This is a genomic window from bacterium 336/3, from assembly GCA_001281695.1.
GTDB lineage: Bacteria > Bacteroidota > Bacteroidia > Cytophagales > Thermonemataceae > Raineya.
In genome coordinates this window covers 3,212,890-3,443,575 of record LJIE01000001.1, presented here as the reverse complement: position 1 = coordinate 3,443,575, position 230,686 = coordinate 3,212,890, and the positions used below count along the sequence as shown (strand labels likewise).

Here is a 230,686-nt window from a genome sequence, read left to right as displayed (position 1 = left end):
CATTTTTTCAAGTATATCATCTACATTGATTCCTTGAGAGAGTTCAATTTTATTTTTAGATATATAAAAATTTGGATATGTAGAGCGTAAAAGGCTTGCGGACTTCCCAGATTGAGCCAAATGTGATAAAAATAAAGCTATTCCAACCAAAGCATCACGTCCATAATGTAAATCAGGGTAAATAATACCTCCATTACCTTCACCACCAATCACAGATTTTGAGATTTTCATGGTGGCTACCACATTCACTTCGCCTACTGCTGAAGAAAAATAGCTTTGTCCATGTTTTTCTGTTACTACTTTAAGGGCTTGTGTAGAAGAAAGATTTGATACGGTGTTTCCTTTTTGTGTTTTTAAAACATAATCAGCAACAGCTACAAGCGTATATTCTTCTCCAAAAGGCTCTCCATTTTCACAAATCAAAGCCAATCTGTCTACATCTGGGTCAACAACAATACCTAAATCGAAGTGTCCTTTTCCAACGTCTTTACAAAACTGGATTAAATTTTCGGGTAATGGTTCTGGATTATGAGCAAAATTACCAGTAGGCTCACAATTAAATTCTGTGATTTGGCTGACGCCCAAAGCCCTCAAAAGAGCAGGAACAGCCACACCACCTACAGAATTAACTGCATCTACTGCTATTTTAAAATTTTTAGATTTGATGGCTTCCACATCTACAAGTGGTAGAGCCAAAATCATTTCGATATGTTTTTTCAGGTAATCATCATTTTGGATGTATTTACCAAGTTTTTTTACATCAACAAAGTTAAAATCTTCTTTTTCTGCTATCTGTAAAAGTTCTTCACCATCTTTTCCTGAAATAAATTCACCTTTTTCGTTGAGTAGCTTTAGAGCATTCCACTGGATAGGGTTGTGGCTAGCTGTCAAAATAATTCCTCCAAGAGCATTTTCAAGTGGAACGGCTATCTCTACTGTGGGAGTTGTAGCCAAACCTAAATCCACTACATCAAAGCCTAAACTCTGTAAGGTAGCACAAACCAATTGAGAGAGCATTTGTCCTGAAAGGCGAGCATCTCTGCCTATTACAATTTTCAGATTTTCTTGAGTGTTGGATTTGCTTTTGAGCCATTCTCCAAAAGCAGCTGCATATTTTACAATATCAATAGGAGTAAGATTTTCAGAAACTTTCCCTCCAATAGTTCCTCTAATGCCTGAAATAGATTTAATGAGTGTCATTTGTGTGTATATATACTGTTATAATGTTCTGATTTTAAAATAACTAAATTTTCTCTACCTGATTTATATTTGACTTTTAAAGTGTCTTTTGGTTTAAGATTTCTTAAAAAAATAATCTCTCTAAGACTTATATGAGTTTTATAAATAATGCTACTATCTAAATATTCATGGTCATCTTTTCAATATACATTCCAACTGGTTGTTTCCACCTGATTCCCCATTCTAGTATATCGAATTCGCTCAGTAGTTGTAATCTTTTGTACAACAGCTTTTTTTTCATAAGGAAAGTCATCAATATTAGCTGAATAAATACTTTGAGGAGATAACATAATATAATAAGCCCCTCCAAGCAAAATACCAACTAAAAGCGTTCCAATGAATATATTCTGGATATTATCTTTGAAAATAAGTATAAGATCCAAAATACGATTTTTTAAACTTTTTTTAACCAAAATCTTCTCAAAATAAACAGATTGATTAAATAAACAAACTCAAGTCCAACAGCATGAATCATAGCAAAAAACATACTTAAATGAGAAATTTACAGAGATAAAGATTGTGAATTTACAAAATATAATGACTCAAATCTCTGTTTTTCACCAAAACACCAAGTTTTTCTTCTACCATCTCTTTGGTAATGAGGATTTTGGCGTTTGCTCCAATGCTATCAGGTATATCGAACAGAAAATCGTTCAAAAGAGTACTCATTACAGTTTGGAGTCTTCTTGCACCAATATTTTCTACTTCTGAGTTTACATAAAAAGCAATTTCAGCTAGTTTTTCTAAAGCATCTTCATTGAAGGTAAGTTCTACACCTTCGGATTTCAAAAGAGCTTCATATTGTTTGGTAAGAGCATTCTTAGGCTCTTTCAAGATATGGAAAAAATCATCTTTGGTAAGGGGTTGTAACTCTACTCGAATAGGGAAACGTCCTTGCAATTCAGGAATTAAATCTGAAGGTTTAGATACATGAAATGCTCCTGCTGCAATAAATAAAATGTGGTCTGTTTTTACAATTCCATATTTGGTATTGACAGAACTACCCTCAACAATAGGAAGTAAATCTCTTTGTACACCCTCACGACTTACATCAGGACCAGATTTTGAGCCAGAAGAGGCAATTTTATCAATTTCATCAATAAAAATAATACCTGCATTCTCAGTTTTTCTGATAGCCTCCTCCTTTACTTCATCCATATCAATGAGTTTGGCAGCTTCCTCTTCCAATAATATTTTTTTGGCTTCTGCAATAGTAACTTTGCGTTTTTTGGTTTTGGAAGGCATGATATTAGAAAGCATCTCTTGAATATTCATCATGGACATTTCATCCATCCCTGGACCCATGACACCTACATTAGAAACATTTTGTCTTACAGAAATTTCAATTTTTCTATGGTCTAATTCTCCATTTTTTATTTTTTCTCTGAAACGTTCACGAGTTTTCTCATTGAGTTCAGTATCATCAGCATTTTTTACATCAAAACCAATACCTCCATCTGTATTAGGTTGTTTTACAGCAGGAATCAAGGCATCTAAGATAATATCTTCTACGATTTCAGCAGCTTTTTGTTTTACTTCTTCTTGACGTTGCAAACGTACCATATTTACAGCTTGCTCAATCAAATCTCTTACCATACTTTCCACATCTCTACCCACATAACCCACTTCCGTGAATTTAGAGGCTTCTACTTTTACAAAAGGAGCATCCGATAATTTAGCCAAACGGCGAGCTATTTCAGTTTTACCAACACCTGTAGAACCAATCATCAGGATGTTATTAGGGATAATTTCGTTTTGAATTTCTACTGGAGCGTTCATTCTTCTCCAACGATTACGCAAGGCTATGGCTACATTTTTTTTTGCGTCTTTTTGTCCAATGATGTATTTATCTAATTCTAAAACTATCTGCTTGGGGGTCAAATGCTCTTGATTCATTTTGAAGGTTTCCATTTTTTATGCTAAAAATTCAGGGTCTAAAGTTACAAAATTTATTTCAATTCTAAACTTTTTAATCATAGATATGTTTTGTAGATTGAGTTGTAATAGAGATAGCAAAATATTAGCAAAAACGTGATGACTATATTTCTTCCATTTTTTCCTCTGAATTTAGTTGCTTTTCCAACAGAAAAGCTTAATTTACATATTTTTGAACCTCGTTATCGTCAGCTCATTAGAGAGTGTATAGATGAAAACAAAACATTTGGGATACCTGCCTACCTCAACAACAAAGTAAAACCTATTGGAACAGAAATGAAAGTGTTAGAGCTTTCAAATCTCTATCCTGATGGTAGAATGGATATAAAAACAGAAGGAATTAGAGCTTTTAGAGCACTTTCTTTTCAAAATCCCATCCCTGAAAAAATGTATTCAGGTGGCGAAATAGAGTTTTTAGACAATGATTTTGAAAGCGACTGGCTTACTCGTACAAAAGCGATTGAAATGATAGATAAGCTTTATCAAATATTGAATATAGGTCATCCTTTTGACTACTCAAGAGAACCATTGTCATTTCAGGTGGCTCATAAGATAGGTTTTTCTTTAGATCAAGAATATCAATTACTTGAAATCATGGATGAAATCCAACGCCTTGAGTTTATCATAGAACATTTAGAAAAAACATTACCTATAGTAGAAGAGGTAGAACGTACCAAAGAACTTGTCAAAATGAATGGACATTTTAAAAATTTGAACCCTTTACAATTCTAAATTGTTGTAGTGTTCAGAAGATAAAAATATATCAATTTTATAACTCATAATTTATAACTCAATATGTATCCTGAAGAATTGGTACGCCCCATGCGTGAAGATTTGGTGAATGTAGGTTTTCAAGAACTCAAAACAGCCGAAGAAGTTGCAAATTTGATGAATACTCAACAAGAAGGAACTATCCTAATGGTGATTAACTCTGTTTGTGGCTGTGCTGCTGGAACGGCTCGTCCTGGAGTTAAATTGGCTTTAAGTGGAACAGAGAAAAAACCTACAACACTTGCGACAGTATTTGCTGGTATGGAAAAAGATGCTGTGGCAAAAGTAAGAGAATATACTTTGCCTTACCCTCCCTCTTCTCCAGCCATTGCTTTATTTAAAAATGGAGAATTGGTTCATTTTGTAGAACGCCATCATATCGAAGGACGTTCAGCTCAGATGATAGCAGCCCATTTACAACAAGTATTTGAAGAATTTTGCTAAAATAAAAACCCTCTGAAATAGAGGGTTTTTTGTTTGTTTATTTTTGATAAAACATATTATCTACTGCATATTTACCACTTCCATGAATGGTTACAATCAATGATAGCCCAATAATCAATAAATGATATTCAAAACCTTCACCTTTCTGATTACCCAGCCAATTCATAAAAAAACCATTGTCAAGGTGAGATGTAAAAATAATTCCAAGCATCAAAACAATCATACATAAAGCCCATATTCTGCTTGTGAAACCCATAATTAAAAATATTGAACCAAAAAATTCTATCAAAATTACCAAAAAACCAATTATCCAAGGTAATTGCATGGTGGTTGTAAAAAATGACATGGTAGCATCAAAACCAAAGCCTCCAAAAATTCCCAATAGTTTTTGAGCTCCATGAGGTAGTATAATCAAACCTATTGTTATTCGAGCTATTACTCCTGCCCAATCTTCATGATTTTTAAATATTAAATCTTTCATAAATTGTGATTGTTTTTTAATTTGTGTGTGATTTGTGCAATGCGTTTTCCAAATAATTCTGCTGTTTCTAAACCTTTTGGAGCAATAATTTCTTGAGTAGAATTGTTAGAAAGAGTCATAAGTCCCAAATAGCTTCCAAGTCCGTTGGGTTCTTCAAGTTGCCTGTCATTTTCAAATTTGGGAAGTATTCCCATTGAAACCCAAAGCATACTATGTTGAGCTGCAAAAAGGCAAATTTGCTGAAGAGTGTTCAGTTTATCCCCATTTAGTGTGGAAGAATTGGTAAACCCTGCTGCAAGTTTATTTTTCCAAGGCTGTTTGTACCAGAATTTTCCAGTAAATTCCATGAATTTTTTAAATTCAGCAGAAACACTACCCATGTAAGTAGGACTTCCAAATACAATAGTATCTGCCTGATGTAATAAGTCAATATTACTTTGGGCTTCTGATGTAGTGAGTAAAATGGCTTGAGGAGTTTCGATTAAAACTCCTTTTAAGACATATTCTGCAACAATTTTAGTGTGTCCATACCCACTATGATAAACAATAACTATGCTCATAAATTCTATTATTTTGTTATTACAAAACAGTAGAAAATAGTGCAGATAAAAATTAAAGTAGTTTAATGAATTTTGATTATTTCTTTTTAGCTATCTTTCTTCGAAGCATACTCAAAAATACAGGAGTAATGCCCAAATAGGCAGAAATATGCTTTTGAGAAATACGTTGTTCTAGTGTGGGATATTTTTTGATAAACTCTAAATATCTCTGCTCTGCTGTCAATGAAAGGTTCTGATTAATTCTATTTTGTTGTGCTATGAAAGCATTTTGTAAAATAATTCTGAAAAATCTTTCAAACTTTGGTACTTGGATATAGAGTTTATCCAAATCATCCTTACTGATTTGCAATATATCAGTATCTTCAAGAGCTTCTATGTAATAAGAAGAAGGTGTTTGTGTGAGAAAACTGTATAAATCCCCAACCCACCAATTCTCAATCCCAAACATCATGACATGTTCATAACCATTTGCATCAATGTTATAAACTCGCAGACAACCTTTGACAATGAAATTTTCAGTTTTACAGATATCGCCTTGTTTTAAAAGAAACTCTTTTTTCTTTAATTTTCTTGGATGTAATAGAACTGAAAAATACTCGATTTCTTGGCTATCAAGTTGAATATATTTGCCAATATGTTGAAATATAGGATAATACATCATTACCAATATCTTTTGGGTGCAATTTCAATCCAATCTGTTTGTAAAGATAGGTTTTTAGGTTCAGAAGGTTGTAAACTTTGAGAGTAATCACCTACTTGTTTACCTTTTTGTGTTTGAAATACAAAATACAAATGGTTCGTTGTATCTACAATATTTTCATTTCCATTTACCCAGTTTAATTGTGCTTTGGAGTGAGGATAAACTTTTAAAATTTCATTTACAGAAGAACCTTTATGCAAACCTTCAATGGTTTTAAATTTTGGGTCTAGAACTATAATAGAATACAGCGTATCTGTCAATAATTTAGGTATCAAACCAAAAAGAGCCTCTTTTTTGTGGTAATATAAATAAATAGAACTACCACCATCAAGACCAAAATCGTTAGCAGAATCAATTTTTTTATCTAAAGCACTAAATTGTTTTTCAGCTTCTTGGATGGTCATGCCTAACTTGATGTTTCCTAATTGTCCTTTTTGAATGGTAAACTGAGAAAAATTGAAATCATCTTGTTTTGCTTGAGAAGAATGAGCATTTTTAGAGTCTGATTTGCAACTCCATAGAAAGAGACCAAAAAAGAAAATAAATGGATAGATGACTTTCATGTTTTTTAATTTCTCAAAATTAAGTAAACTCAGAAAAGCTACAAAAAAAGAGTGGTACAACTACCACTCTTTTTTCATCTATTCTATAATAATCTTTTTACTAATAGCTTGTCCTTCTACACCAATTCGTAGAATATAAATACCTTTAGGTAAATGAGAGAAATCATATTCTTTTTGGTCTGTATTCAATTGTGTATGCACTTTTCTTCCCATAGTAGAGTATATCTCTAAATTATATTTTTCTACACCAAAGAAATCAATCATGAAATATCCTTTAGAAGGGTTAGGGTATACACTAAAATTATTCAGAGGATTCGCTAAATTGTTATTTGCTGTTCTATTGCCTAAGCCCGAACAGTTATCATTGGCAAAAGTATCCCAGTCAGTAGCACTATAAGTAGCTTTGGGGGCAGTAGCCGTAGATTTTCTTCTTAGCGTAATATCAGCAGCAAAATTAGCTGTACCACCATTAAAAGTGCCAATCACATCAATTAAAACACCATTTTTAAATAAACCTACTGCATCATTACCATTAAAAGCCATTTCAGTGGCAGATGTAGAAATATTTGCAGAAGCTGTGCTATAACAAGCAGAAGAAATAGAGCTATTGACAATCACAAATTTACCTCCATTAGCAATTGTACCTGTAAGTGCAAGTCCTGTACTCCAAGAACCTGAACCATTGGTTTGTCTTCTGATAGAATATGTTGAGAGGGATATAGATGTTCCTGTTTCATTTTTGATTTCTAAGGCTTTGTTATTGGAGCTTCCTTCTACATATTCAGATAGATACAAATCTGTACGAGTAGTAGTTGATGTTGCATTGGTTGTAACAGAAAGACTTGTACTATTTGCTGAAACATTTCCAGCAACATCTTTTGCTTTTACAGAAAAACTATAAGTAGTATTTGCTGTAAGCCCAGTAACATTATAAGAGGTAGTAGTTACGGTTGCCACAAGTGTTGTACTTCTATATACTTCATAACCTGTTACACCTACATTATCTGTAGAAGCATTCCAAGAAAGAGCCACAGAAGTAGATGTTTTACTTGGTGAAGTTAAGCTTGTGGGAACAGAAGGAGGTGTCGTATCTGAACTGCTTCCTCCACCCCAAATTAAATTCACATAATTAGGGTTATCGATAAAAGGGTTTCTATTGCCTTGTCTTGCATAAATAGCGTTGTTACGAGCTACTTCTCTTGCACTTACAGGGTCATTGGCATGCCACTGCAAAAGCATATTTAAAAAGGCTGGTGTAAATACCTGATTACTGGTTCTGTTAAACATGGCATACGAATAGCCAGCTACTGTATTTTCGTATCTGGTAGCAAAATAAAAATACATACGAGCTATATCACCTTTGAAGGCATCAATAGGTTCAAAAACAGTACCTGTATAACCTGAAACAGCACTTGTTCCTAATTTACTTCCATTACGAGATACATAGCTTGATGCAGATACTTTGCCATGTGGATAATTAGAACGAATTCCATTCACTTTGCCATCAGTAGGAGGGATGAAATGGGCATCAGAAACCATTGGAGCAACCTCCGCAAAAACAGATTGAGGGATGATATGCTCTCTATTATAGCAATCTCCCTCATTGGCGTAAGTTCCACATTGTTCAGTTCCATAAATAAATGTATAAGGGTCTGTACCTATTGGATTTTCAGAATAAATGTCCATAATGGTGTTGTCATTCTCATACTGATTATCCCTGTCAGAAGTAGAGTATGTAGTCCAAAGACCACTATAACCCCTATCTGTATGCCCTTTAATGATATTGTAGAGTTGTGTTTTGAGCGTATAGCCTGTACTGGTGGCTGTATTGTAATAACCTGCTGGAGCTTGTCCAAATGCAACGGACGTGATAAGAAAAACAGCTCCTAAAAGTGAGATTTTAGTCATGAAAATGGATTTTAAATAAGCATTGTTTATGTGTTACATTATTGCTAAAAAATAAAGGTGCAAAATTAAGATATATAAAATTTTATATTGATTTTATAGAAAAAGGTTTTGTTATGTTTTTATAAACTTAATTTTAATAAAATTTTATTTTTTAACATTAATTTAATAACAAGATATACAATTATCTAATTAAAATACAAATGATAGGCTAAAAATTAAAAAAGAGTTAAATGTTTAATTTATAAAACTTTAGAAATACAGGTATTTCATATTCTTATATTTGTTAAAAAAAATATTCTTGGGTGAATTAGTTAATAAAACCTAATTTATTGGATAAATTAAAATCAGGGAATATTTTCTTTAAATCTGAACCAGGTACGTTTAATCTTTGTGTTAAAATTTCTCCAAGAATAGTTCTATAATCTGTAGTAACAGCCAAATCTACTCCATTATCAAGTTGTTCAGTGGCTAAACCATTCCACTTACCATACATTTTCCCACCTTTTACATTTTTACCCAAAGCAAACATAACTCCTCCAAATCCGTGGTCTGTACCATTACTATAATTGCTTTTTACACGTCTGCCAAATTCACTCATCACTAAAATGGAAAGCTTGTTATGATATCCTGATAAGTCATTATAAAAAGCCATTAATCCTTCAGATAAAGCTTTGGTGAGCAAATCAAATGTCCAAGACTGATTTTCGTGTGTATCCCATCCTCCAAAATCGACAGTAGCTACTTGTAATCCTACATCCATTTTTATTGTTTGGGCTATTGTTTTGAGCGAATTACTAAAGCTTTGTGCATACCAAGCATTGGGGTAATCTGTAGAGGATATATATTCTTTGGGCTGTTTTTGTTGAATAGTTTTAATATTTTTGAGCGTATTTTGTACGGTTTTATCTAATAATGTATCTCCATTGTATAAACTTTTAAGTAAACCTTTCAGACGAGGGTCTCCTTTTAAATTAAAATCTTGAGGCTTGCTCATAGAAATAGCTTGTGAGCTACCCAATAATGAAAGAGGTATATTTGAACTTGCCAATGCTGGAATAGCTCCATCTAACTGTTTTTGATTTAGATAGCGAGCAAGCCATCCATCACTGATATTTTGTTTTTTTGTGATACCTTTTTCAATGAGGTCTTGGGCATCAAAATGACTTCTAGTGCCATTAGGTAGCCCACAGGCATGAATGATTGCTAAATTTTGATTTTGATAAAGATCAAATAGAGGTTTAGCAGATTTATGAAGAGCAAAATCTAATTGATTGAGAGTGTTTTTTAATAACCAGCCTTTGTTTTCGCCAGTTTCTGTAATGCGTAAATTTTGAGACCTTGCATCAATGTAATTTTTATCACTGATAGGAGCCACCATATTTAAAGCATCACAACCTCCTCTTAAAAATACTAGTACGAATATATCTTTATTATCTTGCTCTGAAAAAGTAAAAGTTTCAAAAGAACTTAATGCAGAAACAGCTACAGTAGAACTACAACCTATAAGAAAATCACGTCTATTCATAAAATCATCTAATTTGGAATTCAGGACTCATGGTAATCAATAAAATCATATTCATAATTTTATGATTCTTATCTCTGTCATCATAAAAAACGGGTTCTTCATCTATATCACCTCCTCCAGCAATAAAATTGGCACATTTTTGTAGTAATGGTTCGCTATATTTAATAGGTAAGAGCTTACTAAGCCAATGTTGAGCTATTTCTTTAGGTGTTTTAATGCTAGGGGGAATTTGTAAGTTTAGTGGTTTTGTGATTTTATGCCAATCTTCACTGATAAGAGCAATCAGACTATTCCATCTGGTAAGTAAAAAATTTGGATTGTGCCAATAAGTAGCCACATCAGGATGCCCTGTGGGAGTTGCCCACATAAAAGGTGTGTGACCTGTTTGAGCAAGTAAATAAACCAACATCTGATTGGGTTGAATGTCAATTTGTAAACTCCTTAACGTTGAGACAAACAACTCAAAAGGACGTTTGCTTTTTTTGCCTGAACTCTCTTTAAACTCTTCTGAGGTAAGAATTGTCCATAGAACTTGTTTGATTTGCTGAGGATTCTTCAGATTTGCTTGCCACACTTCCACAGCTTTTTTGATAAGACTTTCTGGTGGGTTATCAGAAACAAATCTTCTACAAATTTTGGTACAAATAAACTTAGCAGTGGATGGATGAGCTGCTACTAAATCCAAAACTTTTAATCCATCTGCCATTGGAGGCTGATTTGGAGGAAACTCTACTCCTAAAACACGTTTCTGATAATTATCATGCCAACCCTCAAAGTATAAAAATTCACCAGTATTAGGGAATCTACCTCCTTTCTGATTATCAGAGCCATCTGCAACTGTCCACCCAGTAAAAGATCGAGCAGCCTCATAAACATCTTCATCTATATAGCCAATAGGTTTTTCTTGGAGAGCATTGGGAACTTCCTTCCAACGATTATACAAATGATTTAGGTAGCTTTCAGCACCTAAGGTATGTAATTCAAAGAGTTCACGGGCATAGTTTTCGTTAGCAGGACTGGCTTTTGAATTGTAATTGTCTAAATAATAAAGCATTGCAGGGCTTTTGGCGATAGCTTCCAAAAACACTCTGAAATTTCCAAAGCAATGTTTACGAATGGTTGCATCATATAGAGGAAGTGAAATAGCAATCCGTTCATCAGCTAAAATGCTTACATTGAAATGGTTATGCCAAAACTCAACCATCATTTCTTTGAGTTGCCACTCACTATGCAATGCTCTTAGCCAAGTATCTGCATACACCTCAAATGCAGGTAAATTTTTTTCTTTTACATCAGGTTTGTTGAATTTTGAAAATAACTCTTGAGCAGATAATTTAAGACAAGTAAAATTTCTGGTTTCTTGCTTCTTATTTTGCTCAATAGTATAAGTAGTACTTTGAAATTTCTGAAAATATAGAGCATCTTCGGATTCTTTGGGGGATAGCTGGCTTTCTAAATAACTCTGAAACCCAATTTTACGTACCTTTTCAGCCAAAGCAGGAGTAAGTCCATAAGTTATTTTTTGAGCAAGCAATAAATCCAAACTCATATATTTTTTACATTAATAATCAGATGACAAAGTATGTAAATATAAACATTAACAGTTTAAATAAACATTTTTTGCATCAAATTATTATCAAATATTAACGCATGGTAGGAGATACATAATATACTTTCCTTGTATGACAACGAGGGCTACAAGAAAATGAGAGTGTACAGATTGTTATAAACAACATTGCAGAAATAAGCCTTTTCATAGTGTGGAGATTTAAGATTACATAATTATATTAATCAAAATCCCTGCCAAGTATTTAATTGCCTATCAATACTTTATATTCTTTTGGAATATTTACACCTTGAAAACCATTGGTTGCCCCATAAAAAATTGAAGTAAGAACTAAAAAACCTACAACCAAAATTATTATAGATTGTTGTTTGGGAGATATACCCCAAATTATTTTTTTCATTTTTTTTGAATGAATAGCTGCAATATGTCCAAAAAACGAAAAAATAGCCAATCCGTAATAAGGAATAAAAAACAAATTGAAAGGAAACGTATTGAGTCCTGCTACACCAAAATAAAAATTAGTATCTAAATTTAATACTAAACGCCCTGTCATGACAGCTGAGACATGAATAATAAGAAAAACAGCCAAATAAAGCCCTGAATAAATATGTAATTTATCAAAGAAGGAAAATGCTGTTTTTCTAGATTCTCTAAATAACACTAAACCTGAAACAATTTGCACCAATACAGCTATCAGTAAAAATGCTTCTACAAAGATATTTCGATAAATCACTCTTAACGAATTCATCAACACAATGTGTTTTTCAGCACCCAAAATGCTCCAAACATGATTGAATAAATGTATTCCTACAAATAGGGAAATAAAAATACCTGAAAAATGATGGATGACTTTTCTATTCATAAAATTTTATGATTCTATCCCTAAATAAATGAGTCCTGAAATTACAAGCATCAATATCCATTGCCACATGATAATAAATATTTTGGGGAATTTTTTAGAAACTGCCAATGCTAAAAAGAAACCAACACCATACATTAAAAAATAAAGAGATAAAAGTTTTAAAATGAGTGTTTTGTCTTGAAAAAAGTTGCTAAAATTTACCAATCCTAATAAAACAGTAGCTAAAAGAAAATCAGCAGAAACAATATGAAAAGCCCCACGCCCCATTGACCAATAAACCCTGAAACGAGTTTCTTGTGTTTGGTCAGGTTCAAGGTGCATATACTCTTTATCTCCCATAAAGGTATGTATAATAAATGTAATGAATACCAATACATTAGCTGAAATAAGGGTTGCGTTCATAATACTTGTGTGTTGTTTTGACAAATGTCGGAGAAAGCAACATTAAAGCATTTGATTTATATCAAATTCGATTTTTTGGGCTACGAATTCTGCTTAAAGTTTCTAATGTAATACCTAAAAATGAAGCAATGTGAGTAAGTGGGACACGTTGTGTAATATCAGGCCTAATAGTCAAAAGATTTTCATAGCGTTGTTGTGCTGTTTCAAACTGTATGGAAACAACTCTTTGTTGTAATTGTAAAAGCGTTCGAGTAATGGCTTTGCTTGCCAATTTTTCAAAATCATGATATTTGTCTGAAAGTTTCAGAGAATCTTCTCTTGAAAATTCTAGAAGTTCACATGCTTCCAATACCTCAATATAATGTGGGCTGGGAATATCCAAAAAAAAGCTATTGATAGCAGAAATGAAATCATTTTCGAAGGCAAGCCAATCAGTAATATCTTTTCCATCTTTTAAATAAAAAGCCCTTGCACAGCCTTTTATGATAAAGTATGTTTTATTAGCAAATTGTCCTTCTTTTACAATAATGGTAGGCTTATCAAAGGATAAAATTTTAGAAACAGATGATAAATCAGTGATACAAGCCTCAGAGATGGGAGAATACAATTCACTGATGTAATGAATCACTTGTTTTATGTCAGTATGATCAATCATGAAGTCTTAAAAACCTCTAAAATAATAGCTAAAATGCTTATAAACAAGCATAGAGGAGAATAAAACTTGGTATCCATTTTCCCGAATTCAGTATTTTTTACTTTTTTGAAAAAGCCAACATACTTAAATTCTCCAATGGCTCTAGCCAAAAATATAAAAATAATTATCCATAAACCGTACTGATTCAGCCAATTCCAATCTAACAACGATATGATTTTTCCTTTTTGAAGTACAATCAAACCAAAACTTAAAAGTCCTCCACCCACAACAATACACTCTAAAAAAGCAGGCTGTATCAGTTTTTCGTTGTTTTCTTTAGTTGGTAAAGCTGTATCATAGCCCCAACGACCACCAAATGCCCAATAAAAATGAATGATGGATAAAACTAAAAATATGATAAAAAGGACAAACACTACGATATTTTGCATGTATTTTAAAAAAAAATCAAGATAAGAATCATCTGAAAATGAAACAAAGATAAAAATTAAAACGAATTTCTTCATTTAAAAATACTCTTATGGATTGTTTTCTGTAAACAAGATTTTATAAAAGGTAAATGGTTCCACCTCAAAATATCAAACCATAATTTTTTTGATAATTACACAAAAATTTATGAACTTTTGTGTAATTATTTTTATGACATAAATATCAATCTTTATAAATATTGCTATGAATATTCTGAAAATCGTAGGTTATAGTATAGGTACAAGTATTCTGATGGGGATAGTTTTCTTTGCTGTGGGTATGTTTTTTGAAGTAGATACTCGTCCCACTGAAACTGTACTCAAATATGACCAGAAAAAAAAACAATATAAAGAAAAAACAAGAATTGTAGAGAAAGATATTAGTGGTAATATGACAGCATATTTTACTATGGCAGGGATATTAATAGGACTTGTTTTAGGGGTTTTTCTGGCATTGGACAAAGGAACTCCTATATCTAAAACAGAAGATAAAACCATAGATAAACCTGTCAAGAAAACTCCACCTAAAATCCCATAAAGTTACCTTTAAATAAATTCTCTTAGAAATGAATAAAGTACTATTGAAGTCATCTTACAATACTATCCAAAAGCTTGTTTAGTTCTTCTTTTACCTGAAACGGACTATTTAGAAATAAATCTTTCAATTCAAATTTAATGTTATCACTGACAGAGTCTTTATGTTCTTCTACAATATCTTTGATTTTATATTGATAATCAGTATTGAATCGTAAATTTTGTCTATCCACAATGCCTTGTTCTACTAATACTTTGGTTTTTTTAGGGCAACGACAAGGGTTATTCGGGTTTATTAGTCCACATTTTCCTGATACATAATTTAATAAATCAGATTTTGCTCTGTGTAGTTTAATACGATAATTGGCAGGAGAAATATCAAACAATTCAGCACCAATATTGTGATCAGCACCAAAAATTTCACCTATAATGTATAACAGTCGTTGTTCTCTGTTCAAACACATCAACATGGCAGAAGAGCATAAAATGCGTACTTCTTCGATTTCTTGTTCGCTAAACACATTTTCATTTTCCATGATATTTTCTATTGGGTATTCGTTGCTTTTGAGAGCAAGTTTTTCCATTTTTCTTTCTGGGGAATTAAGAAAATGGTTGAAAACAATACGATAGAGCCAAGTTCTAAAATTACTATCACCCTTAAACGATTGAAGAGCTGTCATAACTTTAATCAATACTTCTTGGGTTGCATCCAAAGCATCATCTGGATTAAGAAAAAACTTAAGAGCTACATTATAAATGTAATCTTGGTGTTTTTTTATCAGTTTTTCTAAGGCTACTTTATTTCCTGATAGAGAAGCTTCAATAAGTTCTCTATCAGAAATATCTTGATAATGAGTTGAAAATAACATAGATTATATTTATTTAGAACACGTAATGATCAAAGGAATATCAAACTCTTCATGAATTTGTTTTGAATCTTTAAAATAGTTTTTTGCCGAATCTTCATTTTGCCAAATACTCAAAAAACAAGACTTATTTTGAGCATCTTTGAGACTTAATAGAGTTAAAAGCCCTTTGGCTTCACTGTTTACACTATTTTCATCACTGATAACAGCCCAAAACCTTCCTTTAGGCTGGTTTGGAGTTGCATATTCAGTTACTTTCTCAATAGTATAATATAAAACCTCTCCTTTTTTTCCATATTTTTTTTCTGTTCGTTCAAACCATGTTGGATTGAACCATTTTTCTGCATCTGTTTTTTCTTTCCAGAGATAAATCCCTCCAAAGTAATTATGGTTAGCAGTAAAAGAATAAAATTTCTTACTTAATCCATGAATAGCCTGATACTCAGGGATACTTTCTTCCATTTTACCTGCCACCAATCCTCTCCAAGCATACCAAGGTTTTTTAACTTTGGTAATGACAAGTACATGATTATCAGAACTGGTAATTGCTGTTTTCAAAGGGGTAATAAATACTTTCTCAGAAGAATTACAAGCCATCAGTACAACACTGAATACGAAAATTGATGCAAGGGGTTTTAAACTAAGAGTTGCCATATTATTTTAAATTTTTAAGTGAACAACTCTTAGACAAGAAAAATAAAATGTGTTACAAAACTTTTTTATATTTCTAAAAAATCATACACTTTATCTTGTTGCCAACTCTCCAAACATTGAAATTCTCCTTTCAAATTTACCAAAATCAGTTGGTTGGCAAGTTCTAAAGCCAAATCTACTTCATGAGTAGAGAGCAAAATACATTTTTCTTGCTCTATGGCTATTTTTTTGAGAAGACTCATCATTTGTTTTCGATAGAAAACGTCCAAATAAGCAGTAGGTTCATCTAAAATGATGATGGGAGTATCTTGAGCCAAAGCTCTGGCAAGCATGACACGCTGGCGTTCACCATCACTGAGAGTGTGTAAATATTTGTTAGAAAACGCTTGTAGATGTGTTATTTCTAGGGATTTCTCAATAATTTTTTTATCTTCTGAATTATATTTTCCCTGCCAATTAAGATAGGGAGTTCTACCAAAAGCTACAGTTTCATAAACTGTTAAATATTCTGTTTGAGGCTTATCACTCAATACAATGGCTACTTTTTGGGCAATATCTTGGAGTTTAAAATTTGATAAAGGAGCGTTTTCTATAAGTATTTCGCCTGCTGTTTGGGTTTGCAGACCACTCAAAACCCGAATCAAGGAAGACTTGCCTGCTCCATTTCGCCCAAGCAGGCAAGTAAGTTGCCCTTTTTTACAAGAGAAATGCATATTTTTAAACAATACTCTCTGAGGGTAACCTACCTGTAATGCTTGTACTTGTAACATATATATTTTATCCTCTAAAACCTGTTACTTCTCTGATTCTATCAAGGGTTTTCAAAGCAATTTCTTTGGCTTTGGCTTCGCCCTTTCTTAAAATCCCCTCAATTTGTTCAGGATTTTGCATATACTCATTGAAAAGCTCTCTTTCTTTGGCAAATTTGGTTTCCAAAACAGCTTGTAACTCTTGTTTTGCATGTCCATAACCAAAACCTCCACGCAGATAATTTTCTCGCATGATTGCAATCTGTTCAGGGCTTGCTACCAAACGATACAATGCAAATACATTGCAAGTATCTGGATTTTTAGGCTCCTCAAGAGGTGTAGCATCTGTAACAATACCTGAAATCTGTTTTTTAAGTTCTTTACTAGGCAAAAAGATGTCAATAAAATTATTATAAGATTTACTCATCTTCCTGCCATCAGTACCAGGTATAATCATTACATCTTCACTAATTTTGGCTTGAGGGATTACAAAAATTTCTTTTTGGTAATGATAATTCACTTTTTGAGCAATGTCTCTTGTGATTTCCAAATGTTGTTGCTGGTCTTTGCCCACAGGTACAAATTCAGCATCATAAAGTAAAATATCAGCAGCCATTAGCACAGGATAATCAAACAAACCAGCATTCACATCTGCTAAATTTTCTGATTTATCTCGAAATGAATGAGCATTGGCAAGCATTGGATATGGTGTAAAGCAATTGAGATACCATGTAAGTTCACAAACTTCGGGCAGACGAGATTGACGATAGAAAAAATTTCTTTCTGTATCAAAACCGCAAGCAAGCCATGCAGCAGCTACTGCGTTTGTACTTTCGATACGTACTTTAGCATCTTTAATGGTAGTAAGTGAATGAAAATCAGCAATAAAGAAAAAAGATTCATTTGCTGAATTTTTAGACATTTCGATGGCAGGCAAGATAGCCCCCAATAAATTGCCCAAATGAGGTCTTCCCGAACTCTGGATACCTGTAAGAATACGAGCCATAAAATAAAAAGATAGTTGGTATAAAATTAATTTGTAATGAAAAAAAGGAAAATTCTTTGAAATTTAGATTTTTGAAGGGCGTACTAAGGCAAAATGCCAGACTTCGTTTTTGAAGTTGGGAGCAACAACACCCATTGCATAGCCTTTGGCGGTGGTTTCCCAAAAATAATATTTTTTTCCTTTGTATTTCATAAAATCGCCATGAGCAGGCATATTAATTCCTAACATACAATGTGTTTGACTGACAAATATAGCAACATCATAACCAAAATGTGCTAAAACGGTATATAAAAATACACTTCTTGTGTCGCAATCACCTTTCAAATTATAAATAAATTCAGATGGAGAAGTAAGTCCAAAACGAATTTCAGGTAAACATTCCTTGCCTTCATCATGATATTCTTCAAAAAAACCACCCCATTTACGAGCTTTTGTGCAAGACTCTGGATGCACAAGTACATAAGGGATACTTTGTACATAACTTACAACCATTTCAGCAAACTGTTTCTCAGTCAATTTACGTGTCTCCCTGATTTTAGCAAAGGTTTTATAAATTTTCTGCATTTTTTCTTTATTATCCTTTGTGAGTTGCAAGTACACCTTTCCATAATAATCTCTCACACTACCATCTGAAACAGGTTCAGGCAGTTTTTCTCTAAAACTCTCAGCTTGGCAAGCCACTTGTGGCAAAACCGTAAATTTAGCTTTGAAAGTTTTGTTTTGTAAATCTTGCCAATCTTGTTGATGTGTCACATGTTTAATTTTACTCTCACAAGGCAAAATCTCATCAGGTTCTTGGACTTTCTCGTACGTAGCTTCATCTTCTTCTTCTAAAAATACCACTTCCTCCTGTTTTTTAGAGTTATTATCAGTTTTGGTGTTATTAGATGAATTTTGTTGGGTAGAATCCTCCCATAAACTGGCTAATTGCTCAAAGCAAGCTTCGAAAATAGGCTCAGTAACAGGGGCAATGGCTTGATAAACAACAGTATCTTTGGCAAATGCTCTTAGCAAAACCACAAAAATAACAGCTCTAAAAGACCATTTTAAGACATTCATACCTTTTTTATTTAGTTATGTTTAGCAAATATAATAAATATTTTTGAAATACTTTTTAGATTTTTTTGACTAAAAAAATTTGTTTTTCTGATAGATATAGCTAAATTTGCGTCAGAAAAATGATAGCTCTTAACCAAGAGGGGACGCAAAGTCCCCTTTTATTTTTGCTTTTTAATAAAAATAACCATGAATTTAGAATCTGAAATCACCAAAATTGTAGAATCTATTTTAGAGAAAGAATATTTTTTGGTAGATGTACAAATCAAACAACTCAAAGAAAAAAAGAGAGTTACAGTTCTCCTAGATGGCGATAATGGTGTAAATATTGACGTTTGTGCTAAAACAAGCAAAGCTTTAGGCGATTATATTGAACAAATGAACTTGATTGAAACAGCCTATAACCTTGAAGTGTCATCACCAGGAGTTGATAATCCACTTAAATTACTCAGACAATACCCTCAGCATATTGGTAGAACGCTTCTTGTGAACTTAAAAGACAATACAAACGTAGAAGGAGTACTGACCAAAATAGAAAATAATACCATCTCCATTGAGCAGAAAAAAGGAAAAGGAAAAAAAATGGAATTATTAACTGAAAATATTGATTTTGATAATATAGTAGGTAGTAAAGTCTTAATATCTTTTAAATAAACTCTGAATAAAGACAGTTGGCAACAACTGACACATCAATAGATTTTCTTATATTAAAATTGTACCAATATGGTTAATATGGTTAATAACAAAGAGCTTACAGAATCATTTATGGAATTTGCCAAATCAAAAGGCATTGACCGTCCCACAATGATTAGCGTTTTGGAAGAAGTTTTCAGAACCATGATTCGTAAGCAATATGGCACTGATGATAATTTTGAGGTTATTATCAATCCCAACGGAGATTTGGAAATATTCCATTATAGACAAATTGTAGAAGATAATGATCCAGAAATAGCTGTTAATCCCAATTTTATTGCAATTTCGGAAGCTAAAAAAACACAATCAGATTTTGAAGTGGGTGAAGAATTTGCAGAACCAATTGATATTATTAAATTTGGAAGAAGAGTAGTTCAGACAGGCAGACAAACTTTAATTCAGAAAATCAAAGACTTAGAAAAATCAAATTTATACGAAAAATATAAAGATAGTGTTGGAGAAGTGATTGTAGGCGAAGTATATCAAATTGTTGGAAAAGATGTCATAATCATGGATTCTGAAAGTAATGAGTTGTTATTACCCAAGAGTCAACAAATCCCTAAAGATCGTTTTCGTAAAGGTGAAACAGCTAAAGCTGTAATTGAAAAAGTAGAATTAATCAATGGTGCTCCTCGCATCATTCTATCTCGTACATCACCTAAGTTTTTAGAAAGATTATTCGAGCAAGAAGTTCCAGAAGTATTTGATGGACAAATTATTATCAAGAAAATTGTAAGAGAACCAGGTGAAAGAGCTAAAGTTTCAGTAGAATCTTATGATGAGCGTATAGACCCAGTAGGAGCATGTGTAGGAATGAAAGGTTCTCGTATCCACTCCATTGTAAGAGAGTTAAATAACGAAAATATTGATGTTATCAATCATACAGATAATTTAGAACTTTTTATTCAAAGAGCTTTAAGCCCTGCGAAAATCAGTTCTATTAAGATTGAGCCTAATGGAAGAGTATCTGTATATCTTAAACCGGATCAAGTATCACTTGCTATTGGTAAAAATGGCTTGAATATTAAGTTAGCAGGTAAATTGATTGGAAAAGAAATAGATGTGTGGAGAGATATTGATGAGTCTGAATTGGATGAAGAAGATATAGACCTTAATGAATTCAATGATGAGATAGAAGGTTGGATGATTGATGAACTTAGAAAAATAGGTTTGGATACAGCCAAAAGTGTACTTGCTCTCAGCAGAAACGATTTAATTCGTAGAACAGACCTAGAAGAAGAACAAATAGATGAAATTTTAGAAATTATTCAAAGAGAATTTGAAGAACAAGAAGAAGACGAAACAGAAGAATAAAATACTATTTTTCAGGAGCTTTGTATTATAAGCTCCTGAAAAATAATAATATAAATATCTGATAATTAAATGTTTATTCAAAAAATAACATTTTTTAGAAAGAATATTATAAAATATATATTTATCTCTTGAATAAAAAATTTCTACAATCCTAAAAAAACATTATATTTGCACTTTCTTTAAGAAAAATACCAATCTCTTACCGTTAAAACCAATAGATTATTACGAACATCTACTCTATGTCAGAAGAAAAAACAATGAGATTAAACCAAGCTGCAAGGCATTTTAATGTGGCAACTACCAAAATAGTTGAAACACTTGCTGCCAAAGGTTTGTCCATAGAAAACAACCCCAACTTCAAACTCAACCAAAAGCAAATTGAAGTTTTAGAAAAGGAGTTTCGCTCTTCTTTGTTGGAAAAGCAAGAAGCTACTCACAAGAGCTTTGTTGCTAAAACTTTGGAAGTGAAAAATACAAAGACTCCTGAAAAGAAAAAAGAAGAGGAAGTTGCACAACCCACCGAAGAAAAAGAAACTACACCCGTAGAAGAAGTAATCCCTTCTGTAGATGTATCAAAAAAGGAAGAGATTGTAACCAAAACAGAAGATAACAATACACAAGAAACTGAGAAAAAAGTTGGTTTGAGTATTGTAGGAAAAATAGACTTAGATGCTCATAAGAAAGGTGTACAAGTCAAAAAAGAAAAAGAAAATTTTATCAAAAAAGATAATTTTAATAAGAACAAAGACTTCAATAAGAACTTCCATAAGGATAAAGAAAAGCCTAAAGAAATAGTAGCAGAAGTGAAAAAAGAAGTTGTACAGGAAGTAAAGAAAGAAAATACTTTCAAAAAAGAAGAGCATAAAGGGAAAGTAGAAAAATTCCAAAAAGTAGAAAAACAACCTATCAAAGAAGAAGTGGTAGAGAAAAAAGTTACAGTAGAAGAGGATGAAAATATTCCTGTAGAGCTTATCAAAGCAAAAGCAGAAACACTCAAAGGATTGACTGTTTTAGACAAAATACAACTTCCTTTTGATTCTTCTAAAAAGAAAGGCAAACCTGTTGCATCTTCTGATACAAAAGGTGATAAGAAAAAGAAAAGAAAACGTATTAAGAAAAATAGAGCTGTTGAAACGCCAGTTAATAAAACTGGGAATCAGGATGTTAAAAAGACTAATCCAACAACAACAACTACTACGAATAACAATACTAATACAAACAACAATACAAATACTAATAATAACAATAATAAAAAGAAGCGTGTAGATAAAGAAGAGCCTACTGGTAAGGAAATTCAAGACCAAATCAAGGCTACTTTTGCTCGAATGGGTACTCAGAAGAAAAAATCTATCAAGAAAGTTCTCAAGAAAGAAAGAGAAAATGAAGATAGTCTTACAGAGGATAACTCAACAATTCGTGTAACAGAATTTATTTCAGCAAGTGATTTAGCAAACTTAATGAATGCTTCTATCAACGAAGTAATTTCTAAATGTTTGGGACTGGGAATGTTTGTTTCTATCAATCAACGCCTTGATGCAGAAGCGATTACGATTATTGCAGATGAGTTTGGATATGCAGTTGAATTTATTTCAGCAGAAGAAGAAATTGAAGCAACCATTCAAGAACAACAAGATGCTTTAGAAGATTTAGTCAATCGTCCTCCTATTGTAACTGTAATGGGTCACGTTGACCACGGTAAAACATCGCTTTTGGACTATATTCGTAGAACAAACGTTGTAGCAAAAGAATCGGGAGGAATTACCCAACACGTTGGAGCTTACAGCGTTACAACTGAAAATAATAAGAAAATCACATTTTTAGATACACCTGGACACGAAGCTTTTACAGCAATGCGTGCCAGAGGAGCTAAACTAACGGACGTAGCAATTATTGTAGTAGCTGCCGATGATAGTGTCATGCCTCAAACAAGAGAAGCTATCAACCACGCTCAATTGGCGGGTGTACCAATCGTAATAGCTCTATCTAAAGTTGATAAACCTGGTGCAAATATAGATAAAGTGAAAGAACAATTGGCTGCTGAAAATATATTGGTGGAAGATTGGGGTGGAAAGTATCAGTGTCAAGCCATTTCATCTAAGAGTGGACAAGGTATCAATGAACTTTTAGAAAAAGTTTTATTAGAAGCAGAAATGCTTGATCTGAAAGCAAATCCTGATAAAAATGCAGTGGGTGCTGTAATTGATGCAACACTTGATAAAGGACGTGGTTATGTTACCAACATACTTGTTCAATCAGGAACATTAAAAGTAGGAGATATTATACTAGTAGGAGCTTTACATGGTCGTGTAAAAGCAATGACAGACCACATAGGAAAGCCTATCAAAAAAGCAGGGCCTTCAACACCTGTACAGATTCTTGGTTTGAGTGGAGCTCCACAAGCTGGTGATAAGTTCCAAGTAATGAACACAGAGCGTGAAGCCAAGGAAATTGCTAACAAACGTGAACAAATTTTACGTGAACAAAGTATCAGAGCAACCAAACGCTTAACACTTGGAGATATTGGTAGAAGAATTGCATTGGGTAGCTTCAAACAGTTGAATTTGATTATCAAAGGAGATGTGGATGGTTCTGTAGAAGCATTAGCTGACTCGTTACTAAAACTTTCTACTGAAGAAATTCAAGTAAATGTAATTCAGAAAGGTGTTGGACAGATTACAGAAACAGACGTAAACTTAGCAACTATTTCTGATGCCGTTATCATTGGTTTCCAAGTTCGTCCTTCTAATGGTGCTAAAAAATTAGCAGAGCAAGAACAAGTCGAAATTCGTATGTATTCTATTATTTATGATGCAATCAACGAAGTAAAAGATGCGATGGAAGGTATGCTTGCACCACAAATAGAAGAAGTGATTGTAGGAAACTTACAAATCAGAGAAGTATTTAAGATTTCTCGTGTAGGTACTGTGGCAGGTTGTATGGTAACAGATGGTTATATCAAACGTCAAAGTAAAATACGTATCATCAGAGATGGTATTGTAGTACACACAGGTGAACTTGAAACACTTAAACGTTTTAAAGATGATGTAGGTGAGGTAAAAACTAATTATGAGTGTGGTTTGAACATCAAAGGCTTCAATGATATTGAGTCTGGTGATACTATAGAAGTATTTGAACAAAGAGAAGTAAAAAGAACATTATAAAAATTGTTCAATATGATACAAACAAAAAAGCCTTTAGATTTCTAAAGGCTTTTTTGTTCTTTTATAAATAAAAAATAAGTTCTAATTTCCTTTGGTTGCAAGAAAATTGCTCAAGTTAGTTCTTGTACTTGAGAATGAAAATTCATTTCCTACCATAAAATATTGTCTGCGTTCAGCAGGATTAGTATAATCGTACAAATATTTAGCCATATCTAATTTATAACTCTCTATACTAAAATCTTTTACAAGAGTTCTTACTTGGTCAATAGAAAAACAATTATAATTTCTCGTGATATTCTTTGTGATATTAAACTTATTATAAATATTGCTTTCTCTACGAATTGCCACCAGTACATTATTAAATTCGGCATCTTCTACCTTACATACAGTCGGATTTGTAGGATTTACAGGGTTTGTAGAACCATTTCCATTCAAAAATGCCATAAATTGATCCTGATTGGCTTTAGTTTGAAATACCTGATTTGCAGAAGAATAGTTATTTACATCATAAATATGTTCGTATGCAGTACGTAATACATCTAAACGATTTACCTCACTACTAAGTAAACTTGCAACTTTCATCACTTGGCTTGTTGCAAGGCAGTTGTTTTGTACAAATTGTCTTAAAAGATTTAATTTATTAGCCTCATTTTGTCCTTTTATACCACGCAAAGAAGCCTCAAAAGTAACATCAGAAATAGGATAACCACAATTTTTGGTTCCTGAATAGCTTGCAAAATCAGGATAATTATAATTGGGATACTCTCCATTTACAGGATTTACAGGAGTTATTGGATTTACAGGAGTTGAAGTGTTTTTTCCATTTAAAAAATCGTATAGACGAATTGCCATAGAGAATTTTGTAAATACGTCATAGACTTCATAATAATTTTCAGGGTCGAAAACAGTTGCATAAGCCTTTTCAGTATAATCTAAACGGCTATACTCATCATTAAAAAGCATAGCAATATCTTTTACTTGATTGGTAGTAAGACAACTTTCTTGGCTGAGTCTGATAGCTGCTTGCAGTTTACGCCCTTCATTGTTGCCAGTAAGCAACTGCTTTTTTTGATTAAACTCTGCTGAAGAAAGTGGACGCGGGCAACGGCTTTGTTGTGCAAATGCAAACGTTACAAAAATAATTGCAAAAACAGTGAGTAATGATTTTTTCATAAAATAAATAGAGTTTGTTTGAGGGTGTGTAGGCAATTACTTTGCCAAAAGATAAATACGCTAAAAAAATATTAGAAACGATATTGTACTCCACCTGATAACCCTATAGTAAAGTTTTGTGTTTGTTGTAAAGGAGAGTTGATTGCAAAGGGAGAATTTAATGATTTTCTAAAGGTTGGAGAGATATGCAAAAGAGCTTTATCTGAAACAGATACTCCTACTGAAATTTCGGCTAAAGCAGATACTTGATAACGATTTAGGTGTTTTACTACTTGATTGAGTTGTTCTTCTTGAGAGCTAAACGAGTTGTTGAGCAAATAACTACCTTCCGCACCCAAGGCTAAAGCATAACGAAAACGATTTTTCTGTATTTGATAACCTACTTTTACGGGAATACTGATATAATCTGTTTTTTGAATAAACTTTTTGCTTTTAGGTTCAGCAACAGCCATAAAAGTTGTTATCAACATATCTTGATCCTCTGTAACAATAGATTCTACATTTGGAGTTGTTGGAATGGTTGCTATTGCAATAGGAATGGGCGTTACAGGGATTTCACCATAAAACTTAGCTATTTCTGGATATTTATTTTGTGCATTTACATCTAAGGATGCAATATTTCTAGTAAAGTGCAACCCAGTTGTTACATACCAGTGATGGTTGATTTGATAGCCTCCATCAATACCTAATCTCCAAGAAACTAAAGGAGTATAACTTGCTAATTCATCTTTTACCCTTTTTTCTACCTGAGCAATCGCAGGACTTACAAAAGGGCTACGGCTTGCAGTAGGGACTAATGAATGAAAATCAAATTTTGTAAAACTTTGTTCTAAAGAACTATAAGTTTGCATCCAAAAACGTCTTTGTTTAGGTTTACCTAAAACTTCTAAGGGCTTTTCTTCTGATTGCCTTTTAGATAATATTTTTTGAGATTCCAAACCATAATCTGCGGAAGCAACAAATACCAATTTATTTTCGTGTGTAGGTAATGGTTCTTTTTTAATTATAATATTTTTTGCTTTTGTAGGAGTATTGGTAGTAAGCGTTTGAGGCTGATGAATAGTTACTGTCTCATTTTGTTGTTGAGTAAGAGGAGTTGTATTTTCGTTGGAAAACCATAAAAACTGTCCATCCCCTAAAAATAGCGGAAACATGGCAGCAGCCCACCAAAATATCCATTTTTTTGTATGACTTTTTTTACGTTTTTGAGCTAAATGCAATGCAACACCTTCCCAAACTGTTTCGTTTGGGGCAACATTTGCATAAAGCATTTTATCTCGCCATTCCTGTTCAAAATTCATAGTCTCACAATATTATATAAAACGTAGTTTTAAGCTACATATTTTTATTTTACATACTTAATTTTTCGTTATTATGTATAATGCCTTGTTTTAAGGCTTCTTGTTCAATCATTTCTTTTAAAATTTGTTTAGCTCTCGAATATTGAGATTTTGATGTTCCTTCACTGATACCCAGCAATTCCGCAATTTCAGGATGGTTATATCCTTCAATAGCATATAAGTTGAAAACTATTCTATATCGTGGAGCCAATTGTTGTACCATAGCTAACAAATCTTCATAATGAAAATAGTTAAGCAGTTCGCTACTTTCTTGATAGGTTTCTGGTAAATCGGTTACATCTAAGGCTGGAAATAGATAAAGTTTGCTTCTATTTTGTTTAAGAGCTGTATTGATAACTATTCTTTTAATCCAAGCTTCAAGGGTACAGTCTTTTCGAAAGGTATCTATATGGTCAAATACTTTGATAAAGCTTTCTTGTAAAACATCTTCAGCCTCAAGTCTGCCAGAGCAATAGCGTAGAGCTACAGCAAGCATTCTTGAAGCAAAACGTTCATAAAGTTGCTTTTGAGCCTTTGGGCATTGCTTTTTACAAGCTGAAATAATATGGTTTTCGTCAAAAAGCATCAACCATTATTTTGTTCTAAACGATACATAACATCAGACCTCATTACATATTTGATATCACTTAAAACTTCTCCACCTTCATGATACAATTTATGTAAAAAAATTAAACCCATTCCTTTTTTTGGGATAATTTTATGTTTTAGAAAAATAGTTTCTCCTCCTTCATAGCCATCATTGAGATATATCAGAAATGTATAATAACTTGCTTCTACATCATTTCTAATAAAACTACCATCCTGATGTCCTTTAAATTGTTGTCCCTTTTGGTATTTATAAATTCTAAAAAGCTCATTCAAACCTATTGCATTACTATTACCAATTTTAGGAACAACGTGAAATTGTAATCTTGTAAATAATTTTTCTGCTAATTCTGTACTTTTATAAAAGGCTCTATCATTATTCCTTACTTCTGGCATCAGACTACCTATATCTATTTTTGCCATTTCAAAACCTAAATTCTCGCTTAAACTGATAAATTCATCACATTCTTGTTCTGTTAGAAAATTTTCTACAGTAATAACTTTATCAGAAATAAGATGAGTAACCTTCATGGCCATATCTAAATTATAATCTTAACCTTATATACCTTTGAGGGTTCTGACGTAAATCAATTAATAGTTTATTGAGTTCAGCAGTGGTTTTTGTAAGGTTGTCATAAAGGGTTGCATCTTTCATCAAAGCTCCCATGGTTCCTTCTCCTCTATTCATTTTTCCAAGCAGTGTATTGAGCTCTCCAACAGCTTTATCTGCTTTTTCGAGTGTTTTGGCAAACTGCAAACGGTTCAAAGAATCAGCAAATGTATTCATCTTTTTCATTAGAACAGGAAGTTCCTTAGAAGTTTGGGTTAGATTTGCTGAAAGATCTTTGAAGTTACTTGTGGTGGCAAGCAAATTTGCTTGATTAGAAACCAACATGGCGTCCAAAGTTTTAGCTGTTTGCTCAAAAGTTTTTAAGGTATTTTTACTGGTTGTTCCAATCCCTTGAAATTCGCCTAATAAACTATTCAATTTAGCCATTACACTATCTGCTTTGGCAAGTACAGGAGTAGCTTTTTCTTGTACAGAAGCCATAATATCAGGTGTAACAGCCGACTTTAGGGTATCATCATAGGCTACATAAGGCTCTTTTGTATCTAACTGTAAATCAATCATGGTTCCACTCAAAAGTGTACTGTTAAGATTTGCCACTGTACCTTTTCCCATGTTTACTTTTTGGCTTAAGTCTATGGTTACAAGTACTTTCCCATTCAATTTAGGATTTTTATTTTGCATAAAACGAACATCCAACACTCTACCCACAGCCACTCCATTCACACGAACCAAGTTAGCAGGAGCAAGTCCTTTTACATCATCATAAATCACATAATAATAATGACTCCCTGCAAAAAAATCTTTTCCTTTTAAAAAATTAAAACCCATGTACAGCATTGCTAGGGAAATAAGACCCAGTAAACCGACTTTAAACTCTTTAGAAATTTTAATCATAGCTTTTATAAAACGATTGAAAAAATTACACGCAATTTAATATTTTTTCTGAGAATGCTTCAAAGTATTTTCTAAAAACTTGATGTACAGTTTAAATTACAGGTTTTTTTAATATTTTTCAGAAAAAATAAAAAAAAGATGAAAACTTATGCAACCTCCAGCCGAGTAGTGGTGTCTTATAGATGTAAAACAAATAAATCAAAAAGTTATGAAACGTTTAGATTCCATCCAGACCCAAAATTTAGTTTTCTTGAAAATCTTTTTAGCAAGTACAGCTCTTTTGAGTGTATTGAAAATGGTTGTAGCTTAATGGCTCTATGCAAAAATACCTATAATTAGGGCATTCAAACAAAATCCTACTAATGTAGCCCATACTACCTCACTTATATCGTGAGCTTTCAAAGATAGTCGGGCAGTAATGACCAAACCTAAAAATAAGGCTGTACAAGCCAAAGGAATAGCCAACGAAGATTCTGAATACTTAAGAGCCAAAGCAAACATTCCCCCAAACACTCCACTCATAGCAAGTGAATGAGCACTGATTTTATAAAAAAATGTAATAACAGTTAGTGTCAAGAGTGAAATACAAATCCCTGCAAATACAACAAAAAAACGATGGTCAAGGTGTGTCCTTTGCGTAATCACCCAATATAAGTATGCTGTCAGTATATACATAGCTGTAATAATAGCAAAAGGATAACGTCTTTCTTTTCTATCAGGTAAACTAAGGCTACTAATAACTTTAAATTTTCTGATAGCTACCATAAAAGTAGTAGGTATTAGGAAAGTAAAACTGAAACCTACTTGTAATAAAAAAAGTCTTAAATCTTTATTGGGTACAGAAATAAGAGTAGGTGATAAATATAAAAGCACACCCATTACCAAAGTAGGTAATAATAAAGGGTGAAAAATAATAGAAATGATATATGCAGTTCTCTGGTTCATAAGTTTTTGATTAATTTCCTAACTCTACAGCTCTTTTAAAAGCATCTTCCAACCCTTTTTCAATACCTTGATTTACTTCTAAAACTTCAAAACGTTCGAGAGCAGCTTCAGTAGTACCACCTTTGGAAGCTACTTTTTGTATCCATTCTTGGCAGGTAAGGTCGTTTCTTTTTTTAAGGTGGACTGCTCCTAAAAAAGTTTGTTCTACAAGCACTTCAGCTTGATTTTGTGTAAATCCCATATGTATGGCTGCTTTAATCATGGCATCCATAAAATAATAAACATAAGCTGGTCCACTACCCGAAATAGCTGTTACAGCATCCAACTGGTTTTCATTATCAAAATATAGAGATTTTCCTGTGGTATTGAGTAAGTTATGTATCCAAAAAAGTTCTGATTTATTTACATTTTCAGTAGAAGTAAATCCTGTCATCCCCATTCCAATCATGGAGGGTAAATTAGGCATAGCTCTCACAATTTTTTTTATTTGTGGCAAAGCTTTTTGAATATTTTCCATTTTCACACCAGCCATAACAGACAAAATCATCTGTTTTTCATGTATAAAAGGTACAAGTAATGGAAATAATTCTTTTGTGTCTTGAGGTTTTACAGAAAGAATAATCAATTCCATATTTCTAATGTATTCACCTACTTCATGATATACATTTTTAAAGCCTAAAGATAGAAAATGTGTTACACTTTCTGGGCGATGTACCAAAATATGAAGGTCTTCAGGTTTTACTGCATGATTTGCAATAAAATTATCTGCATAGGTCTTCCCCATGTTTCCACCACCAATAATCAATATTCTCATAACTTTTGAAGGTTTTGTGTTCTTATTTTTTTCGAGCTATCATCAATCCGTCCCTGATAGGCAATAAGATATTTTCAACTCTTGGGTCTTCTTGCACAAACTTGTTAAAGTTTAATAAAGCATTTGTATCTTTATCATTGGCTTTTACCTCTTCTACAACTTTACCACTCCACAAAACATTATCGGCAATAATCCACCCACCTGAACGAACTTTATCAAATACCAAATGATAGTATTCTAAATAATTGATTTTATCTGCATCAATAAATACCAAATCCCACGTTTCTTGAAGTGTTGGAATAATTTCTAAAGCATTCCCCGTTTTATATTCTATTTTACCCTCAAAGCCACCTTTTTTAATATATTTTGTAACAATACCTTCTAATTCTTCATTGATGTCAAGAGTGATAATTTTTCCATCAATAGGCAAGCCTTCTGCAAGACATAAAGCTGAATAGCCCGTATAAGTACCTATTTCCAAAACCCTTTTGGGAGCAAGTAAATAGGAAATCATAGATAAAAACCTGCCCTGCAAATGCCCTGAAAGCATACGAGGCATCAACACCTTTAGATGTGTTTCTCGTACAAGTTCTTGAAGATAATCAGGCTCTAGGCTTGTATTGTCTTCGGAGTATTGAGCAATGAGTGTGGGTAAAAATTCCATAAAAAATAAAATAGATTCCTATTCAGTAGAATGTTTATCAAATTTCTTAATTTTACCAACAATTTTATGAAGATGCAAAGAAAATATTTTTTAGCCCTTTGTTTTTATATCTTGTATTTGGGTGTAGCAGTTGCTCAAGACACTATTTGGTACACTGAGAACGGCAAGCGTAAATATGAAATTTACAAAGGAGAAGAAAACGACAAAAAAAACTTTCGGACATTTGTCCCTCGTTTTGCTTTCGGTTTCAATACACTTAGCCCTAATACATACCCTACAAAACTTATGAGTTCTCGTTTTTGGGCATTAGGTGGGCAATATCGCCACAGAATTAGCTCTGAAAAAGCAGCTATTAGTTTGGGAGTAGGCTTGGAGTTTTCTTGGAATAACTTACGTTTTGATGGAAATGAATATCCAAGTAAAACAGCTACTGAATTGGTATGGCTACAAGCATCTCAAGAACCAACCCGAAATAAACTTACACTTGTCAATTTGAGTGTACCTATTTTGGTTTACAAAACTTTTGAAAACTGGCGAGTAGGATTAGGAGCATATGGAGATTTTACCATTTCAAGTTTTACAAAATTGCGTTATAAAGATGCGAATGGAGAAAGTGTAGAGAATAAAACTTTCTCAGATTTTTATATCAATCGTTTTCGGTATGGGGTGCAATTAGAGGCAAAATATAAATTTATACGATTTTTTGGTAAATACGATTTACAAACCTTATTCCAATCGGGTAAAGCACAAGATACAAGAATTATAGCATTTGGAATAGGAATATAAAATGAATGCTAAATGGTGAATGAGAAAATGGATAAGAGTTGATAATGGTCAATTTTGCTTCTTATGTCTAAATTCTTTTTTCTAAATAAAATTTTTTATGCTCAAAAACCAAAAGCCTGTTGGCATTTATGATAGTGGTATTGGTGGACTTACAGTGATGAAGGCTGTACGAAACTTGTTACCCAATGAAGATATTATTTATTTTGGAGATACAGCTCACTTGCCCTATGGCGACAAATCTACAGAGGCTATTCAATCTTATTCTATTAAAATTGCAAATTTTTTGCTTTCGCAAGAGTGTAAAGTGATTTTAATTGCCTGTAACTCAGCTTCTGCAGCAGCTTACAAACTTCTAAAAGAGTATGTAGGTAGCAAAGCCCATGTCCTCAATGTGATAGATCCGATGGTGAGCCTTGTGGCAGAACAGTATGCTCAAAAAACAGTAGGTTTGATAGGTACAAAACAGACCGTTAATTCTAATGTTTATGCCAAGAAAATCAATGATTTGCAAATGGGGATAACACTTAAATCGCTGGCTACGCCTTTGCTTGCTCCCATGATTGAAGAAGGTTATGCTGAAAGAAATATTTTAAACAATGTAATTGCTGACTATCTCACTAATCCCACATTAGAAGGCATAGAGGCTCTGATTTTGGGTTGTACTCATTATCCACTGATTATGCAATCTATTCAGCAGTTTTATGAAGGGAAAGTGGCTGTTTTGGACTCTTCGGCTGTGGTAGCTCGCTCACTGAGAGGTTTACTCGAAATGCAAAATATGCTCAATACACAAGAAAATAAAGGAACAAGTCAGTTTTATGTTTCAGATTATACACAATCGTTTGAAACAACGACACAACTATTTTTTGGAGAAACTGTAAGTTTGAAACATTATCCTTTGTGGGAGTAAAACCTTATGCTTCTTTTTTTTGTTATAAAAATGTGCTAATATTGCCACCAATGCAACATAAAAAGTAGAATTTTGTTCTACTTCTTCAACCAACGCTCATTTGAATGCCTTTAAATATTGATGATATACAAGCTCCTATCCAACAAGAGATGAATCTTTTTGAAAAAAAGTTTCGTTCTTTTATGCAGAGCAAGGTTTTTTTGTTGGATACAATCACGCACTATATTGTAAAAAGAAAAGGAAAACAAATGAGACCTATGTTTGTATTCCTGACAGCTGGGGCTTGTGGAGGTATTACTGAAAAAACATATCGTGGAGCTTCTCTCATTGAACTTTTACATACAGCCACTCTTGTACACGACGATGTAGTAGACGATTCGATGTACAGAAGAGGCTTTTTCTCTATCAATGCTCTTTGGAAAAATAAAATCGCAGTATTAGTTGGTGATTATCTCCTTTCTCGTGGATTGCTTCTTTCTGTAGATAATGGCGATTTTGACCTGTTGCAATATGTTTCAACAGCTGTACGTGAAATGAGTGAAGGAGAACTTTTACAAATTGCTAAAGCTCGAAAACTAGATATTACAGAAGAAATATATTTTGAAGTAATCAGGCAAAAAACAGCCTCTTTGATAGCTTCTTGTTGTGCTGTGGGAGCAAGCTCGGCAGGGGTAAGCTCAGAAACTATTGAAAAAGCCAAACTTTTTGGCGAAAAAGTGGGCATTGCTTTCCAGATTAAAGACGATTTGTTTGACTATGGAGATGCTGAAATAGGAAAACCTGTTGGTATTGACATCAAAGAAAAGAAAATGACCTTACCACTCATTCATGCTCTTTCTAAGGCTTCGTGGCTCGAAAAACGCAATATTATTTACCTTATCAAAAATAAAAGCCATAAAAGCAGTGCTGTTGCTGAAGTCATTTCCTTTGTAAAAAACAAAGGAGGTATTGAGTACGCTCAAGAAAAAATGATGAATTATTACAACGAAGCAGTAACTCTTTTACACGAATTCCTACCCGAAAATACCTACCGAAACTCTCTTGCAGGCTTGCTGCAATACACGATTGAAAGGGTGAAATAAATTTTAAATTAATGCTTGTAAATGATATTATAGGAAAATCAATTACCAATATCCATTGTGTTTTTGAATCAGAACCTTATGGGTTGGATATGTCAGAAATATTTATAGAATTGGATAATCATTTGATGATTGATATTCCATTTAGTTTAAATGATACTATTTGGATAAAAGAACTACCTGATAATGCAAAACCTGTTTTTGAGGAAAAAATATTGAAAAAACCACCCAAGATTATTTCTTACTTTCTTAAATTGTTAAATTACAATTTGTATCATGAGTATAAAAAAGATGAGTTAAAAGAGAATGTTTTAAATAAAAAGATCGTGGGGCTGATTCTAGAGATAGATGGATTTCATTCAGATAAAAGTTTTTTGCTTTTAGAAAATGATTTTTTAATTACAGAGATAATAGCCGCTCCTCATGGTACTAGTCGTGCGGGTTTACATATATTCAAGAAAAATAAAGATGAAAAATTTAGCCACAGTTAGTTTTGTAAAACTTGAATTAAGCATTTTAGCTAATGTTTTAGGAATCGAAGAAGAAAATTGTAGAGGAACAATATCTTCTTTCTCAGGAAATATGGATCACTTCTTCAAAAAACTTGATGACCCCAATATCAAACCAGAACTCAGGGAACTACTAGAAAGACTTAAGAAAAAACACACTGAACAACTCCAGAAAAAAGCTCAGGAATGGGATACAAGAAGAAAGAAAAAAAATGATTTGGAGGCATTTTCTATAGACAGTATTATGCAAATGCTACATGATGGTATTATAAAACATAAATATCAAGATGATTGGACATATCTTGCAGATTTAGAGACAAAAGAATTTTTAGAAAGAATTGCTGGTAAAATAGCCCCTGAAGAAGAAACAATTCTGATTACTCCTGAAAGTTATCGGATAGGATTTGCTTTTAAAGCTGATTGGCATAATATGATGAGTTTTTGTGAAAATGTTTTTGACGAAATATTTAATTTGTATTTTGTTCAAGAGCATGATTATATTTTTATATTTCCTAATTTAAAAAAAATATGCACTTACCACCATGCGAATTGGAGCAGTCAAATTTATATTTTATAGCATCTTACTAATAAGTATTTTACTCTGTTTAGGGATATTTTTATTTCTATTTCCTAAACATAATAACTATTATTTAATTAAAAGCATCTTACTGTTCGTGATTTGTAATCACGAACTATTATCATAGGTTTTACAAACCAAAAATAGATTAAAAATCTTAGGATAAAAATTCGGAATTACAAATTCCGAATAGCGAGATAAGAAATTCAGATAGATAATATGCACTAGTGTTTACAGAAATAGGTGGGGTAATTACAGAACTAGAGACATTTACTATGAACGTGATTTAACATTATTAATGAGATTTATAATTATCTGTATAAATTGACTCTAGACTTTGGTGACAAAAAATTGTTGTGTGGTAAAATATACAACACTATTAACTCTAAAGTTTTGGATTATAAAATAAATGATGAAATGATTTTATTTTTTGAAAACGAACTTGACGTTCATGAATTTGAGATAAGAATTAACAACCACTAATATTGATTTCGCTTCACTAATTTTCAATTGGCAATATGGTGTTTCTATGAAACATTTGTGTAAGGCTCAACAGTAAGAATTCTATTGAACATTTGGTGCTAAAATTCTTCACATTGCCAAGCTGTATCATTACCTACAAGCTTAAAAAAACTTTCCTGAAAATAAAAATGAGATATGAATAACATTAATTTATTAGTAACAATCAGTTTAATAACCATTTTTATCTCATTATTTCTATCCTTGTTTTTGGTTACTGTCAAAACAGAACATAAATTAAGTAATCGTCTTTTTGCTATTTTTCTGGTTCTAACTTCTATCGATATCATCGGAAGTCAAGGCGATTTGTTGCCAATACCTTTGAGTGCACGAATTTTTATAAGCTCCTTTTTTTTCTTACAACTCCCCACTTTTTATTTATATGTATTATCTGTTTGCTATTCTGATTTTAAGTTAAAACCAAGACATTTAATTCATAGTATTCCTTTTTTATTATCAAACTTCATTTTGTTCCCTCGCTTTTATACTAGAGACCTTGCTTCTAAAATTCGTTTTCTTGATAAAAGTAGTAGTATGCTGGAAATACAATTCAATCATGTTTTAATTCACATTCAAATTGTATTATACATCATTGCCGCTTTTATGTTATTGCGAAAAGCAAAAAAAATATATCTTGAAAATTATGCTGGAGCAAGTATAACATCGTTGAATTGGTTATTTCAATTTACTGTGGCATTATTGGTCTTTTTTGGCATCGCTCTATTAAAAAACATCTTTAAATTTTCAGAATATCCTGCTATTTCCGAATGGTTAAAAATTGGACTTTTAGTATTTGAACTGATTATCATTTTTTGGTATTTATATAAAGCATTAAATCATCCTAGTTTATTTAGAACTATTGATTCAAAATTACAATTGGTCTATACTCTTATTTTAGAAGAGAAAGAGAATGAACAATTAGCTACAAATGAAAAAAAGTATGATCAAAAAATATTGAAATTGCAACAATATATGATTGAACAAAAACCATTTTTAAATCCTTCCTTAACGATTCAAGATATTTCTGTTGCTATTGAAATTCCTGTTCGAGACCTATCTATTTTAATTAATCATCAATTAAATCAGCATTTTTACGATTTCATCAATACCTATCGTATAGAGAATGCTATGGCTATTTTAAAAGATGTTACAAAAAGTAAGGTTACTATTTTAGAAATTCTATATGAAGTAGGTTTTAATTCAAAATCTTCATTTAATACTGCTTTTAAAAAACACACGGGTAAAACACCAACCGAATTCCGTAACAATCTATCAAACAGTGTTTTGTAATTATTCGAACGCTTCTGTTGAAAAAAATCGTACTTATTTTTTAATACAAATGCGTTCGAATACTTGCATTCGGTCGCACAGGAGTGGCTTATTTTTCAAATTTGTATCGAAATATTTTTTTAACATTAAATTACGATACAATGAAAATCTCATTAAAATTTTTAGCGATGCTTTTATTAATTAGCAACTTTTCTTTTGGACAAGACATCTCCAAAAAAATTGACTCAATATTAAAAGAAAATTATCAAAAAAATCCAGACATAGGTATTAGTGTCGGTTTTATCAAAAATAATGAAGAATATTATATCACATATGGTAAACTAAATAAAGAAAGTCAAATTGATATTAATAGAAACTCCTTATTTGAAATAGCATCTATTACTAAAATTTTGACATCCAATCTCATTGCACAGGCAGTCATTGAAGACAAATTAAAACTAAATGATTATATAGATAACTACCTTCCTAAGGAATACGTTTTGCAAAAAAATCTTAAGAATAAAATAAAAATTTCAGATTTGGCTTCTCATCAATCTGGATTACCCGATTTAGATTTTGGAAAGTTAATAGCATTAAATCCGCAACAACCAGTAAGTAATGTAACTAAAAAAACATTGATTGATATAATTAATAATTGTAGTGAACTAACTGATTATGGCAAATATCGCTATTCAACAATTGGCTATACATTACTTGGACAAATATTAGAAAAAGTGTACGGAAAAAGTTATGAAGAGATTATTAGAAAAAAGATAATAAAGCCGTTAAGAATGAAAAATACATTCACTACGGATTACAATATAAAAAATACAACTAAAGGTTATAATCCCGATGGAGGTGTTCAAGAGTTCTTCAAATGGAATATTACCGCATCTGCTGGATTAATAAAATCTAATGCTTCTGATATGATTACTTTTTTAAAAGCAGTCTTAAATAAGGAAACTAAAATTGGTAAAGCTGCCATCATTACGGAAAAAATATATTACAAAGATGAAAAAAGGGAAATGGGATTGGGTACAAACATCATAACAGATGACAATAATACACTTTATCAAAAATCAGGTGATTCTATGGGACAATCTTCAATACTATGTTACAATAGAGCTAAAAATTGGGGAATAATTATACTTATCACTCAAAGAAACTCAAAAATCAGAAATAACTTATTAAATGAAATTTATGATACTATTTTGAAATAAATAAAGTTAATAAATAATAGCAGTTTCAAGAAATTAGGGTTTTAGGGATTAATTTAAAGTTTGTTTTGTGTTTTTGATTTTCAGTGTTTAATCAACAGTTTTGGGCTTAACAAATCCCCAATTTCTTAAATTCTTGAAACGTTAGCTGTAACCCTAAAACAACACCTCATGGTTATTATTTACCAAAGAAAAAAGGAATAAATGATTGGATGGGAGAACCTAAAAGCAAATATTATGACTTTCGTAAATGGGACAAGAACATATTTACCTATGATAAAGATTCAAGAAAAGAAAGTTCGAACCACTAACATTGGTTTCGCTTCGCTGATTTTCTAGAATACTCTTATAACATAATCAATCAAAAATAAATGGCTTCAATATATAAGACCCAAAAATTTGCTAGATAGTATTGGGTCTTATTATATCCTATGAATAGTTGAATAATCAAACAGATTTGTTACAACTTAAAATTGACGAAATTTATAAAAAGAATGCACTGTTGTTTGACAGCTATGTGTACTTTTAGATACAAATTTTAGGTGTTTCTTCTAAATCGTCACTAAAATACCTTTTAGAATATTCTTGTGTTTTGGAATGGGCTATAAAGTAAGCCCATTTCTGATATTTATAATGCCATTCATATTTAAAAATATACCCCTCTCTGTATGTATGTCCTTTTGAAGTAACAGTATTTACTTTATAATCAATAAGGAATGTAGGTTTAGTAGTAGTTTTTTTATCTAAAAAAGAATAGACCTTGTAAAAAGTTTTTTTACCTTTCTGTTTGAGAGTAAAAACTATTTGTTTGTCTGAGGAATTGATAATGCCTGTATATGTAAACTCTTGATAATCAAATGTAATTTCTTGAACAACCTTTTTTCTTCTTTTTAATTTCTGAAAAACTTTAGAAAGTTCACCTTTATAAAATATGGACGTTTCTAAATCCTTTAATTTATAAGGAATGGGCTTTAATTGAGATTCAACTAATAAATAATCCATCAAAAAACCTGAAGTTTCAAAAAGAAAAATAGTTTTTTTATCACAAAACTCTAAAAAATGAGTTATATGAGTATTGGGGTCTATGTAAAAATAAAGTCCTTGAAAGCTCATAAAAAGTTAAATGTATTTTGTTATAAAATAATAAGCTATAGATGCAATCTATTTGCGTACTATCTTTAAATCTTTTAAACACAAACAAAACAACTCATGGAAAAGAAATTAATTAGCACCCATTCAGTTTTTGAGAGAGATATGGCATTTTCGAGGGCTGTGGTTGTAGATAAAATGATCTTTGTATCAGGTTGTACTGGCTACAATTATGCCACCCATACTATTTCTGATAATGTGGAGGAGCAATTAGAGCAAACCATTCAAAATATTATTTATGCTTTGGAACAGGCAGGAGCAAGCCTTTCGGATGTGGTGAGAGCCAATTATATCGTTCCCAACCCTCAAGATATAGATAAATGTTATCCTATTGTTCAGAAGTATTTTAACGATATTCGCCCAGCCTGTACACTCATTTGTGCAAACCTAATCAGCGATAAAGTAAAAGTAGAAATAGAAGTAACAGCTATCAAAAAATAAAAAGCTTGGTTTAAACCAAGCTTTTTTCTTGAAGAATTTGAGAAATTTCTGTCTTGACATGCTCTCCAAAGAGATCAGCTTCAAGCATATTAGCCATTGCTTCAAAATACTCGATAACATCTGTACGAATATTTTTATTGAGCCATCTAAAGCCATTGGGTAAATAACTAAGTACTTTTTTGTCATTTAGATATTCTAGATGATGAATATCTGAAAGACTTAAACCTGCATCTAAAAGTTTCTGAACAAGCAAATCGGCAGGAGCATTGCTTGTTGGGCAAAACTCTTCTGCCATTTCAGACCATTCGCCTGTTCGGTTGGCTTGTGCGAATCGCATAATTTCCTCAGAGGTAAGAGGGGTAAGATTTTGCATTAAATTCCCACAATTACATTTCCCTTGATGTCCCCATGCATATGGAGCACCATCTTTGAGGTTATCAGCACTTTTGCGAAGTGCATCAATCAGTTTTTGAGTTGCTTGTGCCATGACTGATTAAAAGTATTTTATATGAGTGGCATACTAAAAAATCTTTGCTGAGTGTGTAACAAATATACACTATTTTGTGTTCTATAAATACATAACACCTGTTTAAATAAATAAAGTGTTGTAGGTATTTTACTTACAACACTTTGCATTTATAGAATGTTTACCAAAACTTCTTAATTCTTTCAAAAGCTTGCTTTTCTAAATCTTCTCTGTGGTTGGGGTGGGCAATATCTATCAAAGCTTTTACTCTTTGTTTGATGTTTTTCCCAAAAAGATAAGCCACACCATATTCTGTTACAATATAATGTACGTGAGCTCTTGTAGTGGTTACAGATGCTCCATTTTTAAGGAGAGCAGTGATACGTGACAGTCCTTTGTTGGTAGTGGAAGGCAGAGCAATAATAGGTTTTCCACCAGGTGATAGGGCTGCCCCACGAATAAAATCCATTTGTCCACCTATACCCGAATATTGACGCAAACCAATGGTATCAGCACAAACTTGTCCCAATAAATCTACTTCAATAGCACTATTAATGGCTATTACTTTGGGGTTTACACGAATTACAGAATCCTCGTTGGTATAATTGGCATCAAGCATGGCTACCAATGGATTGTCATGGATAAAATCATAGACTTTTTTAGTTCCCATCACAAAACAAGCCACAACTTTTCCTGGGTGTTTTACTTTGTATTTACCTGTAATTACACCACTTTCTACCAGAGGTACAACCCCATCCGAAAACATTTCGGTATGGATTCCTAAATCTTTGTGGTTATTGAGATTAGCAAGTACAGCATTAGGAATACCACCAATACCCATTTGTAGGGTAGACCCATCTTCAATAAGTCCAGCACAGAACTTTCCAATTTTCATTTCTACATCACTGATGGCAAGAGGTGGTATTTCTGGTAAAGCTTCTTCTTGCTCAACAGCATACTTGAATTTACTAATATGTATAAAGCCATCACCATGCGTACGAGGCATCTGAGGATTAATTTGTGCAATACACACTTTTGCTTTTTTGAGAGCAGAGATGGCAGCATCTACAGATACCCCTAATGTACAAAAGCCATGACTATCAGGTGGTGATACATTGAATATAGCAACATCTGTGGGCAATACATCATTTAAAAATAATTCAGGAACTTCACTCAAAAAAACAGGAATATACGAAGCTCTACCATCATCTACGGCGGGGCGTAGAGAGTCTGATACAAACAAAGCATTGATCTTGAGATGTTTATCATATTTTACATCTGCCAACTCGAATTCTCCAAAAGGAGAAAATGCAAGCACCTCAATATCAGTAATATTGTTATTGAGGACATACTCTCCAAACTTTTTTACCATATAACGAGGGTTGGCAGCCACTCCATGAAAAAAAACTCTCTGACCTGATTTTATAACTGATAAAGCCTCTTCGGCGGAAACATATTGAGCCATAGCAATGATAGTTTGTTTTGTTGATACTAAATTCTATAAAATAAAATAAATGAAGGCTGATATTTATCAATTTAATCTTGATTTTAATCAGCAGATAATACTAACACTTAAATTAAAATGTTTTTGAAAATATAAAATGTTTCTTGTATTTCGTGTCTAATTTTTTTTATATTTGGAAATCTAGAAACAATAAACTCTTTCAATATGAAAAAATTACTAAAACTTTATTCTTTGGCTTTAGCATTTGGACTTTCTTACTCTGTAGCAAATGCCCAAGTAACAAATAACGAAGGTGCTGCTCGTATGCCTGAAACAGAAGGTACAAACATTATAGTAGAAAATGAAAAGAAAGCAGTTATAACTGCCAAAGAAAATCATACAATTGTAGTTGAAAATAAAGTGAAGACTGCAAAAACAGTAGAAACAAACACAGAAGTTATAGAATTTAAAAATCTAAATACTACTAAAAAAATTGTAAAAGGAGATAGAATTAAAAGACATTTAAAACCAGAGAAAAAAGAGCAAACAAACTTGAGTAAAAATGGTAAACTAGGTTTGATATTCGTTATTGTAGGATTAGTTTTTATGCTAGTTCTTTGGGCTGCAGGGTTGTGGTATCTGGGTAGTGTTTTACTAACTATTGGGCTTATAATCCTTCTTTTAGACTATTTAGAAATAATATAAAACAAATTAAAAAAATATACGTTTGCATGGAAGCAACCTTTTATAAGGTTGCTTTCGTCTTTTATGAAAATTATCAAATTTCATTTATCTCCAACCCTATGAAAAGACACACACTCTTGTATTTCTTGTTTTTACTGACATCAGTTCAAGTATTTGGACAAAAAGCAGTTATTAAAGGCAAAATAACAGATGCTAAAGGAGAAGTTTTATCTTTTGCAACCATACACATTAAAGGTACAACTTTGGGCACAAGTGCCAATGCTGAAGGCGTTTATAGTTTGCAAGTACCTGCTGGCACACATGAAGTGATAGCACAATACCCAAGTTACAAAGCTCTCAATCAGAAAATTACGCTTAGTGAAGCTCAAGAATTAGAATTAAACTTTTTATTACAAGAAGAAAATACAGATATAGAAGGTATTACTGTAAAGGCTAATGCAGTCAATTATGCTGATGAAGTAATTAAAAATGCTCAGAAAAACAGAAAAAATTATTTAGAGGAACGTCCTGATTATTTATGCAAAGTGTATGTAAAAGGATTGGCAAGACTTACCCAAAAACCTCAGCAGATATTTGGTGAAAGTACAGCAGGGCTTGATACGGGCATTGTGTATCTCTCTGAAAGCGTTTCAGAGGTAAGCTATCAAAAGAGCCCAAGATCGTATAAAGAAGTAGTAGTAGCCTCCAAAGTAAGTGGGGATAGCAAAGGTTTTAGTTTTAATCAGGCCGCTTCTTGGAGTTTCAATTTTTATGAAAATATGGTTGGACAAGGGCTTTCAGAGCGTGGTTTTGTTTCTCCTATTGCTGGTGTAGCTTTTGTGTATTACAATTATAAATGGGAAGGTCAATTCACAGAAGATGGGCTTGTTATCAATAAAATTAAAGTAATGCCCAAACGCAATACAGACCCTGTTTGGGAGGGCTATATTTATATTACAGAAGATACTTGGCGAATCCATAGCTTAGACTTAAGCTTTGATAAAAATCGTCCTGTGGATTTCATCAAAGAAGGGAGTATCAAGCAAGTTTATACCAAACCTGATAAAAATACTGAATGGACTTTACTTTCTCAAAACTTTAACTTTGGATTTAAACTTTTTGGTTTTGGAGGAAAAGGGCATTTTACTAAAGTTTATTCAGATTATAACTTAAACCCAGCATTTGATAAAAAGTATTTTGGAAGAGACTTGATTATTGTAGAAAAAGAATCTAACAAAAAAGATTCATCATTTTGGCAAAAAACACGTCCAATGCCTTTGTTAGCCTTTGAAAAAGAAGATTATAGAAAAAAAGATAGTGTTGAAAAAGTACAAGAAACGCCTCGTTATAAAGATTCAATAGATAAGCTCAATAATAAGTTTAAAACTACTTCTTTATTTTTTGGCTATACTTATCGAAGTACAAAGAATAAATATAGTATAGGTTTTTCATCACTTCTGAATGAAGTTTCTTTCAATACTGTTGAGGGTTTAGTCTTGAATTTACGTTTAGCCTATCAAAAAGAATTGAAAGATAATAAAGAAATTAGCATTGTTCCTGTCATTCGTTATGGATTTAGTAGTAAAGATTTTTATGGAAAACTTAGGCTTTCTTATCTACTTAATCCACGAAAGTTTACAAGAATCAGTATAGAAGGAGGGAAATTTGTAGAACAATTCAACCCCAATGCCATAGAAGCTTCAATCAATAGCTCTGCATCTCTGTATTGGAAATGTAATTTTATGAAACTCTATGAAAAAACGTTCTTGAATGTAGGTTATAGAGGAGAAATTTTTAGTGGATTAACCATTAATACAAATTTAGAATATGCTTTAAGGCGAAAATTGGATAATACAACAGATTATAGTTGGAGTAAGAATAATAATAGAGAATATACATCTAACGACCCACTCAACAACGAATTGACTGATACAAGATTTTCGGATAATAACGCCTTGATTTGGAATGTAAATCTTTCATTTGTTCCCAAACAACGTTATATCAATCGTCCTGATAGTCGTATTCGTATCCGTTCCAAATATCCTACTTTTGAACTCAGCTACACAAAAGGCTTGAATATATTGGGTAGTGATATAGACTTTGACCAAATAGAAATAGGAATACGTGATAATTATCGTTGGGGGCTTTTGGGCTCAGGAAGTTATAGAGTCTTTGGAGGACAGTTTTTAAATACTCGTTCTATGACATTTATAGATTATCAACATTTTAATGGAAATAAAACATTTATGGCATTTCCGAGTTTTAGGGCGTATCAACTATTAGATTATTATGCTTTTAGTACAACCCGTAGATATGTGGGAGCAAGTTATGAACACCACTTCAATGGATTTTTCTTCAATAGAATTCCATTACTCAAAAAAGCTCGTATTCAAGAAGTTTTTACTTGTAATTATTTGTTCACAGAAACTAATGGGAATTATATAGAATTAGGGGCTGGTATTGAACACATTTTCAAGATTTTACGAGTAGATTATTTCTGGGGCTTGTTAGATGGTAAAAGTTATGGTAATGGAGTTAGAATAGGAATAGGTTTCTAAAAATAAAAGCCCTCTTTACGGAGGGCTTTTTTGTAAAAATTATGCTGTTTATTTCGTTTCTAAAGAGGCTTCTAAACGAGCTTTGTATTTTTGAGCATTCATACGTTCAGAAGAATTGTAATAATCTTTAATCAACTCATCATACACACCAATAGCAGCTTTTGCGTCATTTTTCAACTCATAAGCTAAAGCTAATTTAATGAGATAAGTAGGTGTAAAGAATTGATTTGGATAATAATTGGCAGCTTTACGATAGTTGGTAATAGCATCATCCAATTTATTAAGTTCCATATTTGCATCACCTATCAGAGCATAAGTTCTTCCTTGAATAATTTTATCATCAGAGCTAAAACCTTCTAATTGAGTGATAGCTTCTTTAAACTTATTTTCTTTCATGAAGGCAATGCCAGCATACAAATGAGCTAATTTACCAGTTTGAGTAATATCATAGGAATCACCTACTTTTTTTGCAGATAAATATTTACCTTCACCTTTTGCAACTTTTCCTAAAGAATCCATTTGAAAAAAGTGTTCAGCAGCATACAATTTAGCAGCAGCTTCGTTTTGTTGCTCAGATTTATAATATCTAAATCCAAAATAGCCACCAACTGCTACTACAAGTGTGACAAGTCCAGCTAATACCCATTTCTGATTTTTCTTCAAAAACTCTTCAGTTTTATCCAAAACCAAACTTGGGTCTTCCAATACGCTATCTGTAGCTTCTACAGGTGTAAAAGTAACCTCTTTGTTTTGGTCTTCTTGGGCTTTTTGCTCAGCTTTTTTCTCAAATTGCTTTATTTTAGTCATTGCGATTGTATTTTTGAACCGCAAATTTACAAATAATTTTTTATAAACCAAGAAGTATTATAAAATAAGTATGAAAATAGAAAAAAGCCGAATTGTTCGGCTTTTTGAGACAACTATACAAAACTTTATAACTCAATAACTACATTCTACAAGCAGCTTCTTGATTTCGAATATTTTCTTCTGCTTCTCTTTTCTTACGAAGCTCTTCCAAACGTCTTTTTCTTTCTTCTTCTTGCCTCTTTTTTAGGTCGTTACGATTATTGTTGGTTGTAACAATATTGGTGGTCGCACCTTCAATGGGAACTAAATCAATATCTGCAATAATAATATTTTCACCTGTTTTACTTTTAATAATGTTGCTATAAGCTTGATATTTAGCTTCTTTATTCACACTCTGGTCATAACTGTCTTTAGGAACATTCAAAATAACCATGTATTCGCCTGTGTAAGGATTGCTCCAAGCATCTTTTGTGCTATTACAACAAGTTTCTTTTATAAGAATTCTTTTTTGGAGTGGACGCTTTGTTTTAGCATCTCTCACAACACCCTTGATAATCAGGGTTTGATTGGGTTTCATTTCTTTAGGTGACTTGGTTACATCTGCAAAATAAATGTCTCCATCTCTGATAAAATAAGTTTCTTTGCCATCAGAAGTAATCGTAAAACCATAGTCGTGACGAGCTGTATTGAAAGGGGAGCCAATATTATAAACTTTAGGATTTGAACTTACTTTGGCATCTTTGAGAGAAACTTTATAAATATCAAGTCCTCCAAATCCATTATAACCATCAGAGGCAAAATAAAGAGTTTCTCCGTCAGCAGCAATGAAAGGAGAACGCTCATCTCCAAATGTACTTATGGAAAGCACTTTAGGAGAGGTCCAATAACCATTTTGTAAATAGCTGATGTACAAATCCATGGCTCCATCATAATCTTTTCCTGCTGCAACAATAAATACTTTTCCATCAGGAGAGATCGTCATGCCATCTGTAGCATATCGATTTTCTCTAAAAAAACTGGATATTCCTCCACCCAAACCTGTTTTTTTACCCCAAGAACTTCCAAATCTTGAAGCTTTATAATAAGGGCCTCCATCATCTTCCCAACTATTGCCAACTTCATTATGCCAACTTTGGAAATATACTACTTGTCCATCAGGAGAAACATTAGGCTCATCTTCTCCCATTCGAGTATTGATATTGGCTCCAATACAAATAGGTGTTTGCCAATCTTTTCCTTTACGTTCCGAATACCAAATATCTCCATCATATTGAGGCTGTCCTTTAAAAGTAGTATAGTTTGCTGTTGACCACGGCATGAGCCCTCTTGAAGACATAAAAAACATATATCTTCCATCTGGAGTGATACTCATGTTTACTTCTCTATATGAAGAGTTGAGTCTGTATTGTTTGGAAACAGGAATATTGGCTGGCTGTTCAATAATTGTGGCTGTTCTTTGAGCATATCCATTCATCCAACAGCACAAAAACCCATATATAAATATAAACCATTTTTTCATAATAAAGTCTGATTAATACACTATCAACAAATCTACTTATTTTTTGTGATTTTGTCAATTAATTTTCAAACTCTTATAACAAATGTTTGCCTACTTCTTCACCATTTTTCCAAACCAACTCAGGTTTAAGTTTTCCTTGCCAATACAGAATTTCTCTGTAATCATCACAGGCAAAAGCAAGCATATCTGCAAGAAAATATTTTTCGAGTCTGCCTCTATCATGTAAATTTAACGCTTTGGCAGCCCTAAAAGTGATACCTGCCCAAGTTTCAGCAGTAGAAAGTTTCTGGCTTGCTGCCAAAACAGAAGCCTGTAAAAGTAAATCGCCCATAGGAGCAGAACCAGGGTTATGATCAGTAGAAATAGCCACACAAGCTCCAGCATCTAATAGTTTGCGAGCAGGGGCAAAGGGCATTCCTAATCCCAAAGATGCCCCAGGGAGTACAACAGCCACTGTATTACTTTCTCCAAATAGTTTGATTTCTAAATCTGTACTAGCTTCCAAATGGTCTGCACTGAGGGCTTCTAATTCAATAGCCAATTTACTGCCTGCTGTACTAAACTGATCAGCATGGATAGTAAGCTCAAACCCTGCTTCTTTGGATTTTTGGAGATAATACTTTGCTAAATCGTAGGGGAAAGCAGTTTCTTCTACAAAAATGTCAATTCGTTTGGTTAAATTCTCTTCTTTGATTTTTGGGAAAAGTTCGGTAATGAGATAATCGAGATATAATTTTTTATCTGTAAATTCTGGTGGTAGTGTATGAGCAGCCAAACAAGTAGAAACTACATCCATAGGAGTTTGTAGAGAAACCCTTTGAATAGCTCTGAGCATTTTGAGTTCATCTTCTACAGAAAGTCCATAACCACTTTTTATTTCGGCAGTCGTAACGCCTTCAGTCAGCATTTCAAAAGTTCGCATGAGCGTAAGTCCTGTTAAATCTTCTTCTTCTGCTGCTCTTGTTTTTCTGACACTATCCAAAATACCTCCACCTGCTTTTGCAATGTTCAAATAACTTTCTCCTGCAATACGCAAGGCATAATCTTTCGACCGATTACCAGCAAAACAAATATGAGTATGACAATCTACAAACCCTGGGGTAAGCACCCAATTGCCTGCGGGTAGCTCCAAAATATCTACATTTTCGTCAAGAGCTTTTTTTACCAATACTTCAAAAGAATCTATTTCTGCAATTTTTCCATCAATAATCCAAACGCCAACATCTTCCAAAATTTCTAAGGAGGAATCTTTCATAGCACCTTTAAAAGGCAAATTGCGTAAAGTAATGGCTTGTTTGAAAGAGCCTATCAGTTTTTGATTTTCCATAAAATTGTCTCAAGAATTTTCTTGAAAGCAAGTTAAACAGAAATTTGATGGGATAAAAGATAAAAAAGTGGTAATGGAACTACAATTTTTACAATTGGGTAATAGTGGAGTCTTTGAAAGCAGATATTCCAGCGTGTTTCAACTCCACTATCACACAAGTTTTTTTATTTTAACTTACTAAATTCAACAAATTTGTACTCTGGGGAACTTTCTAATAGTTGTCGTAGAATGGAAGCATGTCCATTTCCAAATATTACTAAAATTCTATCCTGACTACTTTCTGTTATCTCTTGTAATTTTCTGAAAATTCGGAGATTTCTATTATACCACCAAATAGATAAAATATCTGCACCTCGTTGATTTTCAAGCTTGAAATCTCCAATTAAATAAGCTCCAAAACCTAATTTATGATATTCATCTGAATTTATCATTTTGAAATATTTAAGTAAATTCATTTTTGATGGTAATTTGTCTTCATAATGAAACATTTTACTGTACATTTCATTATATTTATCGTTGCTCTGAAAATCAAAATCTTTAAAAATTTTTTGAATAAAAACGGAATCAACTTTCATTAAATCATTATCCAAAGATTCGGCATCAATGCTGTAAAGTGTATCAAGTTGAAGTTCGGTTGCTATCCGCATGGCAAGCTGAAATCGTTCATCTCGTTCATTCTTAAATTCACCCTTCTTATATTTTTTTAGTTTTTCAGTTGCTTTCCAATTGGGAAAAGCTTCAATGGCAATTTTTGTAGGCTTAAACTTTTTGATATAATTGACCAATTCTGTTATTTCTTTCTTTTTTGGCTCAGTTAAGACATCAATTTTATCTTCATTACTGGTTTTATTGACATCAAGGTTGGGGTAATCAAAATGAAATGTTCCTACAACTAAAACGTGGGCTTTTTCCTTAGGGAAAAATGATGAGAGTTTTTGAATATTTTCGGTATTTTGACATAGTACAAACTGAGAATTTATGAAGAATAATAGCAGAAAAATAAAATATCTCATCATTTTTAGGATTGATTTTTGAATGTTTTGATAATAGAAAACAACTATTTATTCAGGTTTTACAGAACTTGTTCTACTATCTGAACTTTTTACATTAAAAGGCTTTCCTCTGTAACGAACAGCTCCTGTTCCACTAATATCTACATCCAAGCTGTTTTTAGCATGAACTTTGGCATTACTTGTTCCACTAATATCCATGGATACATTTTGCCCCACCAAATCAAAAGCTTTGATATTGCTGGTGCCACTCATATCGTAGTTTTGAGAAGTAGCTTTCCCTTGTAGAGTTATATTTCCAGCACCTGATACATCGACATTCAATTTTTCTGTTTCAAGATTCAAATTTATATTTCCAGCTCCTGATACATCTATTTTCAAAGAACTACTTTTTAAGGTACCTTCATTTTTTAAATTTACTGCTCCAGAGTTTTCAATGCAATCAATGTTTTTGTAATACACTACAATTTTAGGGGATTGACGAATATTTCCGTGACGTTTGTTGTCTTTGAAACGAACATGAAGCATATTTCCTTTCACTTCTGTGACGATATCCTCATTAGGAACGTCTTCTGAGCCTGTTACAATTACTTTGGTTTCGTTACTATTTTGTAATGTTACTTCATAAGCTCCTGAAAAAGAGACTCCTGAAAAGTTACCAACTGAACGTGTCTCTGGAGTTTGGGCGATAGCAGTTTGATAACTCAATACTGAGGCTAATAATACTGCTGTAATAATGGCTGTTATTTTTTTCATGGCAATTGAAATTTAAAAGTGTTGATTTATACTATTGACAATACTTTTTGAGAGAAGTTGCATCAAAAAGAAAAAATATTTTAAAAGAATCATTACTTTTCAATAAAGAATGATGGTTTTGTTTCGTTGACATAAATCCAACCATTGTAATATTCCCACAAATTTGCTTTTTCATCTCTTGCAGTGTAACCTTTTTCTGTATCATTGGATTTATCATAGGTAGCCTGAACTTGCCTGTAAAATGGTTGTTTTAATAAAAATTTATTTACCTCTTTATTTTGGATAGCCTCATCAAGGGATAAGAAAAAACTTGAATATTTTAAATTTTTGAAGACACTAGCAGTGGAGCCACTGTCGGCTTCATTGACAAAAAAATTCGTGTGTTTTCTTTCCTGCTCATCAAATGCTTTAAATCCCCCTTTGTTAAAATCAAAGCCAATACTATAATAATTAACATCATTGTTTCGAGATAATAAATATCCCAACGATTGATACTTTAAGTTTTCTGTATCTGAAATATATTTCATTATATGCCCATTATGCCCCCATAAAACAACTTTATTTGCTCCACACATTTGTCTTACTTTTAAAACTGTATGATACATCAGGCTATCTCTTAAGCCATAAAACTTTTTCCAGTCCCCACTTAACCATAATTGCTTGGTATTTAATAGATTTAATTTAATAAGTTCTTTTTTAATAGGTTCAAGTTGGTTAGACGCTTCTTCTAATTCCTTGATTAAGTAATCTACTTTTTGAACTATGGTATCGTTCCAAAAAGTATAAAGTTTATAAGATTTATCCATAGTTTGTAACTCTTTAATTGTATTAGTTGTGCGTTCTTTTTGTGGAAGAATCTCTTGTAAATTTAAAAGGCACCCTTTTATTGATTGCACATCAAAGCCCAAAAAACTAACTTTACTGTTATCAGATACTTTTTCATTGTATTTCTTTACATATTCAACCAGCTCTAATACTTCATTGACTCTATATATCCATGCTCCAAAGAAATTTAAGGCACCTTTAGCATCACCTTTTCCCTTTAACACATATTCATTAAGTAAAAAAGTATTGCCTAAACTTTCTTCAATCATAATTAACTTTAATGAATGGTTTTCTATTCCATATTTGATAATTTGACTTTTTATTTTAAAAAAATCACTTGTTCCGTGAGTACCTTCACCTAAACCAACTATTGAATATTTAAAAATTTCATCCTCTTTTCTCTTAAAAGCATTTTTTGTTAAGAACTCATTAGCTTCAATAGGAACAATGAGTTTATTTAAGCTATTTATAAGTTTTTTAGAACTAGTGGTTTGTCCATAAGAAAGGTAATTATAAAAGGTGGTTGCCAAAACCAAAAGCAGTGATTTTGTTAAATTACTCATGTTTTTTGTCGGATTTAGTATTGAAAAATTAAAATTATGTATGTCTCAATAATGTTTAAAAGTGTTGATTTTAAACTATTGACAACACTTTTTGAGAGAAGTTGCATCAAAAAGAAAAAAATATTTTAACAAATTTTTTTTAGGTAAAAATATTAATCGTAATATTGCAATATATAAATAAAGAAAAATGGGAATTACAAAAACAGAAAACTTTACAGAAACACAAAATGAACTGGCTGTATTGCTCAAAGCATTGGGACATCCTGCCAGAATAGCCATTGTAGAGTACTTACTAAAAGTAAATACGTGCATTTGTGGTGATATTGTAAATGAATTGCCTCTTGCACAAGCTACCATTTCACAACACCTTAAAGAGCTCAAAAATGCAAAACTGATAAAGGGAAATATTGAGGGAACAGCTGTTTGCTACTGTTTGGATGAAAAAACTTTTGAAAAAATCCAAAATTTTATGGATGGATTCCTGAAAGTTCTAAAATCTAAGAATGGATGTTGTTAAACAAATCAAATTTTTTAAAATCTCATGCAATCAAGGCTCAAATTTTTAGATAAATACTTAACCCTTTGGATATTTCTAGCAATGGCATTTGGGGTAGGACTAGGGTATTTCTTCCCAAGTGTAGCTCAATTTTCTAACATGTGGTCTGTGGGTACAACCAATATTCCTTTAGCCATTGGTTTGATACTCATGATGTATCCACCTCTTGCCAAAGTTGATTATTCTAAAATTATGATAGTTTTTAAAAAGCCCAAATTATTAATCATTTCGATGCTTATAACTTGGCTAATAGGGCCTTTTCTAATGTTTATACTAGCTACAACATTCTTAAAAGAACATACAGGATACATGACAGGTCTGATAATCATAGGCTTAGCTCCTTGTATTGCGATGGTGATTGTATGGAATGAGCTAGCTGGTGGCAATAGAGAGCTTTGTGCTGGACTAGTGGGTATCAATAGTCTTATCCAAGTGTTCTTTTTTAGTTTGTATGCTTATTTCTATTTGGAAATAATGTTGCCTTTATTTGGTATAGAAGGGCTTAGTCTCAATATTACAATCAGTGAAATAGCTAAAACTGTTGTTATTTATCTTGGAATACCCTTTTTTGCAGCGATATTGAGTCGTTGGTGGCTTATGAAAACCAAAGGTGAAAAATGGTTTCATCAAAAATTTATACCTGCCATTTCTCCAATTACTTTGTATGCTTTACTTTTTACAATTGTGGTGATGTTTAGCTTAAAAGGAGAAACCATTGTAACCATTCCTTTGGATGTAATAAAAGTAGCAATTCCTCTGGTTATTTTCTTCATCATCATGTTTTTCTTAACATTTTTGGTTGCCAGACTTTTTGGTGCTACATACGCAGAAAACGCTACATTTTCATTTACAGCATCAGGCAATAATTTTGAATTAGCAATAGCCGTTTCCATTGGTGTATTTGGAATACACTCTCCACAAGCGTTTGCAGGTGTGATAGGTCCTTTGGTAGAAGTACCTATACTGATTCTGCTGGTAAAAGCTAGCCTATATCTTCAACAAAAACTATATCATAAATCTATATAAATCAAAATTTTACAATTATGAAACAAAATGAAGAAAATCTCAAAGAACTCGTAAAAGAGAAATATGGTATGATTGCCAATCAGGAAAAAGAGGAAAACTTAACTTCTTGTTGTGGTTGTGGTACAAGTTGCGATACAACTTATACCATTATGGCTGATGATTACAGCAATTTGGAAGGATACAATCCTGATGCTGATTTGGGGCTTGGTTGTGGACTGCCCACTGAATATGCTCAAATGAAAGAAGGAGATACCGTTATTGACTTAGGTTCGGGAGCAGGAAATGATTGTTTTGTAGCAAGAGCCATAGTAGGGGAAAAAGGCAGAGTAATTGGTGTAGATTTTACAGAAAAAATGCTGGAAAGAGCTCGTGAAAATGCTCAAAAATTAGGTTTTACCAATGTAGAATTTGTACAAGGAGATATTGAAAATATGCCTTTGGATTCAGAAATAGCAGATGTGGTAGTCAGTAATTGTGTATTAAATCTTGTTCCCAACAAAGAAAATGTACTCAATGAAACTTATAGAGTACTAAAAAAAGGAGGACATTTCAGTATTTCTGACATTGTATTGCGTGGAGATTTACCAGAAGGCTTGCAAAAAGAAGCAGAAATGTATGCAGGTTGTGTCTCTGGAGCTATTCAGAAAGATGAATATTTAGCTCTTATCGAAAAGGCTGGATTTACAAATATCAAAGTACAAAAACAAAAGAAAATATTCTTGCCTGATAGCATCTTAGAGCAATATATTTCTAAAGAACAGATACAAGAATTCAGAGATAGCAAAATAGGTATATTAAGTGTAACTGTTTACGCCGAAAAAATATAATAAATCATTTAATGAGGAGATACAATCCTCCTTTTCTAAAAAAATAATCATTTATTATCTATATAAATATGAAATATCTATTACTTCTACTAACTCTGCCATTTATGAATTTGGATGTACAAAACCCGCCAAAACCCTTACTCTCAAAACTCAAAAAATATGTACAAAATATTGAGAATGAGTTTGCTTCAATTCCCCAAGAACGTCAGGAAAATCTTAAAAAAATAGCTCAATATATTTCAGAGAAGCAGAGAAAAGGAGAAAAAACAGAGGTAATTGTCATTTGTACACATAACTCTCGTCGAAGCCATTTGGGGCAAGTTTGGTTACAAATAGCTGCTTATTACTATGGCTTAGAAAATATTACTACTTTTTCGGGTGGAACGGATTCTACGGCTTGTAACCCCAGAACAGTAAAAGCTTTGCAAAGGGCTGGGCTTTCTATCAAAAATATTTCTGAAAAAACAGAGAAAAACCCTAAATATGTAGCTCAATATTCTGAAAAAGCTCCTGAAATGTGGTTGTTTTCAAAACATTATGCTTCTACTGCAAACCCTCAATTAGGCTTTTTTGCTTTGCTTGTTTGTAATACAGCAGACGAGGCTTGCCCAATTGTAAAAGGAGCAGATCAAAGAGTTTATCATGGTTATGAAGACCCCAAACGTTCTGATGGAACGCCCCAAGAAGACCAAACCTATGATGAACGTTGCAGACAAATTGCTACCGAAATGTTTTTTGTGATGTATGAAGTAAAGAAAAATAAGTAACATCCAACAACTAATATTACTAAATGACAGCCATTGTTTGTGAAATCGCAAACAATGGCTATTTTTGTATAAAAAAATTAAACAGCTATTTATATGAAATGGAGTATTTTGATAGGTGGAATGTTACTCACAAGCATTACATTTGCCCAAAATGATAAGAAAAAAGAAGAATCTATACTTACATATCCACAAGAAAAACATTTTAAAAATCTACGTCAGCTTACTTTTGGAGGTAACAATGCTGAAGCATACTTCAGCCCTGATAGCAAGAAAATAGTTTTTCAGTCAGATTATAAGGACTGGGGGGTGTCTTGTGACCAGATTTTTACTGCTGACATCAAAAAAAGCAATATGAAGGCAAAAAAACCTCAGATGCTTAGCACTTCAAAAGGTAGAACTACCTGCTCTTATTTTATGCCTGATGGTAAAAGCATTGTATATGCTTCTACACACCTGCAAGATGCTCAATGTCCTCATGTACCCGAAAGAAAAGACGGAAAATACGTATGGGCAATTTATGAGAGTTTCGATATTTTTGTGAGTGATATGAAAGGAAATATCAAGAAGCAACTTACCAACGAAAAAGGCTATGATGCTGAGGCAACGGTATCGCCAAAAGGAGATAAAATTGTGTTCACCTCTACTCGTTCAGGAGATTTGGAGCTGTGGGTAATGAATATAGATGGCACAGGCTTAAAGCAAATAACCAACGAATTGGGTTATGATGGAGGAGCATTTTTCTCGCCAGATGGCTCAAAAATTGTGTTTAGAGCATCTCGTCCAAAAACAGAAATGGAAGTGAAAGAGTACAAAGAACTATTGGCTCAGGGACTTGTACAACCCACCAACATGGAAATTTTTGTTTGTAACGCAGACGGAACAGATTTAAAGCAAATTACAAATCTTGGAAAAGCGAATTGGGCTCCGTTTTTTCACCCTTCTGGCAAGAAAATCATTTTTAGCTCTAATCACCATTCCAAAAGAGGGTATAATTTTAACTTGTTTATGATTGATTTGGATGGTAAAAACTTAGAGCAGATTTCTCATGATACAGTTTTTGATGCATTTCCGATGTTTTCGCCTGATGGCAAGAAAATTATTTTTAGCTCCAACCGAAACAATGGAGGCACGAGAGACACCAATTTATTTATAGCTGAATGGGCTGATTAAAAGACAGATATGTACTTTCAAGAAAAAATAGAAACCCTCAAAAAGATATTCAAGTCTTCGGATTTTAAAGTACCTTTTACAGATGCTACCAGCATCTTGAAACAGATAGAAAAGCATTTTATTATTCAAAAAAATGTGGAGACTGACCTTAACAATGTAGGGCAGTATCATAATCAGTGGGCTACAAATATCCGCCAGAAAATAGAGTTGAGGCTGGGCTATTTGCATTATATGCAATACCTAGAAAAATTAGACCTTGAAACAAATTATTGGGTGGTTTTAGCTTTCGAAGCCAAACATCAGGTTTTTGACTGTAAACTCAAAGCTATGCAATCTTTGGTACTGGCAGGTAAAACAGATTTTTTTGTGATAGACAAAAAATATAACTGGTTCACCTATTTTGCCCTTGATAAAGAAGGAAGTCTTTACAAAGCCTATAAATCAGGAAGCGAAAAGACTCCTTTTGAATAGTTAAGTATTTTATGCTACATGAATAACACTTGACATGGCGGAAAAATTACAACACAAAAACATAATTGTCTTTTCACACAACGATTTTTAAATAATGGTAAAAAACAGACTAGAAGCTTTTAGCGATGGTGTACTAGCTATTATAGTAACCATTATGGTACTTGAACTGAAAGTGCCAGAAAGTAGCGAATGGAAAAGTTTATTTCATTTGTATCCTAAGTTTTTGAGTTATGTACTTAGTTTTGTAATGGTTTTAATCTATTGGAATAATCACCATCATTTATTTCATAGTATTCATAAAATAAATGGCAAGGTGATGTTAGCTAATGGTTGTTTGTTATTTATGCTTTCTTTACAGCCTTTTGCAACAGCATGGATGGGCGAAACTCACTTTGCAAAAAATCCAGTTATATTTATGGCTATTATATTGCTATTAAGTGGAGCATCTTACTCTATACTAGTTAGAACTTTAATTCATGCCAATGGTGATAATAATTCTACTTTGGCAGTAGCTGTGGGTAAAGATTTTAAAGGAAATATTTCATTAATTGGCTATACTTTTTCTATAATTATGGCATTTTGGCTTCCAGTAATTTCAATTATGATTTTTTTTGCGATAGCACTAATGTGGTTAATTCCTGATAAAAGAATTGAAAAACAAATTTAATAAATAGACTATAAGCTTTTAAGCCATGTCAAGTGTTATTCACCTGACATAAAATGATATAGATTTTTTTAAAAAAACATATATATTACGTCTATTTAGAAGTCAGAGTTGAAATTATAAAAAAACGAAACGAAAATGAATGAGGACATTATCAAAAACGGATTTTGGAATACTGAAGAATATAATGATTTTAATATTGAGATAACCACTTTTCTTGAAGATTATAAACCTAATGAAAAATTAAGACTTTTAATTACACAACTTGAACATAACCCAATAAAGAGAAAATTAACTGCAACCCAATCAAAAAAGTTAATTGAAAGTTGGTGTGTTAAACTTCCTGATTTAAAAGAGGTTAAATATCTTTGGCTTCCATCAAGAGTGTCTCAAAAAATTTTTGACAGTATTTGTGAAATGGAAAATCTAGAAGGACTTTGGATTAAATGGAGTGGAATAGAATCTATCAATAATATCAATAAATTAAAAAATTTAAAACACTTACATATTGGTAGTTCAAGTAAAATAGAAGATATCAATGTTTTGGGTGAAATGAAAAATTTAATAACACTTGAAACTGAACAACTGAATCACATTACTGATTTTTCAGTAATTGGAAAACTTACACAATTAGAAGGTTTAGGAATAGATGGAAGTATTACAACTGCTCAAAAAATTGACAATATCGAATTTATGAGTTCTTTGCAACAATTAAAATATCTAACTTTAGCACATGTGCAAATGAAACAAAAATCATTCGATTCATTGCTCAAACTTCAATATCTTGAAAGATTTCTTTGTGATGATAATTATCCCAAAAAAGAATTTGAAAAATTAAAAACTATAAAAACTTTGAGATTTGGAAATATAGAAACACTTTGAAAAGAACTAAAAGAAAACCTTCATAAATAACTTTGGAAAATAACAACATCTAACAGCAGTACAAACCTTTTGTGGTAACATACCAACCACAAAGAGTTGGCTTGGTCAAAAAGACTGACCAAGAGATAGTTGATAGTTTTAGGAATAGTTTGAATTTGAAAAATGATATACAATATAGTCGTTTTTTGATATTTATAAAAGTCTCAATAAAAAGATGTTAATGTCTACAATTAAGTTAACATTAACATCTTTTCTTATGATATTCAACAAACCGAAAGGAAATTATAAAGAAGCAAAAAATGGTTAATATAAAATTATTAAACTGACGAAATTTATATACTCATATTATCTACTTCTCTACTGCTTTTTTTAATAAATCTAAACCCTGTTGATTTGTTTTCTCCATTCCTGATTTAGCACCAAAAAGCCACATGAAAAATGCATCAATCAGACCTGATTTGAGTTTAAAATCCTGTTTTACCTCAATACCATTCACTGTTTCCGTGAAATAATAGTCAAAGGATGGTTTGGCTACAAATGGTTTTTGTATGTCACATCTCATTCCTACAAACTTGTAATCTTCAATTTTTACAATTTCTTGATAACCTAAATCTTTACCTTTGTTGCCTTCCCAATGATATTGAGCACCAACAGAACCGTCAATTCCTTTTACTTCGTATTTTTGGTTTGGGTCTTGAGCCAAAAAAGGAGACCATTTAGGGAAGTTTTTTAGATACCTTACCATATCAAATATATTTTCTTTTGAGCCTCTGATGGTAACTGACTTAATGATTTGAATATTGGTAAGTCCACTAGCTTTATATAAACCAAAGCCTATGAATGCAACAAGTGCAATAGCTATTATGATTACTGTATTTGTCATGTTTTTATTTGTTTTACGTTAAATTTAAGTTGTTTATGAATAGCTTACATAGGTTGGATATCTCTGATTTCAACAGTTCCACCCATTAATAAAATAGGGCAGTCCTTTGCCATTTCTACAGCTTCATGAATACTGATGGCTCTAACTACCATATTGCCTCCAAGTACTTGTTTGTCTGAAATATGAAAACCCTCATTCACAGATTTGTTAGAAAAAACTTGTACACCTTCAAAACCAAGTTGATAAGTACTTACTAGTTTTTCTTGAATTGCGATGTTTCCAATGAAAGCACCCCATTGTTGATGCATTTCATTTATTTGAGATTCTGTCAGCTGTTGGTCATTATTTGGCTCATAGCGAAACAATAACATAAATTCTTTTTTCTGTACCATTTGAAAACCATTTAATGTGTTAATGAATGATACAAAGATTGAATTCTTTTATTTATACAATCTTGTCATAGGACAAGAAAAAGCTTTTATACAGAAAAATTTTTAATTTTTTTGAAAATAGCCCAATGGATAAATAAAATAGTAGGAGGTGCAAATGCAGGGATAATACAAAAAGGAAATACAGCCAATGTATCAACACCCATAGCGTTAGTATCTATGGATATTTTTGTTAAAATATTTGCTGCAATGGCAGTAAATAGAATATCAACAGTACCAAAAATATTCCAATAAAAAGTGAGCTTTTTGGCATAACTTCTTTTATTTTGAATAGCCTTTACTACAAAAATGCTACTAATGGCAGTAAGGATATCACCAAATCCAGCAATGAATGCAAATGGTTTAGGTAAAGCATCGTGTATGGCAAGTAAGACAAAGAATACGCCTATCAAACGGAATATATGTAGTTGAATAAGATTTTCTAAAAGTACATTTTCAATAATATTTTGGTATGTTTTAGTATTTAACAAGACTCCAAAAAGAAAAAGGGCGTATGGAAAAGTAGTAAATAAAAGTACTTTAGGAGGAAGAGAAACCTCATTAAACCATCCATTTAAACTGGCGAAAGAAATGTATGTTAAGTATAATATAAAAAAAGCAACTATTAGTGGAAAAGCCAATGTATGTTTTATTCTTTCAGCTTCTTTGCGAATCAATATTGCAATCAGAATAAAAGGTAAAGGAATTGCAATGAGGAAGGCTATTGAAATCCATTGAGGAACAAAGTATTGAGTCAAGGTATTCATTTATGGTCTGTTATTTCTTTTCTGATTCTACTTAATGATGTATCTGTAATACCTAAATATGTAGCAATTTGTTTTAAAGGTACATTTTTTATAATATCAGGTTTTGATTTCAAAAGGTTTAAGTATCTTTCCTTTGCAGGGTCGGCAATAATAGAAATAGAATGATTTTTTAATTCAAAATAATTATTAACTAACCGTGTACGACCAACTTCTCTAAAAGCTTCTATACTAAAAAGCTTCATGAAATTTTCAAAACTAATTTTCCAAGCAATACAAGGTGTTATAGCCTGAATGTTTTCTCTACATTTTGTTTTTAAAAAATAAGAGTGCCAATCTATCACAATATCAGAAGAACTGAAAAACTTGGTACTTATATCATTACCTTCTAAATCTATTACATAAGATCTAGCAAAGCCACTTTCCATAAAATAGTAAAAATTTGCGGTTATGCCTTCTTGTATTAAAAAATCGTTTTTAGCAAATGCGACTTTTTGGTATTGAGATAAAATGTTTTCTAAATCTTCTTTTTTAAAATTCTGCTCATTAAATATTGTTTTTAAGAAATGCTTTTCATCCATACATGGAAATATTTATGATGTGAAGTTTTAATTTTTTAAGTAAGCCAATATTAAAATTGATAGAAAACAGGGTTTTTTAATGTACAAAATAAGAGCTTTTATTGATAAAATAAAAAAAGGGAAAGCTGATTTCCCTTCTAATGATTATATTCTTACTTTTTCTTACACCCTTCTTTTCTACGAGTGTCAGTAATTTGGATAATCTGCCAGCCAGCTTCGGTTTTGGCTAACTGAAAAGCGTTCACTCCACAATGACTAAATTTTGTACCTACATAAAACTCATATTCAGTCCAAACAGTTGCTAAATTATCATCCACTTTGATGTCGTAGCTCAAGAGTTTTTCATCATAGATTTCAGGATGAGGTGTCCCCACAGATTTTACAAAATTATCAATATTGTCTGTTACTAGCATGGGCTTTTTTTCTTTGTTAAAAAATGTAGTTTGAAGCCTTGCAGAAGAATGAAACACTTTTCTTAGGGCTGTGCTATCACCTTTTCGCATGGCATCAAAAAGGGCGTCAACGGTTTTACGAACTTCTGTTTGTGCTGCTTTATTATTTTGAGCAAAAACAACTGTACAGAAACTAAAAAAAGCAAAAGAGAGCAGTAAACTTTTCATACAAATGTTGGTTTTCTAACTTAAACGGCTAAAAAACATAACTATTATTTTTTTCTTGAAAAAAATGCTAAATTTAGGAATTGAACAAAAACTTACACAACACAAACCTTATAGGTTTTTAAGTGATATTTATAACTGTATATTGATTAACAAATATTTATAACAATAAACCTATAAGGTTTTAACGTATTTGAAAAATGGATGCAATTATAAACTATTTTACAAGCATTCCGAGTTCACACAGAGCAGCTATTTTAGTAGGAGGGCTTGTATTTTTTTGGATGATAGAAAGTATCATTCCACTCTTTAGAATGCAGTATGGTAAATGGAAACATGCAGGAACTAATATTTTCTTTACTGTAACTACAATTGTTATCAATTTTGGTTTTGCTATTCTCATTCTTAAAACCAGCGATTGGGCTGTGGCTAATGGTGTGGGGCTTCTGCAAATGATAGAAATGCCTTTGTGGGTCATGATGCTTGTAGGACTCATGGGACTTGATTTGATAGGAGCGTATTTTATTCACTGGATGCAACACAAAGTAAAATGGATGTGGCAGTTTCATTTGGTACACCATTCCGATAACCATGTAGATACCACAACTGCCAATAGACACCACCCTGGTGAGAGTGTATTCAGAGCTGTTTTTACGACAATTGCTGTACTTGTGATGGGTGCACCCATGTGGCTTGTGATGATGTATCAGAGTATTTCGGTAGTGCTTTCGCAGTTCAATCATGCCAATATTAGTTTGCCTGTTTGGCTCGATAAAATTGTTAGCTTTCTAATTGTATCACCCAATATGCACAAAGTGCATCATCATGAAGCCCGCCCACTTACAGATACCAATTATGGTAATATTTTTGCCATTTGGGATAGAGTTTTTGGAACATTTGCAGCAGTAAAAGATACTCAAGAACTTGTTTATGGCTTAGATACTCACCCTAATCTGCAAGAAAATGCTCAACTGGATAGCCTGCTTAAAATGCCATTTCAACCGTATCGTCCGCCTACCAAATAATTTTGCTACTTTGAAATGAATCTGAGCTTGAAAAATAGAAACAAAGAATGAAACAAATTAAAAATATATTAGTAGTGACCATTTTGGGACTTTTTGCTCAACTGCTAACCTCTTGTGATGATAATTCAAAAACTGTAAAAAATATTATGGTAAAAAAAACTAATCCTGTTGTTTATTTTGAAATACCTGTTTACAACATTGAAAGAGCAATGAAGTTTTATAAAGAAGTATTCACCTTTGACTTTAACAAAGAAACCATTGATAATAATGAAATGGCATTATTTCCGTTTGCTGAGAAAAAATCAGGTATTTCGGGTGCATTGGCAAAAGGTGAAATTTATAAACCTACAAAGAATGGAGTAGTGATTTATTTCAACACAGAAAACATCGATGAAACATTGAAATTAGCAACTTCAAATGGTGGAAAAATGTTATATCCTAAAACAGACAATGGAATTGGACTTGTTGCAGAATTTGAAGATACAGAAGGAAACAGAATTGCATTGTACCAATCAAAAAAATGACACAGAACCAAAAACCTATCAACAAATAAGAATTATTCATTCTGATAAAAACCTATGAGGTTTCTGTTAAAAAAATTAAATACTTATGTTACAAATACTTCTATTGTGTGGACTGATGATGCTATTATCTACAAAACCTACCAATCTTACGGAGCTCCGAAACACCATGAAATCGGGGAAAGAAGTAAAAATTGTATGTTATGGAGATAGCATTACCTATGGCTTTGAAGATGTGAAAAACGCTCCTTATCATCCTTATCCACAAACTTTAGAAGATTTACTTGTCAAAAAGTATAAAAATCAAAAAATTTCAGTAGTCAATGAAGGTCATAGTGGTTGGCGAAGTGACCAAGCCACCAACAAAGCAACAGAATTGGTATTAAACCAAAAGCCTGATGTAGTATTGTTAGATTTTGGTATCAATGATGCGTACAGTGATTTTACAGAAGTTTATTTCAAGAAGAAAATGACAGAACTTGTAAAATCTGTAAAAAAAGATGGAGCATTGGTCGTTATTTTAAGCCCAACACCCATTAACACGAACAAAAGTAATATGGTAAAAGCTTATATTCCTGTTCTTGAAGCCATTGCTAAAGAACAAAAAGTTTTATACTTCGATTTACACAATGCTATTTTGAAACGAACCATCAAAGAAAGAAAGAAACTTTCTGATATTTTACCTGATAATATCCACTTTTCCAATGAATATTATCCTTGGCTTGCTGAAGAGATATTTAAGTTTTTGAATAACGCTTCTTAGAAATATAAAATGAAAATCTTTGAAAATAGAAAATATACAGAGTTATTCATCCAAAATCATAGGGAGAATAAGAAAACAATTGAAGAAACACTATGGATACTAAAGGAAGAAGGAGCAAATCCAATAAATTGTGTGATGGTTTTGGTAGATAATTTAAAATTATCTATTCAAGAAGCAGATGAAATTATTCTTAACTCAAAGGCATGGGTTCATTTGAAAAATAGTTCAATAAGGTTTAGAGAAGAGTTTGATGATTATTTAGAGAACTTAGACGAAAATACTTAAATTTGTCAAGATATTTTCAGCATTATGAAGGTTTTACACACAGCAGATTGGCATTTGGGGCAGAAATTCCATGACAAGGAACGTTATGATGAACATCAGGCATTTTTAGACTGGCTACTGACGACCATTAGAGAGCAATCTGTGGACTTATTGCTTATTTCAGGAGATATTTTTGATATTGGTAACCCACCCAATCGAGCAATAGAACAATATTATAATTTTTTGGCAAAATTTCTTCAGGAAACGCCCTGCCAACATGCTATCATTACAGGAGGAAATCACGATTCTATTTATAGCCTCAATGCTCCAAAAGATTTGTTGAAATTTATGAAACTTCATATTATTGGTGGAGCAACTGATAACCTTGAAGATGAAATAGTGGAGATAAAAGATAAAAATGGAAATATAGAGGCTGTAGTTTGTGCAGTGCCGTTTTTAAGAGATAAAGATATTAACTATAACAAAGCAAGTCTGAGCCAAGCAGAACGAGAAAAGCATATTTTAGACTCTATTACACTTCATTATCAGGAGCTTGCAAAAATAGTAGAAGAACGAGGCTATCCAAATTTACAAGTACCGCTTATTGCAATGGGGCATTTATTTGCACAAGGAGGCAGACACTCCGAAGAAGAAGAAACATCGGAGGGCGAGAAAAATATTTATATCGGAAATTTAGGAAAAATACCTGCTGAAGCCTTTCCTGAAACGTTTCATTATGTAGCTTTGGGGCATTTGCATCGTTCACAGAAGGTAGGAGGCAAAGATCATATCCGTTATTCAGGTTCTCCGATTCCTTTGAGCTTTAGTGAACGCAAAGACGAAAAATCGGTGTTGCTGATTGAATTTGAAAAATCAGAGATTAAATTTATTAAAAAAATACTTGTTCCGCAAACTGTGCATAAACGCCTGATTCGTTTTGAAGGAACTTTGGAGCAAGTTTGTAAGGCTATTAAAAACTTTGAAACAGAACAAGAAACATGGGTTGAGGTGCTTGTTCGCCTTGAAAAGTACAACCCACATGCCAAAGCGATTATTGAAGAAGCTGCTGCCCAAAATCCTAAAATACAAATTATTAGAAGTATTGCTTTGAGCGTACACTCTAGCAGAGACGATTGGGCAAAAATCTATGAACATCAAAATCTAAGCGAACTTTCTGTTGAAGAGGTGTTTTTAGAGCGTTGTAAGAAAGAAAATTATGTTGCTAAAGAAATTGATGATGACCTTTTACCTCTTTTCAGGCAATTGATACAGGGCTTTGAAGAAAATGGATAATTTAGAATCTATTCTTTGAGAAGAATTTTCATGTCTTTGATGAGTTGTTCAGTTTCCAAAGCCAGTGTACCATTATAAATACCTCTGATACGTTTATTTCTATCCACAAGAATCATATGTTCTGTATGTAGAAACTCAGTACTGTCTTTGGTAAAACCCAAATCTTCTTCAGCAAAATAAGACTTTCGAGCAAGTGTATAAATCTCTGATTGACTGCCTGTAAGCAGGTGCCAGTTATTTGCTTTGATTTCATTATCTTCTGCATAGCGTTTCAGGCGGGCAATGCTATCAATCCAAGGTGTTACGCTATAGGAAAGTATTGCTACATTTTTGTCATTGATAAATTCTTTCTGAACCTTTTTCATATGGCGAGTCATAGTGGGGCATATCGTTCCACAACTTGTAAATATAAAATTGGCTACATGAATTTTCCCTTCAATATCTTTTTCAGTAACAGTTTTCCCATGTTGGTTCTTGAAGGAAAATGATGTAATAGAATGCGTGATTTTTTGCTTTAAATCACTAGAGTTGTTTACAAAAATTGGTGTAAAATCTGGAGTATTGTAATAAGGAAGTTCGCTTGTTGTATTTTCATTTTGAGTATTATTACAACCCAAAAGGATGAAACATGCCCCCAAAATACTATTTCTTAAAAATGCTGTCTGTAACATTGATACAATTTTTTGTTCCTAATAAACCAAAACGCCTGCCATTTTTGATGATATAATTCGACTTGATTTTACCGTTATCATACCACCATTTTTGAGAACCTTCTTCGTGTCCTTTTGCATAATTCATTTCTTTTATAAGCATTCCAGTATCATTCCATTCTTTACAGGTACCCTGATATTCATCGTCTTCAAATACATATTGCATTTGCATTTTTCCGTTTTCCCACCACTTGAAAAGAGTTCCTACTTTTTTTCCATCTTTAAATTCTCTTTTTTCTCGTATTTGTTTGTTTGCATAAAATTTTTTCCAAATACCATGCTCTTTACCCTCTAAATAATAAAATATTTCAGAAGTATCTTTTTGATTAGGGAATAAAGTGTAGGTTGTTCCTGAAAAAGGCGTATTTTCATAATATGCCAATCCGTTTTTATTAGAAATGAGATGAGCAGGTATTTTGAGAGCTTTTTCGGCTTTGGGTTCAGAGGTAGTACACTGAACCCAAAGAAAAAATAAAAAAATAATGAATATTTTATTGCGTAACAGTACCAGGCGTACCATAAAATCCATTGCCATTGATGTAAGGGTCTGTACTAGTGATATGGTAATGATAAATCCCATTTGGATATTCTGTAGTGGCATGTGTATGTCCATGATAAGCATCTAAGCCAGTAACAGCAACACCATTTTCTTCTGGACCATATACAGGAAATCCATCCAAAAGAAAACCTAATAAAGAAGATTTAGAAGCTTTTACACCAGTCAAATAAATAGGTTCAACATGGTAATGATAGCCTCCTGATTGTTGTGGATGTCCCCAGTATTGGTCAAAACTGGTTATTTCATTGGTAAGAGGCTGATTAGGTCCTGCATACTGATTATAAAAAGGTACTCCATTTAAAGCAACACCAATAGCTCCTAAGGGTGTGGCAGGGTGAGTGGAGGAAACAGTTGGATTGATAGGAATTTTGAAGGTATAATTTTGAGTAGCAATGCTATTGGGGTTTTTGGCAAAAGTAACACCTCCAAAAGTTGTTCCACTAAAATTTTCGTAAAGGCTGTTTCCATTGGCATAATATACACTTTTGTGGTCTGGTGTGCCATTGGTTTTGATAATAATATAAGTTCCATCTGAGGTGATACTTGTAGCACCATAAATTTTACTATACACAGCAGGTACATTGTTATTTGTACTGGGAGTTGTGTCATCATTCTTTTTACAAGAAAAAATGGTAGTGGTCATACCCAAAATGACTAAAGTTTTAAGAGTTGATTTCATAATGACTTAATTTTTTGTTATCAGATAAAAAATATGTTGTATTTGGATGTTCATAGTTAATCTTGAAAATAAGACTCATTTACTGTCAATAGGTTTAAATGAGTGAAAAAAATATAGATTTTAATATTTATAATATTTAGCCTGAATAGCTTCCACAATATCTTTACTTTCTTTAAGCCCCAAACCATCTGTATCTCTAACTAATTTTACAGCGTCAATTTTTTTACCTTTACTGATTAAATCTAAAATGGTATCCACAGAAACTTTTGTGCCAAATTCAGTATTTTGAGAGGCTTGTTGAGGAATAATTTCCTGTTTTTTCTCAAAAAAGGGCAAAAAAGGTGTTAAAACTTGCTCTAAAATAGCTTCAGAACCTAAGTTTTCATATAAAAGGTCTGCCAAATCTTTAGATTCTTTTAGTCCTAAAGTGGTAGATTCCTTAATTAATTTCACTGCAACAAGTTTCTGACCTTGTCCAAGTAAATCAAGCACTTCTTGAAGGGGGAAACTAGAATGTTCTTGATGTGATAAATTTGAGGGATTCTTCAAATTTTCAAGATCTTTTAATAAATTATCTATAAATTCTTTGGCTTGTGTTAAACTCCCAAATTCTTGAAATGCTAATGATTGGGCTTCTAAAACCCTATTTTCGTGTATTAAAAATAGACACTCTTCCTTAAGGTTTATCATAATCTTATTCTGTTTAAACAATGGGAATATAAGTTTTTTTTGTGAAATTTGTATAGAATGTAGATAGAATTTTACTTTTTGTATAGAGCCTTGATAGTTACTCCATGAAAATCTTAAAAATTAAGCTTAAAAATATACAATCTCTGCAAGGAGAACACGAAATAGATTTTACAAAACCTTATTTTGCTGATAATGGCTTGTTTCTGATTACAGGTGATACAGGTTCAGGAAAAACGAGCATTTTGGATGCCATTACGCTGGCTTTATACAGCCGAACCACCCGACATGGTAACGAAACTTCGGAAGGACTTGCAGAAAATATTATGAGCCGAAATACCACTGATTGCTACGCAGAGGTAACTTTTGAGGTGAACGGAAAAAGATATTCCTCTCGCTGGGATACAGATAGATCGTTTAGAGGAAAAATAGCTTTGGAAAACAAAGTTAAAACACCTGCTATGTTTTTTCAAAATTTAGATAATCAAGAAGATAATGAAAGCAAGAAAAGTAGTGTACTCAAAAAGGTAGAAGAACTTACCAAATTAGACTATGAACAGTTTTTGCGTTCGGTGATGCTGGCTCAAGGTGATTTTACAAAATTCTTGAGGTCTAAGCCTGCTGAAAGAGCCGAATTACTCGAAAAAATGACAGGGACGGATATTTACAGAGAAATCTCGAAACAAGCTCACCAACGCAATGAACATGAAAAAAAGCAACTCGAAAATCTCAAAAATAAAATTCAGGAAATTAGCCTTTTTTCTGCTCCTGAACTCGAACAAATAAAAAATGAAGATTTAAAGCTTAAAAATGAACTTGTAGAGATAGAAAACAACCTCAAAGCCATTACGCCCCAACTTCAAAATTTAGAAATGCTCAAAAGGCTTGAAAAAGAGATTTTGGAATACCAAGAGCGTTTGAAAGTATTAGAATCTGAAGAAAAAGCATTTGAAACCAAAGCAGAGGCACTTTTTTGGCATGAGAAGACGCATGTTTTTCAGAGTGAATGGCAGGCTCTTCAAAAATTAGGAAAAGAAATCAAAAGTGCTGAGAGTGAACAAGAAAGTTTAGAAAATCAGCAAACTGAACTTCAAACGCAATTTGTCAGTTATCAGCAAATTTATGAAAATCAAAAACAAGAGTTAGAAAACTATCTCGCTTTCAAACAAAAGCAGGAGACAATAATTCAGGAAGAGCTGATTCCTTTAGAAGTTATGCTCATTGAAAAAAATAAAACATTTGAAAATGAGGAAAATAAATTTTTTAAACTGAAAGAAAATTACAAACATCTCCTTACGGAAATTCAGCAAGAGTTTGAATATGAGCCTGCAAAGTCTGTGGAAAAGTGTGAAGAGAACTTGAAAAGCACCCAAAAGCAACTCAAAGAAGTTATTGAAAACCTTAAAATTAATAAAAAAGAACTTTGGCAAACAAAGTTTGAAGAAGCTCAATCAAAATATCTTTTATTCAAAGAATTAGAATTAAGGAGTCAAAATATTAAGAATTTTGAGGAAGAATTAAGTATAGAAAAAGAAACCTTTGAACGTGAAAAAGAAGCTTTTTTACAATCAGAACAAGATTTACAGAGAATTAAAACTACAATAGAGACAACAAAACAAACTATTTTAGATTTGGAAAGGCTTATCAGGCAGGCAATTCTGATAAAAAACTATGAAATAGAGAGAAATGCACTTAAAGAAGGCGAAAATTGCCCTTTGTGTGGAGCTACCCATCATCCATACATTACACATCCACCTCAAAATATGCTTTCTGATGATGAAAAACGCTTGGATTTGGCGAAATCACAATTGCAAGATTTAGAACGTCAGGAACGTCAAAATCAAACACAAGTGCTTGCAAACACTTTAGACAATCGAGAGAAAAATATTCAACAAATAAATGTTAAAATTAAGAGTGTTTTTCAAGAATTTGAAAAGCAAAACATTGTAATTGAGAGTATTCCTAATATAATTTTGGAATTGCAGGCTTTGATGCAACAATGTAAACAAGAACTGGAAAATTATAAAAATTTAGAAAATACGTTCAGAAAACTGGAAAAACAACTAAAACTAGTTGAAAAAGAACAGGAAATTTGGGTTCAAAAATCTCAAAATGAAGCATTCAAACAAGAGGTAGATGCATTAGAAGCTCAAAAACAAAGTTTTTTCGATGGAAAAAGCTCTCAAGTAATTTTAAAAGAAATTAAAAATACATTTGATGAGATTGAAACACAAGAGAAAAGAGCATTTTTAGAATTTCAGCAACTGCAAAATGAGCTTCATAAGACTAATTTGATACTAGAAAACACCTTGAAAATTAAAGATACAAAACAGAAAGAATCTGATGAGCTGTGGCGAGTATTGAAGCCAATTATTCAGCAACAGGGTTTTGCTAGTAGAGAAGATGTTGAAAGTAAAATACTGAGCCAAGAGATACAAGAAGCCTATAAACAAGAACAAAATCGTTTGCTGAGAAATACTATTGAAGTAAACTCTGTTTTGGAAAGTAAGCAAAAGCAATCTAAAGAACTTTTAGAAGGACTTGCAGAAGGTATTTCTGAAAATTCCCTTAAACAAGAAATGGAAATTTTAAAACAAAAGCAATCTGCTAAAAACCAGAAACTTGGAGAGATAAATCAGCAACTGAAAACTCAAGAAATCAATAGTAAAAAGTATCAAGACCAAGAAACTTTAATTATTAAACAGACAGAAATTTGTGAACGTTGGAAAAAATTGGATAAAATTATTGGCTCAAGTGATGGAAAAAAGTTCTCTGAGTTTGCTCAAAGTCTCACTTTACAACGTTTGGTAGGGCTTGCCAACATTCATTTAAGCCGTTTGAACAGACGTTATATTATCAGAAAAGCAGAAGCCTTAGAAAATACCAAAAAGATTGAAGAACAAGCTCTTGAGCTTGAAATTATTGATAGAGAGCAAGCTGATGCCATTAGACCTGTGGAGAGCCTTTCGGGTGGGGAAAGCTTTTTGGTGAGTTTGGCACTTGCTTTAGGGCTTTCGGACTTGGCAAGTAAGAATGTAAAGATAGATTCTTTATTTATTGATGAAGGTTTTGGAACTCTCGACCCCAATACCTTAGACATGGCAATAGATGCCCTTGAAGCCCTTCAAAATACAGGCAAGACCATTGGCATCATTTCGCATGTGGATGCCTTAAAAGAGCGTGTAAAACTGCAAATAAAAGTTGAAAAGAAAGGAGGGGGAGTCAGTACTTTAAAATTACCTAAAATCAGACACTAAAATAGATTCTAGATACAAGACTTTAGACAATTATTAATTTTGTCATTGCGAATATAATGAAGTAATCATTATTTATCACTTATAATTCATAACTATTTAGTATGTTTTTTTCTCTTATCATTCCTGTATATAACCGTCCTGATGAGTTAGATGAGCTTTTAGAATCGCTTACCAAACAAATTTTTGACACAAACAAAATGCGTTTTGAGGTGGTTGTGATTGAAGATGGCTCTAAAAATAAAGCAGACCAAATTGCTGAAAAATACAAAAATCAGTTCGATTTGACTTATTTCTATAAAGAAAATGCAGGGCAGGGTTTTGCTAGAAATACAGGTTTTGAGATAGCCAAAGGCGATTATTTAATTGTATTTGATTCGGATGCTCTTGTACCACCTCATTATCTACAAACAGTGTACGATTTTCTCGAAAAAACACCTTTAGATGCCTTTGGTGGTGCAGACAAAGCTCACGAAAGCTTTACAGATACACAAAAGGCTATTAGCTATGCTATGACTTCACTTTTTTCAACTGGGGGCATACGTGGCAATACCAAATCGGCAGAGAAATTCAGACCACGTAGTTTTAATATGGGTATTTCAAGAGCTGTTTATGAAAAAACCAAAGGTTACAAAATTACCAGAATGGGTGAAGATATTGAGTTTAGTATCCGAATAGAACAAAATGGTTTTAAAATAGGCTTCATACCCAATGCGTATGTGTATCATAAACGCAGAACAAGCTTCAAACAGTTTTACAAACAACTTCACTTTTTTGGACGAGGGAGAATCAATATTTGGCGTTTTTTTCCAAAAGAACTGAAATTGGTGCATTGTTTTCCTGCTGCTTTTGTATTGTATGCATTAGCAAGCCCCATCGGATTTCTAATACATCCGTTTCTGGGGCTACTGATGACTGGCTCTCTGGCTTTTTACTTTATGGTCATTTGGATAGATGCCCTGATTCAAACCAAAAGCCTGAAAGTATCAGTGATGAGTGTAGGGGCTGTATGCGTGCAACTAACAGCCTACGGAGTAGGCTTCTTGACAGAAGCATGGAAAGAAATTTGGAGGAAGAAATAAAAAATATATGAAGTGAAAACACTTCATATGGCTTGAAGAAAACCAAAAAAATAATAAATTAAAAATATGAAAAAGGTTCTATTATTACTATCAAGCGTTATTCTTGGATATATCATAATTTCGGGAAATTGGTTTATTAAATGCCCTACTGATATTGAAAAAAAAGAGATTTTTATGATTGAAATTCAAGGTGTTGTAGCAAAAAAAATATTTTGATAAAAAAAATCATGGTATTGCCACAGTTATAGTAAAAAACTATGAACAAAACATTCATTTAAATTTCTACAGGGGGTATGAATATCCTACACATTGGGATAAAATAAATGAAGGAGATTCTATTTATAAATCTAAGAGGGCAATGGATTTGATTGTAAAAAGTAAAAAAGAGAACTGGAATACTAAAAACATTCAATATATATGTGACCCTGATAATATTCCTAATTGGGAGTAAAGAATTTATTCTAATACTTCATATTGTTCATGATTTGTAATTACAAACCCAAATTAAAAACTTGATGATAGAGATTTGGAATTAGCTTTACTGAACTGGGTTATAAACTTCGAAAAGAGAAAGTTAGATACCTCACTATATTTGGTATGAAAAAATAGTACTACATAGTAAAATAAATAATCCTTACTCTTTTATCTTATCTCTTTTTCTCAAAAAACTTAACACTGATACACAAAAGCATTGATATTCATGCCTGCACCAACTGATGCAAATAGCACAATATCACCTTCTTCTAATGATTGGTTTTCGAGATTACCTTTTTTGATTTGGTCGTATAATGTGGGAATAGTAGCTACGCTGGAATTGCCAAGCATTTGGATATTCATGGGCATGATACCCACAGGAGGTTTCATATTATACAATTTGAAAAAGTGGGTTAAAATCGCTTCATCCATTTTTGCATTGGCTTGATGAATAAGGATTTTTTTTACCTTCTCAATAGGAATATTACCTTTTTCTAAACAATCTTTCATGGCTTGAGGAACATGCTTTAAAGCAAACTCATAGATTTTTCTGCCATGCATCTTGATATAGCGAGTAGTGTCAGGCAGGTCTTTATTATAAGATTTGCCAAAGTACAAATAATGCAATTCGTTGTAGGTAAACGAAGCAGATTCGTGAGCTAAGATACCTCCTTGTTTGTCAGAGCCTTCTATGATGGTAGCTCCAGCTCCATCTGAGTAAATCATGCAATCTCTATCATGTGGATCTACTACTCTCGAAAGTGTTTCAGTACCAATGACCATACATTTTTTTGCGATACCAGCTTTGATAAATGCTGATGCCTGAATAGTACCCTCTATCCACCCAGGGCAACCAAATAGAATATCGTAAGCAACACATTTAGGGTTTTTAATTTTGAGTAAATATTTTACTCTGCTTGCCAAACTCGGCACAGCATCTGCTTGGATAGTTCCTGACTTTACATCTCCAAAATTATGTGCTAAAATAATGTAATCAAGTGTTTCGGGGTCTGTTTGTGAGCTTTCTAAAGCTTTTTGAGCTGCTAAAAAACCAATATCTGAAGCTGATAAATTATCTTGTACATATCGTCTTTCTTCTATTCCTGTAATTTCAAATAATTTTTGGGCAATTACCTCATTGGAAAGAGGCAAAGGATTACCTTCTTCATTTAAGAAAGTATGTTGAGCAAAATTTTCGTTGGTAATACGTTCTGTTGGAATATAGCTTCCAGAAGCTGTAATGTGTACATTCATGGGCTTGGGGGTAAGATGAAACATAAGATGGGAAAGATTCAATAAACAAAGGTTTGGAGTGGCAAAAGTAGAACCGATGCTTAAAGAAACCAATCTGAATGAAAGAACACATCAAACTTAAATATGGGAAAAAAAACTCAAAAAACATAATTTTTACTATGCTTTTTGAGTTTTTAAAGAATAAAAATTTGAAAAATAGAACTATTTATAGAAAACGTATCAATTTAGCAATTTCTTTTTACGTTTTTCAAACTCTTCAAAGGTAATCAAACCTTTTTCAAAAAGCTCATTGAGTTTGAGGATTTCGTCTGCTACAGTAATGTCAGTCTTGTTAGCTTTTTTATCTATTTTTGTAAATAAATGTGGATTGTATTTAAAATCAAAATCTTCTTGGCGAATGGATAATAATTTTAAACCAGAAGCCAAGTTAGAAAAAAGCATTACAGATGGAATAAAAAGAAGTGTTTTAGGATTTTTGATAGCTTTTAAGCCAAATCCTAAGCCAAAACATATAAGAGCTATAATTTTGATAGACCCTCTGAAATTTCTACCCAAATAGAAATCGTGTAAGCCGATACAACCACCTAAAAAAGCCCTCGCCATTGCTGCAAATCTATTTTTAGTTGTCATATTACTTTTTTCCTAAATATTTTTTCCACCAATACTGAAACACCACAAGCCCCCAGATACGGGCATGTACATCCATCGGATTTTGTGAAAATAACTGATTTTTAAGTTTTTTTATTTCGTTTACATCAAAAATACCTTGTTCTTCAATGAATCTATCTTGCAATAAATCATTTTCAATCAGAGAACGTAAATCAGTTTGAAGCCAATTGAGCAAGGGAACTTCAAAACCATGTTTGGGTCTGTTATAAATTTCTTTGGGTAAAACATCTCTAAATGTATCTTGAACAATTCGTTTACGAATACCTTTGTCTATTTTCGAGGAAACAGGAAGCGAGAAAATAAAATTGACAACATCATGGTCTAAAAAAGGAACACGAACTTCCAGACCATTTGCCATTGACATCCAATCCACTTTCACAAGCATATCGTTGGGTAGAACGAGTTGCATATCAGTATAAAAAAACTCGTTCATGCCTTCTAAACTACTGTCTTTAAGATGTTTGAGTAAATTTTGTTTGGTTTCTTTATACTGCTCTAAATCTTGATTTCGGTATTTAGGGTGTAATAAACTTTCTACTTCCTCATTTTTGGTAAAGCCAGCCCAAGCCCAATAACGTTCTTGTGGGCTAAGTTTACTACCTTCTGCAAAACGAACCAACTGGCGTACTTTATTTGAAAATCCTCCATTTCTCGATTGAGGAAGACTTTTCCAAAGAGGCAAAAGCATTTTGACTAGGCTTGTAGCTACACCTCCCTGACGAAGTTTGTATTCGCCCCAATGTTTGTTATAACCTCCCAGCATTTCATCTGCTCCATCACCCGAAAGAGCAACAGTAACATGCTTTTTCACATATTGGCTCAAAATATAAACGGGCAAAGCAGATGAATCAGCAAAAGGCTCATCTATGTAATCCAATACTTTGAAAAGTACATCATAGACATCTTTTTGCGAAAGTTTGAAAGTTGTATGTTTGGTGTTGAAATGTTTGGCAACTATTTCGGCATAATGAGTTTCATCAAAAAATGGATTATCGTGATAACCAATAGAAAAGGTTTCCAGTTGTTCTACATCTCGGCTGGCAAGAGCTACAACTACCGATGAATCCACACCACCACTCAAAAAAGCACCCAAAGGAACATCAGCTACAAGACGTTTCTGAACTGATTTTTGCATCAAATCCAATAAATGTTCTTGTTGAGCCTGATAACTCAGTTGTGTAGGATGTTCTTCATAATTTTTAGGAATTTCATAAAAACATTCTTTCTCTACTTTTCCATCTTTTACCTTTAAATAATGCCCTGGTAAAAGTTTATAAATATTTTTGAAAATGGTGTCAGGTGCAGGTATGTAATTGAGATGCAAATAATTACGAAGACTTGTTGGGTTAATTTCCTTTTCAATTCCATACTGAATGATAGATTTCATTTCGGAGGCAAACAAAAATCTGTCTTCATCCACATAATACAATAATGGCTTGATACCAAAACGGTCTCTGGCTACAAAAAGGCTGTTTTCTTCTTTATCGTAAATAGCAAAAGCAAAAAAACCATGCAACAGCTCTAAAGAGTATGCTCCCCAATGAATATAAGCATATAAAAGTACCTCAGTATCGGTATGAGAACGAAACTGAACACCTTTTTCTTCGAGTTGTGTTCGTAAATGTTTAAAATTATAAATTTCTCCATTAAAAACAATGGTATATCTGCCTGTATGGTCAGAAATAGGCTGATTACCAGCATCCGAAGTGTCAATAATAGAAAGTCTTCTATGCCCCAAACCTACCATAAACGAGAGGTATGTATCACTCCAGTCAGGTCCTCGTTTGGAAAGTGCATCTGTTGCACTTGGGAGATTTATCATTGAAAAACGACCCACTTCGTTGAAGGCTAATACGCCAGTAATTCCACACATATTTTAAGGTTTTTTAGACAAAAGACATGAGATATAAGAATCGAGAATACGGAATTGTTATTGGTAAAAATATAAAATCATCAAGTAAAAATAGATATTTTTTGACATAAAAAAATATTCTATCTTTTTCAAAATAGAATATTGCTTAAAAACACAGAAAGATTTATCGGTTTCTTCTACGTAATTGTCGGGCTTCTTTTTTTTCCAAACGGGCTTGTTTTCTCAGCAAACGAGTCTCTTTTCTCTTTAGACGAGCTTGTTTGAGTTTTACAATGGCTTGTTTTTTCTGCAAACGTCCCTTTCTGACTTGTAAACGATTATCTTTGCGTTCCATGCGTCGTTGCTTACGACTCAAAGTTTTGACGTCTTCATTCGTAACTTTATCTTGTTTTTTGGGTGTTTGGACTTGCTGTTTAGCTTCCCTTTTAGAATTGTTTCTGACAGGGTTAGTCATAGAGGTTTGAGCTTGCGTCCAGATACTCAGAACCATCAGGTTGATAATAAGAAATGTTTTCATGATATAAAGTTTGAGAATAGCAAACCTATAACCAAAATGGTGCCATTTTACAAGTAGATAAGAGAAACTTCTAATAGACTTTATTTCGTTTATTAAAAACAGCTGAATTTTATAAAAAAATATTCTATCTTTTTCAAAATAGAATATTACTCAAAATAAAGGAAAAAACTTATCTATGCTTTCTGCGTAGATGTCGGGCTTGTTTTTTCTGTAAACGCCCTTGTTTTATTTGCAAACGAGCTTCACGTTTTTCTAATCGCTTTTGTCTGCCATTCAGGTCTTTAGCTCTTTGTTTGTCAGTTTTCCCTTCTGCAATATTAGCTCTTCCTTGTCTTTTGAGAGCTTTGGCTTGCTTTCTGGCTTCACGTTTATTTCTTGGAGGTGGGTTATTGCCCACAACAGGATTGGTAACAGTTTGAGCCTCTGCCCAAATGCACACAAGTAAAAAAGCTATTGTAAAAAATATCTTCATAAGGATTACTTTTTTGATAGTAAACCTATAACCAAAATAATGCCAAGATGGTTTATTTTTTTACAAGTAGATAAGGGAAACGTTTTTGTAAACGCCAGATATTTGTATTGTCTTCATAATAAACTTCTACCTCATCCATGATATTTTTGACAAGAGTCAGTCCCATGCCCCCTTTACGTTTCTGACGTACAAGGTCTTGCAAATTAGCATCTTCGTGTTGGGTAAGATCGAAATAAGGGGAGTTATAATCGTAAATTTCAAAAGTAATTTCACCTCTTTCTTCTGTGAGGGTTAGGTCAATATCTTTTTTTTCGTTGTTTTTAGCAGAGTGGATCATCAGATTAGCAAGAATCTCATCTACTACCAAAATTAACTGATTAGCTTCTATATCAGAAACATGTAAATCTTTGAATATTTTTTCTAGAAAAACTCTTACTTTTTGTAAGTTTTGCTTTTCTGTCTTGATACTTAAATTGTATTTCATACACCAATAGCTTGCAAAGCTTCTTCTTTATTTGTGTAATTATTAATGAGTTGTTGTAAACCCAATATTTCAAAAACATTTTTTACTTTTTCACTCATACCATACAAACCAAAAAAAATATTTTTTTCTTCCAAATCTGACAAGTGAGACATAAACACTCCCAAACCTGCAGAAGAAATATAATTTAGTTTTGCACAATTAATAAGGATGTGTTTTTCTAATGTACTAATTGCTTCATACATAGCTGTATCTAATAAAATAGATGAAGATGCATCCAAATCCCCTTCAATATGTATAATATGAACTCCTTGTTCTTTTTCTGTGCTTAGGTTCATAAAACTTACCTTGTTTACGACAAATACTTATACAAAGTTATGCTTTTTTTGATATTTTTTTGAGTTTTTTATAAAAATCTTACGTCTGAGAAAATAGACGGCTGATATTAGAGGAGTTATTTCTTAAATAAAAATCGACTAATACAAGAGCTGTCATGGCTTCTACAATGGGTACAGCTCTTGGCACTACACAAGGGTCATGTCTGCCTTTACCTGTTACTGTTGTAGCTTCTTTCTGGTCATTAATGCTTTCTTGTTCTTGCATAATGGTTGCTACAGGCTTGAAAGCTACTCTAAAATAAATATCTTCACCATTTGATATACCACCTTGTATGCCTCCTGAATGGTTGGTTTTGGTATGAACTTGATTATCTTCAACAAAAAATGCATCGTTGTGCTCCGAACCAAGCATTTCCACACCTTCAAAGCCACTACCATACTCAAAACCTTTGACAGCATTGATAGAAAGCATGGCTTTTCCTAGTTCAGCATGAAGCTTATCAAAAGCAGGCTCTCCAAGTCCTACAGGCACATTTTTACATATACAACTCACAACTCCACCCACTGTATCTCCCTGTTTTTTTATTTCTTTGATGTACTCAATCATTTGCTGTGCCATTTGAGCATCAGGACAACGAATATCGTTGGTCTCGGTAAGACTCAAATCCAAATCTTGATAGCTTTTTTGAAGCTTAAGTTTTCCTACTTGTGATACATATGCTTGAATTTCAATGCCTAATTTTTGCAAAATAAGTTTAGCAACAGCCCCAGCAGCCACTCTAGCAAGAGTCTCTCTAGCCGAACTTCTTCCACCACCTCTGTAATCTCTAAAACCATACTTCATCTGATAGGTATAATCTGCATGAGAAGGGCGAAATTTATCTGAAATATGGCTATAATCTTTACTTTTAGCATCTTCATTCCAAACAAGCATTGTAATGGGCATACCTGTTGTTTTGCCTTCAAAAACACCTGATACAATCTGAATTTGATCTGCTTCTTTTCGTTGGGTAACAATAGCAGACTGTCCTGGTCGCCTTCTATCAAGCTCTTTCTGAATAAAACCTTCATCTATTTCTAAACCAGCAGGGCAACCATCAATCACAACTCCTACAGCTATGCCATGTGACTCGCCAAAAGTGGTAATTCTAAATATTTTTCCGTATATATTCATAAAAGCTTAAAACTGATTTAATTCTTCATAAAGCTTATGTATAGGCAATCCCATAACATTAAAATAAGAACCTTCTATGTGGTGTATGGCTACCATACCCAACCATTCTTGAGCTCCATAACTCCCCGCTTTGTCATAAGGTTTGTATTTTTCAATATAATATCTGATTTCCTCTTGTGTGAGTGCTTTGAAAAAAACTTTTGTAATATCAGAAAATACGTAAGTTTTCTGTTTGTTCATTAGACAAACCCCTGTAATGACTTCATGCATTTTTCCTGAGAGTTTTTGAAGCATCGTAAAAGCTTCTTCTTCATTTTGGGGTTTATTTAAAATACTATTTTCAACACTTACAATCGTGTCGGCTGTAATAACAAGATGCTTATTTTGAATATCTTGTAAAAAAGCTTCTGCTTTTCGGCGAGCTAAAAACATAGGGACTTCTGCAATAGGCATCTCATTAGGGAAATCTTCAGGAGTATCTTTGGTTTGTACGTGAAAATCAAGGTCTAATGAAGCAAGTAGTTGCTTTCGACGAGGCGAACCTGATGCCAAAATAATAGAAGTATCTTTAAATTTTTCGGTAATTAACATGAAGATAAAAATTGATTGATTTTTTGAATAATAGCTTCAATATCATGACTGTAAAAACCAGTTCCATTGAAACAATTACATTCAATAATAAAGTATTTGTCTTGGCAAAGTGCTGTATCCATCACAAAAATATTATGTGGAGTGTATTGCTCACAACAACTCTCAATAAAATTAATGAGGTCATCAGAAATATCAGTATTTGAGATAGATAAATGTCCGTTTTGAGCATATCTGCTACTGGAAACCACTTCTTTATTTACAATAAAATGTCTCCATTCTTTCTCTATTTTTTTAGGGGAACTTACTGCAATAAGTGTTTGAGTAGATAGATATGGATTGTTAGATTCTTCTATATTTTTAGTAAAGGCTTGAATTTCTGAAAATTGCATCACACTACCACTAAACGCTTTCGAGTCTGAAGTGGGTCTAATAAACCATTGACTTTCTAAAGGGTAGTTTCTTTGTGAAAAATCAGCTAAAGAAGTGATAATAGCATCATGATTTAGCATTTTTGTACCCCATTGTTGATTATAATTTTCTATGGTAAAAGTATTTTCATCATAAAAAACTCCTTTTTGATAAATAGGATGATTGTAAGCATTGAAAATAAGTGTACTAGAACCATAAAAAACATATTTATCAGCTTTTTGATGTATTAGAGGTAAACTATCAGAAAAAGGAATAACTTGAACTTCCTCATAGCTAATAAAATCTTGTTGCAACGTTTTTATGATACTTTCTTTTATTTCAGGTTTTATTAGGTTATTTTGCAGAATCCAGTGTATTTTTGACATCAGAATCGTAATTTTCCATCAAAAGTACCTTTTATTTCTAAAAAACAGAAAATAATGTACTAAAAAAGTGATTTATAGAGTTATTAGAACATCCATCAATTTAGTATTAAGACCATGAATTTTTTTGAAAACATTAAAGTTGCATTAAATTCTATCAACGAAAATAGATTAAGAACGGTACTTACAGCTCTTATTATTGCCATTGGTATCATGGCTTTGGTAGGAATCTTAACGGCTGTGGATGGTATTCAGACTTCTGTAGATGACAGTTTTGCAGATTTGGGAGCTAACTCTTTTGATATTGGTCAGAAAAATGCTCAAAGAAATAGAATGGGTGGTAAAAGAGCTGATGCCAAACCTCCTATACGCCACTACGAAGCCAAAGAGCTTAAGCAAAAACTTTCTTTTTCTGGTGAGGTGGGTATTTCAGTTTTTGTAACATTCAATGCAGAAGTAAAATATGGCTCTATAACTACCAACCCCAATTCTCAGGTTACTGGTATAGACGAAAACTATTTGGGACAACAAGGCTTTCAACTTAAAGAAGGAAGAAACATAAACTCTCAAGAAGTGGAAAATGGAACACCTGTGGCAATTATTGGTGCCGAAATCGCAGAAAAACTATTTGGAAAGAGCAAAGTAGCCAATAAATTTATCACCATGTTGGGAAAACGTTTTCAAGTAGTAGGTGTTTTGGAGAAGAAAGGAGGAAATATGGGTGGAGGTGGAGGTGATAGATCTGTACTGTTACCTTTAGAAATGGCAAGAACATTACTTAGAACACAAGATACAAGTTTTGATATTAAGATTAAAGTTATAAATCCTGTTGAGTTTGATCAGACTATGGATGAGGCAAGGGGTTTAATGCGTAAAATCAGACACGATTTACCCAATGAAGATGATTCTTTTGAACTCAAAAAAAGTGAAACACTTGCAGAAAGTTTAGGAGAAGTAACAGGTTATCTGAAAATAGGAGGATTTTTAGTGGGCTTCATTACACTCATGGGAGCTTCCATTGGACTAATGAACATTATGCTTGTTTCTGTAACAGAAAGAACACGAGAAATAGGTATTAGAAAAGCTTTAGGAGCAACACCACTACGTATTCAACAACAGTTTTTGATAGAGGCCATTGTTATTTGTCAATTAGGAGGAATAACAGGCATTATTTTAGGGATATTGGCAGGCAATGGTGTTGCATTACTTTTGGGTTCACAGAAGTTTTTTGTGCCTTGGTTCTGGATGTTTTTAGGAGTTGTTGTCTGTATTTTTGTGGGTGTAATTTCTGGTTTTTATCCATCTTACAAAGCTTCTAAGCTAGATCCCATTGAAGCATTACGATTTGAGTAGTTTTACTGATACAAAATTGAAAAAATTATACTTTTTTATTTTATATTTTTGTTTGATAGGGTTTAAAAACTATGCACAACACCCTTCTTACTGGCAACTGACGGATGAACAGGGCTTACCTTCGGCTACAGTATTCGATTTACACCAAGATACCAAAGGCTATATTTGGATGGCAACTGAATCAGGTTTGTGTAGATATGATGGTAGTAAATTTAAATTCTATAAGCCCAAAACCTCCAAAGCCTCTGCTGTTTCACATATTGCTGAAGATGGTAAAAATAGGATATGGTTTCTGAATTTCTCAGGGCAACTTTTTTATATAGAACAAGAACAAATTTATGAATATAAATTTCCTAAAGGTTTCCCTGATTTTTTGGCTTATTATATTGATAAAAATGACAGACTTTTCACATATCATAATGATATGATGTGGTACATACATACTACAAAAGGTAAATTAACATCTTTATTTAAAGGACATGACCAATTGGTAGAATATGCTCCTAATAGCTTTATAGCTTTTGATACTCAGAATGTCTTATTTTATCAAAATGGAAGTTTATTAAAGAAATCAACAAAATTGAATCATAGTACAGGGTTTACCTACCGACATCAAATAATTAAGGACTGGCATATCGTAGTAGAAAGAGGTTTAGATGAAGTATTTATATTGGATGAAAATAATGAAGAGCCCTTAAAAAAAGAACTTAAATTTGATTTTATAGGTGAAAAAAACTCTAAGCAAAAAACGATAGAGCTCAATGATGTACGCTCAGATAGAGAAGACAATATCTGGTTTCTAACCTATTCAGGATTGTATGGGTATGATCAGAATTTAGCCCCTCTTTTTTCTGATGGAAAAGGTCGATCAGTTCCTTTATTTGTAGGTAAACCTATTTCAGATGTCTTGCAAGACAGAGAAGGAAATTATTGGGTTAGTACACTATCAGATGGTGTATTTATAATCCCTCATAAAGATATTTTGTTTTTTAATGAAACCAATACACCTGATTTGGAAGATAATCATATTTATAAAATAACTAAAGATGATGATGATAACCTGCTTTTAGGCATGTTCAATGGAAAGGTAAAAGTTTTTAATCCTTTTACAAAAAATGTTACATATGAGTATGTTACAAAAGGTAAAAAAGAAATAGAGGCATTGCTCTATGATAGAATTAACAAAAAGCTATTTGTCAGTTGTAGTATAGGGTATATGTTTGATAAAAACCAAAGTAATTGTTATAATATAAACGGAACGTCCTCTTCTCCAAAATACTTTAGTTTATATAAAAATACTGTTTTTTCTGCTGGAGCAGATGGAATAGGTATAGGTATTTGGGATAAATCAGGAGAAAAAACAAAGAAGATATTTCATGAAAACTTTGACTACAATAAAGATATTGATGCTGGAGAGAATATTTTGTTTATGGAAAGCCAGAAAAGGTCAAGAGCTGTTTTTGTAGAAAAAGATAATTCTAGAATTTGGATGGGTTATGCCCATGGATTGTTTGTATTAGAAGATATAAAACTATCAGAATACAAATGGAAAGATACTACCAACATATTTGCAAAAACTTTCGCTCAAAAAGATGATATGCTTATTGTAGGTACACTTACTCAAGGGGTTCTATTTTTTAAAAACAAAAAATCTTTTAAGCAAATTGCTATTCAACAAGGCTTACCTAGTAATTTGTGTTTAGATATGTATGTAGATGGTAATACCCTTTGGGTGGCCACAGATAAAGGATTAGTGAAAATTTCATTGGAGAATTATCAAATAGAAGTGTTCAATAGACATGAAGGACTTATTAGTGAACAAATCAATGGAGTCGTAGTCATAGGTAACTATATCTGGCTTGCAAGCCCCAAAGGACTTATGAAAATGCCTAAGAATTTGCCATCAAAAAATATGGTTCCTCCACTCATTTATATAGATAAATTATCAGTTTGGGAGAAGCCTTTGGCATTTAAGTCAAGTTATAAACTAAATCATCAAGAAAATAATTTAAAAATTGATTTTCAGGGTATTACTTATAAAGGAAGAGGAACATTTCATTATAAGTACAAAATGACAGGCATTGATACCAATTGGATTTATACAGAAAGTTCTAATAATTTTGCCCGTTATCCTTCATTACCCTCTGGAAAATATGAATTTCAAGTAAAAGCTATCAATGAAGATGGTATGGAAAGTGAAGGTACAGCCATTATGCAGATAGAAATACAAACACCTTTTTGGAAAAAAATATGGTTTATTCTTACTGCTATCCTTGTTTTCTTAACAATAATAGCCTCTATCGTTTGGTGGAGGTTAAAGCTTATACAAAGAAAAAACTCTATTGAACAAAGTTTAAGAGAATCTCAATTGGCAGCTTTGAAAGTACAGATGAATCCGCATTTTATTTTTAATGCCCTTAACTCCATTCAAGAATTTATACTGTTAAATGAAAAACGTCTTGCTAATGAGTTTCTTGGGAAATTCTCAGATTTGATGCGTTTGACTCTTGACATGAGTAACGAGCGTGAAATACCTTTACAAGATGAAATACAAATGCTTGATTTATACCTTCAGCTAGAAGCTATCCGATTTGAAAACTTACAATACATTTTAGAAATTGATAAAAACCTAGATGTAGAAAGTATTCAAATTCCTTCCATGATTATCCAACCCTACATAGAAAATGCCCTCAAGCATGGACTTCTACATAAAAAAGATAATCGAAAACTTTGGGTAAGGTTTTCTCAAAAGGATGATTTTTTACAATGTGAAATAGAAGATAATGGTATTGGGAGAAAGAAATCGGCTGAATTCAATAAAAATAAACCCAAAAAACATAAATCGTTTGCAATTAATGCTACTGAAAAACGTTTAGGTTTATTGAACTATGGGAGAAAGAAAACTATTAAATCTGAAATTATAGATTTATACAACGAAAAGGAAGAAGCTTTAGGTACAAAAATTACCCTAAATATTCCGATTTAAATCTTGAAACATTTATTTGAAAATGTGGTATAAATATTGTATATTTCTATTTAAATAAAAACTTAAGATGAAAACAATTAGCTATATAATTTTATTAACGTTTATTTTTATGGTTTCCTGTAATCCTAAAGAGGAGTTTCAAGGGGTTTTTGTTACAGGTGACCATACAGGAGTGATGCGTTATTGGCAAGGAGAAAAAAATGGATTGATGCAAATTGCTAATTTTTCGGATTCTGCAAGAATAAACTATCCTGCTTTTTTCATGCAAGTTAATTCAAAGTATGGAATTTTTCATGTCAAAACCTCTGAAACAGAACCTACAAATCGTTATTATATTTTAAAACCAGAATTTAAAACCAATGATAGACAAATTTTTGAAGTCTCAAAAATGAAAATGACTTTTGGAAAAGGAGTTATCAATGGTGAAGAAATTATAGACCCTGACGATACCAAAACAGTTATACTCGAAGGGGCAATACTTAAAAGATAAAACTATGATAAAAACATTACTTCTTTCAATATTTTTAATAACGCACTCATTTTTCCCACAAAGTACAGGTAAGCTAAAAATCGAAATTATTAAAGTACAAAATACAAAAGGGAAAGTATTATTAAGTTTATTCAATACAGCTAAGGGGTTTCCTACACAAAATAAATACGCTTACAAAACAGCTGAATTAGAAATTAAAGATGGTAAAGCATTTGTAGAATTTACAGATTTGCCTTATGGCGATTATGCTGTAGCTATTCTGCACGATGAAAACGATAATAAAAAAATGGATTATAACTTCCTTGGCATGCCCAAAGAAGGTTATTGTTTTTCTAATAATTATCGTCCTACCATCAAAAATCCAAGTTTCAGGCAAGCAGGCTTCTTTCTAGAACGCCCGCTTAAAAGCCTTCAACTGGAGATGATTTATTAAAGGTTATTTGTTTTTAGAAAATATTTTTTTCACAAATTTCTCTGCTTCAATAGCGTGAAATACAATCAAAGCTACACCTATACAAACGCCTAATTCTGTAAGTGTTAGAGGCTTGGTTACAAAAATCTCTTGCAAAAAAGGCACATAAATTAAGGCTAATTGCAAAATGAAATTGAGTAGAGCTGTTCCAAGCAAAGGCATATTGCCAAAAAAACCTTCACGGAATAAAAAATTATGTTCGCTACGAACAGCCAAAACTTGCCCTATTTGTGCAAAACAAAGACTTGTAAATACAATAGTCTGCCAGTTTCCACCCACACTATCTGCCCAAGCATGAGCAGCCAAGGTTAAGCCTCCAATCATTAGTCCAGCCCACAAAATGTGAAAGCCCAAACCATGAGCAAAAATACTTTCTTTAGGGTGTCGTGGTGGGCGTGTCATAATACCTTTTTCGGCAGGTTCGCCAGCCAAAGCAAGCCCGGGAAGTCCATCAGTAACCAGATTGAGCCATAAAATATGAATAGGCAGTAAGGGCATTTCTAAACCAACTAATGGAGCTAAAAAAATAGCCCAAATTTTACCAGCATTGCCAGTCATGGTATATCGGATAAACTTTCGAATATTATCAAAAATTCTACGTCCTTCTTTAACAGCCTTTACAATGGTTGCAAAGTTATCATCCAAAAGAATCATAGCAGAGGCTTCTTTTGATACATCTGTTCCAGTAATGCCCATAGCTACTCCAATATCAGCTCTTTTAAGAGCAGGAGCATCATTGACACCATCACCTGTCATAGCAATAAATTGTCCTTGTTTTTGTAGAACTTTCACAATTTGTAACTTTTGTTCAGGGGATACACGAGCATATACACGGATATTTTTCACTTTTGCTTCAAACTCAGCTTCCGAAATCTCCTTCATTTCTTTGCCTGTAATTACTTTATCTGAGGGTTTACTCAATATCCCTATTTCTCTTGCAATGGCTTGAGCAGTGATAGGATGATCACCTGTAATCATAACAGGAATAATACCAGCCGAAATACATTCAGCAACGGCTTGCTTGGCTTCAGGACGAGGAGGGTCTATCATCCCAATTACTCCTAAAAACTCTAAATCTTTCTCAATACTAGCTTCTTCTGTTGAAGAGTTATTTTCAATAACCTTGATGGCATAAGCTAAAAGCCTCATACCTTTTTGAGCAATTTCTTCTGCTTTTGTGTGAACAAGTTTAGGTGTAGAAACACATTTTTCCAAAATCATTTCCAAAGCTCCTTTGGTAATGACAAGTGTTTTGCTACCAAAAGGATGGAGTGTGGTCATCATTTTACGCTCCGAGCTAAAAGGTATTTCGCTTATTCTTGCATATTTTTCTATATTCTGAATACTACTATTAGAAACTCCATACTGATAAGCAGCTATTTCTGTAGAATCACCTTTAATTTCTCCATTTTCGTTTATTTGGGTATCTTGGTTGAGCCTCATAGCAAGCATGAGTAAATCCATACCGTTTAAATTCTCTTGATTGGAAGTTGTATATTCATCATTAATCCAAACCTCCTTCACTGTCATTTTATTCTGAGTGAGTGTTCCTGTTTTATCGCTTCCAATAAAAGTTACAGAACCAAGTGTTTCAATGGCAGGTAATTTGCGAATGAGAGCATTTTGACGAACCAATTTACTAGCTCCAAGTGCCAAAGAAACAGTAATAACGGCAGGAAGTGTTTCTGGTATGGCTGCTACAGCTACTGAAATAGCCGTTAAAATCAGTTGTGTTGGGTCTTCTCCTCTGATATAGCCCGAAATATAGATAATGGCACAGATTGCAAAAATCACAAAGGAGAGTTTTTTCCCAAAATCGGCGAGCCTTTTTTGCAAAGGTGTTTGAGTTTCTTCTTCTTGAAGCATTTTGGCAATAGAACCTATTTCAGTATTCATACCTGTAGTTACCACAATACCTAAGCCTCTACCGTAGGTTACAAGCGTACTTTTATAAGCCATATTCAATCTGTCACCTAAGGGTATATTTTCTTCTTGAAGTTCTTGTTCATTTTTTTCCACAGCTTCTGATTCACCCGTCAAAGAAGCTTCTTCAATTTTTAAGGTATATGTTTCCAAAAGACGTATATCAGCAGGTACCATATCACCTGCTTCCAATAATATGATATCACCTGGAACCACTTCTGTAGAATTCAGATATTCAATTTGACTATTCCTTTTCACTTTGGCTGTAGTGGTTGCCATTTTCTTAAGAGCTTCCATCGCTTTTTCAGCTCGGTATTCTTGTAAGAAGCCAATAATTGCATTAAGTATAACAATAATGGCAATGAGTAACGTGTCCTTTAAATCGCCAATGAAACCCGAAACAACAGCAGCCAAAAGCAAAATGATAATCATAGTGTCTTTAAATTGCCCTAAAAACATCACCCATGCAGGTTTTTTGTTTTTTGCTTCAAGTTCGTTGTAGCCATATTTTTCGAGTCTATTATCAGCTTCCGAAGAGGTTAAACCTCCTAAATATCCTCCTAATAAATCTAATGTTTCTTTGATACTTGTTAGATGCCAATTCATAGGATAGAGTTTTGTAGTTTAGTAATAAAAATACATAAGTAGAATATATGAAGGTCTTTTACACTGATCAAAATCATTTTTAATAGTGTTTTTTATAAAATTGCTTATTTTTGTGTAAAAAAACAAATAAGCTGTATGAATATAGGTGATAAAGTTCGATTACTACATGGAAAAGAATCTGGTGTAATTGTTGGTATTAAAGGTGCTATTGTAGAAATAGAAATAGAAGATGGTTTTACAATACCCGTTTCAAAGTCTGAAATAGTATTAATATCCCCTGAAGAAAAACGTTTCAATAAAGAAGAAAATTCTAAAGAAGATTCAAAAACAAATATTATCAAAGAAGTAAAAGCTACCAAAGGGCTTTATTGGGCTTTTGTTGCTCTCAATGACCAAAAATTTACTTTGTATTTTATCAATAATACAGATTGGGATATTCCTTTTAGTATTTCTACTGAAAAACAAGGAATTGTAGCGGGTTTTCTAGCTTCCAAAACACAGACAAGAGTTCATGAAGTATCACTAGCTCAATTGGATAATTGGGGAACATACATTTTACAATGCTTGTATTATCAAAAAGGTTATTTTGAATTGCAAGAGCCTTTTATCAAAAGACTTAAATTTAGGGCAAATCAGTTCAAAAGCCTTCAAGATGTCCCTTTGGTACAGAAACAAGGTTATTTGTTTCAGATAGATAAAGAAGAAACACCTCAAAATATTGATGTAGCCAAAATAGCAGAACAGATGCTCGAAAAAGCTGCTGATAAAATTGAAATCAAGAAAATAGAGAAACCAGCCCCTGAAGTTGATTTACATATTGAAGCTCTTTTGCCAAATAATACCAAAGAAATGAATTCTGATGAAATACTGAAATATCAGGTGCAGGTATTTGAAAAGGCACTAGACAACGCTATTGCGACAGGTATGGATGAGATTGTTTTTATACATGGAGTAGGAAATGGGACACTTAAATACGAAATCCAGAAAAAAGTGAGCAAACACCCCAATATAGAATTTTATAAAGATGCTCAAAAAGAAAAATTTGGATATGGAGCTACCTATTTAAAACTGAAATAGCACATAAAAAAGCCCTGAAAAAAATTCAGGGCTTTTTTATTAGTTTTTGAGGTATTTTTCTAAAAATTGGTCTTGCTCCCAGAGTAAGTGTAAAATATTTTCTTTGGCAACATATCCATGACTCTCTTTTGGTAAAATAACCATGCGTACAGGTGCCCCTAAGCCTTTTAAAGCTTGAAAATACCTTTCTGTTTGTAATGTAAATGTACCAGGGTTGTTATCAGCTTCTCCATGTGTGAGAAGGAGAGGTGTTTTCATTTTATGAGCATTCATAAACGGAGACATTTTGCTATATACTTCAGGTACATCCCAATAATTCCTTTGTTCACTTTGGAAACCAAAAGGTGTAAGAGTTCTGTTATAAGCCCCACTTCTGGCAATACCACAAGCAAATAAGTTGCTGTGTGTAAGCAGATTGGCAGTCATAAAAGCTCCATAAGAATGTCCACCAATAGCTACTTTTTTACGATTGATATAGCCTAATTTATCTACAGCATCAATGGCTGCTTCTGCATTGGCTACCAATTGGTCAATAAAAGTATCATTAGGTTCTGTTTTACCTTCTCCAATGATAGGAAAAGAAGCATCATCTAGCACGACATAACCTTTTGTAACCCAATAAACAAAAGAACCATAGTAAGGAAAAGTAAATTCGTTGGGGTTTTTATCACTTTGCCCTGCTGAATTTTTGTCTTTAAATTCGGTAGGGTATGCCCAAATGAGCAGAGGCAATTTTTCCTTTTTGTTTTTATCATAACCAACAGGCAAGTACAATGTACCTGAAAGTTCTACACCATCTTTTCTTTTATATTTAATGACTTCTTTCTCTACATTTTTGATACTCTCAAAAGGATTTTTAAAGTTTGTAATCTGAGCTAATTTTCCTGTTTTAAAGTTTCTAAAATAATAGTTGGGAAACTCATTTTTAGACTGTAATTGTACAAGAACATCACCTTTCTTAAAATCTTCAATAGAAAGTAGGTCTTCTTTCTGATTGGTAAGCTTAGAAGTATATAATCTTTTGGTCTTAAATGTTTTAATATCAAATTCGTCAATAAAAGGAAATTGTCCTTCTTTGGTAAATCCACTACCCATCAGAAACATTTTACCATTTTCAATGGCTAAAACACTTTTACCATACTCATTTCGTTTCATCTCAAAATTACCAGGGTCAGCATAAATATCTTGAGAATTTCTATCAGAAATGATTTTTGGAGTGGGATTATCTGTAGAAGGATTGATAAAATAAACTTTCAGATTTCTTGTATCGTACCATTGGTCAAACGCAATGGCTACTTGGTCATTTCCCCACATAACACCTGCAAAACGCTGTGGTGTTTTAAGAATAGATTTAGCTGTTTGGTTAAAAGGAGCATCCCAAAGAAAAACTTCATCTCTAAAGTCTACTTTTTTCGATTGATCACCTTCATCTAATGCCTCTACATAGGCTAGCGTTGCAGGTTTATCAGCTCTCCAACTCATATTTCTTTTTCCTTTTCTTGTAGAAGAAAAGCCTTTAGGCATAATTTCGGTAAGAGGCACTTCATTTACTTTTTTGACTTCATTACCTTTTGCATCAAATACAACCGACTTTTGTGGAAATCTATTGAAAGGAACAATGTAAGAAAAAGGTTTTTCAAGTGTTGTAAGCATCAAATAATTGCCATCAGGCGAAAAACTCTCTGAAATATACATATCAGCTTTTTTGAAAAGCTCTTTTGAACCATTTAAAGATACTTTATACAACTCAGAAGTCATCAAAGCTTCAAAATTCTGCTCATCACTGGGGTTCTTTAATAAATCCTGATAAGTTCTGTTTTGCGAAACTTTTCCATCACTATTTGATACAATAGGACCTTTAGGTAATTCTTTCTTTTGGTCTATTAAAGCTTTTTTATTACTTGCAAGCATTTTAACAAGTAAACTTTGACTATCATTAAACCAACTAATAGGATTACCTACATTGGCATTGAGAGTTGCATTGGTTAGTTTTTTTGCTTGAGCAGTTGCAAAATCTACCACCCAAAGTTCTACACCTGTTGGAGTTGTATGCGTAAAAGCAAGCATTTGGTCATTGGGGGCAATGGCATAATTGGTGATTTTAGGATTTTGAGGCAAACCTTGTACTTGTATTTCGTTTTGCTCTTTTACTTTTCTGATTTTGATATTATTAACATAATTGACTGTACTTGAAATATTTGTGATAGGATTGATGCGTAAGCCACCCAATCGCATTTCTTCTTGGTTCAAATCCTCTAAAGATTTGTAAGTATTTCGGTAGCTTAAAACCATGTACTCTTTTTTATTGTTCATAAGTACTGAAGGAGCATTCTCAAAATCAGCTATTTCCAAAATTTCTTTGGAAGGCTTTTGATAAATAACGTTTTCTTGGGCATGCACTACACTTGTGAGAGCAAGCCCAATGAGGAAATAAAATTTCATATGGTTATGGAATGTTTATGTTTTCACTTAATAAACTCTAAAAACTGCAAATTTTGTATAAACAAAGCTGAATTTATTTAAAAAAAAACTTATATTGTGTATAAAATGGTATAAATGAATCAGCAGGAAATACAGAATTTACTCTATCAAAAATTTGGAGATTCTATCAAAAAAAGACTTCATCCTCTTGAAAAACAGAATGTAGAAGATGCTATCAAACAAGTCATTCATAAATATTTACCTGAAAAAGATTTAAATGCATTTTATTTGCCCAATGAGTATTTTGAACTTATTAATTTTTTTGAGGAGAGCTTAAGTCAAGATTTAAGTGATGGAACATGGTGGAATTTGCTTTATAGCTATGAAAGCATGCTTGCTGACTTAGATTATGAGTACAAAAACGCAGCATATTACAAAAAAGAGCTAACTGTTTTAAATAGCCCTATTTTTATACCTGTTGGTGCATGGTCTGATAAACATATTTATTTTTTGAGTTGTGATATAAATTTTGAGTTTGGAAAAGTATTTGATTGTCATGACGATTATTTTTGGAATTTGCCAGATAGAGAAAATCCAGTAAGTGCTGATATTTTAGATTTGTTACAAAGTGAATTCAACAAATGAAAGCCTTAAAAATATATGGTTTAGTATTGTCCTTTTTTGGAGGAATGAGTTTTTTGTATTATAAATATGAAAAACTGACTGTGGTTATTCATAAAATAACTGAAGATGATGTTTATGTGTATTATCAGTTTGATTCTGTGTATCACACAAAAGCAAATCGACTGGATTTGAAAATCTTATATGTAGAAAAATACAAGCCTAACAAACTGCAAATCCAAAAAAAATATAGAGTAGATGCCATCAAAAGAAATCCTGTTTTTGATAATAAACGCTATGAAGCCACAGAAAAAATACTTGTAGATAGTTGTGATAGAGAAGAAAAATACACCCCTCGAAATAAAGACAAAGATTGTGTAACCAATTGCATAACTGTATATGCCGAATATTATGAAATGATTGATTTTGAAAAAATGAAATGAAATGAAGAATTTGTTGATAATTTTTTTTGTATTAGGAATAACAATTAGTTGTACAAAAAATAAAAAATTTGATAGCCATCAATGGAAATACAGCTATAAAGGAGAAGGACATTTTTATTTTGATCGAGAAGTTATGCTTCAGGACTTGATAAAAGGCAATTATCTAACGAATAAACATCAAGAAGAAATTATAGAACTTTTGGGTAAACCTGATATACAATCAAATAATCCTCAATATGAGTTAGCTTATACAATTGAAATTGAATGGGGCAAGAGCCTTGCCCCTGAACCTGTATATTCTAAAAGTCTAATCGTCTTATTAGATAAAAATTTTGTATTTAAAGATTATAAGATTGTAGAGTGGGAAAAGTAATTTAAACGGAGACCAAATTCCTATGAAAGATGCTAAAATAATCACCAATCACAAAAACACTCCGTATAAAAGAAAGCTTTAAGACTTTCTGAATATAAAGAATTATTGATGATGTTTATATTTTACTTTCTTTTAAATGTTTCAATAACCTTTTTTATTTCTTTAATGTTTTTATCATAATCTTGATTTGTTGAGCCATAAAAGGCATAATATAAGTTATCGCTAAATAAAATAATTTGGCAAATCTTTTCTTCTAAATTTGTTTTTTTATCTTTTCCTGATGCAATAATTTCATAACCAGAAATCCCATCTATTGAAATTTCTGTTATACTATCTGTTTTATAGAGTTCTATAGGTAATTGTTTAAGTCTGTTTAAACAAAATAATTTTCTATCTTCAAGAACTGTTTTTGAAAATGACTTAGTTATAATGAGTGATGTTTTGTCAGGTGATTTAGTAGGAATAATACCATCAGTAGTGAATATTAAAGAATTTGATACTCGGTTAGCAAATTGTAATTTGCTTTTAGAAAAATCGATTGAAAAATCAATTACATCAAATGGATTGATTTTTTTGTCAATCTCATAGTAGCTTGTTAAAATTGAAGTTTTAACAGATTTTGCTATTTCTTTTAAATCATTTGGTATAGCGGCATTTATCATAATAGTTTCTTTATCAGTTCCAAAGCATAAAATAAGCTTTGTATAAATATTACCATGAGCATTTTGTTTTCCAGTTATTAATATTGCTGGTAAATTGTTAAATATTATCTTTTCTATATTTTCTACTTCTATCCCTTGACTTAAAATACCCTCTTTTGTCATTCCTTTTGAGACTTCTGAAAAAGGTCCTGGAATATCCAGAACCATAATCGTTGATCCACTTTGAGTTTGTTGTAATCCTAAAAAACTAGTTGCTTTAATAAAACCATTGGGTGGTATTAGACTAATTTTCGTTCCAACAATATTTATATAGTCAGAAGTCAATGTATTATTTATAGTTGTCTGCCCTAATAAGCTATAAAACGTTAGTAGATAAAATGTTAAAAGTGTGATTTTTTTCATGATTGAATTATATTAAATTAGATCTTTTTCTGAGACTTGATCAAAGATTTAATCTTATTTCCTCTCCATCAATGCCATATAAAATCCATCAAAACCATATTCGCTGGGGCGTAAGTGGTTTTGTGAAATAAGTGTAAAATCAGAGTTTTTCTCTAAAAACGCTTCTACTTGTTTTTCATTTTCAGAAGGTAGAAGGCTACAAGTAGCATATACCATCAAACCACCTTTTTTTAGAATTTTAGCATAATTTTCTAAAATTTCAGCTTGGGTTGTCTTGACTTGATTGATAAACTCTTCTGATAGCTTCCATTTGGCATCTGGGTTACGCCTGAGTACTCCCAAACCACTACAAGGAACATCTAAAAGCAATCTATCAGCAGTATTCTCAAGTCTTTTAACAGTTTTGGTAGACTCTATCAGTCTTGTTTCTATAATACTCACACCAGCCCTACGACTACGTTTTTTAAGTTCTTCTAGTTTCCAAGCTTCAGTATCCAAAGCAATAATTTTACCTTTATTGCCCATCAATGCTGCCAGATGAAGTGTTTTTCCTCCTGCTCCAGCACAAGCATCTACTACTCTTAAACTTTTTGAATTTTCAGGAATTTGTAAGTATTCGCCTATTTTCTGAGAACCTGTATCTTGGACTTCGAAATAGCCATCCTTAAACAAAGCAGTTTTGAAAATATTTTGCCTTTCTTTAAGTACAAGACCATTTTCTACAATTCCTACATTGGCAGTTTCAATACCTGCTTCTTTCAATGCTTTAGATAAATCAGTTTTATTGATTTTGAGGGTATTTGTCCTAATTACTACTTTAGCTGTTTGGTTTGAGGCTTTGAGTTCTTTATCCCTTTGAGTTCTTTATCCCCCTCTTTATTCAATTCTTGTTCGCCAAGTCTATCAAGCCAATCAGGTACAGATTCCTTAATAGCTCTAGACATATCTTTTTTAGAATTCTGTTTGATTCTACCTATTGCTACTTGCTTAAACTCTTCCCAAGCTGGAATTTGAACATCTTGTAGCACCAGCCAAGTACCCAACGCTTTCCAAAAAATGACTGTAGGGTATTTTCTGCCATCAGCATATTTTTCATCAGCCAAAAATAATAACCTTCTCCACCAACGAACTATCTCATAAGTATTTTCTGCAATAAAAGCCCTGTCTCTTGCTCCCCATTTAGGATTGCTCTTAAGGAGTTGTTCAATTACTTTATCAGCATATCGTTGCTCATTGAAAATACTTTCAAGGGCTTCAACAGTAGCTACACACAGGTTTTTATGAAGTTTTTGCACAGAATAGAATGTTTAATCTCAAATAATGAAAGTGTAAAGTTAATCACTAAAAAGGGGATTTCATTATTTTTTCTAAAAAGTTGCTCAAAATATCGAAAAGGCACAGTTTTTGATATTTTTCTCTGGAGTTATAAAAATAATTATAAAAATTTTTAATAATTATTTGGAAAGTACAAAAAAAGCTATTTAATTTGTCACATCAATTAATCAAATAAAAACTTCAAAAATGTTACTCTTACATACATATCGCAGCCAAATAATCAACTCAAAACCATTCGGTTTGATGAGTCAGGATGACTTTGGAAAAGAACGTAAAAGTTCGGGTATATGTGTAAGTAGCAATAAACTGCGAAAATATTCTTAAAAAGATATTGAATACACAAACGAAAATCCCGAACGGCTCTAAGCAAAGTTCGGGATTTTTTGTTTAACCCGAATCAAAGCCCAAGCCAAAATTCTAAATATATTAAATCTAAAAAAAGTACAATTTTTTAGAGTGGGATAACTTTGTCCAAATATTCATAAAACTTGGTCAGTTGGTCTAATGGCTTATGATGCTTGACTGTCTATCATGCGATACGGGTTCGATTCCCGTACTGACCGCCAAAGAGTGCCGTAAAAAAGTGTTACATCGGTAAAAAATAGACTGAAAATCTCAATTGAGTTGGTTCAAATCCAACAAACATGCCTTGTGTATGTAAAGTCACTTTTTGCATGTTGCCTCTTGTATTTTCGCTCGTAGCTCAGGGGTAGAGCACCTCACTTTTAATGAGGGAGTCGCAGGTTCAAATCCTGCCGGGCGAACTAGCAGTGTCGTAAAGAAGTGTTACTTCGCTTTTGGTGCCGTTGATATAGGTTCGAGTCCTATCGTTTGCATGAAGGCAGATGTAGTTTAATTGGTAGAACAACGTAAATAGTCACTTTTTGTTTGTTACCTGCGAAAAATTAGGAGAAATGCCAGAGCTGGTGATTGGGGCAGTTTGCTAAACTGTAGTACGCTACAAGCGTACCGTGGGTTCGAGCCCCACTTTCTCCTCCAAAAATAAGGAAGTACGCCAAAGTTGGAGAGTTGGGATGGTCTGTAAAACCATTGGCTTTAAGTCTGAGTAGGTTCGAGTCCTACTACTTCCACTAAAGACAGTGCCGTAGAGAAGTCTTACTTCGACACGCTAGAATTGGGTTCTGGACTATGTGGGTAACCAATCCCACCATTTGTGAAAACAAATGTGGTGCAAACTATAAGTGATTTCTCGACTGTAGCCTGTTTTCATTGCTTCATCGTTCAAAGGAAGGATACTTGGCAACGAACCAAGAGATGAGCGTTCGAATCGTTCTGAGGCGACTAAAATACATACATTACCCTCTCGTCTAACGGCAGGACAACTCCCTTTGGAGGAGTGAATCGTGGTTCGAATCCACGGAGGGTAACTTTGGGTGTCGTAAGAAAAAAATACTTCGCTAAAGACTCTGGCTTAAAGCCCTGTAGGTTCGAGTCCTACCTGTTTCGATGTAGAAACAGTGGTGAAATGGTAGACACGGAGAAATAAAGTTTTTTTCTGAATATAACCCCAAAATTTCTGCGAAAGTAGCCGAGATGGTCAAGGCACTAGACTGAAAATCTAGCCATATAGGTTCGAGTCCTGTCTTTCGCACTAACAGTGTCGTAAAAAAGTGTTACTTCGTTTCTACTGGAAATGCTGTAGCTTAAATCGAGACAAAGCGTCCTGCTTGCAGGAAGATACGGTAAAAGCCCGTTGTCAGTCACTTTTTGCTTGTTACCTGTTAAAAAATATATATTCACATGATTGTGGAGTGTCAGAAGTTGGTATCTGGAAGGTCTCATAAGCCTTTGCATTCGCCTCGTGGGTTCGAGTCCCACCTCCGCAACCAAAAACATTATAACTATGAAAGTCTATATCCAAAAAGTAAAAGAAGGACACCCTGCCACAGTCAATTATTATGTGGCAGGTGAGGGGTTCAGGGCTATGGGCTATGAAATTTGTGATTTTTATAAAGGAAATGAATTAACTGGTAATGTTCCTGAAGATGTGGTAGTAGGTTCTATTGATGATGTAAAAGCTGTTTGGAAAAATTTGGGGTTAGTTATTCCAGAAGAAATTAATTATCCAAAGGAATTAGAGGCATTTTTAGGTAGAAAAGTTTGGAAATCGACAGTGAATACCATTGCCAATAACCCAGAAAAATGGAATGTATTTATCAAACCAGCCAAAGCATCTAAAAAGTTTACAGGTGTTTTGGTAAAAAGTACCAAAGATCTGATTGGTTGTGGAGATCAATTAGAAGATACTGAAATTTGGTGTTCTGAACCTGTCAATTTTCTTGCTGAATGGCGATGTTTTGTAAGGTATGGAAAAATATTGGATGCAAGAATGTACAAAGGTAATTGGCGATTACACTTTGATTATAAAGTAATTGAAGAAGCCGTAAAAGCTTATACAACAGCACCTAAAGCGTATGCCATTGATTTTGGACTGACAGACAAAGGTGATACACTTTTGGTAGAAGTAAATGATGGATATTCGTTGGGGACTTATGGACTTTTTTATTTAGACTATGCCAAATTACTGGCAACTCGGTGGGCAGAAATCACAAAGACAATAGATGAATGCTATTATTTATAACTATGAAAACTTATTTGAATGGACGTTTAGTCGTATTTTCAGCCTTTTATGATGATGTGTATTGTGATAGGATATTTCGAAAATTATCTAACCAAATCAAATGGTTAGATAAAACCTATCAAAATGCAGATGGAAGTATTATACATTTACCAAGGCTCACAGCCAGTTATGGAGAGAGGTCTTATAATTATTCAGGAATGGTTTTTGAGCCTGAGCCTTGGACAGATGTGATCCTTGAACTCAAAAAAGACGCTGAAATTTTAGGTCAAGAAAAGTTTAATGCCGCTGTTTTGCAATTATATAGAGATGGGAAAGATAGAGTAAACTGGCATTCTGATGATGATGCATGTGTGGGTAAAAATCCTACAATCGTTTCAATTTCATTTGGAGAAACAAGAGAGTTTTGGTTTAAAGCCAAAAATGGAATGGGAAATCCACTAAAATTATCAGTAGAAAAAGGAGATGTAATCGTAATGCAAGGAACTCTGCAACATACACATTTACACCGAGTACCTCCTGAAAACGAAAAAAAAGCGAGAATCAATATTACATTTAGAAACGTGATTCATTAAAAATATAAGCTGTGTCGTAAAAAAGTGTTACTTCGCCAGTCACGCCAGGAAATGTGGGTTCAAATCCCATCACTTCCAACGAAGTGTCGTCTAAGTGGATAGGACATCTGTATAGTCACTTTTTGCCAGTTACCAGCTTTTATGGGGTTGTTGGTCCAACGGTTAGGACGCTTGATTGTGGTTCAAGAGACATGGGTTCGATTCCCTTACTTCCCCCAAAATAATTTTAAAAAATTATTTAAAAGTGTCGTTTGTATAACCTTTTAACTTTAAAAAAATGAAATTCAATAAAAACACACAAGGAACAAACACAATTACCAATCACGAAGGCGAAAAAGCTTATAAACTAACGCCTGCTATGGAATTGTATTCTGCAGTAGTAACATCATCTCTTTCAGACCAATTTTATGAAAAAAATGATGCGAAAGTAGCTCGAATTAAAGAGTTGATAGCTAAAAATGACCCTTTATTCGTGGCAAAATTAGCTGTGTATGCTCGCAAACAAATGAATTTGCGTTCTGTACCTTTGGTATTGGCTGTGGAGCTTGCCAAAGTACACGCTGGCGATCAGCTTGTAAGCAAAATGATTAGCCAAATCATAGGACGTGCTGATGAAATCACAGAGATTTTGGCTTACTACCAAATGGCAAATGCTCGTGATGGCATGAAGAAACTGGGAAAACTTTCCAAACAAGTACAAAAAGGTGTGGCAAATGCTTTTAACAGTTTTGATGAGTATCAATTTGCAAAATACAACAGAGTTACTGAAATCAAACTGCGTGATGCCCTGTTTTTGGTACACCCTAAAGCAAAAGATGAAGCACAACAAGCTATTTTCGATAAAATTGTAAAAGATGAACTCGAAACACCTTACACTTGGGAAGTAGAACTTTCAGTACTTGGACAAAAAGGTTTTGATAAAAAAGAAGATAGAGATGCTGCTTTTAAGGCTAAATGGGAAGAATTGATTGATAGTGGAAAAGTGGGTTATATGGCAACACTTCGTAACCTACGTAATATTTTGGAGGCACAAGTAAGTCAAGCTCATATCGAAAAAGTGACAAATTATCTTTCTAACGAAAAAGCAGTACAAAATTCAAAACAATTGCCTTTCCGATTCCTTTCAGCATATAGAGAATTGCAAGGAGTGGTGTCTGTACATACAACTACTATCTTGAATGCGTTGGAAAATGCTGTTCAAGTGAGTGCTTCAAATATCAAAGGTTTTGATAAAGATACAAAAGTATTGCTTGCTTGCGATGTTTCTGGTTCTATGCAATCACCTATTTCCAAAAATAGCAAAGTACAAAATTATGATATAGGTTTGGTACTTGCGATGCTTTTCCAAAATGCTTGTAAAAGTGTAATTACTGGAATGTTTGGTGATACTTGGAAAGCCATCAATGTGCCTCAAAAGAATATCTTGGCAAATGTGATGGAATTCCGTAAACGTGAAGGAGAAGTAGGATATTCTACCAATGGCTATTTGGTTATCAAAGATTTGATTGCTAGAAAATTGGTGATGGATAAAGTAATGATGTTTACTGATTGTCAAATGTGGAACAGCAATTTCTCTGGAGAAACTATTCCTGCATTGTGGAAAGAGTACAAAAAAATAGCTCCCAATGCTCAATTGTATCTTTTTGACTTGGCTGGCTATGGACAAATGCCTTTGAATGTGGTAAATAAAGACACATTCTTGATTGCAGGCTGGTCTGACAAAGTTTTTGAAGTATTGGAAGCTATTGAAAATGGCGAAACAGCCATTTCTAAAATAGAAAATATAGAGTTATAAAATGTAAGAGTTCTCTGTAAACTTTATAGAGAACTCTCTTAAAGGCTAAAATATATGTTATCAGATAAAAAAAGAGTTTTGATGGTAGGTTTAGAACCACCTGAAACTACAGAAATTTTAGAAAAAATAGATTGTTTAACTGTTATTTACGAATATTTACCTAAAATTAAGCTCGTAGAGGGGATTTTGTGGGTGGAAAGCAAAACGCATCCTGATAAGTTTTTGAAAGTAGATAGAGTAATTTATCATGGAATATTTGATGATGACTTCGATTTTATCACATTATTAGCTCTTTGGGGTGGAGAATGTTTGCCCAATGCTACAGGCATGATGGATTGCAGGCTCAGACATTCAGGGCTTGTGAGAGCTTTAAAAGCAACAAAATTTGGTATTCTACCAAGAGGAATGTCTTTAGAAGCTCAAGAATGGCATGCAGAACGCCCTACAGTAGCAAAATGGAGCAACTGGCATTGCGGAGAAAACAAAACTAAATTTGAAGGAAACTGGCAAACACCCAATGAAATAACACTTTATGAACCATTTATACAAGGAGAAGCTGTTCGGATTGTTTTGGTAGGAGAACAGGCTTGGCAAATTCAGCTTACAGGCGATGATTGGTTAAAATCTATTCATCACCAAAATGTATCAGAAATGCCCATAGATGCGGATTTACTGGAGGATGCTAAAAATTTGGCTCAATATTTCAATTTAAAAATAGTAGGAATAGATTATATGGTAACACCTGATAATCAGAAGTATCTGCTGGAGGTCAATCATATACCTAATGTAACAGTTTTTTCATTTGTACGAGAAGCATATATCAATTATGTTGTAAATTGGTGCAGAAATCAGAAAAATAGCTAAAATAAAGATACAAATGAACTACAAAATTATAACAGACAAAAAACTGCTTCAGAATTTTATAGATTGGCTTCCAGAACTGAAACCTCAGGAAACCTATTATGTGTCTTTGTTGGCTCGAAGCAAATATGCCGAAGGGGTAGGAGCTGATAAAGCTCAACTCAAACGTTTTACTTCCAACAAAGAATATCTTTTTGATAAAATTAAGCAATTAGAGTGTGAGATAGATTCGTATAAACAGAAAGGAAACTCGATACCTCAAGAAGCGTTGGCTTTGTACATTACGCCCAATCCAAGAGATTTGGAGGAAGCAACTAAAAAATCCTTGGTGAAATTTGCTGAACTGATTACCAAGAAATATACTGGTTACAATCCACATCAGGAGGTACTTTCACAAATTCAGCAGTGTTGTAAACGAAAAATATACTTCGATTTGGATTTTGATGGAGTGGATATTGGGGAAACCCTTACAGAAGTAAAAAAACACATCAATTCAGAATGCTTGAATGTATTGCAGACAAGAGGAGGTTTTCATTTACTTGTAGAACTCTCTAAAATTGAAAAACAATACGAAAAAACATGGTATCCAAAACTCACAGCTATTACAGGTTGTGATGTAAAAGGAGATAATTTGATACCCGTTGTGGGGTGCAGTCAAGGTGGTTTTACACCTCATTTTATCAAATAAATATAAGAGATTAGACATTAGAAAAAATATCTTGCTTCTTGTATCTAATTTCTTGTTTCAAAAAATAAAAAAACAATGAGAAAACTTGCTTCTATTCAAAAAATAAAAGCCTTAGACCCTATTCCTGATGCAGATGCTATTATGAGAGCAACTGTACTGGGTTGGGAACTGGTCGTCAAAAAAGATGAATTTAAAGAGGGTGAATTGTGTGTTTATTGTGAAATAGACAGTATTTTGCCAGATAAACCTGAATACGAGTTTTTAAAACCTCGTGGTATGCGTATCAGAACCATTCGTTTGCGTGGACAAATTTCACAAGGTATTTGCTTTCCTTTGAGTGTGTTGCCTGAAGGCACACCCATTGAAGAAGACTTGGATGTAACAGATATTCTGGGAGTTATCAAATACGAACCACCTATTCCTGCAATGCTGGCTGGTGTCATGAAAAGTACATTTCCTTCTTTTATTCCTAAAACTGACGAAACAAGAGTACAAGTACTGCAAAGAGTATTAGACAAATATCAAGGTGAAAAATGCTTTGTTACCGAAAAATTAGATGGTTCTTCTGTAACATATTACCTCAGAGATGAAGCATTTAGTGTTTGTAGCCGTAATATGGAACTGGAGCCAGATGATGAAAATACCTTTTGGGCAGTGGCAAAAGCGTTGAATGTAGAAGAAAAACTAAAAAGTTTTGGCAGGAATATTGCTTTACAAGGAGAACTCATAGGTGAGGGAGTACAAGGCAATAAATATGCCCTAAAAGGACAAACAGCAAGATTTTTTAGTATTTATGATATTGACAAATCTGTTTATGTAAGTTTTAATGAGTTTGAAAGCATCTTGAAGAATTTGGATTTGCCAAGTGTACCTATTTTAGAAGCAGATTATGCTTTGAGCAATGATATTCATGCATTAATCGAAAAATCTAAAATGCGTTCAACACTAAATGACAAAGTTTGGGCTGAAGGCATCGTAATACGTCCTCTTGAAGAACGCCATGAAAGAAACGTTGGAAGAGTGTCTTTCAAAGCCATCAACCCAGAGTTTTTATTGAAATATGAATAGAATAATAGTCCAGAGATAATATTAGTATTTAAAACATAAAGAGTGCCGTAAAGAAAGCCTACTTCGTAACTATAACGATCCTAAGGTAGCGTAATTCGGGTGACCGAACTAGTGAAATCGGGTTGATTCCGATATGGTAAAATGGGGTTGAAAGCTTAAATGCCTCCTTGTAAGTCTTTAAACAAAGATGTCGAATTACCAGCTCACTGCCTAATCTGCCACAAGCAGATGGTAAGAGCGATAGTTTTCTTGCTTGTTGCCTCTTTTATTTTTTTATAAATTTTTCTAAAAATATTTGGAAAGTACAAAAAATGCTTCCATATTTGCATCATCAAATTTTAAACACAAAACCAATGAGATTAGAAAGTAAAATGTATCAAAAATCTAACAGCATAGCTCACAAATGTGTAGACTTATGGTCTGTGGGGATTCTTGGCATACCTTTCGGTCTTTGGAATATAGATGAGGCTACTTTCTGGTAGTTTCCCTTTCTAAAATATCCTAAGCCCGAAAATTGCCAAAGTTTTCGGGCTTTTCTTTTGCCTTTCCCCTGCAAAAAATCAAGAGAATTGTTTAATGAGCTAACTGAAAAAAGTACAATTTTAGTTGGGTGTGATTGTATTGCTTAAAAATTTAGAAAGATTAATTTATTGGGATATGGGAAACCAGAAAAAAGTACCTTTATACATACAATTAGAGGCTATTGAAAAAACTAAAATTCAAAAACAACAAAAATATCAGGAAATACTTAAAACGCCTAAAGATTTATCGAAGGTGTTTTTGAAAAATGTAGAGCTTATATTTTCAAAAAAAAGTTTTCATTATACTTATCCTGAGGTTTTTAATAAAATAAAAGCAGATTTTGAAGAACTAAGTCAAAGAATATATTTGCCACATTTAAAGTCCTATAAGGCATTGCTTGAAATATTGGCTAAAAAGAGATGTTTTGACTTACTCCAAAACTATGAATACTTAGCTTCCTTAAAGAAAATAGCTTTAAAATCGAATTATTTTATCAGAGAAATAGAAACGTGGGAGAGAAAAAGCCATAATATAACCAAACAGTGGACAGATTTATTGAAACATCTTTTTGCAGAATATCCTGTTCCTGCCTTCTTGAATTCAGCTTGGCTGACAGAGAAAGCAAATTATATGCAATGGTACATCGATTTGGCTCAAGGAAATTCTGTTCGTAAACTTTCATTGTTGCCTTTTAACATGACTAAAAAAATGGCTCATGCATTTATGCAAGCACCCAGTTATCTAAACATTCATGAGGCTTTGCGTTATGCACAAGTAATAGGTTTGGGTGGAGATGATTATTTGGCTTGGTATATCAATGGTTCGTATTTGGGTAGAAATAACTTTGTAAATGAGCGTTTTTGGGGTGAGGTGATTGAGTTTTTTGTGAAAGCAGGTATGTTTGATATGGAAAAAATAGAAGAAATGGTTGATTACATCAGAGAACAATACATACAGAACAATGCATATTCTATGAAAGGTAGAACCATTAATTCAGTGTTGCGTCAGACACTAGAGTGGCATCAAACCCTTAATCGTCGTTTCAACAGAGGTGGAAATTATGTTTGGAAAACTTGTGGTATTGAGGGATTCATTTGGGAAGAAGGTACAGGTATAAAAACTAAAATGTATGAAATTCAAGAATTACTTTCTACCAATGAACTTAAAGCAGAAGGTGCAAAGCAAAAACATTGTGTATCCAGCTACGACACTCGTTGCCACAAAGGACAATGTGCTATTTTTACATTAAAATCTGATGAGTTTGGAATGATAGAAACTTTAATTACATTGGAAATCGATTTAAACTCAAAAACAATTGTACAAGCAAGAGGCAAGTACAACAGATGCATGCAACCCAAAGAGAAACACTTGGTAACACTATGGGCTCAGAATCAGAATTTGAAAGTTTCAAAATGGGTTTAAGCATTGAATAGTAATCAGTGCAATAATAAAGAGAGTATAGAATTATTGTAAAAGCTTAAATTGTAAGACTATGGTCATGATAAAATTATATAATATCGCAGAAAATGAATTTCATGAACATGCTGTTCATTCCCAAGCCAATGCTTATAAAATAGGAGCAGAACGTTTGGTAAAAATCTTCTTGAAAAACCCCGCATACAATACAGATTTGGTGTATTCTATCTTGCATCTATACCAAGTTTTTGTAGAATGGCGTTTGAAAGAAGTCATCAGAACGTTGAATATTGCATTGCTGGTTGGAGATGAATTCCCTGCTTATCGCCGTTTGGATTTGCTATGGAAAAAGTTTGCAGAATTGGCTGAAAAAGCTAATCTGGATACTTGTCATACAGATTTTATTGCAACACAAGACATTGTTTTGCAATTAGCCGAACTCGAAAAAGTAGCTATGCTTGCAACACTCGGTCAAGCTGATGTAATGATGGAAATAGATGTAATAGAATTGTCTCAAGCCATGAGTCAAATGGATTTGTACCTTACAGGGATAGAAGTAAATATGCCTGTACAAGAAGCATCTATGGCAAACTAACAGAAACCTATAAGGTTTGTAACATGCTTATAATGTTATGTTTACAGATAAAAACCTCATAGGTTTTCTAAATAATAAAATGAAGTGATTTTTTATGTGCTTTTTGCATTGTAATTTTGGAAAACAAGATTTCAACAATGCAAAAAGTAATTTTTTTAGATAGAGATGGTGTCCTCAACGAAGAAAGAGGAGAATATACTTATAAAGTTGATGATTTTATCATTCCAGAAGGTACAATCGAAGCCCTTAAAAACCTAAAGGAAGCAGGTTTTTTACTGATAGTCATTACCAACCAAGGAGGAATAGCCAAAGGACTCTATACTGTACAAGATGTACTCAAATGCCACGAGTATTTGCAACAACAATGTGGTTTTTTGATAGATGACTTGTATTATTCGCCTTATCATGAGGCATATAGTAATTCCCTTTCCCGAAAACCTGATAGCCTGATGCTCGAAAAAGCCATTGCCAAATATAATATTAACCCTACTCTTTCTTGGATGGTAGGCGATAGCCTCCGAGACATGATTCCAGCCCAAAAATTAGGAATCAGAACTATAAAAATCGGCAAAAAAATAGACATGAATGTAGATTTTTATGCTGAAAATCTAAAAGAAGCAAGTGAAGAAATATTGAAGTGAATTCTATCCACCTTGCAACCAAACACTTATTTAGAGGGTCTTTAGATTAAGTATAGACATATCTTATAAACTCAGGACTCTATGAAAATAATTACTCTCATCAGCTGTATAATACTTTACTGTTTTAGGTTTCAAAACTCTGCTCAAGCTCAAGGTAGAGGAGAAGACCCTACATTTATCACAGGAACAGGTTTTAATGGAGTTGTAACACAAATTGTCTTACAATCAGATGAAAAAATATTGGTAAGAGGTGATTTTACAGAATATAATGGCAGACCAGCCAATCGAATTATTAGGCTTAATGCTGATGGAAGTAGAGATGAAAGTTTTCAGATAGGGACAGGATTTAATAAGACTGTTTATAAAATAGTTTTACAACCAGATGGAAAAATAGTGGTGGGTGGGGATTTTACAGAATACAATGGCGTATCAGCCAATCGAATTATTAGACTTAATGCTGATGGGAGTAGAGATTCAAACTTTCAAATAGGAACTGGTTTTGATGATTTGGTCAATTACATAGCTTTGCAATCAGATGGAAAAATATTGGCTTCAGGAAACTTTATCTCATATAATGGAATAGTCTATTCTAAACCTGTTCTTCGCTTGAATGCTGATGGTACGATTGATAGTAGCTTCCAAGTTGATTTGAGTGAATTTGATAGAGGGTATAGTGTTAGCTATGTGGGTGTACTATCTAGTGGCAAAATTATTTTAGCAGGATCATTTATAAAACTAGTAACATATATAAGTATTGGCTCTACCATCAATAGTCTTAGTATTAAAGTTTGTATCGGGTTAAATGCTAATGGAACTTTAGATAAAAATTATCAAGGTTATACTTATATAAGTTCACTTGCAGATGCAGGTAGTATTCGGATGGATCATACAGCAATTTATTTAACTAAAAATGATGAAATTAGAATAGGCTTACTAACTAGATACTCATATATATCAAGTTTATATAGCTCATATAAATTTTTAGATGAAAAGGGTAGAGAATATGATTCAAAGCTTGATGCAATTTTTATTGCTGGGGAGATTAATGATTTTTTAATAGATTCTGATGAAAGTTTGTTTTTTGCAGGAGGGGGATTTTGTAGGGGAAATGTATTCTTTAATAATTTAACTCGAAAAAATGAGTGTGACGGTCAGGAGTATAAGAATATAGTCAAATTTAATGCTGATAGAAGTTTAAATAAAAACTTTAATGTAGGTAAATTATTTAATGGTAATTTTTTTGTAGTGGCTGTACAGTCAGATGGGAAAATACTAGTAGGAGGAGATTTTACTAGTTATGATGGATTTCCAAGAAATCGAATTGTTCGTTTAATAAATGGTTTTGCACCCTTGAAAGCTGATGAAATACAGATATCTCCTAATCCCACATCAGATTATCTTAACCTAATGGCGAACCCTAACAGTATTTGGCAAATTATGGATACTTTTGGTAATGTATTAATGGCTGGAAGAATAGAAAAATCTAATGCCCAAATAGATATAAGAGGTATTACACAAGGAATTTATATCTTACACCTCACAGACCCACAAGGAAATAAAGCTACAAAAAGAATTGTTAAATACTAAAATACTAAAAATCAAATCATAAGAAATAATAAAGGATTTTTTTTAAAATATTATTTGTAATTAGTCTAAATAAAATTTAGGTTTGTGAAGTTATTTAGAATCATTATGAATAATAAATCTTTTTACCTACTAAGCTATTTTATTTTTATTTCTTTCAATGTTTTTGCTCAAAAAGATAGTGTTCAGCTAGAAGAAGTTGTAGTAACAGCCACTCGAAGTGAAAGAACACTGGCAGCTCTCAATATGCCTGTACTACTGATTACACAAAAACAGATTCAGCAGATGGGAGCTTTGCGTTTGGGACAGGTTTTACAAGAACAAACAGGTCTTGTTATCATCAATGACCATGGACAGGGAATTCAAATGCAGGGTTTAGCTCCTGAGTACACCCTTATTCTGATAGATGGAGAACCCCTGATAGGCAGAACAGCAGGAACTTTAGAATTATCTCGATTGGCAGTAGGAAATATCAAACAGATTGAGATTATCAAAGGGGCAACATCGAGTTTGTATGGCTCTGAGGCTTTGGGTGGGGTGATAAATATTATTACAGAGAACCCTAAACAACAAAAAATCAGTTTTTCGAGCCGTTATGGTACAAACCAGACATCCGATTTGGGTTTGAATGCTTCTGTTCAAAATAAAAAATGGGGTGGAAGCGTATTTATGAACAGATATGGCTCTTTGGGTTATGATTTTACTCCTGAATCATTTGGTAAAACGGTTGAGCCGTTTTCTAACTACACATTTCAAAGTAAAATTCAATATGAGTTTTCGCCTAAAGTTAAACTGGGTATTTCTGGAAGATACTTCTCTGAAAATCAGGATAGTAATTTTGATGTAGGAAATACACAAAACCCTGCTTTTGTAACAGGAAAAGGTTCTATCAAAGATTTTAATTTTAATCCTTCTGTTACATGGCGAATTTCAGACAAATGGAAATCATATATTAGATTGTATCAGTCTGTTTATGAGACCAAAAGCAATTTGAATTATATCTCAGATAATGAAGAATTTGATAAAACGTTCTTTAAACAACGTTTCCTACGTCCTGAGCTACAAACAGAGTATTTTATTTCAGAAAAACATATTCTTACACTTGGATTAGGCAATACATGGGAAGCTGTGGAGGCTACTCGTTATGAAGGAAAAAAATCTTTTCAGACTCAATATGCTTATACTCAGTACGAATTTCTGCCTACTAAAAAATGGAATATTACATTTGGAAGCAGATTTGATAATCATACTGTATATGGTTCTCAATTAAGCCCTAAGCTTTCTCTGCAATACGACGTCAACAAATACATCGCTTTAAGAGGCTCGGTAGGAAGAGGTTTTAAAGCTCCTGATTTCAGGCAGTTATACCTCAATTTTACCAATACTGTGGCAGGATATTCTGTATTTGGTTCAGAAGAATTGCCCTCTCTCTTGCAAAATTTACAAGCTCAAAATCAGATAGCAGAAGTATTGCTTGCACCCACCGAAATAGGAAAGCTAAAAGCTGAAACTTCTACATCATACAATATTGGAGCTAAAATAAAACCTTCAGCCAAATGGACTGTCAATGTAAATTTGTTTAGAAATGAACTTAAAAATATGATAGAAAGCCAGATAGTAGCTATTAGAACTACTGGGCAAAGTATTTTCAGTTACCGAAACCTGAATAACATTTTCACTCAGGGTTTGGAAACAGACATGAGTTACAAATTAAATCAATACATACAAATATCAGGTGGTTATCAGTTTTTAGAAGCCAAAGACAGAGAAGTTTTGGATAAAATAGAGAAAGGTGAAATTTTTAAAAGAGACGCTAATACATTCATCACTACAAGAATAAGTAAAAATGAATATGGAGGGCTTTTTGGAAGAAGCAAACACATGTTCAATTTTAAAATATTTTATGAAAATACCCAAAAAGGCATTACTGCAAACATAAGAGCTATTTATAGAGGCAAATATGGTTTGGGAGATAGAAATGGAAACCTTATTCTAGATGAAACCAATGAATATGTAGTGGATTACTGGACTTTTCATTTTGCTACCTCAAAAGATTTTTGGAAAAAAAGATTGAAAGGACAAGTAGGTATAGATAACATGCTCAATTACAAAGATATCCAGAATATACCAAGTTTGGCAGGACGGCTTTATTGGGCAAGTATACAATGGCAAATACAAAAAAACACCACTAAATAAACTATTTATATGTGTCAAAACATTCATTTACATCATTGCAATAAAGGTTTTATTATTTATTGTAAGGCTTGCAAACATATTCAGATGGCTTTTGGAAACGCAGCTATTTGTTTTACAATGCAGGAATATCTTAATTTTTCTGATTATATCTTGCAGTTTTATCCACAACATGATAAAACAAGCTTTGCAAGAGAACTTTGGATACCCACTACTAGTCATACGGTTTGTTTGTTAGTATCTGGAAAGGAATTACACGATTTACAAGAAATCCTTAAAAAAGCACAAAACTCACTTGAGCTTATCAAACTTCTGGAAAACATCGAAAAGCAACAAAACTAAATCAGTTATATTTTTTTAATTTTTTATTTTTAATTAGTCTAATTTAATTTTATGAAAAAGAACATCACTTTTGGAGTATTGCTCATGGCTTTGGGCTTTGTGGCTTGTAAGAAAAAAGATAACGACCCTGCTCCAGTAGTTTTAGAGGTAAAAACGGTCAGTAACTTGCCTGCCGATCCGACAGTCAATTCGGGTACTGGGCAACCACAAGCAGCTACAGGCAAATACATATTCTACAATCTGAAAGACAATGCAATAATTGCCAATACAGATAGTATATCAAATAAATGGGATATTGGTTTTAGAGGGACAAATATCATCATCAACGGAGGGGCTGTGCGTAGTGGACAGGGAGGAGCATACATTTATACTGGTTTATTTGAAGACTTGAAAGAAATATCTGCTACACAAGAATTTGCCACAGATGTTACCAATACCCAACTGGCAATTCCTACAGGTTCAGGAAATGGTTGGTACAATTATAACCCTCAACAAAACTGGATAAGCCCTATTGCTGGTAAAATATTGGTTATCAGGACTGGAGATGGGAAATATGCCAAAATAGAAATCCTGAGTTATTATAAAGATTCCCCAGCAACACCCTCTGCAACAGCTTTAGCAAGGCATTATACATTTAGATACACTTATCAGCCTGATGGAACAACAAAATTCTAAAATAATTGTATAACAAAAACTTTTATCAACATGAAAAACAAGCTATTTATATTGTTATTGAGCTTTTTATCTTTAAATCTCTTAGCTCAAAATAAAAAAAAACAAGACATTCAGGCTATAAAAAATATGTGTGGTTGTTATGAAGTACGTTTCAGTTTTGTAGAAACCTTCTCTCCTGATAAAAACTATAAACCTCATAGTAGCCATGTTTCTGGTGGTTTGGAATGGGTAGAATTGGTAGAAGACTCAAAAAATAAACTGGTTTTGCAACATTTGTTAATTGTAGAAGATAGTGTAGGAAAAAAAGAAATTGTAAAACATTGGAGACAAGACTGGCTCTATGAAAATACCAATTTTTATATGTATGAAAAAGAAAATACTTGGAAATTTGTACAACTACCTAAAGGTCAGGTGAGAGGGCAGTGGACACAAAAAGTATTTCAGGTAGATGATAGCCCACGCTACGAAGGTACAGCTACTTGGATACACACTGATGGCAGGCATTATTGGGAAAATACAGCCATGAGTCCTCTGCCACGCAGAGAGTTTACAACCAGAAATGACTATAATGTTTTAAAACGTCGAAACAGACACGAAATCACACAAGATGGATGGGTACACGAACAGGATAATGATAAAATTTCTAAGATTGAAACTAAAGAAACCCTCATAGCTCAAGAAAAAGGCTGGAATACTTATAAAAAAGTAGATAGTAAACGCTGTGAAGAAGCTCAAAAATATTGGCAACAGAAAAAAGACTTTTGGGCAACAGTAAGAGAAGTTTGGGATGCTATTTTTAATGAGAATAAAACTTTGGTATTAGAAAAAATCGTAGACAAAAAGCCTTTGTTTGCATATTTGTTTGCTTTAAAACAAAATGAACAGACTGAAGTCAAATCTGTCATCAATAAATTTGTAAAAAGAAATTAATTGCATCAAAAGATACCTTAATTTTAAGTAAAACCTTCATAAACATGAAGGTTTTACTTTTTCTTAAAGGCGTATCATTTTTTCATTTACAAATTTTCGCTAACTTGCAACCCAATTTGCCCGAAAGGGTTTTGTAAAGAATTATGAAAGAAATTTTAGATACAACCAACCTTCCCAAACATATTGCCGTTATTATGGATGGTAATGGTAGATGGGCAAAGAAGAAAGGGGCTATGCGTGTATTTGGGCATCAAAATGCAATAAAAGCTGTAAGAGAAGCAACAGAAGGCTGTGCAGAACTGGGTATCAAACACTTAACTTTGTACGCATTCTCAACAGAAAACTGGAGCAGACCCAAAAAAGAAGTTAATGCTCTGATGCAATTGCTTGTAGGTACTATTCGAAAGGAAACAGAAACACTCAACAAAAATAATATTCGCCTAACAACCGTTGGAGATACCAAACAATTGCCTGAGGTTTGTCAAAGAGAACTTGCTGAAGCTATAGAAATTACTTCTAAAAATACAGGCATGAATCTGATATTGGCATTGAGTTATAGTGGTCGATGGGATATAGTCAATGCTATGAAGCTGATTGCTCAGGATGTAGAAGCAGGCAAATTGAACACACAAGAAATAGATAATCAGGTTGTTGAGAAATATTTAAGTACTTTTGATATCCCTGACCCTGAACTTTTGATACGAACAAGTGGAGAATTCAGAATCAGTAATTTTTATTTATGGCAATTGGCTTATACCGAAATGTACATCACTGATACGCTTTGGCCCGATTTTCGTAAAGAACACTTACATGCAGCTATTGCTGACTACCAAAAAAGAGAACGCCGATTTGGTAAAACCAGTGAACAAGTCAGTAAAAAAACTGAAAAAGTAAAAAAGTAAGAATTTTTCCTATACAAAAAAAGATTTATCTTTGAGCCTTCAAAACATAAAACATAATTAAAATAGACCTAAAATTATATATTTTCTACTATGAAATTGCTTTTAAAAATAACCTTATACGCTGTCCTTTTCTTTGGAAGTTTAATACTAAAAGCCCAAGACGAAGAAAAGCGTGATGAGTACATCATTGGAGGTATCACCACAAGTGGTATCAAATTCTTAGATGCTAATGCTGTTGTAAATCTCTCTGGGTTACGTACTGGCGACCGTATTCATATACCTGGTACAGAAATAGGTTATGCTATTAAAAAACTTTGGAAACAAGGACTTTTTGGTAATGTAGATATTGCTATCACAAAAATAGAAGGAAAAACAGTATTTTTGGATATATTCCTTGAAGAACGTCCCAAAGTATCAAGAATATTCTTCAATGGTATCAAGAAAGGGCAAAAAGGTAGTTTAGAAGACAAAACAAAAGAATATAAAGGTCGTATAGCCTCTGATGTATTACTCAAAAACATCAAAGAAACCATCAAAAAGCATTATGCAGAAAAAGGTTTTTACAATACCAACGTTGAAATCTTACAAAAACCTGATAGCTTACTCAAAAATGCTATCATGATTACTGCACAGATAAAAACCAATCATAAAACGAAAGTAAAAGAAATCATTACAGAAGGAAATACAGCTTTTTCTGAGAAAAAAATTCAGAAAAAAATGAAAATTAGAGAACAATCTCCTTTTCGTATTTTCCACTCTTCTAAATATATTGTAAAAAAATACGAAGAAGATAAAGAAAGAATTTTGCAGATGTACACCAAAAATGGTTACAGAGATGCAAGAATCACTTTCGATACAGCTTACTTAGTATCTGCCAATCGTATGAATATCCGTGTACAAATGGATGAAGGTAGAAAATATTATTTTAGAAATATCAATTGGGAAGGGAACATTAAATATACAGATGATCAACTTGCTAAAGTGCTGAATATCAAGAAAGGAGATGTATATAATATGGAGGCATTGGAGAAAAAACTTACCTTTAGTCTTACAGAAGAAGACATTACTTCTTTGTATATGGATGATGGATATTTGTTTTTCCGTGTTGTACCAGTAGAAAAAACAGTAGAAGGTGATTCGATAGACGTAGAAATGCGTATTTATGAAGGACCTCAAGCAACTATTGACAAAATTATTATCAATGGTAACACCAAAACAAGTGACCACGTAATTTTACGTGAAATCAGAACCAACCCAGGGCAGAAATTTAGTCGTAGAAACCTCATTCGTACACAACAAGCTTTAGGGCAATTGGGTATGCTTGACCCTGAAAAAATTGACCCTCGTCCCATGCCTCACCCCGAAAGAGGAACAGTAGATATTGTTTACAATCTTGAAGAAAAACCCTCAGATATGTTAGAACTTTCTGGTGGTTGGGGAGCTGGTTTTGGATTTGTAGGAACTTTAGGTGTTTCTTTCAATAACTTCTCTATTCGTAAAGCAAATAAACTTTCTAATTGGAGGCCTGTACCAGTAGGAGATGGACAGAAACTTTCTATCAGAGGGCAAGCCAATGGTAGAGCTTTCCAAACATACTCTATTTCATTTACAGAGCCTTGGTTGGGTGGCAAAAAACCAAATAACTTTACAGTATATGCTACCATGTCACAAATTAGACAAGGTGTAGGACGATTTAATTTTTCGGGTGCAGAAACAGGTCGTTTGCAGATGATTAACACTGGAGTGAGTTTAGGAAAGCGTTTGCGTGTACCTGATGACTACTTTACATTAAGCAGTTCACTTTCTTTTCAATATTACGATTTTAGAAACTATCCTATTGGAAATTTGGGTATTAGTAATGGATATTCCAATGCTGTGGTATTCAATACAAACCTTTCACGTAATAGTTTAGACAACCCAACATTCCCAAGAAGTGGTTCTTCTATTTCAATGAGTTTATCACTTACACCTCCTTACTCTCTATTGGATAGAAAAAGTGATGATTACTATAAAGATTTAGCTTTAGATAAACGCTACAAATGGCTCGAATACTATAAGTTTATGTTCGATGGAGCATTTTATACACCATTGGTTGGCAAATTTGTATTGGCTTCAAGAGTACACTTTGGCTTTATTGATGCTTATACAGCAGCTTTGGGTGTTAGTCCGTTTGAACGTTTTGCATTGGGCGGAAGTGGATTGGCTGGACAAAACTTTATCATTGGTCGTGATGTGATTGGACTCAGAGGTTATGAAGATAACAGAGTATTGCCTTTAGACCCCGTAAAACGTGAATTTGTAGATGGCACAGTATTTGCAAAATATGTTTTAGAGTTACGTTATCCTGTTAGTTTAAATCCTTCAGCAACAGTATTTGTGCTAGGTTTCTATGAAGGAGGAAACAACTGGTTAGGGTTTGATAAGTTCAATCCATTTAAAGTGTATCGCTCTGCTGGTGTGGGTGTACGTATCCTAATGCCTGCATTTGGTATGATTGGATTGGACTGGGGTAGAGGCTTCGACCAAATTGAAGGTTTGCGTTCTGGACAAGGTTTCCAAAACTTTACATTTACAATTGGTCAGCAAATTAGATAGTATTCACTGCATAAATTTTGAAAATTTTGAAATTACGTAAATTATTTTTGTTGGGTGTTTTGTTGGGAGTTTTCTCCTACAATCCTCTATTTGCTCAAAAATATGGTTTCATCGATGCCAATTTTATCCTCAAAAAAATGCCTGCTTATAAAAAGGCTCAACAAGAATTGGATAATTTTTCGCAAAGAGCTGAGCAAGAAGTCCAAAAGAAATTTACAGAAGTGAGAGAAATGGAAATGAAATATCTTGCTGAAGAGCTACTGCTCACAGACGATATGAAACGTGATAGACGAAAAAAAATAGATGAAAGAAGAAAAGAAGCTGAAGCCTTACAACAAAAAACTTTTGGTTATGAAGGTTTGATTTTTCTAAAAAAACAAGAAATTATCAATCCTGTTCGTGAAGAACTCAATAAAGCTGTAGAAAAAGTAGCTAAAAAACAAAAACTTCAAGCAATTTTTGATAAGTCAAGCGATTTTGTGATTATTTACCTTGAACCTACACACGATTACACCGATTACGTACTTGAAGAACTCGGTTTGGGCGATAAAGAAGATAATCCCAAAAAAGGAGGTAATTAATTCATCCATTTAATAATTTAATTTTGAACCTTAAATACAACAAGAATGAAAAATTTAAAATCTATCTTTTTAGCAGTTTTAGTGATGTTTTCTTTGGAAAGTGTAGCCCAAAATGCTGTTAAAATTGGTTATTTCGATTATAGTTATGTGATAGGTCAGCTACCTGAAGCCAAAGCAGCCGAAGCAGATTTAAAAGCCTATACAGAAAAACTTCAAAAAGATTTACAAATAAAAGAATCTGAAATACGTGCTAAGTATGAGCGTTATATGAAAGAAGGTGAGAAAATGGCTGCTCCTACTCGTGAGGCTCTTGAAAAAGAAATCCAGACTGGACAACAACAACTGCAAGAGTTCCAACAAAAAGCAGAAGCTGATGTAACAAAAAAACAAAATACTTTGCTTAGTCCTATCAACGAAAAGTTAGAGAAAACATTGAAAGAAGTAGCAAAAGAAAATGGTTTTACGTATGTATTGCGTAAAGAGACATTGCTTTACGAGCCAGAAGATACAACTTTAGATGTTTCTATCTTAGTTCTAAAGAAATTGGGTATTACACCTGCTGCAAAAACAAATACTACAGGTGGTACAACAACCAAACCCAATACCAACACTACAGGTACAAAACCAAGATAATATAAAATTATAAAACCTTATTGGTTTGAGAAAGGGTAGATGAAAATCTACCCTTTGTGTTTTCTAACCTCCAAAGTATCAGGGCATGTTTCCAACAATTCCCGATTTGTTTTTTGTAGGACTGGATGCAGAAAATCAGGGCTTATCTCGCAAAGTGGCAAAAGCGTAAAACGCCTTTGTTGTAAATAAGGATGAGGGATTTTTAAGTTTTCAATATCAATCACCTGATTATCAAAATATAAAATATCCAAATCAATGATACGTGAACTCCATTTTTGGAGGCGTTCTCTTCCCATCTCTTTTTCGATATGAAGCAGATTTTCAAGCAATAACGAAGCCATAAGTTCAGTTTCTAATACCAATACTTGGTTCAAAAAATCAGCTTGATTTTCCAGCCCCCATGCAGCTGTTTCGTAAACAGATGAATGCTTTACAATGCTCCCCAATTTACTGATGGCTTGTGTGGCTATGTTGAGTTGTGCTTCTCGGTTTCCTAAATTACTTCCTAAAAGGATATAAGCAAAATGCATAAATGGTGCGTACAGATTTGGTTTTTAGCAGAATATTCACAAAAAGATAATATTATTTTGAAAGATAATGACAAATAAGCACTATTTTTGCACAAATTTTTGTAAATGAACATTCTAAGCAAATATCGAAAAATACAGACTGGTGCAAAAAAACACCTATCAGATGCAGTAGCAGCCATAGATATTGGTACAAATACTGCCCATCTGCTTGTGGTAGCTTTGCCCGAACAACGAAATATCTTTACACCTTTTCGTATTTTGCATAAAGAAAAAATAGCTACCAAAATAGGCGAAGGAGGTATCAGTGATGGCTATATTACTGAAGAAGCCCAAACTAGACTTTTAAAAGCTTTGTTGCATTTCAAAGAAGTTTTAGACCATTACCAAATCCCATCTCATAAATTATTTACGATTGCCACAAGTGCCCTCCGAAATGCTCAAAATCAGAAAGAGATTATCGAATACGTCAAAGAACAAACAGATATAGATATTACAGTTATTTCGGGAGATAAAGAAGCAGAATACATTTATTATGGAGTTAAAACAGCACTTAAAATAGGTAAAGGCAATGCTTTGGTTATGGATATTGGTGGCGGAAGTGTTGAGTTTATTTTGTGTAATGAAGAAAAAATGCTTTGGAAACAAAGTTTTGAAATAGGGGCTCAAAGGCTACTTGATAGATTTATGAAATATGAAATCATGAGCTCTGAAGAAATCAAATCTTTAAATGAATATTTAGAGAAAACTCTCCAACCCCTCACTGAGATTCTCCAAAATTACCCTCCTGAAATACTCATAGGTTGCTCTGGTACTTTCGATACCATTGACGATATCAACCACATCAAAAAGCACGAAAAACTAAGCCTTAACGCCAAAGAAAGTGCTTTTCTGGTAAAAGAATTTCAAATTATCCATCAAGAGTTTTTACAGAAAAACCACCAAGAACGCCTTGCAATCCCTGGCATGACTCCCATGCGAGCTGATATGATTGTCGTAGCTTCTTGTTTACTTGATTTTGTACTCACCAAATACCAAATCGAAAAAGTAAGAGTTTCACATTATGCCCTCAAAGAAGGTGTAATAAGCAAACATTTGGCTTGGGTGTAATAAAGATTTTAATGATTGTATAATTCTTCTATTAAAATTTTACCTAAACTATTTATTTCAAACTCATTGCTTCCATCAAGAGCTACTTGTCCAAAAGATTTTCTTTTCATAAAACCATATATAAATAAATTGTTTTTTATATCATGGACTATATTTTCGCCTTTCCAAAGTTTATGTAATTCGTATATATCATGTATGAAAATTCCATTTACAGCATGGCAAATACGTTGAAATGTAATGATATCTATTCTTTGCTCAAGAACACTTTTAAAAAGTTTTCCAATTATATTAGCTTTATCCAAATCATCTAATTTATCTATTAATAAGATTAAATTTTCTCCTAAATTATGGGTGTATTGAGGATTTTGCTCAATTTTATTAATAATGTTTGCTCTTTCTTCTAAAGTTGTATCATTTATCTCATTTAGAAAACGAAGTAATTTTTTAAGAAAAAACATATCCTTTATACTTATTCCTAACTTAAATACACCTACAATACTTTTAATAATAGGAATTTCTTTTAATATCTCATTTTTTATAAGTAAGTCAATTCCTGATTCTGTAATATCTTTCGTAACATCTTTTAAATCAGAAGTTTTTAAGGTTTTTAAAAGGTCTTTATTGAGACTCATAATAAAATAGAAATTATGTATTATAATTATACAAGACCAAAATCTTCAAAAAAAACGGCATACTTTTTGTTTGTAATTTTCAATAAAAATTGAAAGTTTTTTTATTTTAAAAAAATAATTTTAATTTAGTAAAATAGGTTTATTTATCAACTTAAAAATTACACTGTTTATGAAAAATTTATCCAAATTAGTTTTACTCAGTTTTGTTTTTGTACTATTATCTTATCAGAAGTCACATGCCCAAATATCTGTAACAGGCAAATGGCAATCTACTACAAAAGGAATATTCTATGTGGTAGATACAGATGAGGGGTTCAAATATCAGAACACACAATCCAAAATTTGGTATTTTGCAAAATGGCAGAATAGCTATGATTCAAATAAATATTTGGTGTATAAAGATTCTAATGGAGGTACAAGAGAAAGTTATGTTACTGTAAAAAAAGACAATGGAGTAGTTACCCTAAATTTTTATAATTCTTTAGATGGAACAAGCTCTACTTGGACAAAAATAGGAGATTAAAATATATCATTTCCATAAAAGCCTCTATATGTATATACAGGGGCTTTTATTTTATCTAAAAAAGTTCAAAACATGATCCACTTCTGAGTCCCAATATTTGTAGTCGTGGGTATGGTCTATGGGCATACTAAGTTTTACTTTCAGGTTTGGGTGATGTTTTTGGAGGGCATCATAAAATAGCTTGGTCTGGCTGGCAGGGCAGACGTTATCGAGTTTCCCATGCCCCAGATAAATTGGGGTTTTCCATTTAGCAATCTGGAATACAATATTTTCTTCTTCTGCCCAACGCTTCGGAAATCTCTGATAACTACCCATATAACCAATATGTACCTTATCTTGAGGGATTTTCGACTGGTCGTAGTCGCCAGAAAGGGCTGCTGCTGCTGTAAACAGTGTAGGGTGTTCCAGTGCCACAACTGCCACGCCTCTTGCTCCTGTAGAAAGTCCTATCATGTAATTTTTTTGAGTAGGAAGCAACAAACAATATTTTTTCTGTAAAACACTAAATACAGAGTCAGTGAGCCATGCTTTTTGTGGTTCTTTTTTCCAGTCTGCTCGAAGTTCAGGATAAACATGACTCATGTAATTGCTTTTTCCCATTTCGGGCATAATGAGTACATAACCCTCAGCCAAAGCTTTTTTACAAAGAGAAGATTTTTTGCACCAATCGTCTTTTGGAAATGCAAAACCCTGTAAAATAAGCAAATTGCCTTTGATGGGTACAGTAGGTACAGCGATATCTACAGCTCTGCCGGCTACATAAATCGTCTGAAAACTTTTTAGAGAATCGCAAACAGGTGTTTGAGGCTTCACAGGCTCTTGGATAGTTACTTTTTTAGTAACTTTAGGAGTTTCTTCTTTTTTACTTTCGGAGCAGTTGAGTAATAAAAAAGATGTAAGAATAAGAGACCAAAGATAATACATGGTTTTAGAAAATGTTTTTTGTAAATATTTGTTAATAAGGATTTTGAAACTATTTATAACTTATAATTCATCACTTATAATTATCAAAGCTATTCATTTTTAATTTTGTTTTTTTGAAAAAGCACAAAAAAACCTTAGCTTTGTGCGAAAAATTGTGGTGTAAAAAACGTTTGCACCTTTCTCTATTATTATGCTCAATCGTAGGTTATTACGCATCAAGGCGATGCAGGCTATTTATGCCTATCATCAAGCCCAAAACTCAGACTTCGAACTCGCCCAAGACCTCATCAGGCAGGCTTTTGAGCCAGACCTGAATGCTATGGAAAAACAAGACCGTAGCCAACTCAAACGAGATTCTTCATTGGCTCTGACTATTTTTGAACAAAGCTATGCCTCCAAAAAAGTGGAACCACATCCCAAAGCTACACCCAAAATTAATCATAGTGTAGTAAAAGCTATAGAATATTACTACAAAACGCTGGAAAAAGATTACGATTTTTATTTCAGAGAGATGACTAGTGAGGTGGAACTCTTGTATGACAATTATCTTTATATTTTGTTGTTTGGAATAGAATTAGCTCAAACTATTGAGGGACAAAGGGGTAAAAAAAGTGCAAATCCCAATAATATTAAAGTTGTATCAGAGTATAAATTCGCTGATAACCAAATTGTAAAAATAATTGCCAACCACAAGCCTTTTCAAGAGGCTCTGATTCGTAAAAATATTTCTTGGAAAGATGAAAATGACTTGATATTAACTTTTTTACAGACTCTCAAAAAAGATGAAAAATATCAGGAATATATCAATTTGGGGCAGGCTACTCTTGAACAAGACTGGGAAATTATAGATTTCATTTTCAGAGAGTTTTTATTTAAGAAATCGGAAGAAGATAATGTAGAGGAACAAGAAGATTTACAAGCATTTTTTGAGAAAAAAGACCTAAACTGGACTGAAAACAGGGAAATTCTCAAGAGTATGATTTTAAAGTCTTTGAAAAAAGCCAAAGATAGCCCTGAAGGTTTTGAATTGTTGGAAATTTCGCAAGATTGGCTTGCTGATAAAGAGTTTTTTGAGCAGTTATACCATAACACACTCAAAGAAGCCAAAAACTACGAAGAACTTTTAAGCGAAAAAGCTCAAAATTGGAAAACAGAGCGTTTTGTATTGATTGATAAAATTTTGATACAAATGGCAATTGCCGAAATGATTCATTGTTCAAGTATTCCAATCAAAGTGAGTATCAATGAATATATAGAGCTTGCCAAAAATTATAGTACACCCAAAAGTAAAAACTTTATCAACGGACTTCTCAATGCTATTTCTGAAGAGCTTAAAGCCAATGGCATCATCAAAAAAAGTGGTAGAGGGCTTTTGGATAATAAATAAGTTATTATAAATTTAGACATTGATAAAAGTGTCAGACAAACTACTCAAAATTATGCAAGAAGAAAAACCCAAAAAAGACCATTTCCTACTTGGCTTGCTTATTGGGGCGAGTGTAGGAGCTGTATTAGGAATATTATATGCCCCAGACGAAGGAAAAGTAACACGCAAAAAGCTGACTTATAAACTCAAAAAAACGAAAGAGCAACTTTTAGAGTTTATCAAGAAATTAAAAGATGGAAAAGAAGAACATATCAGCCTTGCAAAAACAAAAGGCGAACAAGTTGTAACAGAAGCTAAAAATAAAGCTGAAAATCTGCTGAAAGATGTAGAAAGTTTAATGGAACAAATCAATAAAACCAAATAACATTATGGCAGTAGTAACCCTTATCCCTGGCGATGGCATAGGCTTAGAAATTATAGAATCTGTAAAAGAGATTTTTAAAGCAGCGAATGCTCCTATTGAATGGGAAGAACAATTAGCTGGAAAATCAGCTTTGGACAAACATGGAGAATTATTGCCTAAAAGCCTTTTGGATTCTATTGAACGCAATAAAATAGCTTTAAAAGGACCCGTAGAAACACCTGTGGGTGGAGGCTTTAAAAGCGTTAATGTAACACTGAGACAAATTTTTGATTTGTACCAAAATGTTCGTCCTTGTAAAAATACGGTAGGTATCAATACTCGTTTCAACGATGTAGATTTGGTGCTTTTCAGAGAAAATACAGAAGGTTTGTATTCTGGATTGTTTTTATATGACGAACGCCTTCAAATTGTGGACTCTGTAAGCCGTATTTCAATGAAAGGTTGTTTGCGTATTGTGAAAGCTGCCTTTGAGTATGCTAAAACACATCAGCGTAAGCGTGTAACAGTTGTTCATAAAGCAAATATCTTGAAGAAATCTGGTGGAATGATGCTTGAAGCTGCCCAAATAGCAGCAAAAGACTATCCAGATGTAAGTTGGAACGATAAAATCATAGACAATATGTGTATGCAACTTGTTACCAAGCCCGAACAGTTTGATGTACTGGTTACTTCAAATCTTTTTGGAGACATTCTTTCTGATTTGTGTGCTGGTTTGGTAGGTGGTTTGGGTGTAGTGGCTGGTGCAAATATTGGCGATAGCGTAGCTATTTTTGAAGCAGTACATGGTACAGCTCCCGATATCGCAGGAAAAGGCATTGCTAACCCTACGGCTGTGTTGCGTTCTGCAATCTTGATGCTGGAGTACATGGGACAAAAAGAAGTAGCCAAACGCATTGATAATGCCATAGACAAAACACTTGCTGTAAAAGAGCTTTGTACAGGCGATTTAGGCGGAAAAGCTGGTACGAAAGAATTTACTCAAAATGTAATCAAGAATCTAGAATAGTTTTAAAGAAATTCATATTTTTGAAAAGAGGTAGCAAATACATGCTATCTCTTTTATTTTTTGATATGAAAAAAATACTGTATTTACTCGTTTTCAGTTTGTTGTTATCCAATTGTCTTCCAAGAAAAACATCTTACATGCAAGCAGAAAGCATGGTTTTTGTAGATACAGTAAGAAATCGTAAAATACCTGTTGAAATCTACACAAATCCACAAGTAAATCTTAGAAAGCAACTTGTAATCATTAATAATGGTTATGGTTCAAGCAATACAGAATATTCTTACATCGCCAAAAGACTTATCAATTTGGGTTATGTGGTGGTGTGTATTCAACACGAACAGCCCAAAGATGAAGAAATGCCCAGTCCCGAAAATAGAAAGCCTGTTTGGGAGAGAGGTGTAAAAAATGTAGAGTGGGTAGTAAACTCCATGAAAAAAACCTATAAAAATATAGACAACAACAATTTAATTCTGATTGGACACTCCAATGGTGGCGATATTACTATGCTTTTTTCTACACTTTACCCACAAAGAGTAGCCAAAGCTATTACTTTAGACCACAGAAGAATGATAATTCCAAGAGTTTCTAAGCCTTCAATCCTTTCGTTGAGGGCGGATGAGTTTGAAGCAGATAAAGGCGTTCTGCCCAATTCTGAAGAACAAAAACAATTTGGAATTCAGATTCATACATTTCCAAACTCAAAACACGATTATTTCAGAGATGTAGCTCCAGAAGCTATCAAAAAAGAAATTTCTCAGAAAATTGTAGATTTTATTGTGAGTAAGCCCAAATAAATTTTGGATTTTTAGATAAAAAAAGTAGATTTAGAACTGTAAGCTTGTCAAATATTTTCACTCAAAACTGCTTTTGAGAAAAGAGATAAGATAAAGGAAAAAAGAAATATCTAAAGTCTTTTTTCTTTACTCTTTTTTCAAAAACATAAATAACAATAAAAAATATATTATGGAAAACAACATATTAGAGCGTTGGCGTTTGATTTTGGGTGGGGATGATGCAGAAGGTACAGGTTGCAATCTTTCGGGAGAAATGGCTGAAATGGATGCAGCTTTGGGTGCTTTATATGAGTTTGAAAGAAAAGGAAAGTTCAATTATGGTGATACCAAAAGCAAAAAAGGTGGCTCGGAGTCATCAAATCCCAATGTAGCTCGTTGGCTTGGCGATATTCGCAAGTATTTTCCACAATCGGTGGTGCAAGTGATGCAAAATGATGCCATGCAAATGGATGGACTCAAAGAAAAAATGCTTTTTGAGCCTGAAATTTTAGAACAGGCAACCCCAGATGTGCATTTGGTAGCCAATTTAATGGAATTGGGCAAACTGATTCCTTCCAAAACCAAAGATACAGCTCGTAGAGTAGTACAAAAAGTAGTGGAAGAATTGCTCGAAAAACTTTCACATACAACCACACAAGCCATCAGAGGAGCTATCAATAGAGCTACCAAAAACAGAAGACCTCGTTACAACGAAATAGATTGGAATACAACGATTCGTAAAAACTTAAAACACTACCAACACGAATACAAAACAATTATCCCTGAAGTACGAATTGGCTATGGGAGAAAAACCAAACGTTCGCTGAAAGATATTGTACTTTGTCTTGACCAAAGTGGTTCAATGGGGCAATCAGTAGTGTATTCGGGTATTTTTGGAGCTGTGATGGCTTCTATTCCTGCTGTTACTACAAAAATGGTAGTATTTGATACTGCTGTTGTAGATTTGACAGAAGATTTAAAAGATCCTGTTGATTTGCTTTTTGGTGTACAATTGGGAGGAGGAACAGATATTAACAAAGCTTTAGGCTATTGTCAGGAAATCATAGGGAAATCAGACGATACCATCATGCTTTTGATTACTGACCTTTATGAAGGTGGAAATCAGGGGCAAATGAGAAAAAGAATGGAAGAAATTGTGAGTTCAGGGGTACAATTAATCTGTTTACTTGCTTTAGATGATAGTGGAGCTCCTTATTATGAGCATGCCAACGCTCAATTTTTATCAAAATTAGGTGTTCCTGTATTCGCCTGTACTCCAGATATGTTCCCTGAAATGATGGCTGCTGCCATCAGCAAACAAAATATGCAACAATGGGCAGGAGATAGAGGCATTTCGCTCAAAGGAACGAAAGGGCAGTAAAACAAGAAAGGCGATTAAATAATCGCCTTTCTTGTTTTTTAATGAACTCCTTTGTCTTTTTTGCAACAAGCATCTAATTTTTCGTAGGCTTTAGGACTCGCAGCTACAGCATCAGCATCATAACCAGTTTTAGCAATAGCTTTACGAATTTTCTCTGGGTTTGTCTTTTTAGAATTGTATTTTACAGTTACAATTTGTGTTTTTACCTCTAAATTAGAACTTATTACACCTTTTTCATACGATAAATCTTTCTCGATTTTGGATTTACACATGCCACATACTGCTGAGGTTTTGATTTGTACTTCGGCAGGCTCTACAGATATTGTTTTTTGAGCAAATGCAAAAGATAAACTCATAAACATGAAAGCGAAAAATAAACTAGCTTTTTTCATTTTTTTAGGGTTTAAAAGGGGTATAGAATTGAAAACTTGATTAATATTTTTAGATTATTTTTGAGAAAAGAAAAAGGAAAAAAGATAAAAATTCATAAGTCATTTCTCCATACTCATATCTCACTACTATTTAAATTTTACTCTGACTCCACTATAAATCATTCTGCCCACAACTGGCCCCCAAATCATAGAGGCATCAAAATGAGGGTTTTGTGGATTATCAGCATTTTCAATGGGGTTTAATTGTCTGAAGTTTGTTAAATTCTCTCCACCCAAATAAACTTCCCATTTTTTGCCTATATTTTTACTTACCTGAGCATTGAGTGTGGCAAAAGAAGGAGAAAAACGAGTAATTTGAGCTTCTAATGGATTGTGTGAAAGTGGTAAACGTTGCTTTCCATTCCATTTTATTGTAGCATCAAATTGTAATCCACTTCTACGAGTAGTATAAGAAGCATTTATAAAGAAACGATTTCTGCTAATGAAAGGGCGTTCTTGGAGTCTGCCTGCCAATGTGCTTTGTACATCGTAGATTTTATAAGCTACTTTTGTTTCTAAGCCAGCAATGGGGCTATAACTCAATTCTGTTTGAAAACTATTGGCAAAAGATTTCCCATTTAAGTTTGTAAAATAGATTTCTGTGGCATTTCTATCCATATCTACCACCATCTGGTTTGTAAAATTGGTATGAAAAAAATCTACCACCAAAGAAGCTTTACGAGCTAATAATTGAAACTCTTTTTGCAAACTTGCCCCAAAATTCCAAGATACCTCAGGGCGTAAAGCCTCACCAATGATTCTTCTGTTATTGACCAAAAATCCAAAGTTTTCTGCAATGGGGTTAGGTACTCTAAAACCTCTGCCTGCTGAAAGTCTTAAAAGTGTATTTTCATTCACATCATATTTAAGATGTAAACGAGGGGTATATTGCCAGCCAAATAAATTATGCTTGTCAATACGATTTCCAGCTACCAAAGTGAATTTTTTTGCATGAGTGTAAGTATATTCTACAAATGCACCCAATACATTTTCATTTCTTCTGAATGTAGAATCAGCAAAAGACTCATCATAGCTGTCTAATAAATGACTGACACCCAGCTTGTAGCTATGATTTGTGTTTCCCAAAATACTTTGAAAAATGAGATTATTATACAATGTTTTTTGAGTACCATTGTAAACATTATTTCCTAAAAAGCCCTTTTGGGTATGCAACAACAACGAACTCACAAGACCAACGCCTTGATAAGGCTTTTTAGGATATAAGATGGCATTTTTGGCAAATGCTTCTATTCTTTGTGTATTCATTTCTGTTCCATAAGCCAAAGGAGATGGATTAGCCTCAAAAAAACTATTTTGCCCAGCTCTGCGAACATCACTCAAAAATTTTACTCCAAACTGATTCATCATTTTTTCAGAGCTACGTTTCCAGCGATTCATCACATTGTATTGGGTGTATAAAGGCAAATCTACAAATCTATCATTGTTTAAATCTACTTTGTTTTGAAGTGTACTGGCATGAGCAAGTACATTGGTACTCCATTTGTCATTAATTTTTGCTCTGGCAACAGCATTGCCTTCAATTCTTCCGAAATGATTGAGATAAGCATTTAAGAGTAATTTTTCTTCAGCATCAGGTTTCATCAGTTCCACATTAATTTGCCCTGACATAGACTCATAGCCATTGACAACACTACCAGCTCCTTTCACAAGGTCAATAGACTGAATCCAAGTACCAGGTATAAAATTAAGTCCATACGTACTTGCAAGCCCACGTATAAAAGGCATATTTTCGGCATTAATCAGTACATACGAACCATCCAAACCCAACATTTTTATTTGTTTTGAGCCTGTTACAGCATCCTGATAACTGACATCTACTGAAGCATTTGTTTCAAAACTTTCCGAAAGGTTACAACAAGCAGCTTTGGTAAGCTCTTTTCTTGAAATAAATTCGTTGAGCATAGCATTTTCTTTGTCTTTAAAAGAACTATTGGCTTGTACTTCAACGGCTTGGATAGAGTTGTTTTCTGATTTTAGTGTAATTTCAATATGATGTTGATTTTCTGCAACAACAAGCGTATCAGAAATAAAACCCACAGCAGAAACGACTAATTGAGTAGATTCTAAAGTTTTAGAGATAGAAAATTCTCCTGTTTCGGAACTTACAGCACCTACAGAAGTCTTGAGCCAAAAAATATTAGCTCCTATAATAGGCTGACGTTGAGTATCTTTGAGTGTGCCATGTAAACTTTGAGCTTGACATACACCTAAAAACAGCCAACATATACCTACAAATATAAATTTATGTGACTTGTTCATAAAATAAAAAATTTAGTATAAAATCATTTGAGTTTCTACAATAAATAGAAACGGGTATAGATTTTATGCTAAATCAGATACGAACAGATATGGTGTAACAAGACTTTACCAAAGGGTAAAGGAGGTGGATTGGGATAGTTTGTAATACTTTCTTGTGTTGGAAAAATTACAAACGAAACAGGGGTAAACTCAAATGAAAAAAACGCTTGAGGAGTTGCAAAATCGAGAGTAGGGACACTAAAAGTGTTTAAATCTATGCTTAGTTTGTATAAACTGAATTGCTCAATGCAACAAGCTGTATTATCAAAAACTGGTTTTTCGGGTTTTGCATCAGCAGGGCAACACAGATTTTGAGGTTTTGCAAACAAAAATATTCTTTCGCCACGCATTTTGCAGTGATGTTTCACCACAACAAATCCTGTATTGGTAATGAAAATTACCAAAAACATTATTAGGGCTACTATTTGACGGAAAAACTTTTTCATGACTAAACTATAAAACAAAGAATATTTTGTTTTAGTTCGTTAATAAACAAAAAAATCAGAGCAATACGAAATAGGTAGATTTTACTTATAGTGTTGATAAAATTTATTATTAAAAAGTTCTTTAGGGTCATATTTCAGTTTCAGTTGAAAAAAACTTTCAGCTTGTGGATAAGATTTTCTCATTTTTTCTTTATTGATATGAAGTCTATAAGGTAAATAAAAAGTTCCTTCATTCTTCAAGGCAACATCTACAAGTTGATTGGTCAAATCTTTCATTTCTTGTTCTTGTTTGTCTGTTTTCTTTTGATTAAAGAGTAGTACAAACCCAAAAACATTTTCTCTTGCATAATTTAAGTAACTGTCATGGTCTTGATGAACACCTCGAATAGTAATATTTAGCAAATCAATTTTAGAGTTTTTTAAAATGGGTTTAATATCTTCTATATATTTGTTAAAATTCCTTTCAGGAATAAAATACTCTTGAAGTAAATCTGTTGAGGATGTGTCTTTATTTTCAATAAGTGAAACATGGTCATTTAAAAGCTCATTTCTTGAATAAATTGCATTTTTGGATACTTTGTTCATTCTTGTTTCTAAATTCCAACGAAGCCTTTTTCCGTATTCACTGTTTGCACTTCCTCTAAAAACCAATCTTTGCATTTCTGTACTTTTTTGATTTGATAAAGGAGGGATAGGAGATTCCACCTTTTCAAAAAAATTCAATGTAGCTTCTTCCAAAAAGTGCTTATCCGAAATTCTAAGTCTTCCGAATACAAGATTTACATTAGGGTTTTCTGAAATATATTTTTTGTAATAACTTATATAATTTTCAGGACTTAAGCGAACGTATTTGTATTGTAAAGCAATATTTTCTACTACTTTTATTTTTACATCCAAAATAATTCCAAATAAACCATAGCCTCCAATTACTAATTTAAAAAGTTCATTGTTTTCATCTCTACTACAATTGACAATTTTTCCATCTTCTTTCATTAAAGTAAAAGAAACTACACTTTCAGAAATTGGGGGCAAATCTTTTTGCCAACCATGTCCATTAACGCTAATTGAACCTCCAATAGAAAATGAACTGAATGCTTGCATAATTGCAATAGACTTTTTGTATTTGTCTAAAAATTTTAGAGCATCTTCCCATAAAGCTCCTGAACCTATTGTAAGAATATTATTTACGCTATCAAGGCTCATATGTTTATATGGAAGCATATTCAAAACAATTCCGTTTGGATAAATAGTATGACCTCCCATGCTGTGTTTTGCTCCTGCAATAGAGATTTTTAAATTATTTTCTTTAGCATATTTCAATATACCTTTAAGCTGTTTTTCAATCTCTTTTCTGTCCTTTGGAACATGAATGATAGTGTCAATTTTTGTTAAGTTTAATTGGCTTGCATCATCTATATAGCCTTTAGGAATGCTAATTTTTGTGTCATTTTCATTCCACTTTGTTTTGAGAATATGGAAAGTAGGAATAGAAATAGAGATGATAATAATTGAAATTCCTATAATCCAAATATGCTTTTTCTTCATTCTTCTATATATTAGTTTTTGAATATAAATATTTTTTCAAAAGAACAGATTAAAATTTAAAAATAAAAAAAGGCTTCCTTTATTAGAGGAAACCTTTTTTAGAAATTAAAATATCTTAAGAAACTCTAATCTTTGATATTTTTAGTGTTTTGCTAAATAATCAGCTACACCATCTTTGGTTGCTTTCATGGCATCTTTGCCTTCTTGCCAGTTAGCAGGGCAAACTTCACCATGTTTCTCTACATAGATTAAAGCGTCCAATAGACGAAGTGTTTCATCAATATTTCTGCCTAAAGGGAAATTATTGATGGTTTCATGATGTACCATACCTTCTTTGTCAATTAAGAATGTAGCACGCAAAGCGATAGGAGCACCTACAAATACAGCATTTCCTTCTTCATCGTAGTCTTCGTAACCACCTAAAACGCCAAAGTTTTTAGAAATAGTTTTTGCTGTATCAGCTACAATAGGATATGTAACACTTTCAATACCACCTTTATTTTTAGGTGTAGAAAGCCATGCTAAGTGAGTTTCCTCTGTATCAGTAGAACAACCTACTACAGCACAACCACGTTTTTCGAATTCAGCTAATTTTTCTTGGAAAGCCAAGATTTCAGTAGGACAAACAAAAGTAAAATCTTTTGGATAAAAGTAGAAAACTACATATTTCTTGCCCAAATACTGATCTAATGAAAAGTTATCAACGATTTCTTCTCCATTGATGACAGCAGGAGCAACAAAATGAGGAGCTTTTCTGAGTACTAACATAAAAATGTGATGGTTAAGGTGAATTTATGAATTTTAATTGTTTGAAAAATTGGGGAAAGGAAAAAAGAGAAAGGAAAATAAATTTTAAACGAATGTTCTTTTCTCCTTTTTCTTTCTTCTTTTATGCTAAAATAGATTATTGTAAATGAGAACGTAACATCCAAGCTGTTTTTTCGTGGTCTCTCAGAAATCCTGTGAGCATATCTTCTGTGGCTACATCATCTAAATCGTCCGCTATTTCAATGCCTTCTTTGAGGCTACTGATAATTAACTCATAATCTTTTAAAATGTTTTCCACCATCTTTTCAGCTTTAAGACCTGTTTTTTGCTCTTCTTGCAAACTTGTTTGTGAAGCAAAAAGTGCTAAACCAGCAGGTACAAATGCTCCCAAAGCTCTGATACGTTCTGCTGTTTCATCTATTATGTCTTGTGTGCCTCCAGCAATTTCATCAAAAAGCTCATGCAAAGGCTTAAAATGAACACCTACTACGTTCCAATGATAATTTTTAGCCTTTACAAAAAGAGTCATTTCGTTGGCTATCAGAGTTTCTAATACTTTGATAATACTATTTTGAGATTCTTTATTTTTTTTCTTTGTCATATACTTGAATCGTTTTTTGGTGGTCTAATTTCTGACCATTGATTTGCAACTGAAAATCTTTAATTACAAAATTTTCAAATTGTTTGGTATTTAAAAACTCCTGAATAAGGTTTTGAAGTGTATCATCCTCAAAATCAATAATTTCTTTGGTGTTTGTACAATACAAATGATTGTGTGAACCCACATGAGCATCAAAACGCAAGGAACCATCTTCAGAAGCAACTCTTCTTACAAGTCCATTGTCTGCAAAAGTATCCAATGTTTTATAAACAGTAGCTAGCGAAATACTCGGATTGGCTAGATGAATCCAATCAAAAACCATTTCGGCAGTAGGGTGTTGAGGATTTTTATAAAGAACCTCATAAATCACCAAACGTTGTGAAGTGGCTTTTAAACCATGCAAAGTCAATTTTTCTTTGATTTTTTGATATGTGATAGATTCTTGAGACACTAAATAATAATTTTTATTAATTAATATTTTTTTTTACAAAGTTATTTTTCTTTTCTATATTTGCAAAACAAATACAGAAAAATTTTTAGCGACATCTTAATTTATATTCAATAAAAGATTGTAAATGAGAATAATGAAGCCTTAGCATTCAGAACATAAATAGATGATGTTATTTAGAAATATTCTAAATATGGTTTTCCTGAGCTAAGTCATGTACATTTTTAGATTTTGCTACTTATTTTTGTGCATACTTTTTTGAATAGAGTTATCTGAAAAGAACATAAAACCGTCTTATGCATCAATTACTCAAAGCTGTTTGCCTCACTCATCACAAAGCACCTGTTAGTGTAAGGGAGCAATTTGCTTTATCAGAACAGGAGTCAAAAGACTTGCTGATATACTTAAAAGATGTTTTTCAAATTTCTGAAGGGCTTGTTATTTCTACTTGTAACCGTACAGAAATTTACTATTGTGCTGAAGAAAACCTAAGCAATCAGATTATTCAGGCTTTGGTGGCTTTCAAAGCCAATACAGCTTTGGAGGCACATACTCATTTATTTCAAATTTTAGAATATAATCAGGCTGTTGAGCATCTATACAATGTTTCTTTGGGGCTTGATGCTCAGATACTTGGTGATATTCAGGTGTCTAACCAAATGAAAAAAGCTTACCAATGGTCTGCCGATTTACAAATGGCAGGGGCTTTTTTACACAGATTATTGCATAGCATTTTCTTTACCCACAAAAGAGTATCTCAAGAAACCTCTTTTAGAGATGGGGCAGCCTCGACCTCGTATGCAGCTGTTGAGCTACTCAACGAAATCAGTTTTAGTTTACAAGAACCTAAAATTTTAGTTTTAGGAGTTGGCGAAATTGGAACAGATGTTTGCAGAAATCTGAAAGGAAAGTTTAAAAATGTAACGATTTGTAACCGTACAACCTCAAAATCTACTGAACTTGCTCAGGAATGTGAATTTGAAGTAGCAGATTTTACAAATGTTTGGAAACAAATTGAAGAAGCTGATGTCATTATATCATCAGTGGCAACCAATTTTATTCATCAAGAAAATTTACAGCAAATCAATATTTATTCACACAAATATTTCATAGACCTTTCTGTACCCAGAAGTGTGGATGCTAATGTGGAAAATATTGCAGGCTGTATGGTGTATGATATAGACCATTTGCAAGCCAAAACCAACGAAACGCTCAAACGCAGACAGGCTGAAATACCTGCTGTAAAAAGAATTGTAGAAGAAGCTATTGCCGATTTTGAAAATTGGGCAAAAGAAATGGAAATTTCGCCTACTATCCAAAAACTCAAGAATGCTTTGGAACAAATCAGAAAAGAAGAAATTTCCAAGTACTCTAAAAAACTTTCAGAACAAGAAGCCGAACTAATTGATAAAATTACAGGAAATTTGGTTCAGAAAATTATGAAAATGCCTATTCTGCAACTCAAAGCAGCTTGTAAACGTGGCGAAGCCGAAACACTGATAGATGTACTTAACGATTTATTTGATTTAGAGAAAACCAAAATAGAAGATACTCATTAAAACATAAAAGCCTCCAAATTTTGGAGGCTTTTATGTTTAAGAATTAATTTCCAAATCCAAATCTATAACCCACTAGAATGTTGGGTGTTACTTTAGAATTGTTTACTCTTAAAATAGACTCATCTATGGTGCTGATAGCAGGTATAGAGTAATTGATTCTTACAATACCTATTCCAAAGAAAAACTCACCAAAAACATTAGAATCCCAAACTACTTGCTTTCCTACAATAATGGCAGCACCTGTTCGAGTTCTCTTAAACTTTTCATCTGCCAATAAAGGATTGTCTTCTCCAATGTATGTTCTAACTAAATTTTTATTCATCAACTGTAATCCTACAAACCATCCTTCAATCGCTGATTCATATTTTGAAGGATAAAATTTGAGAGCCAAACGAAAGGCTGTACTAGTTCCAGAGTTTTCAGCATCTATATAATAATAATCATTAGGCATACGATCTAACTCTGCGGGGAAAAGATCACTACCTAATAAATTTAAATCGTATGTAATACCAGCAGAAAATTCTGTACTCAGCCTTTTAGCTACCTTAAATTCGCCAATAAGTGGGAATTCGCCACTAATCATGGGTACTACGTCAGTTTTGAGAGCCCATTTATAAGACTCTTCACTATTATAACTAGAATTGTTGCTTCCATTTGGAGTATATACCCTTATTCTTGAAGAAGTATCTACAGGTGTTTGTGAATATGCAAAAAAGATGCATAGGTTAAGAAATGGTAAAATTGTTAAAACTTTTTTCATAAGAATATTTGTTTTTTTATTTTTGTACAAAAATAAAAAATACATGAAAAATATGAACAAAATAAGTTTATTTTCTACACTATTATTAGTGTTACTATGTCTAAATAATAGTTTTGCACAACAAGCTGATGTGGTTTGGGGTGAAAAAATCAAAACAAAAAGAATGGCTGGGATTATAGGCGGGAATGAGAAAAATTATTATACAACTCATTATGGTAAAGACAAACAGCTTGTTTTTCGTAAGTACAACCAAAGCATGAAATTAGAAAAAGAACAAATAATTCCTTTTGAGTTGGATGAAAAGCGTTATTCTTACAATAAAACTATTTTCCTCAAGGATAAAATCGTTCATTTGATTAGCGAGAGGAAAAAGAAAGAAAAGAAAACTTATTTATATGCTTCTACCACAGATTTAAACTTGAATGTAATTGGTAAAACGCTAATTTTAGATGAAGGTCAAGTAAATTCCTCAGGAGGAGGGCTTTTTTCTGTTCAGGGTTATAATTCTAACGTTTTTGGTATCACAGCAATTTCTCCTGATTCCACCAAATTGCTCGTTTACAAAGAAAAACCAACAAAAAGAAACGAACCAACAAAAATGGGTTTTAAGGTATATGACAGTGACTTGACAACCTTGCTTTTCAATAAAGATGTTGATTTGCCCATCAAAGATAAGAATTTTAGTGTGAGTGAAATAGAAATTGATAATTATGGAAATATTTATGTATTAGCTTTGATATACAAAGAATCAAAAGAAGTAAAAAAAGGTCAAAGTGATAATTATTATAAGTTGATTGCCTTTGAAAAAGGCTCTGGAAAACCCAAACAGTTCGATTTTGATTTTCAGGGTGATGAAATTATGACAATAGAAATAGAACATGGGGCAAATAATACACTTGTTTGTACAGGCTTTTTGAGCGATATAAAAAGAGGATTGCTATCAACTTCTACTAGCAATATTTCAGATGAGTTTTTCATTACCAATATTGATTGTAGCAATTTTTCTATTCTTAGTAAAATCAGAACAAAAGTTACAGAATTATATCCTGAGAGAAAGAAAAGAGAAGATTATGTTCCTTACGTAATCAGAAATGTTTATAGCAAACCTGATGGAAGTTATACTGTTGTAGCTGAACAATATAAACTTGAAATAAGAACTTTTACTGATTCAAGAGGTAGAACACGTACTACTTACAGATATTTTTATTGCGATATAGCTTGTATGAACGTGGATGCTGCGGGTAAGCTGAAAAGTATCTCTAAAATTCCGAAATACCAACTCAATGCAGATAATCCTTCTATTCAAAGTACCTACTATAACGGAAATGTGTATATTATTTATGAAGATTTATCGAAGAATGCTCAAGCCAATACTGACAAAGAAATAAAAAGAAGTTCTGGTTCAGGTGGTTCTAGAGATGGATTATTTTTAATAACGGTATCTCCTGATGGACAAGTGAAGAAAGATTTGGTTTATGGTTATAAACAAACAAAAATACAACCTTATATAATGTTTAGTAAAAAAATAACTTCCAATATTATTCTTCTAAATGCAAAAGACCAAATAGGAAAGATAGAATTTAAATAAAATAGTCAATTCATTAATAATGAAAGCCTCCAAGAATATGGAGGTTTTTTATTATCCCCTAAAATACCCATTTTTCTCCAATAATTCATCTACACTTTTGAGTTCCTGAAACATACTATGTACACAAATAGCAGGCTCTTTTTGGAGAGTTTCTATATCTAAAAATGCAATTTCTCTAATAATTTGGTTGTTTTCTTGCATTTCAGGGTCTTTGCCAAGAAGCAATGAACCACCTACAACTTCTACTTCAAAAAAAAGCTCAATAGCATGGAGTGGAGGCTGAAGAAATTCATTGACAAACAAAAAACGCTTCATTTTAATTTTAAAACCAGTTTCTTCTTCAAACTCCCTTTTGAGACAAGTTTCCACAGATTCGCCAAAGTGTAACCCACCACCTGGCGGTGACCACAAATAACCTCCTTCACCTAAATTTACATGTTTGATTAATAATACTTTATTTGCTTTTATGCAAATACCACTTACACGCAAACGAAGTTTGTTACCAAAAATTCTTTCAATTTCAGATTCTATCATAAAATAATGAATGGGTTTCTCTTGCAAAAACAATATCTTTTTTGATACTTTGGCAAAGTATCATGATTTTATAGATTCAATTAATTTTTATGAAAAAATTATTTTTTAGTACACTCATACTCTTGATAGGTAGTATTTCTTTTGCTCAAAACTACAAAAAAACCAATAATGGAGTTTTATATAAACACTTCAAACAATTTCCTCAAAATAGAAAAGTAAAATTAGGTGAAATAGTTACATTTTCAGTAGCTATTTATACAGGAAAAGATTCATTAGTTCAGAAATCTCCTGATAACAACCTTAATTGGCAAGATAAATATACAGATATAGAACGCAAAACAACACCTTTAGAAGTCTTTGGTTTGCTTCAAGAAAAAGATAGTGTAGAAGTGTTGGTGTCATTAGATACGCTTCGTAAATATGCCCCAACAGCTTTACCAACCTTTATCAATGTAGGCGAATATCTCAAATACCACATCAAAATCAAAAAAATACGCTCCAATGTTGAAATTCAGAAAGAAAAGGATGCCAAAAATGCCAAACTCAAAATAGAAGAAACAACAAAAATTCAACAGTACCTAAAAGCAAACAAATTGGTGGCTCAGGCTTTACCTTCAGGACTTCATATCGTTTATACTCAAAAAGGAACAGGAGCAAAACCCACAAAGGGGCAAACTGTGGTGGCTCATTATACAGGTATGTTATTAAATGGGAAAAAATTTGATAGTTCTGTGGATAGAGGAACACCTTTCGAGTTTGCAGTGGGTAATGGACAAGTAATAAAAGGCTGGGACGAAGGTTTTATGCAGATGCCTGTGGGTTCAAAAGCAAAACTGATTATTCCTTCTTTTATGGGTTATGGTGAAAAAGGAGCAGGAGCTGATATTCCTGCCAATGCTATTTTAATTTTTGATGTAGAACTGATTGCTGTAAAATAATGAAACACCTCAAAAGAAATATTTTGTTAGGGCTATGTATTTTACATAGTTTTTTCTTAAATGCTCAAGGTAAGTTATTTATCATTGGAGGAGGTAAACGCCCTCCAGAATTGCTCAGTCGTATGTTTATAGAATCAAGTTTGGATAAAGGAGGATATGCCATTATTCTTCCAATGGCAAGCTCAGAACCTGATTCGGCTATTTTTTATGCTCAAAAACAATTTGCTGAAAATAAAATGAAGGCTTTTGGCTACGATTTTTCTAAAAATGCCAAAAATGCTTCAAAATCAGCTTTGGATAGTATCAGAAATGCTAAACTGATATATTTTTCGGGTGGTGACCAAAATAAACTTATGGCTTCTATTCAGAATACTCCTGTGTATGAGGCAATTTGGGCTTGTTACCAACAAGGAGGCATGATAGCAGGTACTTCAGCAGGTGCTGCTGTGATGAGTAAAAAAATGATTACAGGAAATGAAAAACGATATAAAGAATACAATCAAACATTCCAAACCATAGAAGCAGATAATGTTGAGTTTGGGGAAGGAATGGGATTTTTGAAAAAAGCAATTATAGACCAGCATTTCCTGATTCGAAGCAGACACAATAGGCTCATCAGTGCTGTTATTGAACACCCTGAATTTCTATGTGTGGGAATAGACGAAGCAACAGCTATTTTAGTATATAAAAATAAAGCCGAAGTAGTAGGCGATTCGCAAGTAATCGTTTTTGAAAATCCTAAGAAAAGTAAAAATGTGTATAAAAATAAACTGGGAGCTACAAATCTAAAAGTTTCTGTATATACTACTGGGCAAAAATTTAGAATAGAGTTTTGATTTTCATAAAAATTTCATAGATTAACGTTTAGAAACTCTTGAGCATCATGGATGAGCAACAAAGAATAGATGCCTACATCAAACAAATGATGGAAATAAAGGCAAAAAAAGATAATGAACAAATAAAAGCTGATTTAAAAGCCATCAGTCAAGAACTGGGTATGAGTGATGAAGACTTACAAGCCATTGAGGAAGAACGTAAAAAGTTAATTCTCTTAGGTAAAGGCTTTATAGACCATCAGCAGGCTGATGATGCACTCATAGCTCTCGAAAAAGCCTATGCTCTCAATCCTGATGATGCTGATACACTTAGCTTGCTTGCTCAAGTTCACGGAATGAAATTCGTGCAAACCAATCAACAACAACATAAGAAAAAAAGTGAGGAATATGCCGCTCAAGCATTACTTCAAAATCCATCTGACCAAAAAGCTTTAGCCTTACTGCAATCAGTACGTTACAAACCAAAGCAAGAAGTACAATGGGGGAAAGTAGTGGGCTTGGGAGGATTGGTCGGTGCTGTTGGACTTGCAGGCTTTCTTATATTTGGAACAAGTAAAAATGATGATAAAGTTAATAAAGAACCTGTAACAGTAGTACAATCTGATAACAAATCTGTTCAAGCAAACGAACAAACAATTGAATACACCAATAATATTGGTGATAAAGCTGTATTTAAGTTCTCTGATAATGAGGTAAAAATAGAATTTGATGGTAAGGTCATCAAAGGTAAAACGAAATCAGCAGAGAAAAATAAATATAAAGATGCTAATGGTAATGAAGTAGCAGAAGTGAAAGCGAAAGATGCAGATGGTTTTAAAGTTCGTACACCCGATGGAAGCAAACTTCTTTGGAAAATAAAGTTAGATGCAGCAAAAGTAAAAGTGTCTGATAATGAAGAAAATCAGAATCCATTTGAACTCAAAAAGAAAGATGGGAAAATAAAAATTAGTAGAAATGGACAAGAAATTATAGATTTAAAAGGAAAAGATAAACATTCAGAAGCAGCCATGTATCTTTCACAAATCCCTAAAGAACAACGCTATATTATTGTAGCAGAGCTCTTGCAAAGAGATATGTAATGAAAAATATACCTTGAAAAAGTACGAGGGAAGACAAAATTCTTTTAAATTCTAATTTCTGTTTTCCTTATTCTTTCTTCCAAATTAGAAACACATACAACGCATAAAAAACTAAAATTGCTTATAATCTTCACTTAAAACACACATAGCGTTATGTCAGAAACAAAACTTTGGCTACAAAAATACCATGCAAGCATTCCCAAAGAAATCAATCCTGACCAATATTCATCTTTGGTAGCATTTTTAGATGAGCATCTTAAAAAATATGCAAATTTGCCTGCTTACCAGTTTATGGATAAGGTATTGAGCTACAAAGAAATAGATAAAAAATCTCAAGACTTTGCAGCATATTTGCAAAGCCTAGGTTTGCAAAAAGGAGATAAAGTAGGATTGCAAATGCCTAATATTTTACAATATCCTGTGGCTTTATTTGGTATTTTGAGAGCAGGCTTTACTGCTGTCAATGTGAATCCTCAATACACAGTACGTGAAATGGAACATCAGTATAAAGATGCTGATGTAAAAGTAGTCATCATTGTAGCAAATTTTGCTCAAAACTTAGAAAAAGCCTTACCACATACCAATATCAAGCATGTAATTGTTACAGAAATTGGAGATATGCTTGGTTTTTTAAAAGGTAAAATTGTGAATTATGTTGTAAAACATAAGAAAAAAATGGTACCTCCTTTTAACATCCCCAATGCAGTTTCTTTTAATAAAGCTTTATCCATGGGAGCTAAAAAAACATTTACTCCTGTAGATTCCAAAGGCTCTGATTTAGCATTTTTACAATATACAGGTGGTACAACGGGTGTTTCTAAAGGAGCAATGCTTACTCATAGAAATATTTTGGCAAACATGATGCAAATAAAAGCTTGGATGGGTCCCAAACTTAAAGAATCACCTCAAGAGGTAATTATAACACCTTTACCTTTGTATCATGTGTTTGCACTGACTGTGAATTGCTTCTCTATGGTGGCTATCGGAGCTAAAAATATATTGATTGCCAATCCGAGAGATATGCCAAGTTTCTTAGGTGAAATGATTAAAAATAAATTTACAGTACTTACAGGGCTCAATACCTTGTTTGTAGGGATGATGAATCACCCAGATTTTAAGAAAATCAATTGGACTAATGTAAAAGTAGTTGTGGCTGGTGGTATGGCAATGCAAAAACCAGTTGCCGAAAAATGGAAACAAATGACAGGTATTGCAGTTGCTGAAGGCTATGGGTTAAGTGAAACAGCTCCTGTACTTACTTGTAACCCGATTGATGGTACAGAACAAATAGGCTCAATTGGGATACCTGTACCTAATGTGGATATTAAGCTTATTGATGATGATGGCAAAGATGTACAACTTGGCGAAGCAGGTGAAATTTGTGCGAAAGGACCCAATGTGATGCTTGGTTATTGGAATAGACCTGATGAAACAGCCAAAGTGTTCACAGAAGATGGCTGGTTCAAAACTGGGGATGTTGGTGTAATGCAAGAAGATGGCTTCTTTAGAATTGTAGATAGGAAAAAAGATATGATTTTGGTGTCTGGTTTTAATGTGTATCCTAATGAAGTAGAAGATGTAGTAGCAGGGCATCCTAAAGTATTGGAAGTAGCAGTTATTGGTGTACCTGATGCAAAGGCTACAGAACGTGTAAAAATTTATATTGTAAAGAAAGATGAAAGCCTCACAGAACAAGAAGTTCGTAAATATTGTGAAGAAAATCTGACAGGCTACAAACAGCCACGTGATATAGAATTCAGAACTGAGTTACCTAAATCGAATGTAGGAAAAATCTTACGAAAAGTCTTGAAAGATGAGATGAAAGCACAAGTAGAATCTTCTGGAAGAGCTTAAAATTAAAAAGGTAGCATTTGCTACCTTTTTTTATTAAGATAAAAAATTATCAATATGGAGCGTTATCCTGATTTTTTAGATTTTACACAAGGTTTTCTTGTAGAAAACCCAACAGAAGTTTTAAAGTGGAATTATACTGATGCCGAATTGCACAAGATGTTTCCTTTATATGACTTGAAAAGAAAAACTATTTTTGCAGATTTTGGTAAAAGAACCATTTTTGATGATATTCAGGTTGCTGTGTGTGCTACTCTTCAAAAAGAAGGAACAGTTTTTTTTACTACACATTTTTATGCTGAATTGGGAGATAGTGACGATATGGAGATTGAACCTACTTATCCTGAAACTTTTAAAGAAATCTATAAACGTCTCAAAAATGTATTACCTCCAGAAAAAATAAAAGGAAGTTTGGATGCTCCTTGGACAGGCACAAATAGCATTGAATTTGACTGTAGAGGGGCTACAATTACACTACAGGCTCAAGATAATGGACATGTTTATTTGTATAAACTCCTTATAAATCAGAAAAAATAAAATATAAACTTCTCTTTTTGGTACAAATTATACCTTTATCTTTGCAGGCAATTGCCAACAAAAATACATTTTTCATGAAAAAGTTTGAGATATTAGGTAATAATGATACTCGTTCGGGTTTTGGAGTAGGCTTATTAGAAATAGCCAAGCAAAATGACCAAGTAGTGGGGCTTTGTGCTGACCTTACAGGTTCACTCAAAATGGATGCCTTCCAAAAACAATTTCCTGAACGTTTTTTCCAAGTCGGAATTGCAGAAGCCAACATGATGGGCATTGCAGCAGGTTTAGCAGTTACAGGTAAAATTCCTTTTACAGGTACTTTTGCGAATTTTTCGACAGGGAGAGTTTATGACCAAATACGTCAATCTATTGCTTATTCCCATAAAAACGTAAAAATTTGTGCTTCTCATGCAGGTATTACACTTGGAGAAGACGGTGCGACTCATCAGATTTTAGAAGATTTGGGCATGATGCGTATGCTTCCAGGGATGGTAGTGATTAATCCTTGTGACTACAACCAAACAAAAGCGGCAACCATGGCAATTGCAGAACATTATGGACCTGTTTATTTGCGTTTTGGAAGACCCAAAGTACCTATATTTATTTCAGAAAATACACCTTTCCAAATAGGTAAAGCTTTATTGTTACAAGAAGGAACAGATGTAACCATCTTAGCAACAGGACATTTGGTTTGGAAATCTATCCAAGCTGCTGAAATACTGGCTCAAAGAGGAATCAGTGTAGAATTAATCAATATTCATACCATCAAACCATTGGATGAAGAAGCAATTTTAGCCTCTATATCTAAGACAAAATGTGTGGTTACAGCAGAAGAGCATCAACGTTTTGGAGGTTTGGGAAGTGCAGTAGCAGAAGTATTGGCAACAAAATTGCCTACTCCCCAAGAGTTTGTAGCAGTCAATGATACTTTTGGTGAAAGTGGAACTCCTGATGATTTGATGAAAAAGTATGGTTTAGAAGCAGAAAATGTGGTGGCAGCCGTTGAAAAGGTATTAACAAGAAAAAAATAAAAAATAAAAAAATATTTTTCGTGGGTTTAATGGTTTAAAACTATTAAACCCATTTTTCTTTGTTTTTCTTCTAAATTAAAGAATAAATTACATGATATCTGACGAAATTTAATTTTGTAAAACGTTTTTTCTTCATTAATATTGCATGCGATATAAATATTTTATAGTTTAAAATTTTAAAAAATATCGTTTTATAAAAATAAAAATATTGAATTATGCAGAAAAAATTACTACAAACATTTTTTTATCTAATAAGCCTTTTCTTTTACCAAACTGTTTTTTCACAGAATATTCAAAATTATACAGCTTCAGCGGCCAGTAATGAGTCGTTGGAGGATATGTCTAGTGGTACAACTACTTTAATAGGTGGTAATCAAGGACCAGTATCTTCTTCTGTAAATGCTATTGGGTTTGAGGTCTTTTTTATGGGGCAAAGATTTACCGACTTTTCTGTAAATGCAGGAGGAGTACTTCGTTTTGGCACAAGTGTTATCAATACAGATGCAAATACAATGGCTATTGTGGGGCATCATAGAGTTTGTACATTTGCTAACTCTACTCCAGGTACAAGTAATGAATTGTTATGGAGAACCCATTCTTCAGGAAAAGTACATTATAAATTAGTTGGAACAGCACCCAATCGCAAACTTGTTGTAGAGTGGCAGAATATGAGAGTAGATGGCACATCTACAACAGCCAATGCAACATGGCAAACTCATATTTATGAAACAGCTCCTAATAATACCAATGGAGGTGTAATCAGAATGATTTATGGACAAATGAATGTGGGTGTTTTTTCAAGTGCAATTAGTTGTGGAGCAGGAATAGCTCCAAGAGTGGGTTTAGGAGCAGGTGATGGTACAAATCAGTATGTAGCAATGGATGCAGACCAACATCCTACTGTAACAGGTTCTGCAATTTCTTATACAGGTTCCAATGAGGCATGTTATACAACATCTCCAATTTCTTTAAATAGTGCATCTAATGGCAGTAGAAAGTTCTATAATTTCTCTTCTGTTGCTCCTAATGGCAATATTACATCTTTTTCTGCTGATTGTGTATCATCTACTACCCTTCAACTTACATGGGCAGATAATGCAACCAACGAATTGGGTTATGCTATTTATCGTTCTACTGATGGAGTTAATTATAGTTTTAGAACATTAGTGCCATCAGGAACACTCAATTATGCAGATACGGGTTTATCACCTTCTACAATGTACTACTATCGTATTTATACTTATACAGAAGGCAGACTTTCAGCTTTATCGGGTTCAGGTAGCATTTCTGCAACAACTTTAGCAACAGGTATAGGATCTATTATTTCTATTAAATCAGGTAGTTGGAATGACCCTACTGTTTGGACAACAGGTACAATACCTACAGCAACTGATGATGTTATTATTGGATGTTTGGGAAATCATACAATTACTTTACAATCTTCTGGGGCAACATACTCCAATACAAGTACAATAGCCATTCCTGATAATACTCCTTCTGGTGGAGTAGCAACAGGAAATACTATTCCTACAGCAGCTTCACTGACAGGATGTGGTACCTGTGCTTCTAGTTCTGTAACTGTACCAGCAGGAACTTATACAGGTATTTCTAATATTCGATTTAGCATTACACATACCTATGATTCAGATTTAGATATTTACTTGTTAGCTCCAGACAATACAGTATTTCTTGTTTCTACAGATAATGGAGATATTGATGATAATTATACAAATACTGTGATTCAGGATGGCTCAACCAACATTAACACAGCAGGAGCACCTTTTACAGGAACATATTCTTTAGAAGTAGGAACATTGGCATCTTATGCAGGAGCTTATAACGGAAATTGGAGACTGTATGCAATTGATGATGATGGAGGTATAACAGGTTCTATTTCCAATTTTAGTATCACAATGGCAGCTGTTTCATCTATTAGTGGTACAGCTCGAAATCTTACTATCAATAATGGTAGTAGCTTAACATATACCAATGGTGCAAGCCTTACACTCAATGGTAACTTACAAAATAATGGAACATTCAATATGACAGGTACAAACACTGCATTGGATGTAAAAGGTAATTTCACGAATAATAATACCTTTACAGCAGGAACAAGCTCAACGGTTACATTTAGTGGAACAAGTGTACAAAATATTAGTAATACACAAACAGAAACAATACCTTATAGTGTAGCCAATACTACAGATTTTGCAATTGGAGACCCATCATCCATTATAGTAACTAATAATACAGTTCCCACATCAGCTACATTAGCCAGTTGTACCAATTGTGCTGTGAGTTCTGTAACCGTTCCTGCAGGAACATACACGGCTCTTTCAAGTATAAATTTCTCTATTAATCATACATTTACTGGGGATTTAGGGATATATTTAGTATCACCCAATGGTACAGTATTTTTGATTTCTGATGATAATGGAGGCTCTGATAATAATTATACCAATACCACCATTAGTGATGCAGGGGCAACCAATATTACAGCAGGAACAGCTCCTTTTACAGGTACGTTCAGACCAGAAAATGTAGCTTTTTCTACTTATAGTGGAACTTATACTGGTACATGGACACTTTATGTATTAGATGATGCTTCGGGCGATTCTGGAACATTGTTAGATTTTACCCTCACTCTTTTACAATCTACAGGAAATGTGTTAAATGTACATCATCTAACCATGAATGGCTCTGGAGGAGCATCTTTGAATAACACAAATATTAAGGTGGCTGGTACAGGAACATTCAACAATGGTGTACTTACTACAAATGCAAATCGTATAGACTTTTCAGCAGGCTCTGCTACATCAGGGGGAAGTAATAGCAGTCATATTGTTGGCACAGCAAGAAAAATAGGTAATACAACATTTACATTCCCATTGGGTAACGGAACGTATTTTGCCCCTATTGGTTTTAGCCCTTCAGGAACAACAACGCTTACAGACCATTTTACAGCTTCTTATACAAGAGTTTATCCGAACCCTTATGACATCAGACAAAAGGAAACAAGTTTAAACCATGTAGGCAATTGCGAATATTGGATGCTTGATAGAACAAATGGCTCTCAAAATGCAACTGTAAATTTAGGATACAATAGCACAAGAAGTTGTGGTGTGGATGTTGGAAGAGAAACAGACTTAAGAGTTTGTCGTTGGAATGGTTCGCAATGGACAAATGGGGGAGGTTCAGTAGCAGGTACAACGGTTACAAGTACCACTACCTTTACAACTTTTAGTCCTTTTACATTGGGAAGCATCAGTGACTTTAATCCATTACCTGTGGGGATGCTATATTTTAAAGCTAAAAAATCAGGTGATTCAGATGCTTTATTAGAATGGCAAACAGAATTTGAAATTAATGGTGATAGATATGAAGTAGAACGTTCTTTGAATGGTAAAGATTTTGTAAAAATAGGTACGGTAGGATGCCAAGAGAAAGGTGCTAAATATCACTTTTTGGATGAAAAGATAGGGGATGATGTCCAAATAGCTTATTATAGACTCAAACCCATAGATAAAGATGAGAAATCTATATATACTCGTATAGAATCTGTTATTTTTGAGCAACAAGGCTTTGAAATAGTATCTATTGTCCCCAACCCATTCAAAGATGATTTTGAAGTAGCCTATACACTACCCAAAGACGGAAAAGTTAGATTTACCCTTACAGATGTATTGGGTAGGATAGTAGAGGAGCGAATCTTGAATGGTAATTTAGGGATTAATACTTATAAAGCTACCAATACAAGCCATTTGGCAAGTAGTATTTATGTATTAAGCTTACAATTTGAAGGAAAGGTGATTAGTAAGAAAGTAAAAAAATAGTCTAAAAATAAAGAGATAGAAAAGGAGTAGAAATTTTCTACTCCTTTTTTTTGGAAAAAACAGAGGAAAAGTAAAAATACATTTGGATATTTATTTTTAAAGCTCTAAATTTGCGTTCCATTTTTGGAAAACTATAATATATTGATTTTTAAAACAAAAGCAGAATGGATCAATTAAGTTACAAGACTATTTCGGCTAACAAAGGAACAGTAAATAAAGAATGGGTCATCGTGGATGCTGACTCTGCTGTCCTTGGTCGTTTGGCGAGCCAAATAGCAAGCATCCTGAGAGGTAAGAATAAAACAAACTACACACCTCACGTAGATTGTGGTGATAACGTAATTGTTATCAACTGCGACAAGATTCGCTTAACAGGCAAGAAAATGACTGATAAGCAGTACATCCGTCATACTGGTTACCCTGGTGGTCAGCGTGTACGTACTCCCAAAGAAGTGAAAGAGAAATTCACTGGAGCTCGTTTGATTGAAATGGCTGTAAAAGGTATGCTTCCTCGCAACCGTCTGGGAAGAAGATTATTCTTCAATTTGTATGCTTATGCAGGTCCTGAGCATCCTCATGAAGCACAACAGCCTAAAGCAATCACTTTACAATCTTAATCACGAAAGTCATGGAAATTATCAATACGATAGGACGTAGAAAAACTGCTGTTGCACGTATTTACATGCAAAGCGGTAACGGAAATATTACTGTAAACGGTCGCGATTACAAAGAGTATTTCGCTTCAGAAGTACTTCAAACCATTATTCATCAGCCTTTAGCTGTTGTAAATGAATTGGGTAAATATGACATCAAAGCAAATTTAGATGGTGGTGGAGTTTCAGGACAAGCTGAGGCTTTGCGTTTGGCTATCTCTCGTGCTTTACTTGAAATCAGTGCTGAATACCGTCCTGCTCTTAAGAAAGAAGGTTACCTCACTCGTGACCCTCGTATGGTTGAGCGTAAGAAATACGGTAGAAAGAAAGCTCGTAGAAGATTCCAGTTCAGCAAACGTTAATATTTGGTTTGATTTTAAAAATTCTGAAAAAAATGGCTCAAAATATAGAATATAAAGACCTATTAAATGCGGGCGTTCATTTTGGACACCTTACCCGCAAGTGGGACCCCCGTATGGCTCCATACATTTTCATGGAGAAAAACGGTATCCACATCATTGACTTGAACAAAACAATTGCTTGCATGAATGATGCAGCAGATGCTTTAAAGAAAATTGTTCGTTCAGGCAAGAAAGTGATGTTTGTAGCAACCAAGAAACAAGCTCAAGAAATTGTTTCTAGCGAAGCTAAAAGACTTAAAATGCCTTTCGTTACAGAGCGTTGGTTAGGTGGTATGCTTACCAACTTCAACACTGTAAAGAAATCTTTGAAGAAAATGTCTTCTATTGAGAAGCTTATCAAAGGTGAAAACTACGAAAGCCTTGCAAAGCGTGAGCGTTTAATGTTACAAAGAGAAAAAGAGAAACTTGACAAAGTGTTAGGTGGTATCTCCGACTTAGGACGTTTGCCTTCAGCTTTGTTTATCGTGGACGTAAAACGTGAGCATATTGCGGTAAAAGAAGCTATCCGTTTAGGTATCCCTGTGTTTGGTATCGTAGATACAAACTCTGATCCTAACCAAGTAGATTTCCCAATCCCTGCAAATGATGACGCTTACAAGTCTATCGAAATCATCACAAAATTTATTGGTGCAGCTATCGATGAGGCTCTTCTTGAAAGAAAAACTGACAAAGAAGACCAAAAATTGAAAGAAGAAGAAACCAAGAAAATTGAAGCAGACGATAACGAATAATAAAAATTTAACCCCACAATTTGTGGGGTTTTTTATTTTATATAAAACTTTAAATTTCTTTTATAAAGAATCGATAATAGCTTGAATTTTAGGAGCATTAGCATTTAAAACTGTTTTAATCATGCCCATATTAGAGGAAGTAGAGTCTGCTGCGAAGTAAATAATATATTTAGTACCTACAAATCTGATAAAATGTACTTGTGTTGTAAGTGTGATAATCATATCTGTAATAGCTTCATTTTTGAGATTAAGAGCTTGCATTGCTTTTAATTTCTGTTTTACAACTTCTGCATTGTAAGCTGCTGCTACATTCAAATCAAAATCAGATTTTAATGAATAAGATGATAGAGCCATTCCAGAGGCAACCTCTACAATAGAGATACCAAGAGTTCCAGAAATTTCTTTGGCTGTTTGTTCAAGTAATGTTTTAAGTTGGGTTTCTTTGGTTTCCATTTTATGAAAAATTTTAATTGTGTAAAACTAATATATACAAAACTAAATTTTTTTAATAGAATACCAAATATATATCTTTTTTTATTAAGCCATTGCCAAAGAAATGATAGCTAGTGTAGCATCTTTTACTTCTTGGGGATTATTTGCATTGATGGGTAAAAATTGTACATTTCTCCCCATGAGTTCTATGATGGCTTGTAGAGCTAGACTATCAGGTATATCTAACTTTGTAACACCTACAATGTAAGGTATGTGAGGAAAATGTTGGTCAAAGTAGGAAATAATATTATTTGTTTCTAAAATTGAATCCATGCGAGAGGCATCAGCTAGAAAAATCAAGCCAAAACAATTTTCGGCTAAAACATCCCACATAAAATTAAATCTTTTCTGACCAGGAGTTGCATAAATATGTAATACGAGGTCTTCATCAATAGTCAGCAAACCAAAGTCCATTGCAACGGTGGTATGCTCTTTCAATAAAAGGGTCGAAGCCTCTGTAACAGCTTCATCAGTAGTAATAGGCTCTATCTCACTAATTGCTCTTACAAAGGTTGTTTTGCCTGCTCCAACATCACCAGATATAACTAATTTAAGAACTTGTTTCATAATAAAAAATAGAATATTCGGAGAATAAACTTAAAAGCTTACCAAAATGTTTAAAAAAAATAAAAAAATTATAGATTAGATATTTTATTAAGTAATTTTTGAAGGGCAATATTTTTATTAGATAATTGGGGATTGTCTTTTTGTACATTATTTTCTTGAATAATGTTACCTAACACTTTTAATTGACCAATTATAAACAGACGATATACAGTAGATTTTAAATCTTGAGGGGATTTATAAGAATAGAAGTCCAATAAATCTTTGAAGGTTCGATTCTCAGACTTTGAAAAAAATAAATAAACCAAAAGAGTATCGATACCAATTTGATTACCTAATTTATATATGTCATTCAAGGAAGTTTTTCCTATAATATGATTGTTTAAATAATTTTTGTAAAAATCATCAGAAAAGCTTAGAGAAAGGTTTGAAAAATCCCACAATAAGTTTAATAAGGGATAAAAATTAAAGGTTTTATCTATATTGCTTTCTTTAAATGAAAATTCTTTTATATTGTCAGACATAACTTTCATGAACAATGATTTATCCAAATCTATCACAAATTCTCCTTGATAAATATTGACATGGCATGAGCCGTTTTCTGCATTAATCTCTACAATACCACTTTTCTTATTTGAAAGTATATCATAAAAAACATCTAAAAGTTGAACAGTTAACATAAAATATATTTAAAATGATGTAATTTAGATGTCTTCTGATAAACTTTTAACAGTTTCTCGGGTTAAAATATTGATCATACCAATATTAGCTTGAGAAGATACAATTAAAGTAAGCAATTTTTTGACACCTATAGAAAGGATGATATAAGTAGCATCTTCACCTCTGATTTGAACTTCATTGAGTCCTCCAAAATTCATTTCAGAAGCGGATTTTTTTGCAAGACCCAACACTGCTGCTGAAAGGGCAGCTACTTTATCAGGATTGATGTCTGAAATGTTAGAATGAAGCATAAGCCCATCACTACTAATTAAAGCTACTGCTTTAATATCTTTACTTCCTTGCATTAATTTTTCAATAATTCCCTGATAGAGCTCAGTCATAAATATTTATTAAGTATAAATTTAGTTAGATAAAAAATCTTTGTTGTCATTCATCTGATTGAATTGAGAAAGCTCGTCTTGAGTGAGTTCATTGAACAAGAATACATACACTATTTTGGTGTCAATTTCCATTTTACCTGACATCATCTGTACAATATGTTGATTACCAAAATGGTCAATGATTTTCCCCATCACTTTTTTAGAGAAAGACTTATAACTTAACTGGAATTTTTTGTCTTTTAAATCAATGATATTGTTATAATCTGTTTCTACAAGAACATCTACAGACTGTCCTTCAATTTCACTACGTTTATAACGGAATTTACGTAAAATATGGTTATTTACTTTGATAATCGTGAATTTTTCGTCTGTGATGATAATACCATCATAAATTTTATTGAGGACATACTGATAAATATGTGATTCCTCTGAAACAGAATTTAATTTATTTTCAAATTGTTGTACCCAATTATCATACTCCACTACTTTTTTCTGCAATTCTACCTCTTTTGCTTCAATTTGTTTAGAGAAGTCTTTGGCAGCATAAAGGAGTTTAATATTCTTTTCGTTAGATTTTACAGCTGACAAGTTGGTTGCAACACGACGAGAAAGTCGTTCTATAAAATCTATTTGATATTTTTCATAAACCTTTAATGAGGCTATTTCGATGATACCCTCTATTTTATCATCTGTCTTGATTGGTACAATGAGCAAGCAATTAGGGTTGGTTTTCCCTAAACCTGAGGTAACGGCCAGATAATCTTGAGGAATATCTGTAATTAAATTAGTATCTCCTTCACGCCAAGTAGCACCCAAAATACCCTCTCCAAAGTCTATTCTTTTCTGTAAATATTTTCTTCTCTCGTAAGCATAAGATGCTTTTAGTTCTAAAAACTGGTGGTTTTCATTTTCGTCATTGACAATAAATAATCCGCCTTGAGTAGAATTTGTGTACTTGACAAGAGTTGAAATAATTTCAATGGATTGTTTTTCCAAATTTTCACTATTGTTTTTCAAAATATCACCAAATATTGCCAAACCCTCGTTTTCCCAATTACGTTTGTATTCTTCACTTACAAAACTTTCTAATTGCTCATTACGATCTTCTGCTTCTTCAATACTGGTTTTAAGTTTTTCAAGCATGACTTTGAAGTTCTTCGATAAATCACCAACTTCATCATCGGTATTGATTCTATCCAAAAAGGATTCTTGTCCTTTTAAGCCCTTTACAACGGATTTAGCTACTCTATCCAATAGAATGATAGGGCGAGAAATACTGTAAGAAAAATAAATTGCAAAAATAGCTCCTGTGATGAGCATAATTAGGATAGCTGAAGCTACAATGAGTTGTGCTTGTAAAATCAGGCCATCAATATAAAATGTAATGATTTCAAAAAGATTTTGAACTTCTTGATTGATGGCTTCATGGGTGGTTGTCATTTGCCCTCTCAACCCTTTTTTAGTATCAAAACCTATCTCTTGTTCTAATAGAACAATGTTATCAAATATTCTTTCATAATCATTTACGAAAGTAATATACTTTTCTTTCTGATTATCAGGAATAGGACTATCAACAATACTTCTTTTGAGAACTTCAGCAGTTTGATGGAGTTTTGTTTTATATTCTAGATCTTTTCGTAGAAAAAAATCTTTTTCATGTCTTCGAAGCTGTAAAACCAGTTCGGTATTCACATCAATCTCTTCAAGGAAATGCACATAATCACGCATTTTACCTTCTAATCCATAATTTTTAAATCCTCTTTCTTTGATTTTTCTTTGAAGCAACTCAAAATTGCTATTGTATGTATTTCTAAGCTTAGAAATTTTTTCGATATTAGTTGCTAACTTAAATTCTTTGGTAGTAGAGTGGTCTTTAAGAGCTGATAAAGCTTTTTTTGTATCTTGGGTGTTGATAGCTAATTGGGTAAGTGTCTTACTTTTGCCACTACTCATGTAGATTTCATCTTTGGAATCTATCACTATAAAATCTTTTTGAATACCATCTACCTGAGCTGTAAGGTGACGAAGGTCGTTTAGATAATCTTTATAACTATGATAATAGTTAATATTTCTTTGATAAAGAAATGTAACAGCACTAATAATCCCTGCCAATACAATCAAGAGAGAGAATGCTAATAAAATCTTTGTTTGTATTTTCCTAATAGATAATGCCATAGTATTGAAAATTTAGATTGCTATATACAAATTAATCTTCTTCTTCTAAGCTAAAAGAACATAAAGTTTTATCTAATTGGTCTAAAAGAATATAAAGTTTCATCTAATTTGAACATATTGTTTTGAAAACTTTTTACGAATTTGTCTATTTCTTCTTCATTTACCTCATCAATATTTAAAGCAACTGTCAGACGCACCTTTGGGTCTTCTTTTGCAAAATCATCTCCAAAATCATCAAACTTTATAAACTCTCGAACTTTAATATTTTTTTCTACAATCAATTTTCCTTTAATTTGAGCTTTATGCTCCAAAATGGCTTCCATTTGATTATCAGGCAATTTGCCATCTCCTCCATCATATTCAGGGTATAGCCTCTTAATTTCTTCTTCAGCTTTTTCATCAATAGTAATAGAGTAATGTATACCTAAAGTGATAAATTCCACCATAAAAACAACATCTTTGTTTTTATATTTACCTAAGAAGAAAAAAGATGTAAAATCTTGACAATACTCTTTTTCATACTCTTCATCAGGGTTATATACCCAAGGAGCTGTTTGTGATATCAAAAACTCCTTAATAGCCTTAGGGCTTTCTGTGTTGAATTTTATGTTGTTTTTCATAGAACAAATATACTATAGACAAATTAATCTTTTTCTTCTAAGCTAAAAGAATATAAAGTTATCTAATTGGTCTAAAAGAATATAAAGTTTCATCTAATTTGAATGTATTGTTCTGAAAACTTTTTACGAATTTGTCTATTTCTTCTTCATTTACCTCATAAATATTCAAAGCAACTTTCAAAATCACAATTTGGTCTCCTCCTTCAAAATCATCATCAAAATCCATAAATTCTTGAACTTGAAGATTTTTTTCTAATAGCAATTTTCCTTTAATTTCAGCTTTATGCTCCAAAATGGCTTCCATCGTATCATTAGACAGTTTGCTATCTTTTCCATTATATTCAGGGTATAGTTTCCTCATTTCTTCTTCAGCTGTTTCATCAATAGTAATAGAGTAATGTACACCTAAAGTGATAAATACCACAATAAAAACAACATCTTTGTTTTTATATTTACCTAAGAAAAAGAAAGATGCAAAATCTTCATTGTACTCTTCATCAGGGTTATATGCCCAAGGAGCTGTTTCTAACATCAATAACTCCTTAATAGCCTCAGGGTTGTCTAGATTGAATTCTACTTTGTTTTTCATAGAACAAATATATTATAGTAGCTTAATCTTCTTCTTCTAAGCTAAAAGAATATAAATTTTCATCTATTTTGAGTGTATTGTTCTGAAAACTTTTTACGAACTTGTCTATTTCTTCTTCATTTACTTCATCAATATTCAAAGAAACTGTCAAAAGCACAATTTGGTCTCCTTCTTCAAAATCATCATCAAAATCCATAAATTCTTGAACTTTAAGATTTTCTTCTGCTTCCATTTCTCCTATAATTTCAGCTTTATGCTCCAAAATGGCTTCCATTTTATCATCAGGCAATTTGCTATCTTCTCCATCATATTCAGGGTATAATTTCCTGATTTCTTCTTCGGCAGTTTCTTCAATAATAGAAGCGTAATGTACACTTAAAGGAAAAAATGCTACATCAAAGACAACATCTTTATTTTTATGTTTACCTAAGAAGAAGAAAAATGCAAAATCTTCATCTTGCTCTTCATCAGGGTTATATACCCAAGGAGCTGTTTGTGACATCAAAAACTCCTTAATAGCCTTAGGGCTTTCTGTGCTGAATTTTACTTTGTTTTTCATAGAACAAATATATCATTTTTTAGAATAGGACTCAATTATTTTACAGAAAATCTAGGGATTTTCTTTGGTAATATAGTTTCTTATCATTAAATTAAAATCCATACAATATTATTATTTTAAATAAAATCTTACACTAAACTTTGTTTACATGAATGTTCGTCTTCGTTTTTTAGGTGCTTCTCAGACTGTTACAGGCTCAAAGTATTTACTTGAATTGGATGATTATAAGGTTCTAATAGATTGTGGTTTATTTCAAGGAAAAAAAGAATTGAGGTTACTGAATTGGGATGAATTTCCTATCAATCCAGCCGAAATCAATTGTGTAGTTCTTACACATGCCCACATAGACCATACAGGTTATTTACCTAAACTGGTAAGAGAAGGTTTTAAAGGGGATATTCATTGTACACATCCAACGGAAGACTTAATTCAGATTTTACTCTTGGATTCTGCTAAGCTCCAAGAAGAAGAAGCTGAATATGCAAGTAAAAAAGGTTATTCTAAACATGAGAAACCAGAGCCTCTTTATACTGTTGAAGATGCACAGAGTGTATTTCCGCTTGTTAAAAGCTATAATTTTGCGGAAGTAATCACCATTACAAGTGAGCTAAAAATTAGATTTCAAAGAGCTGGGCATATTTTGGGGGCTGCTATTGTAGAAGTTTTTATTAGAGGAGATAATAGTTCTAAAAAAATAGTGTTTTCAGGTGATTTAGGTAGATATGTAGATCCTATTATGCCACCACCTTTAAGTATCAAAGATACTGATATTTTGCTGGTAGAATCTACTTATGGTAACAGAGATAATATTGACACTTCTCCTGAAAAAGAATTGGGAAGAATCATCAGACATACTATAGAAACAGGCTGTTTGCTGATACCCGCTTTCAGTGTAGGGCGAACACAAACAGTCTTGTATTATCTTACTCGTCTGCTCAATAAGAAAGAGATTCCGAATGTGCCGATTTATATTGATAGTCCTATGGCAATAGATGTTACTGAGCTTTATCGAAAACATGAAGACTGCCATTCACTTTCAGGAAATATCTTTCAAAATGGACAAAATTTTTTAGACCATCCTAATATTCACTATTTTCAAACACAAGACCAATCTATTGCCCTCAATCAAATTAATAAAAAGGCAATTATTATTTCGGCAAGTGGTATGATAACAGGAGGGCGTATTTTACACCATTTGTTCAACAGACTACCAAGACCCGAAGATACAGTTCTGTTTGTGGGGTATCAGTCGGAGGGGACTCGTGGACGTGATTTGCTAGAAGGGGCAACTTCTGTAAAAATATTTGGCGTTCCTGTAACTGTAGCTGCTAATATCGAATCTGTGGCAGGGCTTTCAGCACACGCTGATCAAGATGAGTTACTTCGTTGGCTTTCAGGCTTTCAAGACCCTCCCAAAATGACTTTTGTAGTACATGGAGAAAAAGAATCTTCTGAAACACTAGCTTCCCTTATCAAAGATAAAATGGAGTGGCATAATGTCATTGTGCCTGAATATTTGGAGTCAGTAGTGCTTTTTAAAGGAATTTAAAAGAGATATAAATGATAAGATATAAGATAAAAAAGCTCTTACAATTCTGTAGGAGCTTCTTTATATGAAATAACTTATCATAATTTGAGTAGTTTTTGCCTAAGTTTATAGATGGGGCTATCGCTATTGAGGTGATATGGGTTATAATAGCGAGAATATATTTGAATATTTCCTTCTAAATTCGCAAAGTATGATATTGTAATAGGTTCAGGTACACTTTTTCCTCTTTGACAATAATTTGTATCATTTACTAGACCCATTAAATCAATATCTTCAATAATTTGTTTTTTCATTAAACTAGATTCATCATCCCTTAGAAAAGAATATGTTTCAGATTCGAAGTATCCTTTGGGATGAGGGGTAATAATAGAAAATATATGCTCTACATCTTCTCCCCCAATAATTGTTTCTACAATAAAAGAATTTTCTCTTAATTTTTTAGTTCTTTTCAAAAATTCTAAAATTAATATGCGATCTGATTCATTTTTATCTATAGTCCTAAAATAATTAATTATTGATTCGAAATGATCTGAGACATCAATATCCGACATACATTCTTTCTTACTAATTTGTAAAATTACATTTTTCTCTGTTGCATCGTACCACTTGTTTAAAATGGAGGGAATATCATAATTCTTTTCTAAATGCGAAGTATGGAGTAGAATAATGAGGAGAAAAAAGTTTATCATAAATTATTTCAAAACATTAAAAACAAAAAAGCTCTTACAGAAATGTAAGAGCTTTGATTTAAGAGCCTCAAGCCGGAATCGAACCAGCGACCTACTGATTACAAGTCAGTTGCTCTACCAGCTGAGCTATTGAGGCGTCGTTTAAAGTGATGCAAAGGTAAGCAAAGTTTAAATACCTGCAAATTTTTTTTCAAAAATTTTCAAAAAAAATCTAAAAAAAAGTTGTATAAATCTGGAAATGCTTAATTTTGAGGCTTATTTGTTACAATAAATATTCCAGCATTTATAATTTAAAATTTAGTATTTTATGAAGCAAACGATTAAAGATTTACTACAAGTAGTAGTACAAGACCAAGAAGTAACTGTAAAAGGTTGGGTAAAAAACCGTAGAGGTAGTAAAAATGTAGCATTCGTTTCGATGAATGATGGTTCTTGTGCAAATAATATTCAAATTGTAGTAGATTTTAGTAATATTCCTGAAGAAACCTATAAAAATATTACTGTTGGAGCCTGTTTGTGTGTAAAAGGACAATTAAAAAAATCGGAAGGACAAGGACAAGACAGAGAAGTAGTAGCTGAAAGTGTAGAAATTTATGGATTGGCTAATGATAAGTATCCTTTTCAACCTAAGTTTCATAGCTTAGAGTTTATTAGGGATAATGCTCATTTGCGTAGCCGTACTGCAACATTTAGTTCTATTTTCAGAATACGTCATGCTTTAGCATATGCTGTACATAAGTACTACAATGATAACGGCTTTTATTATGTACATACGCCTATCATTACAGCTTCGGATGCAGAAGGAGCTGGTGAAATGTTCAGAGTTACCACATTAGACTTACATAAATTACCTAAAACAGAAACTGGTGAAATAGATTTCAAAGAAGATTTCTTTGGAAGAGCTACCAATTTAACTGTTTCTGGGCAACTTGAGGGCGAACTGATGGCAATGGGTTTGGGTAAAATCTATACTTTTGGACCAACTTTCAGAGCCGAAAACTCAAATACAACTCGTCACCTTGCAGAATTTTGGATGATTGAGCCTGAAATGGCATTTTATGAGCTTGAAGATAACATGGATTTGGCAGAGGATTTTGTAAAATACGTAATACGTTATGCATTAGACAATTGCAAAGAAGATTTAGACGTATTGGAAAAACGCCTCATTGAAGAAGAAAAAAATAAGAAGCAGGAAGAAAAAAGCCCTATGAATTTGATTGATAAACTCAAATTTGTAGTAGAAAATAATTTTGAGAGAATAACCTATACAGAGGCTATTGACATTTTACTCAATTCAAACTATCATAAGAAGAAAAAATTCCAATATGAAGTGAAATGGGGTGTAGACTTACAAAGTGAACATGAAAGATATTTGGTTGAAAAGCATTTTGAAAAACCTGTCATTTTAACAAACTACCCTAAAGATATTAAGTCATTTTATATGAAACAAAATGATGATGATAAGACAGTAAGAGCTATGGATGTGCTTTTCCCTGGGATAGGTGAAATTATTGGAGGTTCTCAGAGAGAAGAAAACTATGAAAAACTAGAAAATCGTATGAAACAAATGGGTGTACCAACTGAAGAACTTTGGTGGTACTTGGATACTCGTCGCTTTGGTACAGCACCTCATAGTGGTTTTGGGCTTGGGTTTGAGCGTTTGGTACAATTTGTTACAGGTATGGGAAATATCAGAGATGTGATTCCTTTCCCACGTTTCCCGAAAGGAGCAGAATTTTAATAAGAAGAAAATTAAAGAGGCATATTTTTATATATGCCTCTTTTTTCCTACTTTTACCTTTCTACTAAAAAAGAACATCTATAAAAATGTCTTTTAAGGCACAAATAACTATACTTATTTTTTTGTTTTTGAGTGTTCTGAAGGTGTCAGGGCAGAATGTACCCAATTTGCCATTTCACTTACATAATTTCAATAACTATTCTCTTTTGAACCCAGCTGCAGCAGGTTTGCCTCCCTTGTTTGGTATTCCAGAAGATCCACTATTCTTTTTTACACATCACAGGCAACAAATTGGAGCCTTTGATAATGTGCCCATATTCAACTCATTGAGTTTTAATAAAAACTTCAATGCAGAGGTTGTCACACCAAATTCTTGGGGTGGACATTTGTATAATTTTCAGAGAAGTATTTGGAGAACAACAGGTGGATGGTTTTCGTATGCTCGTGAACTCAAAATAAATGCCTTTGGATTACCTGTCAATAGTTTAAGACTTGGACTTGCTTTAGGTGCTGAAAATGATGGACTTAATACAGATGACCCTGATATACTTGCTGACCCAGCTATCGTGAACAGAAGAGATAAATTTGCAAGACCCTTGGGACAATTTGGATTTTTATATGTATTTGGTGGAAAATCTGGGACAAGTGTTTGGGAGTTGGGTGGAGGTTTGCCCAAACTATTCAAATCATCTCGTTTAGACAATACTGTGCAAGGTTTTTATCCGTTATCGAATTGGTTTCTGTCTATTTCTCGTCAAATTCAAACACAAAAGCTTCAGAATTGGTATATGAAGCCGTTGGTAATTTTTAGAACCTTTGATAATAAACAGAGTGTATTAGAAATAAATAATATGCTTAATTATTATGAAGGTAGAAAACATCATTGGTTTGGTGGGAGCTGGATACAAGGATATGGATTTGCTGCTATTGCAGGAACAAAGTTTTATAAAACTAAATTTGGGATAAGTTATTCTTATAAATTTAGTGCAGAAAAGGCTGGATTTAATAAAAACCCTGTTCATGAGATACAATTGATTTACAACCTAAAAAGATTATCCAAAATAATTACAGAAGGAAAAGAAGATAGTGTAAAAGTTGTGGATTCCACGGTTTATGATGATGATGTTGTAATGGATACGGTATATGTAGATGATACACTTTCTCTGTCTAAAATCGAAGAACCTGATTTAATAGTACACCCAGATACGCTTACAGAACCCACAAGGATAAAACTTCGTCAGAAAAAATACATCAGTTATGTAGTTGTAGGGGCTTTTATGGTTAAAGGGAATGCAGAAAGACAAGTACGTCTGCTGAAAAGAGATAATAATATTGACGCTAAAATACGTTTCAGGAGTGGTTATTATAATGTACATGTGCTTGAAACGGAAAGTACAGATGAAGCAGAGAAAGTAGCTATAGAAATGCAAAAAATCCTTAAAGATAACACTGTTTGGATGCTCTGTGTCCCGAAAAAGCCTGATAAAAAAGAATAGCCGAAAATACTTTCGGCTATTTTGCTTTTAAATAAGTCTCATAAAAAATAGAATTTTTGCAAATTCTATTTTTTTATTACCTTTCAATAAAATTCTCCCAACCATGGAAAGGGCTATTTTGCTTATTTTTCTAATTTCTTTTACCTATTTTTCACAAGCCCAAAATAGAAAAGCTATTGATAGTCTAATGAATATTTATCAAACAGCTAAACACGATTCTACAAAAATACTTACACTGGTTGAAATAGCTTTTTTGTATCATAGAAGTAAACCTGATACTAGTATTGCTATATCCAAACAGATTATTGAAAAAAGTGAAAAAATAAATTATCAGAAAGGTAAAAGCCGAGGACTTAACAGTATGGCAGCAGCCTATCGAGTGAAAAGTAATTACCAGCAAGCTCTTGAATATCAGTTTAAAAGCTTGAAAATAGCAGAAGAAATCAATGATAAAAAAGGTGTAATCAATAGTTTTGCAGGTTTTGGCATGATTTATCGTTTACAAGGTAATTATCCTTTAGCTCTCGAATATCAGTTTAAAAGCTTGAAAATAGCAGAAGAAGCAAATAAAAAAGTAGAAATAGCAAATAGCCTGAACAATATTGGAAATATTTATAATGTACAAGGTAACAATACTTTGGCACTTGAGTACTACCAAAAAAGCCTAAAAATACGAGAAGAAATAGGAGATAAAATAGGTGTTGCTACCAGTTTAGGAAGCATCAGCATTATTTATAAAAATACAGGGAAGTATGAGTTGGCTTTAGAAACATACCAAAAAAGTCTGAAGATATTTGAAGAACTCAAAGACAAACAAGGCATAGCCATTGTTTTGGAGCATTTAGGCAATATTTATGATAAGCAAGGCAATTATCCATTAGCTTTGGATTATTTATTTAAGAGTTTAAAAGTATGTGAAGAAATAGGAGATAAAGAAGGTTCAACCTATTGTCTTAGCAATATTGCTGGTATTTATCAAAAAACAAAAGAATATGATAAAAGTATTGAGTATGCTTCCAAAAGTTTAAAAGTAGCTCAAGAAGTAAAAGCTTTACCTCAAATTAAGCAGTCAAGTAAAATTTTATATGAAGCTTATAAACTAAAAGGAAACTTTTCTGAGGCTTTAGAATTACATGAACTGTATAAAAATACGAATGACAGCATGTTTAATGTGGATAAAGCCAAAGCTATTGCCAATTTAGAAGCCAAAGTAGAATTAGAAAGAAAACAAAAAGAAATAGATATTTTAAATAAAGATAAAAAATTACAACAAATAGAGGCTGAAAAAGAAAAGAATGCAAGATTAGCCATACAAAAAGAATCAGAGGCAAAAGAATTATGGGCTTTGGCTCAGAAGGAGCAAGACAGAAGAAAACAAGACAGCCTGCTTGCCTTAGCCCAAAAAGCGAGTTTGGAGGCAAGCAGACTCAAAGCTGTTGAGAAACAATTGCAGGCTGAAAGTGAGAAAAAACAATTGGAAATATTAAAAGAAAAAGAAGCAAGAAGACTACAAAGTTATATTGTTTATTTGGTATGTTTAGGATTGATTTCTGTACTCATTTTTGCATATTTTATTTATCGTTCCAAACAAAAGGAGCAGAAAGCCAAAGAAGAGGTTTTGCATAAAAATGAAGAAATATCTATGCAGTCAGAAGAAATTCGTAGCCAACGTGATATTTTGGAAATTCAAAGAACAGAACTCTTTCAAAAAAATGAGGAAATATCATCAGCTCTTGAAAATTTATCTCAAGTAAATGCTACCAAAGATAAATTTTTTGCCATTATCGGACACGATTTGCGTTCACCTATCAATACATTATTAAGTATGATAGACTTACTAAAAAACGAATATATCAGCCCAAAAGAGTTTGTGAAGCTTTCAGGAAATTTGAAAAGCAATGTAGAGAACGTACATTTTACCTTAAATAATCTACTTTCATGGGCAAATAACCAACGAGATGGTTTGGTTACTAATCCGCAAAAAGTATATATGTATACACTTGTAGAAGAGAGTATACGATTTTTGGAAGAAGTAGCAAAAGCTAAAAATATTCATTTGGAAAATAAAATAGATGAAAATATAGTAGTTTGGGCAGATAACGAACAAATTAGTTTAGTAATCCGAAACTTAATCAGTAATGCCCTGAAATTTACACCTAAGAAGGGCTTTATACAAATGAATGCAAATTTAAAAGGTGATTTTTATGAAATAGCCATCCAAGACAATGGGGTTGGAATGACTGAAGAGCAAATGGATAAACTTTTTAAAGAAACCACTCATTTCTCTACCATAGGTACACAAGGAGAGAAGGGAACAGGTATAGGCTTATTACTTTGTAAAGAAATGATAGAAAAAAATAAAGGTGAAATTTCAGTAGAAAGCCAAGTAGGTAAGGGGACAATTTTTAGGTTTTTGTTGCCCACATCTGCTTAATAAAAAAGGCTGAAAATTAATTTCAGCCTTTTTAGAAATATGTAGTTCTATTGGTGTTTTACAATCAATTTTTTGGAAATCATCTGATTGTTATCGTGTATACGAACAAAATAAATACCATCTACTAAGTTTTTAGTATTGTACTCCAAATTGTATAAACCTCCTTCCAGTTTTGATTCTAAAAGAGTATGAATCATAACACCTTTTTCATTATACAAATGAATACTGATATCAGAAGATTTTACCACTCCAAAGTGTAAATTGGTAATATCTTGTGTAGGGTTTGGATAATTACCCAAAATCATCAGATTATTTAATTCTTGTTTGGTTTCTGTGGTGCTGATGTTTTTTGCATTAGGAGCTTGTAGAGGAGCATTAGGGCTTATAAGCGATGAAGCTCCATTTGCTTTTTTTAGAAAACGACTGCCATCATTTACATAATAACCATGAGAAAAACGCTGTCCTGTTGTAATTGTTTTTACACTGTTTACATAGAACCAATCTGCTTGAATACGTTCATTTCTCACATCTAAAATAAAATAGCCATGTTCACTCAAATTAGCCTCTTTAATATGAGGATTGAATAAATCTACTAACCAATTTAAAAATGAACTTGAAAAGCCTACAAATTCATCAAGATTTGAAGATGTAACACTGGGTGTAACAAATTCTACACCTACTGAACCTTTCTTGAACAAAGAACTATATTTCAAAAGGCTTTCAGGTAAATCTCCTACGAAAGTCATGTGAATATCACCTGTAATAACAGCCACATTTTTGATGTTGTTTTGCAAAATATGGTTGTACAAACGAGTTCTCTCTGCTTCATAACCATTCCAAGTATCTTTTAAGCCCAAAGGAATAAAAGGCATCATCATTACTTGGTTTCCAAGAACTTTCCATTTTGCTTGTGAATTTGAAAGCTGTTGAGTCAACCAATTGAACTGCTCATCACCCAATAGTTTTTTATCAGAACTTCTCATTTGAGCATAAGCCTTTTGTACACTCTCATAAACTTTACTTCTTAGTTTTTCCATTTCCTCGTTAGAAACTACCTGAGAAAGTTTTTCACTTTTCCATTCTGCTTTTTCAAGATAAGTAAGTAAAGTATTATACAAAGACTCAAATTCTTCTTTAGAAATTAAACCTACACCATTATTCATTTGGAAGGTTTCTTCAAGGAAACTTCTCAGTAAAAACTTATTAGCTTCTAATTCTGATGAAAATTTATTTTTTTGGTTATTCTCTCTGAAAAGCTTTCCACCATCGGGTTTATCACGACCCTCAATACGAGTATCCAACATGATTAAATCAAGCAGATTGCCATACTGAAATTTTCTGTAAATACGATTTGGCTTTTGTGCATTATCTCTGATAGGCATCCATTCAAAATATGCTTTCCAAGCATTATTTTTACGATTATTCCAATTTCCTTCTGTTTCAGGCTGATGATTTTCAGCTCCATCTACATAGGCATCATTGGCAAATTCGTGGTCATCCCAAACCAAGATAAAAGGATGTTGTTGATGGATTTTTCTTAAAGATGGGTCTAGTTTATAAAATGAATGTCTTACACGATAATCTTGCAAGGTAATGGTTTCATTAGCAGGCTCATGTCCTCTGCCAACTTCTTGGCTATACCCATAACCACCCTTTTCATACTCATAAATGTAGTCACCTAAGTGAATGACTGCATCAAGATCATTTCTTTCAGCAATACGGTCATACACATTGAAATAACCATTTTGATAATTGGAACAAGAAACGACTGCAAAACGAAGTTGAGAAACGTTGTTGGTGGGTACAGTACGAGTACGACCAGTTGCAGAGTTTTTACCCAAGGCATTGAAACCATAATAGTAGGTTTTATTAGCTTGTAAACCAGTTACATCTAGCTTTACAGTATAATCTTTTGAAACATTGGTAACCAAAGAACCTTGTTTCACAACATTTTGAAGTTGTGGGTCTGTGGCTACTTTCCATGTAACAGTTATGTCAGCGTCTGTGGTAGGGCTTACACGAGTCCAAATAATCACACTCGATGTAGTAGGGTCACCAGAGGCTACTCCATGATAAAAAGGGTATAAGGAAGAATCGAACAATGATTCTACACTTTCTTTTTCTGACACAGAGTGGGAGATTTTGGTAAGCTGAGTTTGCACATTTTTTTGGGCAAACAATGGACTTCCACATGCCAGTAAAATGGCAATAAAATAGTTTTTAAACATGGTAGTAAGATTTTATGTTGTTTAATTGTGCCGCAAAAATATGCAAGCATACCAACCAACCAGCATAAAACAGATTAAGAAAAAATCAAGTTTTTAGAATAAAAGAAAAAGAAACCTTAATACCCTCATAACACTCAAATAAAGCATTGTTTTAATAAAAATATAAATAGTTATATTTTTATTGGAAAAATATAAAAAAGTGTGCATTATCCTTTGATTGTTTATAGTTAGGCTTTGGTTTTGTTATTAGCTTTGATAAAATTGTAAATTTTTTTAGTTAGCTCCTGAGCTTCTTTACTCATTTCATCCCAAGTAATGTTGTTTGTTAGATTGGCTAATTTTTGCTTGTAATATTGAGAGAATGTTTCCTGCTTTTCTTGTTTTATTTTAGAGTTTTTAACCTTCTTAAATTCCAATTTTAGTTCTTCAGGTCGATTTTCTAACACTTGAAGTTTTTTTATTAGATAATATCTTAAAAAAGTGTTTTTATACTCTTGTTCTTTAAAATCCATAGAAGAAATATCATTTGCTTTTATCGAAGAAAATAGTTTTGGTAATTTTTCTTTTAAGAAACTCCCTTTCAATAAATTTTCGATTTCTTTTACTTTTAGAACTTGGTAATTGTTTTTTAATTGAGCTTTAAACTTGGTATGTTTCCTTTCTTTATTTTCATCCCTATCTGCAATAACAAATACTCTATTAGTTATAAATTTAGCTTGTATATTTTCTGTTTCAGAATTATCAAAATTGTAGTGTTCTAAATTACTCCCTGCATACTCAAAGAAAGCAAAATGTAAGTCTTCTTTGTATTCTTTTTCAAATTCTTTATTAGTATTCTCTTGACAATGTTTTATATAGGCTTTGAGATAATTTCGGATGTAAATTCTATCTGTGATGCCCTCTACCCAAATACTACAATTTGCCATAAACACCGAAGAATTGTGTACGCCCAAAGTATCTAAGGTTTGTAAATCGGTAGCAGAAACATTGCGTATCAGCGAAACATTTTCGCCATTTCTTTTATCTCTTTCAAATACAAATATCGAAATCTTTGAATTTTGAGTAATCGTAATATCCAACAAATGATTGGAATGGGTGGTAAAGAAAATAGTAAGTTCTTTTTCTGTTATTTCTGAACGTTTGGTAATCAGTTCTAAGAAAATTCTTTGATAAGCAGGATGTAAATTGAGTTCAGGCTCTTCTATAAATATCCAAGCCCCTTTTTCTGCCATGAAAAGTTTGTAAGTAAGGATAATAATAGTTTGAATACCATCACCTAAATCCTGTATGTTTTTGTCATCATCTTTTTCAAAATAAACACGAATGTGTCTCTTTTTATCTTCTTGGGAATCTATAACTCCAATTTCTATTTTCTCATTAAAAAATACATCTCCAATAAACTTTTCAAAAGCTCTAAAATTATCACGAGTATTTCTTGGACTTAGTAATTCTTTTTTGATTTGTTCGTATAAATTTTTACCTGTAAAAACCTCGAATTTATTTTTTTCTGGTACTTTAGAAGCAAAATCATACAATTCCCAAATTGTTTTCTCATAAATATTATCAGAATATATCTGGGGATTTTGCCCAAAATCATTTCTGTAAAATGTTAAAGCACTTCTTAAAATAGGAATATATATGATTTGTGGTAATGAGAGATATTCAATATGCTTAACATCTTTTAATGTTTTTTCTACTATTTCATATTCATTATATCCTTTAAAAATATTAATGATAGAATCAATATCCCGTTGAAAAGTATCTTTGTTTTCTGTATTAAAATTATTTAATCTATTTATAATATCATCTTTAAATCTAATATGGCGAGATATTATATTTGTATTTGTACTAAGTTTTTTAAAATTAATTACAGTATTTTTATTTGGAAGAATATTGTATTTGTTTTTAGACAAAAGTAACCTCATCAACCTGCTTTTCCCAGAATTGTTAGCTCCAACAAAAATGTTGACACTTTTAATGTTTCCAAGAGATTCAAGCCAGTTATTAGTATCTAAATCCCAATAACTTTCTGCTTGTGCTTCGGGTAGGTATAAATATTTTTCTTCCATAGTGTACAAACTTTGATCTTAAAAGAAAAAGTAATGTAGAACATCTACATTACTTTTTGAATCTAGCAAAAATAAAATTTATAATCGTTTTGATTATTATTTTGATGGCAACCTACGAAATAAAAAATTGCTACGCATCAGGGAATCCCTGATTTTGCATTGGTGTAATAAAATAATTTTTTTTAAGGAAAATAGGTGTAAAAAGTGTATTTAAACATTTTTTTATTATTTTTTGCTAAAAAAAAACATGTAAGTTTTTGTGTGTTTTATGATTTTTTTTGAAAATTAAATGTTATAACATTTAATTGGACGAGCCAAAAAAGGTATTTATGAAATAAAATTGATTGGAAAATCAAGATGATTTTTGAGACTTGAAATGAAAAAAAGTATATAAAAAATAAGACTTCTCAAGTTTAGGGTTTAGTAGATTTTTTGGCTAACTACCATTTTTTCTTTATAATTTTCCCTTCTTTCTTTGCAAGAACATAAAGAATAACACCAATAAGCAATAAGAAGATACCTGTGAAAATTGAGTCTTCAATTCCTACAGCTCCTCCTGTTAATAACTCAGGTCCATTCCATTTTGACTGAATAATGCTTCCCATGTTATTTAAACCTGTAAGATTAGAACCATAAAAAGGTTGTGCAAAATTCCAACCCAAATGAAAGAAAAAGGGTAACCAAATTCTTTTTGTGTATATAAACAACATGGATGTTGTAAATCCCCAAATCAAAATAAAAAATATGCTAAATATATTCACATTGGGGTTAAATAGATGATCAAGTTCAAATAATGTCCCTATAATTAAGGTAGGGTTGGTGCCTAACCAATTTTCACATACTCGTACGACAATACCTCTAACAAATAAGTCTTCAATAAAGGCTGCAACCATTAAAAGTCCAAATAACCTGAAAGAATAATGATCTGTTGTAATACCAATGTACTGATAATAGCCTAAAAAATATAAAATGGCAATAGATAAAGAAATGGTTAAAAAACCTAAAGAAAAGCCTCCAAGCATTTCTTTACCAATATATTTAAGGGATAGCTCTGATATTTCCCTTTTATCATATAGACGAAATAAAAAGTAATATCCAAATAGCAAAACGAGTAAAGAAATGCCATGAATAAATGGGTCAGCAATATTCTTATCTTGAATGATGCTATAAAAAAAAGGTTTTGATATGAAATTTTGAACTCCAATGAATAGTAAAAAACAAATGCTAATTCCAAGGATAATTTTTATGATAGGAAAGTGTAAAACTTTTTTGATTGAGGTATCCATATTCTTCGATTTGTTAAGTTTTTCGAATTGGACACAATAAATATCAGTTTAGTTACAAGATTATTTATATTTAATTTTTCTTTCTTTAAAATAAAGAATGTATAAAAAGAAAAAAACCTCTAAACTTTAATTATAAAGCTTTTAATTGATTGATGGATTATAATTGTTTAAGACTTACATTTGGATACAATAAAAGTGTATACAGAAATGCTTATATTGTATTACTTGGTTTTATATCTTAATGAAACAAGAATTTTGATATTGATTCTTTATGCTCAATGGAACGGAGAATGAACCATCATCATTACCATGCATTTTATTAGAGAAACAACATTCTCCTATTTTTTCTACAAATAACATCTTATCTAATTTAAATAAATAAGATTTTAAACTGTTGAGATTTCCTTGTTCTATTTCTGTATGGTTTGGGTTTGTTGTAAGAAAATACCAATCATCATTTTTTTTCGTCATGGCTCTTGGTAAATTACAATCAAACGCTTCTGGAATATTGAGAATATGTTTGATTGAGTAACTATTTAAATTAAACTCTAAAATAGCGATGTCTCGAGTAAATAGGTAAGCCAGAAGATAAATATTATCTTCATCTTTTCTTAGAAATGAATAAATACTTATGAAAGGTATGATGTTTTCTTCTTTTGCATCACTCATATATTTAAATAAACAATTTCCTTGAAGGTCAAAAACTGCTAACCCTTCGGAACTTACATCTTTTTCTGAAGGGTTAGCAGTATGCTTAAAAATCCTCTCTGTATTCAAATTACATTCTGAGTAGGCAGCAATTATATTAGATTCTGTTAAAATTATATTGAATGCATTTCCAATATAAAATGCATTTTCTATTGTACCATTATTATGTATAATCCATGCATTATCTTTCTTTTTATTACTATCACCATCTACCAATATAAAATAATCATCAGAAATGATTCTGATAATTGGGAATTCTAAATCCATTTTAATATTGATTTTTATACCATTTCTATAAATATTGTTCTTTTCATCAATTAGTAAAAAATTATTTTCAGATAAAATATCTCCATCGCAAATATGTGTGCTGAAAGGGTGTATGATTTTATGTATTATCATATCAAGTTTCTATTATTGTATAATGAATGAAAAGATGGTTAAAGAGGAGATAAAAAGAAAAAAGCCCCTAAACTTAGAGTTTAGAGGCTTGAAGTTGCCCGAACTGGATTCGAACCAATATACACAGTACCAAAAACTGTAGTCCTGCCGTTAGACGATCGGGCATCTTATTTTGATGACACAAAATTAGAAGATTCAGTAATACAACGCAAATTTTTTTTACATTTTTTTTACATTTTTTTTTATGCTTAAACGTAAAAAACTGTATTTCAATAAAAAAGCTCGTATAATTTACGAGCTTTTTATTCAAAACAACATCTATTAAACAATTGAAAATGGATATTCATTTTTCTCAATCAATACTTGAGCTACTCTTTGAAGAGTTTCTTTCTTGTTGATAGGGTCTATTTTAGTGAATCTACGTAAGCCCATAAGCATAGCTCTTTGCTCATCTGCTGTTGCAAAAGAGTTTACAGCATCTCTACCTGCTTTCGAGAATACATCTAAAGATTCATGTAAATATACCAACGCCATGTCTTTTTCTGTTTGGCAAGCTTTCTCACCACGTAATTGAATAAGCTTCTCTACACGTAATAATACAGACTCAGAAACAAATACTTCGATTAGCATGTCAGCCAAATACATCATGATTTCCTGCTCATCAGCGAATTTAGCACCAAATTTTTGAGCAGCAGCACCAGCTACCATCAAAATGCACTTTTTCATGCCTTTTAAAAGAGCTTTTTCTGCTGAGAATAACTCACTATAATCAGGAGTTGCGAAATCAGGAACAGACATCAATTCTTTTGCTACGGCTTGAGCAGGACCTAAAATATCCAATTCGCCTTTCATGGCTCTTTTTAAGATAGTTCCGACAGCCAAAATTCTGTTGATTTCGTTTGTACCTTCAAAAATTCTGTTGATACGAGAATCTCTGTAAGCACGCTCTACAGGCGACTCGGCAGAATAACCCATACCACCATATATTTGTACAGCTTCATCTGTAGAAAGGTCAAGCGTTTCAGAACCATGTACTTTCATGATAGCACACTCAATTGCAAATTGCTCAAAGCTCTTCAATTTAGCAGTTGCTTCATCCATACCCTGAGCCATATAAGCCTGAATAGCACTTTCTATGTTTTGTCCTACACGATAGTTTGCTGAATCAGTAGCATACACACGGGCAGCTACCAAAGCTAACTTCTGACGAATAGCACCAAATTTATTGATAGAAACACCAAATTGCTTTCTTTCATGAGCATAATTGATTGCATGATTCAATGCTGCTTTTGCACCACCATTGGCAGAAACTGAAAGCTTGATACGACCAATATTTAAGATATTAACAGCAATCTTGAAACCATTTTCACGAGTAGAAAGCATGTTTTCTACAGGCACTTTACAGTCATTAAAGAAAATTTGACGAGTGTCAGAACCCTTGATACCCATTTTCTTTTCAGGCTCATTCATCGTGATTCCTGGAAAATCTTTGTCTATGATGAATGCAGTTAGGTTTTTATCGCTATCTATTTTTGCAAATACAATAAATACATCTGCGAAACCACCATTGGTAATCCACATTTTCTGACCATTGATGATGTAATGCTTACCATCTTCAGTCAAAACGGCTTTTGTTTTACCAGAGTTAGCATCCGAACCACTATCTGGCTCAGTTAAGCAATAAGCTGCTTTCCACTCACCAGTAGCCAATTTAGGCAAATACTTAGCTCTTTGGTCTGCATTTCCATAATACTGGATAGGCAATGTACCAATACCAGTATGAGCTGAAAATGCTACTGCAAAGCTATGTCCACCACCTAAATAATCTGCTGCAAGCATCGTTGAATTGAAATCCATACCAAAACCACCATACTCTGTAGGTACGCCAATACCCAACAAACCAAGTTCACCTACTTTACTCATTAGGCTACTCATCAATTCAGGGGTTTTTGCGTAATCTATTTCGTCAAGGCGTGGCGTGATTTCTTTAGCAATAAAATCTTTACAGGTTTGGGCAAGCATTTTTTGCTCTTCTGAAAAATCTTCAGGAATGAATACAGTATGGGCAAGTGTTTCTTTAATCAAAAACTCGCCACCTTTTACCAATTCTGCTTCTTTGTTTTGCACTGTTTCCATTTTTATAAAAATTATTTGGTTTTACAATAAGAATTCAAAATTATATATTGATAACACAAAGGTAAACAAAAATGTTATGCAAGCCGAGTATTTTTTTTTAAAAAATAATGATAATTCAATTTTATGCACTATTTTTTTGTACTTTTATGAGTTGACATAGTACTTTGCTAAGTATTTGAAATACTTGCTACGATTTTTTTACAAAAACCTTATGCTTTTAAAAGTTTTTTTCTAATTTGGTCAGAAGAAAACTTTAGTTAAGCAAAATCGTTTCTTAAAAATTGCGTTAGCTTAATAAATTTGAACTTAAATTCTCAAACAGTGTCATGGAAGGTATTAGTTTTGTTACAGACTATAAAGGTAAAAAAATAGCAGCCCAAATAGATATTATTAAACATGCTGATATTTGGGAAGAATTTTATACAAAATGGTATTTGAATAAATGGTGGAACAGTTTAGAAAAAGCATGGAAAATAGCTTTTAAAGATGCTATCCGAATGGATAGTGATGATGAACCCACCATCACCGAACTCAAGCAAATTTCTGAACTTACTTTTTTTGTTTGTAAAGATTATAGAATTGATAATTTAGAGCCATTAGAGGCCTTGCCACACATAGAAACATTGGTGATTGCAGAAACAGAGGTAGATGATTTAGAACTTGTAAAACAGTTTGAGCATCTCACACACCTTGACTTAATGACCACACAAGTTCGTAGTCTTGAGCCTTTACGTAACATGCGTAGGCTGGAGGAAATCTATTTTCACGATACGCCTATCAATTCTTTAGACCCTGTTACTCATTTATTCGGTCTTCATACACTTGCTTTTGGAAAAACCAAAGTAAAGGACTTATCACCTTTACAAAACCTTAGAAGACTTGAAAGAATATTTGCAGCAGAGTGTTTGGTAGAAGACCTTACACCCATTGCTGGTTTGGAAAAACTACAATACCTCAATTTCCAAAAAACCCGCATCAAATCTATAGATCCTATCAAACGTTATAAATATCTCGAAGAACTATATATACAACATACTTCAATTGAAAGTCTGGACGCATTGAGAGGTATGCAAAGACTTGAAAGTTTGGGAATTAGTCATACAAAAGTAAGTAGTTTAGAGCCTTTGGTACATTTAAGAGGTTTGAGAAATTTGTATTGCTATAACACAAATATATCTGAAGAAGATATTGAGCGTTTCAAGAAAGAACAACCCAAGTGTAAAGTAGTTACAGAAGATTTTTAATAAGAAAGCCCCAATTGGGGCTTTTTTGTTTTCTAAAAGAAGGTTGGTAGGTTATTCATAAAATATACAATTCTTTCAGGCATCATGACTCCCACAAAAACAAGTCCATATAATGAGCCATACAAATGAGCTTCGTGTCCAATATTATCTCTTGCATTTTTAGACATATAAGCAGAATATAAAACATATAAAACTGCATAAACAATCCCAGGGATACTTACAGGTATTGGAAATATCAACAGTCTCATATCAGGTTTCATAATAACAGCCATAAAAATAACAGCAGAAACAGCCCCTGAAGCTCCTAATGCTCTATAACCAGGGTTTCGTTTGTGTTTGAAATAGACAGGAATATGAGAAAAAACTATTGCAGAAATATAAAATATGACATAAAAATAACGATACAAATCGGCATCATATTTTTCTAAAAAACCCTGTTCAGCATACTGACCCAAAAAATACAAGGAAACCATATTAAAAATCAGATGCAGATAATCTGCATGTAAGAAACCTGAGGTAGCAAAACGATACCATTGTTTTCGTTGATGAATATGATAAGGGCTAAAAATCCAATTTGCCATTAAATTAGGCTGTGACCAAGCCATAAAACTAATAAGAACTGTAACGACGATAATAATAACGGTTGTTTCTATCATGAAAATTTGCAAATAAGGTTGCAAAATATAGAATCTCTATTAAAACCCCAAGAATTTTTTATTCGATGTATTTTTTGTACTTTGCAGAAAAATAAAATACTATTATTAATGAAGAAAATAAACCGTAGAAAAGCACTCAAAGATATAACTATTGCATCAGCTACATTGCTTTTATCGCCAAGTTGTATGGCAGATGATCAAAAAAAAGATAATAGCAAAAAAATTACTGTTGGCAATAATGGAGAGAAACTAGGGGAGGGTGATTATAAAATGGTCATCAAGAATGGAACACTTTATACAGAAGGCAAACTCCAGAAAGACTGGTTTTTGGGTATTACTGATGATGGTAAACTAAAAGTAAGCCAAACAGCTTTACAAGGAAAACAAGAAATTGATGCCACAGGCAAAATTGTAAGCCCTGGGTTTATTGATATTCTGGCAGATAACGCAGGAAACCCACAGCAAACTTATACTATCTTTGAGAAATATAAAGTTTCTGATGGACTCACAACAGTTTTGCAGATGCATGGAGGGGCAGAATATCCCCAAAAATTCCATGAATATTTTGATAAACTGCCTCACAGAGTAAATTATGGAGTAAGTGTATTTGTGATGCGTTTGCGTTTGGCGTATGCTTCCCTTGCAAAACGTTATGAACTTGCTGAAAGAGGTTTGAAGGAAGGAGCTATTGCTATGGCTCATAGTCCAGAGTATCAGCCTGATACTACTTACACTGAACTCAAAGAATACGCAAAAATAGCTCAACGCTATAATCGTCCTTATTTCTTGCATCTGCGTTATTCTTCAGAAGACAAAGAACAGGAAGGTATAAAAGAAGCCATCAGACTTACAGAAGAAACAGGAGTACAAATCCATATTGACCACATCAATTCTACGGGTGGCACATTTAATATGGCAAAAGCCCTAGACTTGATACAAAATGCTAATGCCAAAGGCTCAAAAATTACGTGTTGTGTATATCCGTATAGTTATTGGGCTACATATCTCATTTCGGAACGTTTTGGAGGAGATTGGAGAAAACGTTATGGAATCACCTACGAAGATTTAGAGATTGTAGGAACAGGTGAACGAGTAACAGCTCAGACATATCCAATTTACAGAAAAAGAGGTGGTTTATTGGTGGCTGTGCCTCCAGGGACAATGCCTTTTGAAAAAACCATTAATTTGGCTCTCCAAACAGATTTTTGTATGTTTGGCTCAGATGGTGGTATCGAAAAAGAACCAAGAGCCAACTCACACCCCAGAGGAGCAGGTTTTGCAGCTACAGCTATACGTCATTGCCTCAATATGGGTCTGACACTCGAACAGGCTCTTGAACGCATAGTTACACGCCCAGCCAAACTCATACAGCCAGCCATGAAGGATAGAGGCGATTTGAAAAATGGTAATTGGGCTGATGTAACCATTTTTGACCCTAAAACCATCAATGGAAAAGCCACTGTTGCGAATCCTAATCAGTTTTCTGAAGGCATAGATTGCGTAATTGTGAATGGTGAAATTGCCTTCCAAAATGGAAAACTCCTGAAACAAGCAGGAAAGCCCATCAGATATTAAGAAAAAAACAAAATAGAGCTATAAACCATGAGCTCTATTTTTCTTATATTATATTTTTTATGAAAAATTGGATAAGTAAAGTAATCACCTATCAACAAGCTACTCGCTGGAGTGTATTTCTTTTTAGTTTTTTTGCAGTATTTCATTTTTCTATAATTATAGGTATTATTTTCTTTAATTATGTTCCCATAGATTATTTGTGGGGAGGACGTATGCAAACTAAAGAAGAATTGATGGTTTTTGAGATAATTTCCATGACTATTATGGGAATATGCCTGTGGGTAGTGCTTGTACATGCTGGGAAAATCAAAATGCCTCGATTAAGAGGCTTTGCAACGGTTGTTTTATGGATTTTGGTAGTTTTGTTTGTACTTAATACTGTTGGAAATATTGTTGCCAAAACCACTTTCGAAAAGTTTTTCACGATTGTTACAACTATCTCAGCAATTTTATGTTTGAGAATGGTTATAGAGAAACCTTCTCAGAGTTAAAATTCAAATCTATTCTGCTTGTATGGTAGATTCTTCTTTTTTTATGTTAAGAATAGAGCCTACCAAAAGACTCACAGCTCCATATATATATGTTAAAGTTTCTATAGCTGAACCCTTAATCAGTTGAAAAGTTATGATAATACCTAAGATTGCTATTGTAATAAGGACAACTTTCGTCAATATAAAGTTTGCATTTATTCTCTTCAATAAATAGAAAAGTAATAAACAAACTAAGAGTGTTGGTAGTGAGAAAAAAATTGAGGCAAATACAATAAATATATAGCTAGAAAGGCCATTGATAACACCTTCAATAATTCCTTTAAGCATATCAAGAATGTTCCAATTAAAAGAGGAAGAAAGTAAACCATTAAGCATAAGTGGGATAGGAGCTATTAACAAAGTTAAACCCCAATGTTTTAAAGGGTAATATTTATCCATAGTGAAAAGTCTAAAAAGTTCTCCAAATCTAACAAAAAGCACCATTTTTTGTAAATAAAGGTGTTTTTTGTGTTTTTATAGTTATAAAAGAGCATTCATGATTATAATTTTTTCATTGGATTTATTGAAAATCCATCAGTTGCACTCACCAAATGTCTTGACTTTTTATGACCCTTTCGAAAATCCAATATTCTCCAATATTCTGTATATGCTTTGGTGGTAGAAGTAGGGAAAATACGCAACTTTATATTTTTATTAAAAGAGATTTTCAAGCCTCCATATTTATTAGCCTTTGCTGAAATAATAATTAATTCTTCTTGTTTTATTAATTTATGAAGCTTTATATCTCTTAAATTAGCATTAAATTCATAATAATCATAATTTTCATCATACTCATCACTTTCATCAGCTCGTTCATATAAATCATCACTACCCACTATTACATGAGATCTATTTTCAAATCTCCAAGATGCTTGAAGATGAAGACCAAATAGTCCAATATTTCTATTTTCTCCATTTTGCTCGATTATAAGAGTCCCAAATTTTAGACATTCCATATTAGCAGCTCTTGTTGTATGGGTAAATGGAATATCTACTAAACTCTTTAAAAACTCATTAACATCTTTTAATTTCATCTGATATACATTTCTATTCAAATCTAACAAAAAAACACCCTCAAGCAAATGAGGGTGTTACATTTATGTTTCGATAGTTATAGTAATTATAAAGGAAAACTATTTTTTCAAGGCATTTTTGCTTTGGTCAGAAGTGATTTCACGAAGAGCTTCAAACGATTTTGCACTCGAAGCACCATCTATTGCCTTCACTGCGAGTTCTTTAGCCTCACGCAATACATCAGAAAGCTGTTTGTTAAGAGACGCAATTTTTTGCTCTTGTTGTTCAATATTTTTCTGTAAAGCCTGTACTTTTACTTCATTGAGGCGTTTTTTACCTTCTATTTCTTTAGCCAAAATATTCTCTTTGATGGCTGCATCTCTACGAATCGCTCCTTTCACACTTTCTACAGAACGCTGAATCTCTTTGGTTTTCTTCTCATCAAGTTCACTTGCTTTGGCTTTTGTTTCAGTATAATCTGTTTCTTTGTCTGCAATCTCTTTTTCTTTGGTTGCCCATTCTTTGGCTTTTTGCTCTTTTAAATTAGCCAGAGCCTCTTGCAATTGCTTTTTCTCTTGTTCGTAAGTGTCTTTTAGCAAAGCTCTTTCCTGAGTAAGAGTGTAGTTGTACTCATCTTTTTCACGTTTACGGCGTTTGCTGAGTTCTTCATTGCGTTCATTAAGTTGAGTCTGGTATTCAGACTGCTCTTTTTCCCAAGAAGCCTCTATTTCATCCAATTTTGCATTCAAAGCGTCTTCTTTCTGGCTGTATTCTTTGGCAAATAACTCCGATTTTTCAAGATATTCTTCCAAAATATTAGCAAATGTATCTTCTTTGATTTCGCCAATTTCGTGTAATTCGTTGATGTAAGCTTCTATTTCAGAAATTTCATCTTGTAGAGAACCCAATTCTGACGATTTTTGAGTAAGTTTTGTAGAAAGCTCACTCACAGCATTTCCAAAACCTGAACGGATACGCTGGAAAGCATCTATCACATCTTCTATTTTGTATTGAATAACCGTCAGAGATTTATCTTTGGGAATGCTACTTGTATCAACAGTTGTAGAAGAAGGAGCTTTGCCTAACTTGGCTTCTAAACTTGTCTTTTCTTTGTTTAGTGTGTCAACTTGTTTTGTAAGTTGCTGGTTTTCTTTTAAAAGTATTTGATATGCGTCGAAAACTTCTTGTTTTGTGCTTTTTGCATTGATAGATGCCATAATAGTAGAATGTTTTTATAATGAAGAATTTGAACCAAAAATTATGAGTATCATGATTGAGTATGGAGTAGAGAAATCATTTGTAAGTTTTTGATTAGTAGGTTTTCATAGTAGACTCTCTACTCCACACACAATTAAATTTGTTTTACATCCAAAGCTTTTGTAGAAAGCTCTTGTATCTGTACGATTGCCTGATTGTACTTTTCTGTCAGCCTTGTAACTTCCTCTTCATTTCTTTGAATGATAGCCTCCAGAGTTTGGATTTGATGTTGGCTAATTTGCTCATTAGCTTCTTCTTCCTTGGCAATCAGTTCTTGTTTTGCTTTAATTTCTTTAGAAACATCCGAAGCAGCTTTGTCTGTTTCTTGTTTAGTTTCTTCTTTAAGTTTTTGGTCAAATTCTGCAATTTTCTGTTTGTTATCTTCGTATTCTTTTTGTTGAGTTTGTAGTTTTTCTTCTCTCTCTTTCCATTGTTTCTCTTTGGTTGCATCAGTTTCGGCTAACGAACGCTCCAAAAGTTTTTTATCCTCTTCATATTTGTCTTTCTCTATTTTTTGTAGGCGTTCCCATTCGTACTGATGTTTCTCTTTCTCTTTTGTTCTTTCTTTTTCTATGTTACTATCTTCTTCTTTTACCTGAATATCAAATAATTCCTGCTCTTTTTTCCACTCTGCATTAAGTTGTAGTTTTTCTTCATCAATTTCTTTAAAAGTCTTTTCAAATTGCTCTTCCAAAGCTTTTAAACGTGTTTGATGTTCTTCTTTCAAAAGATAAAAAGCATCAGCTGCCAATTTTACTTCTCTAAGGCGTTCTAAACGTTCTGTTTCTACTTTGATAGCATCTTTGAGTTCATTATATTTATCCGACTCATCTGAAAGAGTAGAAGACCAATCTTCCAAATTCCCTGAAAAATCTAATTGGAGTTCACTTAAGTTCTTGATAATGTTGTCAATAGTATAAGTAGCTGCTTTTTTTACAGTTTCCTGCTTTTTTACCAAAGCTACTAGTTCTTCTTTGGTAGCTACTTGTTGCTTGTCACTCTGATACTTACTCAATAAGTTCTTAAATTCTGCCTGAATAGTTTTTTTACTCTGTTCCATATAGATTCTAGGGTTTTTATTTGATTGATGATTCAAAATAAAAACTTTACTACGTAAGATTATTGAGTAATAAAAAAGTGATACGAAAATATTTTCAAAATGCCTAAATAGGAATTTCTACAGTGTTTTTTTTACTCCGTAAAATATTAAGAAAAAATCTGAACTACTTTAGAATGTTGTTCTTGGGCTAATTTTCTCATTTTTCTAAAAGCAACTCGTAAATAATGCCCATCTTTAAGATTTTTTTCTGCTTTTCTGCAAATTTTAACACATTCCTCCCAGTTTTCAAGGTGTCTTTGTATCTCGGCTTTGAGTAGCCAATTCTCTTCAGATTTGGAGGGTAATATTTGATATAAACGACTGATATTTTGTTTGTTAAATTCGATAAGGGTATTGTTGGGTTGGTAATTAGAATCATTATGAAAAAAGCCATAAAAAGCACCACTGATGCCTTGCTCATTTCTAAAAAAATGATTGTAAGTTTGCCAAGTATGCAATCTTACATAACATTCTTCTTCTTCATTTTCAAAAAATTGTATTTCTACAAGATGTTTCCAAAAATTAAAATCAAACTGCTCATCTGCTTCAGGGGCTTCTTTCCACTCCAAAGGCGAATCATATTTTAGAACTCCTAAAGTATACTCAGAGTGTACCCAAAAAAAATGATTACAATGAGGGCAGGCATTTATTTTGAGGTTTCCATAAGGATTACCACCTCGCCCTACCACTAATAAATCTGACCATGTATAACTCGGAAAGCCTCCAATAATGACATGCTTCTGATGTATTTTGTGGCAATTGGGGCAAGCTATAATATGAAGTGTGCTGATAGCCATTTATAAAGCTATTTTGTAGGTTTGGACATTGCCAACTTTATCAAAAACTTTGAGTTCAAACTCTCCAGAAAGTGTTTCGGTAGTGAGTGGATCTGTCCAAATCATGGCATTTTTGTTTTCATATTCCATCAAAATAAACTTTCCATTCAAATAAGCTTTAAAATTGGCAATACCTGAGCCATAATCACCAATTTGGAAAACTAATTTCTGAGGTGTTTTGCGAATCAGTCTGATGGTAGGAGGAGTATCATCTCTTGTTATCTTTAAATCATTTAGATAACCAGTTTTGATGGTAAATGTGCTATCATTGAGGTCTGAAAACGTATATTTACTTCTTTCAGATTGGATAAAAGCCTTTTTTAATTCAATAATTGCATTTTTTTTATGATTATACTTCACTTCTGCATCCCAAATAAGAGGTTCATAAACTTTTCCAATATAAAAATGTGATGATTTTGCTGAAAAATCAAGATAAGAAGTATCTGCCAATGCCCCATTTGGAAAATATACTTCCATAAAAGGATCTTTATAGGTATAATTTGTTCCAGAAGGAATCATTTGTTTGCGAAAAGGCATTTCGATATTGGCGGATTTGATTTTCAGAGGAACACCCTTTCTCAAATCATATAAATAAACAGCTTCATTTCCTTGAATATAAGCGATAGGTAGGCTTTCTTGCTTGTTATCACTCAAAATAAGGTCAATGTTTCCTTCACTACCTTTCAGATAACGAGCCTTGATAATAAGTGTATTTTCATCTGTATCTTGGCTCAAAATGGCTGAGGTAATCAGTTTAGAATTATTAATGAAACTAGGCTTTTTGCCTTCGAGAGTAAGAAAAAGCGTTTTGAAATTCCCATTAACATCCTCTAAATCAAGCTCTAAATTATAACTTTTACCATCTTCTACCAATATTTTGCCATTTCCTTTATAAATTCCTAGTCTATTGCCATCTACCTGATAAAAACGTTGAAAATTAGAACCCGTTTGTTTGAGTAACTTATAATTGATATGTAAATTCATTCCATAAAGTTCATACATTGGAAAATGATCAATATGAAATGAAAAGATTTCTTTGCCATCTACTCGCAGGCGAGCTTTGGTCGTTGCATAAGTGCTTGTAGCCCCCTGAGCCATATCCCAAGTGATACCTTCCAAACCTACCAGTCCATAAGCACTAATGGGTTTGAGAATGCTCCAACCTTCTTTGGTAGCTAGAGGGGTAGCCCTATAAATCTGATATCTACTTTCAATTCTGCTTTCAGAAGAAAGAGGCGAAATGGCTATCTGAAACAATTTAGGAGGAATATTGTCCTTCTGAATGTCATAAAAAAATTGTGGATTGAGGACAAAATCTGCAATAGTACGAATTTCAAAATGTAAATGAGGTCCATAAGAACCACCTGTATTGCCCAAATAACCAATTATTTCTTTGGTGGTAACAGGCAATTCTTCTACACTTGGAAAAATCTCTACCTCAAAACTTTCTTGCTCGTACTGCTTTTCTCTGATATAACGCCTGATACGAGGGCTAAAATCGGAAAGGTGAGCATACACACTTACATGCTCGGTTTCAGGATGTGTAACGTAAATAACATTCCCATAACCAAATGTAGAAGCCTTAATTCTACTGATATAACCTTTATAAATGCTATGAATAGGCTCACCTTCTTTGTCTGCAATATCCAAACCACAATGAAAGTGATTCGGTCTGATCTCACCCATATTGCCTGTTAGCACAATCTTTCCGCTATCAGGCTTTACAGGAAATACATATTTTCCTTTGAAATATGTTGGATTTTGGGCAAAAGATATATAATAAAATAAAAAGCTAATGAATAGGAAACTAAGTTTTTGCATAGATATTTGATGTAAAACTATGATGTCAGTTTTACAAAGTTATGAAAACTCTTGCTAAAAAAATAAAGAAGTCTAAGAATTTGACGGTGGAATGCTCATCCAATTTTTTATTCTTTCATATACTTCCATTTTGGTTTGAACCTTAAAATGATTGGTTTGGGCAAATTCATAACAATTTTCAGGAGGAAAATAAAAATGTTCATGCCCTTCTGCTTTTGCACTTTCTGTATTGACCAAAATATCACCAAATAAATGAGTAAGCCAATGTTTTTCGTCTTTGGTAAGTCTGCCCGCAATGATATAATAAGATGCACCTTCTATTTTTTTGACTCCTTTTTGTGTATTATGAAGCAAATTATCTGTAATTTGGTTATTCCAATCATCTTCTCTCAAATAACCAAATCGTAAATCTTTGATGCCAGCACTTCTCAAATTGATGGCATCACCCACAAGTCTTGTTTGCCAATTGGGTACTTTTTCAAGGATATTAGTGGTTACATTAGCGAATTTCTCTAAAAATGAACCAGCATGAGGCGTTGCAAGTAAAAAAATATTTTTTAATTTTTCAGTCCAGCCGCAAGCTTGTTCCTGAGCATAATGGCAGGCACTATGAGTTACCAAGCCACCCATACTATGAGAAATAATGCATATTTCTTGAATAGGGACAGGATAGTTTTTATACAAGGTTTCCAATAAATCAGCTAATTTTTTCCCGTTATCCGAAATATGTGAACCTGTGTTGTAACGCAAATAAAATGGAGTAAACTGAAAGTCATTTTCTAAAAATGTTCCATAATTGGTTTTATCAGGAAAATCCCAAGCTGTTTCGTTGTGTGTAAGTCCATGAATTAAAATACAAACTTTTCCACTCAAAACTGAATTTCGTTCAAGACAATATTGTTTCAAGGTAGAAGGCTCTAAGGATAGTTTTTTGTCTTGATAATAAAATGCCATAGAGATTTCTAAAAAGCTATTTTCAAGCTTATCTCCTACGGCACCATTTAAAATACTCAAGCCTTGTGAGGCTATTTTTTGAAATTTTTTTATGAAATTAGCCATATTATAAAGTGTTTTAAAATATAATAAAGGGGCAGAATAACAAGTTAAAACACTTTTACGTTTAGAAAAGAAAGGTGAATGTGTGTTAGCTTTATATTTTTTATTACTTTTAAAGTTACGAATATTTATTTAAATACTGAAAAACTGATTATAATTATATTTTAACTTATTTATGATGTTGAAGAAATTATCATTGCTACTTGTATGCTTTTTGTTTGTGTTTCAGGGGGCTTTTGCTCAATTACAAACTGGTTTTTGGCGTTTTGTACTCAAAAATGATGGAGGAGGTATTCCATTCAATATGGAAATTGTTGAAAAAAATAAAGAATACAAAGCCTATTTACTCAATGCAGAAGAACGCTTAGAACTTGAAACTATTATATTTTCAGAAAAGAAAGATTCTATCTATATTCCTTTACATATTTTTGATGCTTCGCTTGCTTTTAAGTTAGATGGTAAAAAAATGAAAGGGCTTTATAGAAAGCATTACAATAAAATAGACCAAGAAGTAGAAGGAACTTGGGGTGAAAAATACCGTTTCTTAAAAGAAACATCCAAACTTAACACTAATTTTACAGGAAAATGGCAAACCACTTTTACCAATGCAGAAGGGCGTAGCTATCCTGCTGTGGGAGCGTTCAAGCAAGATGTAGCCACAGGTAAAGTTACAGGCTCATTCCTTACTACCACAGGCGATTATAGATACTTGGAAGGTAATGTATATATGAATCAGATTTATCTTTCTACATTTGATGGAGGCTTTGCGTATCGTTTCTATGGTGCTATTGAAAATGATACACTTTCTGGAGAGTTTTGGTCAGGGAAAAACAAAGCTGGAACTTGGAAAGCTATTTATAACGAAAAAGCTACCCTGCCAGATGCCTCAAAGCTAACTTACCTCAAAGAAGGCTATAAAGAAGTAGATTTTAAATTCCCCAATTTAGAAGGTAAAACTGTTTCTCTTAAAGATGAAAAATACAAAGGTAAAGTGGTTATTTTACAGATATTTGGTTCTTGGTGTCCCAACTGTATGGATGAAACTAAATTTCTTTCAGATTGGTACAAAAAAAATAAAAATAAACCTGTTGCTATTATTGGATTAGCCTACGAACGCAAACCCGAATTTGAATATGCCAAACAAATGGTCTCAAAGGTAGCAAAACGTTTCAATGTAGAGTACGATTTCGTAATTGCAGGTACAAATGACAAAGAAGTAGCTTCCAAAAGCCTTCCTATGCTCAATGGCATATCATCATACCCAACTACTATTTTTATTGATAAAAAAGGACAAGTAAGAAAAATACATACAGGTTTTGCAGGACCAGGAACAGGTGAATATTATCAAAAATGGAGAGAAGAATTTAATACACTCATGAATACTTTACTCAAAGAGTAATCCATGAAACTCCTTACAGCAGAACAAATCAAGGCTTTAGACCAGTTTACTATTCAAAATGAGCCTATTGCATCCATAGATTTGATGGAAAGGGCTTCTTGGGCTTGTATAAATTGGATTCTAAAAAATATAGAGCAAGAGCATTTTACCATATTTTGTGGTAGAGGCAATAATGGTGGTGATGGACTTGCTATTGCTCGTTTGCTTTTCCAGCAAGGAAAAGATGTAAGTGTTTTTATTTTAGAAATCAGTAACCCTACACTCGATTTTCAAGCTAATTTACAAAGAATACCCCAAGAAATAAAGGTTTCTTATATCAATGAAAATGCTTTAAATGAAATTATTATACCTAACCAAACCACCATCATTGATGCTATTTTTGGCGTGGGTTTATCCAAACCTCTTCATGGTTGGGTTGGAGAAATTGTGAAGTTTATCAATTTTTCCAAAACAAAAGTAATAGCTATTGATATGCCCACAGGCATGTATGCTAATTTGCCCCAAGAAAAAAATACTCCAATTATTAAAGCAACTCATACACTCACTTTCCATAAACCCAAACTCAATATGTTATTACCTCAAACAGGCAATAATGTAGGTAATTTGGTAGTTTTGGATATTGGATTGCTAACTGAATTTGAAAATAAGATTGACAGTCAGTATTTTATCAACACATTCCCTGAAATTGCAAGCTTATACAATCGTCTGCAACCACGCCCCACTTTTTCACATAAAGGTTCTTATGGACATAGCCTGCTAGCTGTAGGAAGTTATGGAAAAGCAGGAGCTGCTACTTTGGCTGCAAAAGCATGTTTGAGAGCAGGAACTGGTTTATTGTCTGTTTTTTCTTCTACTTGTAATCATACTATTCTACAAACATCTGTCCCTGAAGCCATATTTATGGACTCTGAGACAGATACATATATTTCAGGAAAACCCAATTATAGTCGTTATAATGCTATTGGAGTAGGTTCTGGGATAGGTACACACGAAGAAACACAAAAATTTCTGAAGTTTTTAATCCAAGACTCCCAAATACCATTGGTTTTGGATGCAGATGCCTTGAATATTCTTGCAGAAAATTCTACTTGGTTAGCTTTTTTACCTCCAGAAAGTATTCTTACTCCTCACCCCAAAGAGTTTGAAAGGCTTGTAGGTTCTTGGCAAAACGATTATGAATGTTTGGAACTTTTACAAAATTTTGCAAAGAAACATCATATTTATATTGTTTTAAAAGGTGCGTATTCTAAGATAGCCACTCCTGATGGAAAAATTTTAATCAATACTTCTGGCAATGCAGGCATGGCAACAGGTGGAAGTGGAGATGTGTTGACTGGCATTATCACAGGGCTTTTAGCCCAACATTATACTCCTTTAGAGGCTACTTGTATAGGTGTATATGTACATGGTTTATCAGCTGACTTGGCTATAAAAAAAATAGGACAACTTTCTCTTATAGCTAATGACATCATAGAACATCTTCCTGAAGCTTTTATAGAATTTCAAAAATATTCTACTCAAAAGACATAACTTTTTTTGAGAACAATCGTATAAACTTCTAAAGCTCAATAATAAATTAATTGGAAAGTACATCTTAATTATTGAGGCACATCTTTTATTTTTTTAGCTCAAATTTTACTAAAATTGTTACAAAGCCATGAAAAAAAGCCTATTGATATTCGCTATTCTCATAGGAGCTACTCTAATTTCTTGTAAAAAGAAGAAAGATGAAGACCCAGCTCCAACGCAAAATACACCTACAACAGGTATTGATAAAAATAAGCTTTTAGAGTTAGTGAACAATTTACGCACAACAGGTTGTACTTGTGGAAGTACCAACATGCCCAAAGTAGCAACAGTTGTATGGCATGACTTACTTGAACAGTCAGCAACAGCACATAGTAAAGATATGGAGACAAAAAAATACTTCTCTCATACATCTCAAGATGGAAAAAATCCTGGACAAAGACTTACGGCTGTAGGGTATGCTTGGACAACATGGGCTGAAAATATTGCAAATGGTTATACTTCTGAGGAGGCAGTAATTGAGGGTTGGAAAAATAGTGAAGGACATTGTAAAAATATCATGAATGCTAATATGACAGAAATGGGTGTTGGTAGAAGTGGAAATTACTGGACTCAAATTTTTGGAAAAAGATAATTATACTATTATAAACTCACTACAACTATGCCATTACCCATTATATCTACATTTGGCTTAAAGGAAGCAAAACATTTACTTCGTAGGGCAACATTTGGAGCAAATAGAGCAACCACCCAAACCACTGCTGGGGCAGGTGTTGGAATTGTCAATAATCTTACAAATTTTACGATGCCTCCAGACCCCATCAATGAAGATGGCGTGAACTGGACAATGACCAAGCCCCAACCCGAAGAAGAGGACTTTAAAAATGAGGATAATCTAAAAGCTTGGTGGCTCAGTAGAATGTATGAAGATAATACATCTCTTGAAAAACTCACTTTTTTCTTACATACAGTTATCACAACCAAAAGAGGAGTTGTTGGAAGTAGCCGTTTTGTGTATCATCAAAGTAAAATGTTTCGTAGATATCTTGTCAATGAGTTTGCAGGAGGAGGTAATGCTAATTTTCAGAATTACAAAGATTTGATACGAGAAATGATCTTAGAAAACTCTATGCTGATTTTCTTAGATGGGCGTATCAATGAAAAAGGTTTACCCAATGAAAATTTTGCAAGAGAACTCTTAGAATTATTTACCCTAGGTAAGGGTGATACAATTGGTGCTGGAAACTACACTAATTACACAGAACAAGACATTAAAGAAGCAGCAAGAGTACTAACAGGCTGGACAACAGATGATTTCTTCTCAACAAATCCAGCTATTACGGCTCCCAATTTAAGTACAGCAACAGGACTTTCCACAGGAAAAGTAAAAACAAACCTTCTTGCAGGTGGTGTAGAATTTGCTTATGCCCATGATAATGGTACAAAAACTGTTTTAGGGAGAACCATAACATCACCAGCAAATCCAACACCCTTGAGTGCTTATCAGGAAATTGTGGATTTGGTAGATGCTATTTTTGCTAAACGAGATGCTCAAGGTGTATTAGTGGCTTGTAGATATTTTGTAAGACGTTTGTACAGATTTTTTGTACACCATCAGATTCCTGCAAGTGTAGAAAATGGAGTTATCCGTACACTTGCCCAAGATATGGAAGCAAATGGGTTTAGAATAGCACCTATTATACGAAACTTACTTTCAAGTCAGCATTTTTATGATATGGGAGCCTTAACCAATGATGGTGTTTCAACAGATGGAGCAATGGTTAAATCTCCTATGGAAGTGGTGTTAGGCACACTCAAATATTTTGATGTAGGAACTTTGCTTAATGGTTTGCCCAAACCTTCAGGACTTTCAGCAGGCAATGCCATGAATTTCTATATGAAATGGGGAAATATAGATAGACAAATGTTACTGATGGGCTTGGATTTCTTAGAACCCTATGATGTAGCTGGTTATGAACCTTATCACCAAGCCCCAAACTATGCAAGAAACTGGATAACAACCAATACGCTTGCTAATCGTTATAATTTTATCAGAAATTTGCTGAATCAAAGCAATGGATGGGGGTTTTCAGTTGATGCTTTTGAATGGGCAAAAAACAACAGTGGAATACCCAATATCAATACCGTTGCAACACAATCTGTGATAATAGGAGGGGTAAGGCTTGCCAAAGATTTTACTAAACTTGTGGCGGATGAGTTTTTACCACTTGCTATCGAAAATACAGAACTTACTGATAAAAGAGTTAATTATTTTGCTTTTTATCACATCAGAGATATTGCCACTGTAAACCCTGCTGACCCTGCTCAAGATGCTCGATTCAATGCTTGGGCTTTTGGTTGGAATAGTGCCAATCCTGCTATTGTAGAGAGTAATGCTAGAGGGCCTCTGAGAGCATTGTTAAGTGCTATCTTGCAAAGTCCAGAGTATCAATTGTTTTAAAAAGTATTTGAAATCAACTCAAAAATCTCAAGCCCTATGAAACGCCGTCAATTTTTACGCAATACATCTCTTTTTACAGCAGGTACCTTCTTTTTAGAAGGCACAGCATTCAAGCAACTCTATGGCTTTCCACAGGTTCAGGCTTTAGCCAAAGCCTCTAAAAATGATAGAATACTTGTTGTTTTACAATTACATGGTGGTAATGATGGTCTAAACCAAACCATTCCTATCAATCAATATGCAGAATACTACAACCTACGTCCCAATATTGCTATTTCAGACACAGGTTCAAGAAAATATATAAAATTAGACAACTTCCTACCAGAAGACCAACAGTTAGGTGTTCACCCTGATATGCTTCCTCTCAAACAAATGTATGATTTGGGAAAGGTGAATATTATCCAAAATGCAGGTTACGAAAACATGAATGGTTCACATTTTAAGGGTAGAGATATTTGGTTTGGAGGTGTAGGCTACAATGACCCTATTACATCAGGTTGGATAGGTAGATTTTTGGAGATGGAGTTTGAAGGTGATGGAGGTGTAAACCCCAAATTTCCTGAAGATTTTCCCAATTCTGATATGTTAGATCCTTTGGGACTAGAGTTTAGTGGTGGAGATGTTTCTTTAGGTTTTCATACTGAAGATACAATCCCAACAGCAATTTCAATTCCTGATCCTGCAAGCTTTTTTGACTTGGTAACAACTCTTCCAGGTTATGATGAAGAAATTTTAAAATCCATTGATAACAGAGGTTTTCCACCAGCAAATTTAAATGGGTCTTTATATGCAGAAGAACTAAAATGGATTTTGGGTATTGAAGATGGCACAGACGATTATGCCAAACGTCTCCAAGAAGTGTATAAAAAAGGTGGTGCAACATCCATTGATTATCCAAGCCGTTATCCACTTTCTGCACCAAGTGGAGCATTGAATAATCCAATTGCCAATAATTTTAAGATTATTGCTCAATTGATAGGTGGAGGATGTAAAACTAAAGTTTATATGGTTCGTATGGGTGGATTTGATACCCATGTAAATCAAGTAGAACGCTACGATAACTCTCTAGGGGGACACGCAGCTCTTACCTATCATATTTTTGCAACGATGAAGGCATTTCAAGAAGACTTGAAAGCAAGAGGTGTTGAGGGGCAAGTGGTAACAGTAACAATGTCTGAGTTTGGACGTAGAGCTAAATCTAATGCAAGTTATGGTTCAGATCATGGTACAGTAGCTCCAATGTATGTTTTTGGAAATAAAATTAACCCTGGTGTAATAGGTAAAAATACAAACCTTACCAAAGCTCAGGGAAGTGGAAACCTCTCAGATGCAGCAGGTGATATTACAGATTATAGAACAGTATTTAATACTATTTTGCAAGATTGGTTTGAAGTAGACCCTTCTAAAATACCTATTATTTTACCTAACTATAATGCAAGTTTAACTGTTCCGCTTTTCAATGAAAGCCTAACACCGTTGGATAACTTCTTGAATGAACGTTATCGTTTGGAAGATGTTTTCCCAAATCCTGTTGTGAAAGAAGCTCATTTTAGTTTTTACATCAACACTGCGTCTCATGTAAAAGTAGTTTTAAGAGATTTGAGAGGTAACAAAGTAGCCACTCTGATGAATGAATTTAAAAATGAAGGACAGCATACTTTTATAGCTGATTTGGTGAATTTGAGAACAGGAACTTATGTTTATTCTCTTGAAACCAACCAAATTAAAACATCCAAAAAATTGATTAAATTGTAAATTATACTATAAAAATATGCTTTTGTAGTTCTCAAACCTAATTTTCCAAAATGAAAAAGCGAATCATAGTTTTTTTAATAATTCTGATAGTCCTTCCAACTTTATTGGTAGCCCAACGCAGAAGCTACAAAGCACCCAAAAAAGACTTTCTAGGAAGTTTTGATGACTCACAATGGTGGATAGGCTTGCATGGAGGTATCAATGTTTCCAAAGCATTGCCTCTCAAAAGTTATGCAATTGTAGAACCTATTACTGGAGGTTTCATAGCCAATAAAGATTATGAAGGCTTTAAGAGAATAGGTGTACAAGCAGGAGCAAGACTCGATTTTAACTTTCATACTAACTTTTCAGCGAGCTTTCAGCCTACTTATACCAATATGAATTATGGGTATAAAGTAAATTATCAGTGGACAGGGCAAGATAATAATATATTAGATTTGCAGTATAACCACAGGCTTACACTCAATTATTTAGAAATGCCTATAATGGTTCGTTTTGATATTCTACGCCAACAAATCAAACCCTATGTACAAGGAGGTATTGGTTACGGATTACTTCTAAAAGCTGATAAATACATTGAAATTGAAAGCAGAGATGCTGCATCAGGAGCAACAAATCCTATTCAAAATGATTCGCCTATTATTGGAGCTAAAAATCTGTTTATCAATTCTCAATTTATGTGGTATTTGGGTGGTGGATTTAGCTATGATGCAGGAAATGTACGTTTGGGTGCTGAATTGAATTATAAGCAAGGCTTGAATAATATCACTAATCGTCAAAACCGCTACTCCGATCAACGTATGATAGGGATGCTTGATGCTTTGGATGATATGACACTTCAAAATATTACAATGGAATTCTATTGTGTTTTCCCCATGAAATTCTTACAAACAACTTCATTTAGAAGAGTAAAACCATAAGTTTCGTATCTAAAGTATAGAAATTATATTTAAAAAAAGACTGTAAAGTGGTTTTCATTGATAATTAAATTCAAAAATGTACAAGGTTGGATAGCCCAACCTAATTTTAGAAAAATTCCAATACCTGACATTTTAATATCTATAAAAATGAATAAATCTTGGATACATATATTATTATTTTCCTCTTTATTACTTTATGCTTGCGATATTTCTAAAAATAAAGAAGTAAAGCCCGAAGAAGTTTTTGTGAAAATCTATGAAAATAATCAATTTGATAGAAGTTTTACACCATTAGACATTAAGCAAACGGCTGATGGAGGCTTTTTGATTTTGGGCGAATATACAGGGTCTGCGTTTTCTCCTTATCCTGCTGTATATCTTATGAAAACACAAGCAGATGGACGTTTTGAATGGGAATATTTGGCTCAGGATAATTATGTAACGCCTATTTCGGAACTATTACCAACAGCAGATGGTAGTAGTTACGAATTTTTCTGTTCAGCTCAAACTGATAGTTTAAAACCTGTAAGACTTTCGGCTACTCAAACCCCTGAACAATTAGCAAAATATAATATTATCAGAACGCTTACAGCCAACAAATTAGCTGATGGAAATTATGGATTTGTAGCTTATTCGCAAAATAGCCAATATACTACAGTTGCTAAAGGAAATGCAGGAGGAAGTGTTCTTAATTCTAAGCAATATTATAATCAAGACAATACATTCATTGAAGAAAGGATAGATAGACATTTGCGTAGAATCAGAACGCCTTTGCCTATGCTGATGGGTAGCAGAGGGGGGAATGATTTATTTTTTACGGCTTTCCGTTTATCAAATATTGCTGTGATGAGTGATGATTTGAGTACAAGTGGTTCAGAGCCTAAAGGCATTATCAATGGGAATAGCTATGATGCAGCTATCAGTGCTATGACGCCTATTAGTGGAAATACTTTTGCAATGGCTCGCTACAATGCTGATGGTGAAAATGTATTTATTACAAGAGCAGAGGTAGCTCCTACAGGCACATACACCAATACAAGTTTTAGAGGCAATATTTTACCTGAACTTTCAAAATTTGCCCGTGTTATTATCAAAAAAGCTACCATTGCTCAAAGAAATGTATTATTATACTTTACAGACACCAAAAATGGTCAGATGGTACTGTTTATTTATGACGAAACCACAGGCGGACTGATTAAAACTCGCTATTTTGGCTCTTCTAATACTTTTCAGGCAGGTAATCTGACTCTTACCCTTGATGGTGGATTGGCTGTTGTAGGTAAAACTTATGTAGCTGGTCGTTTTGGTAGAATATGTCTATTCAAACTCTCTCCTAAGGAGTTAGAGGCTCTGGTAAAGCCTTAGATTATGTCAAAATATTTTGTGTAAAGTAGAATTTATACTAACTTTGTTTTTTAAATTCTAATCCTTTTTTTATGTTAAAAGCAGAAAATGGTCATGTAGTAAAAGTGCATTATACAGGCAAACTAACTACTGGCGAAGTATTTGACTCTTCTGAGGGTAGAGAGCCTTTGGAGTTTACTATGGGAGAGGGTCAAATGATTCCAGGCTTTGAAGCTGGTATCTTAGGCATGGCAGTTGGTGAAAATAAAAGTATTCCTGTTCCTTGTGCTCAAGGTTATGGAGAGGCTTCAGCAGAGATGATACTTGAAGTTCCTAAAAATCAGCTACCTGCTGGTATGCCTATCGAAGTAGGAGCTCAATTAGCTATCAATTTGGCAAATGGTGGTCAAATACCTGCTGTCATGACTATTGTAGGTGAAGAAACTGTAACCATTGATGCCAATCACCCTTTAGCTGGTAAAGACTTAGTTTTTGAAGTAAAATTAATGGAGATTAATCCTAAAAAAAGTAATATTATTTTATTTGATTAAATTCAGTAAAAAAATAGCAGACAACTTCGTCTGCTATTTTTTTTATGTCTAAATGAAAATATAATTATTCTTATATTTTTTTGTACAAAACACAAACAATAAATATTATGAAAAAGATTTTTTACACTGCATTTTTTTGGCTAATTGTATTATTTAACCTAAATGCTCAAGTATATCCTTACACAGAGGATTTTCAATCTGTGAATGGTGCTGGAACAAGCTGTTTTGGAGATTGTTCTAATACATCTACATACCTTTCTGGACAAGGTTGGACGGGTGCCGACATAGGTAAATGGAAAGTTAATGATGCCTATGGCAATCCAACTGCTACACCTGCCAAAGGACTTGGCACAAATCGTTTTAGTGTAGGTGCAGGTATTACCACACTCGAAATTATCACACCTTCTATTGGTGATATTACTTCTGCCTCTGTTCTAAAATTTGACTACAAAATAGTGACAGGGAGTTCTTTCAATCAGTCTTATACACTGGCTGCTGGTGAAGAAGTAAAAATACAAATATCTGTCAATGGAGGTACGTTTACAGATATTCATACATTTACAAATGCCAATCATACAGCAACAGCATCTATGACAGCATTTCTAACAGGATTAAGCTCTTTTGATAACCCAGACCCTGCTGCTGAAAATGTAAAATTCAAATTCATTTATAAAAGAACTGACACTGGAAATAATCCTGTATGGATTTTTACAATGGATAATATTAAAGTTGAAGATGCAGGAGCTGATGCAGGAGTCATTGCTTTAGGGGTACCAATATCTGGTTGTGGCTTTACAGCAACAACACCTATTACTTTTAAAGTGAAAAATTATGGAGGAACAAGTCTAACCAATGTGCCTGTACAAGTAGCTGTAACCAATGGTACAACAACCAATTATAATACAGTAGTAGCTGGACCTATTGCTTCTGGAGCAGAAAGTAGTGTACAAACTGTAAATGTAGATATGTCAGTGATTGGAACATATACGATATTTACACAAACACAATTGGTAGGTGACACAAATTCTTCCAATGATACTACAACAAAAAATACTACTAATATAGCCCCGAAAATCATTAATGCTACAACTACTTACTCCACAAGTTTTGAAACAGGAGATGCATCAGTAGCTCAATGGACAATTATAGATGGAGCAGAAACAGTAAGTAGTACCAGCAGAAAATGGCAGACTAATACAAATTTGGCATCAAATGGTACAACATCCATGTATTATGGCTCATTTAACCAAACAGTAGTAGCAGATGATTGGCTCATAACCCCTTGTTTACAACTTCAAACAGGTAAAACGTATGAAGTAAGTTATAAGGTTGCAGTTAAATCTGCTGGTGGAGCATCTTATGGTTTAAAATTAGGGAATAGCACTTCTACAAGTAGTTTTACAACTTCTTTATACACAACGCCTGCAAGTTATTCAACGCCTCTGGATGTAAACAGCAATGCTACTTTTGTTGTCCAAAGACATACTTTTACTGTAAGTTCAAATGGGATTTATTACTTGGCTTGGCATGCAACTAGTGGTGTACCTATTTTCAGTGATGAAATCAATATGGATCAGGTTCTGATTAAAGAACTAAAAACTACAGATGCTGAACTGATTTCATTTGATACGCCTTTGCAAAATGTTACAAACTGCTATTCAGCTACTGAAGATGTAAAAATAACCATCAGAAATTCAGGAAGTAGTTCACTTTCTAATATTCAGGTTACAGTAAACGTAACAGGTCCTGTAACACAGACACTTTCACAAACAGTAACCTCTTTGGCAGCGGGACAAAGCCAGCAAGTTACAGTAGGACAAGTAAATATGACCACACAAGGAACATATCTGTTTGCTCCAAGTATTACAGTTACAGGTGATGAGGATACCTCTAACAATACAGTTGCAAATGTCTCAGTGAATGGTGGAGCTTCTTCTACCCCTATAACTAGTGTGAATTTTACAGGATATACAGGTACCACAACTAATTTGAGTAGTACATTTGCAGGCTGGTATGAAAAAAGAAATGATGTGAATTATCCTACTCCTGGTGATGGAGTAGGTTCTTATTGGACGCAAACATCACGTTTTAATGCAACCAATGGTACAAATGCAGTTATTAATCTTTTTTCTGATGCAACCCCTAATCCCGATTTTCATAAGAATGACATGATTGTAAGTCCTCTCATCTTGATGGGTAGTGGGGGAAACTTGACTTTTAAGGTAGCTTTGACAGATTACTTGAATACTTCGGCTGATAATATGGGTTCCGATGATTCATTTAAGGTTATAGTTCTTACAAATTGTGGTGTTACACAGACTACTTTACTTACAATTAGTGTAGCCAATAGCAATGTTCCTGATAATACTTTGAATGATAATACAAGAACAGTTGATTTATCAGCATATAATGGGCAAATTATTCAAATTGCTTTTGTAGGTAGTACAGGTACAGTTGTTGATACACAAGACTATGATTTTCATTTAGATGATATCAACATTACAGGGGTAGTAGTGGGAGCATTTACAGTAAATTTGGGAGCAGATCAAAGTGTGTGTAGTACAGGTTTCCCTATTGTATTAAATGCAAATGTTACAGGAGCAACTACATACGCTTGGACACGAAATGGTTCACCTATTGGAGGCAATACACAAACTCTTTCTGTAACACAAGCAGGTACTTATGTTGTTTCAGTAACCAAAAATAGTGTAACCAAAACAGATGATGTAGTAATTACACAAAAACCTGATGCTACTGCATCATTTACAAGTGCTATCAATAATCTGCAAGTAACATTTACCAATACATCTACTGGTGCGGGTACTTATACTTGGAATTTTGGTGATGGTGGAACATCCACAGATGCAAATCCTACTTACACTTATGCCAATGCAGGTACTTATACCGTAACACTTACAGCCACTTCTTCACAAGGCTGTGCAAACGGTACAACTAATGCAAGCATTACAGTAACTCCATTAGCCATTGAAGATGAAGCCAACCGTTATGCAGAAATTTATCCAAATCCAAATACAGGCTCATTTACAGTACGTATGAAAGAACAAACTGCTGGAAATACTCATATTGAGGTTCGTGATTTATTGGGTAAAGTAATATGGACAAAAAACAATGTGAGCCAAGAAGAATCTTTATCTATCAAAATGCCTCAAGGTATGTACATTTTGGCAATTAAAACAGAAGATAAAATGATAACTAAACGTATTCAAATTATAAAATAAAAAGTTTATGATGCAAAAAGCCCTAATATAAAAAATGTTAGGGCTTTTTTGTTTTTTAGAAAACATAATATTATATTGAGCAATATGTCTATAAGATACAACGTATGAAAATTATTTTATTAATATTTTGTGGCTTTTTATGTTATTCTTTACAGGCTCAACACATAGAATCACAATCTCGTACAGGAGAAACACAACAAATTTTTTTAGATACAATTTCTGTAACCCCAACATCTTATCCCCAATCATCTAAAGCTAATATTCTTAAGTCTGTACAAGCTTCTCAAAATGAAGTATATACTGAATTAAAACCGCAACAAAAGAGCATTCACAATAAAAGATTTCTTAAGCATTTAAAATGGAAGAAATCAATTGCTATTGATACTCCTGCACCAAAAATAAATTCCAAAAGAGGGAAAGCTCTAAGACTAGGTTGTTTCTTGAAAGAGCCATTGGAATTTATTGTTTTGGGTGTCGAAATGTTTGAACTTACTAAACCTCCGAAAAATCCATTTTTAATTATCTTATATGTAATTTATATTGTTCCTCTTTTTGCAATTATTACAGTCTTCATCTCCTTAGGAGTTTCGGGATTGGTTACCTTTATTTTTTTATGTGGATTATTTAGTTTTCTGGTTTACTGGGGGATTTTAGCTCTGATAGGGATATCTTTAGGAGGGTTATTCTTGCTATGGGGTGTTATAGGAGCGTTTATAATAGGATTAATATTGTATTTATGGTTGATCAGCTTGTGTTAAATCGTAAAAACAATGTAAAGCATAAAAGAAGGGGATTTTTGTCCCCTTCTTCTTTTTATATTCCGTATTCTGTTCCCAGAGATAAATACTTTAAAAATTCGTTTTTGGTAGCTTCTTCTTTGAATTTTCCTTCGTAAAATGCTGTAATAGTTGCACTATTTACATCTTGTACACCTCTTGAAGATACACACAAATGTTTAGCATCAATTACAACAGCTACATTGTCAGTTTGTAAAATGTCTTGTAACTCTTTACCTATTTGCATGGTAAGGCGTTCTTGTACTTGTGGACGTTTTGCATAATATTGCACAATTCTATTGAGTTTGGATAAACCAATCACTTGTCCATTAGAAATATAAGCAATATGAGCTTTCCCTACAATGGGTACGAAATGATGTTCGCAGTTTGAAAAGAATGTAATATCTTTTTCAACAAGCATTTGATTATATTGGTATTTATTCTCAAAAAGAGAGATTTTTGGTTTATTGGCTGGGTTTAAACCACTAAAGATCTCTTTGATATACATTTTTGCAACTCTGTGTGGAGTCCCGCTTAGGCTATCATCTGTTAAGTCTAGACCTAAAATATGCATAATCTCTTTAAAGTGCTTCTCTATTAATTCTATTTTTAGGTCATCATCTAGTTCAAAAGCGTCTTCTCTGAGAGGTGTCTCTAAAGAAGTAGCTACATGGTTATCGCCCAAGTCTTCGGTCGTCCAATTTTTAGGCAGGGTATTCAACGAAGTTTCGTTCTGTTTCATAAAGTTTTACCTTGAGTTCGTATGGTGGTTGAATGTGTTGTCTTAAAATATTCCAAATAACCACTGCAATATTTTCGGCAGTGGGGTTAAGGTTCTTAAATTCATTTAATTCTAAGTTTAGATTTTTATGGTCAAATCGGTCGGTTACATGTTCCTTGATAATGTCGGATAATACTTTCATATCTATGACATAACCTGTTTCTGGGCTAATTTCTCCTACCACTTCTATAATCAATTCGTAATTATGACCGTGATAGTATTGATTGTTACATTTTCCAAAAACTTCCATGTTTTTCTGCTCATCCCAAGCAGGATTATGGAGACGGTGTGCAGCATTGAAATGTTCTTTTCGAGATACTTTTACTTTCATTTAGGTGTTTAATTTCTACAACAAAGATTTTACAAAAAACGTGCTATTTTTAATTGACTGTCATATATTCTAAACTCTATACATTTAAACATGAGGTTTGATTTTTTTGTTTAACTTTTTTAATAAAAAACTAAACAAAAAATCGAAAACACTTTCCTAAGTGTTAAGAAAGTGTTTTCGATAAAAAATTAAGAATATGAAAAATTTAGTTAATGAACATCTTTACCTGTAAGTTTAAACTCAATTGTATCAGCTGTATGACCAATTTCTTCAACAATGTCTTTTAATATTACTTCATTGATATGCTCAACAATTACCTCTGAAGCAAGTTGAATATAGCCATCAAAAATAACAATTTTAGAATAAGTCAAGTCTTGGTTCATTTCCAAAAGACTTTTATAATTGATGTCTGGTAAGTCCGCATCACATACACGAGAGGCTATTTCCAATACTTTTTTTCCTTCATGCTCCAAAATATATGTAGTGATGCCTTGAAATCTTCCATCACTTGTAGGCACAGTTACAATTAAATTGTTGTTAGAGTACTCGGTGAAACTACCACCTAGTTCGTCTGCTATTTTCTGTAAGGATTTGATGATGTCCATAAAGCTGTTATGTTTTTTTGTGTAATGTACTTTTTTTTCTAATAAAACACAATTTTTTTCAGTTTTTTATTTGGCGTAAAAATTGCTCTAAAACCGTAGAAATTCTTAATTTTACGATTTGTATATTATCTATAAAACTCCATGAAAATTATATATATTGTAGTATTGCTTATTTTTAAAGGTATTGTAGCTGAATGTCAGATTAAATTACATTCTTTTACACAAAACTCCCAAGTGTTGAATAAGAATATTGTGGAGAGAGCAACACCACTTGTACTTCCATTTTTTGATGATTTTTTGGGAAATAGTATAAATGGAAATTTATGGGTCAATAAAGGAACAACTATTACCAATGGTGTGGCTCTCAACCCTATAAGTAGAGGAGTAGCAACATTGGATAGTTATAATCAATTTGGCAGAGTATATAATTTTACTTCTCCACAAGCCATAGGTTTTTCTGACACTTTGGCAACCCAAGAGATAGATTTAAGTACCTCTACAGTTAGTGACAATCTACACTTGAGTTTTTTTTGGCAAGCTCAAGGCTTAGGCGAACAACCTGACCCTGAGGATTTCTTGCGTTTGGAGGCTAAAAATGCTGATAATACTTGGCAAACAATTTGGCAAAAAGAGGGAAATAACCCTCCTACTCCCAATTTTGAACAAGTAGTTTTGCCTATTAATCAAACGACATTTTTTCATGATAAATTTCAATTTCGTTTCGTTCGTTATGGAAAACTTTCAGGAAATTTTGATGTGTGGCATATAGATTATGTTTATTTGAATAAAAATAGAAGTCTTACAGATACTACATACCCCGATATAGCTACTACACAAAGTATAGGGTCTTATTTTAAAGGCTATACTGCCATACCAGCAAAACACTTTTTTGAAAATAGCAATCCTAATCAGTTTTTAAATAACAAAATTACTTTTAGACTGAAAAACTTGGATGCTACATTTAGAGTATTGTCGTATCAGTGTAGAGTATTGGACGCTATTACCAATACCACAGTGGCTACTTTACCACTGACAGCACTTTCTTCTAATGCTCCTCTTATTTTCACCAATGAAGATTTTAGACTAGAAGCAACTCCACAAATGCCAACATTGCCTGCCAATACAACCAAAGCAATTTTAAAAACTCGTTTGGAGGTAAATACGAGCGATAATAATACCTTTATTCCACCCATAGATTTTAGAAATAATGATACAATTGTGCATACAACTGTTTTAGACGATTATTATGCCTATGATGATGGTGAAGCTGAGTATGTAGCAGGCGTGAATCAACGTTTGGGTAGAATAGCTGTAAAATTTCCAATAGCTCAAGAAGCTCAACTCACAGATGTGGATATCAATATCGTTCCTTTTGTAAAAGATTTAACTAGTCAGACTTTTGTACTTTCGGTATGGAAAACTGTAGGAGGAAGAAACCAAGAAGTGCTTTTTCAACGTTCTGTACAAGTTCGTTATCCTAATACTCCTAATGGGTTTATTCGTATATCTGTAGATAGTTCTCAAGTATTAAAGGTGAAAGACACTATTTTTGTAGGTATACAACAGACCACAGAAGATTTAATAGCCATAGGTTTTGATGCTAATAATGATAATAGTTCACAGATTTACTTCAATACAAGTGGTATTTGGGAGCAAGACTTAAATATTAAGGGGAGTTTAATGATACGTCCTGTATTTAAAAATAGTGTAATAACAGCTTTAGAGGATAAAGATTTAGAGAAAATGTTTAAAATTTATCCAAATCCAGCCCAAAATTCTGTAAAAATAGAAGGAGAGCAGATACAAAATGTTTGGATAATGGACACGCAAGGCAAAACTCAAGTAAGTTTTTGGCAACAAGACAATCAAAAGCTTCATTTTAACCTTCCCAAAGGCTTGTATATTGTAAATATTGAAACAAAACAAGGAAAAGTTGTAAGAACGAAATTGATTGTAGGAGAGTAGAGTTTGGAACAGATAGATTTTTTATCTTATGGATCAGTAGTTGAAATAAATTATAGTATAATGGAGAAAAGTATAAAAGTTTATGTGGTTGTTATTATTGTAATAGTATTGTTTGCAATTTTTGGCTTCATACTTATAACAAGAGATAATAAAGAGTTAGCTAATTATATCAATAATGCGGCAACTTTAATATCTTTAGTATTGGGTCTAATAGCAATATTTTACTCTATAGTAACAAATCAACAATCTTCTGAAAATTTTGCAAGATTAAGTGATGTTGTTAAGAAAATTGAGGAAAGTGCGAAATCAATAACTTCTGTTCCTAAAAATATAGATGACAAACTTGAAAATATGAAAAAAGAGATTATTGCAGCTCAAAAAGATAAAGGAAATCATCGCCTAAGTGAAAACTCAATAACTCAAGAAAATAATCAGAGTATAAATATCAATGATATAGATGATACTACACCAGACCAAAACTAATAAACAATGAAAAAAAAATTCTTACATATTTATATTAATCCTAAACAAGGTGTTACTCAAAATGATATTGAGGAAAAAATGAGTTTAGCACTTGACTGGTATAGGTATGATGACAAGATTTATTTAGTTTATACATCATCTGATGCTAGTAAGTGGCAGGGCAGGCTTATTAAGTTTGTACAAGGTGGAGGCAGATTGTTCATTTCTCCATTAGATATTGATAGCAAAACAGGATGGATGGAAAAGGATTTCTGGGAATTCATAAAGTCGAAGAAACTCAATGAACTTTAAAACCTTTTCAACGAACTGGCAGGGAAATCCCATTCAGGAGTTTGGAGAGTTTCTTGGACGGCTTGGAGGCTGTACCAATAAGGGTTTTTAGTATCGTTGGCATTTTTTAAGATATGAATATCCTGAGCAGGCATATAACTCTGAGCAAGTAGAAACACTTTTTCTTTGGTTTTTGGGTTTTCTGCCATATCCATTACGATTACAGCGTGTCCAAATTTATTGGGATAACCTACGATAAAAACATCTCCTATTTGCATTTTAGAAAGGTTAACTTCCTGCATTTCTTTAGAAAGCGTATAAGTATTGGCATAACTAAAAACCATATCCAAATACTTTCTGAAAGCTGTTTTGGTGTTATCAGGTTTAGAAATTTTCTGATAACCCTTTTGTGTTACTCTATAGCCTTGTGCATATCGAACCCAATCCATGTTAGTGCCTGCAAAGTTTTTGAAACCAACTTTGTCAGTTTGTTTAGAATTATACAGATATTCAGCTCTTAATCGCATGACAGCATCAGCACATTGCTGTAAATCTTTATCACCTCTATCAATATCGAGTACGGCAACATGTACATCTTGGTTTGGTTTAAGAGTATTGTTGAATAAATACACTTCAGAACCATCTGGTTTAAGGACAAAATTTTGGAGATAAGCCCCAAAAGTGCCTGCTGTGGCTTCAATGCGTACAAATCCTGCGGGCACTTCAAAGCGTTCTTTGATTGTTTTTCCTGTTTTTTTAACATTTTGGCATGAAACACTCAAAACATTGAAACAGAAAACAAAGATAATGGCTAATCTAATAAACATTATTATGGATTGATGGTTGCTTTACCATTCTTATAAGTAACTACTCTTGCATTGTTTATTTGCATTTTTTGTACAGATTTTAAAAATCTTTGTGCTTCACCTAAAGTATTAAAACGCCCCAAAGTATATTTTCTAGCGGTTTCTTCGTCTGGGTTGCCATCACAAGAAAAAATCTGAACTTTATAAAAAGTACCTTTAGCATCTTCTGGAGAAACTTGAGCAATACTTTGTTGCTCTTTTGCAGCTTCTTTAGCTTTTTCAAGTTCTGTAGCTCTATTACGTAAAGTAATTAATTCAGCTGTTTTTTGAGCCAAAGCTTGTTCACTTTCCAAAGAAGCAGCTTCTGTTTGTTTAAGCGTCTCATCTAATTTTGTTCTTTTCTCAGTTAGAGCTTTAAACTCTTCAGGAGTCATGGATTTTTTACGTTTTTCCCACTCTTTCTGAACAGCTTTTTCTTCTTTTGTAAGCTTCTGAGCAAATGTAATATGACTAATGAACAATAATAATGAAAGTGAGAATATAAATTTCATAATGGTAGGTAAATCTGGTTTTGATAAATAAATGATAAATAAAGATTTAGATAACTTCTTTTAATACATCTTTGATATCTACTCTTTTCCCATCTTTGTAGGCAACAATCCAAGCATCTGTAATACCTTGATTTTGAAGGCATTTTTTGAATTTATCAGCTTGCCAGTAATCTCTAAAATATCCAACAGTATATTTTTTTACGTTATTATCTCTTTCAGCTGTCAGATCAGTTTTTTTGCTATTGGCTTGTGCAGTAATATCTACTTTTTCAAATGCTCCAATTTGTACTTTAAAAACAATCCCTTTGTCTGATTTGTCTGAAGCATCTACTTCGGCAGTTTCTTTTTCAAGTTGCTTGATTTTCTGTTTTAATACACTCAACTCATCATCTTTGGAAAGAGCCTGTGTATTATTCTCTTGTGTTGTTTTTTGATATTGAGCAAGTTTGGCTTCATCTCGGCTTATATTTTCATTTAAGCTTTTGAACTCTTCAATACTCATATTTTTGAGTTTTTCTTTCCACACTTTCGCTTCTTGTTTATCTAACTTTTGAGCTAATAGGGAAAATGAAAAGCTAATGAATAAAATAGAAAAAAATACTTTCATAAGGTTTAATATAATTTTATAGTGAATTGTTTTATAGCAAAAATCTTGCTAGTTTATAATTTCTTGTTTAGATAACATTTATACAACAATTTTTATACCACGAGTCATTTCTCTTTTACCTGGAGGACCTGCAAGGCTTTCTACTCGAAATTGCAAGGCTTTTAAATCTCTTTTGAGTTGCCCTTTGGCACAATAAGTTACAAATATACCATTTTCAAGAAGCTTTTGAGTAGAGTTTTGTAAAGCTTCTAGTGTCCAAAGTTCAGGTTGTACATTGGGTGCAAAAGCATCAAAATAGACTATATGAAAGTCTTTTTCAGTTTGGTAAGTTTCTAAATGTTGCTTTTTTTTGTGAAGGATAAATTGCTCATGAATCTGGACTGGCTCATCCCAATTGCAAGTATGTATTTTCTGAAAATAATCATTTAGACTTTTATCACCAATTTGCTCAATATAACCCAATTCTTCTACTTGTTCTAATGGAAGTGGGTAGGTTTCAAGCGTTTCGTAATATACAGAATAAGAAGTGTTTTGAATAGCTTGCAACGTAAGAATAGCATTTAAGCCTGTTCCAAAACCAACTTCTAAAATATGAACACTTTGATTTTCAGGAAATTGTTGTAAATAAGTCTTTAGTCCTGCTTCAATAAACACATGGATAGACTCTTGTATTGCCCCAAAACGAGAATGATAGGTTTCATTCAATGCTGTGTTTAGCAATGTTTTAGAGCCATCTTTTGTCTCAAAAATTTCTATCATTGATTTTATAATTTCTAAAGGTTTTTGTTTCTAATTTGGAGATTGTGAAAATATACTGTTTTTTTGCTAAATATTTTTTAAGTTTTATTTCATTTTTCCTGATTTTATGAAGGTCGCAATTGTTCAATACAATGCAGGAAATGTCCAGTCTGTTTTATACGCTTTAGAACGCTTAGGGGTTGAGGCTATTTTAACAAATAACCAAGAAGAGCTTTCTAAGGCTGATAAAGTGATATTCCCTGGTGTAGGGGAGGCAAGCTCTGCTATGCATTTTCTACAAGCCAAGAATTTGGACAATATCATTAAAAGTCTTAAACAACCAGTACTTGGAATATGTTTGGGTTTGCAACTGATGTGTAAACATTCTGAAGAAAATAATACCAATTGTTTGGGGATTTTTGATTTGAAAGTTTGTAAATTTTCTTCGGATAATCATAAAGTACCTCATGTAGGCTGGAATGATATTCACGCCCTCAAATCACCTTTATTTTCCAATATACAAGAAAACGACTATGTGTATTATGTTCATAGTTTTTATGCAGAATTGGGCGTAGATACGATTGCACAAACCCATTATGTACACCCATACAGTGCTGCTTTACACAAAAATAATTTTTATGCAGTACAATTTCACCCTGAAAAAAGCGGAAAAGTAGGTGAGAAAATCTTAGATAACTTTTTGTCATTGAACAATGAATAGTTATTGAACTATTCACCATTAAATAATTTAGCAATTGATCATTGAATATGTATCCTACACTTGTTTTAAAATCTGGAAGAGAACGCTCTATCCTCAACCAACATGCTTGGATTTACTCTGGGGCTGTGAAAGAATTGCCTGAAAATGCTGATTTGGGTGATATTATCAGAGTTACAGATAATAAAAACAATTTGTTGGCGTATGGTTTTTATGCTCCTAAAAATCAGATAGTTGCCCGATTATTTTATTTTGGATCACAAGAAATTGAGATAAATAATGCTTTTTGGCGTGATAAGATACTCAAAGCTTATGATTTACGAAAAAAATATCTGATAAATAGTCATACCAATGCTTATAGATTATTACATGCTGAAGGGGATTCTTTGCCAGGGTTGATAGTAGATGTGTATGATCATACGGCTTCGGTACAAGTATTGCATAAAGGAGTAGAGTTGTTTTATCAAGTATTGATAGATACACTTTTAGAAATAGGCATCAAACATATTTACCTGAAAACCAAAGATAACAGCAGACGTTTAGAGCAAATCAATGTACCACAAGGCTGGGCTACTGAGCCTTATACAGAGGATATTTTGATTACAGAAAATGGTTTAAAGTTTTGGGTAAATGTAGAAAAAGGACAGAAAACAGGGTTTTTCTTAGATCAAAGAGAGAATCGTGATTTACTCAAAAAATATTCTAAAGATAAAGTTGTCTTGAATGCTTTTGGCTATACAGGTGGTTTTAGTGTATATGCAGTAGCAGGAGAGGCAAAAGAAGTAGTTTCAGCAGATATTTCTAAGGATGCCAGTGAAATGGCGGAGAAAAATGTACGACTCAATTTTTCTGAATATCCAAATCATCAGACAGTTACAGAAGACTGTTTTGCATATCTGAAAAATATGCCTGATAATTATTTTGATATTTTAGTTCTTGATCCACCAGCTTTTGCCAAAACAGCCCAAAATGTACCCAATGCCTCACGTGGCTACAAGGAAATTAATATGTGGGGATTTAAGAAAGTAAAAAAAGGAGGATTGGTTTTTACATTTTCTTGTTCGGGAAGTGTGGATAGGGATTTGTTTAGAAAAATTGTATTTGGAGCTGCTGCTGATGTAGGCAGAAATGTACGCATCATTCACCAACTCACTCAACCCACAGACCATCCTATCAATATCTATCACCCTGAAGGAGAGTACCTTAAAGGTTTAGTGTTGTATGTAGAATAAATTTTTATAATATTCGATGAAATAATTGTTTTTCACGATGAATGAACTTGACGGCTAATAAAATAGTATTACTTTTACAAATAATATCAAAATTATTACAATATCAATGTTTTTATTAATAAAATACTATTTTATCTTATTATTATGTGTATTTGTGTTTTATTTCTTAGGTCTTACAGCCATTAAATTGATTAAAACACCTTTTGAAAATTATACTTCTTATGGCATTTTTTTTAAGATATTCATAGGGATAGTTGTTTTTACACTTATCAGCAGCATTGTATTTACAAAAGGAAAAACTGTATTAGTTGCACTCATACCACTACTTGTTTTCATTTATTTTTTTAGAAGAAGAATAGACACACCTTTAGAAGACAAAATATATGACCCTAAGCCCATAAGATTTATATATGCTTTTCTGATACTTAGTTTTATATTTGTTTTAATTGGTCTTGAAACTCATCAAGGCTCTAATATTTTTATCCCTTATACTGCTGACTACATTTATTACTCAAAAGTTTCTTATAGTTTGGTGCATCATGGTGTTGAAAACTATTGGGCAGACCCTCTTTTCCCAAATGAAAAAGTTACACCTTATCATTATTTTGAACTTTGGCTGAATGGTAGTATATCATATATATTTCAACTATCCCACTTGCATACATTGTTATTCATTACATATCCGTTACTCATTTTTGTAACATGGTTGGGCTTTTGTGCTATTGCTGAATACATACATCCTCAAATAAGTTATTGGTTATCAGTTATTTGTTTTTTGTGTTTGTTTTTAAAAGGTTTTTATTTTGATGTGTATAAAGACATTCATGTTTTAAAATATGCCAGTACCTTTAACATTAGTATTTGGAATCAGAATAAACTAACCATTGTATTTATTTTTCTGATTGCTTGCATGTTACAGGTAATTAAAAATAAGCCTAATCAAGCATTTTTTTGGCTATTGTGTCTGCCAATTTTATATACGCCTACAGCTCCAGCCATACTTAGTTCTTTAATGTTTTATCTATGTATAGTTTTTTTTGTTTATAAAAGCCATCACTATTTTATTATTCAAAAAATTATTGCTTCGAGTATCATAATTATAAGTTTGTTGGTATTTTATGGATTATTTTCTGATACCATCCAAAGTGTATCAGCTTCTATTGATATATTTTCAGGTTTGAAAACTAGATTTAATATTATTGCTGGAACGCTTATTCAGATGTTTATTTTATATCTACCTTTTTGTTTGATGGGTTTTATTTTTATAAAAAGGATAAAAAGTTTTTTTATAGATTCAGCTTATACAATTATTATTCCTATTATTTTACTGTTTTCGTTATTTACTTGGGCATTTTTTTATAAAATTCCTGACAGTGTTCAACTGTTTTCCAATATAGCTTTGCCTATTTGCAATACATTGATGATGATTATTCTTGTATATGCATACAAACAAGTGTCAAAATCTCGTTATAAAATTATATTTCAGGTGGGCATAATGATGATTTGTATGGTAGGGGTTTTTAAAATATATGAAAAAAAGATAAATAACCCAATAAACACAGCTCAATTTGAATACCTAAAAAATAAAATAGTTGATAAAAACAAAATAGCTGTTTCGTTCAATCATGCTAAAAATTACAATTCATATTTTAGTAAAAATACGACACTTTCTTTCTTGGGGCAGTATATCCTTTACTTATTTCCCAATGCAGATACAATAGATATCTCCATTCATCAAATGAACATTGATACTTCTCAAAAATATGCTTTGTCGGACTACGAATTATTGACTAATAGCTCTTTTTATAAATATGTAGAAAATCAAAAAAAAATGGGGCATTTTTTAACCATCAATCAAAGTCAAAAGGATTTTATCCATGAAAATAAAATAGACTACATTATTACACCCAAAGATTTAAGATTGCCTAAACATCTTCAGGAGATGGTGAAAGAGGATTTCATATTTGATAATGACAAAATATCTTTTTTTACAAGAAATTAAATGTAATTCATGCTAAAAATGATAAACATTCAGAAAGCTACGATAAATCATTTGGAAAATTTAGCTCATGTGTTTGATTTGTATAGAATCTTCTATAAAAAAGAGTCAGATATAGAACAAGCTAAACAGTTTTTGAAGGCTCGTTTGGAAAACAACGAGTCTGTGATTTATATTGCTTTTGATAATCAAGAAGAACAAATTGTAGGTTTTGTACAATTATATCCTTTGTTTTCTTCTACTCGTATGCAAAGGTTATGGTTACTCAACGACTTATATGTAAAACAAGAATATAGAAATACTGGGATTTCTAAAATGCTGATAGAAGCCAGTAAAACTCTTTGTATAGAAACAAATGCTTGTGGCTTGATGCTTGAAACAGCCAAAGACAATACAGTTGGAAATCAATTATACCCAGCAACAGATTTTGTATTGGATACAGAACACAATTTTTATTTTTGGGATAATCTTTAAAATAAATGATGTATGCTGAACGAAGAAGTAAAAAAATACATTCATAAGAGTGTTTTGTGTTGGCTTGCTACTACTGACACAGATAACTTCCCAAATGTCTCTCCCAAAGAAGTTTTCACCTATTCAGAGCATAATACGTTGCTGATAGCTCATATTGCATCCCCTCAGAGTATCAAGAATATCAAGCAAAACAACAAAGTTTGTGTAAGCTTTGTCGATGTGTTGGTTCAGAAAGGCTATAAACTCAAAGGATTGGCTCAAGTTTATGAAAAAACACATTCCTTATTTTTAGAAAAAGCTAAGCCTCTTTTAGAAATAGCTACAGAACGTTTTCCTGTTTTGGCAGTAATTGAAATAGATATTCTAAAAGTAGAGAAAATTATAGCACCCAGCTATTGGTTGTACCCTGAAACAACAACTGAAATAGGGCAAATTGAAAGTGCAAAGAAAAGTTATCGAATTGATTAAAATATCTTTCTAATTTATAATGCTATCTTTTATAAAATAAACTAATGTTTAAAATTAATTTAAAAAACACGCTTCTATTTTTAATCATAAAGTACCTTGCATTCTTCTTTATTATCGCATTTATGGATAATAGGTTCTTTACAAATGTGATTGAAAATTCAGACACTTCGTTTGAGATACTAATGAACACATTGGGTTATATAACTTTTGTATTATTTCATACTATACCACTTATTTTAATTTTCATTTTACCTTATTATTTTATAATAAAAATAGAAAAGGGAGTATTTTTCATTTTATTGTTATCCTGTTTGATTTTTTCAGAATATTATTTTTATACATATTTTTATGCTTCAATGGATAAAACATTGGGGGTATATAATATACTAACAAGTTTAATTTTTATGTTTATCTTTTTTTATGAAGTAATAAAGTTAAAGTTTTTAAAGCAAGGAATTAAATTATAAATACTGATGTGAGTTTTAGGTTGTATCTCATTATGATGCAAAGAAAAGTTATCAAATTGATTAAACCTTTTTTCCAAAAAGAAGTCTTATGTATAAAAAATGTATCATTTTCCCTTTTTCAGTTTATGAGATATACATACTTCTTGATTGGAATATTGAGCTTATTAATAGCTTGTACGAAAAAAGAAACACCAGACCCTATACCCACCCCAACAACTTATACTAAAACTACAATTGCTTACAAATCAATAAATGGAGTAGATGCAAATCTACTAAGTTTGGATTTATACTATTACTCTCAAGAGCCTTCTAATAAGCCTATTGTAGTGTATGTACATGGCGGAGCATGGCAAGTAGGAGATAAAGCCAACCAAATTACCAATAAAGTAAACTTGTTTAACTCTTTAGGGTATATTTTTGTAAGTATTAATTACAGACTCAGCACAAGTGCTAGTATCAAATATCCAATCCATAATATAGATGTAGCTGATGCTGTTAAATGGGTGTATGATAATATTGGGAATTATGGTGGAGATAAAAACAAAATAGCTCTTTTAGGGCATAGTGCTGGTGCTCATTTGGTATCTCTGACAGGTACAAGCAATCAGTTTTTACCCTCTTTAGGTTTGCCTGTTAATACACTAAAAGGTGTTGCCAGTATAGACACAGAAGGCTATGATGTATCTATACAAGGAAATGAAGGGGAGGCTGTCTATCTGAATGCATTTGGCAATAATTCTGCTACATGGCAGGAAGCGTCACCCATTAATCATTTATTTACAGGTAGAGTATATCCAAAGTTTTTTGTAGCTAAACGAGGTTCAGCAACCAGAATAGGTTTTGCAGATACCTTCATCAGTAAATTAAGTTCGGTTGGTGTGGACGTCAGTCAGGTCAATGGCAGCCAATACGACCACGAGGGTATTAATGATGCCATTGGAGCACCCAACGAAACAGCCATTACAGAGCCTTTGAAGGCGTTTTTTGCCAAATGTTTTCAGTAAGAAAATTAATTTTTATTCTTTTTAAATCCCTGAAAATCAAAATCAAATTTATCAGGATTACCAAAAATATCTACAACAGCCGAACGTTTACTTTTTTTGTCTTCAGATGAAATAATTGAACCTTCGGTTACTTCTTCAATATCGTTTCTGCTTGGCTTTTTCTTACGTTTGAACAGATAATTCCACATAGCATCTTTAATGACAAACGAAGGCACTTCAACAGTGTATTTCATGGCTAAATCTTTATCAAAGTTTTGATTTCCTGAAATCATCATATAGCCCAAAGTAGAACTAATCTCCATTTTAGGAATAGAAATATTTCCATTTTTTACATCTAAAATATTTTTTAATTCTCCAAAGCGAACATCTTCTAAATTCTTATCCCCCATAAATTTATCCATCATTTTGAAGGGTGGAAAGTTCGTAAGTTTACCATCTTTGATAGTTGCTTCGATATGAGCTTCTGTATCACGCAGATTGATAACTAAATCGGGGTGCATGAGTACTTTAGACTGAATAGTGCCTGTAATTTTTCCATGTACATTTTCACTGACCAAATAATCTTGTCCAAAATTATCCATTTTATAGAAAACTCTATCCAAGTCTAAGTTACCTGCTTTGATGGTACTCTTAAAATAGATTTTCTTAGGGTCTGAACCATTGAAATAACCATTGATATTTACCTGACCACCTGCTGTTTGCATATCTAATTGATCTACATAAACATAATGATTGGGTTGTATGCGTAAGGTTGTATTGAACTGAGAAAAATTGTACTTTTTGTATTTAAATCTTCCAATATTGGTTTTGATATCTAAATTTGGAAAAGGAATATCAAAAATATTGAAAGCCTTTGCATGTTGTTCTGTTGTTTTGGGCTGTTCTGTGGTTTGAGATGTTTTTCCTTGAATTTCCATAAGTTCATCCAAATCCATGATGTTAGACTTCAGTTGAATTACTTTCTTTCCTTTAAAATCAGAAGCCATGAGTTTTGCCACACTTTCTATATCAACGTCAATGACAAAATCGCTTTTACCAATTTTACCATGAAAATTACTGATTTTCATGCCTCCTGCTTTGGCTATAAAATCGCCCCCAATTTCTCTGAGACCATAATTATGAACTTTAAAAACGCCATCAAATTTTCGAAGACTCAATGTGGTATTTTCAAAGTATTTGTTATTCAATATATTATTTGCTGGTATTTTCAAAGAAGCATCCAAAATAAAATTATCAATGGTTTCAGATTGGTAATCTTTGGGCAAAAAGTTGGTGTTTTTGTAGGTGAATAAATCTTTAAACTTGATATGATTAGATTTAAAACTTAGAGAGGCGTCTATCAATTCTTGTTTCTTTTCTTCATTAAACAAAGCATTATAATTTTTGATATAACCAAACAAGTGAAAATCTGTTTCATCTAATTCACCTTCAAAGAGTTTCATTTTCATTTCTTGTTCATCTATGATAATATCAATATGCCAATCGTGAATGGCATGGGGATAATTTTTGAGTTTGAAAAATAAATCTTTAACAAAAAATTCTCCTTGAGGAATACCATGTGTACCTTTTAAATACTTGGAAGACGTTTTGAACTCTAAATTATACTTTAAGTCTTGTAATTGCTCATCTATTTTGTTGCCTGTCAGTGCTGTAAAGTCTATCAGTTTGGATGAACCCATCAAATTCATATCTATTTCAGCTTCCTGTCCATGTAAAAATGCTGCGAGATTGCTAATATCACCCTTAATATTGAAGTCTGATGTTCCAATTTTAGTGATAAACTCTTTTAAAACCAATTTGCCATCCATAATATCTACTTCTCCATCTAATAAAATGGGATAGGGATAGAAAGAAGGCTTGTATTTGATATTCTTGAGAATCAGACGACTATCTGTACCATCTTTTAATTTTCCTAAAGTAGTTGGAACATCATTATAGTCTAAAAGTTCATCTACGGTCATATCTATGATAAGTCTGCCTTGCAAGCCTTTCAGTGCAGGAATATCGAAGAAATTTTGAAGCGTAGATAAATCTAAATTAGAATGAACATCTACAGAAACATAGGGGTTTGCAAAATTCTTGATATGAAAACTACCTTTGAAAGTACCATCAGAAGGATTAGCACTCATTTGTTTTACATACAATTCACAGGTGGTTAAATCTCGTTTAGCTCCATTCGTGAAAAAACCTGATATATTTAAATCTTTGATACTATTATTTTTTATGTCAGGATTGATAAATTGGGCATTTTTACACCCAAACTCCAAATCTATTTTAGGCATACCATTGATGGCTTCTCCCACAATTTTACCCTTAAAATAAACTTCTCCTTCATTTTTATAATTTTTGAGTTTTTCATAAATGTTGGGTGGAGCAAAAGATGTAATAAGCTTGAAATCAGGTTTTTTTCCCGAAATATCGAGGTCTAAAAATGCGTTTTTGGCTAAATCTACAGTTCCTTTGATGGCAAATTCTGCTTCTTCCAACTCAAACTGACTGGGGCGAATGGTGAGAAATTTTTTATCAAAATGATAATCTAAATCTGTTTCCCAATGCAAATGTTTGTTTTTGAACCAAATAGAATCTTCAATTTCGAGCTTTAAAAGCTCAAACTTTGTTTCAATATGATTAGAAACCATTTTATCAGTAAGTTTCACAGATGATTTTAATTTTTGAAAATGAACAGCTACAAAAGACTTTTGTCCAAAATCTTTTTTAGTAATTTTAAGATCTTCTAAAGTGATTTTTTTGATATCAAAAGAGAGTTTTTTGCCAATTTTACTAGTGTCAGTTTTCTGATTATCAATGGCTTTGGCTAATAACAAATTAATACTTCCATCTTCGTAGCGTTCAATATGTAATTCACCTTTTTTGACTGTAATTCTTTTGACATTATAATTTCCAGCAGCTACATCTGTATAACTAAAACCCAAATATATATCCTGAATTTTATAGATAGGTTTCAGTGTATCTTGTTTAGAAGGATAGAAAACTACATTTCTGAGGTCAATAGAGATATAAGGAAAGTTGGTAAGCAAATCTACATTGACTTTCTCTAATTTTGTATAACCCTTTTGTTTACTATTCAGTTCTTTGAGTACATAATCTGCAATAACTTCTTGATTTTTATATAAATACCAAGAAATACCACCTATTGCTAAAATGAAGAATAATAAAATGGACGATAGTATTACAATTATTTTTTTTAGCATAACTGACAGTTTTTTTAAGGTAACTATCAGAGAGCAAATTTGTTTGATGAAAAGAGGATTTTTATTATATTTTAAAATTCTTATTCATCCAAGCCATAGGAAGGTCAGCTTCAAAAGTACCATCAGGATTGATAATCTTATTTTCAAATCTGCCTTCAATTTTGAATCCAATTTTTTGATAGAATGTAATAGCTTTCTGATTACTCTCTCTTGTGATAAGCTCTACTCTCAAAATATCAGTTCGAGAGTTTTCTATATGATTAAGTAAATGCATAAAGATAGCTTTCCCTACACCTTTCCCTTGAAAATCAGGATGAACAGCAATGGTTAAATCTGAAAGTGTATGTTTGAAAAGCTGAGGTTCTAATTTAGAACAATGTATTTCAGCTATCAGCTCTTTTTCGTTTTCTGGGTGAGGGATAACCAAACAAACACCTGTTTTTAAAGATTTTTCTAAATTATTTTTGATATAACTTTCTGTGATTTCTGATTCTATACGAGCAATACCACCTGAAATCCTTGCAACAGTTTTATAAAGTGTCAAAATCTTAGATTCATCCTCCAAAGAGGCTATACGGGGCAAGTATGTCATACTTCTTTTATTTTTTCACAATTTTAAATGTTTTTATACTACCTGAAAGATTTTTAATCTGTAAATAATACAAGCCAGAAGGTAATACTTTTAAATCAAACTCATTTTCTCTGCCTTTTAGTACAATATTTCCCCACACATTTTGCAATTGCCACTGAATATTCACAATTCCTTTTATAAATACTTTGTTTTCAGTAGGATTTGGATAAACAATAATGTTTTCTAAATCTTTATCCAATGAAGCTACCACACTAATGGTTTTGGTTGTAGAATCTATACATCCCAAAGTGTTAGAACTGATTAATTTAATGGTATAATTTTGAGTAGTTGGAAAAGTATGCCTTACATATTTACCTGTGCCCGTTGAGCCATCTCCAAAATCCCAAATAGAATTTGTAGCATTGGTACTGTAATCTTCAAAAAACCATTCGGTTCTTAAATATGGAGTAGCAACAATTTGGGCTTTGTGTAGAGGTGCTACTTGAATATTGACTGTTTTGGTAGTACTGGGATAAAGTTTATCTTTACCAACAATATAAATGGTTTGATTATTAATAAGATTATTTAATGTTAAACTACTTCCTGAAAAAATAGGTGTAGTAAGCGGAAAACTATCATAAAAATCAAATAAAACACCATTATTGGGTGCTAAAGTAATACTTCCCTGATTACAAACTGTAAGCAAACTGGCTATATTGGGCAGTGGAGTGGTATTTACTTCAATAAATTTATCTTGTGCAAATTGAGCGTTTTCTTGTAGCTCTGTAAGATTATCTCCCACTACATACGCAAAGGCAATTTTGCGTGTTTCATTGGGTGCTAAATTGGTAATAGTACCTCCTGTAGCAAGAGAAACATCCGTACCCAATCCGCTTGTACCTGCCTGTGTACGAGCCAATCCATTTGAAACGGCTGTATGTTTTTCTGTTTTAGTAAAACCATCATACAAATTCAAAGAACTGCTACTACCATTATTGTTAAATGCATAATAATTAGGTGTTTGAGTAGTCAAAAGCTTGATACCCGCATACAAATTTCCTGAACTATGATAGGCATAACCCAATTTGAGTGTATTGTCCCAATCTGCTCTGTTTTGAGTATAAGTAGATAAATCAAAATCGGTGAATACAGAAGCATACAAGTTTTGAATGGTTCGGGTGGAATCGTTGGTTATATCATATTCGACAATGATAAACTTATTGTTAGGGCTTGCTTGGTAGGCATAAGCCTTTTTCTGAATTTTGAGCTTGGGACGATTTGCAATATTGTCTTTAAAATTTGCCTTTATTTCTTGATAAGTATTGTCTTTAAAAATAGTAAATGAATTAACTCCAGAGGTATCAAAGTCTGATGTAGTACCACCTGTATAATTGGGAACAGAATTAACAAGAGAATCTTGGTGTGTGCTGAGTATCAAACCTCCTGCGTATGCAATGGTAGTATAATCACCAGCATTGTTGTAGCCTACACTTTTTCTGTATGGATAGAAATATTCTGCGATTTTCCCCATTCTACCTACATGAAGCGTCAAATCATTGATGTCTATATGAGCATAATCGGGATTGACAACGATTTTAAAGTATTCATAATTTGTAAAAGCCCCATCCTGATAATCTATTCTTAAAACAATCTCAGTATTGTAAGGGGTGTTAGGGGCAACTTGGATTCTAAATGGTGTTGTGATATTGTTTTTTATTTCATTGGCATTCATCACACCTAAATTGACAGTACTAGAAATTACTGTTACAAAAGGTGAAAGACTACTCAGAGTGGCTGTTAAATTGGAAGTAGGAGAGAGCAAATTTTTAAAATCCATTGCCAAATCAGCCTGAAATGAAGCAAAAGGGTCAGTATTGTTGATAAACCTTTGATTTTCTGAATGTATAGCCTTTACATTGGTTTCTGAAACGGCTCTAAAAACATTTAATCTGCCTTTTCCCATTTGTCCTGCGAAACTGGGATTCAAGGCATCAATATTGTCAGAAGTGGCAATGATTCGTTCCATAGCCTGAAAAGCATCCAAACTTGGAAACTGTGTACGCATAAGTGCAATAGCTCCAGATACTTGTGGGGCAGCAAAAGACGTTCCACTCATATTGAAGCTCAAAGCAGGGATATATGAGTTATTATTATTGAATGCTCCTGAATATGCACAACAATTATAATAAGTAGTATGAATAAATTCGCTTGGTGCAGTGATATCTACTTCATAATTGTAATTACTTCCACTCCATTTGGTATCCGAAGAGGTTGTTCCTGCTACAGAAATCACGTTTTTGTAACTTGCAGGCCAATAACGACCTGTATTTCCATCATTACCAGCAGCAGCCACCATCACAACATCTTTATTGATAACAGCATAGTTTACAATATCTTCCCAATATTCATCAGGATTGCCAGCATATCCAAATGACATATTGATAACTTGTACCCCTCTGTCTGCCAAATAAATGACAGCAGCATCAAAACGAAAAATATTTAGAGCATCAGTAATGGCTTTTACAGGCAAATAACGGCTATTATAGCCCACACCAGCAATACCAATGCCATTGTTGGGAGTGGCAGCAGCCACTCCTGCCACAGCTCCACCATGATAACTAAAAGGGTGGGGTAAGCTCAAATTGAAATCATTATTGCCTAAATCTATATAATCTGGATGCAGATTACCAATTAAATCTTCGTGAGTAGTTCTGAAACCATAATCAATAATACCAATCACTGTAGAAGGATTACTTTGTTGAATATCCCATGCTTCATAAGCCTTGATTTTTTCAAGATAATATTGGCTATAATCGGGGTCTGTAGAAGTAATACTTGGGTCATTAGGCATAAATAAAGGCTGTGGAATATGAATGGGCGATACATATTCTAAAGTTTTATCTCCTTTTAAAACAGATAAAGCTTGGTCAACAGTTATATTATTTTTGAGATTGAGATAGTATATGCGTGATAAATCGACCAAAGGCTTACCACTTCTGCTTTTTGCTTTAGGGTCAGGAGATTGATGTTTTGGGAAAGCTTTTTTTGGAACTTCATTACTCAACCACGAAATCTGATGGGGTAATACACCTTGTGTACGAACCTTCAAAACAATTTGAGATGGATGTATATTTTGAGCTATGGCTACATTTATCAAAAAAAAGGCAAGAATCGTAACGATTTTATTCATAGTATTGTACTTTAATAAAAGCATTTTGTAAATCTATCAATTTATACCAAAAGTACTTAAAAAGTAAGCTGATTTTTGATTATGATAAAAATTTCGGTTAGTATAATTACCCTCAACGAAGAAAAGAATATAGCCAGATGTCTTGAATCTGTGAAAGGAGTTGCTGATGAAGTTGTAGTTGTAGATTCTTTTTCCATAGATAAAACCAAAGATATTTGTCTGCAATATGGTGTGAAATTTATAGAGCAAACTTTTTTGGGTTATGTAGAACAAAAAAACTTTGCAGATGCCCAAGCTGAAAATGACTGGATTCTTTCATTAGATGCTGATGAAGAGCTTTCAGAAAAATTAAAAAAAGAAATTCTTGCTATCAAAAATACTCTCACAGCAGATGCCTACGAAATGCCTCGAATGACAAACTATATTGGTAAGTGGATTCGACATACAGACTGGTATCCTGATAGGAAGATCAGGTTATATAATCGAAAAAAAGCACAATGGCAAGGTCAAAGCCTTCATGAACAACTAACAATTCATGATGATGCTAAACTTATAAAACTTAAAGGAGATATTTTACATTATAGTTATTATTCTATTCATCAGCATATTGCTCAATTTAATAAGTTTACAGAAATAGGTGCAAAAGAAGCAGTACAGAAGGGAAAAAAAGCACCTTTATATAAGGTTTTTATCAATCCTGTTTGGAAGTTTATATACAGTTATTTCTTCCGATTAGGTTTTTTGGATGGTTACAAAGGGTTTTTGGTTTGTGCCATATCAGCTTTTGCAACTTTTTGCAAATATATAAAAATGAGGGAATTGTGGAGAGAAACAAAAAAATAAATTAATACAATACTTAAATACTAAAAAAAGAAAAAGTAGGATATACATAAGTTTATAAAGAATAGATGTAAGAATTTATTGAGAAAAGGTATGTAGGTTTACATTGTAATAGTTCACATTTTAAATTCTACAAACCATGAATGTACCAACTAAATCAAACGAAGATTTTAAAATTACAGGAAATTGGGAAGTATTGTCAAAAGGACTTCAGAAAAATTTTCCACAACTGATAAAAGATGAAGAATTGTTAAAACCAATAGAAACAAGGCTTACTAAAAAAAGCATTCTTACTAATATGTAGACAGAGGCAAAGTAATTATATATCTCCAATAAAACAGCATTACAAATGCTGTTTTATATTTTATTAAATATTTTCAAGATTTTTTTTTCTTTTCTTTTTAAGCTTTTTGTAGAATGAGGGAGATAATCCTGTTATTTTCTTAAATTGATTAGATAAATGAGCTACACTACTATAGTGCATTTTGTAGGAAATCTCTGTAAGGTTAAGTTCATCATATAAAAGAAGTTCCTTGACTTTCTCTATTTTGTGCATGATGATGTAATGTTGGATGGTAATACCTTTCACTTCTGAAAAAATGTTGGCAAGATAAACATAATCATAATCTAGTTTTTCACTAATGTATTCAGAGTAATTGACCTTAGGAATTTCATCTAAATAATGAATCATCTCAACAATAACATTTTTTATTTTTTCAATCAGAATGCTTTTTTTATCCTCTAATAATTCTAAACCGTACTTCATCAAATTTACTTTGAGCTGTTCTCTCTGATCAGATGAGATATCTTCAAATATTTCTGCTACTCCTAAATCAACTGAAATTAGGTGAAAACCTAATTTTTCAAGTTCAGATTTTACAACCATCTTGCAACGAAGGCTTACCATGTATTTTACATATAATTTCATAAAGTTTAAAAATAAATACTTGAATCAGGCTTAATTTTTTCATAGAAATAGCTTCATTATCAAATAACAAAAATAATAGAATAAATATTGCTTCATGATATTCATATCACTAACTAAGTATTTTTAAGTCTTCGTATCCACTTTTAATAGTTGTAGAAATCATTTTGAACTGCTCATCGGCATTGAAATGATGTTTTGCATGGGCTGGAATGATAATTCCTTCACCTAAAGTAAGCGTATAATTTTTGTCCTGAATGGTAATAGAAGCTACTCCATCAATAATTTGAATATATGTGTCAAAAGGAGATATTTTTTCTTCCATTTCCTCACCCACATCAAAAGAAACGAGGGCAATATTCCCTGTAGTTTTTTTAATAATTGTTCTACTCACTACAGACTTGGGTAGATACTCTATCAACTCAATAATAATATGTGCTTTTGCTTTTTCTGCTTCGGTATTATCATGAATTTTTGTCATAGTGATAAATATTTATGTCTATATTCGAAAAAAGCACGAATTTTTCAATTCATACTTTCTAAACTATCTGTTATGGTTTTATTTTTTTGTTGTGTATCTAGGATGTTCTGTTCATATTTTTGATAAATAGTTCGAACCTCTTGCATGATATTGAGTGTTGGCTCTTTTTTAGAACTATCCAAAACTTGTTTGTTATGATAGTTATAAATGGAATCTAAAATAGGTTGGAATAGTAAGGCTGAACTATTTTCTTTTTTGTTATCTTGATTAGAGGATATTTCACAGCTTATCGTTCCTATTAGTAGAATACTTATACAAAAATACCATAAAAGAGGTTTTATCCATTTAGTTTTCATAATTATAAAATGTTTAGTATAAAATGATTATAACTTTTATTTACTCTCAGAAGGTTTCTTCATCATAACTACATGTCCATTTATATTTTTTGGTTTTTGATTAAAATTAGAGCCCATTACAGTTAAACGGAGACGATTTGCTGAATTAAGTAAAAAAGAAATCAGTTGTTTAATCTTTCTGAAAATCTTACGCTCTTCTAATTCTTGTTGAAAACCATTCTTTGTGAAAGGAGTATTAAGTCTATGGTTCATGATTGTTTGATTAAAAGTGTGATTTGATAATTGAACAATACAAATTTAGGTGTATTTCATAGATAAAGCATTACACATCTAAAGCTAAAGCTTACACATATCATACTTATAAAATATTATTTGGATATTGCTGAAAATAAATGAATTATGTAATTTTTTTTGAGAATGGTGTAATACTTCCTATCTTCTAAAAATTTACTTTTGTAACTCATAGAAAAAAGTGTAAAAAATATTTTGGTTTATTGATAAGTCAAATTTTAAAAATAAAATCATGAAAACCTTCATTATTGGAGTGAGTATATTAGTAGGTATATTTGCTATATTTCAAGTTTACCTTGCTGTTATCCATCAATCTAAAAATTATAACTTAGTTAAATCTAAAGAAAATTTTGAAATAAGATATTATCCATTGGTTACAATGGCTGGGATACATTCTTCCACAAAATCTTATACAGACTTGAGTCGAATAGGTTTTAGTAAGTTAGCCAATTATGTATCTGGTTCAAATAAAGAAAATAAACGAATCAATATCATAGGCCCTATTCACATGGATATAGGAGAATCTACTTCCATGATGAGTTTTCTCATGCCTACAACATATACAAAAGAAAACTTACCTATTCCCAATGATTCCAATATCATTATCAAAGTGATTTCTGGAGAATATGTGGCAGCTATCAGATTTTCAGGTTTTGCTTCTGATGAAAAAATCAGAGAACAAATCAAAGTATTGGAACATATTTTACAAGACCAAGGTTATGCTTATTATGGTAATTTTCGTTTTTTGAGCTATAATCGTCCTTACCAATTATTTAATAGAAGAAATGAGATTATTGTAACTATTGGGAGTTGGGACTAAAACCAGTAAATTATAAAATAAAACTATAAAATCAGACAAATAAAATTATCATAGAAATCTTATGATTCCTGTTATTTAAAGGTAAATACTTAAATAATAATTATACACCACTAATTAATTTAATAATTTCATCTCTTGTTTTCCCAAGTTTCTGTTGTAAACGTTCTACCAATTCATCTTGTTTGCCTTCCTCAAAAAACAAATCACAATCAGTTAAAATTGTGTATTCTCCTTTATTTTATGCTTACTCCAATATGTTTATGATTTCCATATTCTTTAGTTTTATACACATGATGATTTTATTGTAATAAAGCTTTTTATATTACAAGAACTCAGAGATGATTTGTATAAATCATACATATATATAGTTAAATGAGTAAGCTTTTACTAAGGTGTGTTTTACTAAAAAAATGAATTATTAACTTGTAAAATGCATAAAATGAGGATTATATAAAAAAATTATATAAAAAAAAACAAAATTTCTGAACTTTTTAATAAATAGAGGGTTTTCTATGATAGTTTTACTATTTTTTTAATCTAACACAATCTGTTATGCAAGAATTAACTCCTATTACAGTTGCCTATGGCGATGGTATCGGTCCCGAAATTATGGAGGCTACATTAAAAATTTTAATGGCAGCAGGTGCCAAAATTAAGCCAGAGGTTATTGAAATTGGCGAAAAAGTATATTTAAGTGGAAATACTGCAGGTATTGACGAAAGTGCTTGGGAATCGCTTCGTAGAACAAAAGTTTTCTTAAAAGCTCCTATTACGACTCCTCAGGGTGGTGGTTTCAAGAGTTTGAATGTAACTACTCGCAAAATGTTGGGTTTATTTGCTAATATTCGTCCATGTGTTTCGTATGCTCCTTATGTAGATACCAAACACCCTGTGATGGATGTAATTATTGTTCGTGAGAATGAAGAAGATTTATATGCTGGCATTGAACATCAACAAACTCCTGAAGTAGTACAATGCTTGAAAATCATTACTCGCCCTGGTACAGAAAAAATCGTTCGTTATGCATTTGAGTATGCTCGTCAGTATGGTAGAAAAAAAGTAACTTGTTTTACCAAAGACAACATCATGAAACAAACAGATGGTCTGTTTCATAAAATATTTGATGAAATTGGAGAAGAATATCCAGAATTAGAAAAAGAACATTGGATTGTAGATATTGGAGCAGCTAAATTGGCTGATACTCCTGAAGCATTTGATGTCATTGTAATGCCAAATTTATATGGTGATATTCTTTCAGATGTAGCTGCTCAAATCGCAGGTTCTGTAGGACTTGCAGGTTCTGCTAATATTGGTGAAGAAGTATCCATGTTTGAGGCAATTCATGGTTCTGCACCTCGTAGAGCTGGACAAAATTTAGCAAACCCTTCTGGATTACTTTTAGGAGCTATTCAGATGTTGGTGCATATTGGGCAAGGTGATGTTGCTGAGAAAGTACACAATGCTTGGATAAAAGCTCTTGAAGATGGAATCCATACTTATGATATTTTTAAAGAAGGTGTAAGTACAGAAAAAGTGGGTACAAAAGAGTTTGCTGATGCAGTTGTTGCAAGAATAGGACAACGCCCTGTTAAATTAAAAGCAGTAGATTATTCTCAGGCGAAAGAAGCTATCAAAGTAAAAGTACGCCCTGCACAGCCTACAAAAATAGAAACTATAGGTTATGATCTATTTTTATATTGTGATGATAGAGATGCCAATAAACTTGGAAAAGCTTTAGAAAATATTAAATCGGGTGATTTACACCTGACTATGATAACCAATCGTGGGGTAAAAGTATATCCTAATGGTTTGCCAGAAACTTTCTGCACTGACCACTGGCGTTGCCGTTATAAAGGAAATGGTGGTGATGTAAAATACTCGGATTTTATTGAATTACAGAAAAAAGTAATGGAAGCAGGTTATACAATCATCAAGACTGAAAACTTATGTAAGTTTGATGGTGTAGAAGCCTTCTCCGCAGGACAAGGTGCTTAATCCTTTCAGTTTAGAGTTAAATCCCTTCTTGGTACTACCAAAAAGGGATTTTTTGTTTGTATGAGAATTGAAAAAATTGTAATTTGATAAAAGTAATCTCAAACGAAATAAATCATGGAACCAAATAATCTTATTGAAAAACTAATCCAAAATGCTTGGGAAAGCCATTCAAATAATCCTTTACAAGAAAAAGTGAGCCAAAATGCAAATTATTATTTCACTTATACTTCTACAAAACAACAAGAGCTTGCAATATGTATTTTTGAACAAAATAAAACACTTCGATTTCGAGTAAAAGATAATAGTAGAAATGATTTTCGCTGGTTTGAATTGAAATATGCAGATGTTTTAGAAAAATTGATAAATATGCTTATTCAAAAACAAGATGAAGTAGCCTTGTCTAATTATTTTGGTTTGTATGGAGAATTATCAGGGGTATGTGATACTACACTCTTGGCATGGGAACAGTGGGAGTAATTAAACTGAATTAAATTTCTGGCTGGATATTACCAACCAAAAGAAGGAAAATGATTCATGTACATTAAAATTATTAATCTATGAAAAATAAAATAATCATTTTAGTTATTACACTTTTTTTCTTTTATAATACTAATGGACAGAATTTTAAGAAAGCTTCCCATCATCATTGTAAAAAAGTACAAGTTTCAGATACAATTTTTCTTGTGAGAGAAACTGAAAAAATATTGATTGTAAGTTTTAAAAATTTGGTAGAATTAAAAAAAGATAGATATGTTTCTTTAGGAAGTGAAATACAAATTTGGGATTGGAAAAATAATAAACCTGATGTTCAATACTGGAATCACCCAAAGATATTTTATAAGACCCAAAATTTATACAATCAACAAAAGAAAGACCTTTTAGAGATATTGTATGGTAATAAAAAAGGAGACCATTTAGAAGTATATTTTGATGAAAATTGTAGTTATGCACCACACCATGCAATGATTTTTTATGGTAAAAATGATAAAGTACTAGGATATTTGGAAATATGTTTTTAGTGTAAACATTTTAAACATACTTTAAATTTATTTAGGAATGGATAAAGATATGTGTGAAGATAAAATAAATGCTTTAGAAAAGTTTTTTGAAAATACACTAGGCAAAACACCAAGATGAAATATTTTGAGCTCTTTTTTACTTATGTTGTTGCTATTTTACTTGTATCGTTTTTGGTCTCTAATATGATGGTGAGTGTACAGGAGAAAGATTATAGAGGACTATTTGCTATGCGAAATATTTTTTTACTAAGCTATATTTTGATTGTTTGTTATCGAAATAGATTTAGTACATTACTATTGATATGTCTCAATTTAATTTTTTGGTATAAATTTTTTACTATAGACTTACGATACTCATCTTGGTGTAATGACCCAATATTATGTATGAGTTTAAACTTAGAATTGTGGATAGATAAAGACTATATAAAATATATACCAGTTTTGTTTGCATTTTCTAATTTCGCTTTTTATGCATCTTTATTCATTTCAGTAGTTTTATTACCTTATCGAATAGCTAGATTTTGGATAATGAAATGATAAAATTTTGAACTACAGTAGATTAATATTGTATTTTTATTAGAAATATTAACAATAACTATATGAAAATATTGAATTCTGCCTATAATATAATCTTAATTTGTTTTCTTACGCTTCTTTGCTTTCAAACAAATGCACAAAATAAAGCTGAATTAACCATAGTGATTCAAGAATGTCATAGAGATTCGGCTTTTACTTATGTTTCAGAGTTGAAAATATATAAAAACAACACATACTATATGACATTAACGTCTGAATTAAGAGGCATAAGTATGGAATTTCTCAAAGATTTGGAGTTTGGAACATATACTTTTATGTATAAAACTTTTATTGGAAAGGAGAACACCATAACTTTAAATATTACGAAAGCTGAGATGTATTTTTTAACAATATGTGCTGATTTTATAGATTACTCAAAAGAAAAATATAAACCAATTATTGACCAACTTGGTGAAAATGATAGCTATTCTATCTGTTTTTCTTCAGTTGGTTGCTATCATTCATTTAAAAAATTCATAATTATCAAAAGAGAAAATGATAAATACTCAATTGTTTGGGGAGATAAATCTAAGGAACTTACCACTCAGGATATTGAAAATATAAGGCGTTTTGAAGTAGAATCAAATTATGTGAGAACTTGTTGTTGTACGACATCAGATACTTATGTGATAGAGTACAAAGGAGAAAAAAAACAGTTAATGATGGTAGCTGTGACTGGGGTGGAGGTTACTATTTAGAAAAAAAACTATTTGGAGATAAATGATTTTTTTTATTTCTGGTTGGATATTACCAACCAGAATGTGGAATTTAAGAAGTTTTTAGCCAACCCAAACACCATCAGCATTGTCAAGAAAATCTCTAAAAGTGTCTTTTAACTCATTAGAAATTTGATCAAGAGGTTTTAGCTTATTGATTTCATAGAAATAGGTAACTGCCATTTTACCAAAATCGCTGTTCCCTTCACACAAACTTTCAAAATCTTCAATATACAAAGTCGTAATATCTCCAGCATTATTTTCTATAACCTTGAGCAATTCTGCTGCATATTGGATATGTGTAATTTTATTAGACAAAAATTGCTGAGACAAGTCTTCAATTTTTATGATGTCGGATTTTAAAATGCCATCAGGCATACAAATTTCTACGAAGTCTTCACTTACGATATAATCTATTAGAAGCTCTTTAGAAGAGTGTGCCAATAAACCATTTACGCCATGTATATCCTCTTGATAAACATACCAATTATTTGCCATGCTGAATTTATATTTAGGTTTAAAATTAAAATAGCTATTTACTTGTCAATCATCACAAGTGTTTCCCAATAGTAAGTGTGCTTGCGAGTTTTTAAGTTTTTGGATGATAATATACCAACCACAAGGAGGAAAGTTTTTATGTATCTTTCCAACACTTGTGGTTAGAAGACCAATCAAGTAGAAATGAGTTTTTTCGTTAATCTCTTTTAGAAGCATTTTTCTTCTGCTTTTTTTCCTCTTTTTTCTCTTTTGTGGTCTTTAGAGGTTCCTTCTTTTTTTCTTTTTGTGCATTCTGACCTTTTGCCATGATTGATAATTTTTATGTGTTAAAACTATTGTAAAAATAAAAATTATTTTTGATTTTTTATTCAGATTTTAAAATCATAAAACAGATTAAAAATATAACAATAAAAATTCAGAATTTCAAATATAAAATTGAATATTGTTTCTAATAGTATTATCAATTAAATTGCTCTTTTTACTTATTAAGATGAAAAAAATGAAAAAAATACTCTTTTCTCTCTTATTGATGTGTATGTATGCGTATGTACAAGCACAAGGAGAATTATTGGACAAAGAAACACTTGTAAGCCAAAAAACATATAGAAATCTTAGAGATGCACTCAAAAAACCACTTGACGTTTATGCATTAGACATCAATCCTGAAAACATATTGTTTCGCTCCCCAAAATTAACAAAGCTACCTAAAGAAATAGGGCAATTAAAAAATTTGCAATGGTTTTCTTGTCATGGCAATAAAATTACAATTTTACCGAAGGAAATATGGGAATTAAAAAATTTGCAATATTTCTATTATGGTCAAAACGAACTCACCTCCTTACCCAAAGAAATAGGACAATTAAAGAATTTGCAAGTACTAGATTGCCAAATCAATAAACTTACAAGTTTGCCCGCTACAATAGGCGAATTGAGTGAATTAAAAGAGTTGAATTGTGAAGGGAATCAAATTATTTCTTTGCCCAAAGAAATCGGGCAGTTAAAAAAACTGACTTGGATAAATCTTTCCAACAATAAACTAACCAGTCTGCCAGAAGAAATAAAGAATTTAGAATTTTTGAAAACGCTTACGCTTAGTGGCAATAATTTTAGTGATACAGAAGAAGAAAAAATAAAGAAACTATTACCCAATTGTGAAGTAATTTTCTAAATCAAAAAATAATTTTGAATAATAAAATAAGTAAAATATTGATTTATAGGTATTTGTTGTTTTTTGTTTATTTACTTTTATGGTCTTGTCAGGAAGAAAAGACTAAACTTCCCAAACAAAAAAGTATCAAAATAGATAGCAAACAAGCTGAAAGGCTTGCCAATTTACCTTTAAATTGTTTACAGAGAGAATACCCCAATTCTACCAATCAGGTACTTCATGAGGCATCAGATTTAGGAACTCCCAAACAATTACATCCTGCTTTTTATGGTTGTTACGATTGGCATTCGTCTGTACATGGATATTGGACTTTGGCTGTGTTGTTAAGGGCTTATCCTCAAATAGCTCAAAAGAAGTGGATTGTAAAAGTATTTATTCAAAATCTGAGTGCAGAAAATATAAAACAAGAAATTGCTTATTTAAAAAAGTCACATGAATATTCTTTTGAAAGACCTTATGGTTGGGTTTGGCTTTTCCAACTTCAGCAAGAGTTAGACACTCATCCAGAACCTGAAATTAATAATTTAGCTAAAAATTTACAACCTCTTACAAATTTACTTATAGGAAGGTTTTTTCAGTATTTACCTCAATTACAATATCCTATTCGTGTAGGTGCACATAATAATACAGCTTTTGGAATGAACTTGGCTTGGGATTATGTTGTGAGCATACAAGATAAAAGCTATCAACAACAACTAAAAAAAGAAGCCAAAAGACTTTTTTTTAATGATAAAAATTGCCCTTTTAAATGGGAAACCAGTGGTACAGATTTTCTTTCACCTTGTTTGGAAGAAATGACTTTGATGAATAAAATTCTAAATAAAAAAATGTTTTTAGAATGGGCAAAACAATTCGCTCCTGAATTGTTTAAGAAAGATTTTTCTTGGGAAATGGCTTATCATGTTTCTGAACAGACAGATACATTTTTGGTGCATTTGGATGGTTTAAATTTTAGCAGAGCTTGGAATTTATACGATTTATCTAGCCAACATACTGAATTAGCACATTTAAAACCCATTGCTGAAAAACATTTGTTACAATCGTTACCTTATATTATTAATAATCACTATGAAGGAGAGCATTGGCTAGCTACTTTTGCTTTAAAAGCTTTGATGAGTAAATAAAAATAATGAGATAGCTAATTTTTAACTTTTTTTTTCAAAAAACATACATTTTTGAAAGACTCGTTTATATTTGTAAAAAACGTATGAATCTATGGAAAAAAAGATAATAGTAGTAACAGGAGGTACAAAAGGTATTGGAAGGGCTATAGTAGAGCATTTTGCTAAAGAAGGTTTTCATGTATTTACTTGCTCTCGTAAGCCTGAGAATGTAGAGGAACTTACAAAACATATAGAAAAAAACTATCCCGATGCTCAAATTTCGGCTATATCAGCCGATTTATCCATTAAAACTGAAGTACAACGTTTCGTTACATTTATAAAATCAAGAACTCAAAGAGTTCATGTGCTTGTAAACAATACAGGTGTATTTATGCCTGGGCAGGTACACAATGAAGTAGAAGGAGTACTTGAAAGCCAAATAGAAACCAATTTGTATAGTGCTTATCACTTAACAAGAGGTGTATTGGATATGATGTTAACTTTCCAGAATGGGCATATATTTACTATTTGCTCAACTGCCAGCATTACACCTTATGTAAATGGCGGGTCGTATTGTATCTCAAAATTTGCTCTATATGGTATGACAAAAGTTTTGAGAGAAGAAATGAAGCCTAAAGGAATTAGGGTTACAGCTATTCTTCCAGGAGCAACCCTTACAGATAGTTGGGCGGGTGTAGATTTGCCTCCTGAACGTTTTATGAAGCCTGAAGATGTAGCTTTGGGTGTATGGGGAGCTTATCAAATGTCAGAACAAACCGTCGTGGAAGAAATATTGATTAGACCACAATTAGGGGACTTATAAAAATAATCAATAGTAACGTATTTAATCATTAACATTTAAACAACTTAAATTTTGAATTTTGAATTAGATGCTAAATCACTGGAGGCTGTATTGGCTTTAGTGAGTGTAACAGTGGGTTTTATTGCTTATTGGTTTATTAGCCAATCAGCAATTATGGAGAATTATTTTTCGGCTCGTTATCCAAATCCTGATAAGCAAATATTGTATTTTGTTCTTTTTCAGCGTTATACAGGAGTTGTTTTTTTAGGCATATTACCTATTATTATAATGTTTGTTTTTTTGGGAAAATCATGGGCAGACTATGGTGTAAAAAGTCCTGAAAGTCTTGAAACCCTATGGTGGATATTGGGGCTTGTAAGTTTGATTCTTCCCATTAACTATTTTAATGCTAAAAAAGCAGATAATTTACTTGTATATCCACAAATACGTTCTAAATATTGGACCATAAAGGTTTTTATACATGAATATAGCAGTTGGATAGCCTATTTATTAGCTTATGAGTTGCTTTTCAGGGGATTTTTATTATTTGGTGTATATAGAGTAGCAGGAGCTTGGACAGCAATGCTTGTCAATGTAGCTATTTATGCTATTGCTCATGTACCCAAAGGACAAAAAGAAGCTGTTGGAGCCATTCCTTTAGGAATGTTATTATCCTATTTAACTCTCAAAACAGGTGATATCTGGGTAGCAGTGGTGGTACATATTGCATTAGCTCTTAGCAATTCATTTTTCTCATTTTTAGCACAGCCTGCAATGTATTACAAAAAATAATATGCAGATACACAACAAAACATTGTATATCTGCATAAAATCAAAATACTAAAAGATTAATAACCGAACAGCTTTTCAAGAGAAATTTGTTCTACTTTACCATATTTTTTGAGTGCATCAAAATTTAAATTTTCTTTTTTGCCCACTACAAGTGTAATACGAGGTTTTCCTTTAACATATTTTTGTTGGAAATTCAAAATATCCTCCCATTTCAAATTAGGGATTTTACTATAAGCATTTTTACGTGGATCTTCTGTAAGTCCAAGTTGTTGGCTAGAGATATAATCAAACAAAATGTCAGATTTTGTAACACGTTGTGTTTCCAAATTACTGATAATTTGACTTTTTGCATTTGCAAATTGTCTATCTCCTGATGGAATATTATTGACAATATTGTCCATTGCAGTGAGTGCATCAGACAATTTATCTGCTTGTGTGCCTATGTATGAAGCAAAATAGCTTTGCTTCTTCAAATCGTTAGCTTGTCCGAAAAATGCATAAGTGCTATATGCCAAAGCTTTTGACTCTCTGATTTCTTGGAATACGACTGAACTCATACCTCCACCAAAATATTCATTGTAAAGTTGGATAGTTGGTGATAGGTCTTTGTTGTATTTGATACCTTCTGTAAGGCTCAAAATTTCAGCTTGCACCATATCATATTCTGCCCAATACACTTTATTTTCTGTAATAGGAAGTTGCTTGTATTCTCTTGGTGCAGGAATTGTAAGGAATTTTTTAGGTAATTTATGATTTTTCTGTAAAGTTTTGGTAACATTTTCAATACTTTCACCACCATAATACAGAATTCTGTGTGGGTATTGAAGAATATTCTTTACCAGATCAGTAAGCTCTTTTGGATTGATAGCTTTTAATTCACTTTCAGGAATAATATCATTAAAAGGATTTTTTTCACCATATTGAGCATAATTCTGCAAACCAGAACGTAATATTGCACCCTTGTTGAGTTTAGCATCTTTGCGTGATTTCAATATTCTTTTTACAACATTATCAAAAGCCTCCTGATCAGGTTTTGCATTAGCTAAAAGATTTTCAAATAAAATAAGTGCTTTTTCAAAGTTTTCATTCAAACCTGAAAGGCTTACATATATTCTTTCATTTCCTGAGAATACATTGAAACTACAACCTAATTTGTAAAGCTCTTTTTTGAAATCTTGTGCAGAATATTTATCGTCACCTAAGAAACTCAAATAATCTACTGCAAGCCCAAGTTTTTTATTGTGTAGAGTTCCCATTTCTAATACATACTGTATAGAAAACAATCCATTTTCCGTATTTTTTTTGTATAAAACTTGTACATTTTTACCTGAGAGGTCTTTTGTAGTAATGTCTTTGGCATAATCCAAAAATACTGGAGACATCTTTTTAGCTTCTGTTTCTAATATGTTTTTTACAAAAGGGGAGCGTTTATCTCTGTTCAAT

General features: G+C 32.7%; 209 protein-coding genes, 8 tRNA genes and 15 pseudogenes (2 of these 232 running past the window's edge). 120 read left to right on the top strand and 112 right to left on the bottom strand.

Annotated features, from left to right (window positions below; genetic code table 11):
* From AD998_16235 to AD998_16225, 3 genes are all read right to left on the bottom strand, one after another.
* Positions 1–1,200: the 5' portion of a phosphoglucosamine mutase gene (locus AD998_16235; GenBank protein ID KOY87478.1), read on the bottom strand. Its footprint begins 192 nt before the window's first position; the window shows 1,200 of its 1,392 coding nt (coding positions 1–1,200); it begins with the start codon at positions 1,198–1,200; the stop codon falls past the left edge of the window.
* A 179-nt stretch (positions 1,201–1,379) separates the two neighbouring features.
* A complete protein-coding gene (locus tag AD998_16230) occupies positions 1,380–1,652 on the bottom strand; it encodes a hypothetical protein (protein ID KOY87477.1) in 273 nt (90 codons plus the stop codon).
* A gap of 112 nt (positions 1,653–1,764) precedes the next feature.
* Positions 1,765–3,135 (bottom strand): ATP-dependent protease, encoded by a 1,371-nt coding sequence (locus tag AD998_16225; GenBank protein KOY88256.1) that lies wholly within the window; start codon positions 3,133–3,135, stop codon positions 1,765–1,767.
* A 138-nt stretch (positions 3,136–3,273) separates the two neighbouring features.
* Between AD998_16225 and AD998_16220 the strand changes: the two genes are divergently transcribed.
* On the top strand, positions 3,274–3,906 hold the full coding sequence (locus tag AD998_16220; GenBank protein KOY87476.1) for a peptidase: 633 nt from the start codon (positions 3,274–3,276) through the stop codon (positions 3,904–3,906).
* Between the two features lie 63 nt (positions 3,907–3,969).
* On the top strand, positions 3,970–4,389 hold the full coding sequence (locus AD998_16215) for a hypothetical protein (protein ID KOY87475.1): 420 nt from the start codon (positions 3,970–3,972) through the stop codon (positions 4,387–4,389).
* Positions 4,390–4,426: 37 nt separating this feature from the next.
* Here AD998_16215 and AD998_16210 read toward each other — a convergent pair whose 3' ends face one another.
* The 11 genes and pseudogenes from AD998_16210 to AD998_16160 form a co-directional block, all read right to left on the bottom strand.
* Positions 4,427–4,870 carry a hypothetical protein gene (locus AD998_16210; GenBank protein ID KOY87474.1) on the bottom strand — a complete coding sequence of 148 codons (444 nt, stop codon included), beginning with the start codon at positions 4,868–4,870 and terminating at the stop codon, positions 4,427–4,429.
* The gene (locus AD998_16205) at positions 4,867–5,430 is read right to left on the bottom strand and encodes a hypothetical protein (protein KOY87473.1); all 564 of its coding nucleotides are present in this window, start codon (positions 5,428–5,430) and stop codon (positions 4,867–4,869) included. Before AD998_16205 ends, AD998_16210 begins: the two co-directional genes overlap by 4 nt.
* 76 nt (positions 5,431–5,506) lie before the next feature.
* A complete protein-coding gene (locus AD998_16200) occupies positions 5,507–6,091 on the bottom strand; it encodes a hypothetical protein (GenBank protein KOY87472.1) in 585 nt (194 codons plus the stop codon).
* Positions 6,091–6,753, bottom strand: a complete 663-nt coding sequence (locus AD998_16195; GenBank protein ID KOY87471.1) for a hypothetical protein — start codon at positions 6,751–6,753, stop codon at positions 6,091–6,093. The genes AD998_16200 and AD998_16195 overlap by 1 nt, the downstream gene beginning before the upstream one ends.
* An 18-nt stretch (positions 6,754–6,771) precedes the next feature.
* Complete coding sequence (locus AD998_16190) at positions 6,772–8,601, bottom strand: endonuclease I (GenBank protein KOY87470.1); 1,830 nt, start codon at positions 8,599–8,601, stop codon at positions 6,772–6,774.
* Between the two features lie 307 nt (positions 8,602–8,908).
* The gene (locus AD998_16185; GenBank protein KOY87469.1) at positions 8,909–10,126 is read right to left on the bottom strand and encodes a hypothetical protein; all 1,218 of its coding nucleotides are present in this window, start codon (positions 10,124–10,126) and stop codon (positions 8,909–8,911) included.
* Between the two features lie 4 nt (positions 10,127–10,130).
* A pseudogene (locus AD998_16180) lies at positions 10,131–11,486 on the bottom strand (hypothetical protein).
* A 451-nt stretch (positions 11,487–11,937) separates the two neighbouring features.
* Positions 11,938–12,555, bottom strand: coding sequence for a hypothetical protein (locus tag AD998_16175; protein KOY87468.1), 618 nt, complete (start codon positions 12,553–12,555; stop codon positions 11,938–11,940).
* Between the two features lie 6 nt (positions 12,556–12,561).
* On the bottom strand, positions 12,562–12,957 hold the full coding sequence (locus AD998_16170) for a hypothetical protein (protein KOY87467.1): 396 nt from the start codon (positions 12,955–12,957) through the stop codon (positions 12,562–12,564).
* A gap of 61 nt (positions 12,958–13,018) precedes the next feature.
* The gene (locus tag AD998_16165) at positions 13,019–13,612 is read right to left on the bottom strand and encodes a cAMP-binding protein (protein KOY87466.1); all 594 of its coding nucleotides are present in this window, start codon (positions 13,610–13,612) and stop codon (positions 13,019–13,021) included.
* The gene (locus AD998_16160; GenBank protein KOY88255.1) at positions 13,609–14,040 is read right to left on the bottom strand and encodes a hypothetical protein; all 432 of its coding nucleotides are present in this window, start codon (positions 14,038–14,040) and stop codon (positions 13,609–13,611) included. The genes AD998_16165 and AD998_16160 overlap by 4 nt, the downstream gene beginning before the upstream one ends.
* 241 nt (positions 14,041–14,281) lie before the next feature.
* On the opposite strand from AD998_16160, the gene AD998_16155 reads away from it, so the two are divergent.
* Positions 14,282–14,614 (top strand): hypothetical protein, encoded by a 333-nt coding sequence (locus AD998_16155; GenBank protein ID KOY87465.1) that lies wholly within the window; start codon positions 14,282–14,284, stop codon positions 14,612–14,614.
* Positions 14,615–14,663: 49 nt separating this feature from the next.
* Here AD998_16155 and AD998_16150 read toward each other — a convergent pair whose 3' ends face one another.
* The 5 genes and pseudogenes from AD998_16150 to AD998_16130 all read right to left on the bottom strand — a co-directional run bounded on the left by AD998_16150 (position 14,664) and on the right by AD998_16130 (position 18,944).
* Complete coding sequence (locus tag AD998_16150; protein KOY87464.1) at positions 14,664–15,479, bottom strand: hypothetical protein; 816 nt, start codon at positions 15,477–15,479, stop codon at positions 14,664–14,666.
* A gap of 9 nt (positions 15,480–15,488) precedes the next feature.
* On the bottom strand, positions 15,489–16,130 hold the full coding sequence (locus AD998_16145) for a hypothetical protein (GenBank protein ID KOY87463.1): 642 nt from the start codon (positions 16,128–16,130) through the stop codon (positions 15,489–15,491).
* Positions 16,131–16,264: 134 nt separating this feature from the next.
* Positions 16,265–16,900 (bottom strand): annotated as a pseudogene (locus AD998_16140) (hypothetical protein).
* Positions 16,901–16,907: 7 nt separating this feature from the next.
* Entirely contained in the window at positions 16,908–17,885 is a 978-nt protein-coding gene (locus AD998_16135; protein KOY87462.1) for a tryptophanyl-tRNA synthetase, read from the bottom strand.
* 63 nt (positions 17,886–17,948) lie between these two features.
* Positions 17,949–18,944 carry a hypothetical protein gene (locus tag AD998_16130; protein ID KOY87461.1) on the bottom strand — a complete coding sequence of 332 codons (996 nt, stop codon included), beginning with the start codon at positions 18,942–18,944 and terminating at the stop codon, positions 17,949–17,951.
* Positions 18,945–19,130: 186 nt separating this feature from the next.
* Here AD998_16130 and AD998_16125 point away from each other — a divergent pair, with 186 nt between their 5' ends.
* The 3 genes from AD998_16125 to AD998_16115 all read left to right on the top strand — a co-directional run bounded on the left by AD998_16125 (position 19,131) and on the right by AD998_16115 (position 24,109).
* Complete coding sequence (locus AD998_16125; GenBank protein ID KOY87460.1) at positions 19,131–19,595, top strand: hypothetical protein; 465 nt, start codon at positions 19,131–19,133, stop codon at positions 19,593–19,595.
* A 78-nt stretch (positions 19,596–19,673) separates the two neighbouring features.
* Positions 19,674–20,948 (top strand): transcription elongation factor NusA, encoded by a 1,275-nt coding sequence (locus AD998_16120; protein ID KOY88254.1) that lies wholly within the window; start codon positions 19,674–19,676, stop codon positions 20,946–20,948.
* A gap of 239 nt (positions 20,949–21,187) precedes the next feature.
* Positions 21,188–24,109: a translation initiation factor IF-2 gene (locus AD998_16115; GenBank protein KOY87459.1), complete on the top strand. Its 2,922-nt coding sequence runs from the start codon at positions 21,188–21,190 to the stop codon at positions 24,107–24,109.
* Positions 24,110–24,190: 81 nt separating this feature from the next.
* Here AD998_16115 and AD998_16110 read toward each other — a convergent pair whose 3' ends face one another.
* The 8 genes from AD998_16110 to AD998_16075 all read right to left on the bottom strand — a co-directional run bounded on the left by AD998_16110 (position 24,191) and on the right by AD998_16075 (position 31,116).
* Positions 24,191–25,282, bottom strand: coding sequence for a hypothetical protein (locus AD998_16110; protein ID KOY87458.1), 1,092 nt, complete (start codon positions 25,280–25,282; stop codon positions 24,191–24,193).
* A 71-nt stretch (positions 25,283–25,353) separates the two neighbouring features.
* Positions 25,354–26,583 carry a hypothetical protein gene (locus tag AD998_16105; protein ID KOY87457.1) on the bottom strand — a complete coding sequence of 410 codons (1,230 nt, stop codon included), beginning with the start codon at positions 26,581–26,583 and terminating at the stop codon, positions 25,354–25,356.
* A gap of 49 nt (positions 26,584–26,632) precedes the next feature.
* Positions 26,633–27,208: a hypothetical protein gene (locus AD998_16100; protein KOY87456.1), complete on the bottom strand. Its 576-nt coding sequence runs from the start codon at positions 27,206–27,208 to the stop codon at positions 26,633–26,635.
* The gene (locus AD998_16095; protein ID KOY88253.1) at positions 27,208–27,759 is read right to left on the bottom strand and encodes a hypothetical protein; all 552 of its coding nucleotides are present in this window, start codon (positions 27,757–27,759) and stop codon (positions 27,208–27,210) included. The genes AD998_16100 and AD998_16095 overlap by 1 nt, the downstream gene beginning before the upstream one ends.
* A gap of 13 nt (positions 27,760–27,772) precedes the next feature.
* Positions 27,773–28,690 carry a hypothetical protein gene (locus AD998_16090; protein KOY88252.1) on the bottom strand — a complete coding sequence of 306 codons (918 nt, stop codon included), beginning with the start codon at positions 28,688–28,690 and terminating at the stop codon, positions 27,773–27,775.
* Between the two features lie 318 nt (positions 28,691–29,008).
* Positions 29,009–29,566 (bottom strand): hypothetical protein, encoded by a 558-nt coding sequence (locus tag AD998_16085; protein KOY88251.1) that lies wholly within the window; start codon positions 29,564–29,566, stop codon positions 29,009–29,011.
* Positions 29,567–29,648: 82 nt separating this feature from the next.
* Entirely contained in the window at positions 29,649–30,452 is an 804-nt protein-coding gene (locus AD998_16080; GenBank protein KOY87455.1) for a pyrroline-5-carboxylate reductase, read from the bottom strand.
* Positions 30,453–30,474: 22 nt separating this feature from the next.
* Complete coding sequence (locus AD998_16075; protein KOY87454.1) at positions 30,475–31,116, bottom strand: methyltransferase; 642 nt, start codon at positions 31,114–31,116, stop codon at positions 30,475–30,477.
* Positions 31,117–31,146: 30 nt separating this feature from the next.
* Between AD998_16075 and AD998_16070 the strand changes: the two genes are divergently transcribed.
* From AD998_16070 to AD998_16040, 7 genes are all read left to right on the top strand, one after another.
* On the top strand, positions 31,147–31,902 hold the full coding sequence (locus tag AD998_16070; GenBank protein ID KOY87453.1) for a hypothetical protein: 756 nt from the start codon (positions 31,147–31,149) through the stop codon (positions 31,900–31,902).
* Between the two features lie 97 nt (positions 31,903–31,999).
* On the top strand, positions 32,000–32,812 hold the full coding sequence (locus AD998_16065) for a glutamate racemase (GenBank protein KOY87452.1): 813 nt from the start codon (positions 32,000–32,002) through the stop codon (positions 32,810–32,812).
* A 104-nt stretch (positions 32,813–32,916) separates the two neighbouring features.
* On the top strand, positions 32,917–33,894 hold the full coding sequence (locus AD998_16060) for a polyprenyl synthetase (protein ID KOY87451.1): 978 nt from the start codon (positions 32,917–32,919) through the stop codon (positions 33,892–33,894).
* Positions 33,895–33,905: 11 nt separating this feature from the next.
* Positions 33,906–34,382, top strand: coding sequence for a hypothetical protein (locus AD998_16055; GenBank protein KOY87450.1), 477 nt, complete (start codon positions 33,906–33,908; stop codon positions 34,380–34,382).
* On the top strand, positions 34,360–34,977 hold the full coding sequence (locus AD998_16050; GenBank protein KOY87449.1) for a hypothetical protein: 618 nt from the start codon (positions 34,360–34,362) through the stop codon (positions 34,975–34,977). The genes AD998_16055 and AD998_16050 overlap by 23 nt, the downstream gene beginning before the upstream one ends.
* Before the next feature lie 657 nt (positions 34,978–35,634).
* Positions 35,635–36,786 carry a DNA-binding protein gene (locus tag AD998_16045; GenBank protein KOY87448.1) on the top strand — a complete coding sequence of 384 codons (1,152 nt, stop codon included), beginning with the start codon at positions 35,635–35,637 and terminating at the stop codon, positions 36,784–36,786.
* Between the two features lie 140 nt (positions 36,787–36,926).
* Positions 36,927–37,985: a serine hydrolase gene (locus AD998_16040; GenBank protein ID KOY87447.1), complete on the top strand. Its 1,059-nt coding sequence runs from the start codon at positions 36,927–36,929 to the stop codon at positions 37,983–37,985.
* 522 nt (positions 37,986–38,507) lie between these two features.
* Here the strand turns inward: AD998_16040 and AD998_16035 are convergent.
* Entirely contained in the window at positions 38,508–39,095 is a 588-nt protein-coding gene (locus tag AD998_16035; GenBank protein ID KOY87446.1) for a hypothetical protein, read from the bottom strand.
* Positions 39,096–39,191: 96 nt separating this feature from the next.
* On the opposite strand from AD998_16035, the gene AD998_16030 reads away from it, so the two are divergent.
* The gene (locus AD998_16030) at positions 39,192–39,572 is read left to right on the top strand and encodes a hypothetical protein (protein KOY87445.1); all 381 of its coding nucleotides are present in this window, start codon (positions 39,192–39,194) and stop codon (positions 39,570–39,572) included.
* Between the two features lie 10 nt (positions 39,573–39,582).
* Here the strand turns inward: AD998_16030 and AD998_16025 are convergent, their stop codons facing one another.
* Positions 39,583–40,059, bottom strand: coding sequence for a hypothetical protein (locus AD998_16025; GenBank protein KOY87444.1), 477 nt, complete (start codon positions 40,057–40,059; stop codon positions 39,583–39,585).
* 160 nt (positions 40,060–40,219) lie between these two features.
* Complete coding sequence (locus tag AD998_16020) at positions 40,220–41,503, bottom strand: 4-hydroxybutyrate CoA-transferase (GenBank protein ID KOY87443.1); 1,284 nt, start codon at positions 41,501–41,503, stop codon at positions 40,220–40,222.
* Positions 41,504–41,707: 204 nt separating this feature from the next.
* Between AD998_16020 and AD998_16015 the strand changes: the two genes are divergently transcribed.
* Both AD998_16015 and AD998_16010 read left to right on the top strand, forming a co-directional pair.
* A complete protein-coding gene (locus AD998_16015) occupies positions 41,708–42,187 on the top strand; it encodes a hypothetical protein (GenBank protein KOY87442.1) in 480 nt (159 codons plus the stop codon).
* Between the two features lie 26 nt (positions 42,188–42,213).
* The gene (locus AD998_16010; protein ID KOY87441.1) at positions 42,214–44,724 is read left to right on the top strand and encodes a hypothetical protein; all 2,511 of its coding nucleotides are present in this window, start codon (positions 42,214–42,216) and stop codon (positions 44,722–44,724) included.
* 48 nt (positions 44,725–44,772) lie between these two features.
* Here AD998_16010 and AD998_16005 read toward each other — a convergent pair whose 3' ends face one another.
* The 6 genes from AD998_16005 to AD998_15980 all read right to left on the bottom strand — a co-directional run bounded on the left by AD998_16005 (position 44,773) and on the right by AD998_15980 (position 51,531).
* Positions 44,773–45,429 carry a hypothetical protein gene (locus tag AD998_16005; protein ID KOY88250.1) on the bottom strand — a complete coding sequence of 219 codons (657 nt, stop codon included), beginning with the start codon at positions 45,427–45,429 and terminating at the stop codon, positions 44,773–44,775.
* 241 nt (positions 45,430–45,670) lie between these two features.
* Positions 45,671–47,050, bottom strand: coding sequence for a hypothetical protein (locus AD998_16000; protein KOY87440.1), 1,380 nt, complete (start codon positions 47,048–47,050; stop codon positions 45,671–45,673).
* A 73-nt stretch (positions 47,051–47,123) separates the two neighbouring features.
* Positions 47,124–48,377, bottom strand: a complete 1,254-nt coding sequence (locus tag AD998_15995) for an imidazolonepropionase (GenBank protein ID KOY87439.1) — start codon at positions 48,375–48,377, stop codon at positions 47,124–47,126.
* Between the two features lie 164 nt (positions 48,378–48,541).
* Positions 48,542–49,390, bottom strand: coding sequence for a hypothetical protein (locus AD998_15990; GenBank protein ID KOY88249.1), 849 nt, complete (start codon positions 49,388–49,390; stop codon positions 48,542–48,544).
* 48 nt (positions 49,391–49,438) lie between these two features.
* Positions 49,439–50,143 carry a hypothetical protein gene (locus AD998_15985; protein ID KOY87438.1) on the bottom strand — a complete coding sequence of 235 codons (705 nt, stop codon included), beginning with the start codon at positions 50,141–50,143 and terminating at the stop codon, positions 49,439–49,441.
* A 92-nt stretch (positions 50,144–50,235) separates the two neighbouring features.
* Complete coding sequence (locus tag AD998_15980; GenBank protein ID KOY87437.1) at positions 50,236–51,531, bottom strand: hypothetical protein; 1,296 nt, start codon at positions 51,529–51,531, stop codon at positions 50,236–50,238.
* Between the two features lie 187 nt (positions 51,532–51,718).
* Between AD998_15980 and AD998_15975 the strand changes: the two genes are divergently transcribed.
* From AD998_15975 to AD998_15940, 8 genes are all read left to right on the top strand, one after another.
* The gene (locus AD998_15975) at positions 51,719–52,048 is read left to right on the top strand and encodes an ArsR family transcriptional regulator (protein ID KOY87436.1); all 330 of its coding nucleotides are present in this window, start codon (positions 51,719–51,721) and stop codon (positions 52,046–52,048) included.
* Positions 52,049–52,072: 24 nt separating this feature from the next.
* Positions 52,073–53,113 carry an arsenic resistance protein ArsB gene (locus AD998_15970; GenBank protein ID KOY87435.1) on the top strand — a complete coding sequence of 347 codons (1,041 nt, stop codon included), beginning with the start codon at positions 52,073–52,075 and terminating at the stop codon, positions 53,111–53,113.
* A 17-nt stretch (positions 53,114–53,130) separates the two neighbouring features.
* Positions 53,131–53,940, top strand: coding sequence for an arsenite S-adenosylmethyltransferase (locus tag AD998_15965; protein ID KOY87434.1), 810 nt, complete (start codon positions 53,131–53,133; stop codon positions 53,938–53,940).
* 104 nt (positions 53,941–54,044) lie between these two features.
* Positions 54,045–54,707 carry a hypothetical protein gene (locus tag AD998_15960; protein ID KOY87433.1) on the top strand — a complete coding sequence of 221 codons (663 nt, stop codon included), beginning with the start codon at positions 54,045–54,047 and terminating at the stop codon, positions 54,705–54,707.
* Positions 54,708–54,827: 120 nt separating this feature from the next.
* Positions 54,828–55,877 (top strand): hypothetical protein, encoded by a 1,050-nt coding sequence (locus AD998_15955; GenBank protein ID KOY88248.1) that lies wholly within the window; start codon positions 54,828–54,830, stop codon positions 55,875–55,877.
* Positions 55,878–55,886: 9 nt separating this feature from the next.
* Positions 55,887–56,348 carry a hypothetical protein gene (locus AD998_15950; GenBank protein ID KOY87432.1) on the top strand — a complete coding sequence of 154 codons (462 nt, stop codon included), beginning with the start codon at positions 55,887–55,889 and terminating at the stop codon, positions 56,346–56,348.
* 94 nt (positions 56,349–56,442) lie between these two features.
* Positions 56,443–57,015: a hypothetical protein gene (locus AD998_15945; protein KOY87431.1), complete on the top strand. Its 573-nt coding sequence runs from the start codon at positions 56,443–56,445 to the stop codon at positions 57,013–57,015.
* 135 nt (positions 57,016–57,150) lie between these two features.
* A complete protein-coding gene (locus AD998_15940) occupies positions 57,151–57,894 on the top strand; it encodes a hypothetical protein (GenBank protein ID KOY87430.1) in 744 nt (247 codons plus the stop codon).
* A 349-nt stretch (positions 57,895–58,243) separates the two neighbouring features.
* Here the strand turns inward: AD998_15940 and AD998_15935 are convergent, their stop codons facing one another.
* The 5 genes from AD998_15935 to AD998_15915 form a co-directional block, all read right to left on the bottom strand.
* Positions 58,244–58,777: a hypothetical protein gene (locus AD998_15935; GenBank protein KOY87429.1), complete on the bottom strand. Its 534-nt coding sequence runs from the start codon at positions 58,775–58,777 to the stop codon at positions 58,244–58,246.
* Between the two features lie 44 nt (positions 58,778–58,821).
* Positions 58,822–59,169 carry a hypothetical protein gene (locus AD998_15930; protein KOY87428.1) on the bottom strand — a complete coding sequence of 116 codons (348 nt, stop codon included), beginning with the start codon at positions 59,167–59,169 and terminating at the stop codon, positions 58,822–58,824.
* 86 nt (positions 59,170–59,255) lie between these two features.
* On the bottom strand, positions 59,256–59,972 hold the full coding sequence (locus AD998_15925) for a hypothetical protein (GenBank protein KOY87427.1): 717 nt from the start codon (positions 59,970–59,972) through the stop codon (positions 59,256–59,258).
* Complete coding sequence (locus tag AD998_15920) at positions 59,969–60,550, bottom strand: Crp/Fnr family transcriptional regulator (GenBank protein ID KOY87426.1); 582 nt, start codon at positions 60,548–60,550, stop codon at positions 59,969–59,971. The genes AD998_15925 and AD998_15920 overlap by 4 nt, the downstream gene beginning before the upstream one ends.
* Positions 60,551–60,702: 152 nt before the next feature.
* Positions 60,703–61,170 (bottom strand): hypothetical protein, encoded by a 468-nt coding sequence (locus AD998_15915; GenBank protein ID KOY87425.1) that lies wholly within the window; start codon positions 61,168–61,170, stop codon positions 60,703–60,705.
* Between the two features lie 197 nt (positions 61,171–61,367).
* Here AD998_15915 and AD998_15910 point away from each other — a divergent pair, with 197 nt between their 5' ends.
* From AD998_15910 to AD998_15890, 5 genes are all read left to right on the top strand, one after another.
* Positions 61,368–62,192, top strand: a complete 825-nt coding sequence (locus AD998_15910; GenBank protein KOY87424.1) for a sterol desaturase — start codon at positions 61,368–61,370, stop codon at positions 62,190–62,192.
* A gap of 146 nt (positions 62,193–62,338) precedes the next feature.
* Positions 62,339–62,716 (top strand): glyoxalase, encoded by a 378-nt coding sequence (locus AD998_15905; GenBank protein KOY88247.1) that lies wholly within the window; start codon positions 62,339–62,341, stop codon positions 62,714–62,716.
* A gap of 166 nt (positions 62,717–62,882) precedes the next feature.
* On the top strand, positions 62,883–63,476 hold the full coding sequence (locus AD998_15900) for a hypothetical protein (GenBank protein ID KOY87423.1): 594 nt from the start codon (positions 62,883–62,885) through the stop codon (positions 63,474–63,476).
* 9 nt (positions 63,477–63,485) lie between these two features.
* On the top strand, positions 63,486–63,761 hold the full coding sequence (locus AD998_15895) for a hypothetical protein (GenBank protein KOY87422.1): 276 nt from the start codon (positions 63,486–63,488) through the stop codon (positions 63,759–63,761).
* Positions 63,762–63,785: 24 nt separating this feature from the next.
* Positions 63,786–65,033, top strand: a complete 1,248-nt coding sequence (locus AD998_15890; protein KOY87421.1) for a hypothetical protein — start codon at positions 63,786–63,788, stop codon at positions 65,031–65,033.
* An 8-nt stretch (positions 65,034–65,041) separates the two neighbouring features.
* Here the strand turns inward: AD998_15890 and AD998_15885 are convergent, their stop codons facing one another.
* From AD998_15885 to AD998_15870, 4 genes are all read right to left on the bottom strand, one after another.
* The gene (locus AD998_15885; GenBank protein KOY87420.1) at positions 65,042–65,704 is read right to left on the bottom strand and encodes an electron transporter; all 663 of its coding nucleotides are present in this window, start codon (positions 65,702–65,704) and stop codon (positions 65,042–65,044) included.
* Positions 65,676–66,158, bottom strand: a complete 483-nt coding sequence (locus tag AD998_15880; protein KOY88246.1) for a hypothetical protein — start codon at positions 66,156–66,158, stop codon at positions 65,676–65,678. Before AD998_15880 ends, AD998_15885 begins: the two co-directional genes overlap by 29 nt.
* Before the next feature lie 76 nt (positions 66,159–66,234).
* Positions 66,235–66,981, bottom strand: coding sequence for a hypothetical protein (locus AD998_15875; protein KOY87419.1), 747 nt, complete (start codon positions 66,979–66,981; stop codon positions 66,235–66,237).
* Positions 66,982–67,101: 120 nt separating this feature from the next.
* Positions 67,102–67,671, bottom strand: a complete 570-nt coding sequence (locus AD998_15870) for a hypothetical protein (protein KOY87418.1) — start codon at positions 67,669–67,671, stop codon at positions 67,102–67,104.
* Between the two features lie 104 nt (positions 67,672–67,775).
* Between AD998_15870 and AD998_15865 the strand changes: the two genes are divergently transcribed.
* Positions 67,776–70,925: a hypothetical protein gene (locus AD998_15865; protein ID KOY87417.1), complete on the top strand. Its 3,150-nt coding sequence runs from the start codon at positions 67,776–67,778 to the stop codon at positions 70,923–70,925.
* Positions 70,926–71,026: 101 nt separating this feature from the next.
* Entirely contained in the window at positions 71,027–72,004 is a 978-nt protein-coding gene (locus tag AD998_15860; GenBank protein KOY87416.1) for a glycosyltransferase, read from the top strand.
* 669 nt (positions 72,005–72,673) lie between these two features.
* Here AD998_15860 and AD998_15855 read toward each other — a convergent pair.
* From AD998_15855 to AD998_15810, 10 genes are all read right to left on the bottom strand, one after another.
* Positions 72,674–73,732 (bottom strand): 3-oxoacyl-ACP synthase, encoded by a 1,059-nt coding sequence (locus tag AD998_15855; GenBank protein ID KOY88245.1) that lies wholly within the window; start codon positions 73,730–73,732, stop codon positions 72,674–72,676.
* A 219-nt stretch (positions 73,733–73,951) separates the two neighbouring features.
* Positions 73,952–74,362: a hypothetical protein gene (locus AD998_15850; protein KOY87415.1), complete on the bottom strand. Its 411-nt coding sequence runs from the start codon at positions 74,360–74,362 to the stop codon at positions 73,952–73,954.
* Position 74,363: 1 nt separating this feature from the next.
* On the bottom strand, positions 74,364–76,274 hold the full coding sequence (locus tag AD998_15845; protein KOY87414.1) for an asparagine synthase: 1,911 nt from the start codon (positions 76,272–76,274) through the stop codon (positions 74,364–74,366).
* 163 nt (positions 76,275–76,437) lie between these two features.
* Positions 76,438–76,791: a hypothetical protein gene (locus tag AD998_15840; GenBank protein KOY87413.1), complete on the bottom strand. Its 354-nt coding sequence runs from the start codon at positions 76,789–76,791 to the stop codon at positions 76,438–76,440.
* Between the two features lie 169 nt (positions 76,792–76,960).
* Entirely contained in the window at positions 76,961–77,263 is a 303-nt protein-coding gene (locus tag AD998_15835) for a hypothetical protein (GenBank protein ID KOY87412.1), read from the bottom strand.
* Between the two features lie 52 nt (positions 77,264–77,315).
* Positions 77,316–77,747 (bottom strand): hypothetical protein, encoded by a 432-nt coding sequence (locus AD998_15830; protein ID KOY87411.1) that lies wholly within the window; start codon positions 77,745–77,747, stop codon positions 77,316–77,318.
* Positions 77,744–78,082, bottom strand: coding sequence for an anti-sigma F factor antagonist (locus AD998_15825; GenBank protein ID KOY87410.1), 339 nt, complete (start codon positions 78,080–78,082; stop codon positions 77,744–77,746). The genes AD998_15830 and AD998_15825 overlap by 4 nt, the downstream gene beginning before the upstream one ends.
* A 79-nt stretch (positions 78,083–78,161) precedes the next feature.
* A complete protein-coding gene (locus tag AD998_15820; protein KOY87409.1) occupies positions 78,162–79,256 on the bottom strand; it encodes a chorismate synthase in 1,095 nt (364 codons plus the stop codon).
* Between the two features lie 6 nt (positions 79,257–79,262).
* Positions 79,263–79,847: a septum formation inhibitor Maf gene (locus AD998_15815; protein ID KOY87408.1), complete on the bottom strand. Its 585-nt coding sequence runs from the start codon at positions 79,845–79,847 to the stop codon at positions 79,263–79,265.
* Positions 79,841–80,641, bottom strand: coding sequence for a hypothetical protein (locus tag AD998_15810; GenBank protein ID KOY87407.1), 801 nt, complete (start codon positions 80,639–80,641; stop codon positions 79,841–79,843). The genes AD998_15815 and AD998_15810 overlap by 7 nt, the downstream gene beginning before the upstream one ends.
* A 114-nt stretch (positions 80,642–80,755) precedes the next feature.
* Here AD998_15810 and AD998_15805 point away from each other — a divergent pair, with 114 nt between their 5' ends.
* From AD998_15805 to AD998_15790, 4 genes are all read left to right on the top strand, one after another.
* Positions 80,756–81,991, top strand: a complete 1,236-nt coding sequence (locus AD998_15805; protein KOY87406.1) for an ABC transporter — start codon at positions 80,756–80,758, stop codon at positions 81,989–81,991.
* On the top strand, positions 81,984–84,977 hold the full coding sequence (locus tag AD998_15800) for a hypothetical protein (protein ID KOY87405.1): 2,994 nt from the start codon (positions 81,984–81,986) through the stop codon (positions 84,975–84,977). Before AD998_15805 ends, AD998_15800 begins: the two co-directional genes overlap by 8 nt.
* 109 nt (positions 84,978–85,086) lie before the next feature.
* Positions 85,087–85,467 (top strand): hypothetical protein, encoded by a 381-nt coding sequence (locus tag AD998_15795; protein KOY87404.1) that lies wholly within the window; start codon positions 85,087–85,089, stop codon positions 85,465–85,467.
* A 4-nt stretch (positions 85,468–85,471) separates the two neighbouring features.
* On the top strand, positions 85,472–85,900 hold the full coding sequence (locus AD998_15790) for a hypothetical protein (GenBank protein ID KOY87403.1): 429 nt from the start codon (positions 85,472–85,474) through the stop codon (positions 85,898–85,900).
* A 3-nt stretch (positions 85,901–85,903) separates the two neighbouring features.
* Here the strand turns inward: AD998_15790 and AD998_15785 are convergent, their stop codons facing one another.
* Positions 85,904–88,468, bottom strand: coding sequence for an ATPase (locus AD998_15785; GenBank protein KOY87402.1), 2,565 nt, complete (start codon positions 88,466–88,468; stop codon positions 85,904–85,906).
* A gap of 135 nt (positions 88,469–88,603) precedes the next feature.
* Between AD998_15785 and AD998_15780 the strand changes: the two genes are divergently transcribed.
* Positions 88,604–89,545 (top strand): hypothetical protein, encoded by a 942-nt coding sequence (locus AD998_15780; GenBank protein ID KOY87401.1) that lies wholly within the window; start codon positions 88,604–88,606, stop codon positions 89,543–89,545.
* 39 nt (positions 89,546–89,584) lie between these two features.
* Here the strand turns inward: AD998_15780 and AD998_15775 are convergent, their stop codons facing one another.
* Positions 89,585–91,987, bottom strand: coding sequence for an aminoacyl peptidase (locus tag AD998_15775; GenBank protein KOY87400.1), 2,403 nt, complete (start codon positions 91,985–91,987; stop codon positions 89,585–89,587).
* A gap of 114 nt (positions 91,988–92,101) precedes the next feature.
* On the opposite strand from AD998_15775, the gene AD998_15770 reads away from it, so the two are divergent.
* The 3 genes from AD998_15770 to AD998_15760 are packed head-to-tail and all read left to right on the top strand — an operon-like array spanning position 92,102 to position 93,403.
* The gene (locus tag AD998_15770; GenBank protein ID KOY87399.1) at positions 92,102–92,611 is read left to right on the top strand and encodes a hypothetical protein; all 510 of its coding nucleotides are present in this window, start codon (positions 92,102–92,104) and stop codon (positions 92,609–92,611) included.
* Complete coding sequence (locus tag AD998_15765) at positions 92,608–93,030, top strand: hypothetical protein (GenBank protein KOY87398.1); 423 nt, start codon at positions 92,608–92,610, stop codon at positions 93,028–93,030. The genes AD998_15770 and AD998_15765 overlap by 4 nt, the downstream gene beginning before the upstream one ends.
* A gap of 1 nt (position 93,031) precedes the next feature.
* Entirely contained in the window at positions 93,032–93,403 is a 372-nt protein-coding gene (locus tag AD998_15760; GenBank protein KOY87397.1) for a hypothetical protein, read from the top strand.
* Positions 93,404–93,525: 122 nt separating this feature from the next.
* Here AD998_15760 and AD998_15755 read toward each other — a convergent pair whose 3' ends face one another.
* The gene (locus tag AD998_15755; protein KOY87396.1) at positions 93,526–94,467 is read right to left on the bottom strand and encodes a hypothetical protein; all 942 of its coding nucleotides are present in this window, start codon (positions 94,465–94,467) and stop codon (positions 93,526–93,528) included.
* A gap of 54 nt (positions 94,468–94,521) precedes the next feature.
* Positions 94,522–95,762, bottom strand: a pseudogene (locus tag AD998_15750) (RNA methyltransferase).
* 530 nt (positions 95,763–96,292) lie between these two features.
* Between AD998_15750 and AD998_15745 the strand changes: the two are divergent.
* The 24 genes and pseudogenes from AD998_15745 (at position 96,293) to AD998_15630 (ending at position 116,931) form a co-directional block, all read left to right on the top strand.
* Positions 96,293–96,368 (top strand) — tRNA-Asp (locus AD998_15745).
* A gap of 126 nt (positions 96,369–96,494) precedes the next feature.
* A tRNA-Lys gene (locus tag AD998_15740) sits at positions 96,495–96,569 on the top strand.
* Between the two features lie 141 nt (positions 96,570–96,710).
* Positions 96,711–96,801, top strand: a tRNA-Ser gene (locus tag AD998_15735).
* 540 nt (positions 96,802–97,341) lie between these two features.
* Positions 97,342–97,417: transfer RNA gene (locus AD998_15730), tRNA-Phe, on the top strand.
* Positions 97,418–97,568: 151 nt separating this feature from the next.
* Positions 97,569–97,652, top strand: a tRNA-Met gene (locus AD998_15725).
* A 14-nt stretch (positions 97,653–97,666) separates the two neighbouring features.
* The gene (locus tag AD998_15720) at positions 97,667–98,404 is read left to right on the top strand and encodes a hypothetical protein (protein KOY87395.1); all 738 of its coding nucleotides are present in this window, start codon (positions 97,667–97,669) and stop codon (positions 98,402–98,404) included.
* A gap of 5 nt (positions 98,405–98,409) precedes the next feature.
* A pseudogene (locus AD998_15715) lies at positions 98,410–98,976 on the top strand (hypothetical protein).
* Positions 98,977–99,120: 144 nt separating this feature from the next.
* Positions 99,121–99,194 (top strand) — tRNA-His (locus AD998_15710).
* Positions 99,195–99,253: 59 nt separating this feature from the next.
* Positions 99,254–100,771 carry a ribonucleoprotein gene (locus AD998_15705; GenBank protein ID KOY87394.1) on the top strand — a complete coding sequence of 506 codons (1,518 nt, stop codon included), beginning with the start codon at positions 99,254–99,256 and terminating at the stop codon, positions 100,769–100,771.
* 54 nt (positions 100,772–100,825) lie between these two features.
* A complete protein-coding gene (locus tag AD998_15700; GenBank protein KOY87393.1) occupies positions 100,826–101,635 on the top strand; it encodes a hypothetical protein in 810 nt (269 codons plus the stop codon).
* 13 nt (positions 101,636–101,648) lie between these two features.
* Complete coding sequence (locus AD998_15695; protein ID KOY87392.1) at positions 101,649–102,320, top strand: hypothetical protein; 672 nt, start codon at positions 101,649–101,651, stop codon at positions 102,318–102,320.
* A gap of 75 nt (positions 102,321–102,395) precedes the next feature.
* A complete protein-coding gene (locus AD998_15690) occupies positions 102,396–103,388 on the top strand; it encodes an RNA ligase (protein KOY87391.1) in 993 nt (330 codons plus the stop codon).
* A gap of 606 nt (positions 103,389–103,994) precedes the next feature.
* Positions 103,995–105,332, top strand: coding sequence for a hypothetical protein (locus AD998_15685; GenBank protein KOY87390.1), 1,338 nt, complete (start codon positions 103,995–103,997; stop codon positions 105,330–105,332).
* 76 nt (positions 105,333–105,408) lie between these two features.
* Positions 105,409–105,921, top strand: a complete 513-nt coding sequence (locus AD998_15680) for a hypothetical protein (protein ID KOY87389.1) — start codon at positions 105,409–105,411, stop codon at positions 105,919–105,921.
* A gap of 137 nt (positions 105,922–106,058) precedes the next feature.
* Positions 106,059–106,562 carry a D,D-heptose 1,7-bisphosphate phosphatase gene (locus AD998_15675; GenBank protein KOY87388.1) on the top strand — a complete coding sequence of 168 codons (504 nt, stop codon included), beginning with the start codon at positions 106,059–106,061 and terminating at the stop codon, positions 106,560–106,562.
* Positions 106,563–106,643: 81 nt separating this feature from the next.
* Positions 106,644–108,149, top strand: a complete 1,506-nt coding sequence (locus tag AD998_15670) for a hypothetical protein (protein ID KOY87387.1) — start codon at positions 106,644–106,646, stop codon at positions 108,147–108,149.
* A 105-nt stretch (positions 108,150–108,254) separates the two neighbouring features.
* Positions 108,255–110,342: a colicin I receptor gene (locus tag AD998_15665; GenBank protein ID KOY87386.1), complete on the top strand. Its 2,088-nt coding sequence runs from the start codon at positions 108,255–108,257 to the stop codon at positions 110,340–110,342.
* Positions 110,343–110,426: 84 nt separating this feature from the next.
* Positions 110,427–110,681 carry a hypothetical protein gene (locus AD998_15660; protein KOY87385.1) on the top strand — a complete coding sequence of 85 codons (255 nt, stop codon included), beginning with the start codon at positions 110,427–110,429 and terminating at the stop codon, positions 110,679–110,681.
* An 84-nt stretch (positions 110,682–110,765) separates the two neighbouring features.
* Positions 110,766–111,356 (top strand): hypothetical protein, encoded by a 591-nt coding sequence (locus AD998_15655; protein ID KOY87384.1) that lies wholly within the window; start codon positions 110,766–110,768, stop codon positions 111,354–111,356.
* 30 nt (positions 111,357–111,386) lie between these two features.
* On the top strand, positions 111,387–112,286 hold the full coding sequence (locus AD998_15650) for a hypothetical protein (protein KOY87383.1): 900 nt from the start codon (positions 111,387–111,389) through the stop codon (positions 112,284–112,286).
* Between the two features lie 143 nt (positions 112,287–112,429).
* Complete coding sequence (locus AD998_15645; protein ID KOY87382.1) at positions 112,430–113,188, top strand: UDP pyrophosphate synthase; 759 nt, start codon at positions 112,430–112,432, stop codon at positions 113,186–113,188.
* A gap of 144 nt (positions 113,189–113,332) precedes the next feature.
* A complete protein-coding gene (locus tag AD998_15640) occupies positions 113,333–115,783 on the top strand; it encodes a hypothetical protein (protein ID KOY88244.1) in 2,451 nt (816 codons plus the stop codon).
* Positions 115,784–115,830: 47 nt separating this feature from the next.
* Positions 115,831–116,364, top strand: a complete 534-nt coding sequence (locus AD998_15635) for a hypothetical protein (GenBank protein ID KOY88243.1) — start codon at positions 115,831–115,833, stop codon at positions 116,362–116,364.
* 45 nt (positions 116,365–116,409) lie between these two features.
* Positions 116,410–116,931 (top strand): annotated as a pseudogene (locus tag AD998_15630) (hypothetical protein).
* Positions 116,932–117,044: 113 nt separating this feature from the next.
* Here AD998_15630 and AD998_15625 read toward each other — a convergent pair.
* The gene (locus tag AD998_15625; protein KOY87381.1) at positions 117,045–117,527 is read right to left on the bottom strand and encodes a 2-amino-4-hydroxy-6-hydroxymethyldihydropteridine pyrophosphokinase; all 483 of its coding nucleotides are present in this window, start codon (positions 117,525–117,527) and stop codon (positions 117,045–117,047) included.
* 132 nt (positions 117,528–117,659) lie between these two features.
* Here AD998_15625 and AD998_15620 point away from each other — a divergent pair, with 132 nt between their 5' ends.
* A complete protein-coding gene (locus tag AD998_15620) occupies positions 117,660–118,634 on the top strand; it encodes a hypothetical protein (GenBank protein KOY88242.1) in 975 nt (324 codons plus the stop codon).
* An 8-nt stretch (positions 118,635–118,642) separates the two neighbouring features.
* Here AD998_15620 and AD998_15615 read toward each other — a convergent pair whose 3' ends face one another.
* Positions 118,643–119,266, bottom strand: a complete 624-nt coding sequence (locus AD998_15615) for a hypothetical protein (protein ID KOY87380.1) — start codon at positions 119,264–119,266, stop codon at positions 118,643–118,645.
* Positions 119,267–119,435: 169 nt separating this feature from the next.
* On the opposite strand from AD998_15615, the gene AD998_15610 reads away from it, so the two are divergent.
* Positions 119,436–119,789, top strand: a complete 354-nt coding sequence (locus AD998_15610; GenBank protein ID KOY87379.1) for a hypothetical protein — start codon at positions 119,436–119,438, stop codon at positions 119,787–119,789.
* A 51-nt stretch (positions 119,790–119,840) separates the two neighbouring features.
* Here AD998_15610 and AD998_15605 read toward each other — a convergent pair.
* Positions 119,841–120,578 (bottom strand): annotated as a pseudogene (locus AD998_15605) (hypothetical protein).
* Positions 120,579–120,903: 325 nt separating this feature from the next.
* On the opposite strand from AD998_15605, the gene AD998_15600 reads away from it, so the two are divergent.
* The 5 genes from AD998_15600 to AD998_15580 all read left to right on the top strand — a co-directional run bounded on the left by AD998_15600 (position 120,904) and on the right by AD998_15580 (position 125,624).
* Entirely contained in the window at positions 120,904–122,100 is a 1,197-nt protein-coding gene (locus AD998_15600) for a hypothetical protein (protein KOY87378.1), read from the top strand.
* Between the two features lie 52 nt (positions 122,101–122,152).
* Positions 122,153–122,464: a gas vesicle protein gene (locus AD998_15595; protein KOY87377.1), complete on the top strand. Its 312-nt coding sequence runs from the start codon at positions 122,153–122,155 to the stop codon at positions 122,462–122,464.
* Positions 122,465–122,468: 4 nt separating this feature from the next.
* A complete protein-coding gene (locus tag AD998_15590; protein ID KOY87376.1) occupies positions 122,469–123,470 on the top strand; it encodes an isocitrate dehydrogenase in 1,002 nt (333 codons plus the stop codon).
* Positions 123,471–123,535: 65 nt separating this feature from the next.
* On the top strand, positions 123,536–124,264 hold the full coding sequence (locus AD998_15585) for a hypothetical protein (GenBank protein KOY88241.1): 729 nt from the start codon (positions 123,536–123,538) through the stop codon (positions 124,262–124,264).
* 169 nt (positions 124,265–124,433) lie between these two features.
* Positions 124,434–125,624, top strand: coding sequence for a hypothetical protein (locus AD998_15580; protein ID KOY87375.1), 1,191 nt, complete (start codon positions 124,434–124,436; stop codon positions 125,622–125,624).
* A gap of 38 nt (positions 125,625–125,662) precedes the next feature.
* On the opposite strand, the gene AD998_15575 is transcribed toward AD998_15580, so the two are convergent.
* The 7 genes from AD998_15575 to AD998_15545 all read right to left on the bottom strand — a co-directional run bounded on the left by AD998_15575 (position 125,663) and on the right by AD998_15545 (position 132,170).
* Positions 125,663–125,986, bottom strand: a complete 324-nt coding sequence (locus AD998_15575; protein KOY88240.1) for a hypothetical protein — start codon at positions 125,984–125,986, stop codon at positions 125,663–125,665.
* Between the two features lie 156 nt (positions 125,987–126,142).
* Positions 126,143–128,314: a hypothetical protein gene (locus AD998_15570; protein KOY88239.1), complete on the bottom strand. Its 2,172-nt coding sequence runs from the start codon at positions 128,312–128,314 to the stop codon at positions 126,143–126,145.
* Between the two features lie 89 nt (positions 128,315–128,403).
* Entirely contained in the window at positions 128,404–128,784 is a 381-nt protein-coding gene (locus tag AD998_15565) for a hypothetical protein (GenBank protein KOY87374.1), read from the bottom strand.
* Between the two features lie 117 nt (positions 128,785–128,901).
* Positions 128,902–130,365 carry an FAD-binding protein gene (locus AD998_15560; protein ID KOY87373.1) on the bottom strand — a complete coding sequence of 488 codons (1,464 nt, stop codon included), beginning with the start codon at positions 130,363–130,365 and terminating at the stop codon, positions 128,902–128,904.
* A 141-nt stretch (positions 130,366–130,506) separates the two neighbouring features.
* A complete protein-coding gene (locus tag AD998_15555; protein ID KOY87372.1) occupies positions 130,507–131,133 on the bottom strand; it encodes an alkyl hydroperoxide reductase in 627 nt (208 codons plus the stop codon).
* A 136-nt stretch (positions 131,134–131,269) separates the two neighbouring features.
* The gene (locus AD998_15550; protein KOY87371.1) at positions 131,270–131,734 is read right to left on the bottom strand and encodes a hypothetical protein; all 465 of its coding nucleotides are present in this window, start codon (positions 131,732–131,734) and stop codon (positions 131,270–131,272) included.
* Positions 131,715–132,170 (bottom strand): hypothetical protein, encoded by a 456-nt coding sequence (locus AD998_15545; GenBank protein KOY88238.1) that lies wholly within the window; start codon positions 132,168–132,170, stop codon positions 131,715–131,717. The genes AD998_15550 and AD998_15545 overlap by 20 nt, the downstream gene beginning before the upstream one ends.
* Positions 132,171–132,478: 308 nt before the next feature.
* On the opposite strand from AD998_15545, the gene AD998_15540 reads away from it, so the two are divergent.
* On the top strand, positions 132,479–133,741 hold the full coding sequence (locus tag AD998_15540) for a glutamyl-tRNA reductase (protein ID KOY87370.1): 1,263 nt from the start codon (positions 132,479–132,481) through the stop codon (positions 133,739–133,741).
* Between the two features lie 43 nt (positions 133,742–133,784).
* On the opposite strand, the gene AD998_15535 is transcribed toward AD998_15540, so the two are convergent.
* Positions 133,785–134,501, bottom strand: coding sequence for a hypothetical protein (locus tag AD998_15535; GenBank protein ID KOY87369.1), 717 nt, complete (start codon positions 134,499–134,501; stop codon positions 133,785–133,787).
* On the opposite strand from AD998_15535, the gene AD998_15530 reads away from it, so the two are divergent.
* Positions 134,458–136,089, top strand: coding sequence for a hypothetical protein (locus AD998_15530; protein KOY87368.1), 1,632 nt, complete (start codon positions 134,458–134,460; stop codon positions 136,087–136,089). The genes AD998_15535 and AD998_15530 overlap by 44 nt on opposite strands.
* A 51-nt stretch (positions 136,090–136,140) precedes the next feature.
* On the opposite strand, the gene AD998_15525 is transcribed toward AD998_15530, so the two are convergent.
* Positions 136,141–136,623 carry an NUDIX hydrolase gene (locus tag AD998_15525; GenBank protein KOY87367.1) on the bottom strand — a complete coding sequence of 161 codons (483 nt, stop codon included), beginning with the start codon at positions 136,621–136,623 and terminating at the stop codon, positions 136,141–136,143.
* 464 nt (positions 136,624–137,087) lie between these two features.
* Here AD998_15525 and AD998_15520 point away from each other — a divergent pair.
* The 10 genes and pseudogenes from AD998_15520 (at position 137,088) to AD998_15475 (ending at position 148,534) form a co-directional block, all read left to right on the top strand.
* A pseudogene (locus tag AD998_15520) lies at positions 137,088–137,561 on the top strand (hypothetical protein).
* On the top strand, positions 137,561–138,397 hold the full coding sequence (locus AD998_15515) for a cyanophycinase (protein KOY87366.1): 837 nt from the start codon (positions 137,561–137,563) through the stop codon (positions 138,395–138,397). The pseudogene AD998_15520 and the gene AD998_15515 overlap by 1 nt, the downstream one beginning before the upstream one ends.
* Positions 138,398–138,444: 47 nt before the next feature.
* Entirely contained in the window at positions 138,445–139,476 is a 1,032-nt protein-coding gene (locus tag AD998_15510; protein KOY87365.1) for a hypothetical protein, read from the top strand.
* A 153-nt stretch (positions 139,477–139,629) separates the two neighbouring features.
* Positions 139,630–141,330: a long-chain fatty acid--CoA ligase gene (locus AD998_15505; GenBank protein KOY87364.1), complete on the top strand. Its 1,701-nt coding sequence runs from the start codon at positions 139,630–139,632 to the stop codon at positions 141,328–141,330.
* A 54-nt stretch (positions 141,331–141,384) separates the two neighbouring features.
* Entirely contained in the window at positions 141,385–141,864 is a 480-nt protein-coding gene (locus AD998_15500; protein KOY87363.1) for a hypothetical protein, read from the top strand.
* Between the two features lie 74 nt (positions 141,865–141,938).
* Positions 141,939–142,895, top strand: a complete 957-nt coding sequence (locus tag AD998_15495; GenBank protein KOY87362.1) for a transketolase — start codon at positions 141,939–141,941, stop codon at positions 142,893–142,895.
* Between the two features lie 3,278 nt (positions 142,896–146,173).
* Positions 146,174–146,425, top strand: a pseudogene (locus tag AD998_15490) (hypothetical protein).
* 467 nt (positions 146,426–146,892) lie between these two features.
* The gene (locus tag AD998_15485) at positions 146,893–147,345 is read left to right on the top strand and encodes a 50S ribosomal protein L13 (GenBank protein ID KOY87361.1); all 453 of its coding nucleotides are present in this window, start codon (positions 146,893–146,895) and stop codon (positions 147,343–147,345) included.
* 11 nt (positions 147,346–147,356) lie between these two features.
* Positions 147,357–147,743: a 30S ribosomal protein S9 gene (locus AD998_15480; GenBank protein ID KOY87360.1), complete on the top strand. Its 387-nt coding sequence runs from the start codon at positions 147,357–147,359 to the stop codon at positions 147,741–147,743.
* Between the two features lie 32 nt (positions 147,744–147,775).
* Complete coding sequence (locus AD998_15475) at positions 147,776–148,534, top strand: 30S ribosomal protein S2 (GenBank protein ID KOY87359.1); 759 nt, start codon at positions 147,776–147,778, stop codon at positions 148,532–148,534.
* Positions 148,535–148,594: 60 nt separating this feature from the next.
* Here the strand turns inward: AD998_15475 and AD998_15470 are convergent, their stop codons facing one another.
* The 8 genes and pseudogenes from AD998_15470 to AD998_15435 all read right to left on the bottom strand — a co-directional run bounded on the left by AD998_15470 (position 148,595) and on the right by AD998_15435 (position 154,537).
* Entirely contained in the window at positions 148,595–148,987 is a 393-nt protein-coding gene (locus tag AD998_15470; protein ID KOY87358.1) for a hypothetical protein, read from the bottom strand.
* An 84-nt stretch (positions 148,988–149,071) separates the two neighbouring features.
* The gene (locus tag AD998_15465; GenBank protein KOY87357.1) at positions 149,072–149,593 is read right to left on the bottom strand and encodes a hypothetical protein; all 522 of its coding nucleotides are present in this window, start codon (positions 149,591–149,593) and stop codon (positions 149,072–149,074) included.
* A 68-nt stretch (positions 149,594–149,661) separates the two neighbouring features.
* A complete protein-coding gene (locus AD998_15460; GenBank protein KOY87356.1) occupies positions 149,662–150,270 on the bottom strand; it encodes a hypothetical protein in 609 nt (202 codons plus the stop codon).
* A 24-nt stretch (positions 150,271–150,294) separates the two neighbouring features.
* Positions 150,295–150,615 (bottom strand): hypothetical protein, encoded by a 321-nt coding sequence (locus tag AD998_15455; protein KOY87355.1) that lies wholly within the window; start codon positions 150,613–150,615, stop codon positions 150,295–150,297.
* Positions 150,616–151,128: 513 nt separating this feature from the next.
* Positions 151,129–151,722: pseudogene (locus AD998_15450) on the bottom strand (histidine kinase).
* Between the two features lie 1,172 nt (positions 151,723–152,894).
* Positions 152,895–153,446 carry a hypothetical protein gene (locus tag AD998_15445; protein ID KOY87354.1) on the bottom strand — a complete coding sequence of 184 codons (552 nt, stop codon included), beginning with the start codon at positions 153,444–153,446 and terminating at the stop codon, positions 152,895–152,897.
* 58 nt (positions 153,447–153,504) lie between these two features.
* Positions 153,505–153,978: a hypothetical protein gene (locus AD998_15440; GenBank protein ID KOY88237.1), complete on the bottom strand. Its 474-nt coding sequence runs from the start codon at positions 153,976–153,978 to the stop codon at positions 153,505–153,507.
* A 79-nt stretch (positions 153,979–154,057) separates the two neighbouring features.
* Entirely contained in the window at positions 154,058–154,537 is a 480-nt protein-coding gene (locus AD998_15435; GenBank protein ID KOY88236.1) for a hypothetical protein, read from the bottom strand.
* A 205-nt stretch (positions 154,538–154,742) separates the two neighbouring features.
* Between AD998_15435 and AD998_15430 the strand changes: the two genes are divergently transcribed.
* A complete protein-coding gene (locus tag AD998_15430) occupies positions 154,743–156,143 on the top strand; it encodes an MBL fold metallo-hydrolase (GenBank protein ID KOY87353.1) in 1,401 nt (466 codons plus the stop codon).
* Between the two features lie 77 nt (positions 156,144–156,220).
* On the opposite strand, the gene AD998_15425 is transcribed toward AD998_15430, so the two are convergent.
* Together AD998_15425 and AD998_15420 are read right to left on the bottom strand one after the other, a co-directional pair.
* The gene (locus AD998_15425) at positions 156,221–156,832 is read right to left on the bottom strand and encodes a hypothetical protein (GenBank protein KOY87352.1); all 612 of its coding nucleotides are present in this window, start codon (positions 156,830–156,832) and stop codon (positions 156,221–156,223) included.
* Between the two features lie 63 nt (positions 156,833–156,895).
* Positions 156,896–156,968: transfer RNA gene (locus AD998_15420), tRNA-Thr, on the bottom strand.
* A gap of 171 nt (positions 156,969–157,139) precedes the next feature.
* On the opposite strand from AD998_15420, the gene AD998_15415 reads away from it, so the two are divergent.
* The 3 genes and pseudogenes from AD998_15415 (at position 157,140) to AD998_15405 (ending at position 162,503) form a co-directional block, all read left to right on the top strand.
* Positions 157,140–158,573: an asparaginyl-tRNA synthetase gene (locus AD998_15415; protein ID KOY87351.1), complete on the top strand. Its 1,434-nt coding sequence runs from the start codon at positions 157,140–157,142 to the stop codon at positions 158,571–158,573.
* 86 nt (positions 158,574–158,659) lie between these two features.
* Positions 158,660–160,069 carry a hypothetical protein gene (locus AD998_15410; GenBank protein ID KOY87350.1) on the top strand — a complete coding sequence of 470 codons (1,410 nt, stop codon included), beginning with the start codon at positions 158,660–158,662 and terminating at the stop codon, positions 160,067–160,069.
* Between the two features lie 1,693 nt (positions 160,070–161,762).
* A pseudogene (locus tag AD998_15405) lies at positions 161,763–162,503 on the top strand (hypothetical protein).
* A gap of 1,250 nt (positions 162,504–163,753) precedes the next feature.
* On the opposite strand, the pseudogene AD998_15400 reads toward AD998_15405, so the two are convergent.
* From AD998_15400 to AD998_15375, 6 genes and pseudogenes are all read right to left on the bottom strand, one after another.
* Positions 163,754–164,731: pseudogene (locus AD998_15400) on the bottom strand (hypothetical protein).
* 227 nt (positions 164,732–164,958) lie between these two features.
* Positions 164,959–166,800 (bottom strand): hypothetical protein, encoded by a 1,842-nt coding sequence (locus tag AD998_15395; GenBank protein KOY87349.1) that lies wholly within the window; start codon positions 166,798–166,800, stop codon positions 164,959–164,961.
* Between the two features lie 440 nt (positions 166,801–167,240).
* On the bottom strand, positions 167,241–168,086 hold the full coding sequence (locus AD998_15390; GenBank protein ID KOY87348.1) for a hypothetical protein: 846 nt from the start codon (positions 168,084–168,086) through the stop codon (positions 167,241–167,243).
* A gap of 231 nt (positions 168,087–168,317) precedes the next feature.
* On the bottom strand, positions 168,318–169,193 hold the full coding sequence (locus AD998_15385; GenBank protein KOY87347.1) for a hypothetical protein: 876 nt from the start codon (positions 169,191–169,193) through the stop codon (positions 168,318–168,320).
* Positions 169,194–169,287: 94 nt separating this feature from the next.
* Positions 169,288–169,358 (bottom strand) — tRNA-Gln (locus tag AD998_15380).
* A 156-nt stretch (positions 169,359–169,514) separates the two neighbouring features.
* Positions 169,515–171,329: an acyl-CoA dehydrogenase gene (locus tag AD998_15375; GenBank protein ID KOY87346.1), complete on the bottom strand. Its 1,815-nt coding sequence runs from the start codon at positions 171,327–171,329 to the stop codon at positions 169,515–169,517.
* A 326-nt stretch (positions 171,330–171,655) separates the two neighbouring features.
* On the opposite strand from AD998_15375, the gene AD998_15370 reads away from it, so the two are divergent.
* A complete protein-coding gene (locus AD998_15370) occupies positions 171,656–172,573 on the top strand; it encodes a hypothetical protein (GenBank protein KOY87345.1) in 918 nt (305 codons plus the stop codon).
* 32 nt (positions 172,574–172,605) lie between these two features.
* Here AD998_15370 and AD998_15365 read toward each other — a convergent pair whose 3' ends face one another.
* Positions 172,606–173,229: a hypothetical protein gene (locus AD998_15365; protein KOY88235.1), complete on the bottom strand. Its 624-nt coding sequence runs from the start codon at positions 173,227–173,229 to the stop codon at positions 172,606–172,608.
* A gap of 108 nt (positions 173,230–173,337) precedes the next feature.
* On the opposite strand from AD998_15365, the gene AD998_15360 reads away from it, so the two are divergent.
* Both AD998_15360 and AD998_15355 read left to right on the top strand, forming a co-directional pair.
* Positions 173,338–174,804 (top strand): nitrate reductase, encoded by a 1,467-nt coding sequence (locus AD998_15360; GenBank protein ID KOY87344.1) that lies wholly within the window; start codon positions 173,338–173,340, stop codon positions 174,802–174,804.
* 83 nt (positions 174,805–174,887) lie between these two features.
* Positions 174,888–175,295, top strand: a complete 408-nt coding sequence (locus tag AD998_15355; protein ID KOY88234.1) for a hypothetical protein — start codon at positions 174,888–174,890, stop codon at positions 175,293–175,295.
* Between the two features lie 9 nt (positions 175,296–175,304).
* On the opposite strand, the gene AD998_15350 is transcribed toward AD998_15355, so the two are convergent.
* The 7 genes and pseudogenes from AD998_15350 to AD998_15320 form a co-directional block, all read right to left on the bottom strand.
* Positions 175,305–175,778 (bottom strand): hypothetical protein, encoded by a 474-nt coding sequence (locus tag AD998_15350; protein KOY87343.1) that lies wholly within the window; start codon positions 175,776–175,778, stop codon positions 175,305–175,307.
* A 56-nt stretch (positions 175,779–175,834) separates the two neighbouring features.
* Entirely contained in the window at positions 175,835–176,416 is a 582-nt protein-coding gene (locus AD998_15345) for a hypothetical protein (protein KOY87342.1), read from the bottom strand.
* Between the two features lie 51 nt (positions 176,417–176,467).
* A complete protein-coding gene (locus AD998_15340; GenBank protein KOY87341.1) occupies positions 176,468–177,565 on the bottom strand; it encodes a hypothetical protein in 1,098 nt (365 codons plus the stop codon).
* Between the two features lie 134 nt (positions 177,566–177,699).
* Entirely contained in the window at positions 177,700–178,665 is a 966-nt protein-coding gene (locus AD998_15335) for a hypothetical protein (protein KOY87340.1), read from the bottom strand.
* A gap of 146 nt (positions 178,666–178,811) precedes the next feature.
* The gene (locus AD998_15330) at positions 178,812–179,501 is read right to left on the bottom strand and encodes a hypothetical protein (GenBank protein KOY87339.1); all 690 of its coding nucleotides are present in this window, start codon (positions 179,499–179,501) and stop codon (positions 178,812–178,814) included.
* Positions 179,502–181,361 carry a hypothetical protein gene (locus AD998_15325; GenBank protein ID KOY87338.1) on the bottom strand — a complete coding sequence of 620 codons (1,860 nt, stop codon included), beginning with the start codon at positions 181,359–181,361 and terminating at the stop codon, positions 179,502–179,504. It abuts the gene before it with no gap.
* A 375-nt stretch (positions 181,362–181,736) separates the two neighbouring features.
* Positions 181,737–182,375, bottom strand: a pseudogene (locus tag AD998_15320) (hypothetical protein).
* Between the two features lie 220 nt (positions 182,376–182,595).
* On the opposite strand from AD998_15320, the gene AD998_15315 reads away from it, so the two are divergent.
* The 10 genes and pseudogenes from AD998_15315 (at position 182,596) to AD998_15270 (ending at position 196,371) form a co-directional block, all read left to right on the top strand.
* A complete protein-coding gene (locus AD998_15315; protein ID KOY87337.1) occupies positions 182,596–183,816 on the top strand; it encodes a hypothetical protein in 1,221 nt (406 codons plus the stop codon).
* Between the two features lie 3 nt (positions 183,817–183,819).
* A complete protein-coding gene (locus tag AD998_15310; protein KOY87336.1) occupies positions 183,820–185,346 on the top strand; it encodes a hypothetical protein in 1,527 nt (508 codons plus the stop codon).
* A gap of 127 nt (positions 185,347–185,473) precedes the next feature.
* A complete protein-coding gene (locus AD998_15305; protein ID KOY87335.1) occupies positions 185,474–185,977 on the top strand; it encodes a hypothetical protein in 504 nt (167 codons plus the stop codon).
* 27 nt (positions 185,978–186,004) lie between these two features.
* A complete protein-coding gene (locus AD998_15300) occupies positions 186,005–187,804 on the top strand; it encodes a hypothetical protein (protein KOY87334.1) in 1,800 nt (599 codons plus the stop codon).
* 36 nt (positions 187,805–187,840) lie between these two features.
* A complete protein-coding gene (locus tag AD998_15295; GenBank protein ID KOY87333.1) occupies positions 187,841–189,559 on the top strand; it encodes a hypothetical protein in 1,719 nt (572 codons plus the stop codon).
* A 104-nt stretch (positions 189,560–189,663) separates the two neighbouring features.
* Entirely contained in the window at positions 189,664–190,479 is an 816-nt protein-coding gene (locus tag AD998_15290; protein KOY88233.1) for a hypothetical protein, read from the top strand.
* A 918-nt stretch (positions 190,480–191,397) separates the two neighbouring features.
* Positions 191,398–191,844: pseudogene (locus AD998_15285) on the top strand (hypothetical protein).
* A gap of 71 nt (positions 191,845–191,915) precedes the next feature.
* Positions 191,916–192,374: a peptidylprolyl isomerase gene (locus AD998_15280; GenBank protein KOY87332.1), complete on the top strand. Its 459-nt coding sequence runs from the start codon at positions 191,916–191,918 to the stop codon at positions 192,372–192,374.
* Positions 192,375–192,481: 107 nt separating this feature from the next.
* Entirely contained in the window at positions 192,482–195,613 is a 3,132-nt protein-coding gene (locus AD998_15275; GenBank protein ID KOY87331.1) for a hypothetical protein, read from the top strand.
* A gap of 104 nt (positions 195,614–195,717) precedes the next feature.
* On the top strand, positions 195,718–196,371 hold the full coding sequence (locus tag AD998_15270) for a hypothetical protein (protein ID KOY87330.1): 654 nt from the start codon (positions 195,718–195,720) through the stop codon (positions 196,369–196,371).
* 55 nt (positions 196,372–196,426) lie between these two features.
* On the opposite strand, the gene AD998_15265 is transcribed toward AD998_15270, so the two are convergent.
* From AD998_15265 to AD998_15255, 3 genes are all read right to left on the bottom strand, one after another.
* Complete coding sequence (locus AD998_15265) at positions 196,427–197,131, bottom strand: GTP cyclohydrolase (GenBank protein KOY87329.1); 705 nt, start codon at positions 197,129–197,131, stop codon at positions 196,427–196,429.
* Positions 197,094–197,501 (bottom strand): 6-pyruvoyl tetrahydrobiopterin synthase, encoded by a 408-nt coding sequence (locus AD998_15260; GenBank protein ID KOY87328.1) that lies wholly within the window; start codon positions 197,499–197,501, stop codon positions 197,094–197,096. Before AD998_15260 ends, AD998_15265 begins: the two co-directional genes overlap by 38 nt.
* 209 nt (positions 197,502–197,710) lie before the next feature.
* Positions 197,711–198,106 carry a hypothetical protein gene (locus tag AD998_15255; protein KOY87327.1) on the bottom strand — a complete coding sequence of 132 codons (396 nt, stop codon included), beginning with the start codon at positions 198,104–198,106 and terminating at the stop codon, positions 197,711–197,713.
* 141 nt (positions 198,107–198,247) lie between these two features.
* Here AD998_15255 and AD998_15250 point away from each other — a divergent pair, with 141 nt between their 5' ends.
* The 3 genes from AD998_15250 to AD998_15240 are packed head-to-tail and all read left to right on the top strand — an operon-like array spanning position 198,248 to position 200,845.
* Positions 198,248–200,071 (top strand): hypothetical protein, encoded by a 1,824-nt coding sequence (locus tag AD998_15250; GenBank protein KOY87326.1) that lies wholly within the window; start codon positions 198,248–198,250, stop codon positions 200,069–200,071.
* Between the two features lie 60 nt (positions 200,072–200,131).
* Complete coding sequence (locus tag AD998_15245; protein KOY87325.1) at positions 200,132–200,554, top strand: hypothetical protein; 423 nt, start codon at positions 200,132–200,134, stop codon at positions 200,552–200,554.
* A 6-nt stretch (positions 200,555–200,560) separates the two neighbouring features.
* A complete protein-coding gene (locus tag AD998_15240; GenBank protein ID KOY87324.1) occupies positions 200,561–200,845 on the top strand; it encodes a hypothetical protein in 285 nt (94 codons plus the stop codon).
* Here the strand turns inward: AD998_15240 and AD998_15235 are convergent.
* From AD998_15235 to AD998_15220, 4 genes are all read right to left on the bottom strand, one after another.
* Entirely contained in the window at positions 200,842–201,651 is an 810-nt protein-coding gene (locus AD998_15235; protein ID KOY87323.1) for a hypothetical protein, read from the bottom strand. The genes AD998_15240 and AD998_15235 overlap by 4 nt on opposite strands.
* Positions 201,652–201,653: 2 nt before the next feature.
* Positions 201,654–202,181: a hypothetical protein gene (locus tag AD998_15230; protein ID KOY87322.1), complete on the bottom strand. Its 528-nt coding sequence runs from the start codon at positions 202,179–202,181 to the stop codon at positions 201,654–201,656.
* Positions 202,182–202,227: 46 nt separating this feature from the next.
* Entirely contained in the window at positions 202,228–202,788 is a 561-nt protein-coding gene (locus AD998_15225; protein KOY87321.1) for a hypothetical protein, read from the bottom strand.
* 78 nt (positions 202,789–202,866) lie between these two features.
* Complete coding sequence (locus AD998_15220; protein ID KOY87320.1) at positions 202,867–203,547, bottom strand: hypothetical protein; 681 nt, start codon at positions 203,545–203,547, stop codon at positions 202,867–202,869.
* Between the two features lie 106 nt (positions 203,548–203,653).
* Here AD998_15220 and hisH point away from each other — a divergent pair, with 106 nt between their 5' ends.
* The 7 genes and pseudogenes from hisH to AD998_15185 all read left to right on the top strand — a co-directional run bounded on the left by hisH (position 203,654) and on the right by AD998_15185 (position 209,513).
* Positions 203,654–204,247 carry an imidazole glycerol phosphate synthase subunit HisH gene (hisH, locus tag AD998_15215; GenBank protein ID KOY87319.1) on the top strand — a complete coding sequence of 198 codons (594 nt, stop codon included), beginning with the start codon at positions 203,654–203,656 and terminating at the stop codon, positions 204,245–204,247.
* Positions 204,248–204,294: 47 nt separating this feature from the next.
* The gene (locus AD998_15210) at positions 204,295–205,476 is read left to right on the top strand and encodes an SAM-dependent methyltransferase (protein ID KOY87318.1); all 1,182 of its coding nucleotides are present in this window, start codon (positions 204,295–204,297) and stop codon (positions 205,474–205,476) included.
* A gap of 106 nt (positions 205,477–205,582) precedes the next feature.
* Positions 205,583–207,478 (top strand): hypothetical protein, encoded by a 1,896-nt coding sequence (locus tag AD998_15205; protein KOY87317.1) that lies wholly within the window; start codon positions 205,583–205,585, stop codon positions 207,476–207,478.
* A 21-nt stretch (positions 207,479–207,499) separates the two neighbouring features.
* Positions 207,500–207,949 (top strand): acetyltransferase, encoded by a 450-nt coding sequence (locus AD998_15200; protein ID KOY88232.1) that lies wholly within the window; start codon positions 207,500–207,502, stop codon positions 207,947–207,949.
* Positions 207,950–207,961: 12 nt separating this feature from the next.
* A complete protein-coding gene (locus AD998_15195; GenBank protein ID KOY87316.1) occupies positions 207,962–208,417 on the top strand; it encodes a flavin-nucleotide-binding protein in 456 nt (151 codons plus the stop codon).
* 182 nt (positions 208,418–208,599) lie between these two features.
* Positions 208,600–208,884 carry a hypothetical protein gene (locus tag AD998_15190; GenBank protein KOY87315.1) on the top strand — a complete coding sequence of 95 codons (285 nt, stop codon included), beginning with the start codon at positions 208,600–208,602 and terminating at the stop codon, positions 208,882–208,884.
* A 275-nt stretch (positions 208,885–209,159) separates the two neighbouring features.
* A pseudogene (locus AD998_15185) lies at positions 209,160–209,513 on the top strand (hypothetical protein).
* A gap of 380 nt (positions 209,514–209,893) precedes the next feature.
* Here the strand turns inward: AD998_15185 and AD998_15180 are convergent.
* From AD998_15180 to AD998_15170, 3 genes are all read right to left on the bottom strand, one after another.
* Positions 209,894–213,100, bottom strand: a complete 3,207-nt coding sequence (locus AD998_15180) for a hypothetical protein (GenBank protein KOY87314.1) — start codon at positions 213,098–213,100, stop codon at positions 209,894–209,896.
* Between the two features lie 64 nt (positions 213,101–213,164).
* Positions 213,165–213,692, bottom strand: a complete 528-nt coding sequence (locus tag AD998_15175; GenBank protein ID KOY87313.1) for an acetyltransferase — start codon at positions 213,690–213,692, stop codon at positions 213,165–213,167.
* Between the two features lie 7 nt (positions 213,693–213,699).
* The gene (locus AD998_15170) at positions 213,700–216,861 is read right to left on the bottom strand and encodes a hypothetical protein (GenBank protein KOY87312.1); all 3,162 of its coding nucleotides are present in this window, start codon (positions 216,859–216,861) and stop codon (positions 213,700–213,702) included.
* Positions 216,862–216,942: 81 nt separating this feature from the next.
* Between AD998_15170 and AD998_15165 the strand changes: the two genes are divergently transcribed.
* Positions 216,943–217,704: a glycosyl transferase gene (locus tag AD998_15165; protein KOY87311.1), complete on the top strand. Its 762-nt coding sequence runs from the start codon at positions 216,943–216,945 to the stop codon at positions 217,702–217,704.
* A 364-nt stretch (positions 217,705–218,068) separates the two neighbouring features.
* Here AD998_15165 and AD998_15160 read toward each other — a convergent pair whose 3' ends face one another.
* The 4 genes from AD998_15160 to AD998_15145 all read right to left on the bottom strand — a co-directional run bounded on the left by AD998_15160 (position 218,069) and on the right by AD998_15145 (position 219,715).
* Complete coding sequence (locus AD998_15160) at positions 218,069–218,629, bottom strand: AraC family transcriptional regulator (GenBank protein ID KOY87310.1); 561 nt, start codon at positions 218,627–218,629, stop codon at positions 218,069–218,071.
* Positions 218,630–218,738: 109 nt separating this feature from the next.
* On the bottom strand, positions 218,739–219,107 hold the full coding sequence (locus AD998_15155) for a cupin (GenBank protein ID KOY87309.1): 369 nt from the start codon (positions 219,105–219,107) through the stop codon (positions 218,739–218,741).
* A gap of 44 nt (positions 219,108–219,151) precedes the next feature.
* Positions 219,152–219,463, bottom strand: coding sequence for a hypothetical protein (locus AD998_15150; GenBank protein ID KOY87308.1), 312 nt, complete (start codon positions 219,461–219,463; stop codon positions 219,152–219,154).
* Between the two features lie 36 nt (positions 219,464–219,499).
* Positions 219,500–219,715 carry a hypothetical protein gene (locus AD998_15145; protein ID KOY87307.1) on the bottom strand — a complete coding sequence of 72 codons (216 nt, stop codon included), beginning with the start codon at positions 219,713–219,715 and terminating at the stop codon, positions 219,500–219,502.
* A 271-nt stretch (positions 219,716–219,986) separates the two neighbouring features.
* Between AD998_15145 and AD998_15140 the strand changes: the two genes are divergently transcribed.
* Complete coding sequence (locus AD998_15140) at positions 219,987–220,574, top strand: hypothetical protein (GenBank protein KOY87306.1); 588 nt, start codon at positions 219,987–219,989, stop codon at positions 220,572–220,574.
* 100 nt (positions 220,575–220,674) lie between these two features.
* Here the strand turns inward: AD998_15140 and AD998_15135 are convergent.
* A pseudogene (locus tag AD998_15135) lies at positions 220,675–220,791 on the bottom strand (general stress protein CsbD).
* Positions 220,792–221,126: 335 nt separating this feature from the next.
* Between AD998_15135 and AD998_15130 the strand changes: the two are divergent.
* The 5 genes from AD998_15130 to AD998_15110 all read left to right on the top strand — a co-directional run bounded on the left by AD998_15130 (position 221,127) and on the right by AD998_15110 (position 224,862).
* On the top strand, positions 221,127–222,569 hold the full coding sequence (locus AD998_15130) for an isocitrate dehydrogenase (protein KOY87305.1): 1,443 nt from the start codon (positions 221,127–221,129) through the stop codon (positions 222,567–222,569).
* Positions 222,570–222,683: 114 nt separating this feature from the next.
* Positions 222,684–223,046 carry a hypothetical protein gene (locus AD998_15125; GenBank protein KOY87304.1) on the top strand — a complete coding sequence of 121 codons (363 nt, stop codon included), beginning with the start codon at positions 222,684–222,686 and terminating at the stop codon, positions 223,044–223,046.
* Between the two features lie 80 nt (positions 223,047–223,126).
* Positions 223,127–223,588, top strand: coding sequence for a hypothetical protein (locus tag AD998_15120; protein KOY87303.1), 462 nt, complete (start codon positions 223,127–223,129; stop codon positions 223,586–223,588).
* Between the two features lie 114 nt (positions 223,589–223,702).
* A complete protein-coding gene (locus tag AD998_15115; protein KOY87302.1) occupies positions 223,703–224,125 on the top strand; it encodes a hypothetical protein in 423 nt (140 codons plus the stop codon).
* A 62-nt stretch (positions 224,126–224,187) separates the two neighbouring features.
* Positions 224,188–224,862, top strand: coding sequence for a hypothetical protein (locus AD998_15110; GenBank protein KOY87301.1), 675 nt, complete (start codon positions 224,188–224,190; stop codon positions 224,860–224,862).
* Between the two features lie 81 nt (positions 224,863–224,943).
* Here the strand turns inward: AD998_15110 and AD998_15105 are convergent, their stop codons facing one another.
* Positions 224,944–225,378, bottom strand: coding sequence for a hypothetical protein (locus AD998_15105; protein ID KOY87300.1), 435 nt, complete (start codon positions 225,376–225,378; stop codon positions 224,944–224,946).
* A 535-nt stretch (positions 225,379–225,913) separates the two neighbouring features.
* On the opposite strand from AD998_15105, the gene AD998_15100 reads away from it, so the two are divergent.
* The 4 genes from AD998_15100 to AD998_15085 all read left to right on the top strand — a co-directional run bounded on the left by AD998_15100 (position 225,914) and on the right by AD998_15085 (position 229,243).
* On the top strand, positions 225,914–226,546 hold the full coding sequence (locus AD998_15100) for a hypothetical protein (GenBank protein ID KOY87299.1): 633 nt from the start codon (positions 225,914–225,916) through the stop codon (positions 226,544–226,546).
* A gap of 26 nt (positions 226,547–226,572) precedes the next feature.
* Entirely contained in the window at positions 226,573–227,670 is a 1,098-nt protein-coding gene (locus AD998_15095) for a hypothetical protein (protein KOY88231.1), read from the top strand.
* 91 nt (positions 227,671–227,761) lie between these two features.
* A complete protein-coding gene (locus tag AD998_15090; GenBank protein KOY87298.1) occupies positions 227,762–228,472 on the top strand; it encodes a short-chain dehydrogenase in 711 nt (236 codons plus the stop codon).
* 51 nt (positions 228,473–228,523) lie between these two features.
* Complete coding sequence (locus tag AD998_15085) at positions 228,524–229,243, top strand: hypothetical protein (GenBank protein KOY87297.1); 720 nt, start codon at positions 228,524–228,526, stop codon at positions 229,241–229,243.
* Positions 229,244–229,299: 56 nt separating this feature from the next.
* Here AD998_15085 and AD998_15080 read toward each other — a convergent pair whose 3' ends face one another.
* Positions 229,300–230,686 carry the 3' portion of a peptidase M16 gene (locus AD998_15080; protein ID KOY88230.1) on the bottom strand. 1,544 nt of this gene lie beyond the right edge of the window, so only the last 1,387 of its 2,931 coding nucleotides appear in the window; its start codon lies beyond the right edge, outside the window; the stop codon is at positions 229,300–229,302.

Excerpts from the sequence above, each read along its gene's own strand:
- AD998_16225 (KOY88256.1), bottom strand. The coding sequence starts at position 3,135 with ATGAATCAAGAGCATTTGACCCCCAAGCAGATAGTTTTAGAATTAGAT.
- AD998_16220 (KOY87476.1), top strand. The coding sequence starts at position 3,274 with ATGACTATATTTCTTCCATTTTTTCCTCTGAATTTAGTTGCTTTTCCA.
- AD998_16215 (KOY87475.1), top strand. The coding sequence starts at position 3,970 with ATGTATCCTGAAGAATTGGTACGCCCCATGCGTGAAGATTTGGTGAAT.
- AD998_16210 (KOY87474.1), bottom strand. The coding sequence starts at position 4,870 with ATGAAAGATTTAATATTTAAAAATCATGAAGATTGGGCAGGAGTAATA.
- AD998_16205 (KOY87473.1), bottom strand. The coding sequence starts at position 5,430 with ATGAGCATAGTTATTGTTTATCATAGTGGGTATGGACACACTAAAATT.
- AD998_16200 (KOY87472.1), bottom strand. The coding sequence starts at position 6,091 with ATGATGTATTATCCTATATTTCAACATATTGGCAAATATATTCAACTT.
- AD998_16190 (KOY87470.1), bottom strand. The coding sequence starts at position 8,601 with ATGACTAAAATCTCACTTTTAGGAGCTGTTTTTCTTATCACGTCCGTT.
- AD998_16185 (KOY87469.1), bottom strand. The coding sequence starts at position 10,126 with ATGAATAGACGTGATTTTCTTATAGGTTGTAGTTCTACTGTAGCTGTT.
- AD998_16175 (KOY87468.1), bottom strand. The coding sequence starts at position 12,555 with ATGAATAGAAAAGTCATCCATCATTTTTCAGGTATTTTTATTTCCCTA.
- AD998_16170 (KOY87467.1), bottom strand. The coding sequence starts at position 12,957 with ATGAACGCAACCCTTATTTCAGCTAATGTATTGGTATTCATTACATTT.
- AD998_16165 (KOY87466.1), bottom strand. The coding sequence starts at position 13,612 with ATGATTGATCATACTGACATAAAACAAGTGATTCATTACATCAGTGAA.
- AD998_16160 (KOY88255.1), bottom strand. The coding sequence starts at position 14,040 with ATGCAAAATATCGTAGTGTTTGTCCTTTTTATCATATTTTTAGTTTTA.
- AD998_16155 (KOY87465.1), top strand. The coding sequence starts at position 14,282 with ATGAATATTCTGAAAATCGTAGGTTATAGTATAGGTACAAGTATTCTG.
- AD998_16150 (KOY87464.1), bottom strand. The coding sequence starts at position 15,479 with ATGTTATTTTCAACTCATTATCAAGATATTTCTGATAGAGAACTTATT.
- AD998_16145 (KOY87463.1), bottom strand. The coding sequence starts at position 16,130 with ATGGCAACTCTTAGTTTAAAACCCCTTGCATCAATTTTCGTATTCAGT.
- AD998_16135 (KOY87462.1), bottom strand. The coding sequence starts at position 17,885 with ATGGCTCGTATTCTTACAGGTATCCAGAGTTCGGGAAGACCTCATTTG.
- AD998_16130 (KOY87461.1), bottom strand. The coding sequence starts at position 18,944 with ATGAATGTCTTAAAATGGTCTTTTAGAGCTGTTATTTTTGTGGTTTTG.
- AD998_16125 (KOY87460.1), top strand. The coding sequence starts at position 19,131 with ATGAATTTAGAATCTGAAATCACCAAAATTGTAGAATCTATTTTAGAG.
- AD998_16120 (KOY88254.1), top strand. The coding sequence starts at position 19,674 with ATGGTTAATAACAAAGAGCTTACAGAATCATTTATGGAATTTGCCAAA.
- AD998_16115 (KOY87459.1), top strand. The coding sequence starts at position 21,188 with ATGTCAGAAGAAAAAACAATGAGATTAAACCAAGCTGCAAGGCATTTT.
- AD998_16110 (KOY87458.1), bottom strand. The coding sequence starts at position 25,282 with ATGAAAAAATCATTACTCACTGTTTTTGCAATTATTTTTGTAACGTTT.
- AD998_16105 (KOY87457.1), bottom strand. The coding sequence starts at position 26,583 with ATGAATTTTGAACAGGAATGGCGAGATAAAATGCTTTATGCAAATGTT.
- AD998_16100 (KOY87456.1), bottom strand. The coding sequence starts at position 27,208 with ATGCTTTTTGACGAAAACCATATTATTTCAGCTTGTAAAAAGCAATGC.
- AD998_16095 (KOY88253.1), bottom strand. The coding sequence starts at position 27,759 with ATGAAGGTTACTCATCTTATTTCTGATAAAGTTATTACTGTAGAAAAT.
- AD998_16080 (KOY87455.1), bottom strand. The coding sequence starts at position 30,452 with ATGAGAATATTGATTATTGGTGGTGGAAACATGGGGAAGACCTATGCA.
- AD998_16075 (KOY87454.1), bottom strand. The coding sequence starts at position 31,116 with ATGGAATTTTTACCCACACTCATTGCTCAATACTCCGAAGACAATACA.
- AD998_16070 (KOY87453.1), top strand. The coding sequence starts at position 31,147 with ATGTTTATCAAATTTCTTAATTTTACCAACAATTTTATGAAGATGCAA.
- AD998_16065 (KOY87452.1), top strand. The coding sequence starts at position 32,000 with ATGCTCAAAAACCAAAAGCCTGTTGGCATTTATGATAGTGGTATTGGT.
- AD998_16060 (KOY87451.1), top strand. The coding sequence starts at position 32,917 with ATGCCTTTAAATATTGATGATATACAAGCTCCTATCCAACAAGAGATG.
- AD998_16055 (KOY87450.1), top strand. The coding sequence starts at position 33,906 with ATGCTTGTAAATGATATTATAGGAAAATCAATTACCAATATCCATTGT.
- AD998_16050 (KOY87449.1), top strand. The coding sequence starts at position 34,360 with ATGAAAAATTTAGCCACAGTTAGTTTTGTAAAACTTGAATTAAGCATT.
- AD998_16045 (KOY87448.1), top strand. The coding sequence starts at position 35,635 with ATGAATAACATTAATTTATTAGTAACAATCAGTTTAATAACCATTTTT.
- AD998_16040 (KOY87447.1), top strand. The coding sequence starts at position 36,927 with ATGAAAATCTCATTAAAATTTTTAGCGATGCTTTTATTAATTAGCAAC.
- AD998_16035 (KOY87446.1), bottom strand. The coding sequence starts at position 39,095 with ATGAGCTTTCAAGGACTTTATTTTTACATAGACCCCAATACTCATATA.
- AD998_16030 (KOY87445.1), top strand. The coding sequence starts at position 39,192 with ATGGAAAAGAAATTAATTAGCACCCATTCAGTTTTTGAGAGAGATATG.
- AD998_16025 (KOY87444.1), bottom strand. The coding sequence starts at position 40,059 with ATGGCACAAGCAACTCAAAAACTGATTGATGCACTTCGCAAAAGTGCT.
- AD998_16020 (KOY87443.1), bottom strand. The coding sequence starts at position 41,503 with ATGGCTCAATATGTTTCCGCCGAAGAGGCTTTATCAGTTATAAAATCA.
- AD998_16015 (KOY87442.1), top strand. The coding sequence starts at position 41,708 with ATGAAAAAATTACTAAAACTTTATTCTTTGGCTTTAGCATTTGGACTT.
- AD998_16010 (KOY87441.1), top strand. The coding sequence starts at position 42,214 with ATGGAAGCAACCTTTTATAAGGTTGCTTTCGTCTTTTATGAAAATTAT.
- AD998_16000 (KOY87440.1), bottom strand. The coding sequence starts at position 47,050 with ATGAAAAAATGGTTTATATTTATATATGGGTTTTTGTGCTGTTGGATG.
- AD998_15995 (KOY87439.1), bottom strand. The coding sequence starts at position 48,377 with ATGGAAAATCAAAAACTGATAGGCTCTTTCAAACAAGCCATTACTTTA.
- AD998_15990 (KOY88249.1), bottom strand. The coding sequence starts at position 49,390 with ATGAGATATTTTATTTTTCTGCTATTATTCTTCATAAATTCTCAGTTT.
- AD998_15985 (KOY87438.1), bottom strand. The coding sequence starts at position 50,143 with ATGAAAAAAATAACAGCCATTATTACAGCAGTATTATTAGCCTCAGTA.
- AD998_15980 (KOY87437.1), bottom strand. The coding sequence starts at position 51,531 with ATGAGTAATTTAACAAAATCACTGCTTTTGGTTTTGGCAACCACCTTT.
- AD998_15975 (KOY87436.1), top strand. The coding sequence starts at position 51,719 with ATGGGAATTACAAAAACAGAAAACTTTACAGAAACACAAAATGAACTG.
- AD998_15970 (KOY87435.1), top strand. The coding sequence starts at position 52,073 with ATGCAATCAAGGCTCAAATTTTTAGATAAATACTTAACCCTTTGGATA.
- AD998_15965 (KOY87434.1), top strand. The coding sequence starts at position 53,131 with ATGAAACAAAATGAAGAAAATCTCAAAGAACTCGTAAAAGAGAAATAT.
- AD998_15960 (KOY87433.1), top strand. The coding sequence starts at position 54,045 with ATGAATTTGGATGTACAAAACCCGCCAAAACCCTTACTCTCAAAACTC.
- AD998_15955 (KOY88248.1), top strand. The coding sequence starts at position 54,828 with ATGTTACTCACAAGCATTACATTTGCCCAAAATGATAAGAAAAAAGAA.
- AD998_15950 (KOY87432.1), top strand. The coding sequence starts at position 55,887 with ATGTACTTTCAAGAAAAAATAGAAACCCTCAAAAAGATATTCAAGTCT.
- AD998_15945 (KOY87431.1), top strand. The coding sequence starts at position 56,443 with ATGGTAAAAAACAGACTAGAAGCTTTTAGCGATGGTGTACTAGCTATT.
- AD998_15940 (KOY87430.1), top strand. The coding sequence starts at position 57,151 with ATGAATGAGGACATTATCAAAAACGGATTTTGGAATACTGAAGAATAT.
- AD998_15935 (KOY87429.1), bottom strand. The coding sequence starts at position 58,777 with ATGACAAATACAGTAATCATAATAGCTATTGCACTTGTTGCATTCATA.
- AD998_15930 (KOY87428.1), bottom strand. The coding sequence starts at position 59,169 with ATGGTACAGAAAAAAGAATTTATGTTATTGTTTCGCTATGAGCCAAAT.
- AD998_15925 (KOY87427.1), bottom strand. The coding sequence starts at position 59,972 with ATGAATACCTTGACTCAATACTTTGTTCCTCAATGGATTTCAATAGCC.
- AD998_15920 (KOY87426.1), bottom strand. The coding sequence starts at position 60,550 with ATGGATGAAAAGCATTTCTTAAAAACAATATTTAATGAGCAGAATTTT.
- AD998_15915 (KOY87425.1), bottom strand. The coding sequence starts at position 61,170 with ATGAAAAGTTTACTGCTCTCTTTTGCTTTTTTTAGTTTCTGTACAGTT.
- AD998_15910 (KOY87424.1), top strand. The coding sequence starts at position 61,368 with ATGGATGCAATTATAAACTATTTTACAAGCATTCCGAGTTCACACAGA.
- AD998_15905 (KOY88247.1), top strand. The coding sequence starts at position 62,339 with ATGGTAAAAAAAACTAATCCTGTTGTTTATTTTGAAATACCTGTTTAC.
- AD998_15900 (KOY87423.1), top strand. The coding sequence starts at position 62,883 with ATGAAATCGGGGAAAGAAGTAAAAATTGTATGTTATGGAGATAGCATT.
- AD998_15895 (KOY87422.1), top strand. The coding sequence starts at position 63,486 with ATGAAAATCTTTGAAAATAGAAAATATACAGAGTTATTCATCCAAAAT.
- AD998_15890 (KOY87421.1), top strand. The coding sequence starts at position 63,786 with ATGAAGGTTTTACACACAGCAGATTGGCATTTGGGGCAGAAATTCCAT.
- AD998_15885 (KOY87420.1), bottom strand. The coding sequence starts at position 65,704 with ATGTTACAGACAGCATTTTTAAGAAATAGTATTTTGGGGGCATGTTTC.
- AD998_15875 (KOY87419.1), bottom strand. The coding sequence starts at position 66,981 with ATGAAATCAACTCTTAAAACTTTAGTCATTTTGGGTATGACCACTACC.
- AD998_15870 (KOY87418.1), bottom strand. The coding sequence starts at position 67,671 with ATGATAAACCTTAAGGAAGAGTGTCTATTTTTAATACACGAAAATAGG.
- AD998_15865 (KOY87417.1), top strand. The coding sequence starts at position 67,776 with ATGAAAATCTTAAAAATTAAGCTTAAAAATATACAATCTCTGCAAGGA.
- AD998_15860 (KOY87416.1), top strand. The coding sequence starts at position 71,027 with ATGTTTTTTTCTCTTATCATTCCTGTATATAACCGTCCTGATGAGTTA.
- AD998_15855 (KOY88245.1), bottom strand. The coding sequence starts at position 73,732 with ATGAATGTACACATTACAGCTTCTGGAAGCTATATTCCAACAGAACGT.
- AD998_15850 (KOY87415.1), bottom strand. The coding sequence starts at position 74,362 with ATGACAACTAAAAATAGATTTGCAGCAATGGCGAGGGCTTTTTTAGGT.
- AD998_15845 (KOY87414.1), bottom strand. The coding sequence starts at position 76,274 with ATGTGTGGAATTACTGGCGTATTAGCCTTCAACGAAGTGGGTCGTTTT.
- AD998_15840 (KOY87413.1), bottom strand. The coding sequence starts at position 76,791 with ATGAAAACATTTCTTATTATCAACCTGATGGTTCTGAGTATCTGGACG.
- AD998_15835 (KOY87412.1), bottom strand. The coding sequence starts at position 77,263 with ATGAAGATATTTTTTACAATAGCTTTTTTACTTGTGTGCATTTGGGCA.
- AD998_15830 (KOY87411.1), bottom strand. The coding sequence starts at position 77,747 with ATGAAATACAATTTAAGTATCAAGACAGAAAAGCAAAACTTACAAAAA.
- AD998_15825 (KOY87410.1), bottom strand. The coding sequence starts at position 78,082 with ATGAACCTAAGCACAGAAAAAGAACAAGGAGTTCATATTATACATATT.
- AD998_15820 (KOY87409.1), bottom strand. The coding sequence starts at position 79,256 with ATGAATATATACGGAAAAATATTTAGAATTACCACTTTTGGCGAGTCA.
- AD998_15815 (KOY87408.1), bottom strand. The coding sequence starts at position 79,847 with ATGTTAATTACCGAAAAATTTAAAGATACTTCTATTATTTTGGCATCA.
- AD998_15810 (KOY87407.1), bottom strand. The coding sequence starts at position 80,641 with ATGTCAAAAATACACTGGATTCTGCAAAATAACCTAATAAAACCTGAA.
- AD998_15805 (KOY87406.1), top strand. The coding sequence starts at position 80,756 with ATGAATTTTTTTGAAAACATTAAAGTTGCATTAAATTCTATCAACGAA.
- AD998_15795 (KOY87404.1), top strand. The coding sequence starts at position 85,087 with ATGGTTTCCTGTAATCCTAAAGAGGAGTTTCAAGGGGTTTTTGTTACA.
- AD998_15790 (KOY87403.1), top strand. The coding sequence starts at position 85,472 with ATGATAAAAACATTACTTCTTTCAATATTTTTAATAACGCACTCATTT.
- AD998_15785 (KOY87402.1), bottom strand. The coding sequence starts at position 88,468 with ATGAATTGGCATCTAACAAGTATCAAAGAAACATTAGATTTATTAGGA.
- AD998_15780 (KOY87401.1), top strand. The coding sequence starts at position 88,604 with ATGAATATAGGTGATAAAGTTCGATTACTACATGGAAAAGAATCTGGT.
- AD998_15775 (KOY87400.1), bottom strand. The coding sequence starts at position 91,987 with ATGAAATTTTATTTCCTCATTGGGCTTGCTCTCACAAGTGTAGTGCAT.
- AD998_15770 (KOY87399.1), top strand. The coding sequence starts at position 92,102 with ATGAATCAGCAGGAAATACAGAATTTACTCTATCAAAAATTTGGAGAT.
- AD998_15765 (KOY87398.1), top strand. The coding sequence starts at position 92,608 with ATGAAAGCCTTAAAAATATATGGTTTAGTATTGTCCTTTTTTGGAGGA.
- AD998_15760 (KOY87397.1), top strand. The coding sequence starts at position 93,032 with ATGAAGAATTTGTTGATAATTTTTTTTGTATTAGGAATAACAATTAGT.
- AD998_15755 (KOY87396.1), bottom strand. The coding sequence starts at position 94,467 with ATGAAAAAAATCACACTTTTAACATTTTATCTACTAACGTTTTATAGC.
- AD998_15720 (KOY87395.1), top strand. The coding sequence starts at position 97,667 with ATGAAAGTCTATATCCAAAAAGTAAAAGAAGGACACCCTGCCACAGTC.
- AD998_15705 (KOY87394.1), top strand. The coding sequence starts at position 99,254 with ATGAAATTCAATAAAAACACACAAGGAACAAACACAATTACCAATCAC.
- AD998_15700 (KOY87393.1), top strand. The coding sequence starts at position 100,826 with ATGTTATCAGATAAAAAAAGAGTTTTGATGGTAGGTTTAGAACCACCT.
- AD998_15695 (KOY87392.1), top strand. The coding sequence starts at position 101,649 with ATGAACTACAAAATTATAACAGACAAAAAACTGCTTCAGAATTTTATA.
- AD998_15690 (KOY87391.1), top strand. The coding sequence starts at position 102,396 with ATGAGAAAACTTGCTTCTATTCAAAAAATAAAAGCCTTAGACCCTATT.
- AD998_15680 (KOY87389.1), top strand. The coding sequence starts at position 105,409 with ATGATAAAATTATATAATATCGCAGAAAATGAATTTCATGAACATGCT.
- AD998_15675 (KOY87388.1), top strand. The coding sequence starts at position 106,059 with ATGCAAAAAGTAATTTTTTTAGATAGAGATGGTGTCCTCAACGAAGAA.
- AD998_15670 (KOY87387.1), top strand. The coding sequence starts at position 106,644 with ATGAAAATAATTACTCTCATCAGCTGTATAATACTTTACTGTTTTAGG.
- AD998_15665 (KOY87386.1), top strand. The coding sequence starts at position 108,255 with ATGAATAATAAATCTTTTTACCTACTAAGCTATTTTATTTTTATTTCT.
- AD998_15660 (KOY87385.1), top strand. The coding sequence starts at position 110,427 with ATGGCTTTTGGAAACGCAGCTATTTGTTTTACAATGCAGGAATATCTT.
- AD998_15655 (KOY87384.1), top strand. The coding sequence starts at position 110,766 with ATGGCTTTGGGCTTTGTGGCTTGTAAGAAAAAAGATAACGACCCTGCT.
- AD998_15650 (KOY87383.1), top strand. The coding sequence starts at position 111,387 with ATGAAAAACAAGCTATTTATATTGTTATTGAGCTTTTTATCTTTAAAT.
- AD998_15645 (KOY87382.1), top strand. The coding sequence starts at position 112,430 with ATGAAAGAAATTTTAGATACAACCAACCTTCCCAAACATATTGCCGTT.
- AD998_15625 (KOY87381.1), bottom strand. The coding sequence starts at position 117,527 with ATGCATTTTGCTTATATCCTTTTAGGAAGTAATTTAGGAAACCGAGAA.
- AD998_15615 (KOY87380.1), bottom strand. The coding sequence starts at position 119,266 with ATGAGTCTCAATAAAGACCTTTTAAAAACCTTAAAAACTTCTGATTTA.
- AD998_15610 (KOY87379.1), top strand. The coding sequence starts at position 119,436 with ATGAAAAATTTATCCAAATTAGTTTTACTCAGTTTTGTTTTTGTACTA.
- AD998_15600 (KOY87378.1), top strand. The coding sequence starts at position 120,904 with ATGCTCAATCGTAGGTTATTACGCATCAAGGCGATGCAGGCTATTTAT.
- AD998_15595 (KOY87377.1), top strand. The coding sequence starts at position 122,153 with ATGCAAGAAGAAAAACCCAAAAAAGACCATTTCCTACTTGGCTTGCTT.
- AD998_15590 (KOY87376.1), top strand. The coding sequence starts at position 122,469 with ATGGCAGTAGTAACCCTTATCCCTGGCGATGGCATAGGCTTAGAAATT.
- AD998_15585 (KOY88241.1), top strand. The coding sequence starts at position 123,536 with ATGAAAAAAATACTGTATTTACTCGTTTTCAGTTTGTTGTTATCCAAT.
- AD998_15580 (KOY87375.1), top strand. The coding sequence starts at position 124,434 with ATGGAAAACAACATATTAGAGCGTTGGCGTTTGATTTTGGGTGGGGAT.
- AD998_15575 (KOY88240.1), bottom strand. The coding sequence starts at position 125,986 with ATGTTTATGAGTTTATCTTTTGCATTTGCTCAAAAAACAATATCTGTA.
- AD998_15565 (KOY87374.1), bottom strand. The coding sequence starts at position 128,784 with ATGTTTTTGGTAATTTTCATTACCAATACAGGATTTGTTGTGGTGAAA.
- AD998_15560 (KOY87373.1), bottom strand. The coding sequence starts at position 130,365 with ATGAAGAAAAAGCATATTTGGATTATAGGAATTTCAATTATTATCATC.
- AD998_15555 (KOY87372.1), bottom strand. The coding sequence starts at position 131,133 with ATGTTAGTACTCAGAAAAGCTCCTCATTTTGTTGCTCCTGCTGTCATC.
- AD998_15550 (KOY87371.1), bottom strand. The coding sequence starts at position 131,734 with ATGACAAAGAAAAAAAATAAAGAATCTCAAAATAGTATTATCAAAGTA.
- AD998_15540 (KOY87370.1), top strand. The coding sequence starts at position 132,479 with ATGCATCAATTACTCAAAGCTGTTTGCCTCACTCATCACAAAGCACCT.
- AD998_15530 (KOY87368.1), top strand. The coding sequence starts at position 134,458 with ATGCATAGGTTAAGAAATGGTAAAATTGTTAAAACTTTTTTCATAAGA.
- AD998_15535 (KOY87369.1), bottom strand. The coding sequence starts at position 134,501 with ATGAAAAAAGTTTTAACAATTTTACCATTTCTTAACCTATGCATCTTT.
- AD998_15525 (KOY87367.1), bottom strand. The coding sequence starts at position 136,623 with ATGATAGAATCTGAAATTGAAAGAATTTTTGGTAACAAACTTCGTTTG.
- AD998_15515 (KOY87366.1), top strand. The coding sequence starts at position 137,561 with ATGAAACACCTCAAAAGAAATATTTTGTTAGGGCTATGTATTTTACAT.
- AD998_15510 (KOY87365.1), top strand. The coding sequence starts at position 138,445 with ATGGATGAGCAACAAAGAATAGATGCCTACATCAAACAAATGATGGAA.
- AD998_15505 (KOY87364.1), top strand. The coding sequence starts at position 139,630 with ATGTCAGAAACAAAACTTTGGCTACAAAAATACCATGCAAGCATTCCC.
- AD998_15500 (KOY87363.1), top strand. The coding sequence starts at position 141,385 with ATGGAGCGTTATCCTGATTTTTTAGATTTTACACAAGGTTTTCTTGTA.
- AD998_15495 (KOY87362.1), top strand. The coding sequence starts at position 141,939 with ATGAAAAAGTTTGAGATATTAGGTAATAATGATACTCGTTCGGGTTTT.
- AD998_15485 (KOY87361.1), top strand. The coding sequence starts at position 146,893 with ATGGATCAATTAAGTTACAAGACTATTTCGGCTAACAAAGGAACAGTA.
- AD998_15480 (KOY87360.1), top strand. The coding sequence starts at position 147,357 with ATGGAAATTATCAATACGATAGGACGTAGAAAAACTGCTGTTGCACGT.
- AD998_15475 (KOY87359.1), top strand. The coding sequence starts at position 147,776 with ATGGCTCAAAATATAGAATATAAAGACCTATTAAATGCGGGCGTTCAT.
- AD998_15470 (KOY87358.1), bottom strand. The coding sequence starts at position 148,987 with ATGGAAACCAAAGAAACCCAACTTAAAACATTACTTGAACAAACAGCC.
- AD998_15465 (KOY87357.1), bottom strand. The coding sequence starts at position 149,593 with ATGAAACAAGTTCTTAAATTAGTTATATCTGGTGATGTTGGAGCAGGC.
- AD998_15460 (KOY87356.1), bottom strand. The coding sequence starts at position 150,270 with ATGTTAACTGTTCAACTTTTAGATGTTTTTTATGATATACTTTCAAAT.
- AD998_15455 (KOY87355.1), bottom strand. The coding sequence starts at position 150,615 with ATGCAAGGAAGTAAAGATATTAAAGCAGTAGCTTTAATTAGTAGTGAT.
- AD998_15445 (KOY87354.1), bottom strand. The coding sequence starts at position 153,446 with ATGAAAAACAACATAAAATTCAACACAGAAAGCCCTAAGGCTATTAAG.
- AD998_15440 (KOY88237.1), bottom strand. The coding sequence starts at position 153,978 with ATGTTAGAAACAGCTCCTTGGGCATATAACCCTGATGAAGAGTACAAT.
- AD998_15435 (KOY88236.1), bottom strand. The coding sequence starts at position 154,537 with ATGTCACAAACAGCTCCTTGGGTATATAACCCTGATGAAGAGCAAGAT.
- AD998_15430 (KOY87353.1), top strand. The coding sequence starts at position 154,743 with ATGAATGTTCGTCTTCGTTTTTTAGGTGCTTCTCAGACTGTTACAGGC.
- AD998_15425 (KOY87352.1), bottom strand. The coding sequence starts at position 156,832 with ATGATAAACTTTTTTCTCCTCATTATTCTACTCCATACTTCGCATTTA.
- AD998_15415 (KOY87351.1), top strand. The coding sequence starts at position 157,140 with ATGAAGCAAACGATTAAAGATTTACTACAAGTAGTAGTACAAGACCAA.
- AD998_15410 (KOY87350.1), top strand. The coding sequence starts at position 158,660 with ATGTCTTTTAAGGCACAAATAACTATACTTATTTTTTTGTTTTTGAGT.
- AD998_15395 (KOY87349.1), bottom strand. The coding sequence starts at position 166,800 with ATGGAAGAAAAATATTTATACCTACCCGAAGCACAAGCAGAAAGTTAT.
- AD998_15390 (KOY87348.1), bottom strand. The coding sequence starts at position 168,086 with ATGGATACCTCAATCAAAAAAGTTTTACACTTTCCTATCATAAAAATT.
- AD998_15385 (KOY87347.1), bottom strand. The coding sequence starts at position 169,193 with ATGATAATACATAAAATCATACACCCTTTCAGCACACATATTTGCGAT.
- AD998_15375 (KOY87346.1), bottom strand. The coding sequence starts at position 171,329 with ATGGAAACAGTGCAAAACAAAGAAGCAGAATTGGTAAAAGGTGGCGAG.
- AD998_15370 (KOY87345.1), top strand. The coding sequence starts at position 171,656 with ATGGAAGGTATTAGTTTTGTTACAGACTATAAAGGTAAAAAAATAGCA.
- AD998_15365 (KOY88235.1), bottom strand. The coding sequence starts at position 173,229 with ATGATAGAAACAACCGTTATTATTATCGTCGTTACAGTTCTTATTAGT.
- AD998_15360 (KOY87344.1), top strand. The coding sequence starts at position 173,338 with ATGAAGAAAATAAACCGTAGAAAAGCACTCAAAGATATAACTATTGCA.
- AD998_15350 (KOY87343.1), bottom strand. The coding sequence starts at position 175,778 with ATGGTGCTTTTTGTTAGATTTGGAGAACTTTTTAGACTTTTCACTATG.
- AD998_15340 (KOY87341.1), bottom strand. The coding sequence starts at position 177,565 with ATGGCATCTATCAATGCAAAAAGCACAAAACAAGAAGTTTTCGACGCA.
- AD998_15335 (KOY87340.1), bottom strand. The coding sequence starts at position 178,665 with ATGGAACAGAGTAAAAAAACTATTCAGGCAGAATTTAAGAACTTATTG.
- AD998_15330 (KOY87339.1), bottom strand. The coding sequence starts at position 179,501 with ATGGCTATCAGCACACTTCATATTATAGCTTGCCCCAATTGCCACAAA.
- AD998_15325 (KOY87338.1), bottom strand. The coding sequence starts at position 181,361 with ATGCAAAAACTTAGTTTCCTATTCATTAGCTTTTTATTTTATTATATA.
- AD998_15315 (KOY87337.1), top strand. The coding sequence starts at position 182,596 with ATGTTGAAGAAATTATCATTGCTACTTGTATGCTTTTTGTTTGTGTTT.
- AD998_15310 (KOY87336.1), top strand. The coding sequence starts at position 183,820 with ATGAAACTCCTTACAGCAGAACAAATCAAGGCTTTAGACCAGTTTACT.
- AD998_15305 (KOY87335.1), top strand. The coding sequence starts at position 185,474 with ATGAAAAAAAGCCTATTGATATTCGCTATTCTCATAGGAGCTACTCTA.
- AD998_15300 (KOY87334.1), top strand. The coding sequence starts at position 186,005 with ATGCCATTACCCATTATATCTACATTTGGCTTAAAGGAAGCAAAACAT.
- AD998_15295 (KOY87333.1), top strand. The coding sequence starts at position 187,841 with ATGAAACGCCGTCAATTTTTACGCAATACATCTCTTTTTACAGCAGGT.
- AD998_15280 (KOY87332.1), top strand. The coding sequence starts at position 191,916 with ATGTTAAAAGCAGAAAATGGTCATGTAGTAAAAGTGCATTATACAGGC.
- AD998_15275 (KOY87331.1), top strand. The coding sequence starts at position 192,482 with ATGAAAAAGATTTTTTACACTGCATTTTTTTGGCTAATTGTATTATTT.
- AD998_15270 (KOY87330.1), top strand. The coding sequence starts at position 195,718 with ATGAAAATTATTTTATTAATATTTTGTGGCTTTTTATGTTATTCTTTA.
- AD998_15265 (KOY87329.1), bottom strand. The coding sequence starts at position 197,131 with ATGAAACAGAACGAAACTTCGTTGAATACCCTGCCTAAAAATTGGACG.
- AD998_15260 (KOY87328.1), bottom strand. The coding sequence starts at position 197,501 with ATGAAAGTAAAAGTATCTCGAAAAGAACATTTCAATGCTGCACACCGT.
- AD998_15255 (KOY87327.1), bottom strand. The coding sequence starts at position 198,106 with ATGGACATCATCAAATCCTTACAGAAAATAGCAGACGAACTAGGTGGT.
- AD998_15250 (KOY87326.1), top strand. The coding sequence starts at position 198,248 with ATGAAAATTATATATATTGTAGTATTGCTTATTTTTAAAGGTATTGTA.
- AD998_15245 (KOY87325.1), top strand. The coding sequence starts at position 200,132 with ATGGAGAAAAGTATAAAAGTTTATGTGGTTGTTATTATTGTAATAGTA.
- AD998_15240 (KOY87324.1), top strand. The coding sequence starts at position 200,561 with ATGAAAAAAAAATTCTTACATATTTATATTAATCCTAAACAAGGTGTT.
- AD998_15235 (KOY87323.1), bottom strand. The coding sequence starts at position 201,651 with ATGTTTATTAGATTAGCCATTATCTTTGTTTTCTGTTTCAATGTTTTG.
- AD998_15230 (KOY87322.1), bottom strand. The coding sequence starts at position 202,181 with ATGAAATTTATATTCTCACTTTCATTATTATTGTTCATTAGTCATATT.
- AD998_15225 (KOY87321.1), bottom strand. The coding sequence starts at position 202,788 with ATGAAAGTATTTTTTTCTATTTTATTCATTAGCTTTTCATTTTCCCTA.
- AD998_15220 (KOY87320.1), bottom strand. The coding sequence starts at position 203,547 with ATGATAGAAATTTTTGAGACAAAAGATGGCTCTAAAACATTGCTAAAC.
- hisH (KOY87319.1), top strand. The coding sequence starts at position 203,654 with ATGAAGGTCGCAATTGTTCAATACAATGCAGGAAATGTCCAGTCTGTT.
- AD998_15210 (KOY87318.1), top strand. The coding sequence starts at position 204,295 with ATGTATCCTACACTTGTTTTAAAATCTGGAAGAGAACGCTCTATCCTC.
- AD998_15205 (KOY87317.1), top strand. The coding sequence starts at position 205,583 with ATGTTTTTATTAATAAAATACTATTTTATCTTATTATTATGTGTATTT.
- AD998_15195 (KOY87316.1), top strand. The coding sequence starts at position 207,962 with ATGCTGAACGAAGAAGTAAAAAAATACATTCATAAGAGTGTTTTGTGT.
- AD998_15190 (KOY87315.1), top strand. The coding sequence starts at position 208,600 with ATGAACACATTGGGTTATATAACTTTTGTATTATTTCATACTATACCA.
- AD998_15180 (KOY87314.1), bottom strand. The coding sequence starts at position 213,100 with ATGCTAAAAAAAATAATTGTAATACTATCGTCCATTTTATTATTCTTC.
- AD998_15175 (KOY87313.1), bottom strand. The coding sequence starts at position 213,692 with ATGACATACTTGCCCCGTATAGCCTCTTTGGAGGATGAATCTAAGATT.
- AD998_15170 (KOY87312.1), bottom strand. The coding sequence starts at position 216,861 with ATGAATAAAATCGTTACGATTCTTGCCTTTTTTTTGATAAATGTAGCC.
- AD998_15165 (KOY87311.1), top strand. The coding sequence starts at position 216,943 with ATGATAAAAATTTCGGTTAGTATAATTACCCTCAACGAAGAAAAGAAT.
- AD998_15160 (KOY87310.1), bottom strand. The coding sequence starts at position 218,629 with ATGAAATTATATGTAAAATACATGGTAAGCCTTCGTTGCAAGATGGTT.
- AD998_15155 (KOY87309.1), bottom strand. The coding sequence starts at position 219,107 with ATGACAAAAATTCATGATAATACCGAAGCAGAAAAAGCAAAAGCACAT.
- AD998_15150 (KOY87308.1), bottom strand. The coding sequence starts at position 219,463 with ATGAAAACTAAATGGATAAAACCTCTTTTATGGTATTTTTGTATAAGT.
- AD998_15145 (KOY87307.1), bottom strand. The coding sequence starts at position 219,715 with ATGAACCATAGACTTAATACTCCTTTCACAAAGAATGGTTTTCAACAA.
- AD998_15140 (KOY87306.1), top strand. The coding sequence starts at position 219,987 with ATGAAAACCTTCATTATTGGAGTGAGTATATTAGTAGGTATATTTGCT.
- AD998_15130 (KOY87305.1), top strand. The coding sequence starts at position 221,127 with ATGCAAGAATTAACTCCTATTACAGTTGCCTATGGCGATGGTATCGGT.
- AD998_15125 (KOY87304.1), top strand. The coding sequence starts at position 222,684 with ATGGAACCAAATAATCTTATTGAAAAACTAATCCAAAATGCTTGGGAA.
- AD998_15120 (KOY87303.1), top strand. The coding sequence starts at position 223,127 with ATGAAAAATAAAATAATCATTTTAGTTATTACACTTTTTTTCTTTTAT.
- AD998_15115 (KOY87302.1), top strand. The coding sequence starts at position 223,703 with ATGAAATATTTTGAGCTCTTTTTTACTTATGTTGTTGCTATTTTACTT.
- AD998_15110 (KOY87301.1), top strand. The coding sequence starts at position 224,188 with ATGAAAATATTGAATTCTGCCTATAATATAATCTTAATTTGTTTTCTT.
- AD998_15105 (KOY87300.1), bottom strand. The coding sequence starts at position 225,378 with ATGGCAAATAATTGGTATGTTTATCAAGAGGATATACATGGCGTAAAT.
- AD998_15100 (KOY87299.1), top strand. The coding sequence starts at position 225,914 with ATGTATGCGTATGTACAAGCACAAGGAGAATTATTGGACAAAGAAACA.
- AD998_15090 (KOY87298.1), top strand. The coding sequence starts at position 227,762 with ATGGAAAAAAAGATAATAGTAGTAACAGGAGGTACAAAAGGTATTGGA.